The 230,686-nt window shown below is 42.2% G+C and carries 212 protein-coding genes, 1 other RNA gene and 1 pseudogene (1 of these 214 cut by a window edge); 124 read left to right on the forward strand and 90 right to left on the reverse strand.

Annotation, left to right across the window (positions count from 1 at the left end; all coding sequences use genetic code 11):
- Positions 1 to 110: 110 nt before the first annotated feature.
- The 3 genes from L3V25_RS08660 to smpB form a co-directional block, all read right to left on the reverse strand.
- Positions 111 to 1,355 (reverse strand): integrase domain-containing protein, encoded by a 1,245-nt coding sequence (locus tag L3V25_RS08660; RefSeq protein WP_237294999.1) that lies wholly within the window; start codon positions 1,353 to 1,355, stop codon positions 111 to 113.
- A 164-nt stretch (positions 1,356 to 1,519) separates the two neighbouring features.
- Positions 1,520 to 1,886, reverse strand: a transfer-messenger RNA (tmRNA) gene (gene ssrA / locus L3V25_RS08665).
- Between the two features lie 192 nt (positions 1,887 to 2,078).
- Positions 2,079 to 2,564, reverse strand: a complete 486-nt coding sequence (gene smpB, locus L3V25_RS08670) for an SsrA-binding protein SmpB (RefSeq protein WP_027696831.1) — start codon at positions 2,562 to 2,564, stop codon at positions 2,079 to 2,081.
- 113 nt (positions 2,565 to 2,677) lie between these two features.
- On the opposite strand from smpB, the gene L3V25_RS08675 reads away from it, so the two are divergent.
- Together L3V25_RS08675 and L3V25_RS08680 are read left to right on the forward strand one after the other, a co-directional pair.
- Positions 2,678 to 3,112 (forward strand): SRPBCC family protein, encoded by a 435-nt coding sequence (locus tag L3V25_RS08675; protein WP_237295000.1) that lies wholly within the window; start codon positions 2,678 to 2,680, stop codon positions 3,110 to 3,112.
- Between the two features lie 29 nt (positions 3,113 to 3,141).
- On the forward strand, positions 3,142 to 3,468 hold the full coding sequence (locus L3V25_RS08680) for an RnfH family protein (RefSeq protein WP_237295001.1): 327 nt from the start codon (positions 3,142 to 3,144) through the stop codon (positions 3,466 to 3,468).
- A gap of 113 nt (positions 3,469 to 3,581) precedes the next feature.
- Here the strand turns inward: L3V25_RS08680 and bamE are convergent, their stop codons facing one another.
- The 3 genes from bamE to nadK form a co-directional block, all read right to left on the reverse strand.
- A complete protein-coding gene (gene bamE, locus L3V25_RS08685) occupies positions 3,582 to 3,944 on the reverse strand; it encodes an outer membrane protein assembly factor BamE (protein ID WP_237295002.1) in 363 nt (120 codons plus the stop codon).
- A 190-nt stretch (positions 3,945 to 4,134) separates the two neighbouring features.
- The gene (gene recN, locus L3V25_RS08690; protein ID WP_237295003.1) at positions 4,135 to 5,799 is read right to left on the reverse strand and encodes a DNA repair protein RecN; all 1,665 of its coding nucleotides are present in this window, start codon (positions 5,797 to 5,799) and stop codon (positions 4,135 to 4,137) included.
- A 329-nt stretch (positions 5,800 to 6,128) separates the two neighbouring features.
- Positions 6,129 to 7,013 carry an NAD(+) kinase gene (nadK, locus tag L3V25_RS08695; RefSeq protein WP_237295004.1) on the reverse strand — a complete coding sequence of 295 codons (885 nt, stop codon included), beginning with the start codon at positions 7,011 to 7,013 and terminating at the stop codon, positions 6,129 to 6,131.
- Between the two features lie 211 nt (positions 7,014 to 7,224).
- Here nadK and grpE point away from each other — a divergent pair, with 211 nt between their 5' ends.
- The 3 genes from grpE (at position 7,225) to dnaJ (ending at position 11,452) form a co-directional block, all read left to right on the forward strand.
- On the forward strand, positions 7,225 to 7,863 hold the full coding sequence (gene grpE / locus L3V25_RS08700) for a nucleotide exchange factor GrpE (protein WP_237295005.1): 639 nt from the start codon (positions 7,225 to 7,227) through the stop codon (positions 7,861 to 7,863).
- Between the two features lie 269 nt (positions 7,864 to 8,132).
- On the forward strand, positions 8,133 to 10,043 hold the full coding sequence (gene dnaK / locus L3V25_RS08705; protein ID WP_237295006.1) for a molecular chaperone DnaK: 1,911 nt from the start codon (positions 8,133 to 8,135) through the stop codon (positions 10,041 to 10,043).
- A 269-nt stretch (positions 10,044 to 10,312) separates the two neighbouring features.
- On the forward strand, positions 10,313 to 11,452 hold the full coding sequence (dnaJ, locus tag L3V25_RS08710) for a molecular chaperone DnaJ (protein ID WP_237295007.1): 1,140 nt from the start codon (positions 10,313 to 10,315) through the stop codon (positions 11,450 to 11,452).
- A gap of 216 nt (positions 11,453 to 11,668) precedes the next feature.
- On the opposite strand, the gene L3V25_RS08715 is transcribed toward dnaJ, so the two are convergent.
- On the reverse strand, positions 11,669 to 12,133 hold the full coding sequence (locus L3V25_RS08715; RefSeq protein ID WP_267135458.1) for a type IV pilin protein: 465 nt from the start codon (positions 12,131 to 12,133) through the stop codon (positions 11,669 to 11,671).
- 102 nt (positions 12,134 to 12,235) lie between these two features.
- Here L3V25_RS08715 and L3V25_RS08720 point away from each other — a divergent pair, with 102 nt between their 5' ends.
- The 6 genes from L3V25_RS08720 (at position 12,236) to tadA (ending at position 17,054) form a co-directional block, all read left to right on the forward strand.
- A complete protein-coding gene (locus tag L3V25_RS08720) occupies positions 12,236 to 12,751 on the forward strand; it encodes a GspH/FimT family pseudopilin (RefSeq protein ID WP_237295009.1) in 516 nt (171 codons plus the stop codon).
- The gene (locus L3V25_RS08725) at positions 12,732 to 13,352 is read left to right on the forward strand and encodes a hypothetical protein (protein ID WP_237295010.1); all 621 of its coding nucleotides are present in this window, start codon (positions 12,732 to 12,734) and stop codon (positions 13,350 to 13,352) included. Before L3V25_RS08720 ends, L3V25_RS08725 begins: the two co-directional genes overlap by 20 nt.
- Entirely contained in the window at positions 13,352 to 14,620 is a 1,269-nt protein-coding gene (locus L3V25_RS08730) for a hypothetical protein (RefSeq protein WP_237295011.1), read from the forward strand. The genes L3V25_RS08725 and L3V25_RS08730 overlap by 1 nt, the downstream gene beginning before the upstream one ends.
- Positions 14,610 to 15,026 (forward strand): prepilin-type N-terminal cleavage/methylation domain-containing protein, encoded by a 417-nt coding sequence (locus L3V25_RS08735; protein ID WP_237295012.1) that lies wholly within the window; start codon positions 14,610 to 14,612, stop codon positions 15,024 to 15,026. Before L3V25_RS08730 ends, L3V25_RS08735 begins: the two co-directional genes overlap by 11 nt.
- A gap of 112 nt (positions 15,027 to 15,138) precedes the next feature.
- A complete protein-coding gene (locus tag L3V25_RS08740) occupies positions 15,139 to 16,434 on the forward strand; it encodes a hypothetical protein (RefSeq protein WP_237295013.1) in 1,296 nt (431 codons plus the stop codon).
- A gap of 92 nt (positions 16,435 to 16,526) precedes the next feature.
- Positions 16,527 to 17,054 (forward strand): tRNA adenosine(34) deaminase TadA, encoded by a 528-nt coding sequence (tadA, locus tag L3V25_RS08745; RefSeq protein ID WP_237295014.1) that lies wholly within the window; start codon positions 16,527 to 16,529, stop codon positions 17,052 to 17,054.
- Positions 17,055 to 17,146: 92 nt separating this feature from the next.
- Here tadA and L3V25_RS08750 read toward each other — a convergent pair whose 3' ends face one another.
- Positions 17,147 to 17,287 (reverse strand): hypothetical protein, encoded by a 141-nt coding sequence (locus L3V25_RS08750; protein ID WP_160117486.1) that lies wholly within the window; start codon positions 17,285 to 17,287, stop codon positions 17,147 to 17,149.
- 251 nt (positions 17,288 to 17,538) lie between these two features.
- The gene (gene mltF, locus L3V25_RS08755) at positions 17,539 to 19,041 is read right to left on the reverse strand and encodes a membrane-bound lytic murein transglycosylase MltF (protein ID WP_267135459.1); all 1,503 of its coding nucleotides are present in this window, start codon (positions 19,039 to 19,041) and stop codon (positions 17,539 to 17,541) included.
- Between the two features lie 279 nt (positions 19,042 to 19,320).
- On the opposite strand from mltF, the gene purL reads away from it, so the two are divergent.
- The 3 genes from purL (at position 19,321) to L3V25_RS08770 (ending at position 24,402) form a co-directional block, all read left to right on the forward strand.
- Positions 19,321 to 23,232, forward strand: coding sequence for a phosphoribosylformylglycinamidine synthase (gene purL, locus L3V25_RS08760; RefSeq protein ID WP_237295016.1), 3,912 nt, complete (start codon positions 19,321 to 19,323; stop codon positions 23,230 to 23,232).
- 197 nt (positions 23,233 to 23,429) lie between these two features.
- Positions 23,430 to 24,047 (forward strand): YceI family protein, encoded by a 618-nt coding sequence (locus L3V25_RS08765; RefSeq protein ID WP_237295017.1) that lies wholly within the window; start codon positions 23,430 to 23,432, stop codon positions 24,045 to 24,047.
- A 127-nt stretch (positions 24,048 to 24,174) separates the two neighbouring features.
- On the forward strand, positions 24,175 to 24,402 hold the full coding sequence (locus tag L3V25_RS08770; RefSeq protein ID WP_193001572.1) for a DUF3622 domain-containing protein: 228 nt from the start codon (positions 24,175 to 24,177) through the stop codon (positions 24,400 to 24,402).
- Between the two features lie 72 nt (positions 24,403 to 24,474).
- Here the strand turns inward: L3V25_RS08770 and L3V25_RS08775 are convergent, their stop codons facing one another.
- Complete coding sequence (locus L3V25_RS08775; protein WP_237295018.1) at positions 24,475 to 26,445, reverse strand: RecQ family ATP-dependent DNA helicase; 1,971 nt, start codon at positions 26,443 to 26,445, stop codon at positions 24,475 to 24,477.
- Positions 26,446 to 26,532: 87 nt separating this feature from the next.
- Between L3V25_RS08775 and L3V25_RS08780 the strand changes: the two genes are divergently transcribed.
- From L3V25_RS08780 to L3V25_RS08795, 4 genes are all read left to right on the forward strand, one after another.
- Positions 26,533 to 27,018: a transcription elongation factor gene (locus L3V25_RS08780; protein ID WP_237295019.1), complete on the forward strand. Its 486-nt coding sequence runs from the start codon at positions 26,533 to 26,535 to the stop codon at positions 27,016 to 27,018.
- Positions 27,019 to 27,160: 142 nt separating this feature from the next.
- Positions 27,161 to 27,913 carry a DUF2884 family protein gene (locus L3V25_RS08785; RefSeq protein WP_237295020.1) on the forward strand — a complete coding sequence of 251 codons (753 nt, stop codon included), beginning with the start codon at positions 27,161 to 27,163 and terminating at the stop codon, positions 27,911 to 27,913.
- A gap of 203 nt (positions 27,914 to 28,116) precedes the next feature.
- Entirely contained in the window at positions 28,117 to 29,106 is a 990-nt protein-coding gene (locus L3V25_RS08790) for a DUF2860 family protein (protein ID WP_237295021.1), read from the forward strand.
- Between the two features lie 25 nt (positions 29,107 to 29,131).
- A complete protein-coding gene (locus L3V25_RS08795) occupies positions 29,132 to 30,121 on the forward strand; it encodes a Solitary outer membrane autotransporter beta-barrel domain (RefSeq protein ID WP_237295022.1) in 990 nt (329 codons plus the stop codon).
- Between the two features lie 112 nt (positions 30,122 to 30,233).
- On the opposite strand, the gene L3V25_RS08800 is transcribed toward L3V25_RS08795, so the two are convergent.
- The 4 genes from L3V25_RS08800 to tsaA form a co-directional block, all read right to left on the reverse strand.
- Positions 30,234 to 30,422 carry a DUF4250 domain-containing protein gene (locus L3V25_RS08800; RefSeq protein ID WP_237295023.1) on the reverse strand — a complete coding sequence of 63 codons (189 nt, stop codon included), beginning with the start codon at positions 30,420 to 30,422 and terminating at the stop codon, positions 30,234 to 30,236.
- Positions 30,423 to 30,449: 27 nt separating this feature from the next.
- The gene (locus L3V25_RS08805) at positions 30,450 to 30,653 is read right to left on the reverse strand and encodes a YaeP family protein (RefSeq protein WP_193001560.1); all 204 of its coding nucleotides are present in this window, start codon (positions 30,651 to 30,653) and stop codon (positions 30,450 to 30,452) included.
- A gap of 82 nt (positions 30,654 to 30,735) precedes the next feature.
- The gene (locus L3V25_RS08810; RefSeq protein WP_237295024.1) at positions 30,736 to 32,451 is read right to left on the reverse strand and encodes a proline--tRNA ligase; all 1,716 of its coding nucleotides are present in this window, start codon (positions 32,449 to 32,451) and stop codon (positions 30,736 to 30,738) included.
- Between the two features lie 92 nt (positions 32,452 to 32,543).
- A complete protein-coding gene (gene tsaA / locus L3V25_RS08815) occupies positions 32,544 to 33,275 on the reverse strand; it encodes a tRNA (N6-threonylcarbamoyladenosine(37)-N6)-methyltransferase TrmO (RefSeq protein ID WP_237295025.1) in 732 nt (243 codons plus the stop codon).
- 336 nt (positions 33,276 to 33,611) lie between these two features.
- Between tsaA and L3V25_RS08820 the strand changes: the two genes are divergently transcribed.
- On the forward strand, positions 33,612 to 35,201 hold the full coding sequence (locus L3V25_RS08820) for an AbgT family transporter (protein ID WP_237295026.1): 1,590 nt from the start codon (positions 33,612 to 33,614) through the stop codon (positions 35,199 to 35,201).
- A gap of 116 nt (positions 35,202 to 35,317) precedes the next feature.
- On the opposite strand, the gene L3V25_RS08825 is transcribed toward L3V25_RS08820, so the two are convergent.
- The 4 genes from L3V25_RS08825 to metN form a co-directional block, all read right to left on the reverse strand.
- Positions 35,318 to 36,445: a fatty acid desaturase gene (locus L3V25_RS08825; protein WP_237295027.1), complete on the reverse strand. Its 1,128-nt coding sequence runs from the start codon at positions 36,443 to 36,445 to the stop codon at positions 35,318 to 35,320.
- A 213-nt stretch (positions 36,446 to 36,658) separates the two neighbouring features.
- Positions 36,659 to 37,456, reverse strand: coding sequence for a methionine ABC transporter substrate-binding lipoprotein MetQ (metQ, locus tag L3V25_RS08830; protein WP_237295028.1), 798 nt, complete (start codon positions 37,454 to 37,456; stop codon positions 36,659 to 36,661).
- Between the two features lie 74 nt (positions 37,457 to 37,530).
- Positions 37,531 to 38,214: a methionine ABC transporter permease gene (locus L3V25_RS08835; protein ID WP_027696863.1), complete on the reverse strand. Its 684-nt coding sequence runs from the start codon at positions 38,212 to 38,214 to the stop codon at positions 37,531 to 37,533.
- Positions 38,204 to 39,238: a methionine ABC transporter ATP-binding protein MetN gene (gene metN / locus L3V25_RS08840; RefSeq protein ID WP_237295029.1), complete on the reverse strand. Its 1,035-nt coding sequence runs from the start codon at positions 39,236 to 39,238 to the stop codon at positions 38,204 to 38,206. The genes L3V25_RS08835 and metN overlap by 11 nt, the downstream gene beginning before the upstream one ends.
- 284 nt (positions 39,239 to 39,522) lie before the next feature.
- On the opposite strand from metN, the gene gmhB reads away from it, so the two are divergent.
- The 7 genes from gmhB to L3V25_RS08875 all read left to right on the forward strand — a co-directional run bounded on the left by gmhB (position 39,523) and on the right by L3V25_RS08875 (position 46,698).
- Entirely contained in the window at positions 39,523 to 40,080 is a 558-nt protein-coding gene (gene gmhB, locus L3V25_RS08845) for a D-glycero-beta-D-manno-heptose 1,7-bisphosphate 7-phosphatase (RefSeq protein ID WP_237295030.1), read from the forward strand.
- A 44-nt stretch (positions 40,081 to 40,124) separates the two neighbouring features.
- Positions 40,125 to 41,153 (forward strand): ABC transporter permease subunit, encoded by a 1,029-nt coding sequence (locus tag L3V25_RS08850; RefSeq protein ID WP_237295031.1) that lies wholly within the window; start codon positions 40,125 to 40,127, stop codon positions 41,151 to 41,153.
- Between the two features lies 1 nt (position 41,154).
- Positions 41,155 to 42,207 (forward strand): ABC transporter permease subunit, encoded by a 1,053-nt coding sequence (locus L3V25_RS08855; RefSeq protein WP_193001550.1) that lies wholly within the window; start codon positions 41,155 to 41,157, stop codon positions 42,205 to 42,207.
- Between the two features lie 27 nt (positions 42,208 to 42,234).
- Entirely contained in the window at positions 42,235 to 44,082 is a 1,848-nt protein-coding gene (locus L3V25_RS08860; RefSeq protein ID WP_237295032.1) for an extracellular solute-binding protein, read from the forward strand.
- Positions 44,083 to 44,264: 182 nt separating this feature from the next.
- Positions 44,265 to 45,293: an ABC transporter ATP-binding protein gene (locus tag L3V25_RS08865; protein ID WP_237295033.1), complete on the forward strand. Its 1,029-nt coding sequence runs from the start codon at positions 44,265 to 44,267 to the stop codon at positions 45,291 to 45,293.
- Positions 45,290 to 46,285, forward strand: coding sequence for an oligopeptide/dipeptide ABC transporter ATP-binding protein (locus tag L3V25_RS08870; protein ID WP_237295034.1), 996 nt, complete (start codon positions 45,290 to 45,292; stop codon positions 46,283 to 46,285). The genes L3V25_RS08865 and L3V25_RS08870 overlap by 4 nt, the downstream gene beginning before the upstream one ends.
- A gap of 14 nt (positions 46,286 to 46,299) precedes the next feature.
- Positions 46,300 to 46,698: an MliC family protein gene (locus L3V25_RS08875; RefSeq protein ID WP_237295035.1), complete on the forward strand. Its 399-nt coding sequence runs from the start codon at positions 46,300 to 46,302 to the stop codon at positions 46,696 to 46,698.
- Between the two features lie 85 nt (positions 46,699 to 46,783).
- Here the strand turns inward: L3V25_RS08875 and L3V25_RS08880 are convergent, their stop codons facing one another.
- Complete coding sequence (locus L3V25_RS08880) at positions 46,784 to 47,386, reverse strand: YitT family protein (RefSeq protein WP_237295398.1); 603 nt, start codon at positions 47,384 to 47,386, stop codon at positions 46,784 to 46,786.
- Positions 47,387 to 47,775: 389 nt separating this feature from the next.
- Here L3V25_RS08880 and glyA point away from each other — a divergent pair, with 389 nt between their 5' ends.
- Complete coding sequence (glyA, locus tag L3V25_RS08885) at positions 47,776 to 49,026, forward strand: serine hydroxymethyltransferase (protein ID WP_027696873.1); 1,251 nt, start codon at positions 47,776 to 47,778, stop codon at positions 49,024 to 49,026.
- An 85-nt stretch (positions 49,027 to 49,111) separates the two neighbouring features.
- Here glyA and L3V25_RS08890 read toward each other — a convergent pair whose 3' ends face one another.
- Positions 49,112 to 49,441: a hypothetical protein gene (locus L3V25_RS08890; RefSeq protein WP_089123403.1), complete on the reverse strand. Its 330-nt coding sequence runs from the start codon at positions 49,439 to 49,441 to the stop codon at positions 49,112 to 49,114.
- Between the two features lie 260 nt (positions 49,442 to 49,701).
- Here L3V25_RS08890 and nrdR point away from each other — a divergent pair, with 260 nt between their 5' ends.
- The 9 genes from nrdR to L3V25_RS08935 all read left to right on the forward strand — a co-directional run bounded on the left by nrdR (position 49,702) and on the right by L3V25_RS08935 (position 56,315).
- Positions 49,702 to 50,151, forward strand: a complete 450-nt coding sequence (gene nrdR, locus L3V25_RS08895; RefSeq protein ID WP_027696875.1) for a transcriptional regulator NrdR — start codon at positions 49,702 to 49,704, stop codon at positions 50,149 to 50,151.
- A gap of 31 nt (positions 50,152 to 50,182) precedes the next feature.
- Positions 50,183 to 51,340: a bifunctional diaminohydroxyphosphoribosylaminopyrimidine deaminase/5-amino-6-(5-phosphoribosylamino)uracil reductase RibD gene (gene ribD, locus L3V25_RS08900; protein ID WP_237295036.1), complete on the forward strand. Its 1,158-nt coding sequence runs from the start codon at positions 50,183 to 50,185 to the stop codon at positions 51,338 to 51,340.
- A 15-nt stretch (positions 51,341 to 51,355) separates the two neighbouring features.
- Positions 51,356 to 52,015 (forward strand): riboflavin synthase, encoded by a 660-nt coding sequence (locus tag L3V25_RS08905; RefSeq protein WP_237295037.1) that lies wholly within the window; start codon positions 51,356 to 51,358, stop codon positions 52,013 to 52,015.
- Positions 52,016 to 52,089: 74 nt separating this feature from the next.
- Positions 52,090 to 53,199 carry a bifunctional 3,4-dihydroxy-2-butanone-4-phosphate synthase/GTP cyclohydrolase II gene (ribBA, locus tag L3V25_RS08910; RefSeq protein ID WP_144388656.1) on the forward strand — a complete coding sequence of 370 codons (1,110 nt, stop codon included), beginning with the start codon at positions 52,090 to 52,092 and terminating at the stop codon, positions 53,197 to 53,199.
- A 157-nt stretch (positions 53,200 to 53,356) separates the two neighbouring features.
- The gene (gene ribE / locus L3V25_RS08915; RefSeq protein WP_027696879.1) at positions 53,357 to 53,824 is read left to right on the forward strand and encodes a 6,7-dimethyl-8-ribityllumazine synthase; all 468 of its coding nucleotides are present in this window, start codon (positions 53,357 to 53,359) and stop codon (positions 53,822 to 53,824) included.
- A 21-nt stretch (positions 53,825 to 53,845) separates the two neighbouring features.
- The gene (nusB, locus tag L3V25_RS08920; RefSeq protein WP_027696880.1) at positions 53,846 to 54,313 is read left to right on the forward strand and encodes a transcription antitermination factor NusB; all 468 of its coding nucleotides are present in this window, start codon (positions 53,846 to 53,848) and stop codon (positions 54,311 to 54,313) included.
- A gap of 83 nt (positions 54,314 to 54,396) precedes the next feature.
- Entirely contained in the window at positions 54,397 to 55,392 is a 996-nt protein-coding gene (thiL, locus tag L3V25_RS08925; protein WP_267135460.1) for a thiamine-phosphate kinase, read from the forward strand.
- A gap of 41 nt (positions 55,393 to 55,433) precedes the next feature.
- Positions 55,434 to 55,946, forward strand: a complete 513-nt coding sequence (gene pgpA / locus L3V25_RS08930) for a phosphatidylglycerophosphatase A (RefSeq protein WP_237295038.1) — start codon at positions 55,434 to 55,436, stop codon at positions 55,944 to 55,946.
- Positions 55,947 to 55,967: 21 nt separating this feature from the next.
- Positions 55,968 to 56,315 carry a putative quinol monooxygenase gene (locus tag L3V25_RS08935; RefSeq protein ID WP_237295039.1) on the forward strand — a complete coding sequence of 116 codons (348 nt, stop codon included), beginning with the start codon at positions 55,968 to 55,970 and terminating at the stop codon, positions 56,313 to 56,315.
- Between the two features lie 91 nt (positions 56,316 to 56,406).
- Here L3V25_RS08935 and dxs read toward each other — a convergent pair whose 3' ends face one another.
- From dxs to xseB, 3 genes are read right to left on the reverse strand one after another with little or no spacing between them, the layout of a single operon-like run.
- Entirely contained in the window at positions 56,407 to 58,275 is a 1,869-nt protein-coding gene (dxs, locus tag L3V25_RS08940; RefSeq protein WP_237295040.1) for a 1-deoxy-D-xylulose-5-phosphate synthase, read from the reverse strand.
- Positions 58,276 to 58,302: 27 nt separating this feature from the next.
- A complete protein-coding gene (gene ispA / locus L3V25_RS08945; protein WP_237295041.1) occupies positions 58,303 to 59,187 on the reverse strand; it encodes a (2E,6E)-farnesyl diphosphate synthase in 885 nt (294 codons plus the stop codon).
- A 1-nt stretch (position 59,188) separates the two neighbouring features.
- Complete coding sequence (gene xseB / locus L3V25_RS08950; RefSeq protein WP_237295042.1) at positions 59,189 to 59,434, reverse strand: exodeoxyribonuclease VII small subunit; 246 nt, start codon at positions 59,432 to 59,434, stop codon at positions 59,189 to 59,191.
- A 243-nt stretch (positions 59,435 to 59,677) separates the two neighbouring features.
- Here xseB and thiI point away from each other — a divergent pair, with 243 nt between their 5' ends.
- The 5 genes from thiI (at position 59,678) to rlmM (ending at position 64,686) form a co-directional block, all read left to right on the forward strand.
- Positions 59,678 to 61,126, forward strand: coding sequence for a tRNA uracil 4-sulfurtransferase ThiI (gene thiI, locus L3V25_RS08955; protein WP_237295043.1), 1,449 nt, complete (start codon positions 59,678 to 59,680; stop codon positions 61,124 to 61,126).
- Positions 61,127 to 61,542: 416 nt separating this feature from the next.
- Positions 61,543 to 62,496, forward strand: a complete 954-nt coding sequence (locus L3V25_RS08960; RefSeq protein WP_237295044.1) for a transcriptional regulator GcvA — start codon at positions 61,543 to 61,545, stop codon at positions 62,494 to 62,496.
- Positions 62,493 to 63,140: an alpha/beta fold hydrolase gene (locus tag L3V25_RS08965; RefSeq protein WP_237295045.1), complete on the forward strand. Its 648-nt coding sequence runs from the start codon at positions 62,493 to 62,495 to the stop codon at positions 63,138 to 63,140. Before L3V25_RS08960 ends, L3V25_RS08965 begins: the two co-directional genes overlap by 4 nt.
- A gap of 14 nt (positions 63,141 to 63,154) precedes the next feature.
- On the forward strand, positions 63,155 to 63,598 hold the full coding sequence (locus L3V25_RS08970; RefSeq protein WP_237295046.1) for a DUF423 domain-containing protein: 444 nt from the start codon (positions 63,155 to 63,157) through the stop codon (positions 63,596 to 63,598).
- On the forward strand, positions 63,595 to 64,686 hold the full coding sequence (gene rlmM, locus L3V25_RS08975; protein WP_027696891.1) for a 23S rRNA (cytidine(2498)-2'-O)-methyltransferase RlmM: 1,092 nt from the start codon (positions 63,595 to 63,597) through the stop codon (positions 64,684 to 64,686). Before L3V25_RS08970 ends, rlmM begins: the two co-directional genes overlap by 4 nt.
- Positions 64,687 to 64,830: 144 nt before the next feature.
- On the opposite strand, the gene xni is transcribed toward rlmM, so the two are convergent.
- From xni to queF, 4 genes are all read right to left on the reverse strand, one after another.
- Positions 64,831 to 65,598, reverse strand: coding sequence for a flap endonuclease Xni (xni, locus tag L3V25_RS08980; RefSeq protein ID WP_237295047.1), 768 nt, complete (start codon positions 65,596 to 65,598; stop codon positions 64,831 to 64,833).
- A 95-nt stretch (positions 65,599 to 65,693) separates the two neighbouring features.
- Positions 65,694 to 67,049 (reverse strand): nucleotide 5'-monophosphate nucleosidase PpnN, encoded by a 1,356-nt coding sequence (gene ppnN / locus L3V25_RS08985; protein WP_237295048.1) that lies wholly within the window; start codon positions 67,047 to 67,049, stop codon positions 65,694 to 65,696.
- Positions 67,050 to 67,199: 150 nt separating this feature from the next.
- Positions 67,200 to 69,485 (reverse strand): tetratricopeptide repeat protein, encoded by a 2,286-nt coding sequence (locus L3V25_RS08990; protein ID WP_237295049.1) that lies wholly within the window; start codon positions 69,483 to 69,485, stop codon positions 67,200 to 67,202.
- 239 nt (positions 69,486 to 69,724) lie between these two features.
- Positions 69,725 to 70,594 (reverse strand): NADPH-dependent 7-cyano-7-deazaguanine reductase QueF, encoded by an 870-nt coding sequence (gene queF, locus L3V25_RS08995; RefSeq protein WP_237295050.1) that lies wholly within the window; start codon positions 70,592 to 70,594, stop codon positions 69,725 to 69,727.
- An 86-nt stretch (positions 70,595 to 70,680) separates the two neighbouring features.
- Between queF and syd the strand changes: the two genes are divergently transcribed.
- Positions 70,681 to 71,226, forward strand: coding sequence for a SecY-interacting protein (gene syd / locus L3V25_RS09000; RefSeq protein WP_237295051.1), 546 nt, complete (start codon positions 70,681 to 70,683; stop codon positions 71,224 to 71,226).
- Positions 71,227 to 71,238: 12 nt separating this feature from the next.
- Positions 71,239 to 72,024: a Zn-ribbon-containing protein gene (locus L3V25_RS09005; protein WP_237295052.1), complete on the forward strand. Its 786-nt coding sequence runs from the start codon at positions 71,239 to 71,241 to the stop codon at positions 72,022 to 72,024.
- Positions 72,025 to 72,247: 223 nt separating this feature from the next.
- Here the strand turns inward: L3V25_RS09005 and L3V25_RS09010 are convergent, their stop codons facing one another.
- The 4 genes from L3V25_RS09010 to L3V25_RS09025 are packed head-to-tail and all read right to left on the reverse strand — an operon-like array spanning position 72,248 to position 74,459.
- Positions 72,248 to 72,700, reverse strand: a complete 453-nt coding sequence (locus L3V25_RS09010) for a YaiI/YqxD family protein (RefSeq protein ID WP_237295053.1) — start codon at positions 72,698 to 72,700, stop codon at positions 72,248 to 72,250.
- A gap of 1 nt (position 72,701) precedes the next feature.
- Complete coding sequence (locus tag L3V25_RS09015; protein ID WP_237295054.1) at positions 72,702 to 72,983, reverse strand: hypothetical protein; 282 nt, start codon at positions 72,981 to 72,983, stop codon at positions 72,702 to 72,704.
- A gap of 56 nt (positions 72,984 to 73,039) precedes the next feature.
- The gene (locus L3V25_RS09020; RefSeq protein ID WP_027696900.1) at positions 73,040 to 73,351 is read right to left on the reverse strand and encodes a DUF3301 domain-containing protein; all 312 of its coding nucleotides are present in this window, start codon (positions 73,349 to 73,351) and stop codon (positions 73,040 to 73,042) included.
- Between the two features lie 34 nt (positions 73,352 to 73,385).
- Positions 73,386 to 74,459 (reverse strand): DUF3549 family protein, encoded by a 1,074-nt coding sequence (locus tag L3V25_RS09025; RefSeq protein WP_237295055.1) that lies wholly within the window; start codon positions 74,457 to 74,459, stop codon positions 73,386 to 73,388.
- Positions 74,460 to 74,540: 81 nt separating this feature from the next.
- Between L3V25_RS09025 and L3V25_RS09030 the strand changes: the two genes are divergently transcribed.
- Positions 74,541 to 74,855: a YqcC family protein gene (locus tag L3V25_RS09030; RefSeq protein WP_237295056.1), complete on the forward strand. Its 315-nt coding sequence runs from the start codon at positions 74,541 to 74,543 to the stop codon at positions 74,853 to 74,855.
- A 23-nt stretch (positions 74,856 to 74,878) separates the two neighbouring features.
- Positions 74,879 to 75,640 carry a tRNA pseudouridine(65) synthase TruC gene (gene truC, locus L3V25_RS09035; protein ID WP_237295399.1) on the forward strand — a complete coding sequence of 254 codons (762 nt, stop codon included), beginning with the start codon at positions 74,879 to 74,881 and terminating at the stop codon, positions 75,638 to 75,640.
- A 206-nt stretch (positions 75,641 to 75,846) separates the two neighbouring features.
- On the opposite strand, the gene L3V25_RS09040 is transcribed toward truC, so the two are convergent.
- The 3 genes from L3V25_RS09040 to map form a co-directional block, all read right to left on the reverse strand.
- Positions 75,847 to 76,230, reverse strand: coding sequence for a DUF3461 family protein (locus L3V25_RS09040; RefSeq protein ID WP_237295057.1), 384 nt, complete (start codon positions 76,228 to 76,230; stop codon positions 75,847 to 75,849).
- 71 nt (positions 76,231 to 76,301) lie between these two features.
- Positions 76,302 to 78,929, reverse strand: a complete 2,628-nt coding sequence (glnD, locus tag L3V25_RS09045) for a bifunctional uridylyltransferase/uridylyl-removing protein GlnD (protein WP_237295058.1) — start codon at positions 78,927 to 78,929, stop codon at positions 76,302 to 76,304.
- A 128-nt stretch (positions 78,930 to 79,057) separates the two neighbouring features.
- Positions 79,058 to 79,936 (reverse strand): type I methionyl aminopeptidase, encoded by an 879-nt coding sequence (gene map, locus L3V25_RS09050; RefSeq protein WP_237295059.1) that lies wholly within the window; start codon positions 79,934 to 79,936, stop codon positions 79,058 to 79,060.
- A gap of 364 nt (positions 79,937 to 80,300) precedes the next feature.
- Here map and rpsB point away from each other — a divergent pair, with 364 nt between their 5' ends.
- From rpsB to L3V25_RS09150, 20 genes are all read left to right on the forward strand, one after another.
- Positions 80,301 to 81,029 carry a 30S ribosomal protein S2 gene (gene rpsB / locus L3V25_RS09055; RefSeq protein ID WP_089123372.1) on the forward strand — a complete coding sequence of 243 codons (729 nt, stop codon included), beginning with the start codon at positions 80,301 to 80,303 and terminating at the stop codon, positions 81,027 to 81,029.
- A gap of 162 nt (positions 81,030 to 81,191) precedes the next feature.
- Positions 81,192 to 82,037, forward strand: coding sequence for a translation elongation factor Ts (gene tsf, locus L3V25_RS09060; RefSeq protein WP_237295060.1), 846 nt, complete (start codon positions 81,192 to 81,194; stop codon positions 82,035 to 82,037).
- Positions 82,038 to 82,300: 263 nt separating this feature from the next.
- Positions 82,301 to 83,035, forward strand: a complete 735-nt coding sequence (pyrH, locus tag L3V25_RS09065; protein ID WP_089123370.1) for a UMP kinase — start codon at positions 82,301 to 82,303, stop codon at positions 83,033 to 83,035.
- Between the two features lie 77 nt (positions 83,036 to 83,112).
- Complete coding sequence (frr, locus tag L3V25_RS09070) at positions 83,113 to 83,670, forward strand: ribosome recycling factor (RefSeq protein ID WP_237295061.1); 558 nt, start codon at positions 83,113 to 83,115, stop codon at positions 83,668 to 83,670.
- Between the two features lie 88 nt (positions 83,671 to 83,758).
- A complete protein-coding gene (locus tag L3V25_RS09075; RefSeq protein WP_237295062.1) occupies positions 83,759 to 84,511 on the forward strand; it encodes an isoprenyl transferase in 753 nt (250 codons plus the stop codon).
- Positions 84,512 to 84,525: 14 nt separating this feature from the next.
- Positions 84,526 to 85,371, forward strand: coding sequence for a phosphatidate cytidylyltransferase (locus L3V25_RS09080; protein WP_237295063.1), 846 nt, complete (start codon positions 84,526 to 84,528; stop codon positions 85,369 to 85,371).
- Positions 85,372 to 85,430: 59 nt separating this feature from the next.
- Positions 85,431 to 86,645: a 1-deoxy-D-xylulose-5-phosphate reductoisomerase gene (gene ispC / locus L3V25_RS09085; RefSeq protein WP_237295064.1), complete on the forward strand. Its 1,215-nt coding sequence runs from the start codon at positions 85,431 to 85,433 to the stop codon at positions 86,643 to 86,645.
- Positions 86,646 to 86,648: 3 nt separating this feature from the next.
- Positions 86,649 to 88,007: a sigma E protease regulator RseP gene (rseP, locus tag L3V25_RS09090; RefSeq protein WP_237295065.1), complete on the forward strand. Its 1,359-nt coding sequence runs from the start codon at positions 86,649 to 86,651 to the stop codon at positions 88,005 to 88,007.
- 54 nt (positions 88,008 to 88,061) lie between these two features.
- Positions 88,062 to 90,491 carry an outer membrane protein assembly factor BamA gene (bamA, locus tag L3V25_RS09095; RefSeq protein ID WP_237295066.1) on the forward strand — a complete coding sequence of 810 codons (2,430 nt, stop codon included), beginning with the start codon at positions 88,062 to 88,064 and terminating at the stop codon, positions 90,489 to 90,491.
- 28 nt (positions 90,492 to 90,519) lie between these two features.
- The gene (locus tag L3V25_RS09100) at positions 90,520 to 91,029 is read left to right on the forward strand and encodes an OmpH family outer membrane protein (protein WP_237295067.1); all 510 of its coding nucleotides are present in this window, start codon (positions 90,520 to 90,522) and stop codon (positions 91,027 to 91,029) included.
- Between the two features lie 12 nt (positions 91,030 to 91,041).
- Positions 91,042 to 92,061: a UDP-3-O-(3-hydroxymyristoyl)glucosamine N-acyltransferase gene (gene lpxD / locus L3V25_RS09105; RefSeq protein WP_237295068.1), complete on the forward strand. Its 1,020-nt coding sequence runs from the start codon at positions 91,042 to 91,044 to the stop codon at positions 92,059 to 92,061.
- A gap of 208 nt (positions 92,062 to 92,269) precedes the next feature.
- Positions 92,270 to 92,722: a 3-hydroxyacyl-ACP dehydratase FabZ gene (gene fabZ, locus L3V25_RS09110; protein ID WP_237295069.1), complete on the forward strand. Its 453-nt coding sequence runs from the start codon at positions 92,270 to 92,272 to the stop codon at positions 92,720 to 92,722.
- A gap of 10 nt (positions 92,723 to 92,732) precedes the next feature.
- A complete protein-coding gene (gene lpxA / locus L3V25_RS09115; RefSeq protein ID WP_237295070.1) occupies positions 92,733 to 93,521 on the forward strand; it encodes an acyl-ACP--UDP-N-acetylglucosamine O-acyltransferase in 789 nt (262 codons plus the stop codon).
- A 74-nt stretch (positions 93,522 to 93,595) separates the two neighbouring features.
- A complete protein-coding gene (gene lpxB, locus L3V25_RS09120; protein WP_237295071.1) occupies positions 93,596 to 94,765 on the forward strand; it encodes a lipid-A-disaccharide synthase in 1,170 nt (389 codons plus the stop codon).
- Positions 94,765 to 95,391, forward strand: coding sequence for a ribonuclease HII (rnhB, locus tag L3V25_RS09125; protein WP_237295072.1), 627 nt, complete (start codon positions 94,765 to 94,767; stop codon positions 95,389 to 95,391). Before lpxB ends, rnhB begins: the two co-directional genes overlap by 1 nt.
- A 94-nt stretch (positions 95,392 to 95,485) precedes the next feature.
- On the forward strand, positions 95,486 to 98,965 hold the full coding sequence (dnaE, locus tag L3V25_RS09130) for a DNA polymerase III subunit alpha (protein ID WP_237295073.1): 3,480 nt from the start codon (positions 95,486 to 95,488) through the stop codon (positions 98,963 to 98,965).
- 167 nt (positions 98,966 to 99,132) lie between these two features.
- Complete coding sequence (gene accA / locus L3V25_RS09135) at positions 99,133 to 100,092, forward strand: acetyl-CoA carboxylase carboxyl transferase subunit alpha (protein ID WP_237295074.1); 960 nt, start codon at positions 99,133 to 99,135, stop codon at positions 100,090 to 100,092.
- A 99-nt stretch (positions 100,093 to 100,191) separates the two neighbouring features.
- Positions 100,192 to 101,541, forward strand: coding sequence for a tRNA lysidine(34) synthetase TilS (tilS, locus tag L3V25_RS09140; RefSeq protein WP_237295075.1), 1,350 nt, complete (start codon positions 100,192 to 100,194; stop codon positions 101,539 to 101,541).
- A gap of 99 nt (positions 101,542 to 101,640) precedes the next feature.
- Positions 101,641 to 101,979, forward strand: a complete 339-nt coding sequence (glnB, locus tag L3V25_RS09145; RefSeq protein WP_027696925.1) for a nitrogen regulatory protein P-II — start codon at positions 101,641 to 101,643, stop codon at positions 101,977 to 101,979.
- Positions 101,980 to 102,063: 84 nt separating this feature from the next.
- Positions 102,064 to 102,918, forward strand: coding sequence for an endonuclease/exonuclease/phosphatase family protein (locus L3V25_RS09150; RefSeq protein WP_237295076.1), 855 nt, complete (start codon positions 102,064 to 102,066; stop codon positions 102,916 to 102,918).
- A 102-nt stretch (positions 102,919 to 103,020) separates the two neighbouring features.
- Here L3V25_RS09150 and L3V25_RS09155 read toward each other — a convergent pair whose 3' ends face one another.
- A complete protein-coding gene (locus L3V25_RS09155; RefSeq protein WP_237295077.1) occupies positions 103,021 to 104,568 on the reverse strand; it encodes a LysM peptidoglycan-binding domain-containing protein in 1,548 nt (515 codons plus the stop codon).
- Positions 104,569 to 104,779: 211 nt separating this feature from the next.
- Positions 104,780 to 105,562, reverse strand: coding sequence for a hydroxyacylglutathione hydrolase (gene gloB, locus L3V25_RS09160; protein WP_237295078.1), 783 nt, complete (start codon positions 105,560 to 105,562; stop codon positions 104,780 to 104,782).
- Between the two features lie 40 nt (positions 105,563 to 105,602).
- Here gloB and L3V25_RS09165 point away from each other — a divergent pair, with 40 nt between their 5' ends.
- On the forward strand, positions 105,603 to 106,355 hold the full coding sequence (locus tag L3V25_RS09165) for a methyltransferase domain-containing protein (RefSeq protein WP_237295079.1): 753 nt from the start codon (positions 105,603 to 105,605) through the stop codon (positions 106,353 to 106,355).
- Positions 106,356 to 106,364: 9 nt separating this feature from the next.
- Here the strand turns inward: L3V25_RS09165 and rnhA are convergent, their stop codons facing one another.
- A complete protein-coding gene (gene rnhA / locus L3V25_RS09170; protein WP_237295080.1) occupies positions 106,365 to 106,826 on the reverse strand; it encodes a ribonuclease HI in 462 nt (153 codons plus the stop codon).
- A gap of 68 nt (positions 106,827 to 106,894) precedes the next feature.
- Here rnhA and dnaQ point away from each other — a divergent pair, with 68 nt between their 5' ends.
- On the forward strand, positions 106,895 to 107,629 hold the full coding sequence (dnaQ, locus tag L3V25_RS09175; RefSeq protein ID WP_237295081.1) for a DNA polymerase III subunit epsilon: 735 nt from the start codon (positions 106,895 to 106,897) through the stop codon (positions 107,627 to 107,629).
- Between the two features lie 105 nt (positions 107,630 to 107,734).
- On the opposite strand, the gene L3V25_RS09180 is transcribed toward dnaQ, so the two are convergent.
- The gene (locus tag L3V25_RS09180) at positions 107,735 to 111,325 is read right to left on the reverse strand and encodes a hypothetical protein (protein WP_237295082.1); all 3,591 of its coding nucleotides are present in this window, start codon (positions 111,323 to 111,325) and stop codon (positions 107,735 to 107,737) included.
- A gap of 236 nt (positions 111,326 to 111,561) precedes the next feature.
- On the reverse strand, positions 111,562 to 114,036 hold the full coding sequence (gene fadE / locus L3V25_RS09185; protein ID WP_237295083.1) for an acyl-CoA dehydrogenase FadE: 2,475 nt from the start codon (positions 114,034 to 114,036) through the stop codon (positions 111,562 to 111,564).
- A gap of 364 nt (positions 114,037 to 114,400) precedes the next feature.
- Between fadE and lpcA the strand changes: the two genes are divergently transcribed.
- Together lpcA and L3V25_RS09195 are read left to right on the forward strand one after the other, a co-directional pair.
- A complete protein-coding gene (gene lpcA / locus L3V25_RS09190) occupies positions 114,401 to 114,979 on the forward strand; it encodes a D-sedoheptulose 7-phosphate isomerase (protein ID WP_237295084.1) in 579 nt (192 codons plus the stop codon).
- A 63-nt stretch (positions 114,980 to 115,042) separates the two neighbouring features.
- Entirely contained in the window at positions 115,043 to 115,852 is an 810-nt protein-coding gene (locus tag L3V25_RS09195; protein WP_237295085.1) for a class II glutamine amidotransferase, read from the forward strand.
- A gap of 229 nt (positions 115,853 to 116,081) precedes the next feature.
- Here L3V25_RS09195 and purN read toward each other — a convergent pair whose 3' ends face one another.
- Both purN and purM read right to left on the reverse strand, forming a co-directional pair.
- A complete protein-coding gene (purN, locus tag L3V25_RS09200; protein WP_237295086.1) occupies positions 116,082 to 116,738 on the reverse strand; it encodes a phosphoribosylglycinamide formyltransferase in 657 nt (218 codons plus the stop codon).
- A gap of 55 nt (positions 116,739 to 116,793) precedes the next feature.
- Positions 116,794 to 117,834, reverse strand: coding sequence for a phosphoribosylformylglycinamidine cyclo-ligase (purM, locus tag L3V25_RS09205; RefSeq protein WP_237295087.1), 1,041 nt, complete (start codon positions 117,832 to 117,834; stop codon positions 116,794 to 116,796).
- A 198-nt stretch (positions 117,835 to 118,032) separates the two neighbouring features.
- On the opposite strand from purM, the gene upp reads away from it, so the two are divergent.
- Positions 118,033 to 118,659, forward strand: a complete 627-nt coding sequence (upp, locus tag L3V25_RS09210; RefSeq protein WP_237295088.1) for a uracil phosphoribosyltransferase — start codon at positions 118,033 to 118,035, stop codon at positions 118,657 to 118,659.
- A 191-nt stretch (positions 118,660 to 118,850) separates the two neighbouring features.
- A complete protein-coding gene (locus L3V25_RS09215) occupies positions 118,851 to 120,059 on the forward strand; it encodes a DUF2066 domain-containing protein (RefSeq protein WP_237295089.1) in 1,209 nt (402 codons plus the stop codon).
- Between the two features lie 106 nt (positions 120,060 to 120,165).
- Here the strand turns inward: L3V25_RS09215 and L3V25_RS09220 are convergent, their stop codons facing one another.
- Together L3V25_RS09220 and L3V25_RS09225 are read right to left on the reverse strand one after the other, a co-directional pair.
- Positions 120,166 to 121,314 carry an iron-containing alcohol dehydrogenase gene (locus tag L3V25_RS09220; protein WP_237295090.1) on the reverse strand — a complete coding sequence of 383 codons (1,149 nt, stop codon included), beginning with the start codon at positions 121,312 to 121,314 and terminating at the stop codon, positions 120,166 to 120,168.
- An 82-nt stretch (positions 121,315 to 121,396) separates the two neighbouring features.
- On the reverse strand, positions 121,397 to 122,407 hold the full coding sequence (locus tag L3V25_RS09225; protein ID WP_237295091.1) for an NADP-dependent oxidoreductase: 1,011 nt from the start codon (positions 122,405 to 122,407) through the stop codon (positions 121,397 to 121,399).
- Between the two features lie 110 nt (positions 122,408 to 122,517).
- On the opposite strand from L3V25_RS09225, the gene L3V25_RS09230 reads away from it, so the two are divergent.
- The gene (locus L3V25_RS09230) at positions 122,518 to 123,432 is read left to right on the forward strand and encodes a LysR family transcriptional regulator (protein ID WP_237295092.1); all 915 of its coding nucleotides are present in this window, start codon (positions 122,518 to 122,520) and stop codon (positions 123,430 to 123,432) included.
- An 84-nt stretch (positions 123,433 to 123,516) separates the two neighbouring features.
- On the opposite strand, the gene L3V25_RS09235 is transcribed toward L3V25_RS09230, so the two are convergent.
- The 4 genes from L3V25_RS09235 to L3V25_RS09250 are packed head-to-tail and all read right to left on the reverse strand — an operon-like array spanning position 123,517 to position 126,434.
- Positions 123,517 to 123,951 carry a DUF2069 domain-containing protein gene (locus L3V25_RS09235; protein WP_237295093.1) on the reverse strand — a complete coding sequence of 145 codons (435 nt, stop codon included), beginning with the start codon at positions 123,949 to 123,951 and terminating at the stop codon, positions 123,517 to 123,519.
- Between the two features lie 48 nt (positions 123,952 to 123,999).
- Positions 124,000 to 124,608 (reverse strand): NAD(P)H:quinone oxidoreductase, encoded by a 609-nt coding sequence (gene wrbA, locus L3V25_RS09240; protein ID WP_237295094.1) that lies wholly within the window; start codon positions 124,606 to 124,608, stop codon positions 124,000 to 124,002.
- Entirely contained in the window at positions 124,605 to 124,955 is a 351-nt protein-coding gene (gene arsC, locus L3V25_RS09245) for an arsenate reductase (glutaredoxin) (RefSeq protein WP_237295095.1), read from the reverse strand. The genes wrbA and arsC overlap by 4 nt, the downstream gene beginning before the upstream one ends.
- Before the next feature lie 27 nt (positions 124,956 to 124,982).
- Complete coding sequence (locus tag L3V25_RS09250; protein ID WP_237295096.1) at positions 124,983 to 126,434, reverse strand: M48 family metallopeptidase; 1,452 nt, start codon at positions 126,432 to 126,434, stop codon at positions 124,983 to 124,985.
- A 205-nt stretch (positions 126,435 to 126,639) separates the two neighbouring features.
- On the opposite strand from L3V25_RS09250, the gene L3V25_RS09255 reads away from it, so the two are divergent.
- Entirely contained in the window at positions 126,640 to 126,870 is a 231-nt protein-coding gene (locus L3V25_RS09255; protein WP_237295097.1) for a sulfurtransferase TusA family protein, read from the forward strand.
- The gene (locus L3V25_RS09260) at positions 126,871 to 127,950 is read left to right on the forward strand and encodes an AI-2E family transporter (protein WP_237295098.1); all 1,080 of its coding nucleotides are present in this window, start codon (positions 126,871 to 126,873) and stop codon (positions 127,948 to 127,950) included.
- Positions 127,951 to 128,039: 89 nt separating this feature from the next.
- On the opposite strand, the gene bcp is transcribed toward L3V25_RS09260, so the two are convergent.
- A complete protein-coding gene (gene bcp / locus L3V25_RS09265) occupies positions 128,040 to 128,510 on the reverse strand; it encodes a thioredoxin-dependent thiol peroxidase (RefSeq protein ID WP_237295099.1) in 471 nt (156 codons plus the stop codon).
- Between the two features lie 82 nt (positions 128,511 to 128,592).
- Positions 128,593 to 129,141, reverse strand: a complete 549-nt coding sequence (locus L3V25_RS09270; protein WP_237295100.1) for an ACT domain-containing protein — start codon at positions 129,139 to 129,141, stop codon at positions 128,593 to 128,595.
- A 214-nt stretch (positions 129,142 to 129,355) separates the two neighbouring features.
- On the opposite strand from L3V25_RS09270, the gene dapA reads away from it, so the two are divergent.
- Positions 129,356 to 130,234 carry a 4-hydroxy-tetrahydrodipicolinate synthase gene (dapA, locus tag L3V25_RS09275; protein WP_237295101.1) on the forward strand — a complete coding sequence of 293 codons (879 nt, stop codon included), beginning with the start codon at positions 129,356 to 129,358 and terminating at the stop codon, positions 130,232 to 130,234.
- A gap of 48 nt (positions 130,235 to 130,282) precedes the next feature.
- The gene (gene bamC, locus L3V25_RS09280; protein WP_237295102.1) at positions 130,283 to 131,311 is read left to right on the forward strand and encodes an outer membrane protein assembly factor BamC; all 1,029 of its coding nucleotides are present in this window, start codon (positions 130,283 to 130,285) and stop codon (positions 131,309 to 131,311) included.
- Between the two features lie 69 nt (positions 131,312 to 131,380).
- On the opposite strand, the gene L3V25_RS09285 is transcribed toward bamC, so the two are convergent.
- The 4 genes from L3V25_RS09285 to L3V25_RS09300 are packed head-to-tail and all read right to left on the reverse strand — an operon-like array spanning position 131,381 to position 133,884.
- Complete coding sequence (locus L3V25_RS09285) at positions 131,381 to 131,617, reverse strand: DUF2897 domain-containing protein (RefSeq protein WP_237295103.1); 237 nt, start codon at positions 131,615 to 131,617, stop codon at positions 131,381 to 131,383.
- Positions 131,618 to 131,640: 23 nt separating this feature from the next.
- Entirely contained in the window at positions 131,641 to 132,345 is a 705-nt protein-coding gene (locus L3V25_RS09290) for a M15 family metallopeptidase (protein ID WP_237295104.1), read from the reverse strand.
- A gap of 41 nt (positions 132,346 to 132,386) precedes the next feature.
- Positions 132,387 to 133,526 (reverse strand): succinyl-diaminopimelate desuccinylase, encoded by a 1,140-nt coding sequence (gene dapE, locus L3V25_RS09295; protein WP_237295105.1) that lies wholly within the window; start codon positions 133,524 to 133,526, stop codon positions 132,387 to 132,389.
- A gap of 13 nt (positions 133,527 to 133,539) precedes the next feature.
- Positions 133,540 to 133,884 carry an ArsC family reductase gene (locus tag L3V25_RS09300; protein ID WP_237295106.1) on the reverse strand — a complete coding sequence of 115 codons (345 nt, stop codon included), beginning with the start codon at positions 133,882 to 133,884 and terminating at the stop codon, positions 133,540 to 133,542.
- 207 nt (positions 133,885 to 134,091) lie between these two features.
- On the opposite strand from L3V25_RS09300, the gene L3V25_RS09305 reads away from it, so the two are divergent.
- Complete coding sequence (locus L3V25_RS09305) at positions 134,092 to 134,379, forward strand: helix-turn-helix domain-containing protein (protein ID WP_237295107.1); 288 nt, start codon at positions 134,092 to 134,094, stop codon at positions 134,377 to 134,379.
- 8 nt (positions 134,380 to 134,387) lie between these two features.
- Here L3V25_RS09305 and L3V25_RS09310 read toward each other — a convergent pair whose 3' ends face one another.
- Positions 134,388 to 134,729 (reverse strand): DUF2956 domain-containing protein, encoded by a 342-nt coding sequence (locus tag L3V25_RS09310; protein WP_237295108.1) that lies wholly within the window; start codon positions 134,727 to 134,729, stop codon positions 134,388 to 134,390.
- A gap of 126 nt (positions 134,730 to 134,855) precedes the next feature.
- On the opposite strand from L3V25_RS09310, the gene L3V25_RS09315 reads away from it, so the two are divergent.
- Together L3V25_RS09315 and L3V25_RS09320 are read left to right on the forward strand one after the other, a co-directional pair.
- A complete protein-coding gene (locus L3V25_RS09315; protein ID WP_237295109.1) occupies positions 134,856 to 135,326 on the forward strand; it encodes a DUF2919 family protein in 471 nt (156 codons plus the stop codon).
- A gap of 134 nt (positions 135,327 to 135,460) precedes the next feature.
- Entirely contained in the window at positions 135,461 to 136,363 is a 903-nt protein-coding gene (locus tag L3V25_RS09320) for a Dyp-type peroxidase (RefSeq protein WP_237295110.1), read from the forward strand.
- Between the two features lie 112 nt (positions 136,364 to 136,475).
- On the opposite strand, the gene crr is transcribed toward L3V25_RS09320, so the two are convergent.
- The 5 genes from crr to cysZ all read right to left on the reverse strand — a co-directional run bounded on the left by crr (position 136,476) and on the right by cysZ (position 141,277).
- Entirely contained in the window at positions 136,476 to 136,985 is a 510-nt protein-coding gene (gene crr / locus L3V25_RS09325) for a PTS glucose transporter subunit IIA (protein WP_027696969.1), read from the reverse strand.
- Between the two features lie 52 nt (positions 136,986 to 137,037).
- Positions 137,038 to 138,762, reverse strand: coding sequence for a phosphoenolpyruvate-protein phosphotransferase PtsI (ptsI, locus tag L3V25_RS09330; protein ID WP_237295111.1), 1,725 nt, complete (start codon positions 138,760 to 138,762; stop codon positions 137,038 to 137,040).
- A 59-nt stretch (positions 138,763 to 138,821) separates the two neighbouring features.
- Positions 138,822 to 139,079, reverse strand: a complete 258-nt coding sequence (locus tag L3V25_RS09335; RefSeq protein ID WP_027696971.1) for an HPr family phosphocarrier protein — start codon at positions 139,077 to 139,079, stop codon at positions 138,822 to 138,824.
- A gap of 293 nt (positions 139,080 to 139,372) precedes the next feature.
- Positions 139,373 to 140,341, reverse strand: coding sequence for a cysteine synthase A (cysK, locus tag L3V25_RS09340; protein ID WP_237295112.1), 969 nt, complete (start codon positions 140,339 to 140,341; stop codon positions 139,373 to 139,375).
- Positions 140,342 to 140,512: 171 nt separating this feature from the next.
- Positions 140,513 to 141,277 carry a sulfate transporter CysZ gene (gene cysZ, locus L3V25_RS09345; protein WP_237295113.1) on the reverse strand — a complete coding sequence of 255 codons (765 nt, stop codon included), beginning with the start codon at positions 141,275 to 141,277 and terminating at the stop codon, positions 140,513 to 140,515.
- Between the two features lie 335 nt (positions 141,278 to 141,612).
- Here cysZ and zipA point away from each other — a divergent pair, with 335 nt between their 5' ends.
- The 5 genes from zipA (at position 141,613) to cueR (ending at position 147,389) form a co-directional block, all read left to right on the forward strand.
- Positions 141,613 to 142,539 (forward strand): cell division protein ZipA, encoded by a 927-nt coding sequence (zipA, locus tag L3V25_RS09350; protein ID WP_237295114.1) that lies wholly within the window; start codon positions 141,613 to 141,615, stop codon positions 142,537 to 142,539.
- A gap of 102 nt (positions 142,540 to 142,641) precedes the next feature.
- Positions 142,642 to 144,657: an NAD-dependent DNA ligase LigA gene (gene ligA / locus L3V25_RS09355; RefSeq protein WP_237295115.1), complete on the forward strand. Its 2,016-nt coding sequence runs from the start codon at positions 142,642 to 142,644 to the stop codon at positions 144,655 to 144,657.
- A 491-nt stretch (positions 144,658 to 145,148) separates the two neighbouring features.
- A complete protein-coding gene (locus tag L3V25_RS09360) occupies positions 145,149 to 146,558 on the forward strand; it encodes a multidrug transporter (RefSeq protein ID WP_237295116.1) in 1,410 nt (469 codons plus the stop codon).
- A 76-nt stretch (positions 146,559 to 146,634) separates the two neighbouring features.
- Complete coding sequence (locus L3V25_RS09365; RefSeq protein ID WP_237295117.1) at positions 146,635 to 146,994, forward strand: DUF2799 domain-containing protein; 360 nt, start codon at positions 146,635 to 146,637, stop codon at positions 146,992 to 146,994.
- Positions 146,994 to 147,389, forward strand: coding sequence for a Cu(I)-responsive transcriptional regulator (cueR, locus tag L3V25_RS09370; protein ID WP_237295118.1), 396 nt, complete (start codon positions 146,994 to 146,996; stop codon positions 147,387 to 147,389). The genes L3V25_RS09365 and cueR overlap by 1 nt, the downstream gene beginning before the upstream one ends.
- 54 nt (positions 147,390 to 147,443) lie before the next feature.
- On the opposite strand, the gene L3V25_RS09375 is transcribed toward cueR, so the two are convergent.
- Both L3V25_RS09375 and L3V25_RS09380 read right to left on the reverse strand, forming a co-directional pair.
- The gene (locus L3V25_RS09375) at positions 147,444 to 148,298 is read right to left on the reverse strand and encodes a co-chaperone YbbN (RefSeq protein WP_237295119.1); all 855 of its coding nucleotides are present in this window, start codon (positions 148,296 to 148,298) and stop codon (positions 147,444 to 147,446) included.
- A 331-nt stretch (positions 148,299 to 148,629) separates the two neighbouring features.
- Positions 148,630 to 149,547 (reverse strand): TIGR01777 family oxidoreductase, encoded by a 918-nt coding sequence (locus L3V25_RS09380; RefSeq protein ID WP_237295120.1) that lies wholly within the window; start codon positions 149,545 to 149,547, stop codon positions 148,630 to 148,632.
- A gap of 88 nt (positions 149,548 to 149,635) precedes the next feature.
- Between L3V25_RS09380 and yfcE the strand changes: the two genes are divergently transcribed.
- Positions 149,636 to 150,187: a phosphodiesterase gene (yfcE, locus tag L3V25_RS09385; protein ID WP_237295121.1), complete on the forward strand. Its 552-nt coding sequence runs from the start codon at positions 149,636 to 149,638 to the stop codon at positions 150,185 to 150,187.
- Between the two features lie 31 nt (positions 150,188 to 150,218).
- Here the strand turns inward: yfcE and L3V25_RS09390 are convergent, their stop codons facing one another.
- From L3V25_RS09390 to L3V25_RS09400, 3 genes are all read right to left on the reverse strand, one after another.
- Complete coding sequence (locus L3V25_RS09390; RefSeq protein WP_237295122.1) at positions 150,219 to 150,494, reverse strand: SelT/SelW/SelH family protein; 276 nt, start codon at positions 150,492 to 150,494, stop codon at positions 150,219 to 150,221.
- 103 nt (positions 150,495 to 150,597) lie between these two features.
- Entirely contained in the window at positions 150,598 to 151,104 is a 507-nt protein-coding gene (locus L3V25_RS09395) for a regulatory protein ToxS (protein WP_237295123.1), read from the reverse strand.
- 8 nt (positions 151,105 to 151,112) lie between these two features.
- Entirely contained in the window at positions 151,113 to 151,967 is an 855-nt protein-coding gene (locus L3V25_RS09400) for a transcriptional regulator (protein WP_237295124.1), read from the reverse strand.
- A 233-nt stretch (positions 151,968 to 152,200) separates the two neighbouring features.
- Between L3V25_RS09400 and htpG the strand changes: the two genes are divergently transcribed.
- The 3 genes from htpG to hemH all read left to right on the forward strand — a co-directional run bounded on the left by htpG (position 152,201) and on the right by hemH (position 156,062).
- Positions 152,201 to 154,126 carry a molecular chaperone HtpG gene (gene htpG / locus L3V25_RS09405; RefSeq protein WP_237295125.1) on the forward strand — a complete coding sequence of 642 codons (1,926 nt, stop codon included), beginning with the start codon at positions 152,201 to 152,203 and terminating at the stop codon, positions 154,124 to 154,126.
- A gap of 184 nt (positions 154,127 to 154,310) precedes the next feature.
- The gene (adk, locus tag L3V25_RS09410) at positions 154,311 to 154,955 is read left to right on the forward strand and encodes an adenylate kinase (protein ID WP_237295126.1); all 645 of its coding nucleotides are present in this window, start codon (positions 154,311 to 154,313) and stop codon (positions 154,953 to 154,955) included.
- Positions 154,956 to 155,093: 138 nt separating this feature from the next.
- Entirely contained in the window at positions 155,094 to 156,062 is a 969-nt protein-coding gene (hemH, locus tag L3V25_RS09415; RefSeq protein ID WP_237295127.1) for a ferrochelatase, read from the forward strand.
- Between the two features lie 112 nt (positions 156,063 to 156,174).
- Here the strand turns inward: hemH and L3V25_RS09420 are convergent, their stop codons facing one another.
- Positions 156,175 to 157,674 carry an oligopeptide:H+ symporter gene (locus L3V25_RS09420; RefSeq protein WP_237295128.1) on the reverse strand — a complete coding sequence of 500 codons (1,500 nt, stop codon included), beginning with the start codon at positions 157,672 to 157,674 and terminating at the stop codon, positions 156,175 to 156,177.
- A gap of 371 nt (positions 157,675 to 158,045) precedes the next feature.
- On the opposite strand from L3V25_RS09420, the gene rfaH reads away from it, so the two are divergent.
- Positions 158,046 to 158,498 (forward strand): transcription/translation regulatory transformer protein RfaH, encoded by a 453-nt coding sequence (gene rfaH, locus L3V25_RS09425; RefSeq protein WP_237295129.1) that lies wholly within the window; start codon positions 158,046 to 158,048, stop codon positions 158,496 to 158,498.
- A 228-nt stretch (positions 158,499 to 158,726) separates the two neighbouring features.
- Here rfaH and asnB read toward each other — a convergent pair whose 3' ends face one another.
- From asnB to nagB, 5 genes are all read right to left on the reverse strand, one after another.
- On the reverse strand, positions 158,727 to 160,391 hold the full coding sequence (asnB, locus tag L3V25_RS09430) for an asparagine synthase B (RefSeq protein WP_237295130.1): 1,665 nt from the start codon (positions 160,389 to 160,391) through the stop codon (positions 158,727 to 158,729).
- Positions 160,392 to 160,632: 241 nt separating this feature from the next.
- Positions 160,633 to 162,255 carry a cation:proton antiporter family protein gene (locus tag L3V25_RS09435; protein WP_237295131.1) on the reverse strand — a complete coding sequence of 541 codons (1,623 nt, stop codon included), beginning with the start codon at positions 162,253 to 162,255 and terminating at the stop codon, positions 160,633 to 160,635.
- A 92-nt stretch (positions 162,256 to 162,347) separates the two neighbouring features.
- Positions 162,348 to 163,562: an ROK family protein gene (locus tag L3V25_RS09440; RefSeq protein WP_237295132.1), complete on the reverse strand. Its 1,215-nt coding sequence runs from the start codon at positions 163,560 to 163,562 to the stop codon at positions 162,348 to 162,350.
- A gap of 1 nt (position 163,563) precedes the next feature.
- Positions 163,564 to 164,700, reverse strand: a complete 1,137-nt coding sequence (nagA, locus tag L3V25_RS09445) for an N-acetylglucosamine-6-phosphate deacetylase (protein WP_237295133.1) — start codon at positions 164,698 to 164,700, stop codon at positions 163,564 to 163,566.
- A gap of 13 nt (positions 164,701 to 164,713) precedes the next feature.
- On the reverse strand, positions 164,714 to 165,517 hold the full coding sequence (gene nagB, locus L3V25_RS09450) for a glucosamine-6-phosphate deaminase (protein ID WP_237295134.1): 804 nt from the start codon (positions 165,515 to 165,517) through the stop codon (positions 164,714 to 164,716).
- Between the two features lie 272 nt (positions 165,518 to 165,789).
- Between nagB and nagE the strand changes: the two genes are divergently transcribed.
- Together nagE and glnS are read left to right on the forward strand one after the other, a co-directional pair.
- Entirely contained in the window at positions 165,790 to 167,349 is a 1,560-nt protein-coding gene (nagE, locus tag L3V25_RS09455) for an N-acetylglucosamine-specific PTS transporter subunit IIBC (protein ID WP_237295135.1), read from the forward strand.
- Between the two features lie 218 nt (positions 167,350 to 167,567).
- Positions 167,568 to 169,232, forward strand: coding sequence for a glutamine--tRNA ligase (glnS, locus tag L3V25_RS09460; RefSeq protein WP_237295136.1), 1,665 nt, complete (start codon positions 167,568 to 167,570; stop codon positions 169,230 to 169,232).
- Positions 169,233 to 169,390: 158 nt separating this feature from the next.
- On the opposite strand, the gene fcrX is transcribed toward glnS, so the two are convergent.
- The 4 genes from fcrX to L3V25_RS09480 all read right to left on the reverse strand — a co-directional run bounded on the left by fcrX (position 169,391) and on the right by L3V25_RS09480 (position 171,726).
- Entirely contained in the window at positions 169,391 to 169,837 is a 447-nt protein-coding gene (fcrX, locus tag L3V25_RS09465) for a ferric iron uptake transcriptional regulator FcrX (protein ID WP_027696995.1), read from the reverse strand.
- A 194-nt stretch (positions 169,838 to 170,031) separates the two neighbouring features.
- Complete coding sequence (fldA, locus tag L3V25_RS09470; protein WP_089123293.1) at positions 170,032 to 170,559, reverse strand: flavodoxin FldA; 528 nt, start codon at positions 170,557 to 170,559, stop codon at positions 170,032 to 170,034.
- Between the two features lie 80 nt (positions 170,560 to 170,639).
- Complete coding sequence (locus L3V25_RS09475; protein WP_089140130.1) at positions 170,640 to 170,861, reverse strand: DUF2788 domain-containing protein; 222 nt, start codon at positions 170,859 to 170,861, stop codon at positions 170,640 to 170,642.
- A gap of 94 nt (positions 170,862 to 170,955) precedes the next feature.
- Positions 170,956 to 171,726, reverse strand: a complete 771-nt coding sequence (locus L3V25_RS09480) for an alpha/beta fold hydrolase (protein ID WP_237295137.1) — start codon at positions 171,724 to 171,726, stop codon at positions 170,956 to 170,958.
- A 211-nt stretch (positions 171,727 to 171,937) separates the two neighbouring features.
- Here L3V25_RS09480 and L3V25_RS09485 point away from each other — a divergent pair, with 211 nt between their 5' ends.
- The 4 genes from L3V25_RS09485 (at position 171,938) to pgm (ending at position 176,025) form a co-directional block, all read left to right on the forward strand.
- Entirely contained in the window at positions 171,938 to 172,591 is a 654-nt protein-coding gene (locus L3V25_RS09485; protein WP_237295138.1) for a c-type cytochrome, read from the forward strand.
- On the forward strand, positions 172,588 to 173,499 hold the full coding sequence (locus L3V25_RS09490) for a c-type cytochrome (protein ID WP_237295139.1): 912 nt from the start codon (positions 172,588 to 172,590) through the stop codon (positions 173,497 to 173,499). Before L3V25_RS09485 ends, L3V25_RS09490 begins: the two co-directional genes overlap by 4 nt.
- Positions 173,500 to 173,723: 224 nt before the next feature.
- Positions 173,724 to 174,275: a replication initiation negative regulator SeqA gene (seqA, locus tag L3V25_RS09495; protein ID WP_237295140.1), complete on the forward strand. Its 552-nt coding sequence runs from the start codon at positions 173,724 to 173,726 to the stop codon at positions 174,273 to 174,275.
- A 115-nt stretch (positions 174,276 to 174,390) separates the two neighbouring features.
- Complete coding sequence (gene pgm, locus L3V25_RS09500) at positions 174,391 to 176,025, forward strand: phosphoglucomutase (alpha-D-glucose-1,6-bisphosphate-dependent) (RefSeq protein ID WP_237295141.1); 1,635 nt, start codon at positions 174,391 to 174,393, stop codon at positions 176,023 to 176,025.
- A gap of 70 nt (positions 176,026 to 176,095) precedes the next feature.
- Here pgm and L3V25_RS09505 read toward each other — a convergent pair whose 3' ends face one another.
- Positions 176,096 to 176,878 (reverse strand): DUF1853 family protein, encoded by a 783-nt coding sequence (locus L3V25_RS09505; RefSeq protein WP_237295400.1) that lies wholly within the window; start codon positions 176,876 to 176,878, stop codon positions 176,096 to 176,098.
- 114 nt (positions 176,879 to 176,992) lie between these two features.
- Here L3V25_RS09505 and L3V25_RS09510 point away from each other — a divergent pair, with 114 nt between their 5' ends.
- A complete protein-coding gene (locus tag L3V25_RS09510) occupies positions 176,993 to 177,751 on the forward strand; it encodes a Nif3-like dinuclear metal center hexameric protein (RefSeq protein WP_237295142.1) in 759 nt (252 codons plus the stop codon).
- A 79-nt stretch (positions 177,752 to 177,830) separates the two neighbouring features.
- Here the strand turns inward: L3V25_RS09510 and L3V25_RS09515 are convergent, their stop codons facing one another.
- Positions 177,831 to 179,120, reverse strand: a complete 1,290-nt coding sequence (locus tag L3V25_RS09515; RefSeq protein ID WP_237295143.1) for a citrate synthase — start codon at positions 179,118 to 179,120, stop codon at positions 177,831 to 177,833.
- A gap of 390 nt (positions 179,121 to 179,510) precedes the next feature.
- On the opposite strand from L3V25_RS09515, the gene sdhC reads away from it, so the two are divergent.
- The 9 genes from sdhC to L3V25_RS09560 all read left to right on the forward strand — a co-directional run bounded on the left by sdhC (position 179,511) and on the right by L3V25_RS09560 (position 189,655).
- Positions 179,511 to 179,903, forward strand: coding sequence for a succinate dehydrogenase cytochrome b556 subunit (gene sdhC / locus L3V25_RS09520; protein WP_027697005.1), 393 nt, complete (start codon positions 179,511 to 179,513; stop codon positions 179,901 to 179,903).
- Positions 179,897 to 180,244, forward strand: a complete 348-nt coding sequence (sdhD, locus tag L3V25_RS09525; RefSeq protein ID WP_237295144.1) for a succinate dehydrogenase, hydrophobic membrane anchor protein — start codon at positions 179,897 to 179,899, stop codon at positions 180,242 to 180,244. Before sdhC ends, sdhD begins: the two co-directional genes overlap by 7 nt.
- Positions 180,245 to 182,011 carry a succinate dehydrogenase flavoprotein subunit gene (gene sdhA, locus L3V25_RS09530; RefSeq protein ID WP_089123280.1) on the forward strand — a complete coding sequence of 589 codons (1,767 nt, stop codon included), beginning with the start codon at positions 180,245 to 180,247 and terminating at the stop codon, positions 182,009 to 182,011.
- Between the two features lie 14 nt (positions 182,012 to 182,025).
- On the forward strand, positions 182,026 to 182,739 hold the full coding sequence (locus tag L3V25_RS09535) for a succinate dehydrogenase iron-sulfur subunit (protein ID WP_089123279.1): 714 nt from the start codon (positions 182,026 to 182,028) through the stop codon (positions 182,737 to 182,739).
- A 138-nt stretch (positions 182,740 to 182,877) separates the two neighbouring features.
- Entirely contained in the window at positions 182,878 to 185,691 is a 2,814-nt protein-coding gene (sucA, locus tag L3V25_RS09540; RefSeq protein WP_237295145.1) for a 2-oxoglutarate dehydrogenase E1 component, read from the forward strand.
- A 54-nt stretch (positions 185,692 to 185,745) separates the two neighbouring features.
- On the forward strand, positions 185,746 to 186,957 hold the full coding sequence (gene odhB / locus L3V25_RS09545) for a 2-oxoglutarate dehydrogenase complex dihydrolipoyllysine-residue succinyltransferase (protein WP_237295146.1): 1,212 nt from the start codon (positions 185,746 to 185,748) through the stop codon (positions 186,955 to 186,957).
- Positions 186,958 to 187,116: 159 nt separating this feature from the next.
- The gene (sucC, locus tag L3V25_RS09550; protein ID WP_027697011.1) at positions 187,117 to 188,283 is read left to right on the forward strand and encodes an ADP-forming succinate--CoA ligase subunit beta; all 1,167 of its coding nucleotides are present in this window, start codon (positions 187,117 to 187,119) and stop codon (positions 188,281 to 188,283) included.
- Positions 188,283 to 189,155 carry a succinate--CoA ligase subunit alpha gene (gene sucD, locus L3V25_RS09555; RefSeq protein ID WP_027697012.1) on the forward strand — a complete coding sequence of 291 codons (873 nt, stop codon included), beginning with the start codon at positions 188,283 to 188,285 and terminating at the stop codon, positions 189,153 to 189,155. Before sucC ends, sucD begins: the two co-directional genes overlap by 1 nt.
- 122 nt (positions 189,156 to 189,277) lie before the next feature.
- Positions 189,278 to 189,655 carry a VOC family protein gene (locus tag L3V25_RS09560; RefSeq protein ID WP_237295147.1) on the forward strand — a complete coding sequence of 126 codons (378 nt, stop codon included), beginning with the start codon at positions 189,278 to 189,280 and terminating at the stop codon, positions 189,653 to 189,655.
- A 60-nt stretch (positions 189,656 to 189,715) separates the two neighbouring features.
- On the opposite strand, the gene L3V25_RS09565 is transcribed toward L3V25_RS09560, so the two are convergent.
- The 3 genes from L3V25_RS09565 to znuC all read right to left on the reverse strand — a co-directional run bounded on the left by L3V25_RS09565 (position 189,716) and on the right by znuC (position 193,520).
- Complete coding sequence (locus L3V25_RS09565; RefSeq protein WP_237295401.1) at positions 189,716 to 191,569, reverse strand: alpha-amylase family glycosyl hydrolase; 1,854 nt, start codon at positions 191,567 to 191,569, stop codon at positions 189,716 to 189,718.
- Between the two features lie 358 nt (positions 191,570 to 191,927).
- Positions 191,928 to 192,713: a zinc ABC transporter permease subunit ZnuB gene (znuB, locus tag L3V25_RS09570; RefSeq protein WP_237295148.1), complete on the reverse strand. Its 786-nt coding sequence runs from the start codon at positions 192,711 to 192,713 to the stop codon at positions 191,928 to 191,930.
- A gap of 3 nt (positions 192,714 to 192,716) precedes the next feature.
- Positions 192,717 to 193,520, reverse strand: a complete 804-nt coding sequence (gene znuC / locus L3V25_RS09575; RefSeq protein ID WP_237295149.1) for a zinc ABC transporter ATP-binding protein ZnuC — start codon at positions 193,518 to 193,520, stop codon at positions 192,717 to 192,719.
- 168 nt (positions 193,521 to 193,688) lie between these two features.
- Here znuC and znuA point away from each other — a divergent pair, with 168 nt between their 5' ends.
- The 5 genes from znuA (at position 193,689) to feoB (ending at position 202,692) form a co-directional block, all read left to right on the forward strand.
- The gene (gene znuA, locus L3V25_RS09580) at positions 193,689 to 194,594 is read left to right on the forward strand and encodes a zinc ABC transporter substrate-binding protein ZnuA (RefSeq protein ID WP_237295402.1); all 906 of its coding nucleotides are present in this window, start codon (positions 193,689 to 193,691) and stop codon (positions 194,592 to 194,594) included.
- A gap of 9 nt (positions 194,595 to 194,603) precedes the next feature.
- Positions 194,604 to 195,896, forward strand: a complete 1,293-nt coding sequence (locus L3V25_RS09585; protein ID WP_237295150.1) for a peptidoglycan DD-metalloendopeptidase family protein — start codon at positions 194,604 to 194,606, stop codon at positions 195,894 to 195,896.
- Positions 195,897 to 196,126: 230 nt separating this feature from the next.
- Entirely contained in the window at positions 196,127 to 199,582 is a 3,456-nt protein-coding gene (locus L3V25_RS09590; RefSeq protein WP_237295151.1) for a helix-turn-helix domain-containing protein, read from the forward strand.
- A 594-nt stretch (positions 199,583 to 200,176) separates the two neighbouring features.
- Positions 200,177 to 200,407, forward strand: coding sequence for a ferrous iron transport protein A (locus tag L3V25_RS09595; protein WP_027697019.1), 231 nt, complete (start codon positions 200,177 to 200,179; stop codon positions 200,405 to 200,407).
- Positions 200,404 to 202,692, forward strand: a complete 2,289-nt coding sequence (gene feoB, locus L3V25_RS09600; RefSeq protein WP_237295152.1) for a Fe(2+) transporter permease subunit FeoB — start codon at positions 200,404 to 200,406, stop codon at positions 202,690 to 202,692. Before L3V25_RS09595 ends, feoB begins: the two co-directional genes overlap by 4 nt.
- A gap of 121 nt (positions 202,693 to 202,813) precedes the next feature.
- On the opposite strand, the gene L3V25_RS09605 is transcribed toward feoB, so the two are convergent.
- Both L3V25_RS09605 and argS read right to left on the reverse strand, forming a co-directional pair.
- On the reverse strand, positions 202,814 to 203,245 hold the full coding sequence (locus tag L3V25_RS09605) for an HIT domain-containing protein (protein WP_237295403.1): 432 nt from the start codon (positions 203,243 to 203,245) through the stop codon (positions 202,814 to 202,816).
- 112 nt (positions 203,246 to 203,357) lie between these two features.
- Positions 203,358 to 205,091, reverse strand: a complete 1,734-nt coding sequence (argS, locus tag L3V25_RS09610) for an arginine--tRNA ligase (protein WP_237295153.1) — start codon at positions 205,089 to 205,091, stop codon at positions 203,358 to 203,360.
- A gap of 276 nt (positions 205,092 to 205,367) precedes the next feature.
- On the opposite strand from argS, the gene L3V25_RS09615 reads away from it, so the two are divergent.
- Positions 205,368 to 205,979: a VOC family protein gene (locus L3V25_RS09615; RefSeq protein ID WP_237295154.1), complete on the forward strand. Its 612-nt coding sequence runs from the start codon at positions 205,368 to 205,370 to the stop codon at positions 205,977 to 205,979.
- A gap of 80 nt (positions 205,980 to 206,059) precedes the next feature.
- Here the strand turns inward: L3V25_RS09615 and purU are convergent, their stop codons facing one another.
- Positions 206,060 to 206,902: a formyltetrahydrofolate deformylase gene (purU, locus tag L3V25_RS09620; protein WP_237295155.1), complete on the reverse strand. Its 843-nt coding sequence runs from the start codon at positions 206,900 to 206,902 to the stop codon at positions 206,060 to 206,062.
- 459 nt (positions 206,903 to 207,361) lie between these two features.
- Between purU and L3V25_RS09625 the strand changes: the two genes are divergently transcribed.
- Positions 207,362 to 208,273: a LysR family transcriptional regulator gene (locus L3V25_RS09625; RefSeq protein ID WP_237295156.1), complete on the forward strand. Its 912-nt coding sequence runs from the start codon at positions 207,362 to 207,364 to the stop codon at positions 208,271 to 208,273.
- A gap of 38 nt (positions 208,274 to 208,311) precedes the next feature.
- Here L3V25_RS09625 and L3V25_RS09630 read toward each other — a convergent pair whose 3' ends face one another.
- Complete coding sequence (locus L3V25_RS09630; RefSeq protein ID WP_237295157.1) at positions 208,312 to 209,403, reverse strand: DUF1254 domain-containing protein; 1,092 nt, start codon at positions 209,401 to 209,403, stop codon at positions 208,312 to 208,314.
- Positions 209,404 to 209,419: 16 nt separating this feature from the next.
- Positions 209,420 to 210,526, reverse strand: coding sequence for a DUF1214 domain-containing protein (locus tag L3V25_RS09635; RefSeq protein ID WP_237295158.1), 1,107 nt, complete (start codon positions 210,524 to 210,526; stop codon positions 209,420 to 209,422).
- Positions 210,527 to 210,742: 216 nt separating this feature from the next.
- Here L3V25_RS09635 and L3V25_RS09640 point away from each other — a divergent pair, with 216 nt between their 5' ends.
- The 6 genes from L3V25_RS09640 (at position 210,743) to rnd (ending at position 218,056) form a co-directional block, all read left to right on the forward strand.
- On the forward strand, positions 210,743 to 212,704 hold the full coding sequence (locus tag L3V25_RS09640) for an ATP-dependent DNA helicase (protein WP_027697025.1): 1,962 nt from the start codon (positions 210,743 to 210,745) through the stop codon (positions 212,702 to 212,704).
- Positions 212,705 to 212,738: 34 nt separating this feature from the next.
- Positions 212,739 to 213,455, forward strand: coding sequence for a tRNA (adenosine(37)-N6)-threonylcarbamoyltransferase complex dimerization subunit type 1 TsaB (gene tsaB / locus L3V25_RS09645; RefSeq protein WP_237295159.1), 717 nt, complete (start codon positions 212,739 to 212,741; stop codon positions 213,453 to 213,455).
- 95 nt (positions 213,456 to 213,550) lie between these two features.
- Complete coding sequence (locus L3V25_RS09650; RefSeq protein WP_237295160.1) at positions 213,551 to 214,096, forward strand: Slp family lipoprotein; 546 nt, start codon at positions 213,551 to 213,553, stop codon at positions 214,094 to 214,096.
- Positions 214,097 to 214,110: 14 nt separating this feature from the next.
- Positions 214,111 to 215,001, forward strand: a complete 891-nt coding sequence (locus L3V25_RS09655) for an alpha/beta hydrolase (RefSeq protein ID WP_237295161.1) — start codon at positions 214,111 to 214,113, stop codon at positions 214,999 to 215,001.
- 156 nt (positions 215,002 to 215,157) lie between these two features.
- Positions 215,158 to 216,867 (forward strand): long-chain-fatty-acid--CoA ligase FadD, encoded by a 1,710-nt coding sequence (gene fadD / locus L3V25_RS09660; protein WP_237295162.1) that lies wholly within the window; start codon positions 215,158 to 215,160, stop codon positions 216,865 to 216,867.
- Between the two features lie 70 nt (positions 216,868 to 216,937).
- Positions 216,938 to 218,056 carry a ribonuclease D gene (rnd, locus tag L3V25_RS09665; protein ID WP_237295163.1) on the forward strand — a complete coding sequence of 373 codons (1,119 nt, stop codon included), beginning with the start codon at positions 216,938 to 216,940 and terminating at the stop codon, positions 218,054 to 218,056.
- Positions 218,057 to 218,238: 182 nt separating this feature from the next.
- Here rnd and minE read toward each other — a convergent pair whose 3' ends face one another.
- The 3 genes from minE to minC all read right to left on the reverse strand — a co-directional run bounded on the left by minE (position 218,239) and on the right by minC (position 220,066).
- Positions 218,239 to 218,499 carry a cell division topological specificity factor MinE gene (gene minE, locus L3V25_RS09670; protein WP_086982809.1) on the reverse strand — a complete coding sequence of 87 codons (261 nt, stop codon included), beginning with the start codon at positions 218,497 to 218,499 and terminating at the stop codon, positions 218,239 to 218,241.
- A gap of 1 nt (position 218,500) precedes the next feature.
- Positions 218,501 to 219,313 (reverse strand): septum site-determining protein MinD, encoded by an 813-nt coding sequence (gene minD, locus L3V25_RS09675; protein WP_237295164.1) that lies wholly within the window; start codon positions 219,311 to 219,313, stop codon positions 218,501 to 218,503.
- Between the two features lie 90 nt (positions 219,314 to 219,403).
- Positions 219,404 to 220,066: a septum site-determining protein MinC gene (minC, locus tag L3V25_RS09680; RefSeq protein WP_237295165.1), complete on the reverse strand. Its 663-nt coding sequence runs from the start codon at positions 220,064 to 220,066 to the stop codon at positions 219,404 to 219,406.
- Between the two features lie 268 nt (positions 220,067 to 220,334).
- Here minC and L3V25_RS09685 point away from each other — a divergent pair, with 268 nt between their 5' ends.
- From L3V25_RS09685 to L3V25_RS09700, 4 genes and pseudogenes are all read left to right on the forward strand, one after another.
- Positions 220,335 to 220,607 (forward strand): YcgL domain-containing protein, encoded by a 273-nt coding sequence (locus L3V25_RS09685; RefSeq protein ID WP_027697034.1) that lies wholly within the window; start codon positions 220,335 to 220,337, stop codon positions 220,605 to 220,607.
- Positions 220,608 to 220,753: 146 nt separating this feature from the next.
- A pseudogene (locus L3V25_RS09690) lies at positions 220,754 to 221,653 on the forward strand (lytic murein transglycosylase); the annotation flags it as partial.
- A gap of 150 nt (positions 221,654 to 221,803) precedes the next feature.
- Positions 221,804 to 222,952 (forward strand): efflux RND transporter periplasmic adaptor subunit, encoded by a 1,149-nt coding sequence (locus L3V25_RS09695; protein ID WP_237295167.1) that lies wholly within the window; start codon positions 221,804 to 221,806, stop codon positions 222,950 to 222,952.
- Between the two features lie 11 nt (positions 222,953 to 222,963).
- Positions 222,964 to 226,122, forward strand: a complete 3,159-nt coding sequence (locus tag L3V25_RS09700) for an efflux RND transporter permease subunit (RefSeq protein WP_237295168.1) — start codon at positions 222,964 to 222,966, stop codon at positions 226,120 to 226,122.
- 229 nt (positions 226,123 to 226,351) lie between these two features.
- Here the strand turns inward: L3V25_RS09700 and folD are convergent, their stop codons facing one another.
- From folD to L3V25_RS09715, 3 genes are all read right to left on the reverse strand, one after another.
- On the reverse strand, positions 226,352 to 227,206 hold the full coding sequence (gene folD / locus L3V25_RS09705) for a bifunctional methylenetetrahydrofolate dehydrogenase/methenyltetrahydrofolate cyclohydrolase FolD (RefSeq protein ID WP_237295169.1): 855 nt from the start codon (positions 227,204 to 227,206) through the stop codon (positions 226,352 to 226,354).
- 119 nt (positions 227,207 to 227,325) lie between these two features.
- The gene (locus L3V25_RS09710; RefSeq protein WP_237295170.1) at positions 227,326 to 228,726 is read right to left on the reverse strand and encodes a sensor histidine kinase; all 1,401 of its coding nucleotides are present in this window, start codon (positions 228,724 to 228,726) and stop codon (positions 227,326 to 227,328) included.
- Positions 228,719 to 229,384, reverse strand: coding sequence for a response regulator transcription factor (locus tag L3V25_RS09715; RefSeq protein ID WP_237295171.1), 666 nt, complete (start codon positions 229,382 to 229,384; stop codon positions 228,719 to 228,721). The genes L3V25_RS09710 and L3V25_RS09715 overlap by 8 nt, the downstream gene beginning before the upstream one ends.
- 137 nt (positions 229,385 to 229,521) lie before the next feature.
- Here L3V25_RS09715 and L3V25_RS09720 point away from each other — a divergent pair, with 137 nt between their 5' ends.
- Together L3V25_RS09720 and L3V25_RS09725 are read left to right on the forward strand one after the other, a co-directional pair.
- A complete protein-coding gene (locus tag L3V25_RS09720) occupies positions 229,522 to 230,514 on the forward strand; it encodes a tripartite tricarboxylate transporter substrate binding protein (RefSeq protein WP_237295172.1) in 993 nt (330 codons plus the stop codon).
- 73 nt (positions 230,515 to 230,587) lie between these two features.
- A protein-coding gene (locus tag L3V25_RS09725) for a tripartite tricarboxylate transporter TctB family protein (protein ID WP_237295173.1) crosses the window boundary here: on the forward strand, positions 230,588 to 230,686 show its 5' portion. The gene runs 354 nt beyond the window's last position; 99 of the gene's 453 nt are visible here — the first part of the coding sequence; it begins with the start codon at positions 230,588 to 230,590; the stop codon falls past the right edge of the window.

Genomic DNA, 230,686 nt, shown 5'->3' on the forward strand with positions numbered 1-230,686 from the left:
TCGTTTACGACTACATGGTCAAGTGCATGCAGGAGTTAGCGAAAGCGGAACCTGATATCGATGCACTCCTGCCTTGGAACTTCAAACACTAACAATATCGCCCCGTGGGTTCATGGCGCGGATACTTTAAATTGCTTCATTCCTGTTACAGATAAGCTCCCTCTAGATGCTTGTTCAATGTGGCTACTCCACCAGCACATCATTGGCCTACGCCGTTCTAGATAGTCTGTACGGTTGTAAGCGGCACGTACCTGGCTATCATCAACATGAGCCAATGCAGCTTCAATAAGGTCGGATTCGAAGCCCTGTTCATTTAGAGTTGTACTCGCAATTGAGCGCATACCATGACTAACTAATCTACCTGTGAATCCCATTCGTTTTAGTGCCATATTTACAGTTTGATTATTGCTAGGCTTTTTAGGGGCACGATCAGATGGGAATACATGCTCTCTATGCTGACTAATCGGCTTCATTACTTCTAAGATCAGTAACATTTGATCTGTAAGTGGGATTCGGTGTTCTCTACGCTTTTTCATGCGCTCTGGTGGAATTGTCCAGATTTTATTTTCTAGATCAATTTCATCCCATCGAGCACCAGACGCTTCAGATGGACGAGTCATTGTATGGAGTTGCCACTCTGCTAAACAGCGAGTTGTCTTTTTAATACTAGAGGTGGCAAGTGCACTCATTAGTTCTGGTAACTCGTCCGGAGATAGAGCGGCCATATTTACTTTTTTCGGCTTTTTAAATGCAGCTTTAATCCCAGTTAATGGGTTTGCAGAAACTAGGCCACAGTTAGTTGCATAGTTCATTACTTCATTTAACCGTTGAGCAACTCTTTTTACTGTTTCAAGATTACCTTTTGCTTCAATAGGGCGTAATAAATCAATGACTAATGGGGCTGTGATTTCTTTTATTGGAGTATTAGCCAGCTTAGGAAAAACGTGTAGCACAAGAGAACGCCAGATATCTTCTGCATAATCAGGAGTAACAGAGTCTTTTTTTATTTCAAACCAGTCTTGAGCAATTTTTTCAAAGACATGCTCATGAACCTCTTTATAAGCTTGTTGCTTTTTCTTTTTGTCTTCTTGTGGGTCAATACCTTGAGCGATCAGCTCTTTAGATAAAAGTATGCTTTTACGTGCCTGAGCAAGACTAACCTCAGGATACTTACCTAAGCCTAGATTAGTTCTTTTGGATGTATGGGGATGTTTATAATTTAGTAACCACAGTTTTGAGCCGTTAGGTTTCACGCGTAAACGAAGGCCATCACCATCAAATAGATTGTATTCTTTAGACTCAGGTTTTGCAGCTTTGATTTCTTTATCTGAAAGCCTAGTAGTTATTTTTGCCATAATGGGTACACCAGTTAGGTACATTAAAAGTAGTGTACCCTGTGATGTACCTATAATGCAAAGATGTTAAAAGACATTAATAGAACTTAAAAGACGCTAAGTTATTGATTTTATGTTTTTGAGGCACAAAAAAAGACGCCCTAGGACGTCTTTAAATGTTGAATTGGTGGAGCTGGCGGGATTTGAACCCGCGTCCGAAAATCATCCATCATTGGTACTACATGCTTAGTCGATCTTTAATTTCACCACCGACCTGCGAACCGACACGCTAGTTGATGGCTATCCTGAATTATTTTTAATGCTTTGTCTCTCAGGCGGGAGACTCCACACGAGTTTGTTTGGGTTTGACTCTCTGTTATTCCCCGTCTTACAAACGGAAGCTAGGGCAGAAAGGCTCTCAGCAGGTTATTAAGCTGCTAGTGCGTAGTTTTCGTCGTTTGCGACTATTTTTTTGCGGCTTTTTACGTGGCCAACCGCCCCACGACATGCACCTCAGACTTACAAATTCCCGTCGAATCCTGAATCAGCCCCAAGGTTGTTTGATTGATTTTGAACTACTCATCAAAATCTCAAACTAGCGCTTTCACGCTTTGTATCTTTATCAAGTATTGTGATAATCGATACTTCAAACGCATAGTAACATAAAACCTTTAAGAGTCTAGCGACTTGCGTTTAAGTGGTTAACATTAACTCACTTGATATTTGTTACTTAAAAACGGAATGTTAGCGTAAGCTACTCTTCATAATTCGAGCTTTATCACGCTGCCAATCTTGGTTCTTTTTATCATCACGCTTGTCGTGAAGTTTCTTACCTTTCGCCACCCCGATTTTCATCTTAACCCAAGATTTTGACCAGTAGAGCGATAGGGCAATCAATGTCATGCCTTCGCGGTTTACGCGGCCAAATAGGTTATCGAGTTCACGGCGGTTAAGTAATAACTTACGAACACGAGTTGGGTTAGCAACAATGTGGGTAGAAGCTTGTTGAAGTGGTATGATTGACGCGCCACTTAGGAACGCTTCACCGTCGCGAAGAAAGACGTAACTTTCTGCGATATTGGCTTTACCTTGACGTAAAGATTTGACTTCCCAACCTTGCAGCTCAAGACCAACTTCTATTTCATCATCGACGAAATATTCGTGTCGAGCTTGCTTGTTAAGAGCGATAGTATTACTACCGGCTTTTGATTTTGATTTTTTCTTTGCCATAATGGCCTCATTATACGGATTGCTTTTATTTTGGCGAATCCTTTTGTTCTAATTCTTGGTAATATTTTGTTTATTTTCGAGAATTTGCTTCATGGCTCAAATTAGGAAGAAGTATGCCTCAGGTTAATCGTTCAGCATTAGTCTCGTTTAGTGCTCAGCAAATGTATGATTTGGTCAATGATGTTGAAAAGTACCCTGAATTTTTACCAGGATGTTCAGGCTCCAAGCTGATTGAGTATACCGATACCGCTTTGGTTGCCTCGGTCGATGTTTCAAAAGCCGGGATTAAAAAAACCTTTACCACTTCGAATACAATGGAACCTGGCCGTAGGATTAATTTGGAGTTAGTGGATGGCCCTTTCAAGTCCTTAACCGGATTTTGGGTGTTTACCCCGCTAGATGACTTTGCTTGTAAGATTGAGTTTAGCTTGTCGTTCGAGTTTACTAACAAACTGATTGAAATGGCTTTTGGTAAAGTTTTCAATGAACTGACTAACAATATGGTGAACTCTTTTACTCAACGCGCAAAGCAAATGTACAACAATTGATTGGCGAGTAGCCATACAGGTGACAAACAATGACAGAGCAAACAAGTGCTAATTCACTGATCCATGTTGAGGTAGTATATGCACTGCCGCATGAGCAAAAAGTGTTTGAACTTGCGGTATCAGAAGACTTAACCGTTCAAGAGATTATTGAACAGTCTGGCGTTTTGGCTAATTACCCTGAGATAGATTTAGCGAAGAATAAAGTGGGTGTGTTTAGTCGAAATGTAAAACTAGATTCGACGGTGCGCGATAAAGATCGCATTGAAATTTACCGACCGTTATTGGCGGATCCAAAAGAAATTCGCCGCAAGCGCGCAGAGCAAGCAAAAGCGGAACAAGCCAAGAAGAAAGCTTAATTGATTGAGTTTAAGTGAAGGTTATTGGTTTTTAGAACGATAAAAAATGGCCTATCAAGTGAGATCTTAATATCTACTTGATAGGCCATTTTGCGTTTATGAGCTACTCGTTATTAATTTAACGGAGTATTGAAATCTGGGCTTAAGTCAAAATCACCCGACGCTTCGGTTAATGCTTGAGTTTGAGGATCAAACTTCACAATAAAGTTTTTCTGAACAGAATCGTCATGGCCGTGAGTGAAATGGTAAATATAGTACCAAGTATCAGGGTAACCATTTTCAACTAACATTGGAGAGCCTAGAACAAACTGAACCTGTTCTTTGGTCATGCCAATACGAAGTTTGTCGACATCTGGCTGCTCTATGTAGTTACCTTGAGCAATATCGATGCGATAAACCAAGCGTTCAAGTACGCTACAGCCGGATAATATCGTTAAAGCGAAAGGGATAATGAGTATCCACTTTTTAAAATGCATAGTGGTTTCTTTGAGTTAAAGGCGAAAATCTTGCTCGATGATAAACAAGCCAAGCGAAGAAGTAAAAGCCCGTAGTGTTAAACATGCAAATTAAGACAGAAAACTTAGAGTTTAGTTGCAAAGTTAATATAAATGCTCGGTTATTTTCCGAGTCCGAGTCCGAGTCCGAGTCCGAGTCCGAGTCCGAGCCCTAAGCCGCAACTAACAATTCTTTGGCATTCGCTTTAGTTGAATCAGTAATTGTGCTACCGCCAAGTAAACGAGCCAGTTCATCAATGCGCTGATTTTCATCTAATTGATGGATTCGAGTTTCCGTTTTTCCAGCTTTTGCTTGTTTCGCGACAAATAATTGCTGATGACCACTGCCGGCTACTTGCGGTAAGTGGGTGACACAAAGTACCTGAGTAGACTCACCTAGCTTACGTAACATTCTTCCGACAACACTTGCCGTTGGGCCACTGATACCGACATCCACTTCATCAAATATTAGGCTTGGTGTTTGAACTTTTTGCGCCGTGATAACTTGAATCGCTAATGAAATTCGTGACAGTTCACCACCAGAAGCAACTTTGGCTAACGCTTGTAATGGCTGGCCAGGATTAGTTGAAACTAAGAAATTGATTTGATCTATGCCTAATGGCGCAGCATGTTTTTCATCTTTAATCACATCAATACAGAATTGCGCTTTTTCCATGCTTAGCTCATGCATACTTTGAGAGATCAGTTTATTTAGCTCTTTTGCATAGCGGCTACGGCTTTTACTCAGCTTTTCTGCGGCGGTTAAAAAGGTTTGATATTTATCATCGACATCTTTTTCTAATTGCTCGAACTTTTCATCAGAACAATCGAGCGCTTCAATTTGCGCTTTTACTTCTTGATGATATTGATATAACTCTTCTGGACGAACGTGATGTTTGCGCGCGGTAGTCATTACTTTGCTGAAACGTTCTTCGACTTCGGCTATTCGCGCGGGATCGACATCGATGTTATCGGAGTAATGTCTTAATTCTGAGTTGGTTTCTTCTAGTTGGATCATGGCTTCCGATAATAGATTCGGCAGGTGAGCCAATGATGGATCTAATTCTGCAAGCTCGTTGAGTGAATGACTGACAGAATGAAGTAGGCTAAGCGCATTCACTTCTTCGCCTTCATACAGTTCATTGATTGCTTGTTGGCAAATCACCGCAATCTGTCCACTGCTTGAAAGGACTTTATGTTCTTGTTCGAGATCTTCAAATTCGTTTTCAGATAATGCTAACTCGTCCAACTCTTTCACTTGATATTCAAGCAATTGCTTTTGAGCTAAATTTTCTTGGCTATTAGCGCGCAGATTCTTAAGTTGGTTTCGTAGTTGACGCCAATCTGAATAATGCTTTTTACTTGCTTGGATCAGTTGCTGGTGGCCGGCGTATTGGTCTAGCAAGGTTAATTGGTGTTCAGGCTTCATCAGTAGGTGATGAGCGTGCTGCCCATGAATATTGACTAAGTTTTGTCCTAGTGATTTTAATTGTGACAGTGGCACTGGATTGCCATTGATAAACGCACGAGAGCGACCTTCATTAGTGATGATGCGACGAATAATGCATTCTTCACCATCCAGTAATTCATTGTCTTCTAACCATCGAGTGGCATTTATGTTGTTGTCTAGGATAAAGGAGGCGGTGATGTCGGTTTTTTCCTCACCAGGACGTACCATATTGCTATCAGCACGGCCGCCTAAACAAAGGCTCAGCGCATCAATTGCAATAGATTTACCAGCACCTGTTTCACCGGTAATGGTTGTCATTCCTTTGAAAAGCTCTAGCTGTAAAGACTTAACAATTGCAAAATTATTAATACTTAAATGGGAGAGCATAAATCCACCTCGAAAAAAGATAAAACAAATCACTGTATGTAAAAACAGTATATACTGGCTTTTTATACAGTAAAGTTTTTTTGTGTGAATTTTGCATCTTGCGGTCAGCTAGATATAAAAATGCTCAGGTGATCACAGGAATCATCTGAGCATTTTCATATACCCTTCGTACTTGAAGCCGCAGCTTTGTTGACGGCGTTCATTCGCCTCAATCACATAGACGAGCTATGCTCATGAGGTCTCATTCACTTGTCGCCTCACTGCAACTCCAATTACTTTGTGTATAGGCATAGCTATCTGTTATCTAGTCGCGAGCCAGAAAGCTGGGATTAAAATAATTTACTCGACCAACCTAGCTTATGACGCAATACATGGTAGTAGCTGTAATCTTCAGGGTGAATTAGCTTTAAAATACTTGGGCTTTGGAAGATTTGAATTTCATCGCCAGGTGACACTGGCAGTGATATTTGGCCGTCACAACTGACTTCTTGAGTGCCTCGATTATCAGGAGATACCACCAGTTTTATTTTACGCTTGCCATCAACTACAAGCGGGCGGCTAGATAAGGTGTGTGGGAACATTGGAACTAATGAAATCGCATTCAAACTAGGAGATAAAATTGGCCCTCCGCCAGATAGTGAATAAGCTGTTGAGCCCGTTGGCGTTGAGACGATTAAACCATCGGAGCGTTGTGAGAAAGCAAATCGGTCATCAATGTAGACTTCAAATTCAATCATATGAGCGATTTTACCTGGGTGCAGAACCACTTCATTTAACGCAGAGTTATGACTTTTTACATGCCCACTACGATGCACTTCCGCCTCTAATAAGAAACGTTCTTCAACTAGGTATTCGCCTTTAAGTACTTTGAGTAGTGCGTCGTGAAAATCTTCAGGATTGAGATCGGTCAAGAAACCTAGGCTACCGCGGTTAACCCCGATGACTGAAATATCAAAGCGAGATAAAATACGCGCCGCACCGAGCATATTGCCATCACCGCCAACCACAATCGCTAAATCGGCTTGTTGACCAATGTTGAGTAAGCTGGAAAACACATCTCTTGGAAGGTCATCTAAAATATCGATCAAGCGATCATCTATTAATACGGTGTAGTTTTGTTCTATCAGCCAATGAAAAAGCTCTTTATGCGTTTGCACAGCTTTATGGTCGCGAGGCTTACCAATAATGGCAATAACGTTAAAAGGCTTCTGCATAGGTATCAACTCTATTGTGAAAAGGGGCGATAAGGTTTTCTTGGTATTTTATCAGGCATATTTATTAAGCATAGTGAAAGATAAACGCACTCTACGCTTGAATCATAAATCTTCATCCCCATAATAAAGGCAAGTGGAACGACTATGCGAGTATTTTGTGCCTATTCCGTTAGGACAAGCGCATGGTGTTGAATATATTCTTGGAGATATCATGACTACAGAACATAACAAACCGCAAGATGAAGAGCTAAAATCGGAAGATGTACAAGTTGAGCAAGAACTTGTTGAAGATGATGTTAATACAGATGACGCTCAAACCATTGGTGGCGAAGGCGATATCGATTGGAATGACGAAATTGAACAAGTAGAGCAAGAAGCTTCTCGTGTTATCGAATTAGAAGCGGCGTTAAATGCTGCGGAAGCTCAAATTAAAGAGCAGCAAGATTCAGTACTTCGCGCTAAAGCGGAAGTTGAAAACATGCGCCGTCGTAGCGAGCAAGAAATTGATAAGGCTCGTAAGTACGCATTGAATAAGTTCGCTGAAGAATTATTGCCAGTGATTGATAACCTAGAGCGTGCTCTACAAGCAGCAAACCCTGAAGATGAAGCAGTTAAGCCGATTCTTGAAGGTGTTGATATGACGCACAAATCTTTCGTTGATACGGTTGCTAAATTTGGTTTAGAGGCCATTAATCCTGAAGGTGAAGCGTTTAATCCTGAACTACACCAAGCGATTGGCATTCAAGAAAGCCCAGATCATGAATCAAACACTGTGATGATCGTGATGCAAAAAGGCTATCAATTAAATGGTCGAGTGATTCGTCCTGCCATGGTGATGGTTGCTAAGTAATGGCTGCTAAGTAATCTTGCGCTAGTAACCTAGCATCAACAATTTAATTAAAACTAAGTGCCGAGTATAAAAAACTCGGCATTTTTTTATTTTTCCCCTTGAAAAGCATTTTGCCGCCCTTATCTATTGTGCATACAGAAACACGTAATGCGAAATGCAAAACAAATTAGCTTACAGGGTTGAATCCCAATTCTGAGCCCCCATCTATTTGTTATCAAAAGCTGGGTATAGCAAAAACTGAATAACTGAAATTCTTTGGAGAATGTCAAATGGGTAGAATCATTGGTATTGATTTAGGTACAACTAACTCATGTGTTGCGGTATTAGACGGCGACAAACCACGCGTAATTGAAAATGCTGAAGGCGAACGCACAACAGCATCAGTAGTAGCTTACACAGATGGCGAAACATTAGTAGGTCAACCTGCAAAACGCCAAGCGGTAACTAACCCTGAAAATACATTGTTCGCAATCAAACGTTTGATCGGTCGTCGTTTTGAAGACGAAGAAGTTCAGCGTGATATCGAAATCATGCCTTATAAAATTGTTAAGGCTGACAACGGTGATGCTTGGGTTGAAGCGAAAGGCCAAAAAATGGCAGCTCCTCAGGTTTCTGCTGAAATCTTGAAGAAAATGAAAAAAACCGCTGAAGACTACTTAGGCGAAGCGGTAACTGCTGCGGTTATTACTGTGCCGGCTTACTTCAACGATGCACAACGTCAAGCAACAAAAGATGCTGGCCGTATCGCAGGTCTTGAAGTGAAGCGTATTATTAACGAACCAACAGCAGCTGCACTTGCTTACGGTCTTGATAAGAAAGGCGGCGATCGCACTATCGCAGTTTATGACCTTGGTGGTGGTACATTCGATATCTCTATTATCGAAATTGATGATCACGAAGGCGAGCAAACTTTCGAAGTACTAGCAACTAACGGTGATACTCACCTAGGTGGTGAAGACTTTGATACTCGTTTGATCAACTACTTAGTATCTGAGTTCCAAAACGAGCAAGGCATTAACCTGAAAAACGATCCACTTGCGATGCAACGTGTGAAAGAAGCGGCTGAGAAAGCGAAGATTGAACTATCTTCTGCACAACAAACAGACGTGAACCTTCCATACGTGACAGCGGATGCGACTGGTCCTAAGCACATGAACGTAAAAGTAACTCGTTCTAAACTAGAATCTCTAGTTGAAGACCTAGTTCAACGTTCTCTTGAGCCGCTAAAAGTTGCTCTAGCAGATGCTGACCTATCAGTAAGCGAAATTACTGACGTTATCCTAGTTGGTGGTCAAACACGTATGCCAATGGTTCAGAAGAAAGTTGCTGAATTCTTTGGTAAAGAAGCACGTAAAGACGTGAACCCTGATGAAGCAGTAGCAATTGGTGCTGCGGTTCAAGGTGGTGTTCTTGCGGGTGACGTGAAAGACGTTCTTTTACTAGACGTAACGCCTCTATCTTTCGGTATCGAAACGATGGGTGGTGTTATGACGAAGCTAATTGAGAAAAATACCACGATTCCAACAAAAGCGAATCAAGTATTCTCAACAGCAGAAGACAACCAAAGCGCAGTAACGATTCACGTACTACAAGGTGAGCGTAAGCAAGCGACTTACAACAAGTCTCTAGGTCAATTTAACCTAGAAGGCATTAACCCTGCGCCACGTGGCATGCCACAAATCGAAGTAACGTTTGACCTAGATGCGGATGGTATCTTGAACGTTTCTGCTAAAGATAAAGCGACAGGTAAAGAGCAAAAAATCACGATCCAAGCATCTGGTGGTTTATCAGATGAAGAAATCGAGAAAATGGTACAAGAAGCCGAAGCTAACAAAGAAGCGGACAAAAAGTTCGAAGAGTTAGTAACGACTCGTAACCAAGCTGACCAAATGATCCACGGTACTCGTAAGCAAATGGAAGAAGCAGGCGATGCACTTCCAGCTGAAGAGAAAGAGAAAATTGAAGCAGCAATTGCAGCGCTTGAATCAGTGAAGTCTGGCGATGATAAAGAAGCAATCGACACTAAAGTTCAAGAGTTAGCAGCAGCGGCTCAAAAACTGATGGAAATTGCTCAGCAGAAAGCTCAAGCACAACAAGCTGAAGGTGGCGAGCAAGCTAAACCTGAAGATGACGTTGTTGACGCTGAGTTTGAAGAAGTTAAAGACGAAGACAAAAAATAATCGAGGCTGATTATTGTTAAGTCTGTCGCCCTTAATTAACTGAGGGCGAATGATACGAAACTGCGGGCGTTTAGAGTTTGTCTCTCACGCCCGCAATTTTCGATCTGATACTGGTTAATTTATTGGGGTATTGTCCCGCTAGATAATCACTTCTACCTAAGCTGTTATTTAAGGTATATCGGATTATCTAGCTAGATATAGCTTCTCATAGTTTAAAACACACACTGATGAGCAATGCTTATTGGTAAAAGAAAATTGGTGAACCGAGCATGTCAAAACGTGATCTTTATGAAGTATTAGGTGTCAGCCGTGATGCATCAGAGCGCGATATTAAAAAGGCGTACAAACGTCTTGCGATGAAATATCACCCAGACCGCAACCAAGAAGCGGATGCATCTGACAAATTTAAAGAAGTTAAAGAAGCGTATGAAGTTTTAACGGACCCACAGAAGAAGCAAGCTTACGATCAATACGGTCATGCAGCCTTTGAACAAGGTGGTATGGGCGGCGGTGGCGGCTTCGGTGGAGGCGGCGGCTTTGAAGACATGTTTGGTGATGTCTTCGGCGATATCTTTGGTGGCGGCCGTCGTGGCGGTCCACAGCGTGCTCAACGTGGTGCAGATTTACGCTACAACATGGAACTGTCTCTTGAAGAAGCGGTTCGTGGTTGTGAAAAAGAGATTAACATTTCAACTCTAACAGAGTGTGAAGTGTGTGACGGTAGTGGCGCTAAAGCGGGTTCAAGCTCGCAAACTTGTGGCACTTGTCATGGTCATGGCCAGGTACAAATGCGTCAGGGCTTCTTTGCTGTGCAGCAAGCCTGTCCGACTTGTCATGGTCGTGGTCAAATCATTAAAGACCCTTGTGGTGCTTGTCATGGTGAAGGCCGTAAGAATAAGAGCAAGACATTAAACGTTAAAATCCCTGCTGGTGTTGATATTGGCGATCGCATTCGTCTAAACGGCGAAGGTGAAGCGGGTGAACGTGGAGCTCCTGCCGGTGACCTATATGTACAAGTACACTTAAAAGACCACCATATCTTTGAACGTGACGGCAATAACTTGCATTGTGAAGTACCAGTAAGCTTTACTTTAGCGGCATTGGGCGGTGAAGTAGAAGTACCTACTCTAGATGGTCGCTTTAAGCTTAAAGTACCTGCTGAGATGCAAACTGGCCGTATGTTCCGTATGCGTGGTAAAGGCGTGAAATCAGTACGTGGTGGCGCAACGGGTGACTTAATTTGTAAGTTAGTAGTCGAAACACCAGTGAAATTAAGCTCTCGTCAAAAAGAACTATTACGCGAACTTGAAGAGTCTTTTGGTGGCGAAGAAGCAAGCCAAAAGCATAAGCCGAAATCAGATGGCTTCTTCAATGGCGTGAAAAAATTCTTTGATGATCTGACGAGCTAATCGTCGATTTTGATATGAATAACAAAGCCTCTGCTAGTGATAGTGGAGGCTTTGTTTATTTATAAGTCTAGTTTTTCGGGCGTTTCACTGCTCGTTGCTCGGTAAAGAGTGATTTTCAGTTTAAGATCAACTACTTATATAAATATTTCTCAAGAGTTGCTTTTATTCTTTATCGAAAAACGAGCAGCGCAGCGTCCGAGACTCGAGCAACCTTCCTCAATTCCAACATCCATCCACATTAACGCCACCTTTCTTGGCGCTTCCTACAGAGCCCGCGTTCATCTCTAGCGTTCCGCATTTGTCTTTATCTTGTCCCAAGGCAGATTGTGGGGTGGCTTTAATTACATAAAGATTAATGCCACTGGCACCAGAAGTAATAGAGAATTTATAGCGGTCAGTATCGGTTTGGCAGCCTAGACTAGAATCACAGGTCCCTGCGGTACTATCAATAATGGTGTAATCGTAACTGCCATTCTGAGTACGATGTTGCTCAAGCTCTAATTGAATTTTCATCATATCGGACATGACAGAAGATCGGTGACTTTTTAACACATGCTGTTGATAGCTAGGGTAGGCGATAGCGGTCAAAACACCAATAATCGCCACAGCGATCAATAATTCGATCAATGTCATTCCTTTTTGTCTGCTGCAGTTTTCCTTGCATCGATTTATTCGAATCATTTCTATTACTTCCTGTTAGAGACTTATGCCATTTTTGATAAGTGCTAGCATCACTGCAAGTTGAAATATCAAGATGTAACTAGTTGCAGAGGATTTTGGGGAATGGCTCGAGGGTTTACGCTAATAGAAATGCTGATTTCATTAGTCGTGCTAGCTGTTTTGTTAGCTGCGGCCGTTCCATCGTTTAGTGGGATGAGTGAAAGATCGAAAATGCAAAGGTTAGCAGAGGAACTGCAAGGCTTTTGGGGACAAACTAAATCAGAGGCCGTATTGAGAAATCAGGAGCTTTATTTGCACTTTGTACAAGATGGGGCAGCCTATGCAGGGGAGTGGGCATTAGTGACCAATACTTCTCCAAGCGCGCCTTCAGATCGCCATGCAGCGAAAGTAAATGCGTTAACGTATTTGGATGGTGCGCCTTTTAAAAATATCACCGTCAACTTTACCGCTTCATCAACGACGACGATCTTTGACCGGGTAAATGGCCGCCCAACACAAAATGGCAATATCCAATTCTCGGTAGATTCAACCAAACCTTTAATGTTGAAGTTTCATAATCGTAGTAGTGCGCGAATTTGTAGCGTGACAGGGGATGTATATGGCTATCCGGAGTGTTAAGGCATTAAAGAAGTACCAAAAAGGTGTTTCTCTTGTAGAGTTGATGATTGCATCCGCTATGGGAATCATTGCTTTAATCGCCGTTGGTGGTGTTTTCCTTTCGAGTCAAAAGATTGCAGCTGAAAGATCTCAACGCCTGTTTGTTTTGCAGAGTATGAATGAAGCGTTACGTTACATTAAAGAAGATACCCAAAGAGCGGGCTTTAATGGCAATAACGGGCAAAGTTTCATTTTATCAGGAGCAAGTTCGATTATTGAAACAACCTCCAGTAGTTTAGCTTATGGATACCAAACTCAATTGAGTGGAGGGAGTAGCTTATACACTCAAGTGGCATTTATTTATAAAGATGAAGCATTAAGAGTGTGTGAGAAATCAGTATCGACAACACAAACTTTCATCCCGTGTGGCACTTCGGCTAACCCATCATTTTCACTTCTCGATACAAATCGAATCAAAGTAAATAATTTTGAAGTCGCCAGTCAGGCTTTAGGTTCTACGGTCAGTTCAGCACTTTATACCATCACCTTAACTGCCTCTTTGTCTGATGGTTCGTATCCACAAACTATGTCGACTCAAATTAAGCAAAGGAACTGGAAGTAATGTTGAATCACTTTAGCTCTACCTCCTTACTTTCAAAGCAAAGAGGAGCCGCAACATTATTGGTGGCAGTGCTGCTACTTGCGAGTGTATTGGTTCTTTCATTGGCGAGTTATAAAGGTGTTTTCTTTCAAGCTAAGCGTGCTCAGAATGAAGTTGAGGCTAGGCAACTTCATTGGAAAGGTGAGGGAAGATTGGAGTGTGTTATGGCTAAGGTTGTACAAACTTCACCTTCACCAATTTCCGGGATTAACTTTTCAAATTGTGATAACTCTTCAAATATTAATATTTCACCGGTAACTGGACATCCAAATTTGTACATAGTCACTTCCAATGAAAGTAACTATCTAGTCTCGAAAGTGATAAAGGTACCTAAAAGTGGAGCAACAGGGGCATTAATGGCTAATGCCGACTTGTATTTACAAGGCACTTCTTCAATTCGACCTCAACCGATAGAGTTACTAGGAAGCAATTATTCTTGTGTTTCAGCGAGATACTCTCAAAATATTTTTGTTAATGGTAATTGGGTGACTAGTATCCCACAGGGAACTTCGAATATTGGTTGTGATGCTATATATACTTCGACAGTGACGGGGAGCACACCGCCGGCTCACTTATCAGAGGCTAATGATCAAAACGAATTATTGGATGATGGTATTGATGAATCAAGTTTTAAGGAGGATTTCTTATTTACTGAGAATTTAGATCCATTTCAGGAGTTATTTGGTGTTCCACGCAATGAATATACTTCAATTAAACAGCAATTCTATCAGGTAAATGGCTCCTCAATGTGCTCTGGAGCTACCTGTACTTGTGATGAAAATATAGCAAATGCAATCAATGATAGTGAGGTGCTAATTTGGGTGAATGGATCTTGTGATTTAGGCAGCGCCTCTGCAATTGCAGATGAAGATACCAGTGAAGGCATTATTTTAGTGGTAGAAAATGGGTTGTTGGCTACAACTGGCTCGGTTCCTTTTGATGGTGTTCTTTTTCAGTTTATTCACGGTATTTCTTTTGATATTGATATGTGGGATGGCTTTAGTGGTGAAAGCTTTGTTGATTCGGTCAATGTGCAAACCGGAATTGTCCCTGTCATTTTTATGGCCGGTTCTAAAGTTCCCGATGGATTATTAGTGATCGATGCACCTGGGAATATAGGTGTTATAAATGGCTCTATTAGCCTTTCATACAATAAATCAAAAATAGAAAACCCACTTGGTCAATTACTTAAACCAAAATGGCTAAAAGGATCATGGAATGATTTCTAAACAACAGGGCTTTAGCTTAATTGAAGTGTTGATCACTTTTATCATTCTTATCGTCGGTATTATGGGATTAATCAAACTGCAAACCTATATGGAACGGCAGGCTGATTATGCCGAAAACAGTATTAAGGCCCTTCACTTAGCTGAGTCTCAATTAGAATATTTCCGAACACGGTCAATTAATGGTACAGATGGGACCAAGCCTTTTTCTTCTATATCAGAAGGTACGCATTCTTTTGTTTCAGGAGCATATACTGTCGAATGGACAGTTTCAGGCTCATTCCCTATTTCGGGGGGAGTGGCTTTAAAAACTATCGAGATTGAAGCTGGCTGGAGTAACCGCTGGAACGAGCGACAATCCGTTGCGCTGAAAACCATGATCTCCAAATATAATGAATTTGATAACTGACTCGAATTTATTGTTGTAACTATCAGTAAATATCTCAAATCAATTCAAATCAGTAATATATCAATTAGTATTTCTTTGTCTTAAAAATAATAATTAATGCAAAGGAATTGCAATGATGAGATATCAGAAGGGGGCTGTGGGCCTCCTTTTTAGTGGGTTAATTTTAATTGCTGCTCTAACACTATCGCTTGCTTCTTACAAATCGACTTATTTCCAATCCAAACGTGTGCAAAATGAAATTGCGGCTAGGCAATCCTTGTGGGCTGGGGAGGGAGCGATTGAGTGTGCGTTTACCAAGGCTCAGTTAGATTTAAATAGAACTGAACTAACTAATGCTGACTATCTAAAAACAGATTGCCAACAGCCTTTATCTTTAGATGAAATACAGGTGGTATCACTAGGGAGTAAAAAATACTCACTTCAGCCATTAGATGAAAGAAATCAACCGATAGTCCAGAAAGTAATGGATTTTAGTAGTAACCGTATTGCGGGGGCTATTCAATCAACGGCGGATTTGTTCATGCACGCTTCATCAGATGTTAGTCCACCAGATCCTGGAACTGAAACCGATGATGGATGGGAATGCGTTGCGATACGGTATAAAGATAAATTATCTATGAATGGAGCTATTGTAAATAATGGATTAAAAACGACGGAGTCTCCATATAGTGGATTTCAGAGTAATGGTAAAGATTGTGCTGATGACCATAAGAGTAGTTCTGCTTCAAGTAATCACCATGAGAATGACTTAATGCAAGACACAAGTCTTAGTCCTTTTGAATCCATGTTTGAAGTTGAGAAAGGGGATTGGCTTCAAGTAAGAAATAGCTCTAAATATAATTTTTCTATTATTTCTGGAAACCAACCTATTGCAGGAAGTAGTGCAGCACGAATTACTGATTGTGGAGAAAAAGTAGAGCAAGAAGTTATTAATGGAAATACACGCATCTGGTTAGAGGGTTCGTGTGAGATTGAGGGAGCAAGTTTATCCAGTCTTGCTCAAGTATCACAAGCAACAGACGGTGTGCTGTTACTTCTCCATAACGGTGTTTTTTCATTGAATGGATCTGGTAATTTTAAAGGGGTACTGTTCCATTTTAATGATGGCTTTCAACCTAGCAGTGCAGATTGGGATGGATTAGAAGCAAACCATGACTTGAGCCATTCTAATACCGTTTTTGATAACAAGTTGAAGAAGGTTTATGGCAATAATCACCCAGAAGCCAATACAGCAGCTTACTTTCAGAAAGGTTCATTTAATTTCACTGGCGGGCAATATTTGGATATGGATGGCCAAATGGCATTGTTTTTTAACTCCTTAAAGTTTAGCTATAACGAAGATGTGATTGATGCCGCATTAGGCTCTACACCACCACGTTGGGTAAAAGGCTCTTGGCAGGATTTTTAATCGCTTTTTCAACCCTTTTATTTTCAAACTCTCTATCTTAAATGTGATCAGGTATAATCGGGCTAGATTATGTAACCTGTGAGTTAACTGACATGTGTTCAGAGAGTGAGGATAACCCTCAAGTTGCTTTTAGTGAGCAAGACAAAGCGTTTATGCAACGCGCTATGCAACTTGCCGATACCGCGGAAAAGCATGGTGAAGTACCTGTGGGCGCGGTACTCGTCAAAGAGGGCAAGATCATTGCCGAAGGTTGGAATGCTTCAATTAGTGAGTATGATGCCACCGCGCATGCGGAAATTGTTACACTGCGCCAAGCTGGTCAAACATTACAAAACTATCGTCTGCTAGATACCACTTTGTATGTCACCTTAGAGCCTTGTCCTATGTGCGCTGGGGCTTTGTTACACAGCCGAGTAGGTCGTATTGTTTTTGGCGCTTATGACTTAAAAGCAGGGGCAGCTGGAACGGTTTTAAATCTATTTGAAAGTCAAGCTTCTTATCATTACGCACAAGTAGAAGGTGGTCTATTAGAAGAAGAGTGTCGCCATCAGCTACAAGCTTTTTTTAAGCGTCGCCGAAAAGAGATTAAACAGGCCAGAAAGGGAAATGCGGGGGAGTGATATTTATCGACAAACAAAAATTCAATAAATTGTTTGTCGATATACGGTGTAGCGAGTTTTTAGATTGTTAGTATTGTTGTTAGTTAGTACTACTAAACCACTTCTGACCAGAAAACGTAAGAGCGATGACGCCATAGTACTTGTTTCTTATTGTTGGCTAGCATACGTTTTCTACGAGTGGTGTTCGCTTTATTACGAACAAGACGATTCATTGTTTTCTTTTTAGAGAACATGGTTATGCCTCCTTAATATTTGCTTTCTATTATATTGATCTTCTTTATATCGTTATTTTGTGACGTAACAATGACAGTTGTAGCACAGTTTATTTTTTCCAGCTAATCATTTTTCACAACCTAAATCACTCTTTCCAACTATTAATTTTCCTAGCTTGCTATCAATGATAAAAAGCCCCAATTATTAGCGTTAACTAAGTATTGGGGCTATTTTGTTTCGTTACTTTAGCTAGTCTTACTTACTTATTTACTTACTTATTTAATTGGCTGGCTGGTGGTGATTCAGTTGTTTCGTCGGCGCTTGGCTCTGCTTCACTGACTGTTGGTGGAATAACTTGAAAATCATCCCCTTTAGTAGCATCAGAATTGACCGGTTGATTCTCGGCTTCGTAACCAATGATCGTTTGGTAATAACGACGAATATTTTCTACGTAGTTTTTAGCTTCATCACCTCGGGCAAAGCCGTAACGAGTATATTTGTAATAACCCGGAATACGTAATTTAGGCAGCCTTTCTTTTACATCAGTCCAAGAGTCAGGGTTACCTTTTTCATGATCGGTAATACGTCTGGCATCCATCACATGGCCATAACCTACGTTATAAGAGGCTAGGGCAAACCAAATTTTTTCATGCTCAGGGATGGAATCCGGAATACGTTTAATTACGCGTCGTAAATATTCAACACCACCGCGAATAGACTGTGATGGGTCAAGACGATTTTCTACACCGACCATTTTGGCGGTCGACTGGGTTAACATCATCATTCCACGAACACCTGTCGGAGATGTTGCGTAAGGATTCCAATGTGACTCTTGATAAGACAAGGCGGCAATTAAACGCCAATCAAACTCTTTAGAATAAGTTTGGAATAACTTTTTATATTTTGGAAGTTTACTGTCTAACGAACGAATGAAGGCACGCGTATCGACATAGTCAAAACTTTGAATATGGCCAAAATATTTTTCTTCTAAGCTAGCTAGCTGTCCTGATTGGTTGAATTGACCAAAGAACTCTAAAATTAACGCATATAAAGAGTCATCATCGCTTTTACGAATAAACCATGAAATCGGTTGATCATCGGTTAATTCAAACGCCAAAGCTAAGTTAGGGTGAAGTCTTTGAGTGATAGACAGTGATACTGAATCGACTACCGTAAAATCAATTTTCCCTTCGGAAACATCCTTTAATAAGTCTGTATTATCTTCGGTATCGCTACTGGTCCATTTTAAGTCAGGGTGGATTTTACTAAGCTGCTGTAAGGTGTATTCATATTGAGAGCCTTTAACCACATGCAGTTCGCCTTTTTTGTCGAGCAATTGCTGCAAGTTTCTTGGTCGCCAAGTGCCTTTTTTATAGATCACTTGCTGACTGACGTAGTAATACGCAGGGCCGGCATTGAATTTTTTTAATCGTTCTGGCGTGTGGCTCAACCCCGCGGCGACAAGATCAACCTCGTGGTTTTCTAAGGCGGGTAGTAGTCCAGTTAGATGGTAGGCTGGTTTAATTTCTAGTTTTACACCAAGTTGATCGGCAAATTGTTTCGCCAATTCGTACTCCAAACCGGTTTGACCATCAGGACCAATAAAATAAGAAAGTTGATTATTTAAGGTACCAACACGCAAAACACCACGTTCTTGGATCTTTTCTAGGTCGGTCATTGATCGGCTATCTGGCTTACATGCGGTTATCCCAGTAAGGATAAATAGCATGAAAACCAAACGCTTAAAGTTGGAATGAGAACAAAGTTTTATCAAAAGGAAATCTCACAAAGCCATTAGTAGCTACTTTATACCAAATGGCGACCATATCAGCAAAATTGAAAGGAGTTTTAGATCAAACTAGTTTTATTGAAAAAAATACGCAAACGGTTGCTTTTGGTGTTACGTCGACATGGAAATTACTCTATAATACGCCGCAAAAGGGCTAGGTGAAATTGAAATCCGCTTTATATGTTCTGCTGAAGAACGGTGCTTTCTGAACGGATTTCAATATCACTTTTCTTTTTTAAACAACTGCTAAAGAGACCTAAGCACATGAGAATTTTGCGTGGTTCCCCCGCTTTATCCGAGTTTCGTGTCAACAAGCTTTTAGAGCTGTGTCGTGAATTGAACCTACCTGTGTCTGGCATCTATGCTGAATTTGCGCATTTTGCAGACCTCACTTCTGAACTAGATTCCCAAGAGTTAGAAAAACTCGAAAAGTTGCTTACTTATGGTCCAACGATTGAAGATCATGAGCCACAAGGTCAACTGCTTCTAACGACTCCTCGCCCAGGTACGATTTCACCTTGGTCATCGAAAGCGACCGATATTGCTCATAACTGTGGCTTAGACAAAATCAAACGTCTTGAGCGCGGTACCGCATATTATGTTGAACCTTCGGTTGAGTTATCTGATCTGCAACTGGTTGAGCTAAAAGCATTGCTGCATGATCGCATGATGGAAGTGGTCTTCAGCGACTTTGAACAAGCTCAAGCTCTATTCCAGGTGGCAGAGCCAGCGCCTTTGACTGAAGTTGATTTGCTTTCTGGTGGTCGCAAGGCACTTGAAGAAGCGAACGTGACTCTTGGTTTAGCTTTAGCTGAAGAAGAAATTGATTATCTGGTTGAAAGTTTTACGCAAAAATTAAAGCGTAACCCGACTGATATTGAACTTATGATGTTTGCTCAGGCGAACTCAGAGCACTGTCGTCATAAGATTTTCAACGCAGGTTGGACAATTGATGGTGTTGAGCAAGAAAAATCTTTGTTCAAAATGATCAAAAATACTTATGAAGTGACACCTGATAATGTGCTGTCAGCTTATAAAGATAATGCAGCGGTAATGACAGGTTCGACTGTAGGTCGTTTCTTCCCTGATCCTGAATCACGTCAATATGGTTATCATCAAGAGCAAGCACATATCTTGATGAAGGTTGAAACTCATAACCACCCAACAGCGATTTCTCCTTGGCCGGGCGCTTCAACGGGTTCTGGTGGTGAAATTCGTGATGAAGGCGCAACCGGTATTGGCGGTAAACCAAAAGCAGGTTTAGTTGGTTTTTCTGTTTCTAACCTTAAAATCCCTAATTTCGTACAGCCTTGGGAAACCGATTTTGGTAAACCAAGCCGTATCGTGACTGCGTTAGATATTATGCTAGAAGGCCCATTAGGTGGCGCGGCATTTAACAATGAATTCGGTCGTCCTAACTTATTAGGTTACTTCCGTACTTATGAAGAGAAAGTAAACTCTCATAACGGTGAAGAAATCCGTGGTTACCATAAGCCAATTATGCTGGCTGGTGGTATGGGTAATATCCGTGATGAACACGTTCAGAAGAAAGAAATTCCAGTTGGCGCGAGCTTAATTGTATTAGGTGGCCCAGCGATGAATATCGGCCTTGGTGGCGGTGCCGCTTCTTCAATGGCGTCAGGTCAATCAGCAGAAGATTTAGACTTTGCTTCAGTACAACGTGAGAACCCAGAAATGGAGCGTCGTTGTCAGGAAGTGATCGACCGTTGTTGGCAGTTAGGTGATGCGAACCCAATCGCCTTTATCCATGATGTGGGCGCGGGTGGTATTTCTAACGCATTACCTGAGTTGGTTGATGATGGTGAGCGTGGCGGTATTTTCCAATTACGTGACGTGCCGAACGATGAGCCAGGAATGAGCCCATTAGAAATTTGGTGTAACGAATCTCAAGAGCGCTACGTAATGGCGGTTGCACCAGAAAATATGGAAACGTTTGATGCGATTTGTAAGCGTGAACGTGCTCCTTATGCAGTCGTGGGCGTGGCAACAGAAGAACGTGAATTGAAACTAGAAGATTCACACTTCGACAATACGCCAATCGATATGCCTATGGATGTACTTTTAGGTAAAACGCCTAAGATGCACCGTGATGCGAAAACGCTAAAAGCCAATAACCCAGCGATTGATCGCAGTGGTATTGAGTTGAATGAAGCGGTTGATCGCGTACTACGTCTTCCAACGGTTGCTGAGAAAACGTTCCTTATCACCATTGGTGACCGCTCGGTAACGGGCCTTGTTGCTCGCGATCAGATGGTTGGCCCTTGGCAGGTTCCGGTAGCAAACTGTGCAGTGACGGCGGCAAGTTACGATTCTTATCACGGTGAGGCGATGTCTCTTGGTGAGCGTACTCCAGTCGCTTTATTGGATTTCGGTGCATCAGCTCGTTTAGCCGTAGGTGAGTCAATCACTAACATTGCAGCCACCGATATTGGCGATATTAAACACATTAAATTGTCTGCTAACTGGATGTCTCCAGCGGGTCACCCAGGTGAAGATGCGGGTTTATATGAAGCAGTGAAAGCAGTCGGTGAAGAGCTTTGTCCTGCATTAGGTCTTACTATCCCAGTGGGTAAAGACTCAATGTCGATGAAGACTAAATGGCAACAAGATGGTGAAGAGCGTGAAGTGACATCTCCATTGTCATTGGTGATCACCGCCTTTGCTCGCGTCGAAGATGTGCGTAAAACCGTTACACCACAACTGCAAATCAATAAAGGCGAAAATAGTCTAGTTCTGATTGATTTAGGTAATGGCAAAAACCGTATGGGCGCTACTGCACTGGCGCAAGTTTACAAGCAATTAGGCGACAAACCTGCGGACGTGGATAACGCTGAGCAACTAAAAGGTTTCTACCTTGGTATGCAATCTTTGGTTCGTGAGAACAAGCTTCTGGCTTACCACGACAAAGGTGATGGCGGTTTATTTGTGACGTTAGCAGAGATGGCGTTTGCCGGTCACTGTGGTGTAAATGCTGAGATTGCAGCTTTAGGTGATGATGCTCTTGCGGCTCTATTCAATGAAGAGCTAGGTGCTGTTATTCAGGTTCGTAATGAAGATCTTGAAGCAGTTCAAGCGGTATTAGCTGAAAATGGTCTAGCAGCGTGTTCACACGTGATTGGTTCGGTTGAAGCTTCTGATAGCCTTCGTATTACTTCTGGTAACACAGTCGTACTTGAGCGTAATCGCACTGAACTTCGCACTATTTGGGCTGAAACGACTCATAAGATGCAAGCGATGCGTGATAACCCAGCTTGTGCCGACCAAGAGCATGCCGCGAAAGCAGATAACAGTGACCCTGGTCTAAACGTTAAGTTAAGCTTTGATATCAACGAAGATGTGGCAGCCCCTTATATTGCCGCTCCTATGATCAATAAAGGCGCAAAACCGAAAATGGCAATTTTACGTGAGCAAGGGGTTAACTCTCACGTAGAAATGGCGGCAGCGTTTGATCGCGCAGGCTTTGAAGCAACCGATATCCACATGAGCGATATCCTAACAGGCCAAGCTGTATTAGAAGAATACCAAGGTCTTGTGGCTTGTGGTGGTTTCTCTTACGGTGATGTACTGGGTGCTGGTGAAGGTTGGGCTAAGTCAATTTTGTTTAACGACAATGCTCGTGAGCAATTTGCCGGTTTCTTTGAACGTGAAGACACTATCTCACTGGGTGTGTGTAATGGTTGTCAGATGCTATCGAATCTGCGTGACTTAATTCCAGGTGCGGATTTATGGCCTCGTTTCGTGCGTAACGAATCTGAGCGTTTTGAAGCTCGCTTTAGCTTAGTTGAAGTACAAGAGTCACAATCTGCTTTCTTTAATGGTATGGCCGGTTCTCGTATGCCTATCGCAGTTTCTCACGGTGAAGGTCGTGTAGAAGTTCGTGATAATCAGCATCTACAAGCGATTGAAGATTCAGGTACGGTGACACTGCGTTACGTGGATAATATGGGTAACCCTACTCAGCAATATCCAAATAACCCGAACGGTTCGCCAAATGCGATTACGGGTTTAACGACTGCTGATGGCCGAGTAAGCATCATGATGCCTCACCCAGAGCGCGTGTTTAGAACGGTTGCGAACTCATGGCACCCAGAGGACTGGAATGAAGATAGCCCATGGATGCGTATGTTCCGTAACGCACGTAAGCATATCGGTTAAGGGCGCTAGGTAGCTAGTCCCTAGTTTCTAGGAAAAGCATAGAATCAAACGGTCACTTCGGTGGCCGTTTTTTATATTGTTATAAAATTAATAATGCTCTGACATTGTTAATACTCAATCTTTACAAAAAAGACATACACTATTAGAGAAACTCAACGAATAGATACCATGTTGTATTGAATGATAGGGAAGATAGTATGAAAACGTCAGTGAGTCAGTTTCTCTCAAAAACCAAAGTTTTCTCCAAGGTTACAGGGATCGCTTTAGGTTTAGCTTTTTCTCAGCAAGCTCTAGCATCGTGGCATTTAGATCCATTACATTCAGAGTTGCATTTCGTCACTGTTAAAAATACAGCCGTGACCGAAGTCCATAGTTTTCGTACCATTAATGGAGTGATTAATAATCAAGGTGTGGTGGTCGTTGATATTGATTTAGCCAGTGTGAATACCAACATTGAAATTCGTGATGAACGGATGAAAGAGATGTTGTTTAATGTGGTGAATTACCCTGAAGCGAGTTTAAGCGCTCAAGTTGATTTAAAAGTGCTCAATGGCATGAAAGTGGGGGAAATCAAAACCGTTCCACTGACCGTTGAGCTTTCTTTGCATGATCATCAACAGAAGATCGACACTAAGGTCTCGGTTACCGTGTTAAGTGATGGCGCATTTCAAGTAAATACTCTTCAACCTATTATCATCAATACCGCACAGTTTGAGCTGACTAATGGGGTTAAAGCATTACAAGATGTCGCCAAGCTAGATTCGATAGCAACGAGCATTCCAGTCACGGCTCAATTTGTTTTTCAGCCTGAGTGATCGGCAATAAAGGTATATTAATATTTGCATCTTTTTAGCTGGATTTGTGCTCTAATGCGCACCTAATTTAATCCTATGTCAGAGCGAATGTTTCCTTGTTTGAGGTAGGATAGGTCAAAAGAGTGTTATGAGTAAAAAATACAGCTTTCAATTAATCGAGAAGCGTAATGGTTGGGCAGCAGAAATCATTCGTCACATTACTTCTCGCAGAACGATTGTATCTAAGCGTCAACTGGGTTTTGCGACAGAAGCTGAAGCAACTGAGTGGGCTGAAAAAGAGTTAGTGGAATTTCAAAAGATTCAAGCAGAACGCAATAAACGTCGCTCTGCTAGCAAGCGTAAAGACCAAGAGTAATATTTTACTTAGCTGAAAAATAAAACGGCCACTTCAAATGAAGTGGCCGTTTTTGTTACTTACAAGTTAATCTTAAGCGCAGCTTTCTACCCACTGTCTGACTTGTGCAAATGGGTACTGCTCTAGCTTGCCATAACCATCCATCTTGCTTGCTTTCAGTTGAGTGCTTAATGGCGTGGCAATTCCACAAAGAAAGCGAGTTTGAGCTTCGAGGCTTAAAGTCCATTGTTGCGATTTTTCATGTTCGCTAAATGCTTGTCGGTAAGGTTTTAGCCAGTGATTAACTTTATCAATCTCAACGTCATCCAGGTAAGGTGAAGGCAGTGTTGCAACCTTTCCACGGCAAACACTACAGTGACCACAAGCATTTGGAACATCATGATCTAAAAAGTAGCTGGCGAGCTTGGAGCTTAGGCATGACGGGCTTTCAAACAAATTAATCAGAGTTTGAATTCGGTTTAGATTACCATGTTCCTTTTGCTTAAATAGCTGAGATAACTCTTGTGCGATCACCTGATGGTCATGCGTTATTTCTGGAGAGTTGAGAACCTGATAGACATCGGTGATTTGTTTGCTTTCTAACTCAATCAACCCTTGTTCATGGAAATAATCTAAGGCTGCTACCACACGAGAACGTTCGGCTTGATAACCCATCCACAGCGCATCAAAGTCAACACTGCGCCATGTCTTAGCGATTTTGGAACAGCTGAAAATCGCTTGTATAAACTGACGTCTTTCAGCATGTTTTCCTTGATCTGGGAAGCGTGACAAAATCTCATTTTCACTGGCAATATGCTTGAAACGATAATCGACAAAGTAGCTATATTTGGCTCGAATGACTTGCTGTAGTTCGAGGTAAACCAACAGCGTTTTTAGCGGCAGTTGGCGGATATTGGAATCGCGAGATAAACGAGTCAGCATCACTTCCCATAGTCCAGAAGCACTTTGTTCATCAAAGATCGATTCCAGTAACCATTGAATCGATTGTGGATCTGGGGTATCACCATAGACAAAGTTTTCTAGTACATTAATACCAGATGTATTGGCAAGAACAGTACAGTAAGAAGCTTGCCCATCTCGCCCTGCGCGGCCAATTTCTTGCGAATAGTTTTCTATCGATTTGGGTAGGTCGTAGTGCACGACTCGACGAATATCCGATTTATCAATTCCCATACCAAATGCAATGGTTGCCACAATACAAGGCACATCGCCATTCATAAATTGCTGTTGAATATTTTGCCTAATATCAGAATCTAAACCTGCGTGATAAGCCAGAGCATTAAGACCATGATGTTGCAAATGCTTAGCGACTTGTTCAGCGGTGTGCTGCAAGGTGACATAAACAATGGTTGGTAAGCTCGCTTCGGTACAAAGAAGATCAACCAATGCTTGAGGTTTTTCATCTTCTTCGCAAGGTAGCACGCTGAGATCGAGATTAGGACGGTAGAAGCCCGTTACCGTTATGTGCTGTTTATCAATATTGAACTTACGGCTCATGTCCTCAATAACGCTCGGCGTTGCGGTTGCAGTAAGCAATAAAACTTGTGGGATGTTTAAACTTTGGCAATAAAAAGGCAGCTTGAGGTAGTCTGGGCGGAAATTATGCCCCCACTCAGAAATACAGTGCGCTTCATCAACCACTAGCATTGAAATAGGAACTTGTGAGATAAATTGACGAAAACGCTCATTTTTAAGCCGTTCAACCGAGATCATCAAAACTTTTATCTCACCATTGCGAACTTGCTGCATAATGCGGTTAGTGGTTTCTCTATCTTGGCTTGAATCCACCGATGCGGCGGCAATGCCTTTACTATGCAAGAACTCAAGCTGATCTTTCATTAACGCCAGTAGTGGTGAAATCACTAACGTTAGATGTGGTAATAAAACGGCTGGCAGCTGGTAACATAGTGACTTACCTGAGCCGGTAGGAAAAATCGCCGCGGCAGAATGGCCTGATAAAATAGTGTCGATGACTTGTTGTTGGCCACCACGAAGGTGTTCAAAACCAAAGTGTTCTTTTAACGCTTGTTGAATCGGGCTCATAAAAATCCATCTGTAATACTGTCGTAAAGCGATGATGAATAGTAGCGCATTTAAAATAATTAATGAAAAAGGTTATCGAGCTTTTCTATGAATAAAGAAACTTTACATCAAGCGATCATAAAAGCTCTGATAAATATCCACGATGTCGCGCATCAAGCTACGCAAACAGCGATCAGTGCGGCAACCGATAAGCAAAATATACCAGAACATAAATACGATACTTTGAGCTTAGAGGCGGCGTATTTAGCACACGGCCAAGCACAAAGAGTTCAGCAGTGTTTGCAAGATATTCAGACCTTTAAGTCTTTACCGGTTAAAAGTCTATCCAGCCAAGATCCCGTACATTTAGGTGCCTTAGTTGAGCTTTACGAAGAACAAGCTGATATCAATAAATGGTTCTTTGTCAGTCCGGTTGCTGGTGGATTAACATTTGAATTTGAAGGCCAAACCATTCAGATTATTACCCTTGATTCACCGTTAGGCAAGGCATTGAAAAATAAGCGGCTGAGAGATGAGTTTGAATTAAACATCGCAGGCAAAGAAAGGTGCTATGAAGTGGTGGCATTATTTTAATTGCAGCTTGAAGTTACTAGGGTATATGAACATTTCACTTATTGCTGACGTTAAGCATTATAATCTTGCTATTGTTTTGATATATAACTCCGTAACAATTGCATAACTATTGTATTTACTCATCTCTAATGAGGCTATTTAAATGAAAAAAACACTTTTGGCGACACTACTGGCACTGTCTTCGTTTTCTGCTTTGGCTCAAGCGCCACGTTGCGATATCAACATTAATAATGAACTACACCTTAAAGATGATGTGGTTTCGGTTTATCAGCAAGGTGAGCCTAAAGTAGTGATTGACCAAGAGAATCAGCTATTTATCAATGGTAAAAAAATCGATTTGAATCAGATGCAGCAACAAGCGGTCAAAACGTATCGTGAAAAAGTCAGCTTGTATGTACCGAAAGCCAAAGACATTGCCGACCAAGGTGTTGAACTAGCCAATGAAGTGATTGATGATGTGAGCGAGTCTTTTAACGATCCGGATTCATTCAATAACTTGAAAAAAGCCATGGATGATTTCTACTCTGACGTAGAATCTCGTTACTACAATGATGGCGAATGGGTATTGAAAAAAGATGCGGTAAGCGAAGCGATTGCCAATTGGAAAGCCGATTCTGCTGCCGCGATGCAACGTTTCAATGGTGAGTTTTTCTCAAGTGCCTTTGCGGTGCTATCTGAAAAAATGAAAGCCGATGGTAGTGTGAATTTAAGCGAGCTACAAAACCAGTTGATCGATTTAAAAGCGAAAGTAGAAACGAAGCTACAATCACAATCTGTAGAGCTACAAAAAGAAGCGACGGATTACTGTGTTGATTTGCAAGGTATCGCCAAAGATGAAGAAACACTTCGTCAACAAATCCCTGAATTAAAAGGTTATGAAGTGTTTGTGATCTAACGTTTTAGAACACAGCTTACTATTTTAAAAGCAATTCACTAATGCCAACTATTGAAAGGTAGTTGGCATTTTTTATGAGACTTAATAAGCAATTTAGTCTGTGGCTAGGGTATTCTATTTGTAGTTTATTAGTAACTCAGTTATAACTTTTATACGGTTAATGGATTTGCCTGATTTTAAAGAACATTATCTAAGGAATGGATATGAAAATTCAGCACGCTCTTGGTGCCATCTTATTACTTTCTTCATCGACAGCTTATAGTGATGAAATACAAGGCAAATGGAAAGAAGGTTTCTCCGGTAACGCAATGTTATTGTTTGGTGTTACGCAATCCGATTCTTTAGCTGATTCAGGCAATAAAAAGCTGAACTCACTGGATGATAAAGGTGAAACTAAAACTGAGGGCTTTATCTATCCTATCGCGGCGAGTAAGGTCAATTACACTTTCAGTGGTGGAAATCACCAACTCTTTCTTGGTACCAGTAATGCCGATATTGCATTAGGTCGCCCACACTTTGAGCTAGGTTACGGTCAACATATTAGCCAAGTCGGAACCTTTAAAATCTCTTATGTTCCTGGTTTATTGAAAAGTACTACTTGGGAAGATCCATTCTTAGTGGGAAGTAACCGTGAAGAAACCGATCAACGCATTCAAGGAATAAGGCTTCAATATCAAGAAATCTTTGATACTGGACTAGGGTTTGAGCTTGCTGCTGGCCAGAGAAAGATTGACGATGAATTAAGTGCTAGCCAATTTAGTCCCACTATCCAATCTGAATTAAATAGAGAAAGTGATATTTATTATTCAGAACTGTCTTATTTAACCCCATTATCCCCAGAATTATTTTTACGTAGCTCGCTCGCTTATTTAAGACAAAATGCCAAAGGCGATGCGATGTCATCCGATACTTATACCGGTCAGTTAGCCGTGGTACAGAAGTTTGATAGCTCAGCTTTGACCATAAGCTTTAAGTATCAATATGCTAATTTTGACGACACTCACCCCATTTTTTTAGAAACACGTGAAGATGATATTGTCGGAATAGTAAGTACCTACACTTATGATGATATTTTTGGTTGGCCCGGTGTCGGTGTCGCGGTAATGGGTGGCTTTACTGAAAATGTGTCGAATTTAGATTTTTATAAAGGCAGCAGTTGGGTTTTAGCGAGCGGAATTCGATATGTGTTTTAAGCGGTTAAAATAGGTGGAAAGTGGGATGAAAAGGATTTTACCTACTGCAGTTTTATTTTCATCATTAGGATTTATACCCGAGAGTGTCGCGAATAGCTTAAGAGATAGTGGTAAGCGATACTATGAAGAGCTTCTCGCCTCTGCGGTCATTTTATCTGATAGCGACCTTATCTCATTAGGGATTAAAAGTTTTGATCCTAATGAGGTTTTTAAAAGTGAAGATGACAATTTAGGTGGAGAGGGAGCTTTAGAAGCTCGTAAGAAAATCTCAGTCTATAACTTGCCATTGCACTTCGACATCGCAGGAGCCCATCCTGATTTCCAACATGAAATCACTTTGAAGTTTAGTTATTTTTCATTTAGTGAAGATGTCGCACTGATTGATAATGTTCAACCTGACAGATTAAATCAAGATGTCTATTCTGCTTATTTATCTTATACCTTAGAGTATTCCCTCACTGATAGATGGAAAATTGCTTATGGTATCGGATCTTATCTCATGTATGCCGATAATGATTACCGCTTTAAAAGTGCTGACACTCAACAACTCCAACCTTTTTTAGACCAATCATTTTCCAATATGTCAGTTTGGTCGACGTTTATTGAGCCTTATATTGAATTTAAATACCAAGTTGATAGCAGTTGGGGACGTTGGGGCGTAATGAGTCAGTGGCATTACTTTGCTGGTGTTAACTGGGATAAAATAGATGAAGGTTCTTATGGTTCGCCCGAAGGTTGGCGAGTCAGTAATGGTATTCAGATTGAGTACGATCTTGCCAGTTTTGAGCAATTTAAACCTGCGCTTTATGGCAGTGTTAAGCGAATAGATATTGGCCACGATGCTACCAGTATTTTGCAAACCAACTCTTATTATGAAGCTGGTGTCGGTGTAACGTGGGCTAATGTTTTTGATTGGGATTTTATTGATACCGTTGGTATCGGAGTGAACTTTAACTATGGTAGTTCGTTAAGAGGGGGAAGCTTGCTGTTTTATATTAACCCTTTTAATGGGTGACAACTTATATCAAAAGTAAATAACACTTTAATAAAGCTGCTGAAAACTGAACTGTTTCGGCAGCTTTTTTATTCTTGCTGAAACTTGTACCTTGAAGTTATTTGGGTATAGATTATCTAAATTGTTTCACTTCAGGTAGGTAGTCAAATCCGGCACCAGCAAGCTTGTTGATTAAGGCTTGTTTATCAATATCAAAAGCTTTGACTAGGTTATCTAGATCACCATATTCGTCGCGTAATTTCATATTGACGATGCTCATCAGCATGACGGGATCCATGCTTTCAAAATTGGCTAAATTCATGGCAATTCTCCTTAAGGTAAACTGAGACTAGTCTTCAAAATCTGAAATTAACAAATTGGCCGCAGCAAAGGCCGCGCGTTCACGTGTTTCTTTTGGCAAGCTTTCATCGGCAGCGATATCGTTGAAGGTTTTTACCGCGCAAGTGATGGCTTGAGGAATGTAGCCTTGATCACCACTACCAATTTGAGCATAGAGTTCGCGAACTAAATCGCAGCAGTCATAAATTTTCATAACATCCATTCTCTTTACATTTAGCTTTAGAATTTAAGCATTAAAAAGGCGAACCTAAGCTCGCCTTTTTCTTCTTCATTAATTATTTGATTTGAGCTTTTAGGTGCTCGACGATGTTATCCATCGCAATCGCTACTTTGTCGCCATTTTTGCGATCTTTATATTCAAAGTTACCTTCATCCATACTGCGATCACCGATCACAACCGTATGAGGAATACCGATCAACTCGATATCTTTGAACATCACACCCGGGCGCTCTTTACGATCATCAAACAATACTTCGATACCAGCGGCGGTTAGCTCAGCGTACAGTTTTTCTGCCGCTTCTTTAACGCGCTCTGATTTGTGCATGTTCATTGGAACGATAGCTACTTGGAATGGAGCAATTGCATCCGGCCAGATAATGCCTGAATCATCGTGGTTTTGCTCAATCGCAGCAGCCACAACGCGTGTTACACCAATACCGTAACAACCCATTTCTAGAATGACGTTTTTACCGTTTGAATCAAGTACGCCACAGTTCATTTTTTCAGAGTAGTTAGTACCTAATTGGAAGATATGACCGACTTCGATACCACGTTTAAGTTGTAGCGTACCTTGACCACATGGGCTTGGATCGCCTTCAACTACGTTACGTAAGTCTTCAACCTGACCAAGCTCAACATCACGACCCCAGTTGATTCCGAAGTAGTGTTTGTCATCAATGTTAGCGCCAGCGCCGAAATCACTCATTACCGCGACTGAACGATCAACGATAAATGGTAGCTCAAGACCAACAGGGCCAAGTGAACCAGGACCTGCACCAACTAGCTGACGAATTTCTTCTTCTGTCGCCATCTCTAGAGGCGCAGCAACTTGTGGTAGGTTTTCAGCTTTGATTTCGTTTAGCTCGTGATCGCCACGAATGATAAGCGCAATGATCGGTGCATCGACTTCATCAGAGGCTTTAACGAATAGGGTTTTAACTGTTTTCTCAATCGCTAGACCGTGCTGCTCAACAAGTTCTGCAATAGTTTTTGCATTTGGCGTATCGACTAGTGTCATTTCTTGGCTTGGCGCGGCACGTTCTGTTGTTGGTGCTAGTGCTTCTGCTTTTTCGATGTTAGCTGCGTAGTCTGATTCGGTTGAGAACACGATCAAATCTTCACCACTTTCAGCTAGTACGTGGAATTCTTGAGAACCGTTACCACCGATCGCGCCGCTGTCGGCGAGTACTGGACGGTAGTCTAAGCCCATGCGGTCGAATGCTTTGCAGTAAGCATCGTGCATCGCATCATAAGATTGTTGTAAACCGTCTTTATCGATATCAAAGCTGTAAGCATCCATCATCGAGAATTCACGAGAACGCATGACACCAAAACGTGGACGACGCTCATCACGGAATTTGGTTTGGATTTGATATAGGTTCAAAGGAAGTTGTTTGTATGAGCTTACTTCGTTACGAACAAGGCTAGTGATCACTTCTTCAGCTGTTGGGCTAAGTACGAATGGGCGAGAGTGGCGATCGGTAAAGCGAAGTAGTTCAGGGCCCATTTTTTCAGAGCGGCCTGTTTCTTCCCATAGTTCAAACGGTTGAACTACCGGCATTAAGGTTTCAATTGCACCTGCATTGTTGATTTCTTCACGAATGATGGTTTCAACTTTACGCAGCACGCGTAGACCGGTTGGTAGCCAAGTGTAAAGACCTGAAGCTAGTTTACGGATCATACCGGCACGTAGCATCAGCTGGTGGCTGATCACTTCTGCGTCGTTTGGAGTTTCTTTTAGTGTAGAAACAAGGTATTTGCTGGTGCGCATTTTTGTACCCGCTTATTTATAGAGTGTTAATAATTGAATGCCAAAATCAAAGAGGCAATTTAGCCCGTAATAATAGCAGCACTGAGGTTTTCTCAAAAGTGTTCGATAGAAGTTACATGGATGAAATTGCGATTTATTTCCAGATTATGGCTGCTGTCATCGCTTTCTACTTTAAATTTAACGTTTAGGTCGAATAAGTGAGTGGCGTACTCTTTGTCATCAGCTTTGTTTTTCTTGTAAGCAGGACGAGGATCTTGCGCTAAAACTTGCTCGATTACCGCCTGAATATGCTGACCATTTGAGTGTGCTTTTAAGCTTAATTGTGCGGAAGTTGAAAACACTACTGGCAATACATCCGGTTCACTTTCTGCAAATCCGCCAGCGGCATCGACAATCGAATCAGAGTAGGGGATATAAGGTTTGATATCGATGATGGGCGTGCCATCCACTAAATCAACACTGCCTAGTTCAATCCAGGTTTGACTACCTTGCTGCGTGATGCCTTTTACTTCTACCGCAGACATGCCAATGCCATTGGGACGAAATGTTGATCGTGAAGCAAACACGCCAATTCTTTCATTGCCACCTAATCTAGGAGGGCGAACGGTCGGCTTCCAACCCGCCTCTAGGTTTTGATCAAATAAGAATAATAACCACAGATGGCTAAATTGCTCTAAACCACGCACCGCTTCCGGTGAGTTGGCTTCACCGAGTAACTCAACTCGTGCGTTGGCGGCAGGTGCTAATCGTGGTTGCCTTGGCACTGAAAATTTCTCTTTATAAGGAGAGTGAATTCGTCCAATAGGTTCAATGGTAAATGGCATGGTATTAGTCTGATCAAAAAGTGGTGGTTAATGATAACGATAAATAAACAGCGATGGAAAATAATCTACCGTTAATCAAGATCACATTTTTGACAACGTGCTTTCGTTGATAAATTTTATACAATTAGGGTAAGTTTTAACCTATATAGTTCTGCTATTTTATTGAAAGTACGATTCTTATCGTTTGCATTTTGTTTGTTAACCAATTTTATATTTCAATGTAGTTACACTTATTAACATTTTATGCTTTTCTGAATTTTGTTGAGTCACGTACTCTAAGCGACCTTTTGTTATACCAGTGTCAAAACGCTGGATGTCATTGACTAGGAGGTCCCGATGACAACTCAAAGTTCGAGTAAGCCGTATAACTCGAAGAAAACGCTTTTTACCCGCTTTCTAGACTCGGTTGAATACTTAGGAAACCTATTACCCCATCCCATCACTTTATTTGCCATTTTTTGTGTGGCAATTCTTATCTCTTCTGGGATTGCAGGTTACTTTGGCGTATCGGTAGTTGATCCACGTCCTGAAGGGGCAAGTGGCCGTTCTGCCGATGGTATTATCCATGTTGTGAGCTTACTTAATGCGGAAGGCTTACAGCTTATCGTGACTAACTTGGTGAAAAACTTCACCGGTTTCGCGCCATTAGGTACGGTACTTGTCGCTATGTTGGGTGTGGCAATTGCTGAACACTCTGGCCTTTTATCTGCTGCAATGCGTGGCATGGTGATGGGCGCTTCAAAGCGCATGGTGACGTTCACGGTTATCTTTGCTGGTATTATTTCTAATACGGCTTCTGAGCTAGGTTACGTGGTACTTATCCCTCTAGCGGCGATGCTGTTCCATTCACTAGGTCGTCACCCATTAGCGGGTCTTGCCGCAGCGTTTGCCGGTGTGTCCGGTGGTTACTCTGCTAACTTATTAATTGGTACGGTTGATCCACTGCTTTCTGGTATCACAGAATCGGCAGCGCAAATGATTGACCCAACTTACACGGTTGGCCCTGAAGTGAACTGGTACTTTATGTTCATTTCGACTTTCTTTATTGCGATTGTCGGTGCTTTCGTTACTGAAAAAATTGTTGAGCCTAAGCTAGGTGAATACAAAATAGAGGAAGCGGCTGAAGACTTATCGCAAGATAAAATGGGTGCATTGACTGCGGCTGAGAAAAAAGGTCTTAAGCTTGCAGGTATCGCGGTTTTAGTTGTTAGTGCGTTACTTGCTTGGACGATTGTTCCTGAAAATGGCGTGTTGCGTAATCCTGTAACAGGCGAAGTAGCGGGCTCTCCATTCTTGAAGAGTATTGTTGCTTTCATCTTTGTCTTCTTTGCTATTCCGGGTTTTGTTTACGGTAAAGTAACAGGCAGCATGAAGAATGATCGCGATGTGATCAATGCCATGTCGAAGTCGATGTCTTCAATGGGCATGTACATCGTATTGGTATTCTTTGCGGCGCAATTTGTTGCGTTCTTTAAGTGGACCAACTTTGGTCAAGTATTCGCGGTTGGCGGTGCAGACTTCTTACAAACCATCGGTTTAACTGGCCCGGCGTTGTTCTTTGCTTTCATCATTATGTGTGGCTTTATCAACTTAATGATCGGTTCGGCATCGGCACAGTGGGCGGTAACCGCGCCTATCTTTATCCCAATGTTGATGTTAGTGGGTTATGCCCCTGAAACCATTCAAGCGGCTTACCGTATTGGTGACTCGGTAACGAACTTAATCACGCCTATGATGAGTTACTTTGGCTTGATTCTAGCGGTGGCATCACGTTATGTGAAGAACTTAGGTATTGGTACGCTAATCGCCACCATGCTTCCATATACGCTATGTTTCTTAGTAGGTTGGAGTATCTTGTTCTACATCTGGGTATTCGTATTTGGTCTACCTGTAGGCCCAGGCGCAGCGACTTACTATACGCCTTAAGATGCCTTTATAACGTCATTTAAAGCGTTAACAAAAATCCCCAAACGATGTTGAATCGTTTGGGGATTTTTTTATGCATGAAGCTATCACATGAAGCTATGTAAGAGGATAGGAGCTTATGCGTATTGCTTCATTAACATCAGCCACTGTAATTGCTGCTGTTTAAAGTGTTGCTTCATTTGTTGATAGCGCAGCTTTAAAACGGCGTGTTCATATTGCTCCATCATCTTTTGTTTCTTGCCATGCATCAGCTGTTTCTTCAAGTCGTAATACTCGGTCATTTGAGCAATCAGAGCATCGTATTCTTTGTGCATTTTCTCGATAACATCATGCTGGTTCGGCAAATGGCGAACCTTCTGTTTAGTATCATTGAGCAATTGTAATGCTTTGGCTTTTTCGATTTTATCGGCCGGTGTAATACGCAGCTTTTCGGTTAATTTTAACCATGAGCAGGTTTTGATGAGCCATTTTGTTGGATCGTATTGCCACCAGTGAATGCCATTACGGTAGTCATTTTCAAAGATATGATGGAAATTGTGGTAGCCCTCACCAAAGGTTAGTACCGCTAACACACTGTTATCACGAGCAGTGTTTTTATTGGTATAAGGCTGGCTTCCCCAGATATGCGCTAGAGAATTAATAAAGAAAGTCGTGTGGTGGTTTAGCACTAAACGCACAGCGCCGACCATTAAAAGCATGCCAATAATATCTTGGTAAATGATGCCTAATAAAAGCGGAACCCCTAAGTTCATTAACAGGGCAAGAGGGATATAGTATTTATGTTGCCACATGACGATCTTTTCTTTTTGTAGATCTCGGCAATTGGAGTAATCCGAATAAACTTCTGCGCTTTGGTAGTGGCGCAGCATCCAACCAATATGAGAAAACCAAAAGCCACGCTTAGCGGAGTAGGGATCTTTGTCGTTATTATCAACATGGCGATGATGAACACGATGATCTGACGACCAATGAAGCGCGCTATTTTGCAGAGCAAACGCCCCACCTAAAGCAAAGATAAACCGTAAAGACCAGTGAGCTTGGTAGGTTCGATGTGACCACAAGCGGTGGTAGCCAGCCGTGATGCATAGATTACAAAAGCTAAAGGTGATTAAAAGCCACACCCAATGTGCCGCGGTAATACCATTGCTAATAAAGTAAATTGGTGCAACAACTACCGCAAGCAACATACTGCTGGCGAAGATGAAGACATTTAACCAAATGAAAGGAGGATTTTGTGTTTTCATAAATGACCAAGTTTCAGGCTACAAGTGTACGCTAGAATATCTAGCTTACACGTGTAAGTCTAGTGGCGTGTGTGATCAATATTACCTAGATCTCATGAATAATTTGTTTCAATCCATTTCCTTTGCAGCAAACTCGAGATACAAAAAAGGGCAGCTAATTTAGCTACCCTTTGTAATTAATAAGTTTTTAACTTATGTAACCTTAATGCTGGATTACCAACCTTTAACAACGCTGCCGTTAAACAGTTTCATTGCTTCTTGGTAAACTTCGTCTGTTTGGTATGCTTTGACAAAGTTCTTCACGTTTTCGCTATCGGCATTGTCTTCACGAGCAACGATTAGGTTTACGTATGGAGATTCTTTATCTTCCACAAAGATACCATGCTCTTCAGCCGTTAAACCATTTTGAGCCGCGAACGTGTTGTTGATGATTGCAATCGCAACGTCTTGTAGTGAGTTAGGTAGCTGTGGGGCTTCTAGCTCAACAAAATCCAATTTCTTAGGGTTTTCTACGATATCAAGAGGCGTTGCTTCAAGACCTGCATCCGCAGCGAGTTTGATTAAACCTTTCTCTTGTAGAAGTAATAACGCACGACCTTCGTTCGTTGGATCGTTTGGAATCGCGATGCTATCGCCTTTTTTCAGCTCATCAAGAGATTTGATTTTTTTCGAGTAACCCGCGATTGGGTAAACGAAGGTATTGCCAACCGGCTTAATTTTATAGCCACGATCTTTGATTTGCTTATCAAGGTATGGCAAGTGTTGGAATGCGTTTAGGTCAATTGAACCATCATCTAAAGCCGCGTTAGGAATGATGTAATCAGAGAAGATAGTGAGCTTCACATCTAGGTTGTATTTTTCTTTGGCAACTTTTGCTGCAACTTCTGCAACTTGTGCTTCTGGACCCGCAATCACACCGACATTGATGGTGTTATCGGCTGCATTAGCCGCGCCAGTTAACAGTAGTGAAGTAGCAACCGCAGCTGCGCTAAATAGGCTTTTCAATTTCATATACTAATCTCCATGTATAAATGCATTCTTTATGACTAATTTGTTAGCTCATCAGTCAGGTCTATTTTTTATAATTAACGATGATCCACTCGGCTGGCGATTCGATCACCGACCATTTGAATAATTTGTACCACTACCACTAGTAACACCACAGTGATGAACATGATGTCCGGCTGATAGCGTTGATAACCATAACGCATCGCCACATCACCTAGGCCACCACCGCCAACGGTTCCCGCCATGGCTGAATAGCTCACTAAGGTCACTAGGGTGATAGTAACGGTGTTAACAATAGAAGGTAAAGCTTCTGGTAACAATACTTTACGGATAATCTGCATTGGGCTTGCACCCATAGATTGTGCCGCTTCAATTAGGCCGCTTGGTACTTCAACCAATGCGCTTTCCACTAACCGAGCAATAAAAGGAATCGCGCCCACGGTGAGTGGAACAATCGCCGCCGTTGTGCCAATAAACTTACCAATTAAAAAGGTCGTAAATGGAATAATGGCAACCATTAACACTAAGAAAGGTACGGAACGACCAATATTGACGATGGCACCAAGGATCATATTCACCGTGCGGTTTTCAATTAAGCCGCCTTTTTTAGTGATATGCAGAATCACGCCCATTGGAATACCAATGATAAAGCCGATTAAACCGGCAACGCCGACCATGTATAGCGTTTCCCAGGTCGCGCCCCAAATTAGGCGGAAAGTGCGATGATCGTAATACCAATCCATGATTTGATCATAAAACATAGCCAAGCACCTCGACTTTAATATTGTGGTCTTTTAAGAAAGTAACAGATTGCTCAACAAGTTCTTTTTCACCAAACAGTTCAGCAACCATTAAGCCAAAACGAACGCCGCCAGCGTAATCAATATCGGAGTTTAAAATGCTGACATCGACATTAAACTTGCGAGATAGTTGACTGATCACTGGTGCATCAATCGTTGAGCCAGTAAATTCAAGACGTACTAGAGGAATAGAGCCTTCCACTTGAGTTTCTTGCAAGCGAGCTTTGTAATCTTCCGGAATCGATAAGTCTAGGGTAGAGCGAATAAACTCTTGCGCTAGCTCTGTCTTAGGATGAGCAAAAATATCACTTACTAGGCCTTGCTCAACTAGGCGACCATCACCAATGATGGCCACTTTGTCACAAATATTCTTCACTACATCCATTTCATGAGTAATGATTAAAATCGTCAGATTAAGCTGCTGATTGATGGTTTTCAGCAATTCTAAAATAGACTTAGTGGTTGCTGGATCAAGCGCACTCGTCGCTTCATCACACAACAGAACTTTAGGTTTTGAGGCTAATGCACGGGCAATCGCGACACGTTGTTTTTGACCACCACTTAAATTAGCAGGGTAGGTATCACGTTTGTCTGCAAGACCGACTAAATCTAATAGCTCAGTGACACGTTGCTCAATTTCACTGGTAGGCGTTTGAGCTAGCTCTAAAGGCAGCGCCACATTATCGAAAACCGTACGAGAAGACAGTAGGTTAAAATGTTGGAAAATCATGCCGATATTACGGCGAGCTTGGCCTAATTCTTTAGAAGAAAGTTTGGTGAGGTCTAAGCCATCAACCAAAACTGAACCAGATGTCGGGGCTTCAAGCATGTTAACGCAACGAATAAGGGTACTTTTACCTGCGCCGGACGAGCCGATCACACCAAAGATTTCCCCTTGAGGGATATGAAGATTGATGTCTACCAGTGCAGGGATTTCCTTGCTGCCTTGATAGAACACTTTGTTGACTTGATTAATTTCAATCATTTAACAACCTGAATTAATAATATGTTCCATATATTCTATTTTCAAAAAAGCCAAACTTTAGTGAAAACGCGCATTGTGACTGCGATTTAGTAGACGATGCTATGGTTTTCACTACCTCAAGTCAATAGGTATTTTTACGTCTAGACGTCTAAAAGGTGCGATTCAGACTATTCTTATTAATCTAATGAAGAACAAAGCAAAGCGTGCAATAATTATTAATTCATATTTTACTGAATACTTTTGTTTTCTATCTGCAAAATCAGCCTTAAAGAGAGAGTGTTATTTTGTCTAAACCTGCCGTTTTTATCGATCGTGATGGTGTCATTAATGTCGACCATGGTTATGTAAGTAAAGTGGATGATTTTGAATACATCGACGGTGTGTTTGAGGCAACCAAAGCGCTGAAAGATTTAGGCTACCAACTGGTTCTTGTGACCAATCAATCTGGCATTGCTCGTGGCTATTATTCTGAAAAAGAATTTTTGACGCTAACCGAATGGATGGATTGGAACTTCGTTGACCAAGGCGTGGAATTTGATGGTTTGTACTATTGCCCGCATCATCCTGAAGGTTCGGTAGAAAAGTACGCTCAAGCGTGTGATTGCCGTAAGCCAGCACCAGGTATGTTTATTTCGGCTCAAGAAGAGCTAGATATTGATATGTCACGTTCAGTGATGATTGGTGATAAAGCGGATGATATGAAAGCAGCGATTGCTGCTGGTGTGAAAACCAAAATTTTAGTGCGTAGCGGCAAGGAAGTCACCGATGAAGCGCAATCACTCGCTGATGTTGTGTTAGATAGTATTAAAGATGCGCCTAAGTATTTGGCAGAAAATATATAAGTGATCTACAAGGATGATTAATTGATGATGACAGGCTGGATTGGATGCTAGCGTATATTTTTAGAAGACTCTTACTAGTCATTCCTACCTTTATTGGCATTACTTTGCTGATTTTTACTTTGACTCGCTTTGTGCCCGGTGGGCCGGTTGAGCGCATGTTGCTTAGCTTACAGATGCAGCAAGGCGAGGTCGCGACATCCAGTAGCGTGACTCATGGCGGCAATAATGCGTTATCCGATGATCAAATAGCCGAACTTAATGAGTTTTATGGCCTAGATAAGCCTATTCCTCAAGCTTATTGGTTATGGCTGAAAAAGTTGGTTCAGTTCGATTTAGGTGAATCTACACGCTATTACGAACCTGTTACCGATATGATTGCCGAACGTCTACCGGTTTCATTATTTTATGGTGGAATGACGTTTTTAATTAGCTACCTTATTTCCATTCCTCTTGGTTACATGAAAGCATTGCGCCATGGCAGTGTGATTGATGCCTCTAGTTCTATTTTTATCTTTGTCGGTTTTGCGCTGCCCGGTTATGTGATCGGGGTGCTGTTGCTGAGTTTATTTAGCTTTCATTTGGAATGGTTTCCGATGGGCGGTTTTGTCAGTGATGACTTTGACTATTTCACTCTACCAGAGCAAATTAAAGATTTGCTTTGGCATGCGGTGTTGCCGCTGTTTTGTTATTTGATTGGTGATTTTGCCTTGTTGACCATGACCATGAAAAATAACTTAATGGAAAACTTAGCGGCCGATTATGTTCGAACGGCGATTGCGAAAGGCTTGCCATTTAAACTAGCAGTCAGACGCCACGCGCTACGTAACAGCTTAATTCCGGTAGCCAGCTCATTTGGTAATTCTCTGATGTTCTTTATGACCGGATCATTTTTGATTGAAGTAATTTTCAATATTAACGGCATAGGTTTATTAGGCTATGAATCGATTATGGAGCGAGACTACCCTGTGGTGATGGGACTATTTGCCATTAATGCCTTGATGCTGTTGATTGGCAATATTTTGTCGGATATCTGCGTGGCCTTGGTTGACCCTCGTATTAAGTTTGGAGCCTGATATGAGTTTAGCCTTTATTTCAAACCCGTTAACGCAAAAGAAAATCAAACGCTTTAAAGCGATCAAACGTGGCTATTGGTCACTGATGATCCTAACGTTTTTATTTGTACTCGCGTTATTAGCGGAGCTGTTGGTGAATAGCCGCGCCATTGTAGTGAAGTATCAAGACCAATGGTATTTCCCAACTTACGCGGATGTGATTTCCGGTAGTACCTTCGACCTTGGTTATCAGGCTGAAACCAATTATCGCCAACTGCAAAAAGTGATAAACGACAAAGATCCCCAAGGCTTGGTGATTATGCCGCTGGTACCTTGGAATCCTTATGAACAAGATTTTGATAGCGACTTTCCTCCCGCAGCGCCAAGCATGGCAAGCAAACACTATTTAGGAACCGATACCATAGGACGAGATATTCTCGCTCGTCTGCTATATGGCTTTAGGATTGCCATGGGCTTTGCGCTGCTAACCATGGCGATTTCGTATGCGATTGGTGTAACCGTTGGTTGTGTGATGGGATTTTGGGGCGGTAAGTTTGACCTTTTCTTTCAGCGGTTTATCGAAATTTGGTCAATGGTGCCGTTTTTATATGTGATTATGATCTTAGTCTCCATTATGCAACCTAGTTTTATGCTATTTACCTTTATCAATGTATTGTTTGGTTGGATGGGCATGACTTGGTACATGCGAACCATGACCTATAAAGAAAAGGCGCGGGAATATACGTTGGCTGCGAAAGCATTAGGTGCATCAAATTGGCGAATTTTATTTCATCATATTTTGCCCAATACTATGGTGATGATAGTCACGCTGGCGCCTTTTACCATTGTCGCCAATATCACAGCGTTAACCGCATTAGATTACCTAGGATTAGGCTTGATGCCACCGACACCGAGTTGGGGGGAATTGTTGCAGCAAGGCAAGTCTAATCTCGATGCACCTTGGATTGCAATTTCTGTGGTGACGGCAATTGTATCCGTATTGATTATGGTGACATTTATTGGTGAAGCCATTCGTGAAGCCTTTGATCCCAAGCGCTTTACCAAATATGTTTAAAATAGAATAAACGTTTAAGGAAAAACAATGATAAAACCGACTAAATTACGCTCATTATGGTTGTGTGGAATATCATTAACTGTGGCGTTTTCCAGTAGTTTCGCTCATGCCGCGCAATTGCCAGACAACTTAGATTGGCAGACCAATAATAACGATCCTATTTTTGCCTCACCCGAAGCTAAGTTTGGTGGTATTTATCACACCTACATGGCGAGCTTTCCTCAAACTTTCCGTACTGTCGGCCCTGATGCCAATGGCACTTTTGCTTCTTGGACTCGTTCCACCATGGCGCTGCTAGATAGGCACCCTAATACTGATAATTGGCTACCATCGATTGCCACTTCTTGGGCATTTTCCGATGATCATAAAACGGTCTATTTCAAGCTTGATCCCAAAGCGAAATGGAGCGATGGCAAACCGGTTACCGCCAAAGACTTCACCTTTATTCTGCAAATGATGCGCTCGAAAGACATCGTCGCGCCTTGGTACAACGACTTTTACACCAATGAAGTCAGTGATGTGATTGCCTATGATGATCACACTATCGCAGTAGTTTCTGGTAAACCAAGAAATCCCGATGAGCTGATGGATTATGTCAATTTATCACCAATTCCTGCCCACTTTTACGCTAACCCTCGTAAAGATGAAAATGGCGATGGCATTGCAGATGATTTTGTTCGTCGTTATAACTTTAAGCCAGAGCCAACTGTTGGCCCGTATTACATTGATGATATTGATAAAGGCAAAGCGGTTAGTTTTAAGCATGTGAAAGACTGGTGGGGCTACAGCAATAAGTACTATCAACATCGTTTTAACGTTGAAAAAATCAGTATCAAAGTGATTCGAGATCCGGATATTGCGTTTAAGTATTTTGAAAAAGGTCAGCTAGACTCATTTGCTTTGGTGCGTCCGACTCTTTGGCATGATAAAGCGGTCGGTGAAAACTATGATAAAGGTTATATCCATAAAGCGTGGGCATTTAACCAAGCACCAGTAGGGGCGGGAGGCATTTGGTTGAATACCGCGATGCCAATGCTAGATGATATAAATGTGCGTCAGGGTTTAATGCATGCGATGGATTATGACGGCATGTTGGATAAAATTCTGCGTAACGATTATGTTCGTAAAAGTAACCCAATGGGCAGCGGGCATGGAGACTATGACCAGTCGGATATTAGCGCGCCTAAATTTGATCCTAAATTAGCGGCTTCGTTCTTTGAAAAAGCCGGCTTTACTCAAATTGGGCCAGATGGCATCCGCCAAAATGATAAAGGTCAGCGACTTAGCTTTGCTGTGACCTACGCGACGCCGGCACATACTCCACGCATTGCGTATTTACGTGAGCAAGCCAAATTGGCTGGTTTAGATTTAACGCTTAATCTGATCGATGGTTCCAGCATGTTTAAGTATGTGCTGGAGAAAAAACATCAATTGTCATTTCATGATATGTCAGCCTCACGTATTCCGGTGTACTGGCAGTATTTCTCCTCTGAATTTGCCAATAAACCGCAAAATAATAACTTCACCAACTACAGTTCACCTGAATTGGATAAGTTAATTGAGTCTTATCGCAATGAATTTGATTTAACCAATAAGCATCAACTATCTCGTCAAATCCAAGAGAAAGTGTATGAGGCTAAAGTGGTGATCCCTGGCTACAGCGTTCCTTATGCGCGTGAGGGGTATTGGCGTTGGATGAAGCTACCAAAAGAAATGGCGACGAAACAAACGGAAGCGTTATTTTATCCTTCAGGTTTTGTTGGCAGTTTAGGTACTTTCTGGATCGATCAAGACGCGAAAAAAGAAACCAAAGACGCGATGGATTCAGGTAAAGCGTTTGAGCCAGTGACTATTGTCGATGAGAAGTATAGATAGATAAGAGAGCGCTGGGATTCTAGTTGTATACCCTAGATAACCGAAGGTGGTTTCGTAACTCGAATCTCGGGCGTTTCACTTCTCGTTTATCGATAAGTTGCTTGGATATTATCTTTTTCTAGTAACGATTAGCGAAGCGGTCGAGCGACGAGAACCGAACAAAGTTTAATAATGGATGCCAAATGACACGAAAGCCTGTTTTAACCATTACCGATTTATGCACTGAATTTGTAACCGATAATGGTCAAGTTCGTGTGCTTGATGGTGTGACTTTCCATGTGCCAAAAGGAAAAACCATCGGCCTAGTCGGAGAGTCTGGTTGCGGTAAAAGCGTCACGGCAATGTCGATTATGGGGTTACTACCTAAACCTTTTGGCCAGGTGGTGTCGGGAAGTATTGAATACGCTCATCAAGACAAGGTTGATGACTTAGCTAAATTACCCGCTGAACAAATGTATCAAATGCGTGGTAATGCGATTTCAATGATATTTCAAGATCCTATGACGGCGCTGAATCCTGTTCATACTATTGGTAAGCAATTGATGGAAGTCTATCAATTACATCAACCTACATTGAAGAAAAAACAGCGCTATCAATTGTCACTCGAAATGCTAGAAAAAGTTGGTATCCCTTCCCCCAAACAGCGGATGTTGGAATTTCCACATCAATTATCTGGCGGGATGCGTCAGCGTGTGATGATTGCGATTGCCTTAGCGTGTAAACCAGACGTGTTGATTTGTGATGAACCCACTACAGCGCTCGATGTGACAGTACAGGCGCAAATTTTAGACTTGATGAAATCACTGCAACAAGAAACAGGCATGTCGATTATCTTCATCACTCATGACTTGGGAGTGGTTGCCGAAATTTGCGACCAAGTGGTAGTGATGTATGCTGGAAAAGTCGTCGAGCAAGCTGATGTGTTTGAATTGTTCGATTACCCAAGTCATCCATACACTAAAGGGCTACTGGCTTCTATGCCGAATAGTCTGTCGATTCCAAAAGCCATTTTGCCGACCATTGAAGGCTCGGTGCCTAATCTCAATAACATGCCTGAGGGGTGTCGTTTCGCCTCACGTTGTCCTTATCAACAAGAGAAATGCTTGCAACACGATCCTGTTTTAGAAATGAAAAATGCTGAACACCAAATTAGCTGCCACTTCTGGTCTGATTTACGCATCAAAGATAAGCGTCAGGAGTCAGTAATATGAGTGAGTTAGTTAGGATTAAAAACCTTAAGCAGTATTTTCATTCAGCAAAAGGCTTGCTGAAAAAAGGCTATACCGTTCATGCGGTCGATGATGTTTCTCTAGTGGTCAATAAAGGTGAAACCTTAGGCATAGTTGGTGAGTCAGGTTGCGGAAAAAGTACTTTAGGCCGTAGTTTGTTGCGCTTATATGAACCGACTAGTGGGCAAATTTTGTTTGAAGGGCAAGATATTTGTCAGCTTGATAACAAGGCGATGCGTTCTTTGCGCCAAGAAATGCAGATGGTGTTTCAAGATCCTACGGAATCATTAAACCCTCGCCATACTGTAGGGATGATTTTGCAAGAGCCATTTGTGATCCATAAGTTGGGTAGTGAAGCAGAAAGAAAGAAATGGGTATCAGAGTTGCTGGTAAAAGTAGGTTTAACGCCAGATGCGGCAGAACGTTACCCTCATGAATTTTCTGGTGGGCAGAAACAACGGATTGGCATTGCACGCGCGATTGCATTAAAGCCGAAGCTAGTAGTGTGTGATGAGTCGGTGTCTGCATTAGATGTTTCAGTTCAAGCGCAAATACTTAATCTGCTGCTTGAGTTGCAAAAAGAAATGGATTTGACGTTAATTTTTATCGCTCATGATTTATCGGTAATTCGTCATATTTCCGATAAAATTGCTGTGATGTACCTAGGTCAAATTGTCGAATATGGCGAGGCGCAGCAGGTTTATCAGCATCCGAAACATCCATATACTCAATCTTTATTATCGGCTATTCCCATAACTCACCCTAAATACAGAAATGCCAAACTTAGGCTGGAAGAGCAAGGCATTGGTGAGCGAATTTTATTAAAAGGAGACATTCCATCACCGATTGATAGGCCCCAAGGGTGTCGCTTTGCTTCACGTTGCCCTAAAGTCATGTCAAAATGTCAGCAACAACCTGTTTTGATGGAAGATAAAAATTCACATCATTCTGTTTCGTGCTTTTTATATAATTAATTGGATGGTGATTTATGACATGCAGTAAGTCGTTTTTATTTACAGTGCTTTCAATTGCATTACTGTCAGGCTGTACTACGGTTGAAGAGCAACCAAGTTCAGATAATATTGCGACGACTACTTCAGTCGATGGCGTTAAAGTGACGAGTGTTGCTTATAAATGTCGAATTGATCAGTCGGAAAGTGAGTCGCAAGGGAAGTTTGAAAAACCTTTCTTAATTGAATACTCCGGTCAAGAGCAAGCAATGTTGGTTGAGCATTCGGGGTCTTATCCACTTGTTCGTGTGGAGTCGGCATCGGGCAGCAAATATGCTTCGGTAGATGGCATGCAAACATTTTGGGAAAAAGGGGATAGAGCCACCATTACTTTAAATCATGAAACCTTCACCGATTGCTTTCAAGTTAAAGAATAAAAGCGCTTAAAGCTACAATACAAAAAAGGGCCGTTGAGCCCTTTTTTGTCATTATGACTTAAGTACATCTATTACTGACATCTAACTATTGCTGGTATCTAACGGTGTAGCGAGTTGGCTTATGGTTCATGGTTAATGTGATGTTTAATACAATTGCGCCGAGTACCGAAAGGGCAATCGTCCAAGTTGATACAAAAAACAGTGATGCAATAACAATACTGCAATCGAGTAGCATTTGAGTTTTACCAACGGAAATTCCCGTCTTATCTTGGATTAATAAACACATCACATTAAAGCCACCTAAGCTTGAGCGATGGCGAAATAAAATCAGCATGCCAATACCTATTAATAACCCACCGGCTATCGCGCTAAAAACCTCATTTATCTTACTTAGAACGATAACGTTGTGTAGTTGGTCGGCAAAAACTGCGACTAATGCACCACAGATCAGGCTATTCACCGCAAAGGCTTTGCCAAAGCGTAGCCAAGCTAAGGCATAGAAGGGTAGGTTAATAAAAAAATACAAAGTTCCGAAAGATAAAGTGGAAAGTTGGCTGAGTAATAGTGCCAATCCGGCTGTGCCGCCAGTGATGAGTTGTGCCGAAGATAAGAAAAATACCCCTAATGCGACTAAAAAACTGCCGACTAGTAGTGCAATTCCATCTTCTCGTTTTGTGTGTTTTTCCATCATTGAAATAATCTTCTTGTCCATAATTAGCAAAATTCTAATCAATGAATTGTGATTATGGTACTTTTGTTAGAAAATCATGGTTAACGAGTTGTATTTTAATGTTTACGTAAATGTAAACTTATTATGTGGTCTGTACACTATGTAATAAAAATGGTGGTAATCTGTTCACTATGACTTTTCTTCAACCTAATTGTTAAGTTTTTGCATGCAGAAAGTTCAGATTGCTACTTTCTGATATGGATCAAATTAGGTAGAATAGCACCCATCAAAAACAGTGACGAAAACGTTTGCTTTGCGTCGTTGGCTGTATTTTTACGAAACTTACCGTTTTTATGGACCTTTCGGGTTTTTTAGGACTTTCAGATAATCTGAACCAGGAGATACAAATGCTTAAGCGTGATATGAACATTGCGGATTACGATGCGGATCTTTTTACCGCAATTCAGGAAGAAACTCTTCGTCAAGAAGAGCACATTGAGCTTATCGCTTCAGAAAACTACACCAGCCCACGTGTAATGGAAGCCCAAGGTTCTCAGCTAACCAATAAGTACGCAGAAGGTTATCCTGGCAAGCGTTACTACGGTGGTTGTGAGTACGTTGATAAAGTAGAAACTCTTGCTATTGAACGTGCTTGTGAATTATTCGGCGCAGAATACGCAAACGTACAGCCTCACTCTGGTTCTCAAGCGAATAACGCCGTTTACATGGCACTACTCAATGCTGGCGATACAGTATTAGGTATGAGCCTAGCACACGGTGGTCACTTAACTCACGGTTCACCAGTAAACTTCTCTGGCAAGCTTTACAACATCATTCCTTATGGCATCGATGAAGCGGGTCAAATCAACTACGAAGAAATGGAAGCATTAGCCGTTGAGCACAAGCCTAAGATGATCATCGGTGGTTTCTCAGCTTACTCTCAAGTATGTGATTGGGCGCGTATGCGTGAAATCGCAGACAAAGTAGGTGCTTACTTCTTCGTTGATATGGCGCACGTTGCCGGTCTAATCGCTGCGGGTGTTTACCCGAACCCAGTACCTCATGCGCACGTAGTGACAACAACTACTCATAAAACGCTTGCTGGCCCACGCGGTGGTTTGATTCTTTCTAATGAAGGTGAAGATCTTTATAAGAAACTAAACTCAGCGGTATTCCCTGGCGGTCAAGGTGGTCCTCTTATGCACGTAATCGCAGCAAAAGCGGTTGCTTTCAAAGAAGCACTAGAGCCAGAGTTTAAAGAATACCAAGCTCGCGTTGTTGCGAATGCTAAAGCGATGGTTGCTGAGTTTATTGCTCGCGGTTACAACATCGTTTCTGGTTCAACTGAAAACCATTTATTCCTTGTTGATCTAATCGACAAAGATATTACTGGTAAAGAAGCTGATGCCGCTCTAGGTTCAGCTAACATCACAGTAAACAAAAACTCAGTACCAAACGATCCACGTAGCCCATTTGTGACTTCTGGTATCCGTGTTGGTTCTCCATCAATCACTCGTCGTGGCTTTACTGAAGAAGATGCGAAGAACCTAGCTGGCTGGATGTGTGACATTCTAGACAACATGGGCGATGAGTCTGTGATTGAAGCAACGAAAGCGAAAGTATTAGAAATCTGTAAGCGTAAGCCTGTTTACGCATAATATTTCTGTATAAAAAGCAAAGCCCCAGTTTGAAGTTCAAACTGGGGCTTTATTATATCTCGAAACTCGAAACTCGAAACTCGAATTAGTCGTCTTTGTTGATGCTGATCATCGAGCCAGACTTACATTTGAACATGTAGTAACGAGAGCTTTCGTTAAATTGGCCTAGACCTTCACCTGAACAGTAAGAAGCATTTAGGTCACGCATGGTGTCTAAAGTTTTCGCATTGTCCATTGCAAACTTAGAGCCGTCAGCACAAACGATACGAACTTTACCGTCATCGCTAGTAGAGAATACTTTCACTTCAGTGTTACATAGCTCAAACGACGCATCTAAGTAATTATCTTCTTGAGTGGTGCTTGAACAACCTGACAAGGCCAATACTAGCAACCCTGCTAATCCTACATATTTCATATTGCTACTTCCTATATTTATCCGTGGAGATAATAACCGGACCAAAATGTGAATGATTGCGAGCGCATGGAATAGGAGCTAGGCAATCACTGAAACTGTATTAAGTGTAACCTTATCGCAAACTTTGCTCAACTTAGGGATAAAATTTATTCGATAATGATGAACCAGCCCTCGCTGCATAGTCGCTAAGCCTAGTTATTTCGGATAAACTAAAGCAATAATAATGAATATAAAAATTACTCTGACTCGAGGGAGAGAGGATGCACTGCCCATTTTGTTCTGAAAATGACACCAAAGTAATTGATTCGCGCTTAGTTGCCGATGGCCATCAAGTACGCCGTCGCCGCCAATGCCTTGCTTGTAGTGAACGTTTTACTACTTTTGAAAGCGCAGAATTAGTGATGCCTAAAGTAATAAAAACCAATGGTAATCGCGAACCTTTTGATGAAGATAAAATGATTGGTGGTATTCAACGCTCGCTGGAAAAACGTCCTGTCAGTGCCGATGCAATTGAATTGTCGATCAGTACTATTAAATCGAAATTGCGCGCTACCGGTGAACGTGAAGTGCCAAGTGAAATGATTGGCAACCTAGTGATGGAACAACTCAAAACTCTCGATAAAGTTGCTTATATTCGCTTTGCTTCGGTTTACCGTAGCTTTGAAGATATCCGCGAATTTGGCGAAGAAATCGCACGCTTAGAAGATTAATCGTTTTGCTTTCAGATATTGGAATAAAGTCATGACTCAAGCCGTGTTTTCTGCTTTTGATTATCAAATGATGACTCAAGCGATCGCCTTGGCAAAGCAAGGGATTTATACCACTGCGCCAAACCCTAACGTTGGTTGCGTGATCACCAAAGAGCAGACTGTGATTGGGCAGGGAGCGCATCTTAAAGCAGGGCAACCCCATGCGGAAGTTCATGCTTTGCGTCAAGCAGCAGATCAAACCACTGGCGCAACTGCCTATGTCACCTTAGAGCCTTGTTCTCATTATGGTCGTACGCCACCTTGCGCGGAAGCATTAATTAAAGCCCAAGTTTCTCGGGTAGTGTGTGCGATGCAAGATCCCAACCCGCAAGTGGCAGGCAGAGGCATTCAAATGCTGCGTGAGGCTGGCATTCAAGTGGATGTCGGTTTGCTTGAGCAGGATGCCATTAATCTCAATCCCGGTTTTATTAAACGAATGAAAACAGGGATGCCATTTGTACAACTTAAATTGGCCGCTAGCCTTGATGGTAAAACCGCACTGGCGAATGGCGAGAGCCAATGGATTACCGGTCCGAAAGCTCGTCAAGATGTACAAGCATACCGAGCCAAATCGGGCGCGATTCTGTCTACCGCCAAAACGGTGAGCGATGATAACGCATCGCTCAATGTTCGCTGGCAAGATCTCCCTGAGTCAATTCAAGCGGTTTACCAACAAGATTCACTACGCCAGCCGGTACGAGTTGTGCTTGATCGACAAGCTAAGTTGCAAGGCTCTGAATGTGCTGATTTAAAATTATGGCAACAGCAAGGCGAGATTCTAACCTTGCATGATTCAGCTGTTGAGGTGCCTACTTCCTTTAAGGCTGGCCAGCAATCGGTAGTCGCTAAAGTGGTTGAGCAACAATTTGATTTGCCAAACGTATTAAAGCAGCTTGCAGATGAGCATAATATTAACCATATATGGGTCGAAGCTGGCGCACAGTTAGCCGCGAGTTTAATTGAGCAAAATTGTGTTGATGAATTGATCGTGTATCTTGCACCAAAATTGATGGGCACCGATGGTCGTGGTTTAACTCAACTATGTGGCCTAAGCTCTATGAGCGATGTGATCGAACTTGATATTCAAGATGTGCGCATGGTGGGGTGTGATATTCGCTTAACCGCGGCCATCAAGAAAAATAGAATTTAATGAGAAAGAGACGTTATGTTTACAGGAATTGTTGAAGCGGTCGGTACTATCTTGGCGATTACTCCTAAAGGTGAAGATGTCACCATTAAGGTTGATGCCGGTAAGCTTGATATGTCAGATGTACACCTAGGTGATAGCATCGCAACTAATGGTGTTTGCCTGACGGTGGTGGAGTTTGATCAAGGTAGTTATAGCGCTGACTTATCATTAGAAACCTTAAAGCGCACTGGCTTTTCACAGTATCAAGTGGGCGAGTCCGTTAACTTAGAAAAAGCCATGCTACCTTCGACGCGTTTTGGCGGACACATTGTTTCTGGCCATGTCGATGATGTGGGTGTGATTGTCGATCGCCAACCCATAGGTCGTGCAATGGAGTATTGGATTGAAGTACCAAGTCATCTCGCTCGTTACATTGCTGAGAAAGGTTCTGTCACCATTGATGGTATTAGTTTAACCGTCAATGATGTGCGTAAGAGCGCCTTTAAAATCACAATTGTTCCGCATACCTCACAAGAAACAACGGTGAATAGCTTTGTGGTTGGGCGAAAAGTCAATTTAGAAGTTGATGTGATCGCCCGTTATTTAGAACGATTAATTACCGGTAAAGCGGAAGAAGAAGAGACACCAGCTTCTCGCGTTACTATGGACTTATTGCAAAAAAATGGTTTTGCTTAACCTAATTTAATTTAACTTTATTTTCGGGTTATTTGCAGCCAAGTCAGCATCAGCAGAATAGTTAGGAATTCAATATGCCAATTAGCAGTTCAAAAGAAATTATTGATGATATTCGTCTAGGTAAGATGGTTATCTTGATGGATGATGAAGATCGTGAAAACGAAGGCGATCTGATCATGGCCGCGGAACATATCACGCCAGAAGCGATTAACTTTATGGCCACTCACGGTCGTGGTTTGATTTGTCTCACCCTGACCAAAGAGCGTTGTCATAACCTAGGCTTACCGCCAATGGTGCAAGATAACAATGCTCAATACACCACTAACTTTACGGTTTCAATTGAAGCAGCAGAAGGTGTCACAACTGGTATTTCAGCCGCGGATCGCGCAGTAACCGTTCAAGCGGCAGTTGCTAAAAATGCCAAAGCCGCAGACCTAGTACAACCGGGTCACATTTTCCCGCTAGCTGCACAAGATGGTGGCGTGTTAACTCGCGCAGGTCATACCGAAGCAGGCTGTGATTTAGCACGTCTTGCAGGTCTAGAGCCAGCTTCTGTTATTGTGGAAATCTTAAATGATGACGGCACTATGGCGCGTCGTCCAGATCTAGAAGTGTTTGCAGAAAAACACGGCATTAAATTAGGCACTATCGCAGATTTAATTGAATACCGTAACAACACAGAAACCACTATTGAACGTGTAGCGGAATGTAAATTACCGACAGAATTTGGTGAGTTTGACCTAGTGACTTACCGCGATACGATTGATAACCAAATTCACTATGCACTACGCAAAGGTAATGTGACCGATAATGCTTGTTTGGTTCGTGTTCACTTGCAAGATACGTTCACGGATTTATTGCATTCGAATCGCTCAAGTGATCGTAGCTGGTCTCTGGATGCGGCAATGCAGCGCATTAACCAAGAGGGCGGCGTTTTAGTTATTCTAGGTAAAGAAGAAACCGCAGAATCGATCATTCATAAAGTCAAAGTATTCGAGCAACAAGATAATGCTACAGCGCCAGTGATGGCGAAAAAGCAGGGCACGTCACGCCGTGTAGGGGTAGGCTCTCAGATCCTTGCGGATTTAGGTGTAAAAGATATGCGCTTATTATCGTCGTCGGATAAACGTTACCACGCATTGTCAGGTTTCGGCTTAAATGTTGTGGATTATGTAACCGAATAACGTTTTTCGGAATCTCGTTACTCGTTGCTTGAAAAAGCTTTTATTCGAGTCACGAGCTTCCGAGCAACGAGAAACGAATTACCAATAGATATCGCTCACAAATTTGTGGTAGAATCCGCCGATTCTCACTCTCTAGAAAATAGTTAAAGGATAACTTATGAAAGTAATCGAAGGTGCTTTTGCCGCTCCGAATGCAAAAATTGCTATCGTTATTTCTCGTTTTAACAGCTTTATTAACGAAAGTTTACTTTCAGGTGCGATTGACACATTGAAGCGTCACGGCCAAGTAAGCGATGACAACATTACTGTTGTTCGTTGCCCAGGTGCTGTTGAATTACCACTTGTTGCACAGCGTGTAGCAAAAACTGGTAAGTTCGATGCGATTGTTTCACTTGGTACGGTTATCCGTGGTGGTACACCACACTTTGATTATGTATGTAGTGAGTGTAATAAAGGTCTAGCTCAAGTGTCTTTGGAATATAGTCTTCCAGTAGCATTTGGCGTATTGACTGTTGATACAATCGATCAAGCGATTGAACGCGCAGGCACCAAGGCTGGTAACAAAGGGCAAGAAGCTGCTCTTAGCGCACTTGAGATGATCAACGTTCTAAATGAAATTAACTAATTTTTTGCAATCTAATTCCTAATGGGGGCTCGCGTGAAACCAGCCGCACGTCGTAATGCACGTCAATTCGCACTACAAGCGATTTATTCTTGGCAAGTCACTAAAGAAAATGTGGCAACTATTGAACATCAGTTTCTAACCGGTGAAAAGTATGATGAAGAAGAGCATCATGCAGGTGAACCTAGCTTAAAAGCACCAGAAACAGATGTTGCTTATTTTCAAGACTTACTGTCAGGTGTCGTGAACACAAACATGGAATTAGACAGCAAGTTACGCCCATACCTTTCTCGTCCAATGCAAGATTTGGATATGATGGAATTAGCGTTACTTCGCCTTGCGATGTATGAAATGACTAAGCGTGATGATGTACCATACAAAGTGGTTATCAACGAAGCGATTGAGCTAGCAAAAGTCTTTGCCGCAGAAGATAGTCATAAGTTCATCAACGGTGTGCTTGATAAAGCTGCACCGCACGTTCGTAAAAAGTAATTTTCTGAATTATTACCAAAGGTCAGCCAAGTGCTGGCCTTTTTTGTATAATCAGTTTTTATGTTCTGTTATAGAGTAACCCCATGCCCGGTGAATTTAATCTCATTGATAAATATTTTGCACATCGTCAAGCCAATCGAAAAGATGTCGATTTAGCCTTAGGTGATGATTGTGCATTAGTGTCACCGCCCGATGGTTATCAGATCGCGATTAGTACCGACACTGTGGTACTAGGGACGCATTTTTTATCCGATGCCGATCCAGCCGCCGTCGCGTATAAAGCATTAATGTCGAATATTAGTGATTTGGCCGCAATGGGAGCCACGCCCGCTTGGTTTTCCATGGCGATCAGTTTGCCGGAAATTGATGAGGCTTGGTTAGCACCTTTTTGTGACGCTATGTTCGAGTTGGCGGATGCGCATAATTTACAATTGATTGGCGGAGATACTACCAAAGGCCCATTGAGCATTTCTTTTACTATTCAAGGTTTAGTGCCGAAAGGCCAAGCCCTGACACGCAGTGGTGCCCAGGTAGGCGACTGGATTTTTGTGAGCGGTAATCTAGGTGACAGTCAGGCCGGCTTAAGTGTTATTCTCAATCCTGATGATGCGAGTAGACCTCATGCGAAAGAATTGGTGTCACGTCACTTTTATGCGCAATCGCGAATTAAACTCGCTGAACTACTGCGTAACCATGCTACTAGCTGTATTGATATTTCCGATGGCTTGATGTCCGATCTCAAGCACGTTTTAAAGCGCTCTAAGGTGAGTGCTCAACTTGATATTGGTAGTCTGCCTATCACGCAGCAAGCCACTGACTTTTATGGTGATAGATCGCAAGCACAACTGGCCGCATTAAAGAGCGGTGAAGAATATGAACTGTGTTTTACCGTCGCCTCTGAAAATAAAGCGGCGTTAAATGACATCGCAGATAAAGCCGGTTGCCAGTTAACTTGTATCGGACGAATTATCGCAAACGCTGAAGCTTCGCCTTGTGATATCACCCTAGTGCGAAATGGGGTAGCGTTATCAGATGATGATCCGGCCAAACAGGCTCAAGGCTTTGACCATTTTAGTTAATATAGACTACTCCAAAAAATAACAACAATATAAGGCGCAACATGTCGCAAACACCAGATAAGATAAACCCTATCGACCGTATTAAGTTATCCAATCCATGGCATTTATTAGCAGTGGGTTTTGGTAGTGGTTTATCAAAAATTGTTCCTGGAACCATGGGAACCTTAGCTTCTATTCCATTTTATTTATTATTGGTTCAGTTGCCGCCGATCGCTTACGGTATCGTGGTCGTCATCTCCGCTTTAATTGGCATAACCATTTGCCAGAAAACCTCTGATGATATGCAAGTTCATGATCATGGCGCAATAGTGTGGGATGAGTTCGTCGGCTTTTGGATCACCATGAGCGTAGTGCCTTTACTGGGACTACCGCATTATGATTGGCAAACCTTGCTGATTGGTTTTGTGTTATTTCGAATTTTTGACATGGTGAAGCCGTGGCCGATTAGTTTGCTCGATCGTCATGTGCATGGTGGTTTTGGCATTATGATTGATGATGTGCTGGCTGGCGTCTTTGCCGCAATCAGTTTATGGCTGGTGGTTTTGTATTTATAACGATTATTAAGGGAAAGTAAGATGTCTAAGAAAGTATATTGTGTGGCGCAGTTTCAACCAAAAGAAGGCAAACTAGATGAGTTGTTTGCCGTGCTGCAAGCGCTAGAGCCAAATACGTTACGTGAAGATGGTTGCTTGCAATATGTCGTGACTCGCCACCGCACCAGCCCATTTGCCGGCGGTGAAAGCTGTCCAATTGCTTTTCATGAAATTTGGGCAAGCAATGAAGCGTTTGAAGCTCACTGCCAACGTCAAGAAATTGCTGACTTCTTCCAACAGCAATGTGTGGCAGAAAGCGGTTTAGTTGAAAAGTCGAATGTCGCGGTTTACACCGATGAACCAAATAACTTTGATGCGCCGAAGTTTTAATTTCTAAGTAGTCAATCAAAACAAAAATGGCTCAATACCTATCACCACTTTGAGGTGACCAGTATTGAGCCATTTTTTATTGTTTTAGTTTTTAACCCAAATAAGCCTTTACCTGCTTCTCAATGCCTTTAGCATCCAAGCCTAGCTCTTGATACAGCTCATCTTGGGTGCCTTGCTGGACAAAGCGATCAGGCAAACCTAGTTGCAGCACAGGTTTAATTTGCTTACGTTGCATGAGAAGCTCTATCACACCAGAGCCTGCACCGCCGGCAATCACGTTCTCTTCTAGGGTAACTAGTACGTCGTGTTCTGCTGCTAGTTTCAATACTAATTCTTTATCGAGTGGCTTAACAAAGCGCATATCGGCAACAGTAGCATCAAGGTTTTCAGCTGCTTTTAATGCTTCTGGTAAGAAGGTACCAAAAGATAAAATCGCCACTTTCTTGGCTGAGCTTTCTTTGATGATACGACCTTTACCAATCTCAAGTTCTGTCATGTCAGTTTGAATGTCAGCACCACAACCTGAACCGCGAGGGTAACGCACCGCACTAGGGCCTTGGTGTTTATGGCCAGTGTAGAGCATTTGGCGACATTCGTTCTCATCACTTGGCGCCATGATCACCATGTTTGGAATGCAACGCATAAAGCTTAAATCAAATGCACCTTGGTGAGTTTGACCATCTGCGCCAACTAAGCCTGCACGGTCAATGGCAAACATCACAGGTAAATCCATGATTGCCACATCGTGGATCAGTTGATCGTAACCACGCTGTAGGAAGGTTGAGTAGATCGCCACAATCGGGTGTTGACCGGCAATCGCCATACCTGAAGCAAGCGTGACAGCATGTTGCTCTGCAATCGCCACATCAAAATATTGCTGTGGGAATTCTTTTGAAAAACGCACCATGCCAGAACCTTCGCGCATCGCTGGAGTGATCGCCATGAGCTTAGGATCTTGCGCGGCCATATCACACAGGAAGTCGCCGAAAATTTTAGAGAAAGTGGGCTTACCACCGCTGCTTTTTGGCAGTGAGCTTTCTTCCGGGTTGAATTTCGGTACGCCGTGATAACCAATCGGATCTTTTTCCGCAGGCTCATAGCCTTTGCCTTTTTTGGTCATCACATGCAAAAACTGAGGGCCTTTTAAGCCGCGCATGTTCTTTAATGTTTTGACCAGCTCTTTAACGTCATGACCATCGATTGGGCCAATGTAGTTAAAGCCAAGCTCTTCAAACATGGTTCCTGGAACGACCATGCCTTTTAGATGTTCTTCGGTTCTACGTACCAGCTCTTTAATTGGCGGTACATTCGATAGCACTTTCTTACCACCTTCACGGATGGAGGTGTAGAAGTTGCCAGTAAGCAGTTGAGCTAAGTGATTGTTGAGTGCACCAACGTTCTCAGAAATCGACATTTCGTTATCGTTTAAGATCACTAGCATATCAGCGTGCACATCACCGGCGTGGTTCATTGCTTCAAATGCCATACCTGCGGTAATCGCACCATCACCAATCACGCTCACCACTTTACGATCTTTGCCTTCTTTCTGCGCGCTGATCGCCATACCTAATGCGGCACTGATTGAAGTAGAAGAGTGACCAACCGACAGCGTGTCATATTCACTTTCACCGCGCCATGGGAAAGGGTGTAAGCCATCTTTTTGACGGATAGTTGGCATGAGCTCACGGCGACCAGTTAAAATTTTATGCGGGTAGGCTTGGTGGCCTACATCCCAGACCAGTTGATCAAATGGGGTGTTATAAACATAGTGAAGCGCGACAGTCAGCTCAACTGTGCCTAGGCCGGATGCGAGATGGCCACTTGATTGGCTTACTGAATTGAGCAAATAAGTACGCAGCTCATCACATAGCGGAGATAAGCTTTCTTTTGGTAAGGTACGCAACTCATCAGGTGTATTGGCAAGTGCGAGTGTTGGATACTTTGATATATCAAGAGTCATAAAATTTTAGCGCTTAATTAGAGTATTTTAATGGCTGCGTTCGACGGCGTATCGAGCGAACTCTTCGAGTGACTGAGTATTGTAAGGTACAGCCTGTAGTGCTTGAAGCGCTTCTTGTAACAAGTCTTGCGCTTTTTGCTGGGCTCCCTCTAATCCTAGCAGAGCAGGATAGGTACTCTTGTTTAAATTTTGATCGGAACCTTGAGGCTTTCCTAAGGTTTCGGTGTCGCTAATAATATCTAGGATGTCATCTTGAACTTGGAAAGCAAGCCCGACCGCTTCTGCATAACGGTCTAGATGCGGCATAACTTCAATGCCTTTTTGTCCGGCGCAAAATGCCCCCATACGGATTGCACATTTAATCAGAGCGCCGGTTTTGTTTCTGTGGATTTCTTCTAATTCTTCAATAGAGACTAGGCGATTTTCTGCTTCAAGATCGAGAGACTGACCCATGCACATGCCTAATGAACCAGAAGCATTGGCCAGTTCTTTGATTAACTGAATACGTTGAGGCTCACTGACTTCGGCTAAACAACCTTCCGCTAGGATAGTAAATGCAAGAGTTTGTAGCGCATCACCGGTTAAGATCGCGGTCGCTTCATCAAATTCGATATGGCAAGTCGGCTGTCCACGGCGCAGTTCATCATCATCCATGGCGGGTAAATCATCATGGATTAGCGAATAAGCATGAATACATTCAATAGCTGATGCTGGTGTATCTAATTGCTCTAGAGTTAAGCCAAACATTTGCCCTGTGATATAAACCAAATACGGACGAGCACGTTTGCCGCCAAGCAGTAAGCCGTAGCGCATGGCTTTAGTCAGCGTTTGATTCTGATGCGGAATACTATCTAACCACAAGTTTAGCTGCTGGTTATTTCGTGCTTGGTAGTCAGCCAGTGAAATGCTCATATTAAATGTCACTTTCAGGGTCAAAGGGGATCAGTTCTGACTCATCGTCATCTTTTAGCAAAATCTCAACGCGTTGCTCAGCTTCGGTTAATTTGGTTTGGCTAGAACGAGCAAGGGCAATACCACGTTCAAATTTCTTTAATGCGTCTTCCAAATCTAAATCGCCATTTTCAAGTTGATTAACTAAGGCATCTAGCTCGGTTAATGACTCTTCAAAGCTCATGTTTTCAGGTTTTTTGCTCGCCATGTGGATTCTGCTTATATAGATGATCTGGAAAGGGCTAATTGTATTTGACCTAGCAGAGGTGAAACAAGGGTTAATCTGCTTTTTATCCTAAAATTGGCAGGAAATTGTGGCCTAGAGGGGCTAGAGAGGAAATACATTCCGCCTAGATGAATTGTCGTGTATAATTTTGCGCCTTAGTTTTGGCGTTATCTGAATTGAATTTAGCCATAATGTCGAATAATCCGATAAAAAGTGAATCATGATATGAAGTTTATTGTAAAACCCCATCCAGAAATTTTTGTTAAAAGTGACTCGGTTCGTAAGCGTTTCACTCGCACACTGGAGCGTAATCTTCGCAATATTATCCAGCGCGAAACAGAATCTGTTGCGGTATTAAACCGTCGTGATCACATCGAAATCGCTGCCAATAGCGATGAATATTACGATAAAGTGCTTGAGATCATTACGCACACGCCAGGTATTCATCACTCGCTTGAAGTGTTGCAGTCTGAGTTTACCGACCTGCACAATATCTATGAGCAAGCATTAGAACAAAGCCGCGAACTTATCGAAGGGAAAACCTTTGTCGTGCGTGTTAAGCGCCGTGGTCAACATGATTTCACTTCGATTGAAGTAGAGCGTTATGTTGGTGGTGGTTTAAACCAAGCGGTTGAATCTGCTCGTGTGAAATTGACTAAGCCAGAAGTGACCGTCAATTTAGAAATTGCCAATGAGAAGTTAAACCAAGTGATCGCTCGCCATAAAGGTTTAGGCGGTTTCCCTCTTGGTACTCAAGAAGATGTATTGAGCTTAATTTCTGGTGGTTTTGACTCAGGTGTTTCCAGTTACCTACATATCAAACGTGGTTCTAAGACCCATTACTGTTTCTTTAATTTAGGTGGCCCTGCACACGAAATCGGCGTGAAGCAAGTAGCACACTTCTTATGGAAGAAATACGGTTCTTCAGCCAAAGTGAAGTTCATCGCGGTAGATTTTGAGCCTGTTGTTGCTGAAATTCTTGAAAACGTTGATGACGGCCAAATGGGCGTAGTGCTTAAGCGTATGTTTATGCGTGCAGGCGGCATGGTTGCTGAGAAGTTCGGCATTGAAGCATTAGTGACGGGTGAGGCGTTAGGTCAAGTATCAAGCCAAACGCTAACGAACCTACGCTTGATTGATAATGTAACGGATACTTTGATTCTTCGTCCTCTGATTAACTGGGATAAAGAAGATATTATCAACGTTGCTCGTCAAATCGGCACCGAAGATTTTGCTAAAGTGATGCCTGAATACTGTGGCGTGATCTCTAAAAAGCCAACAGTGAAAGCGGTTAAAGCGAAACTTGAAAAAGAAGAATTGAATTTCAACTTCGATATTCTTGAGCAAGTGGTCGCCAATGCTCGCGTGATGGATATCCGTGACATTGAAACCGAAAGCCAAGAACAAGCGCCAGAAGTAGAACAAGTTGCAGAGATTGCTGAGCAAGCGGTCGTTCTGGATATTCGTAGCCCTGATGAAGAGGATATGAATCCATTAGAAATTGATGGTGTTGAGATTAAACACTTACCTTTCTATAAGTTAGCGACTCAGTTTGGCGACCTTGATCAGAGTAAGCAATACTTATTGTACTGTGACCGTGGTGTGATGAGCCGTTTACAAGCCTTGTATCTTAAAGATTTAGGCTATAACAACGTGAAGGTTTATCGCCCGTAACGCTAGATAGAATAAACAAAAACGTCGGCTTTTTAGTCGGCGTTTTTTTATCTCTGTAAATTATCAATCACATTGGTTTGATGGTTTTCAGGCATAAAAAAAGCACAGCTAGAATAAATCTAACTGTGCAGAAATTTGATTCACTATCAAATAATCAGGACTCAGTGGTAATGAGGGAGTATTACCATTGGTCATAAAACTCAAAAGAGTTAATGCAAACACAACATTAGCATTAGTCAATCACAGATTTACAGGTTTGGAATAAATGCTGTAACTCATTAATGTGGGATGAAATATAGAGTTTTCATGGCACTTCAGCAATGGACAATTTATAATGCTTCGCATGAGAAAAATTAATGCGTAATAATGTTGTTAAAACAATGCTGTTATTTGACTACTAAATAAAGGTTTGATTTATGGCTAGACGTTTACCCCCTTTGAATTCATTACGTGTGTTTGAAGCAGCTGCTCGGTACTTGAGTTTTACTCGCGCAGCAGAAGAACTTTTTGTTACACAAGCAGCGGTCAGTCACCAAGTAAAAGCATTAGAAGAATTTTTAGGTATCAAGCTATTCCGACGTCGTAATCGATCTTTATTGCTGACAGAAGAAGGGCAGAGCTACTTTTTAGATATCAAAGATATTTTTACTTCGATTTCTGACGCCACCGATAAGGTGTTAGAGCGTAGTGAAAAAGGCGCCTTGACCATTAGTTTAACTCCAAGTTTTGCCATTCAATGGTTAGTACCACGTTTAGCTGACTTTAATGCTCAAGAGCCCGATATCGATGTGCGCATCAAAGCGGTCGATATGGATGAAGGCTTGCTTTCTGACGATGTTGATGTAGCGATCTACTATGGTCGTGGCAATTGGCCGGGTGTGCGTGCGGATAAACTGTATTTAGAATGTTTGATCCCAGTTTGCTCACCACAACTACTCCTCGGTAGTAAGCCATTAAATTGTTTAGCCGACATAAAAAACCATACCTTGCTGCATGATAGTTCGCGTAAATATTGGAAGCAGTTTACTAAAGAGCATGATATTGAAGGCGTTAACGTGAATCACGGTCCAATATTCAGTCACTCAACTATGGTGATCCAAGCGGCAATGCATGGCCAGGGCATCGCGCTAGTGAATAATGTGCTTGCCCAGCCTGATTTAGATTCTGGTCGTTTAGTGCAGCCATTTGATGAAGTTTTGATCAGTAAAAATGCTTTCTATGTGGTGTGTGATACTAAGCAAGCCGATGTTGGGCGCGTAGCAACGTTCCGAGATTGGATGCTTAGCAAAGCGGCCAGTGAGCAAGACCAACTACTCGATGAAATCGGCGAAGAAATTGGCAGTGTCAGTGATACTGAGGAGAAAGCATGAGTCTAGAGTCACAACAACATAAAATCATGATTGATGGTGATGACAAGGCGGCAGTGACGGTATTACTTGCCCATGGTGCTGGCGCAGGAATGGATCATGAATTTATGTCTGACATGGCCGAAAAGTTAGCGGCTCACGGAGTACGGGTAGTGCGATTTAATTTCCCTTATATGGTGACTCGCGCACAAGATGGTAAAAAAAGACCGCCCGATCGTGCCCCGAAACTATTGGCGGATTTTGAAGAAAAAATTAATGCTTTTCACCGCGAAGGACAGCATTTATTTTTGGTGGGTAAATCGATGGGCGGGCGCATGGCCAGTCATTTATCGGAACATCCATTAGTGACCGGAGTGATGTGTTTAGGTTTTCCTTTTCATCCGCCGGGTAAGCCTGAGAATTATAAAGGCGAGCATTTAGTTAATATCACTAAACCGACGTTAATTTTACAAGGTGAGCGCGATACTTTTGGCACTAAAGAGGAATGCCAGTCATTTGCTTTTTCGGATGCCATTCATGTCGATTTCATTCCCGATGGCGATCATAGCTTAAAGCCTAGAGTAAAATCCGGTTTTACCGAGCAAGGTAATCGAGCATTAGCGGTCAGCAAAATGATGGCCTTTATTGAACAGCATACGCAAAACTAAATAAGAGAGAAATTATGTCTATTTCAAAATGCAGAGGTCAGAAAATTCTCGCCTTTGCTGGGTTTTCTGGGCTAGTTACCGTGGCACTCGGTGCCTTTGCCGCGCATGGTTTATCGCATCGCTTACCTGAGTATCTACTCGGTGTGTTTAAAACTGGAGTACAATATCAAGCGTGGCATACTTTTGCGCTGTTGGCGTGTGGAATTATTTTGATGATTACTGCGCCGAATTCTGCTTCTTCGTCAGCTGAATACTCAGAGAAAGGGCGTAAAGGTGTGGCATATGCTGGTATTTGCTTTATCATCGGCATCCTTTGTTTCAGTGGCAGCTTATATGCGCTGGCTTTAACAGGAATAAAATGGTTTGGCCCAATTACCCCATTAGGCGGTGTGTTTTTTATGTTGGGCTGGATTATCTTTGCTCTATCCGTTTTACGATTAAATAAGGTGACACTGTGAAACACGTTTTACTTTACTGCCGCTCTGGTTTTGAAAAAGAATGCGCAGGAGAAATCCAAGATAAAGCCAATAACTTAGAGATTTTTGGTTTTCCCCGTGTGAAAAAACAATCGGGTTACGTGCTTTTTGAGTGTTACCAAGAAGGTGATGCGGATAAGCTGATCAAACTTCTCGACTTTAAAGCGCTGATCTTTGCTCGCCAGATGATTGCGGTGGCAGATGCATTAACCGATTTGCCGACAGAAGATCGCATTTCGCCAATTTTAGCGGCGATTGAAGCGCAGGAAAAATTCCCAACCTGCGGTGATATTCGTGTGGAAACGCCAGATACCAACGAAGCGAAAGAATTACTGAAATTCTGCCGTAAGTTCACCGTACCAATGCGTAGTGCAATGCGTGGTAAAGGCTTCTTGTTTGCTAAAGATAATGCCAAAAAGCCAGTATTACATGTGTGTTTTGTCGCGCCGGGGCATTGCTATGTCGGTTACTCATTATCCCAAAACAACTCACAGTTTTTTATGGGTATCCCACGTTTAAAATTCCCATCTGATGCACCAAGTCGCTCAACGTTGAAACTGGAAGAAGCATTTCATGTTTTCATTCCTAAAGAAGAGTGGGATACACGCTTAGCTCCAGGTATGTGGGCGGTTGATTTAGGCGCTTGCCCGGGCGGTTGGACGTATCAATTAGTTAAGCGTTCTATGTTTGTTCACGCGGTGGATAATGGCGCAATGGCGCAAAGCTTGATGGATACTGGTCAGGTTAAATACCACGCAGCCGATGGCTTTAAATTTGAGCCTGCTAAGAAGAATGTTACTTGGTTAGTATGCGATATGATCGAGAAACCATCTCGCGTTGCTCAACTAATGGGTGAATGGTTGATTCGTGGTCTAGCCAAAGAAGCGATCTTTAACTTAAAACTGCCGATGAAAGGCCGTTACGATGAAGTATTGGAAGACATTGAAAACTTGAAGATTTTCTTTAAAGAAAACGATGTACCTTTCAAACTGCAAGCGAAACATTTGTACCATGACCGTGAAGAAATCACCGTGCATGTGCAGATCTTGAAGAATATTTCGCCATATTAATTTACAGCGAGCGCTGCGCTTCTTGGGCGCTGCGCTTATCGTAGCTCGTGTTTCGATTAAACGAGCTACAATTTAATTCCGTTGTTGGCGTTTTGTCTTTTTCGAGATACGAGCAGCGTAGCGTCCTAGCTACGAGCCACGACGCTATTTTTCAAACCTCACATCCTGCAAATTAAATCCTAGCTTCATATCTGTCTGTAACGCTGCAATTCGTTTACAGGTGCGCGCAAGCTCAATATGTTCATCAAACTTTTTACGGTATTTAGGTACTAAATCTTCAGCGGCGTAAGCGGTTTCTATATCGCCATATTGCTGCAATATTTCTTTAGCTGCTTTCGGCCCAATACCGGGAATGCCGGGAACCTTGCTTGAGCTAATGCCGACTAATCCCCAGTAATCGGCAAGTTGTTCGGGTTTTACGCCAAATTCTTGCTCGATAAATGGCGCATCTAACCAGCGGTGTTGGAAATAATCGCGAATTTGAATATTGGGTGAGAGAAGTTGGCAGTAGCCTTTATCGGTTGAGATGATGGTGGCTTTCTCGCCTGCCGATGCGACCTTGTATGCAAGCGTTGCCACTAAGTCATCGGCTTCATCGCCATCGGAAAGTAATGAATCTATGCCAAGCTCCCACCAAGCAGATTGGATCTTTTCTAACCCGGCAAGGAGCGGTGCGGGCATTGGCTTGCGGTCTTCTTTATAGCTAGGTAGGACTTGTGCTCGCCAGCCTCGGTCTTGCAGATGATGATCAAATACCGCAATGATATGGGTCGGTTGCGATTCGGCTAGAATTTTATTGAGGGTTCGGCTGGTGGTAGTGATAGTACGGTCAATGTCGTTGGCATCAGGTTGTGCAGAGTGCACTCGACGGATCAGGTTGAGGGCATCGATGATCACCAAGTGAATTGACATAACTTCTCCTAACACAGAATAAAAATGGCTTTGATCTATAAAAAATCAAAGCCATTGTAGCAAATTCAGCGAGTTGTAGAGTTGAATTTTATTGCTTAACGAGCAACACGGTAACAAGGGATGTACTCAGAGCCCGGTAGTTTCATTCGTTGTTGTTCAACAAAGTCGTTCAATAAGGTATCCATTTTTTCCATCAAGTTACGGTCACCATCTATGATGAATGGGCCGTGTTTCTTAATTTCACGAATGCCTTCCGATTTTACGTTACCGGCAACAATCCCTGAGAACGCTTTGCGCAAGTTGGCGGCTAACTTTTCTGGTGGTTGATCTAGGTGTAGATCAAGTGCCGACATTGATTCATGTGTTGGTTCGAATGGTGCTTGGAAATCGGGCGCGATATGTAGTGACCAGTTGAAGCTATAGGCGTCTTCGTGAGACTTACGGTGCTCTTTCACTTTCGGCATTGCTTCTTTCATGATTCGCGCAGCTTTAGCGGGATCGCCAATCACGATTTGATAATGCTTTTGAGCTTCAGGGCCGAGTGTATCGTGGATGAATTGATCGATAGAGCGGAAGTAAGCTTCACTTTCTTTTGGTCCAGTAAGCACCAATGGCAAAGGTTGATCCGCATTATCTGGGTGCATCAATATACCGAGAATATACAGCAATTCTTCAGCGGTTCCCGGGCCACCAGGGAAGATGATAATCCCGTGACCTAAACGAACAAAACCTTCTAAACGCTTTTCGATATCTGGCATGATGATCAGTTCGTTGACGATTGGGTTAGGTGGCTCTGCCGCAATAATTGATGGTTCAGTTAAGCCAATATAGCGTTGATTTGAATAGCGCTGCTTAGCATGTCCAACCGCTGCGCCTTTCATTGGTCCTTCCATCGCACCAGGCCCACAACCGGTACAGATGTTCATTTCACGCAAACCAAGTTCATTACCAACTTCACGAGTGTATTGATATTCAATAGGGTTGATTGAGTGGCCACCCCAGCAGACAACAAGATTCGGTTCGGTGCCGGTTTGCAGAGCTTTAGCATTGCGTAAAATGCCGAATACTTGGTTGGTGATTTGCGTGGAGTCGGTTAGGTGTAGGCGCTGGCTATCCGCCAAGTGTACGTGCAAAAAGACAATGTCTCGCAACACTGAGAATAGGTGGGCTTGAATCCCTTTAATGATGGTACCGTCAACGAAAGCATGCTCAGGTGGATCGGTTAACTCAAGTTTGATACCACGTTCACGGCGTAGTACTTCAATTTCAAATGATTCATTTAATTTTAGTAGCTGTTCAGAATCATCAGTATGGCTGCCCGAGTTTAAGACCGCGAGAGAACAGCTGCGATAAAGCTGGTAGAGATCACTTGAAGCGGCTTTTTTTAACTTGCTAACTTCTAATTGAGACAATAAATCTAAACTGCCCATCGGGCTAATTTGAGTAATCATAGAAAGCTCCTTTTCACCGATTATGAATTATGATTGTTTCGGTAGGTTCTTTCACATTACACAGGTTTGCTCTATTTCGCTATATTCCGTGAATAATATTTATTGATAAGTGAGTGATCTCAATGACATTCTTTTAGGCTGCCAAACACATTAACGCTTTTGGTTGCTTTCATCGTTACGCAAAATGGCTTTGGCAATTTCATCATGCCCACCAGAAGTATGAATTTTGATTAAACCTTGCTCGACCGCCTGTTCACAAGCATGGCGAATATCAGTGCTAGCAAAACTGGCGGCAGGCGCATTTTCTATAGCGGTTAAGTGTACCCAGTTAGAAGGCTCTTTGGGGAAGTAACGCTTTTTGATTTTTCGTGCCAGATAAATCGCCATAAAGAGTATATCAATCAGCTCTTTATCATTGATGGCGGTGTATGCGCGCGGTAAAAACGGGTACTCAGCCATACCCATTCTAAAGTGGCGATCTATATTTTGGTTTGGCTCAAATTGATTGATCCAATGTTGAATTTTTTCACAGAAATATTCCGGCGTATCTTGTGCTTCGCCTTTAGGTTCTATGTATAAAAACAATCCATCAGAAAAGTGATATAAGCGAGCTGGCTTGATGATTAAACCCTTTATGTAGCTCCCGAATTGCTTTTCAACATTAAGACCAGCTTGATAGCCTTGTCTTAAATAGACATTGCGGAGAAATGGAAAGTCGAACATCACAAAGTTTAAGCGGTCGCTTAATGGTTCATTAATTAACTCACCAAGTCGCCATTGCTCAAATACCGCATTACTACGCTCCAATGATTTTGGCAGTTTGGCATTCAATAGCTTGAGGTTTTGTAGACCAGATCTAGGGTGGGTATACAAATCAATCGTTTGAGTTTCAACTTCATCACGTATTTTTTGATTTAAATAGCCACGGCGAATCACTAAACATAGCAGCATAAAAGCAACGATCCCTAGGATAATCGTGGCACGCTGATATTTAGCATATTGTGTATCGAGATAAATTAAATCATCTTCAAGACCAGCATAGTGCAGTGATTTTTCAATGATGTCTTTTTGCTGACGAAATACATCTTCATTGATGGCGTTAAACTGATCTTGTTGGTTTTGCCATAGTCGCTGATATTGTTGCTGCATGCTTAATGCTTGCTGGTAATTTTCACCTTGTTGATAAGCTTCCGACAGCACTTGATAAGCATACATTTGTAAGTGTTTATCTTGCGTTTTTTCAGCAATATTTAAAGCATTCTCACTACTTGAAATCGCGACTTTTATTTCTTTTTTAGCGAGAGAAATCGCGCCTCTAAGTAGTAGTGTTTTTGCTTTTAGTTCTGCATTACTACTTTGTTCAGCGAGGGTTTCTGCTTTGACTAAATAGTCTTCAGCGTGGGTCAGATCAAATAGCTTCAAATAGGTTTTTGAAATATCAATTCGTAGCTGGATGACTTGTTTGATGTCTCTTTGATTGGTTTCGTTATCAAGCAGGTTTAAATAATTCACTAACGCTAAATTGTATTTTCCTTGGTTAAAGAAAATATCAGCCATTAATTGTACGGTGTCAGAAAGAGGCGCGGAGTGCGGGTAGGCATCATAAAAGTCTGCCGCTTCAGTGGCATGTTCAAGTGCTTTATCAAATACTTGGCGAGTAAAAAATAACTGAGCCAGTAATAGGTTAGTGCGAGCTAATTCAATACTATCGCTCTCTTCTATCGCAGACCAATAGGCGGTGAGGAGTTCAGTTAAAGACTGATCGTACTGGTTTTTGGATAAATAATGCTGACCTAAACGTAAGTGGTAGTCGATAGTCAAAGGAACCGATCTCGCACTGGTTAAATAATTATGTGCTTGTTGAAAGGCGGTTTCTGCTTTGACGTCATGACCTAAGTAGCTGTTCATTTCAGCTTCTAACATATTCAGTTGGTACAAGGTTTCTTGTTGCCAATGTTTATTGGTGGTTTCTTCCTCGACTTGTATTTTGAGTTGATCAACATCTTGTTGTACACGTTCGAGATCTTTGGTCCATTGCCAAAGTAATTTTGCATATTCTAACTTAGTGGTGAGTAGTGGTTGGGTAACTTGATACTTTATCGCTAAGGCTTCTGCTTCTTTTAAGGTAATAAAGGCTAGGTTTTGTTCGCCTAATACGTAGTAGGCACTAGCCATAATTTGCAGTGCTTCAATGGTCGTTGAAGGTGTACGAATGGTCTTTTCACTGCCTTCTCGTGACAAGGTGTAGTCTTGGTTTTTAGTAGAGACTATTTTGCGCGTAGCAATATATTGCTTAGTAATATCTAAGGACTGTTCGGGAGTGACGCTAAGCAATTTATGGGCTTCATTGAGGATAGGAGAGAGGTAGACTTTGGCCTGAAGCGCAGAGCTGAATGTCAGCATAAAAGCGAAACATATCCAAAGGATCTTTTTCATAGTTACATTATCTCTAAGAAGCGGTACGGGTAAATGAAACCCAAGCTATCTAAAGTGCTCTCAATTCGGCATTTTTAGGTCACTTGGGTTTGAATAGCTTAGCATTATTGCGACAGCTTGTTGAGTCGCAAGTGAGAATAAGCCTACATTTGTGGGATGGTAGCTTAGTCGGATGATCGATTAGTTAGATGATCGCTTAGTTGGATCATCACTTAGCGGAATAATCGCTCTGTACGTGGTTATTGACGGGCCATTCGAGTCATTTGGCTCGGTCTAGTGAGATGAGTGGAACGAAATGGATTGATATCCAGCCCACCGCGACGGGTATAGCGCGCATAAACACTCAATTTTTCCGGTTGGCAGTATTTCATGATGTCGCAAAAAATACGCTCTACACATTGTTCATGGAATTCGTTGTGCTCACGGAATGATACTAGATAGCGTAGTAGTGCTTCTTGATTGATTTTGTTGCCGGTGTATTCGATTTCAACACTACCCCAATCAGGTTGATTGGTAATTAAGCAGTTCGATTTCAACAAATGACTATGTAAGCACTCACTGACCTCTTGATGACTGGTAGAACCTACAAGATAGCTTTCGTCGAATTGGTAGTCTGTGATCTCAATATCTTGCTCATCAATGCATTGACCTTGCATCGTAGTGATAGGCTGCTGAGTGTAATGGCTTAGCGGGCGTAGTGTGACCTCTACAGCTTCTCCTGCGCAATTAGATAAGTCTTGCGCGATAATTTGCTCAACTTGCTGCCAAGATTCAAAACGAGTTTGGTTGAAGCTATTGAGGTAGAGTTTGAAAGATTTAGATTCAATCAAGTTAGGGCTAGTCGGCGGTAGAATCACATCACCAATTGCTACTTGTGGTAGACCTTTGTTGTTTAGCCATGAAAGCTCATAAAGCGTCCAAATATCGCCGCCGACAAAAGGTAGAGCAGTAGAATCATTTAACCCCAAATCATCACGATTTAAGCTACGTGGAACCGGTTGCAAAAGGCTTGCATCATAGTCATGGCTATATTGTGTTGCTTGACCTAATGTTAATCCTTGCAATTCTTTGGCATTAGCATATTTTGTCTGCTTTGATGAGTGGGTCATGATACTTCTCTTATCCGAAATTTGTTTGAATATTACTGAATCAAAAGTTAGCTGTCACTAAGTCAATAAGCCCAAGGGAGTCCTAAATGAATCACAATATTGCCCAGGCATTAGCGGTTTTAACCACAGAATTTGTGGATAAATGGCAGGAGGCTTATAAAAGCTTTCCTATCGCCAATGAGATGGAGGGCATTCCTTCACCTTGCGTGCAACGTACTGATGGCCAAAATGTTGAATGGCTACCTCAAGAGCGTGATGAGTTAGCGGATTTCAGCAAGTTAGAACGCGGCATTGAGCTAATTATTCACCCTGATGCAAAGACTTTTTATGGTTCACAGTATAGCGCCGATCTCACTTTGTCTTGGAAAAGCAAGCCATTCACTCTACTGCAAGTGTGGAGTGATGAAGATTTTATTGGTCTACAAGAAAATATTTTAGGCCACCTAGTGACGCAGCGCCGTTTAAAATTAAAACCAACCATTTTTATTGGCACCACGGATGCCGAGTTGGATGTGATTTCAATCTGCAATATTTCTGGTGAAGTGATTTTAGAGCGATTAGGAACCGATAAGCGTGATGTGCTATCGCCTAATATCGAGCAGTTTTTATTACAATGCCAAGCAGAAGTGTAGTCGGGGTTTTAAGTGTACGTAGTTGAATTACGATTTGAGTGTTTTGATAACACCACTATCGATGCGGTAGAAAAAGCGATTAACGGTTTATTTGATGCTTTGCGTTATAACGGCCAGATTCTCGGGCGTGAGTTTCCAATTATTATTGGTGATGGTGAGTTTCGCGCTCGTTTAATTTGCCCTGAAGCGAATAGCTTGCACGCTGATTACCATTCCGATTATGTCAAAGTCTGCTTACAGCGATTAACAGAGGCAAAAGTATTAGCACCCAAAGTAAAAGTACTAGGGCAAGATCTTAACTCTGAGCAAACAGTGTCATTTGATGAGCAAAACACACCGAGTTGGCAGGTTTTATATACTACCTTTGTTCATTCATGCTCACCATTACGCTGCGGGGATACTTTTAGGCCTATCCCTTTGTATCACAATCCACCTACCTTAAATGGCGATCATAAGTCGTTAGTTAAATGGCAAACCGAGTGGCAAGCATGTGATGAATTGCAAATGGCAGGTGCGTGTGAAGCTGAACATGCAGGCTTGAAAGAGATTGCTCAAGTAGACAGTGATTTATTCCGCCGAGGATGGGATCTACGTGGTCGACTAGAGTACATCACCAAAATTCCAACCTATTATTATTTATATCGAGTCGGTGGTGAAAGCTTGCAAGCCGAGCAGAATCGACCTTGCCCTCGCTGTGGTAGTGATTGGAAACTCGAACAACCGCTGCATGATATCTTCTATTTCAAATGTGATGATTGTCGGATTGTATCGAATTTGTCTTGGGATCATTTGAAGTAATTATTAGACGGCGCTTAGACATTAGGGACGGTGGAATCGTTGCTCGTGACTAGGGCGCTTCGCTACTCGTAACTCGGGGAAGGTGCTGTAAATTTAGCGTAATAAATCAGAAATTAACTCGCTTTATATTTTTCAAGGAACTGAAATCTTTCAACGAGCAACGAGCAACGAGCAACGAGCAACGAGCAACGAGCAACGAGCAACGAGCAACACCGCGGCCGAGCTACGAGTTCCGGCTCTTCGCCAATATCCTATCCAAATGATTAGCAAACTCACGCTTATCGGTTTGGGAGAGTGGCGGTGGTCCTCCGCTTTGAACACCACTTGAACGCATGGTATCCATAAAATCACGAATATTTAGACGAGCTTTGATAGTGTCTTTGGTATAAAGCTCACCGCGCGAGCTTAATGCTTGGCCGCCTTTGGTGATCACTTCATCTGCTAATGGAATATCAGATGTGATCACTAGATCTCCCGGTTCGGTTCTACGGACGATTTCATTGTCCGCAATATCAAAACCACTCTCGACTTGTACACTATGAATGTTATTGCGCTTCGGTACTGGCACTAAGTGGTTGGCAATAAAAGTTGTGGTAATGCCGGTGCGCTCTGCCGCGCGACAGATAGTTTCTCTGATGGTCTTTGGACACGCGTCAGCATCAACCCAAATTTTCATGTTATTTCCCTTCTAGCGCGATTAAGCGCTGAGTCAATTCTTGCACTTGTTTTTCTAATTGGGCAATGCGCTCTTCTGCTGATAGGGCGGTTTTCTCACTGGCAATTTCTACTTTAGGTACTTTGTTGGATGACTTCCAAGACTTTAACGTGGCGATAATGGCAGGCATTGGAACAGGCATTGAAAGTCTAGATTTAACTAATGCCACGCTTGGCTGCTTACCTTCTTCGGTGATGGCAGAAAGTACTCTATGTAGTTCTTGTGTTACATCGTGTGTTTGCATGTTTCGGATCTCTTTAGTCTTGTCAGCTTAGTCTTGTCAGCTTGGTCTTTTTCGAGTTAGTCACTTTCGACAATACGGTAGGGCGGAAGCATAAACTTGGCTACTTTAAAGCCAACCATAATCGCTCGGCCTTGGTAATAGTCGTCACCGCGGGCGGAAAATTCAAACTGATATAAAGAATGAAATTGAAAACGCCCGTCCGGTAAACGTAATTGATAACGTAATAGCGACACCGACAGTAGTTGTAAATCGAGTTGCCCACAATGACGAGCAATCGCCTTATGTGCTAGTTCCGATTGCCTACGTTGTTGCCAAAATAGGAAAGCGATGAATACCACCAAAAGGATCATCAGTAAGTCGGTTATCATTGGCTATCCTTATCCATTATGTTATCTGATGAAATTATTGAGCAGATTTGGTTTGCTGCTGTAGTGCGTAAAGAGCATTCGCCAATTCAGGGCTTGGGGTATGGCTAAGTAGAGGCAAGAAGGTAAAGCGCAAGTCTGGGATCATGACTAAATCGGCAAACAGTTGGTTAAATAAATCTTGGTTTTTGGTCTGAGCTAGGCGTAGTAAGAATTTGACTGCGCGCGCTTCGGTATTCAATTGTGCCCAACAACGGCCGGCAATCGCAATTAACACTTCTGCGTGACAAAGCCTTTCATCGGCGAGCACTTTTTCAAGGATAGTAATAAGTTGCTCAGAGTTTGCTCCTGATAAGGCACGAATATACGCGGATAATAAAAATAGATCGGGCTGCGCTTTTTCACATTCTTGTTCAGCCAGTTCTAATAATCGTTGTGCTAGTTTGTCAGGGATCTCAACGTGTTCTAGAGCGCCAAGTAAAGCGTATAGGGCAGGGTGATTAGCGCTATCTTCTGCGAGTTTGCTTAGTGCCTTACGAATCGCCACACCGTTTTGTTGATCTGATAAACGGCTACACATGTCGGTAATACCTTGTAAGCCAACGGTCTGCCAATTATTCCAACCTAGATCACCGGTAAAGTAATGCTGAGCATGTTCATAATATTGGCTGGTGGATAGGCCTAGATCGGCTCGAATGACACTATGGAAAACCGCCATTTTGTCGTCATTTGGTTTGAAAGTGTATGGATTATTGGCTAAATGCTGTTGCTGTTCTTCGGTGAGATCTTGAGTTAACAGTGCGCCACTTGCTTTTACCGAGAAAGCCTCTGTCACGTACTTTAAAAAGTTACCAATATCAGTTTGATTGAGTAGTCCGCGCTCATCGAGAGGGAATTTTAAGAACCAAATCCAAGGTTGCTGGCTGTCATTCCAATAGGCAATGGCTAGGTTGGCATAACGCTGCAATGGGTAAGGGTAAGGTTTTTGCCCCATTTCAACTTGCTGGAAATCTTTGGTTTCAATCGCTTGAATGCGTCGCCCTAAATCAAAAATTTTAAACTGGCACTGACTTTGTTCTAATAGTTGGCTTAGGTTGTGTATTGCATTCATATAAGCTTCCAGTTTAATTCGAGTATATAATTCGTTATGAAATGGTATCTTATACCCAGAATATCAAGGGGTGGGAACAAAATGAACGAATATATTGAATTAACCGATGTACTTGAGCAGCTTGAAGATAAACTGATTCAATTGTCGTTATGGGAAGAGCAACCGCCGACTCAGAAAGCGTTAAGTAGCGATCAACCATTTGCATTAGATACACTTCAACCAACCCAATGGTTGCAATGGATTTTTCTACCTAAAATACGTGAGCTTATTGAATCACAATCTGAAGTGCCGATTGGCTTTGAAGTTAGCCCTTATTTTGAACAAGCCATGGAAGATAAAGATCATCGTGATGCCTTGTTACCAATCCTAAATCAATTAGATGAAACCGTAAGATGAATATAGAAAATCCCCCTGAGTTGATGGATGAGTCGCAAGAAGCCGTTGTTGAAACTGTAGAGTTAGAAGTGGTTTATCGTGACGAGTATTTCATTGCGGTTAATAAGCCGGCTGGAATGCTAGTGCACCGCTCGTGGCTTGACCGTCATGAGACGCAATTTGTGATGCAAACCTTGAGAGATCAAATTGGTCAGCATGTTTTTCCTTTGCATCGACTCGATCGCCCAACTTCTGGTGTCCTACTGTTTGCACTATCGAGTGAGTTTGCCGCAAAAGCCGCGCCAATGTTTGCCGAACATCAATTCAGCAAAACTTATCATGCCATTGTACGTGGCTGGATTGAAGAGGGCGATCGCCTCGATTACCCACTGAAAAAAGAGCAAGACAAAATAGCCGATAAATTTGCCTCAAAAGAGGTGGAAGCCCAGTCTGCAATAACTGACTACCAACCATTAGCTAAAGTGGAAGTGCCCCATTCAACAGGCCGCTTTCCAACTAGTCGTTTTTGCTTAGTTGAAATGCAACCACTAACCGGACGCAAACACCAATTACGCCGCCACATGGCGCACCTACGTCACCCTATCTTGGGCGATACTTCTCATGGTGACGGTAAACAAAACCGTTTATTTAGAGAGGTTTATAACGCGAACCGCTTGATGCTGCATGCCAGTAAATTGGAGTTTGTGCATCCTTATACTGATGAGACTATCGTTATTGAAGCGAAGTTTGATGAGGTGTGGGAGCGTCTATTGAAAGAGTTTGGTTGGAGGATTTGTTTCGAGTAAAAAGAGTATCGGAGCTCGAATCTCGGGCGTTTCACTGCTCGTAACTCGGAAAAGCGCGTACCTCAATATATGAAACAGAGTGTCATCCTGAAAAGCGACGTAGGAGCGCAGTTCAGGATCTCTTACAACCACTGAGGTTCAAGGGAGCCGAAAAGAATCATTGGCATTAGTATGGTCAACCGCACAATCTTCTCGGCTCTCGGAACTTATTGCAACTTCTCTAAATCAGCTTCAATCTCTGCAATTTTCCCTGCCACTACTTTTTCTAGGTGACGTAAATCAGTCAAGATTTTGTGTTTGATATCAGCACTGTCTAATTCTTTTGGTTTGGTGATCTGGTTTAATTCAGTCATCACTTGGGTGAGGTTTGGGCTCACTTCGGTGGTTTCTTTATATTGGCCAGATTGGTTATTTACCCGAATATTTTTGCGCTGACGTGGGTATTTGAATTTTAAGCTTTTGGCAAACAACTCACCTTTTTGTTTATGGAAGTAAACTTTTAATACATCCACTTGGGCTTCTTGGCGCAAGCTGTAACGAGCAATGAGGGATGTGTCTGGAATACCAAGTTTCTTTAAATTTGGATACATAAATCATTTACCTCTAGTTAGAACAAAAGATGAATGTTGCGGTTTACTTTCAGTATAGTGACAAGCAATAACTATTCATGTGGCGATAAGGTTTTAATTGCCTCAACCAACTCAATTTTTAGTGCATCTTCTACTTCTGGCTCTAGTCGACCGCCGCTAGGTGAGGTGAGGATAAATAAATCCTCTGCTCGTTCGCCTATGGTGGTGATTTTTGCGCCGTGTAAGTTTACTCCTAGCTTGGCAAAGACTTGGCCAATCGTGGCTAAAAGCCCTGGAGTATCGAGTGCTACTAGTTCCATTAAACTGCGTTTACCAGTACGTGTTGGGATGAAATCGACACGAGTCTTAACATGAAAGTGTTTGAGTTTATTGGGTACTCTACGTGAGCGAGTATTGGCGCTGATTTTGCCATTTAAGACATCGGTGAGATATTGTTTGATTTGCTCGTGGCGGACATCTTCAACTGGGTCACCATTTTGGTCGAGCACCATAAAGGTATCTAGAGCATAGCCGTCTTTGCTGGTCATCACTTGAGCATCATGGATACTTAAGTTACGACGGTCTAGTTCGGCGGCCATCATACCAAATAAGCTAGCTTTATCTTTCGCGTAAATGAAAACTTCCGTACCACCACGTGTGGCATTCTTGCTGATCAGAACAAGTGGTTTATCGGCTGATTGAGTAAGTAGGTGCTCACTATGCCATGCGATTTGTTTTGCTGTGTGGCGTAAAAAGTAGTCGGCTTTAAATCGTTGCCACAGTACTTCAATTTCCCTTGGGCTGAAGTTTTCTTTACGTAGCATCGCAGCGGCCATGTGTTGGTTATGGCGAATGCGATCTCGCAAATCAACCGGGTTTTCTAGCCCTCTACGTAAAGCGCGTTGGGTTGAGTAGAATAGCTCAGCCAGTAGTGTTCGTTTCCAACTATTCCAGAGTTCTGGGTTGGTTGCGCAGATATCGGCAACGGTTAAGCAAACTAGATTTTCTAGGTATTCTTCATCACGGACTTTTTTGGCAAATTCGGTTATGACGTCTGGATCATAGATATCACGGCGCTGAGCAGTGACAGACATGAGAAGGTGATTTTGAACTAACCATGAAACGAGCTTGGCTTCTGGCTTTGATAAGTCATGTTCGATACAAAAATCATAAGCTTCTACGGCACCAATTTCGGAGTGATCACCACCGCGACCTTTACCAATGTCATGGAATATGGCAGCAATAATCAGCAAGTTTTTCTTCTGCATTCTCGGATAAACATCGCAGCATATTGGGTGTTTATCATGGTTGTCGATATTACTAAACGAGTGGATATGCTTGAGGACTCGCATGCTATGTTCATCGACGGTATAGACGTGGAATAGATCAAACTGCATTTGGCCAACGATTTGGCTCCATTGCGGTAAGTAGGCTGCTAGCACTCCCAAGCGGTGCATTAAACTGAAAGCTTTATGCAAGGAGTTTGGGTGGTTAATCAGTGCCATGAATTTTTCACGGGCAGCAGGAATAGTGTGTAAGAATCGATTCAGCCTACGTCTTGCTGTACGCAGTTGGCGCAAGGTCGGTGGGCTCACGCCTTCAATGGTTGAGTCATTGGCGATATGCAAAAACATATCCAAAATGGTTTCAGGTCTTGCTTGGAATAAAGCTGGCTTTCTCGCTTCGATTAATGAGCCGCGGCGCTGAAAGTCATCAGAAATAATGACCGCATCTGGTAGCTTTCCTTTGCTCATGATGGCTTGATCAAACAGCTTGAGCAGCATTTTATTGAGTTCGGCAACCCGACGTAGCGTTCGGTAAAACTCTTTCATCATCATTTCGATGGCGCGGTTACCTTCACCAGTAAAGCCTAAGTTTTCTGCCACGTTGGCTTGATGACCAAAAGTTAAGCGGTTGTCATAACGTTTCAATTCAATATGTAGCGCAAAGCGAACACGCCATAAGAAATTTTGGCATTCTAATAATTCGCGATATTCGGCGTCAGTTAAAAAGCCAGCGTAGCTCATCTCACGTAGTGAAGTCGCACCAAAATGACGGCGGGCGACCCAGCCTAAAGTATGAATGTCACGCAAGCCACCGGGGCTAGATTTAATATCCGGCTCTAAATTGTAAGTGGTGTCGTGATAGCGAGCGTGGCGTTCACGCTGTTCTTGGAGCTTGGCTTCATAGAAAACCTCACTAGGCCAAAAGCTGGCTGATGAAATCTGTTCAATGAGTTGGTTGTAGGTATCTTCGCAACCACATAAAAAACGCGCTTCTTGTAAATTGGTTGCAACGGTTAAGTCATCTTTACCGACGTGGATACATTCTTTTAGAGTGCGGACACTATGGCCAACTTCTAGGTGTAGATCCCATAGTAGAGTAATGAATTCACTGATTTTTTTGTTCACATCATCAGAGATCTTCTTCTCTGACAATACCAGAATATCAATATCAGACAGCGGATGAAGTTCAGAGCGGCCATAACCACCCACGGCAATTAAGCTGAGAGAGTTTACTTGTGCAAAACCAAAAAAGTCCCATAAGCGCTGAAGTATGGAGTCCATATAAGCAGAGCGTTCGTACACTAAATCTTGGACAGGTTGTCGCTGTTCTAAAAAGGCTTGTTTTTGATGTTGAGAAAACTGTTCCAATTGCTGTTTAAGCGCCATGGATGACAGTTGTTGAACATCTAGAGAGACGGGGGACTGATAAGTCATGAATGCATTCCTTGCAACAAGTAAGTCTACCTTGATACTACCTTTTCTCTAGGTAATAAAAAAGCCTTTATCAGAATGGAGATAAAGGCTTAATCTTTTCGAGTTTTCGAGTTTTCGAGTTTTCGAGTTTAGCTATTGTTCATTAAACGAGGAATAGTTTCTTCCGAGCGTAATGTCATGACTTCACAGCCCGTTTTAGTCACCAGGATAGTATGCTCATATTGTGCTGAGTTTTTACCATCGCCGGTATAAACCGTCCAATCGTCTTCTGCATCAACGGTTACACCAAATTTGCCTGCGTTGATCATAGGTTCAATGGTGAAGATCATGCCTTCTTTCATCACACGGCGATCTGAATTTCGGTAGTGAACAACTTGTGGTTCTGAGTGGAATTCATCACTAATGCCATGACCACAAAAATCTTTCACAATCGAAAATTTATTGCGAGGGTTCTTTTTGTTGTTTTCTTTGATGTATTTCTCAATCGCAGTACCAATGTCGCCAATTGTTGCGCCTGGTTTTACTTTACGCATCCCCACATAAAGGGCTTCTTGAGTCACCATGCATAAGCGTTTATCGGCAGGTGAAACATCACCGACAAGGAACATCTTAGAAGTATCACCATAGTAACCTTCTGGACGAACGCTAAGATCAGCATTGGGATCGTTAGGAATGATCACTGTGATGTCTAGGTTGACAATATCACCATTTTTTAAAACCGCAGGCTTAACTTGGCCGTTGCTGCCTACTTCATCTTGGCTTGCTGGAATACCGTGGCAAACAATATGATTGATCGAAGTACAAATTGATTTTGGGTAACCATGGTAGTCAAGAGGGGCTGAATAAGCGCCTTTTTCTAATGCATAGTTATGACAGATTTTATCAAGTTCTTCGGTGGTCACCCCTTCTTTGATATGGGGTTCAATCATTTCTAAAACTTCAGCGGCGAGCTTACAAGCAACGCGCATTTTTTCAATTTCTTCAGCGGTGTTAATTTTGATCGACATAATTAGTATCCGTTATCTCTTTGTGTCTAGTGTATTAACAGTGGGCTCTAATCGCAATTGAAATCCGTTAGCATCTAGTATAAATCTCTTTATTTGGCAGAATAAATGACAAAACTGCGGAAAAACTCATGCGGAAAATAGTGGTTTTTCTGGTGTTTTAGCTGGCTTTTGTGGTATAAAGCGCACCGAAATCTGCAACTACTTTCTCCTTTTTGAGGCGAAGTCGTGTGGGTTTCATATACTTATTTCTTAAATCACACACATTCCGACACGTGATCCGGGGTGCTCTTTTATGCTTATTTATAGCGAAAGGGTCGGTATCATGGGGGATGTGGAGGCCTAACCCCATATAGAGGATTATATAATGGCAACTGTATCAATGCGCGATATGCTTAAAGCTGGTGTTCACTTTGGTCACCAAACTCGTTACTGGAACCCAAAAATGAAACCATTCATCTTTGGCGCTCGTAACAAAGTTCATATCATCAACCTAGAACAAACAGTTCCAATGTTCAACGATGCACTAGCTGAGCTAGGCAAAATCGGTGAGCGTAAAGGTAAAGTTCTTTTCGTTGGTACTAAGCGCGCAGCTTCTGAAGCAGTAAAAGAAGCAGCTATCAACAGCAACCAGTACTACGTAAACAACCGCTGGTTAGGCGGTATGTTGACTAACTACAAAACTGTTCGTCAATCAATCAAGCGTCTTAAAGATTTCGAAGCTCAAGCTCAAGACGGCACTTTTGAAAAACTAACTAAGAAAGAAGCTCTAATGCGTACCCGTGAAATGGATAAGCTAGAGAAATCTCTTGGTGGTATCAAAAACATGGGTGGCCTACCTGACGCACTATTCGTAATCGATGCTGATCACGAGCACATTGCTATTAAAGAAGCAAACAACCTAGGTATCCCAGTATTTGCTGTTGTAGATACAAACTCTGACCCAGATGGCGTAGATTTCGTTATCCCTGGTAACGACGATGCAATCCGTGCGGTACAACTATACCTAAACGCTGCTGGTCAAGCGGTAACTGAAGGTCGTAACAAAGACGTAGCTGCAGTTGCTGATAAAGACGGTTTCGTAGAAGAAGCTTAATATCGTAACTCCTAGGTTCAACAGACCCTAGCCACTTAATCTTGCTGTCATAAATGATTTGATGAGATTGAGTTATAGTTACAAATAGGGGACATGCTTTTAATAAAATATTAGCCTGGCCCCTGTTTTTTACCATTTTTGGAATCAACCGAGGATTAAACCATGGCAACAGTAACTGCTGCTCTAGTTAAAGAATTGCGTGAGCGTACTGGCGCAGGCATGATGGATTGTAAAAAAGCGCTTGTTGAAGCGAATGCTGATATTGAATTAGCAATCGAAAACATGCGTAAAAGCGGTGCGGCTAAAGCTGCTAAAAAAGCGGGTAACGTTGCTGCTGAAGGTACTATTTTAGTAAAAGAAGCAGACGGTTTTGCCGCGCTTCTTGAAGTTAACTGTCAAACTGACTTCGTAGCTAAAGATGCTAGCTTCCTAGCCTTTGCTAACGAAGTTCTTGATGCTGCAGTTGCAGAGCGCCTAGATGCAGAAGCACTTCAAGCTAAATTTGAAGACACTCGTATCGCTCTAGTTGCAAAAATCGGCGAAAACATCAGCATCCGTCGTGTTCAATACATCGAAGGTGCTAAAGTAGGTTCTTACCGTCACGGCGAACGTATCGGTGTAGTTGTTGCTGGTGATGCTAGCGATGAAGTAATCAAGCAAGTTGCTATGCACGTAGCAGCTTCTAAGCCTGAATACGTAAACCCTGAAGATGTTCCTGCAGATGTTGTTGCTAAAGAGCAAGCGGTTCAAGTTGAAATCGCAATGAACGAAGGCAAACCACAAGAAATCGCAGAGAAAATGGTTATCGGTCGTATGAAGAAGTTCACTGGTGAGGTTTCTCTTACTGGTCAAGCTTTCATCATGGAACCTAAGAAAACTGTTGGCGAGTTCTTGAAAGAGCAAGGCGCTTCAGTAACTAACTTCGTTCGTCTAGAAGTTGGTGAAGGTATCGAAAAAGCGGCTGAAATGAGCTTCGCTGAAGAAGTTGCAGCGGTACAAAAAGGTTAATTTCTGATTTGTATAGCTAACCTAAAGGACCGTGGCACTGCTGCGGTCTTTTTGTGAATGAAGCAGCGAGTCTCGGCGCTAGGACGCTACGCTTCTCGTTTTTCGATATGACTACTGTTAGTTTTTGGAACAGCGTTAATCGTTATAAATAGATATTAGATTCAACTAAGCTAAGTAATGCTTTTGCTTTTTCGAGCAGCGAAGCGATACGAGTAACGTCTATTCATAACCGTTAATCAACCATACTTTGAAAGGTAAACTCCATGACAACGAATCCTAAGCCTGCATATCAGCGTATTTTGTTAAAACTTAGTGGCGAAGCTCTACAGGGTGAAGAAGGTTTTGGTATCGATCCGGCTATTTTGGATCGCATGGCTCAAGAAATTAAAGAACTCGTTGAACTTGGCGTACAAGTTGGCGTTGTTATTGGTGGTGGTAACCTATTCCGTGGTGCTGGTCTAGCAGAAGCTGGTATGAACCGTGTCGTTGGTGATCACATGGGTATGCTAGCAACTGTAATGAATGGCTTAGCAATGCGTGATGCGCTTCACCGTGCTTATGTGAATGCGCGTGTGATGTCTGCGATTCAATTGAAAGGTGTGTGTGACGATTACAACTGGGCAGATGCGATCAGCCAACTTCGTCAAGGCCGTGTTGTGATTTTCTCTGCAGGTACAGGTAATCCATTCTTTACAACCGACTCTGCAGCGTGTCTACGTGGGATCGAAATTGAAGCAGATATCGTGCTAAAAGCAACCAAAGTGGATGGCGTTTATACAGCTGACCCAGTTGCTAACCCAGACGCAGTTTTGTGTGATAAACTGAGTTACAACAGCGTACTGGAAAAAGAATTAAAAGTGATGGACTTAGCGGCCTTCACTTTAGCTCGTGACCACAAAATGCCAATTCGCGTATTCAACATGAACAAGCCAGGTGCTTTGCGTCGTGTCGTAATGGGTGAGCAAGAAGGCACACTAATCGGCGAGCTGCCAGAATAAGAACGTGATCAAAGCAATTAACATCGCGAGAGTGAAGGTATTCGCTCTGTAGAAAATACAAATAACAAGGTGATATCGTGATTAACGAAATTAAACAAGACGCTCAAGAGCGCATGGCAAAAAGTGTTGAAGCACTTAAAAATAACCTTTCAAAAATTCGTACTGGCCGTGCTCACCCAAGTATTCTGCAAAATATTTCTGTTGAATATTACGGTGCACCAACGCCTTTAAACCAAGTGGCTAACATCATTGCTGAAGATGCGCGTACATTGGCAATTACTGTTTTTGATAAAGAACTGACGCCATTGGTAGAAAAAGCCATCATGAAATCAGATCTAGGTCTGAACCCAATGTCTGCTGGTACGGTAATTCGTGTACCACTTCCACCATTAACAGAAGAGCGTCGTAAAGATCTTGTTAAGATTGTACGTGCAGAAGCTGAAGGCGGTCGTGTAGCGGTACGTAACATTCGCCGTGATGCAAATGCTGATTTTAAAGCGCTTCTAAAAGATAAAGAAATCTCTGAAGATGAAGATCGTAAAGCGCAAGACGAAATTCAAAAAATCACCGATGCATCTGTGAAAAATATTGATGAGTTACTTGCTGTGAAAGAAAAAGAGTTGATGGAAGTTTAATCTCCTTTTTCTATCTGCTTGAGGGCGCTGTGCGGTACAGCACAGCGCTTTTTTTATGCAAAACCTGCCTACAAGTATGAATAAAATAATGTCTGATACTCAATTCTCATCTGAACTACTACCACAACATATTGCCGTTATTATGGATGGCAATGGTCGTTGGGCTAAGCAACGTGGTAAACCTCGTATCTATGGTCATCGAATGGCAGTTAAATCAGTGCGAGAAACTATCTCAACCGCCAGTCGATTGGGAATAAAAGCCATTACTTTATTCGCATTTAGCAGTGAAAACTGGAAACGCCCAGAAGAAGAAGTGAGCGTGCTCATGGATTTGTTCATGACGGTGTTAACCAGAGAAGTCAAAAAACTGCATAAGAATAATTTACGCCTACAAATCATTGGTGATAAAACCCGTTTTAGTTCTGCATTACAGAAAAAAATTGCTGCCGCAGAAGCGCTAACAGAAGCGAATACTGGCACTGTGATTAATGTCGCCGCTAATTACGGCGGTAAATGGGATATTACCGAAGCGGTTAAGCAAGTTGCTCAACAGGTATCTGAGGGGCAACTCCAGCCGCAAGATATCACCGAAGCAACCATATCCCAGCATTTATCTATGGCTGATTTGCCGGATGTCGATCTTATGATCCGTACCAGCGGTGAGTGCCGAATCAGCAACTTTATGCTTTGGCAAATGGCTTATGCAGAATTGTATTTTACCGATTTATTTTGGCCAGAATTTGATGAGCAAGCAATGTTGGACGCCATTGCCTGGTTCATCAACCGTGAAAGACGCTTTGGTTGCACTAGTGAGCAACTACAATCGTTGATGATTCAATAATAAAGGACGAAAGTTTGAAACAAAGAATAATAACAGCATTGATTTTAGCGCCTTTGGTTTTATGGGGGGTATTTGAACTTTCAATTCCTTTTTTCATTATTGCGTTAACGGCGATATCTATTATTGGTTTTTGGGAATGGACTCAGTTTGTTCTGCCTAAATCACGCGCACTCAGTCTTATTCCATCTTTAGTGATTTTAGTTGGCAGTTTTGCTGTATTCCCATTTGATACCTTAAGCTTATCGACGGTCTCTGAGACACATTTGTGGATCTTGGCGGTAGGAGCTATCTGGTGGATTGTGGCAAGTGGTTTAGCGTTAACCTACCCAAGAAGTATGAACTTGTGGGAGAGGAGCGTAGCTTTACGTCACCTTTTTGGCATGCTGTCACTGATTCCTTTTCTCTGGGCAGTCTTTCTACTTAGAGCCCAAGATTATGCTTTGAATCCTTATCATGGCGCTAAATTAGTTATGTTTGTCTGCTTATTAGTATGGGCCGCCGACACTGGGGCGTACTTTTCAGGAAAAACATTTGGTAAACATAAAATGGCACCGAATGTTAGCCCGAACAAAACGCTAGAAGGCTTATTTGGTGGCATTATCTTAGCCATGATCGTGGGTTGGTTTGCTTCTTCTTTACTAGATATTCACTTTGCTAGCTTGACAGTGATGCTGTTTATTACTTTTGTTACAGTGGTTATTTCTGTTTTAGGCGACTTAGTCGAAAGTATGTTTAAGCGCGTCTCTAATATTAAAGACAGCAGTAATATTATCCCAGGGCATGGTGGCATTCTTGATCGCATCGATAGCCTTGTCGCGGCATTTCCAGTTTTTGCTTTGTTGTACTTTATTTGCCAATAATCTGCCGCACGAAATATAGGAAGAATATTGATGCATTTATTCTTAATGGTTGATTGATCATGCAAAAGATAACGATTTTAGGTGCAACGGGTTCAATTGGTGCAAGTACTTTATCGGTAGTTGAACATAATCCTGAACAGTTTGAAGTATATGCCTTAGCTGCGGCTTCTAATGTTGAAAGCATGCAAGCATTATGTGAAAAGTGGCAGCCTGAAATGGCAGCGATGGCAGATGAAGCGGCTGCGTTAGAGTTAGAAAAACGCCTCAAACAAGTGAACTGCAAAACTCAAGTCGTTGCTGGAATTGACGGTCTATGTGCTATTTCATCTGCTGATGACGTTGATATGGTGATGGCGGCAATTGTAGGCTCTCCGGGCTTACTACCAACCATGGCGGCAGTGAAAGCTGGTAAGCGCATATTACTTGCCAATAAAGAATCTTTGGTGATGTCAGGTCAATTCTTTATTGATGCGGCTGAGCAATACGGTGCACAAATTCTTCCTGTTGATAGTGAACATAATGCTATCTTCCAATGCTTATCTCAGAGCGTACAAAACCAGCTAGGTTATTGTGATCTCGATGAAGGTGGCATCCACTCAATATTATTAACTGGCTCGGGCGGTCCGTTCCGTTATAGTGATATTGCCACTCTTGATTCCGTGACCCCAGAGATGGCGATTGCTCATCCTAATTGGTCTATGGGGCCAAAGATCTCAGTGGATTCTGCGACTATGATGAACAAAGGCTTAGAGTTTATTGAAGCCAAATGGTTGTTTAATGCTAAGCAAGAACAGCTAAAAGTTTTGATTCATCCACAATCGGTGATTCATTCTATGGTGCAGTACAATGATGGTTCGGTAATCGCGCAAATGGGTGAGCCAGATATGTGTACTCCTATCGCGCTTTCAATGTCTTACCCAGATCGAATTCCTTCAGGTGTAAAACCACTCGACTTTACTGCATTAAGTGAGTTGACCTTCTTAGCGCCTGATATGTCAAGATACCCATGTTTGCAGTTGGCGATTGATGCTTGTTATACCGGCCAACATGCAACCACTGCAATTAATGCCGCCAATGAAATATCGGTTGCGGCGTTTTTAAATCGCCAATTGAAATTTACTGATATTGCACGGGTTAACGAAAGAGTAATGAATAAAGTGTGTGGCTTATCGACTCTTGGGACGGAGAGTTTGGAAAGCTTACTTGAGCTAGATAGAATAGCTCGAATCTATGCAATAGAAACCTTAAGCAACAGAAACTTTAGCAGAGCGTAATTAATGACTGGCATATTATGGAATTTAGCTTCATTTATCGTAGCCCTTGGCATCCTCGTTGCTGTGCATGAGTTTGGCCATTTTTGGGTAGCAAGACGCTGTGGCGTTAAAGTCGAAAAGTTTTCTATCGGCTTTGGTAAATCATTGTGGAGTCGCAAGGGTAAGGATGGCGTTGAGTATTCCATCTCAATGATTCCATTAGGCGGCTTCGTTAAAATGCTGGACTCTCGCGTTGATGAGGTGGCCGAGCAAGATAAACATTTAGCGTTTGATCATAAAAGTTTATGGCGTCGTAGTGCGATAGTGGCTGCCGGCCCAGCTTTTAACTTTTTCTTTGCCATTTTTGCTTACTGGCTAGTCTTTATGATTGGCGTACCGGCAGTGAAACCTGTCATTGGTGACGTCACGCCCAATTCAATTATTTCTCAAGCAGGAATTGAATCGGGGATGGAACTTAAAGAAATTTCTGGTATCCAAACCTCTGATTGGGACTCGGTGAATATGGCTCTGATCTCTCATATTGGTGATGATCAGATCGTAATGAAAGTCGCTTCAGCGGATGAGTTAGGGGTTGAACGCACTGTTACCTTAAATACCCAAGATTGGAAGTTTGATCCTGAAGTCGATTCCGCAATGGGTACATTAGGTTTTCAGCCATATCGCCCGGAAATTATTTCTACCATTTCGAGTATCACGGAAGGTAGTGCTGCTGAAAAATCCGGCCTACAAGTCGGTGATAAGTTAATTGCTATTAATGGTGAAGCGGTGACAACGTGGCAGCAATTTGTTGATACCGTTGTCGCAAACCCAGAGCAAGAAGTGAGTTTGAAGGTTAATCGCAATGGTCAGGATTTAACCTTGAGCTTATTTCCAGCGAGTAAAACTTTAAAAAATGGTGACACAATAGGGTTTGCAGGTGTTGCACCATCAATGGGAGAATGGCCTGAATCTTATCGCTTTGAGCAAAAGTTTGGCGTGTTAGCCTCTATACCTAAAGCGGTAGAAAAAACAGGACAAATTATCGATTTAACACTCACCATGTTGAAGAAACTCATCACAGGTGATGTCGGTATTAAAAATTTGAGTGGCCCAATTTCGATAGCCAAAGGTGCGGGTGCAACAGCGGATTATGGATTAGTTTACTTTTTAGGCTTCTTAGCATTAATTAGTGTGAACTTAGGGATTATCAACTTAGTGCCTTTACCTGTACTTGATGGAGGTCATTTGTTATTTTTTGCTATTGAAGCTGTGATTCGTCGCCCAGTCCCAGAAAAAGTACAAGAAGTGGGATATCGTATCGGTAGTGCGGCGATTTTCTCTCTGATGTTAATTGCAATTTTCAATGATTTTGCTCGCCTGTAGTGCCAGTAGTGGTTTAATAAGGCCAAGTAGTATAAAGGATTAATAATAAAGTTTATGGCGATCAAACGTTTATGGATTTCAACTTTGCTGATGCTCAGCACGGTTGCACACGCTGACTCTTTCGAAGTATCAGATATCAAGATCGAAGGTTTACAGCGAGTTGCGCTCGGTGCGGTATTGCTCAAAATGCCAGTACGTGTCGGTGATACCGTTGATGAGCAGGATGCTTCCGCTATTATTCAAGCTCTGTATTCTTCTGGTAACTTTGAAGATGTGAAAGTATTTCGAGATGGTGATGTCTTATTAGTACAAGTTAAAGAGCGTCCAACCATTGCTGAGATTTCATTCTCTGGTAACAAAGCGATTAAAGATGAGCAGCTACAACAAAACCTAGATGCTTCTGGCATTCGAATGGGTGAAGCTCTAGATCGTACGAAATTAAGTACCATTGAAAAGGGACTAGAAGATTTCTACTACAGCGTAGGTAAATACAACGCAACGGTAAAAGCGGTGGTCACGCCATTGCCACGTAACCGTTCGGATTTGAAGTTTGTATTTACCGAAGGTGTATCAGCTAAAATTCAACAAATTAACTTTATTGGTAATGAAGTCTTTACCGATGATGAACTCCTTTCTCGTTTTGATTTGAATGCTGATGTGCCATGGTGGAATTTCATGGCCGATGAAAAGTATCAAAAGCAAGTGCTTGCTGGTGATATCGAAAAGCTGCGTACTTATTACTTTGATCGTGGTTATCTGAAATTCAAAGTGTTATCGACTAATGTCTCCATTTCACCGGATAAAAAAGGTGTGTATATCACGCTTAATTTAAACGAAGGTGAACCTTACACGGTGAAAGAAATTAAATTCCGTGGCGACTTAATTGGTAAACAAGATGACTTCACCGAGATGGTGCCGTTTGAAACGGGTGATACTTATAATGGTTCGTTAGTTACAGGTCTTGAAGAAGGCATCAAGAAAACCCTTGGGGAATCAGGTTACGCTTATCCTAAAGTACAAACCATTCCTGAGTTTGATGACAATAAAAAAGAAGTAACGCTGACCGTTCAAGTCGATCCGGGTAACCGTATGTATGTACGTGATATTCGCTTTACTGGTAACAACATTACTAAAGATGAAGTATTGCGTCGTGAAATGCGCCAAATGGAAAGTGGTTGGTTAAACTCAAAATCAATTGAAACTGGTAAAGCCCGTTTGAATCGTCTTGGTTTCTTTGAAACAGTTGATGTACAAACTCAGCGAGTACCAGGTACAGAAGACCAAGTAGATATTGTCTATAACGTAAAAGAAGCTAACTCAGGTAGTGTTAACTTCGGTATCGGTTATGGTACAGAGTCCGGCGTAAGTTTTCAGGTTGGCCTACAGCAAGATAACTTCTTAGGAACCGGTAATCGTATTGGTATTAACGCCATGACCAATGATTACCAAAAAAATGTCAGCTTAGAATATCGTGACCCATATTGGACACTGGACGGTGTTAGTCTGGGCGGTAAGATTTTCTACAACGAATTTGAAGCGTCAGAAGCGGGTATTGTTGACTATACCAACCAGAGCTACGGTACAGATTTAACCTGGGGCTTCCCTATTAATGAATTAAACTTCATTGAACTGGGGATAGGCTATACCCACAATAAAATCTCAAATATTGACCCATATGTACAAAACGAAGGTTTCTTAGCTTCGCAACAGTCGGCTGGGAACTATGATACTGAATCCGGTGAATTGGATGTTGATGATTTCGATGTCAATATTTCGTGGACTCGAAATAATTTAAACCGTGGTTATTTTCCAACAGCAGGTAACCACCAACGTGCAACTTTTAAAATAACCGTACCTGGCTCTGACGTTCCGTATTATAAGATGCAATATGATGCCAAGCAGTATATTCCATTAACGCAAAAACAAGATTTCACGTTATTGCTTCGTGGTCGTCTGGGATATGGTAATGGTTATGGTTCAACCGATGGAAATGATAACTTATTCCCATTCTATGAAAACTACTACGCTGGTGGCTTCTCTTCATTACGTGGTTTTGGCTCTAACTCAGTAGGTCCGAAAGCGGTATATGATGAAGGCGGCGGCAATGGTGGTAACAACCCTAACTATGTAGCTACTGATGAATCGGTTGGTGGTAATGCCACTGCATTGGCAAGTGTTGAGCTAATTGTTCCAACTCCATTTGCTTCTGAAGAAATTCAGCAATCAGTGCGCACCAGTGTGTTTGTTGATGTGGCCAGTGTTTGGGATACCGAATTTAAGTATCGTGATGCTGATGCTAATATGGCCGGTAAAGATTATTATTATGATTATTCAGACCCATTTGCGTTCCGTGCTTCGTATGGTATGGCGCTGCAATGGATGTCACCTATGGGGCCTTTAGTGTTCTCGGTGGCGAAGCCAATTGAAATCTATGAAGGTGATGATGAAGAATTCTTTACCTTTACGATTGGTCAAACCTTCTAACTTTTTAGCCCTTTGTAAGGAAATGATTGTGAAAAAATTTATTAAAGTCGCGGGTCTTAGCCTAGCAGTACTGACGTCATCTTTAGCGGCAAATGCTGCTCAAGCTGCAGAAAAAATTGGTTATGTGAATACCGCTAAAGTTTTCCAAACGTTGCCACAACGTGAGGCTATTGCGAAAAAGCTTCAATCTGAATTTAAAGATGAAAAAGCACAGCTAGATTCTCTGCAAAAGAAAATTCAGACTAAAATGGATAAAGTACGTCGTGACGGTCAGCTTCTAAGTGAAGATGATATGCGTAAGCTGCAAATTGAAATTGGCTCACTACAAGCTGAATATAAAGTACAAGGTCAGTCACTAGAGCGTGATGCTAAGCAACGCGAAGCAGCTGAAAAACAAAAACTGTTTGTTACGATTCAAGATGCAATCAAAGAAGTGTCTGAGAAACAAGGTTATGACATGATTATTGATGCACAAGCACTTCAATATGCAAAACCAGATTCAGATATCACAGACGCTGTAATTAAAGAACTAAAATAATAGAAGTCGAAGATGCCAAAACTTACTCTTGCTGAATTAGCAACGATTACAGGTGGTGAGCTACATGGAAACGGTGAATTAACCGTTTCCTCTATTGCTGCCATGGATAAAGCGGGCGAAGGTCAAATTACTTTTTTGACTAACTCAAAATACCGTAAGCACCTTGCAGAGTGCCAAGCCACTGCGATTTTAATCAAATCGAGTGAGCTTGAACTTTGCCAGACCAATGCGATTGTTGTCGCGGACCCTTATTTGGCTTTTGCTTTAATTGCACAAGCTCTAGATACTACGCCACAACCGGCAGAACGTATCGAATCAAGTGCGGTGATTGCACCCGATGCTGTGATAGGTGAGGGGGTCTGTATTGGCCACAATACCGTGGTTGAATCTGGTGTGGTGTTAGGCGATAACGTTGTGATCGGCGCGGGTTGCTTTATCGGTAAAAATGCCAAAATTGGTGACAACTCTAAAATGTGGGCGAATGTTAGCATCTACCACAGTGTTGAGATCGGTAAGGCTTGCTTAATTCAATCTAATACTGTGATTGGATCTGATGGTTTTGGTTATGCGAATAACCGTGGTGAATGGATTAAGATCCCTCAGCTTGGTTCTGTTATCATTGGTAACCGCGTAGAAATAGGCGCTTGTACTACTATTGATCGTGGTGCGATTGATGACACCGTTATTGAAGATAATGTGATCATCGATAACCATATTCAAATCGCTCATAACGTTCACGTTGGTTATGGCACAGCTATGGCTGGTTGTACCACCGTAGCGGGTAGTGTCAAAATCGGTAAGTACTGTATTATAGGCGGCGCGTCAGTATTGAATGGTCACATTGAAATTGCTGATGGCGTAACCATTACCGGAATGGGTATGGTGATGCGTAGCATTACAGAAAAAGGCGTATACTCATCAGGTATTCCTTTGCAGAGTAATAAAGAGTGGCGCAAAACAGCGGCACGTACTCTTAAGATCGATGAAATGCATAAACGTCTAAAAACGCTTGAAAAGAAGCTTGAAGATTAATCAAATCGGTCTAACTTGTAACATCTAGGTGATTTCAATTGGTTTCTTTTCAATAAGGAATCCCTGATTTATGTATATTTGATGTTGCTTGAACACTAAAGGCCTGTCTGTTGCAGGTCTTTTTCATTTATAGCGCAATAACTTCAGTATATAATTAGTTACTTGGGTATATAGACCGACTTTGACGATTATTAATAGGATAATAATTTTGACTACAGAAAAGAAAACACTAAATATTACGGAAATTCGCGAACTTCTTCCTCATCGCTACCCTTTCCTATTAATTGATCGTGTTACCGATTATCAAGAAGAAAAGTATCTAGTTGCCTTGAAAAATGTATCGGTTAACGAGCCTCAATTTACTGGCCATTTCCCACAATTACCTATTTTTCCTGGTGTTCTTATTCTTGAAGCGATGGCTCAAGCGACCGGATTGTTAGCATTTAAATCGTTCGGTGCGCCTTCTGAAAATGAATTGTACTATTTCGCGAGCATTGATAACGCGAAATTCCGTAAGCCAGTAGTACCGGGTGATCAATTAATTATTGAAGTTGAATTCATTAAAGATCGCCGTGGCATCGCACTGTTTAATGGTGTAGCTAAAGTGGATGGCGCAGTAGTGTGTTCTGCTGAACTGAAATGTGCTCGTCGCGAATTTTAAAGGTAGCCTTATGATCCATGAAACTGCTCAAATTCACCCTTCTGCTGTTATTGAAGATGGCGTGAAGATTGCTGCCAACGTAAAAATTGGTCCTTTTACCTATATTGGTGCGGATGTTGAAATCGGCGAAGGCACTGAAATTTATTCACATGTTGTGGTTAAAGGCCCAACCGTTATTGGTAAAGAAAATAAAATTTACCAATTTGCTTCTATTGGTGAAGCATGCCAAGACTTGAAATACAAAGGTGAGCCAACCAAGCTAATCATTGGTGATCGCAATATTATTCGTGAAAGTGTCAGTATGCACCGTGGTACAACGCAAGACGAAGGTGTGACACGAGTTGGTAGCGATAACTTATTTATGATCAACGTTCACGTTGCGCATGATTGTATTGTCGGCAACCGTTGTATTCTTGCTAATAATGCGACACTAGCGGGCCACGTAACCGTTCGTGACTTCGCGATTATTGGTGGCATGTCTGCCGTGCATCAGTTCTGTCAAATTGGTCAACACAGCATGGTAGGTGGCGCATCGGGTGTAGCTCAAGATGTTCCTCCATTTGTGATTGCTCAAGGCAACCATGCCAAACCTTATGGTGTAAACTTTGAAGGTTTGAAGCGTCGTGGTTTCGAGAAAAAAGAAATCCATGCGATTCGCCGTGCTTATAAATCACTTTACCGTAATAAGAATACGGTAGAAGAAGCTAAGCTAGAAATGGCAGAAGATGCAGCGCAGTTTGAATCGGTACAAGCAATGATTGAATTTATTGATTCTTCTAAGCGCGGTATTGTTCGTTAATATTTTCATTGTTAACGTGATAATTATTAAAGAGGCCTAGTTAATTCGGGCCTTTTTTTATTAGGAAAATAGATATGAAGCGTCGATTGAGAATTGGTGTAGTGGCGGGTGAATTATCTGGTGATACTTTAGGCGCAGGCTTAATTCGCGCAATTAAAGCCCGTTACCCTGATGCGGAATTTGTTGGTATAGGTGGCCCGCAAATGATCGAGGAAGGTTGCCAGTCATTGTTTGATATGGAAGAGCTTTCCGTGATGGGTTTAGTGGAAGTACTAGGTCGATTATTCCGTATCTTGAAAATCAAAAAATCGATTGTCGATTATTTTAAGCAAAATCCACCGGATGTATTTATTGGTATTGATGCGCCAGATTTTAATTTGCGAGTCGAACTGGCACTAAAACAAGCGGGCATTAAAACGGTTCACTATGTGAGTCCATCGGTTTGGGCTTGGCGTCAAAACCGTATTCATGGTATCGCTAAAGCCACCAACTTAGTTCTGGCATTCTTGCCGTTTGAAAAAGCGTTTTATGACAAGTTCAATGTTCCTTGTGAGTTTATTGGCCATACTTTAGCCGATACCATCCCTTTACAAACGGATAAAGCCTCGGCAAGAGATGTACTAGGTTTAGCGCAGGATAAAACTTGGTTAGCCGTTCTTCCGGGAAGTCGTAATGCTGAACTGAAAATGCTGTGTGAACCATTCCTACAAGCTTGCCAACAACTTGCCAAGCAAAATCCAAACTTAGGTTTTGTGGTTGCACTAGTGAATCAAAAACGACGTGAGCAGTTTGAAGCCGCATGGAAAGAGTTTGCACCTGAACTGCATTTTGAACTACGAGACGGCACCGCGCGTACTGTGATGGAAGCCTCCGATGTCGTTATGTTGGCATCTGGCACTGTGGCGTTAGAATGCATGTTGGTCAATCGACCTATGGTGGTCGGCTACCGAGTTAATGCTGTCAGTGCTTTCATTGCTCGTCGTATGCTAAAAACGGCTTATGTATCACTGCCGAATATTTTGGCGGATAAAGAGTTAGTGAAAGAGTTTTTACAAGAAGACTGCACACCTAAAAACTTAGCTTCAGAAGTGACTCGCTTAATGAGCGATAAAGGTCAGCAGATGCAACAGGCTTTCCATGAAATGCATCAGTGGATCCGTAAAGATGCCGATACTCAAGCAGCCAAAGCGGTGCTAAATCTTATCGATGCTGAGAATCTATTATCAGAGCAAGAGACAAAGTAATGAGTGTTGAATTACCTGAATTTGAATATCCCGCAGGCTTTGGTTTATTTGCCGGTGTCGATGAGGTCGGTCGCGGGCCATTAGTTGGGGCCGTGGTGACTGCTGCGGTGATCCTTGATCCGAATAATCCGATTGAAGGGTTAAATGACTCAAAAAAGCTAACCGAAAAGAAACGTCTTGCCTTGTTGCCTGAAATTCAAGAGAAAGCATTGGCTTGGTCACTCGGTCGCTGCGAAGCCTGGGAAATAGATGAACTCAATATTCTGCAAGCAACCATGGTAGCAATGCAAAGAGCGGTGGCAGGGTTAAAAGTGAAGCCAGAGTTTGTATTGATAGATGGCAATAAAACGCCTGAATTACCAATGCCAAGTGCTGCGGTCGTCAAAGGGGATTTACGTGTCGCGGAAATCAGTGCCGCTTCGATTATCGCTAAAGTGGCTCGTGATGAAGAAATGAAGCAGCTCGATGCTAAGTATCCAATGTTTGGTTTTGCCAAGCACAATGGTTATCCAACTAAGGTGCACATGCAGGCAATTGTTGATCATGATATCGCGCAAATGCCAGAGCTTCTGGCGCAATATCGCAAAAGTTATAAGCCAGTTAAGAAAGTATTAGGAATAGAGTAGTACGCAATAAAACCATTGTTGCGTTTACCATAAACCCTTACACTTTCGGTATTCATTAGCACTTTCATTATTAAAAGCTAAGTACAGTAAATTTATGTCTGATCCTAAGTTCGTACATCTTCGTGTTCACAGTGACTATTCGATGGTTGATGGCCTCTCGAAAGTGCCACCATTGGTTAAAAAAGTCGCTGAGCTTAATATGCCGGCGATGGCATTAACGGACTTCACCAACCTGTGTGGCTTGGTTAAATTTTACAGTACCGCCCACGGTTGTGGCATTAAGCCAATCATCGGTGCTGACTTTACTGTGCAATCGCCAGACTTTGCTGATGAGCTAACCAAAATTACGGTTCTAGCTAAAAATAATGTTGGTTACAACAACCTGACATTATTAATTTCAGAAGCTTACCAGCGTGGTCATGTTAAGCACCAACCCGTCATCGATAAAGAATGGTTAGTGAATCACAAAGAGGGCTTAATCATCCTATCTGGTGGTCGCGTTGGTGAGGTAGGGCGTGCGTTACTTAAAGGTAATCAGCCACTGGTTGAGCGTTGCATCGATTTCTATCAAGAGCATTTCCCAGATCACTTCTATCTTGAGCTTACTCGTACTGGCCGCGCCGATGAAGAAAGTTACTTACACTTTGCCCTCGATATTGCAGAGCAGTATGACTTGCCGGTGGTTGCTACTAATGAAGTGGTATTTTTAACCTCTGATGAATTTGATGCCCACGAAATTCGCGTGGCCATTCATGATGGCTATACGTTAGAAGATCCGCGTCGTCCTAAAAATTATAGCCCGCAGCAATATCTTCGTACCGAAGAAGAAATGTGTGAGCTGTTTAAAGATATTCCCGAAGCACTGCAAAATAGTGTCGAGATCGCTAAGCGTTGTAACGTTACGGTACGCTTAGGCGAGTACTTCTTACCGAATTTTCCGACCGGTGAGTTAACCATTGAAGACTTCTTGGTTAAAAAATCTCAAGAAGGCTTGGAAGAGCGTCTGGAGTTCTTATTTCCTGATGAACAAGTTCGTTTGGAAAAGCGACCAGAGTATGACGAGCGCTTGCAAATTGAGCTGGATGTAATCAACCAAATGGGGTTCCCCGGTTATTTCTTGATCGTAATGGAGTTCATCCAATGGTCAAAAGATAACGATATTCCAGTAGGCCCAGGCCGTGGTTCTGGTGCCGGTTCACTGGTGGCGTATGCGCTTAAAATTACCGATCTTGATCCACTCGAATATGACTTACTGTTCGAACGATTCTTGAACCCAGAACGTGTATCCATGCCCGATTTCGATATCGATTTCTGTATGGATAAGCGTGACCGAGTAATTGATCACGTTGCTGAAATGTATGGCCGTGATGCGGTATCTCAGATCATCACTTTCGGTACTATGGCAGCGAAAGCGGTAATTCGCGATGTGGGTAGGGTGCTCGGGCATCCTTATGGTTTTGTCGATCGTATTTCAAAACTCGTACCGCCAGATCCGGGAATGACGCTTGCTAAAGCCTTTGATGCTGAGCCACAACTGCCCGAGTTGTATGCCGCTGATGAGGATGTTAAAGAACTCATCGACATGTGCCGGATCCTTGAGGGTTGTACTCGAAATGCCGGTAAACATGCTGGTGGCGTGGTTATCTCGCCTACTACGATTACCGACTTTGCCCCTATTTATTGTGATTCGGAAGGTAACTTCCCCGTAACGCAATTTGATAAAAATGATGTGGAAACAGCCGGCTTAGTTAAGTTCGACTTCTTAGGTCTTCGAACCTTAACCATCATCGATTGGGCATTAGGCTTAATTAACCCTAGATTGCAAAAAGAAGGCAAAGAACCAGTTCGCATCGAAGCGATTCCTCTAGAGGATCCGGCTTCATTCCGCTTACTGCAAAACTCAGAAACGACGGCGGTATTCCAGCTGGAATCTCGTGGTATGAAAGATTTGATCAAGCGCCTACAGCCTGACTGTTTTGAAGATATTATCGCTTTGGTGGCCTTGTTCCGTCCGGGCCCACTGCAATCGGGCATGGTAGATAACTTTATCGACCGTAAGCATGGCCGTGAAGAAGTCTCATACCCTGATTCAACATGGCAACACGAGTCATTAAAAGAAACCCTAGAGCCAACTTACGGCATTATCTTGTACCAAGAACAGGTAATGCAAATTGCGCAGATTCTAGCTGGCTATACCCTAGGTGGCGCGGATATGCTGCGTCGTGCGATGGGTAAGAAAAAACCAGAAGAGATGGCTAAGCAACGTTCGATCTTTAAGTCGGGTGCCGAAAGCATCGGGGTTGATGGCGAACTTGCGATGAAGATCTTTGACTTGGTAGAAAAGTTTGCCGGTTATGGCTTTAACAAGTCTCACTCCGCTGCGTATGCACTAGTTTCTTATCAAACATTGTGGTTAAAAACCCATTATCCTGCTGAATTTATGGCGGCGGTAATGACGGCCGATATGGACAACACCGAAAAAGTGGTTGGTCTGGTCGATGAATGTATTCGCATGAATCTTAAAGTGTTGCCGCCGGATGTGAATTCAGGCTTGTATCGCTTTAATGTCAATGAAGATGGCGCGATTGTTTACGGTATCGGTGCAATAAAAGGGGTCGGTGAAGGCCCAATTGAAAATATTATCGCTTGTCGTGAACAAGGCGGTTATTTTAAGGACCTATTTGATTTCTGTGCACGTGTTGATTTGAAAAAATGCAATAAGCGTGTGATTGAAAAACTGATCCAAGCTGGTGCGCTTGATCGCTTAGGTCCACACCGCGCAGCCATGATGGCGTCACTTGATGAAGCGGTTAAAGCCGCTGGGCAATTCCACCAAGCGGAAGCCTTTGGTCAATCCGATATGTTTGGCGTATTGACTGAAGCGCCAGAAGAAGTTGAGCAGGCGTATGCGCAAGTTCCCAAATGGCCTGAAAAAGTTTGGCTAGAGGGTGAACGTGCTACTTTAGGTCTATATTTGACGGGGCACCCAGTTAATGCCTATCTCAAAGAGTTAGCGAAATATACCAATTGTCGCTTAAATGATTTACAACCAACACGCCGCGATCAATCACTCACGGTTGCCGGTTTAGTGATTGCTTCACGTGTGATGACTACTAAACGCGGTACACGAATTGGCCTAATGACTCTCGATGATCGTTCGGGTCGAGTCGAAGTGATGTTGTTCTCCGATGCCTTAGAACGGTATGCGGAATTGTTAGAACAAGATAAAATAGTGGTGGTTTCTGGACAGGTCAGCTTTGATGACTTCAACGGTGGGCTTAAGATGTCGGCCCGAGAAGTGATGAGTCTCGCTGATGCACGTGAAAAATATGCCAAAGGGTTGTCGATCTCTATAGAGCAATCTCAAATAGACGGTCAATTCTTTGAGCAGTTTAATCGAATTTTAGAGCCGTACCGTGCGGGTACGGTGCCAGTAAATATTTATTATCAACGCCAAGATGCCAGAGCAAAGCTATCACTTGGCGTCGAGTGGCGAGTGACACCGGACGATAATTTACTGGATGATTTAAAACTTCTGATCGGTTCTAAGCAAGTAGAACTCGAATTTAACTAAAGAACAGGGCATTATTAGTACATTGTTATTCAAATTATGAATTGGTTGCTTCGGTTTACAATTTAGTTTTGAATATTTTCAGTGATGCTCTGTATACTTTTTATCGCCGTTGACGGTTCAATGCCTTAAAGTGATAAAAGAATTAAAATGAAATAAAGGATCCATTGATGAGCCTAGATTCTCTTGAATTTGAAAAACCTATTGTTGAACTTGAAGCTAAAATTGAAGCTTTACGTGAGGTTTCGCGCCACGGTGGCGATGCGTCGGTTGATTTAGAAAAAGAAATTAACCAACTAGAAAAAAAGAGCTTAGAACTAAAGAAAAAAATCTTTAGTGACCTAGGTGCGTGGCAAGTTGCTCAACTCGCTCGCCATCCTAAGCGTCCATATACGCTCGATTATATAGAACATGTTTTTACCGAGTTTGATGAGCTTGCTGGTGATCGTGCTTACGCAGATGATAAAGCCATCGTTGGTGGTTTAGCGCGTATTGAAGGTCGTCCGGTTATGGTGATTGGCCATCAAAAAGGTCGTGAAACCAAAGAAAAAGTACGCCGTAACTTTGGTATGCCTCGTCCAGAAGGTTACCGTAAAGCATTACGTTTAATGGAAATGGCGGAACGCTTTAATGTTCCAGTGATCACTTTCATCGATACTGCGGGTGCCTACCCTGGTGTTGGTGCCGAAGAGCGTGGCCAATCTGAAGCGATTGCTCGTAACTTAAAAGTGATGTCAGGCTTGAAAGTACCCGTTATTTGTAACGTAGTTGGTGAAGGTGGTTCTGGTGGTGCACTCGCAATTGGTGTTGGTGACTACGTTAACATGCTGCAATACTCAACGTATGCGGTAATTTCACCAGAAGGTTGTGCTTCTATTTTATGGCGTGATTCTGATAAAGCCCCACAAGCGGCTGAAGCGATGGGTCTGGTGGCTCCTCGTCTGAAAGAGCTTGGCCTAATTGATACGGTAATCAGTGAACCACTAGGTGGCGCTCACCGTGATTATGTTGCGACTGCTGAAAACATGAAAGCGACATTACTAGCACAATTAGATGAACTTGAAGCGTTAGATAATGAAAACCGTTTAGAGCGTCGTTATCAGCGCCTAATGAGCTACGGTTACTGCTAAGCTCGTTTGACTGTTAAGGTTAATCAACTGTAAAGCGGGCTTAGGCTCGCTTTTTGTTTTTCTTCTCCTCGCTTTTGCTTTCGTTTTAATGGAATTAACATGTTGTATCAAGGTTTTGTTCAGCGTTTATTGAGCCATATCGGAGAGTCAACTCGTTTGGTGTTGGCGCTAAGTGGTGGGCTAGATTCACGAGTCCTGCTGCATTTACTTGCTCGATTTAAGTGTGATTATCCGCAATATGACTACTTAGCGGTGCATGTACATCATGGATTAAGTGATAACGCTGATCAGTGGTTACAGCAATGCCAGCAGTGGTCACAACAAGCTGATATTCCATTTGTAGCAGAAAAAGTGCAGCTAGAATTAGGCAGCCGCATTAGCCTAGAACAAGCTGCAAGAAGCGCTCGTTACCAAGCACTATCTCAACATCTCAATTCCTCTAGCCTACTGTTGACCGCACATCATCAAAGTGATCAACTGGAAACGTTTTTACTGGCATTAAAGCGTGGCAGTGGCCCGAAAGGTTTATCTGCAATGGCAATGGATGGTAAGTTTGAGACAGCACGTCTATTACGTCCTATGCTCGACGCATCTCGTGCAGATATGCTCACCTATGCAAACCATCACCAGTTAGATTGGATTGAAGATGAAAGTAACCTTGATACCCGTTTTGATCGAAATTTTATCCGCCATCAAGTTGCACCCATTTTAAAGCAGCGCTGGCCAAATATTGAAAAAACCGTCTCGCGTAGTGCTGCTTTGTGCGCACAACAAGAATCATTGCTTAATGAGCTGCTCTATGAGCGTTATAAGCAAATGTGTGATGAAGATGGGGCGTTATCGGTCTCTTTACTAAAAGAGCAGTCAGAGGCGGCGAGAGGCGCTATTTTGAGGCTTTGGCTACAAGAGCAAGGTTTCTTAATGCCAAGTGCCAAGCAATTAGCGCAAATATGGCAAGATGTAGTACTCGCTCAAGCCGATGCCGCGCCAGTATTTCGTTACGGCAATACCCATATTGGTCGTCATCAACAGCAGCTTTGGGTGTTTAGTGCCATGCAAGATCTTAGCGCTGAGGTTTTGGATTGGGACATCAAACAGCCTCTTAGTTTGCCTGATGGCCTAGGCCGCTTAGAACTTAAGGCAAGAAGCGAGCTTGAATCTTTTGATACCACAAGCCTTGCTGCGAGCAGTATTCAAACCTTGTCACTGCCTGCTGGCTATAATCAGATTAAAGTGACATTCAGTGCAACCGGTATTCACGCCCATCCACAAGAACGACAACATGGGCGAAGCTTAAAAAAATTGCTGCAAGAATACCAAATACCCACCTGGCAGCGACAACGTATTCCTTTTCTGGTTGATGATAGTGAGTTGATTGCTGCAGCGGGATTGTTTGTCGGTAAGCCTTATAGTGGTACTGATTATCAATTGATTTGGCATAAGAAATAGTGAATTAGAGTTACTTGGGTATATAGGGCTTGCACCTTTTCATAGTCTTAGATGAGGGGTATACTCAAAACAATTTCAGAGTTTTAGGGATAAGAACCAATGAAAAAAATCGAAGCAATCATTAAACCATTTAAACTGGATGACGTACGTGAGGCGCTAGCGGATGTTGGCATCACAGGTATGACGGTATCGGAAGTTAAAGGTTTTGGTCGTCAGAAAGGCCACACTGAACTGTATCGTGGCGCAGAGTACATGGTCGACTTTTTACCGAAAGTGAAGTTAGAGATCGTGGTTTCTGATGATGTGGTTGATGAGTGTATTGATTGCATCATGCAAACCGCGCAAACCGGCAAAATAGGTGATGGCAAAATCTTTGTTACGGAAGTTGAGCGCGTCATTCGTATCCGTACCGGTGAAGAAGACGACGAAGCGGTATAATACCAACCGTATTCATTACTAATTAAAGGAGGCTTTGGCTTCCTTTTTTATCATTTATGGCTGGTATAGCGGGTTAGGTAATCGATGAAACTAAAGCATTGGACGTTAGGCGCTGTCGCTCTTTTCATTATTGCGATTGTCGGTTTTTATTCTATTTTTACCATTCCCAAGCAGCCTCAGCTTATTTCGATTGATCACCATTCTTCGCAATCCGACTGGTACTGTCACCAATCTGAACAACCAACGCCAGCTATTGATGTGAATGGAAAACTGAACATTTTAGTTTGGAATATTCACAAACAAACTGATGAAAATTGGCAATCTGCGCTTGAATCTTTTAGTCATGATAAGCAGTTGATCCTTTTGCAGGAGGCCAGTTTAACTGAAGAGTTTACATTATGGCTTAATCAGCAATCGTGGGGGGCAAGTTATGTCAACGCGTTTAAAGCCTTTGGCGTTAGTTCTGGTGTAGTCAATCTAGCTTCTCAACTACCTAATCGAGCATGTGCTTACACGAGTGTCGAGCCTTGGCTCCAATTACCTAAGTCGGCGTTATATGCACGCTATTCACTATCAAATGGACAAGATCTTGTCGTGGTGAATATCCATGCTATCAATTTTACGGTTGGAACTGATGAGTTTGAGCAGCAAATTGAGCAATTGCAAAAAGCGGTACAAAAACACCAAGGGCCATTAATCATTGCTGGTGATTTTAATACTTGGAGTGAAGCGCGTTATGATCAACTACTTAAAGTCGCTAATACACTAGCGCTACAAGAAACCGTATTCAGCCCGGACAACCGCCGTTTATTTGTTAATGACTTAGCGTTTGACCATGTGTTTTATCGCGGGCTAAATTTTAACTCAGCAAGCTCGCCAATCACCACAGCTTCAGATCATAACCCGATGCTAGTCAGTTTTGAGTTGATTGAAAATTAGCGATAGAAACATTACCGCTCGTAGAAAGTTAAAAAGCCTCGAATTCACGAGGATTTTTGCTATGTACTGTTTGTAGCTTATGTAGTCGATAGGGACTGGCGGTTAGCCTACTTTAGTCACATCGACATACAGTTTCAGCTTCTGGCCTGGCTTTAAATAGTCTTTTTCATTTAAGCCATTCCAAGCAAGTACTTGGTCGGTATTCACTTTAAATCGCTGTGCAATACTGCCGACAGTGTCACCAGAACGAACGTTGTAGTACACGGTACGGATAATGGCACCACTTTTGTTTTCCTTCCAGATAACTAATTTTTGGCCTACGCGTAATGGATCTTTGGGAGCCATGCCGTTCCATTTAGCCAGAGATTCTACCGACACGTTATTTTTCTTAGCAATGGTCCAGAAGCTATCACCACTTTTTACTGAGTATTCAGATTTCAACTGACCACGAGAAGTCGATTGGATTTTCGCTAGACGGTTAGTGGCACTTAACGAATATTGCTTATTATTTTGGGTTGAATGCGGCACCATCAAATACTGACCAACACGGATATTGGCATCATTCATGTTATTTGCTGTTTGAATGGCTTTCGTGGTGGTCTGATTATTTCTCGCAATTACGCTTAAGCTATCACCCGGCTTAACTTTGTAGCGAGTGAATTTGATGCCTTTGCCACGGTTCTTTTCAGCTTGCTCATTAAAGCGGTCTGCTTTTTCTAACGGGATCAAGAAAGTGTATGGCCCAGTCGGAGAGGTTGCCCATTGGTTGTATCCTGGGTTGTAGCTTTGTAATTCTTTGACTGACATGCCTGCGTATTGAGCGGCAATGGCAAGGTCTAGCTGCTCTTTTGGATCGACTTGTGTCAGTACCGGTTTATTGGCAATCACAGGAAGATCGACACCATATTCTTTTTGGTTGGCAAGAATATCTGCTAGTGCAAGTAGCTTAGGTACGTAGCCACGAGTTTCTTTTGGTAGATCTAATGAGAAAAAGTCGGTTGGCTTGCCCAGTTTTTTGTTCTTACGAATGGCGCTAGATACGCGACCACCACCACTGTTATACGCAGCGATGGCATTTTCCCAGTCACCGTCGAAACGATTACCTAAATAAGTCATGTATTCTAAAGCAGCATCGGTTGCAGCGTTAACATCACGGCGTCCGTCATACCAATAGTTACGCTCTAAACCAAATCGGTCGGCTGTCACCGGCACAAACTGCCATAAACCAGCGGCACTACCATAGGAATATGCAAAAGGGTCAAAGGCGCTTTCTACTACGGGTAGTAACGCTAATTCCAGTGGTAAGTCACGATCTTCAATTTTGGTTGTGATGAGATACAAAAAAGGTTCAGCACGTTTTGACACCGTTTTTAGGTGCTCAGGATGATCAAGGTACCATTTACGGTAGTATTCAATACTAGGATCATCAGCAATAGGCAGCTTGAATTGCATTGAAATGCGTTTCCACAAGTTTTGTTGCTCTTGTGGTGTTAATTGCTTCGGTGGCTGCTTTTTTTCTGGGGTAGAGGGTTCAACCATTACAGTTTGGCTAGCTTTTTCCGGCTCATCGGTCTGCTGATCGGTGGATGTCGGTACGCTTTGGCAACCTACAAGTAGTAGTGCCGTAGCCCAAATGTATTTTGAATTCATTAAAACAACCTCTAAAAAACGGCTGCAAATGATACTTGTGTTTATCAATGAGTGGCAAGTGAGAATTATCCTAAAACCCGATAAAGCCTTACAAATGGTGTAAGATTCTATAAGGTTTTAGATAAATTTATGAGCAATTTGATTAATTTAGCAGCGATTTTTTGTTTTTTTTAAAAAGTAACAAAATTTGACCAATAAACGTCATTAATCCTTAGAATTCATTTTTCCATTCACGTAAGGCTGAAAATACAGAGAGTTCGGTGAGTTCATCGGTGCGTGCCGATACGGCTTTCATTACACTTGGCTCTTGGCAACGTAAAAACGGATTGATCCATTTTTCTTGACGAATGGTGGTTGGAATCGTCGGTTTTTCTTGTGCTCTCAATCGATTCACTTCATCACGGTAGTTATGTAGTAACTCGTTATCCGGTTCTACCGCTAGGGCAAACGACAAATTTGATGAGGTGTATTCATGGGCACAATAGACTTCAGTTTCTTGAGGAAGTGTTGCCAACTTTTGTAGTGAATCAAACATTTGCTCATAAGTGCCTTCAAATACTCGGCCACAACCGGCAGAGAAAAGCACGTCACCACAAAATAGTTTGCCGTCACCGACATAAGCAATATGCCCGTTAGTGTGTCCGGGAACATCCATCACAAGGAAGGTTTCACCAAAGACTTCAATACGGTCGCCACCTTGTACAGAATGAGTCAGCATTAACACTGGGTCATTACTTGGACCGATAACTTGAGCTTTAGGGTAGTGGCGCAATAGTTCTGCCACGCCACCGACATGATCGGCATGGTGGTGAGTAATGATGATAAGTTCTAATTCTAAATTATCTTGTTGTAAGCGTTGTAAAACAGGGGCAGCTTCACCGGGATCGACTAAAGCGCAGGACTGACTATTATTTTGAATCAGCCAGATGTAATTATCGTTAAATGCAGGTATGCTTTCGACCGTTAAGCCTGAATTTTTTTTATCAGTTAACATTGTGGATCTCCAATCCGGACTGCGAAGAGATATCTAATCTATGAAGCCAGCACGCATTCAAAAATCTTTCGTCCAACCCCATTCTTGGCAACAGCTAAAAAATGGTGAGTGGGTGGTTGAATCGATCCAAACTCGTCTTGATGAGTGGTGCCCAAAGTTATTTGGTTATCACATGTTAAAACTGGGTGGTTTAAGTTGTGAATTAACCACGCATAATTGCAATATCAAACATCAAGTGAATGTCGATATTGCCAATCCGCTTCATTCCGTTATTGCTGATGCTTATGATTTACCATTTGTTGAAAAAAGCATCGATGCTGCTTTGGTCTGTCATCAGCTAGACTATTGTAGCGATCCTCATCGCTTGTTGCGAGAGATTGATAGAATAATTATCGATGATGGACATATTATTCTGACTGGCTTTAATCCGATGAGCTTAACGGGCGCGGCGAGTTTATTACCTTGGCGTAAGAACAATTTGCCTTGGAGTGGTCGCATGTTTACGCCATATAGAATTAAAGATTGGCTGGGCTTGCTTAATTATGAAGTGATTCATTGTGATACTTATGCTCTGTTTCCTGTTCGTAGAGGGAAAGCGCTGACTACTTGGCTTGAGCATGGTATGGGAGCTTGCGCTTCAACATTTGGTAGTGTGTATTTTATTGTTGCCAAAAAGCGTATGTATCCATTAAAACCAATTAAACCCCATTGGAAAGTGAAAAATCGTCGTTTCTCACCCGCCAGTGTGGGGTTTAATAAAGCTTCATCTAAAGTAAAGAACAGTAAGGTTTAGATGAAAGAACTACCCTTCAAACCCTTTGTCTTCTTGGGTAGGGGATTCGGCTGCGGTACGGGCAAGATCATCACAAATTTCATTTTCTCGGTGTCCGGCGTGGCCTTTTACCCATTTCCATTCCACTTGATGGCGAACGGTTTCTTGATCAAGCGCTTTCCATAGATCGACATTCTTAACGGGCTTTTTAGCTGACGTTTGCCAATTTTTCTTTTTCCAACCATGGATCCATTGAGTGATACCTTGGCGTACATATTGGCTATCCGTGGTTAACGTCACTTGGCAAGGTTCGGTGAGGGCTTTAAGGGCAACTACCGCAGCCATCATTTCCATGCGGTTGTTGGTAGTGAGGGTATAACCTTCAGATAGGTATTTTTCTTTACCTTTATAGCGCAACACTATGCCATAGCCGCCAGGGCCAGGATTACCTAAACAAGAACCATCTGTGAAAATTTCTACGTGTTTCGTCATGATTTGATACTATGAGTCCATATTGGAATAACCAGTCATTAATACGGCTAGTCTGACAAGAGTTTATTATGAATACCAGCACTAATGTTTCTTATGATCGCATCATTGTTCTTGATACCGAAACCACAGGTATGAACCGAGAAGGTGGCCCTGTGTATATGGGACATCGAATCATTGAAATAGGTGCGGTAGAAATTGTTAATCGTAAACTGACCGGTAAACATTTCCATGTCTATATTAAGCCGGATCGTGAAATCGACCCTGAAGCGATTGCGGTTCATGGTATTACCGATGAGTTTCTAGTCGATAAGCCAGACTATAAACAAGTTCATCAAGAGTTTTTAGACTTTATTAAAGGTGCTGAGCTAGTGGCTCACAATGCACCCTTTGATGTTGGCTTCATGGATTATGAGTTTGAGCTGGCTAACCAAGACGTAAAAACATCGCAGGTTTGTAAAATTACCGATACCTTGGCGATGGCCAAAAAGATCTTCCCCGGTAAGCGAAATAACCTCGATATTTTATGTGACCGTTACGGCATAGATAACTCTCATCGTACTTTGCACGGCGCTTTGCTCGATGCGGAGATCTTGGCCGATGTCTACTTGCTAATGACAGGTGGCCAAACCGCCATGCAGTTTAATGCTGGTCAGTCTAAAGATGGTGGAGTGGGTGAAACCATTAAACGAGTGACAGGGCGTAAAGCGTTGAAAGTCTTGAAAGCTAGTGATGAAGAATTGCAGCAACATGAAGAGCGTTTGGATTTATTTGCCAAAAAAGGTACTTGTTTGTGGCGTGATTAATAAAAAATGAGCAGATAAGGTATCTGCTCATTAACTACTTGTTTCTTAAAAAAACTGCTTATAACTGGTGACTTATTGATTAGCTATAGCAGCCTATTTTAAACACTATTGTTCAATCGTATCGGGTAGTACCAATTCTTGATAAAGCGGCTCAGATAGTTCACTTACTGTGTGGTCTGGCGCTACAATATAGATATGACTAGGGGTAAATTGAACGACCCACTCTTCATGATTCATCGCTTCTAAAATCACAAAGCCATCAATTGGTGCCACTTCGAGTTTACCTATCTGGCTTAAATCATAATAAGAAATGTGCCAATCTCCTCGTATATCGACATTCGACTCATAACTTTCATATGTACTTAAGAAGTTGATCGAATCCCTTTCTGGATTGAAAACACCCATTTGAGTATCAAAATGCTTTATCCCATAACCTGTAGTGGAGTCATAAACTTGGTAAAAGTTAAATGGCGCAACTTGTAACGGTTGTGGTTTAAACTCGGTAAAGGTGATATCAAGTGACGATGATATCCCTTGGCACTGATTGACAGTTTGAACATAACGAGCATCAATTAAATTGCGTTGGCCGGCTATTTGGATTGCATCCATTTGATCTAGCTGCTCAACAAATCCGATATCCATGTCAGTATAAAAGTAGCTGGTGGTAAATAAATCTTGTTGTGTACAACTAGTGATACCAGCAGGCAACACTCCATTTTGTATTAACTCTTTAAATTGATGTTGGATAATCAACAAACTATCAACTACCGCATATTCAATATCTTCTATGTTCGTGTTTACCGTCGCTGAGTATTGAGGCAGGAAATTATTGCCTTCAAGTACTGATATATCTGGATGCGTATTTATGTTCTCTGTTGTTTTTACTTCATCTACTACTGGTGACTCTGGTGCTATTTGCTCTATTTTCTGTGGTACAGGGAGCGGAGTCGTGTACGTGTATTGAGTAGGTAACGCTTTTGGTTCTGCTTGAGCGATCTGTTGCGGCTCTGCCAATGGAGTGCCTTGCTCTAACAAAGTTGGCTGTAGCTTAGGTGCACTGGCAGCTTGCTCAGTCGGCAATGCAAATGGTGTTGCTTGTTCTGTTGGCGTTGGCTGAGCTTTTGGTTCTGCTTGAGCAATTGCTTGCGGCATTGCTAACGGAGTTCCTTGCTCTAACAAAGTTGGCTGTAATTTAGGTGTACCAGCAGCTTGCTCTGTCGGCAAGGTAAATGGTACGGCTTGCTTGTTAGGAGTTGGCTGAACTTTTGGTGTTGCTTGAGCCATTGGTTGTGGTGCCACTAACGGAGTACCTTGAGCTAACAAAGTTGGCTGTAGCTTAGGTGCACTGGCAGCTTGCTCAGTCGGCAAGGTAAATGGTACGGCTTGCTTGTTAGGCGTTGGTTGAACTTTTGGTGTTGCTTGAGCGATCTGTTGCGGCGCTGCTAACGGAGTAGCTTGAGCTAACAAAGTTGGCTGTAGCTTAGGTGCACTGGCAGCTTGCTCAGTCGGCAAGGTAAATGGTACGGCTTGCTTGTTAGGCGTCGGTTGAACTGTTGGCGTTGCTTGAGCGATCTGTTGCGGCTCTGTCAACAGAGTAGCTTGAGCTAACAAAGTTGGCTGTAGCTTAGGTGTACCAGCTGTTTGCTCAGTAGGTAAAGTAAATGGCCCAGTTTGTTCTGTAGGCGTCGGTTGTGCTTTTGGCGTAGCTTGAGCAATTTGTTGCGGTGTTGCCAACGGAGTGCCTTGTGCTAACTGAGTCGGCTGTAACTTTGGTGCACTGGCAGCTTGCTCGGTCGGCAATGCAAATGGTGTGGTTTGTTTTACAGGCGTAGGTTGAACTTTTGGCGTAGCTTGAGCAATTTGTTGCGGTGCTGCTAACGGAATGCCTTGTGCTAATTGAGTTGGCTGTAGCTTAGGTGTGCCAGTCGCTTGCTCGGTCGGCAAGGTAAATGGTGTAGCTTGTTTTGTAGGTGTTGGTTGTGCTTTTGGCGTTTTTTGAGCAATTTGTTGCGGTGCCGCTAACGGAGTTCCTTGCGCTAATTGAGTTGGCTGTAACTTAGGGGTACTGGCAGTTTGCTCGGTCGGCAAGGTAAATGGTACGGCTTGCTTGTTAGGCGTTGGCTGAACTTTTGGTGTTACTTGAGCGATCTGTTGAGGTGCAGCCAACGGGGTAGCTTGGTCTAGTGGAGTAGGTTGTAACTTAGGTGTACCAACAGCTTGTTCAGTCGGCAAGGTAAATGGTACGGCTTGCTTGTTAGGCGTCGGTTGAACTGTTGGCGTTGCTTGAGCGATCTGTTGCGGCTCTGTCAACGGAGTGTCTTGTGCTAACTGAGTCGGCTGTAACTTTGGTGCACTGGCAGCTTGCTCGGTCGGCAATGCAAATGGTGTGGTTTGTTTTGCAGGCGTAGGTTGAACTTTTGGCTCCGCTTGAGCAATTTGTTGCGGTGCTGCTAACGGAATGCCTTGTGCTAATTGAGTTGGCTGTAGCTTAGGTGCACTGGCAGCTTGCTCGGTCGGCAAGGTAAATGGTTCAGCTTGTTTTGTAGGCGTTGCTTGAACTTTTGGTGTTGCTTGAGCAATTTGTTGTGGTGCTGCTAACGGAATGCCTTGATCTAGTTGAGTTGGTTGTAATTTAGGTGTGCCAGCAGCTTGCTCAGTCGGCAATGCAAATGGTGTGGTTTGTTTTGCAGGCGTAGGTTGAACTTTTGGCTCCGCTTGAGCAATTTGTTGCGGTGCTACTAACGGAATGCCTTGTGCTAATTGAGTTGGCTGTAGCTTAGGTGTGCCAGTCGCTTGCTCGGTCGGCAAGGCAAATGGTGTAGCTTGTTTTGTAGGTGTTGGTTGTGCTTTTGGCGTTTTTTGAGCAATTTGTTGCGGTGCTGCTAACGGAGTGCCCTGATCTAGTTGAATAGGTTGTAATTTAGGTGTACCAGCAGCTTGCTCAGTCGGCAATACAAATGGTTCAGCCTGTTCTGTAGGTGTTGGCTGAGCTTTTGGTTCTGCTTGAGCGATCTGTTGAGGTGCTGCCAACGGAGTAGCTTGATCTAGTTGATTAGGCTGTAACTTAGGTGTGCCGGTCGCTTGCTTAGTCGGCAATATAAATGGTTTAGCCTGTTCCATAGAAGTCGGTTGAACTTTTGGTTCTGCTTGAGCGATCTGTCGCGGCGCTGCTAACGGAGTAGCTTGAGCTAACAAAGTTGGCTGTAACTTAGGTGTACCGGTAGTTTGCTTTGTCGGCAAGGTAAATGGTGTCGCTTGTTTTGCAGGCGTAGGTTGAATTTTTGGCTCCGCTTGAGCAATTTGTTGCGGTGCTGCCAGCGGAGTAGCTTGAGCTAACAAAGTCGGCTGTAGCTTAGGTGTACTTGTTACTTTAGCCACAGGAATTTCTGGTACAGCTTGTTTGTTAGGTGAGGGAAGTGGCTTTGGCGTTACTTGAGCCATTGGCTGTGGTGCTGCTACCGGAGTACCTTGTTTCAACAAAGTAGGCTGTAATGTAGGTACACTTTGAACTTTCTGAGTTGGTTGAAGTTTAGGTGACTTCAAAGGATCTTGATTAGGTTCTTTTAGTGGAATGGGAATTTCTACACTTGTGATTGGTTCTTCCGCTGTGTTTTTTTGTGGTGAATTAGATGATTCTTCACTATTACACGCAGATAACAGTAGGCTGATTATTGTTGGAATATAGATACTTCTCATCGCTGAATCCATTTATTTTATTCTGTAAATTAATACTAGAATGAATGCATTCAGCGCGTGAATGTTTGATGTGGATCAAATATTGTTGGTGTTTTTTTATTCTTTTTTTTCTGACTAATTAGTCAGTTAATTTTTAGTTGTTGATTTTTATGGATTTCATGCTTGTGCTAGGAAGTATATAAAAACGCTCTCATTGATCGGGTCAATGAGAGCGGTATGTATACAATATAGAAATGTTAAGCGACTTTACTTACTGCCTGTTGCGACTTTTTTATGATTAACTCACTTGGATCAAAGTCATCAACGTTAATTGTTTCTAATCGGTAATGTTCGGCATCACGTAGAATTTTAGCTTCTTCTTCCGTAATCCAACCATTTTCCAGCCCAATTTCAGCGACTTTATCTAATTGTACAAATGCGCGGCGTTTCTGCTGCTTGTTGCATACAATCTCAAAAATAGGTTCAGCTGATAAAATTACTTCTAATGCTCGTTCAATTTTACCTGCAGGGTTGAACTCACTCGCTTCTAAGTATTGATTACGGCCAATACGTGAACGCGTTTCTGATGGCGTTTGCAGAATTTGCGCGACTTGGTTATCGAGCTTATCACTTGGCGCTTTACGTACCTTACCTAGTGGTAAAATTAGCACACGCATTAACCCAGCTGCTCCTCGTGATGGGAAGTTACGTAAGAAGTCATCAATCGCTTCTTCTGCTTGGCGCAAGCTATCTTGAACGCCCCAATGCACTAGTGGTAGATCCGCTTCTTGGTAGCCTTCCATCTCAAAGCGCTTTAAGGTTGCAGAGCTTAAATAAAGTTGGCTTAACACATCGCCTAGACGAGCCGATAAACGCTCTTTACGTTTTAATGAGCCGCCTAGTACTGCCATTGAAATATCTGACATTAAAGCAATGTTGGCACTGTAACGGTTCAGTTTTTGGTAATAACCTTTAATTTGGTCGTGAATGATACCGTTAAAATTGGCATCACTTGGCACCGCATAATCCGAACCTCGGCCATCCGTTAGACCAAGCCAGAAGCTACGTACTGCATTACTCATGCTAAAGCCAATATGACCAAACACCGCACTATCAAAGCGTGATAGAGCATTTTTCTCGCTTGAATGCGCCGCTTCCATTTCTTCTAAGACATAAGGATGGCAGCGAATGGCGCCTTGTCCATAAATGATCATAGAACGAGTCAGAATATTGGCACCTTCTACGGTAATAGCAATAGGTGCGCCTTGGTAACCACGGGCTAAAAAGTTAGCCGGTCCCATGCAGACGCCTTTACCGCCAGCGATGTCCATGGCATCAATTAAGGCGCGCTGTCCACGGTGAGTACAGTGGTACTTCACAATCGCCGAAATAACCGATGGTTTTTCACCGAGATCAATACCGGCAACGGTTAATTGACTGGCTGCATCCATTACGTAAGCATTGCCCGCAAGACGCGCTAATGGTTCTTCAATCCCTTCCATGTGACCGATTGGCTGCTTAAATTGGCGGCGAATACGGGCATAAGCACCAGTTGCCAATGCTGCTGTTTTGGTGCCACCGGTTGAGTTAGAAGGTAGAGTAATACCACGCCCCACTGATAAACATTCCACTAGCATACGCCAGCCTTGGCCTGCCATTTCTGGTCCGCCGATGATGTAGTCTAATGGGACAAAAATATCGTTACCTTGAGTTGGACCATTTTGGAATGGCACATTCAAAGGGAAATGACGACGACCAATTTTCACGCCTTTAGTATCGATTGGAATTAAAGCACAAGTAATACCGATATCTTCTTGGTCACCGAGTAGGCCATCAGGATCGCGAAGTTTGAAGGCTAAACCAAGTACGGTTGCGACAGGTGCCAGCGTGATATAGCGTTTATTCCATGTTAGTCGCATACCAAGCACTTCTTTGCCTTGCCATTCGCCTTTGCACACAATACCAAAATCAGGAATCGCACCGGCGTCAGAACCGGCTTCTGGGCTAGTTAAAGCAAAACATGGGATTTCTTTACCTTCGGCTAAGCGAGGTAGGTAATGATCTTGCTGCTCTTTAGTGCCGTAGTGTTGCAATAATTCGCCAGGGCCTAATGAGTTCGGCACGCCGACCGTTGAAGATAATACGCCTGACACGCCCGTTAGTTTTTGTAGTACCACAGATTGTGCGTAGGCAGAAAATTCTAAGCCGCCATATTTTTTCTTGATGATCATGGCGAAGAACTTGTGATCTTTAAGGTATTGCCAAATTTCTGGTGGCAGGTCGGCTAATTCATGGGTGATTTCAAAATCATTGGCCATACGACAAACTTCATTTACTGGGCCATCAATAAAGGCTTGTTCTTCATCACTTAATTTTGGTGCTTGAATGTCGGATAGCTTTTTCCAATCAGGCTTACCTTTAAACAATTCAGCTTCCCACCATACGGTACCCGCATCAATGGCTTCTTTTTCGGTTTGCGACATTGCAGGTAAAATTTGACGGAATACCTTGAGTGCCGGCTTACTGAATAATGAACGACGAATTTGTGGAATCGCGACTAACGCTGAAAGAATAACAAACACGCCGAATAAAATTGGGGATAGACCGCCAAGTAAGGTTGAAATCAACAGGACTGCCGCCATCGCCCCAATGGTTATCGACTGAGAGCGGCGGTGGTATAAACAAAAACCGAATACGACAAGCGTAACGATTAGGGTAAGTAGGGTGATCATCTTTGTCTTCCTTATTATGATGAGTGATAAAGCCACACTTTTTTATAACGAAAAAATTAAGTGGTCGTACCAGATGAATTCATTGTAGCCATCTTGTTGAGGAAATGTAAAAGGTCAATGTGGTTGAAAAGTGATCTCAAGCATAAAATGAATGTTTTAAATAGGTGTTTATATTTTATTGGAGTGGTTCGTTTTCTAACTACCTTGTAAGAGTAGTATCGAATGGCGGTTTCTTTCTTATATAAATAATGCTTACAGAAATCATGGATCCTTCTTACGAAAATATTTCATCCAATGGGTGACAGGTCTCGTTCTTTATAGGTAAACTCAAGATTGATAACTATTCAAAATAAGGGAACCTCCCATGTACCAAGATTTGATTCGAAGTGAACTCACAGAAGCTGCCCAAGTACTCAACGCTTTTCTAAGTGATGATAAAAATCTTCAAGATATTGAAGCGGCAGCTAAGCTGATAGCGGATTCATTTAAGCAAGGTGGCAAAGTGTTGTCTTGTGGTAACGGTGGCTCGCACTGTGATGCGATGCACTTTGCTGAAGAATTAACGGGACGCTACCGTGAGAACCGCCCAGGTTACCCTGGGATTGCTATTTCGGATCCAAGCCACCTTTCTTGTGTTAGTAACGATTTTGGCTACGAGTTTGTTTTCTCCCGCTACCTTGAAGCGGTAGGGCAAAAGGGAGATGTGCTATTTGGTCTTTCTACCTCGGGTAACTCTGGCAATATCTTAAAAGCAATGGAAACTGCCAAGCAAAAAGGCATGAAGACAATTGCCTTAACGGGTAAAGACGGCGGTAAAATGGCGGGTATTGCTGATGTGGAAATTCGTGTTCCTCATTTTGGTTACGCTGACCGTATTCAAGAAGTCCACATTAAAATTATCCATATCGTGATCCAATTGATTGAAAAAGAAATGGAAAAGTAACTTTATTATTTTGATGTTTTAAAGAGACTATTTTAAAAAGCGGTATGTTAAAAGGAACGATGAATGTGTGAATTGCTCGGTATGAGTGCCAATGTCCCAACCGACATTTGCTTCAGTTTTACCGGATTAATCCAACGTGGTGGAAAAACTGGCCCTCACCGTGATGGCTGGGGGATCACCTTTTATGAAGGTAAAGGGTGCCGTAATTTTAAAGACCCGAAACCGAGCTGCCATTCTAAAATTGCTGAGCTAGTACAGAGCTACCCAATAAAAAGTTGCGCGGTGATTAGTCATATTCGTCAGGCTAATCGAGGAGAGGTGAACTTAGAAAACACTCACCCATTTACTCGTGAGCTGTGGGGGAAGAATTGGACGTTTGCCCATAATGGTCAATTGAGTGGTTACCAAGATTTAAATACTGGTCGCCATCGTCCTATTGGAGAAACCGATAGCGAGTTGTCATTTTGCTGGATTTTAAAGCAGCTTGAAGACCGTTATCCAGAGCCACCACATTCTCGCCAAATGCCAGAGATCTTTCAGTTTATTGCTCAATGTTGTGATGAATTGAAAAAGTTAGGCGTGTTTAACATGCTGTTGAGCGATGGTGAGTATGTGATGATGTACTGCACCAACAACCTTCACTGGATAACAAGACGAGCACCTTTTGGTAAAGCGACATTGATTGATGAAGAAGTCAGTATCGACTTTCAAGAAGAAACCACGCCGAATGATGTGGTATCAGTGATTGCCACTCAACCGTTAACCGATAACGAACGCTGGCATAAAATGAAGCCTAGTGAATATGGTGTGTTTCATTTTGGTGAGCTGATTTTAGATAATAGCTTAGATCTGATTGATGAGCCGTTTGCGTGAAAGGATGCTAGTTTTTAGTTTTTAGTTTCTAGTTTCGAGGGTAGCGTATTTCGTGGCTCGGGCGCTTCGCTTCTTGTTGCTCGAGGGGCTTGGTCTAGACTTAACCATTGATGATTTATAGTGAAATAGTGCTTGATATTTAGTCAAACTCGAGCACTATTTCTCTCGCAACTCGCAACTCGCAACTCGCAACTCGCAACTCGCAACTCGCAACTCGCAACTCGCAACTCTAATCTTCAGCGTACCCATGCAGCCCTAATGGCTGACCATCCAAATAAGCTTGCTGTTGTTTCATCTCTAATCGGCCTTCAATAAACCATTTGCTCACCAGAGGATAAATATTATGCTCTTGGACGAGGACTCGCTTGGCTAAATCATCGGCACTGTCATCTTCAAAAACAGGTACCTTGGCTTGTAAAATAACAGGGCCACCATCGAGTTCTTCAGTAACAAAGTGGACACTGGTTCCATGTTCACTATCACCGGCATCAATGGCGCGCTGATGAGTGTTAAGACCTGAATATTTAGGAAGTAGAGAAGGGTGGATGTTTAGCATTTTGCCTAAGTAATGTTCTACAAAGTTACTGCTGAGGATACGCATGTAACCGGCGAGAATAATTAAATCAGGTTGATAGGCGTCGATTTGCTTCATCAATTCAGTATCAAAAGCCAAACGATCGGGCTTTCCATCTGAATTTAGAAAGTCTTGCGCGGAAAGGGAGTGAGCTGCGATTGAATGATTTTTTGCACGCTCTAAACCATAAGCTTCAGCTTTGTTTGAAAACACTGCCGTGACTTTGGCTTGAATTTGTTCGGATTCACAAGCATCGATAATGGCTTGTAGGTTGCTTCCATTACCTGAAACTAATACAACGATATTTTTCATACATTCCTTGCCAAATAAGAACAGCCGAAAGTCAATTTGACTTTCGGCTGTTTGCTTATTTAATTTCCACTTGCTCTTCACCAGCTTCAGCTGTCGCTATTTGACCGATGATCCAAGCGTTTTCACCTTCAGCATTAAGTAGTTCTACTGCGGCTTGTGCTTGATCTTGTGGAAGTGCCACAATCAGGCCAACACCACAGTTGAACGTACGGTACATCTCGTAGGTTTCAACATTTCCTTTTTGTTGTAACCAAGAGAAAATTGCTGGCCATTCCCAACTGTTACCATCGATCACTGCTTTAGTGCCTTCCGGTAATACGCGTGGAATGTTTTCCCAGAAACCACCGCCAGTAATATGAGAAATCGCATGGATATCATGCTTTTCAATCATTTTAAGTGCTGATTTGATGTAGATCTTAGTTGGTTCGATAAGGTGTTCACCAATCGTGCGACCGTTTAAGTCTTCATTTAAATCAGCTTGAGACACTTCAAGGATCTTACGAATAAGTGAATAGCCGTTTGAGTGAGGGCCACTTGAACCTACCGCGATTAAAGCGTCACCAGCGGCTACTTTGGTGCCATCGATAACGTCAGCTTTTTCGACTACGCCAACACAGAAGCCGGCAACATCGTAGTCTTCGCCTTCGTACATACCAGGCATTTCAGCAGTTTCACCACCGATTAAAGAACAACCCGCTTGGATACAACCTTCACCGATGCCGGTTACCACTTCTGCTGCGGTATCCACATCTAGTTTGCCAGTTGCGTAGTAGTCTAGGAAGAAAAGAGGTTCTGCACCTTGAACGATTAAATCATTCACACACATGGCGACAAGGTCGATACCAATGGTGTCGTGTTTTTTCATATCCAAAGCCAGACGCAGTTTCGTTCCAACACCATCTGTGCCAGAAACTAAAAGCGGCTGCTTGTATTTGGTTGGTAGCTCACATAATGCACCAAAGCCACCGATGCCACCCATAACTTCCGGGCGACGAGTGCGTTTTACCACACCTTTAATTTTATCGACTAATGCATTACCTGCATCAATATCAACACCAGCGTCTTTATAGCTTAGAGAAGAATTGTTACCACTCACGGGGATATCCTCGCCTTTGATTTGATTGGATGTGAAAAACGGGGCTATTCTAACAGGGGATGAAGTGAAAAGGAAAACGTTTGCGTCAGTTTTTTTGCTTCAATGATTGGTCAAAAAATTTAATGAGTTCTATCAATGAATTCTGGTGTTTTTGGGGTATAATTCGGATGTTTGTCAAAATTAAGCACGGAGTTGGACATGAAAGTCGTAGAAGTTAAACACCCACTGGTTAAGCATAAGCTTGGTCTAATGCGCGAAGGCGATATCAGCACAAAACGTTTTCGTGAGTTAGCAACAGAAGTGGGAAGTTTACTCACTTATGAAGCGACCTCTGATTTTGAAACAGAGAAAGTGACAATTAAAGGCTGGAATGGCCCGGTTGAAATTGACCAAATTAAAGGTAAAAAAGTCACCGTTGTGCCGATCCTTCGTGCTGGTTTAGGGATGATGGATGGCGTACTTGAGCACATGCCAAGCGCTAGAATTTCTGTTGTTGGTGTATACCGTGATGAAGAAACACTTGAGCCAATCCCATACTTTAACAAGTTAACTTCTAGCATTAATGAGCGTATCGCTCTAGTTGTTGACCCAATGTTAGCCACCGGCGGTTCTATGATTGCAACAGTTGACTTGTTAAAAGAGCAAGGTTGTAACCAAATTAAAGTACTAGTGCTAGTTGCTGCTCCTGAAGGCATTGAAGCTTTAGAGAAAGCGCATCCTGATATTGAGTTATACACTGCTGCGATTGACGAAAAACTGGATGATAAAGGTTATATCGTTCCTGGTTTAGGCGATGCTGGTGATAAGATCTTCGGCACTCAATAAATAACGCCATTTCAGAAAATTATCTGGAAGATGGAATTAATTAGTATAAAGCGACTCTATTAAATGGAGTCGCTTTTTTTATGCCCATTAGCACGAAGAAAAATGTATACGTTTCATGTATGATTAGCGGCTTAATATAAGAGTGTGGTGCTACTACACAGAATGATTTCTGAATAAAAAACAGGTCTGTTATGCGTTATCTTGTTATCCCCCTTGTCGCTTCGATTTTATTTCCATTAACGACAGTTGCTAAAACGTCGGTTGATGTATATCACGCTGAAGTTGTGTTAAGTAATGAAAAAAATGCACGCTCAATTGCATGGGGTGAAGGTCTCGAGCAAGTGTTAGTTAAAGCATCGGGTAATGCCAATATTGCTGACAATGAGGTCGTAAAAAAAGCCATGCGCGATGGCTCTGATTATTTGGCGAAATTTAAATATGGTACGCTAAATGGCGAAAAAAGTTTAGATATGCAGTACAGCCCTAAACAAATCAGTGTGTTGTTATCAAAAGCCAATGCTTCGGTTTGGCCGAAAGAACGTGAGAACGTTTTAGTTTGGTTGGTGCAAGATGACAATGTTGAGCGTCAAGTAGGTTGGGAGCAATCTGGATTAGATTCAGTGTCAGCTTTACAAACGGCCGCGCAACAGTCAGGGCTTCCGATCACTTTGCCCGTGGGTGATATGGATGATTTAACTAAAATTTCTGCGCCAGATTTATGGGGCGGCTTTCCAGAGCCACTTGCCGCTGCCAGTGTTCGTTATCCGGCAGATTCTGTACTCGTACTAAAAGTGGCGGCTAATGGAGCATCTTCAGAAGTCAATTGGCAGCTCTATGATATGGCTCCTGATAGTATTACCTCTTCGCCTCAATCTGCTGTCACAGGGGTTGAAAGTGGCGATGTCGCTCAAGCGATAGATAAAGCCATTGACCGAGTTAGTGCTTACTACGCTAAGAAAAACAAACCAACCGGTAAGCAAGTGGCGGATGATGCGCTATGGGCTCATTTCTCTGGCATTCAATCGGCTCAACCTTTCTTTAATTTAGAGCGCTCTTTACTTGATTTAGAGAGTGTTGCAACAGTACAAGTGCACTCGATTCAAGGTGCGAATGTGACATTCAATATTCAACTATTAAGCAACAAAGCGGAATTTGAAAAGCAAGTCACAGGATTAAAAGGAATAGAGCAAGCACAAGCGCCTGTGGACTCTGCAAAAGTGGCAGAACAAGTGGCCGCCGAGCAGTTAGCCCAAGAAGGGGATGCTCAGCAAGCCAACCAAGCATCAGATCAAGAAATAGAGCAAGAAACGGATGCGGTTGCTCCAGAGAGCTCAGAGCCAGAAGATAAAACTACTGAAGAACAATTGCCAGCCGATCAGCAGTTGTGGTTTAGTTTATAGAATAAGGTAGATATATCCAGTTCACTTGGATATAAAAAAGGGAGCCAAGTTGGCTCCCTTTTTGCTGCGTTAAATTAATTCAGTGATTAATTGAACTCGCTATAACTTAAAGCGCAGTTTCTAGCACTTTACGTGAACGGGCAATATCAATTGAGCCGTGTTCACCGAGTTTTGTCATGCCATGTGCTTCTAAGCTTGTGATGGCAGTATCAACGTCTGCTTGTGCAAGATCGATTTCACCAAGTGAAACAGGCGTTTTCATTTGGCTGAAGAATTGCTTAGTTTTCTCAATCGCCGCATCAATACGAGCATCATCAGAACCTTCAGTGATATTCCAGATGCGCTCTGCATATTGTAGTAATTTCGCTTTTTTCTCTTCGCGACATACATTCATTACCGCAGGGAGTACGATAGTTAAGCTACGGCCGTGGTCTACACCGAAGTTACCTGTTAGTTCGTGACCAATCATGTGAGTTGCCCAGTCTTGAGGTACGCCAACACCGATTAAACCGCTTAGTGCTTGAGTAGCCGCCCACATAACGTTAGTACGAGCTTCGATATCTTGTAGGTTATCGATTAATTTTGGACCTTCTTCGATTAAGGTAAGTAGAATACCTTCTGCAAAACGGTCTTGGATTTTTGCGTTAACAGGGTACGTTAAGTATTGCTCCATTACGTGAACATAGGCATCAACCACACCGTTAGAGGTTTGACGCTCAGATAGGCTTAATGTGGTTTGTGGATCTAATACTGCAAATTGAGGGCGAACTAGCGGGTTCATAAATGCTAGTTTTTCTTTGCCACGAGTTACTACTGCACCAATATTGGTTTCAGAACCAGTCGCCGGTAGGGTTAAGATACAACCTAAAGGTAGTGCACTGTTCACTTCAGCACCTTTAGCTAAGATATCCCAAGTGTCACCTTCAAAGCCAACCGCCGCAGAGATGAACTTAGTACCATCAACCACTGAACCACCGCCAACAGCTAATAGGTAGTCAAAGCCTTCGGCACGGATTTTTTCAACTGCTTTCATTAAAGTGTCGAATTGTGGGTTTGGCTCGATGCCAGAGAATTCATCCCAAGTATGATCTTTAAGCGCAGCAACCACTTGGTCATACACACCGTTGCTTTTGATTGAACCGCCACCGTATGTCACCAGAATTTTTTTGTCTTTAGGAATGCTATTGGTGATTGCTGAGATTTGACCTTGGCCAAAATGAATTTGAGTCGTATTTTGATAGCTAAAATTGTTCATTTGTTGCTCCAGAGTAAATCGTCGCTTTTACGTGAAAGCGACGTTATTGAATTTAGATTGTGTTCAGAATGATGATTTCTTATTACAGTTTAATGAGCATCTTACCGATGTTCTCACCTTTAAATAATCCAAGGAAAGCATCAGGAGTGGCTTCGATGCCTTCACGGGTCGTCTCTTTCCAGCTGATTTTTCCTTGCTCAACCCATTGAGTTAATTGCGCAACGTAGCTTGGATAATGTTCCCAGTGATCAGAGACGATGAAGCCTTGAATGCGTAGGCTCTTCTTGACGATGTTAGCCAGATTATTTGGGCCGGCTTTAGCGTCTTCTAGGTTATATAGATCAATCATGCCGCAGACACTCATGCGTCCATAACGATTTAATAAATTTAATGCGGCTTCTAGGTGATCTCCACCAACATTCTCGTAGCATACATCAACACCTTGTGGGCAATGTTCTGCGAGTGCGGCTTCAAGCTCAGCGGCATTGTTATAATCTTTGTAATTGATGACGCCATCGACACCAAGTGATTTTAACCATTCCACTTTTTCATCACTACCAGCACTACCAATAACGCGGCAGCCTTTTAATTTAGCAAATTGACAAACTAGGCTACCGACCGCGCCTGAAGCGGCAGAAACTAATACGGTTTCGCCTTCTTTCAGTTCGCCAATAATATTCAAACCAACCCAAGCGGTTAAGCCTGGCATACCTGCAACACCGAGGAAGCTTTGGTCGGGTAGTGTAGTCTGTGGCAGTTTTTGTACCATGTCACCGGTTGAGACTGCGTATTCGCGCCAACCAAGCATGCTGTTAACTTTATCGCCTACTTGAAAATCTGGATGCTTGGATTCAATCACTTCACCAATCGCAGAGCCTTGCATTAATTCACCAAGTTGAAATGGCGGTACATAACTTTCAGCATCGGTCATTCTGCCACGCATATAAGGATCAACGGATAACCAAAGGTTCTTGATGATGAATTGGCCTTCAGTGATATCAGTAATCGTTTCGGTTTGTAACTCAAAACACTCTTGAGTTGGCATGCCAGCTGGACGTTGTTTTAAAGCGTAACCTTTACTTTCAATATGCATTGGAACCTCTATCGTGGAGTTGATTGAAAATTTATGCTGTTAGAATAGCGAGAAAGGTAATATATTCCTAATGCATAAAGATAATTACCAAAATGAGCTAAAGTCATATCATGAATAAGCTAAATCAAGTCGACTTAAATTTATTGGTCGCATTACAAGCTTTGATTCGCACCAAAAGTGTCACCAAAGCGGCTTTGCAACTGAATATCACGCAATCGGCAATGAGCCGTACTTTGCAGCGTTTACGTCATCAATTTGGTGATCCTCTATTTGTGCGAACCAAAGGTGGTCTGCTACCTACCGAGCGTACGATTGAGATGTCGACGTCATTGGATTGTTTATTGCAGCACGCAGAAACGTTGCTCAACCCAGCGGCTTTTGAACCCAAGCAAGCCAATACGCATTTCACCTTAATGATGAGTGATTTTTTCTCGCAAGTTTTCATGCCACCCGTTTATAAAACATTATTTGAGCAAGCACCGGGCGTGTCATTGACGTGTTTAAATCGTCAGCCAGATATGATGGAAAAGTTATCACTTGGTGAGGCTGATTTAAGTTTTAGTAGTGATGTACAAAAACCGCAAGCTGATATTTATGCGCAGGCTCTTGGCCCAGATCGTTTAGTGACCATGATGAGGAAAGGCCACCCGTTAGCCAATCAACCTTTAACTTTAGATGCTTATTGTAATAGTGCCCATGCGTTAATTTCGATGGGAGGAGATAGAGCGGGAGCGATTGATTTGGCATTAGCAAAAATTGGTCGTAAACGTAACGTGGTATTGCGAATGCCGCACTTTACTGCTGCGCCTTATGCCATTGAGCAAAGTGATCTATTGCTAACCTTACCGGGATGTTTGGCGAGAAAAATGGCAGAGCACTTAGAGGTGGTGGTGATGGATACCCCAATAGAGACAGCAACCTACCAATATCATATGGTTTGGCATGCAAGACAACATAATAACCTTGCACACCGCTGGCTTAGAACCGAAGTTCAGAAAGTTTTATCGCAAGCGTTTTCTGAATAATCATACCCGTCGTACTTGAAGTTGCAGCTTTGTTGATGGCGTTCATTCGCGCCTCACTGCAACGTCAATTACTGTGGGTATGTACTATTTGTTTGAACCTTCATATTTGGCTTTTTCTTGCTTTTCTACTTCTGAAAGACGCGTTAGCTTTAAGCCAAGTGCTTTACCTTTGTGGCGAGCATAAAGAATATTGGCCACAAAATTAATGCTAGTTAAAAGCAGTTCAATAGCTGCAAGTATGCGCTCACCATTATCGATATATAAAATGGTTAATGAGTGCAAAAAGTAGAACATTAAAATGAAGTTCGCCCAAGCGTGGGTATAGGGTTTACCTTTAATGATACCGATAAAAGGCAGCAGTAACGGAATACACCAACCTACGGTGACGGCGGTTGAGTTAAGATCGGGGTGAGGGGAAATGAAACCATGCCATGCGAGTACCCACAGCAGTAGTGCAAAGTAGCTAAATAGAGCCAAGTAGCGATCAAAAAGTGGCGATGTCGCCGATGATTGTGTCATAAAGTCCGTTTCTTATGTTGATGAAGCATGATTTAGTGAAGCATGTGATTAAGTATGTAGAGATGATAAGGCTAAAGCTGCTTTTGCTAAACGTTGGCCTTGTGCAAATGCTAACTCAGTCACTTGTTTATCGAGTCCGCTATGGCCTTGTTTCGATATCGAGCTTGCTCCATAGGGCGTTCCGCCTTTAAAGCTAGTGTGTAAACTTGGCTCTGAATAAGGGAGTCCCATTACCATCATGCCGTGATGCAATAGCGGTAACATCATTGATTGTTGAGTAGTCTCTTGCCCGCCATGAGGGGACGATGATGAGGTAAACACACAAGCGGGCTTATCAATTAAATCACCAGCGATCCACAAAGAAGTGGTTTGATCCCAAAAGTGTTTCATCGCCGCACTCATATTGCCAAACCAAACTGGACTACCAATTGCCAAACCATCACATTGCTTTAATTCTGGTAATTCGATCACAGGATCGGTAGCAGGATGGTCGTCATTGGAATCAATATCCGCAACAGTGCGCAATGAAGCTTGGCAGTTTTCTACCGATTCTACCCCTCGGGCAATATGGCGAGCTAACTGCTGCGTTGTACCGTGTCGGCTATGGTACAACACAACAATAGTCACGGAGCTGCGCTTTAGCAGTGGATCAATCATAGAATCTCAAGCACTTGCTCTGGTGGGCGGCCATGGCGAGCTTGGTCATTGGCAACCACGATAGGGCGTTCAATCAGTTTTGGGTTTTCAGCCATAGCGTTAAATAGATTATCATCACTCAAAGCCTCATCGGCTAAGTTTAGTGATTTATAAATATCTTCTTTAATGCGCATCATATCGCGAACTTTGGTTAAGCCTAGTTGCTTAAACAAGGTTTTTAGCGTGGCAACATCCGGTGTATCGTCTAAATATTTAACCACTTGAGGTTCAATGCCTTGTTCGGTTAATAGCTCTAATGTTTGACGGCTTTTTGAGCAGCGTGGGTTGTGATAAATAACAACTGACATGACATATCCTTATAAAGTTTTAATGAATTATTGTAGAGCAGCAAAACGTTGCTGTTCGATACGCAATTGGTCAATCCGAGCATCATATCTTGCTTGTTGTAGACTGCCTAATTCGGCTAACTGACTTGCTCTAGTGTAGTTACTGATTGCTTTATTCCAATTCGCTCGCAGTGCAAATATTTCACCTTCTGATGCTAATTGTTCCGGCTCATTGGCGGCTTTTCGATTAGCATTGGCTAACAATGACCATCCCACCGTTTCATCTGGATGAGCATGGGTATACTTTTGTAAAATATTAATTGCCTCTTTATTGCGGTTTGCTTCAATAAGAACATTGGCATAGTTAATGGTTAATACTTGATTGCCCGGTTTTCTTTCGAGTCCTTTTTTAAGCAAAGTTATCGCGCTGTCATACTGTTTTTTATGTATGTATAAGTCAGACACCGCATCAAGATAAAAATTATTGTACGGATCGCTGGCCAGTAGTCGGGTTAAGATGGTTTCTGCTTGAGATATTTTACCGCTATCCATATAAACCAAGGCTTGGCCGTACTCTAAAGTTGGCTTTATCATTGGGCTGGCTTTTTGCAGTCTACGCTCAAACCAATCTAATGATTGAGCTGAATCGATGCTAGCATAGCGAGCGATCACTCGCGCTTTGGCAAGATGGAAATTAACAGAAATAGGTGGATTGACTCTAGGGTAACGGCCCGCTCTATCTCTTGCTTCGGATAGACGTGCTTTAGGTAAAGGGTGACTCAGCAACATTGGCGGCGGGGTGCTTGCATAGCGATATTGATCGGCTAATTGGCCAAAGAATTGAGGCATGCCTTCAGGATCAAAACCGGCTCTGGCCAATGTGGCAATACCAAATCGGTCTGCCTCTTGTTCATTAGAGCGCGTGTAGTTAATACTGGCTTGCATTGAACCTGCGGTAGTGGCATTAACCGCAGCAATACCTGCTTCTGGAGAGGCGATAGCAAGTAATAATGAACCGACTAAAGCGGCAATCGTTAATGGCGTACGACGCGCTTGATCTTCCATATGTCGAGCAAGATGTCGTTGAGTGATATGCGATATTTCGTGCGCAAAAACCGAGGCAAGTTGGCTTTCATTGTTGGCGTGAAGAAATAAACCGGTATTGGCCACCACGTACCCACCAAAAAAGGCAAAGGCGTTCACACTACGATCACGGATCAAATGGAAGTGAAAAGGGGTTTTGACATCATTAGCACTGGCAACCAGCTGGTGGCCTAACGAGGTGATGTACTCATCCATCACTGGGTCACTAATAATTGGACTGGTGCTGCGCAAAATTCGCATGTAAGCATCGCCATACTCTAATTCTTGAGCAATGGTCAATGTGCCTGCCGCAGCGGTACCTATATCCGGTAAGTCTTGCTGTGCATAGGCGATAGGTTGTACGCATAATAAAGCCGAAAGACATAAGCATGCGGTAGTGCGAAAAAATTGGCGCATATCGTTAAGCAACATCCATTATTATTTGACGTTATAAAAGCAAAGCCAGTTTATCTGTTATACCTAAGTAAGCTCAAGGTTTAGAGGTGACTTAGGTATATTTGTCAGAGGTATAGACCCAAAATCATTTGCTTGGTTTCTTTTTTATCCAAAGCATTTATACTCGCTCATGATTAATAACTCTATCATAAAGGTTAATGGCTGAATGAAAGTAGAGTGTCTTGATTTACGATCTCAGCGCTGCCCAATGGCACTATTGTTAGCCAAACGAAAAAGTGCTGAATTGTTGAACCAGCAATCACTAACCATCTTATCGAATGACACTGCATCGATTAACGATATGATTCGATATTTTAAACAAGCCCCGTATTCAGTAAAAGTACAACAGCATAATGGTGAATGTACTTTGTTAGTAACGAAAAAGGAATCAAATTGAATGTTTGAAATGATAGTTCGTTGGTATAAAAAACGATTTTCTGATCCACATGCCGTGAGCTTGGTGGCGATTTTATTATTTGGTTTTATTACTATTTACTTTTTTGGACATTTAATTGCGCCATTATTGGTCGCTATTGTATTAGCCTACTTGTTGGAGTGGCCAGTTAACCGTCTATCTAAAGTGGGGCTGCCTCGACTGGCGAGTGTCTTAGTGGTGGTGAGTGCTTTCATTGGCTTGATGCTGTTAGCTTTCTTTGGCCTAGTACCGACTATTTGGCGACAGATTGCTAGTTTGCTTAATGATATGCCGGGCATGTATACCACCTTCCAAACTTATATTGCGAGCTTGCCACAGCGTTATCCAGACATAGCAGATGTCCAGGTTATTGAAGTAATTATGCATAACGCTCAAAACAAAATAATCGGTATGGGCGATACCATTTTACGGGGTTCCATGGCTTCATTGTTGAGCTTAGCAACGCTAGGGGTTTACCTAGTACTTGTGCCGTTATTGATTTTCTTTTTACTGAAAGACAAATCAGAACTGATGGCAACATTAAGTGGAGTGTTACCACAAAATCGCCGCTTAGCCACCAAGGTTTGGGATGAAATGCACAACCAAATCTCCAACTATATTCGCGGTAAAGTCGTGGAGATTGTGATCGTTGGCGTGGCAACTTACATCGTATTCTTGATGTTTGGGTTGCGTTACCCTGTATTACTCGCCGTTGCAGTCGGTTTTTCTGTGCTGATTCCTTATATCGGTGCGGTAGCGGTTACCGTTCCAGTGGTACTAGTCGCACTATTCCAATGGGGATTAGTTCCTCAGTTTTATTGGTTAGTGATCGCTTATGGCATTGTACAAATGCTCGATGGTAATGTGCTGGTGCCAGTACTGTTCTCGGAAGCGGTTAACTTACATCCGATCGCGATTATAGTCGCGGTATTGGTATTTGGTGGATTATGGGGGTTCTGGGGCGTGTTCTTTGCGATTCCATTAGCCACACTAGTCAAAGCGGTTTGGAATGCTTTACCAAGTAATGAAACAAACAATGAACCGCCAGCTGAGCCACTATAACGACGTAGAAAGCTATTGATATAACAACGCCCAGATATCATCAAATATCTGGGCGTTTTAGTCTGTTCAATACTTATCTAGAGCGATGATTAAGCATTGTCATTTAGGTAGTTAAGTACCACTTCATGGTGATCTTTGGTTTTGAACTTGTTGAATACATGCTCAAGGTTGCCAGACTCATCAATCAGGAAGCTTGTTCTTACAACGCCCATGTTTTCACGACCCATGAACTTCTTGAGCTGCCAAACACCGTACTTCTCACACACTTCATGATCTTCATCAGACAGTAGAGTGAAGTTTAAGTTATCTCGTTCGATAAACTTACCTAGGCGTTTTACTGGGTCAATACTGACGCCGAGTACGACGACATTTTTATCTGCTAATTCTTGCTGAATATCGCGAAGGCCTTGAGCTTGAACCGTACAGCCCGGCGTCATGGCTTTTGGGTAAAAGTAAAATAAAACCTTCTTACCTTTAAAGTCACCTAAAGAAACGGTTTTGCCGTCTTGGTCAAGTAAAGCGAAATTAGGTGCGGGAGTGCCTGCGGTCAATGTTTGCATGATTCTTCCTTTTATTTGCGGTGTTTCTTATCCGAAGTTACTGGGTATATAAGAAGTTACTTGGGTATATAAAGTGAAATGATTAATCCATTTTTGCTTGTATTTGCAATTCACCATTAACAGAAAGTGTCTGACATAATCGCTCAAATGCTTGTTCTAGTTGAGTGGTATCCATATCAAGCTCGGTTAAACCGGAAATGAAAATATGGAACTGGTCAGCTTGTCCTGCCTGTTGAGGAGTGGTGGCTTTTTGAGTTTGTGCGCTTAATTCAGAAATATTGATCTGATGGTTGGAAAAAAATTGAGTAAATGCTTCCGTTAAGCCCACTCGGTCTTCCGACTCTATGGTGCATTCAACTTTGTAAGTATATTGCGGTGGTTGGTGAGGAGCCGTACGTTTCATTACTACCATGAGGTCATGTTCAGCACTCATTGATGGTAATAAGGTTTCGATGCGAGTAATGGCATTGGTTTCACCTGAGATCAGCATAATTAAAGTGAACTCCTTGCCGAATAAAGCGATACGACTGTCGACAATGTTTCCGCCAGAATGCGTCACAACCTGGGTTAAGCGATTGCAGATTCCCGGTCTATCTGAACCGACTGCGGTAATAACTAGATGATGAACCATGATCTCAACGTCCAAATTGAAATAATGATCATATCTTATCATAAATAAAATTGGCCGCTGTAAGTGAAAGCAAGATCTTTCGAGGGGCTTTTATATTGAGAAAGTAAACCAATGTCATTATTTCGTTGTAAATTACCAGAAAGAAGTGTTGAGCCCTTGTCTTCATTGAGCTTGTTAAAGTAACATGCTAGAAGAATTTCATAAGGAGAGAAGCATGTTCTCAGGAAGCATAGTTGCACTAGTTACGCCTTTTAATCATCTCGATGAAGTCGATTATGATAGCCTTAAAAATCTAGTGGAATACCATATTAAATCAGGTTCAAGCGGCATTGTTGCGGTTGGAACGACTGGCGAGTCTGCCACTTTAACCGTTGAAGAACATGTCAAAGTCGTGAATAAGACGGTGGAGTTTGCAGCTGGACGCATCCCTATTATTGCAGGCACGGGTGCCAATGCGACTCATGAAGCAGTGACATTTAGCCGTCTATTAAATGACTCAGGTGTTGCAGGCTGTTTGAGTGTCACGCCGTACTACAATAAGCCGACTCAAGAAGGTTTATATCAGCATTACAAAGCGATTGCTGAAGTCAGTGAAGTACCAGTGATTCTTTATAATGTACCGGGTCGTACTGCAGTGGATTTATTACCTGAAACCGTTGGCCGTTTATCTCAGGTCGATAATATTGTCGGAATTAAAGATGCTACGGGTGATTTGTCTCGAGTGGATAAATTCCGTGAACTTTGTGGTGATGAATTCGTCTTACTAAGTGGCGATGATGCGACTGGCTTAGATTTTGTTAAGCGCGGTGGTAATGGTGTGATTTCAGTGACTAATAACATCGCCGCTGCAGAAATGGCGCAAATGTTTAAATTAGCAGCGGAAGGGCAACTTGATGCGGCTGATGAAATCAATCAGAAGCTGATGCCATTACATAAAAATTTATTTATTGAATCTAGCCCTATTCCAGTGAAATGGGCCGCTCATAAGCTTGGTTTGATCTCTGAAGGTTTCTTGCGTTTACCATTAACCGAGTTAACGGAATCTGGTCAAGTGATTGTGGCTCAAGCGCTTAAAGACGCTGGTATTCAATAAAAATGGGTTTCAAGTTCGCTTAAGCCTATTTTCAGGAGTTGTATAGAAATGAAATTCTCTCACCAGTTAGTGATTAGTTCACTAGCGGTATTGGTATTGTCAGCGTGTGCTGGGGATCCGGAACAGCGTAGACAAGCGAAAGATGATTTTGAATATTTAGACACGTCTTTGGATCAAGAGTGGGTGACCCTTCCTGATGCTCAGCCTCAGTTTTATCCTCAATACAATATTCCTCAAGGTGAGTACAAAGGAAAACTCGGTCCTGACGTTGATATTCGTGCGCCGCAACAGGTTTTAGAGTTAATTCCTGGTGCTCGTGTTGAAAAGCAAGACAGTGAAGTGACGGTTTGGTTAATTAGCCAAGAAGAGCTCAATAAAGTTTGGGACATGCTTCACCGTATGATAGATGAAAAAGGTATCGAGCTTCGTACTGATACTCCAACGTCATTAGAAACGGATTGGGTCAATTTAAGTGCGGAAGATGAATCGTATCCAATTGCGGGTCGTTATAAAGTCGATCGTTTAGAAACGGCGGGCCGTTATGGTTTCCATGTGACACTCGTTGAGTGGAAAGAAGATAATGACACGATTGAATTAACGCCTGAAATTGAGGATCGTTATTCAAGTGTAATGGTGAATTACATTACCACTCAATATGATAAACAAGTGACGGAAGAAGCGAGAATTCGAGCACTAGAGTTGATTAATAAAGTGCCGGTAACCATGGGGAAAGATAGAAGTGGTTTACCAGTAATTATTGCTCGTGCACCTTACGATTTAGTTTGGAGCAAGCTTGAAACGGTTCTGCCGCAAATCGGCTTTAATATTACCGATAAAAACCGCTCGCAAGGCACCATTGATATGGATTATAAAGATCCAGGTGAAGAAGTATGGCAAAGCCTAGGTGTTAAGCCGTTGACCTTAAGTGATAAGAAATATGGCTTATTAGTTGGTGACTTAGACAACCGTACTTCTATCAATGTGACTGATGCTGATGGTAAACCGATTCCACAAGACGATTTACAAACCTTGATTCCGGTACTTCAAGCGATGTTTGATACTAGTGATAAGTCTTAGTTGTTGGATCTGTGATTCTAAGTAATAAAAAACACCGCCAAATTTGGCGGTGTTTTTTATATTCCAACGTTATGGGTTGGTATCATCTGAATCGGTTTTCTTTTTTTGACCTGTTTTGTCTTGTGCTTCTTGCTGATCTTTTTCTTTATAGATTTCGATGAGCTTCTCTAGGTCAGATTTCGCTTTTGGGTTTTTGCGCACTAAATGTGATTGCCCCAAATATTTCATTGACGCTAAATTACCGATGATAAAAACAATGATGATAATACTAATCACCCAAGGGTTGAGTAGTAAGTCTAAATCCATAAGTCCTACTTAGTTGCGGCTATTTACGCGACAGTAATATTGCTGATGTAACGATTATATAAGCTTTCAGCATGCTGGGATATTGATTCAACCCCCAAAAAGGGATGCTTGTTCCAAATTTGTTGCAGCTTATCTATGGATAGTTGCTCTAGCATCTCACGCCCGGTATCAATATGGCTAATATGCCAAGGCTCTATTGCAACACCACCAAGGTCATGTTGGTAGGGGCGATAGAAACCAAATTTAGGCATAGCCTCCGTTAGCCAGAGATTAAATTCTTCCTGATGACCAGTGTGGTACTCCCAAGGCTCTAATTGTAGTTGAGTGTCTTGAGGTAACAGATTGCGTGCATAAACATCTAACTCGCAACCCCAGTGATGGCGGCTGGCACCAGGTAGAGCTGACCAACGCATAATAGCGTGAATTTTTTCTAGGTCGCTTAACGTTGTACTATCGAGAGGCTGGCTGTCACTATCTAATATTGGTCTTTCACCACTGAATTTTGCATTCCAGATCATGGCTTGTCGGTGATAATCACGAAAGCTGCTGGCGATAGAAAATTCAAACCCATTCACCTGAGCATCGCGAATTAATCCGCTCAGTGGTGTTTTAACATCACGATGGATCAGAAACTCTTTTTGTCCTACGCCCTCTTTATTTTCAACAAGCAGAGTAGTGAGGTGAGTTTGAGATAATCCGGTCAGTTGCTCAAGTGAATATTGGGTCATGTGCTGCTCTTCTTATTAGAAAGTCTCTTGGATATGTAAGACTATTTTCCTGTTAGACAGTTTTCTAACGTCTTTTGATACATATCAGTCAGTTTCTCTAGGTCAGAAATTTTCACGCATTCGTTCACTTTATGAATGGTGGCATTCACTGGCCCAAGCTCGACTACCTGACTACCCATTTGTGCAATGAATCGTCCATCGGAAGTGCCGCCCGTAGTGAGTAACTGTGCTGGTTGATGATTAACCGCTTTTACTGCTTCTACTACCGCATCAATTAATGGACCTTGATCGGTTAAGAATGGATGGCCACTGAGTGTCCATTTTAGATCATAGTCTAAGCCATGAGCATCAAGGGCTGAATGGACGCGACGCTTAATTTCAACATCGGTGAGTTCAGTGCTAAAGCGGAAGTTGAACTGGACATGAAACTCGCCCGGAATAACATTTGAAGCGCCAGTACCGGATGATAAATTCGGAATTTGAAAGCTAGTCGGCGGGAAATATTCATTGCCATTATCCCAAGTGGTCGCGGCTAATTCCGCCAATGCAGGCAGTGCTTGATGAACTGGGTTATTCGCGAGGTGAGGATAGGCAACGTGCCCTTGAGTACCTTTCACGGTTAAGTCACCTGTGATTGAGCCGCGGCGGCCGTTTTTGATGACATCGCCGACTTGATTGGTGCTTGATGGTTCACCCACAATACACATGTCGATAATTTCATCACGTGCCATTAAGGTATCAACCACGCGGGTCGTACCGTTAATGAATGGGCCTTCTTCATCGGAGGTAATTAAAAAAGCAATTGAACCTTGGTGGTCAGGGTGCTCGGCAATAAAACGCTCTACAGCGACGACCATACAAGCGAGTGAGCCTTTCATATCCGCAGCGCCACGAGCATGTAAATAGCCATCAATAATCGTCGGTTCAAACGGTGGGGTATGCCATTGCTCTAATGGGCCGGAAGGAACCACATCGGTGTGTCCTGCAAAAGCAAATAGTGGTGCGCTAGAGCCGCGGCGAGCCCAAAAGTTGGTGGTATCTTCAAATACCATGACTTCAATTTCAAATCCAAGTGCTTTTAAGCGTTCAATCATTAAATCTTGGCAACCGGCATCTTCTGGAGTGACCGATTGGCGCTGTAACAAATCTTGCGCAAGAGCAAGTACGGGACTGTCTGACATCCTTGTGATTTCCTTACTTTAATTGAGCTTCATAATCAGCAGCTTTAAATCCGATAATGGCTGTTGATTCAGTTAATAAGATAGGGCGTTTAATCATTGCTGGGTTTTCGATTAGTAACGAGATGGCACTATCTTGATTTAAGGTGTTTTTTTGTTCGTCGGATAACTGGCGGTAGGTCGTGCCGCGTTTATTGACTACGGTCTCCCAACCAAACTTTTGGAAAAAGAGGGCAATTAATTCAGCATCAATTCCTGATTTACGGTAGTCATGAAAATGATACTCGATGCCTTCGGCTTCTAACCATTTTTTGGCTTTTTTAATCGTGTCACAGTTTGGGATGCCATACATGGTAATCATTTTTTATTATCCTTATTCGCTTAAACTTTATTTAACGAATCGTACACAATTCAGCGTGTTAATGCACTTGTTTCATAGTTGTCAGGGGGCGATGGTTATTTGTATAGCATCTGATTGATCCTACGCAAAATGGCTTTACGCATTTACGGTGATAATAAGCTCAATTGTTTTGATTGATCTAATCGATCTCTGTTTGAGGATATTACTGTGGAGCTTAGCCCGGTATTTGCAAGACGCCTTTATATTGCCTTGCTAATTAAAGATTTAGAACGCCCAAATGTACCTAAATTAATGGAATTAACAGGTTGGCCAAGGAGAACCATTCAAGATGTCTTGAAAGCCTTACCTGCAATTGGCATTCACTTATCTTTTGTACAGGATGGTCGTCGCCATAATGATGGCTATTATACGGTGAATAATTGGGGACCTTTCGATGTGCGCGTTCTAAAACAGTGGCAAGCTGATATCGGCCAATTTCTAGGGTTAGTGAAATAATATTGCTGCTATTGTTGTAACAACAAATAAGTGGCAAACCCAACCCAACTGAGAACCAGTAATACCCATGGTAATATTGGCTGGTTTGACGGTTTGTTGTCGCTCGTCGGTAGCTCTTCACCTGATTCCGTCTGATTTTGATGACTATTTTTCGACTGTTTTTTACGTAATTTGTCCGCTTCTCTTAACTTTTCTTTGTGTTGTTTCTTATACAGCGCGATGCCTTTCTCTATGCCTTGCGCAATCAATTTAGTTTGTTCTTTGGTCTGCCCCGGCTTTTGAGTCGATTTTGCTACCGCTAGTGCTTCTTGCTGAGTTTCTGGTGAAATGTTTTTTTTGCTTGGCTTCATTTTTATCTATTCATTATTTGTTAAAGTAGCAGAAGTTAAATGTAACTACGGATTATGTAAGGTATAAGACTAACAGCCCTCCGCATAAATCAACAGCCTTTAAATATGGTAAGGAAGAAAACACCAGTGCAGTATGCGATCACTTACAGTGTCGATGATTATGATAGAAATGGTTTTCTAAAGCCGAGCCTATGGCTATGGTTAAGTTGGCTATTTCTGGCGAAAGCTTGGATTGTCTTTATCGTGGCCAGTGCAAGTCGGACCATGAGTGCTAAGTTGCTATCAATTGTTTACCCTGTACCTGATAGCTTATATCTGGGGTTAGTGGTGGGTTTGCCGGTCGTGGTTTTGGCATGGGCGATATCACTACGTACGCCAGAACGGATTTGGCTTAATAAGATATTGAGCTTTGGTCGCAGTTACACCCTTGCTGTGGTCTCTGCACAGTTTGTGATCACGCTTTATCATTTATCCATCACTCAATGGCTATTTAACTGGAGTGATGCACTGACCTTATTAGGCCTAGTATGGTTATTGATTTATTTGTCGCATTCTCAGAGAGTGAAAGACACTTTCACAATCCCGAATTTAGCATAATAACGAATTTATAAACTCATTAGGGGAGTGATGGTTTTTTATTTTATTCTCTGTATTTTCCTACGCAATATTTGAACATTTAATCATTCACTTGGGTATAATAACCACAATAAACATAGAATAAGGAAGTATTCATGTCGCTACCACAATCGGCCATTATCCCAGAAGCCAATCCATTTTCTTTGCAGTGTATGCTTAAGATTAATCGCAACCATTCTCATGTTCTTGAGCAACTGAAAGCCTTACCAGATCTAGTATCATCACTCAACGATCAGCAACCGGATGCTAACCTTTATATCTCTTTAGCTTTTACTCACTCTTTCTGGCAAAAAACCAATCAGAGTATGCCTCAAGAGTTAGAACCGTTTGTTGAGCTAGGAAAAGGTGAGACGATTGCCCCTGCCACTGAAGCTGATGTTCTTTTGCATTGCCACTCTAACCGACACGATTTGCATTTTTACCTATTGCGTAAGTTAATGACAGAGATTAGTGATGATGTTGAAATTGTCGATGAAACCTATGGTTACCGCTTCTTAGATAGCCGCGATATGACGGATTTTATTGATGGGACGGAAAACCCAGAAGGGGATGAGCGTCGTCAGGTTGCTGTGATCCCAGAGGGCGAGTTTGCTGGTGGTAGCTATGTGATGCTGCAGCGTTATATTCATAACATACCAGCTTGGAATCGTTTAAATGTATCGGCTCAAGAAAAAGTGATTGGTCGAACTAAACCAGATTCGGTTGAATTAGATGATGTGCCAGCACAATCTCATGTTGGTCGTGTCGATATTAAAGAAGATGGTAAAGGCTTGAAGATGGTTCGCCATAGTTTGCCTTATGGTTCAGTGTCAGGCGAGCATGGTTTACTGTTTATTGCTTACTGTAATCGCCTACATAATTTTAAAGTTATGCTGAACAATATGTTTGGTGAAACCGATGGTAAAACCGATCATCTATTACGTTTTACTCAAGCAGCGACAGGTGCTTACTTCTTCGCACCATCAAAAGAAATGCTGGCGGAGTTGGCCTTAAGCTAATATCAATGATTATCAGCGATTGGAGAGTTTTCAGTCGCTGGTCTATTTCATATATATTCCAGATATAAAAAAACGCTGCCCTTGAGCAGCGTTTTTTATATCACCAAGAAAATTACTTAGTGATACGGATAACTGGTGTTTCACCAACAACAACGTTACCAGAAAGTTTGTTCAACTCTTTGATTTCGTCCATGTTAGAGATAACAACAGGAGTCAACGTAGATTTTGCATTCTCTTGTAGGTATGCAAGATCAAATTCGATGATAGTGTCGCCTGCTTTCACAGTTTGACCTTCTTCAGCGATACGTGTGAAACCTTCACCTTTTAGTTCAACAGTGTCGATACCAAAGTGAACGAATAGTTCGATACCATCGTCAGACTCGATAGAGAAAGCGTGGTTAGTTTCGAAGATTTTACCGATTGTACCGTTTACTGGTGCAACCATTTTGTCGCCATTTGGCTTGATAGCAATACCATCACCAACGATTTTCTCAGCAAAAACCACATCAGGCACATCTTCAATGTTTACGATTTCACCAGAAAGTGGTGCGATAATTTCAATCGCGCCCGCATCAGCTGTGTCGTCAGATACTAGCTTCTTAAGTTTGTCAAACAGACCCATGTCGTGCTCCTAAGCAGTTAACTTTTTAATCTTTAGTTGAAAGATTATATTCTTAATTCGATTTTTCTGCGATAAATTTATCAACGCAAGCTTCGATTTCTGCCGCAGTAGGTAGAGCAAGTGCTTCTTCAGCCATTGCTTTTACTTCTGCGAAGTTTGAGTTACGGATGATTTTCTTAACGCGAGGGATAGAAATACCACTCATGCTGAATTCGTCTAAGCCCATACCTAATAGAAGTAGGGTAGCGCGTTCATCACCTGCTAACTCGCCACACATACCAGTCCATTTGCCTTCTTTGTGTGATGCATCAATTACTTGCTTGATCACAGTCAGTACAGCTGGAGATAGCGGGTTGTATAAGTGAGAAATTAACTCATTACCACGGTCAACTGCAAGAGTATATTGAGTTAAGTCGTTTGTGCCAATACTAAAGAATGAAACTTCTTTTGCAAGGTGGTGAGCAATTGCAGCAGCAGCCGGTGTTTCAACCATTACACCGATTTCGATGTTTTCGTCAAATGCTAGGCCTTCGTTACGAAGTTCTGCTTTATATTCTTCAAGTGCCGCTTTAAGTTCACGGATCTCTTCAACAGAGATAATCATTGGGAACATGATGCGCAGCTTGCCGTGTGCTGATGCACGTAAGATACCACGTAATTGATCTTTTAAGATGTCACGACGGTCTAAGCTGATACGTACTGCACGCCAGCCTAAGAACGGGTTCATTTCTTCTGGTAGATCCATGTACGGAAGATCTTTATCACCACCGATATCCATAGTACGGATAATTACAGCTTGATCGCCCATTGCTTCAGCAACTTCTTTATAAGCTTTGTATTGCTCTTCTTCAGTTGGAAGCGAGTCACGATCCATAAACAGGAATTCGGTACGGTATAGACCTACACCTTCACCACCGTTACGAATAATACCGTCACAGTCTTTCACTGTACCGATGTTACCGCAAACTTCTACATGGTGGTCATCTAGAGTGACAGCTGGTAGATCTTTTAATTTCGCTAACTCTTCTTTTTCTGCGAAGAAGTTATCACGAATTGATTTCGCTTCTTCTAGTTCTGCATCAGAAGGGTTAACGATGATTTTGTTGTTAATCGCATCCAAAACTAGAATATCGCCGTTCGATACTTGTTTTGTAATGTCGTTGGTACCCACAATCGCAGGAAGTTCAAGTGAACGAGCCATGATAGAGGTATGAGATGTACGACCACCGATGTCACAAGCAAAGCCTAAAACGAATTCTAGGTTGATTTGTGCAGTTTCAGATGGTGTTAAGTCGTTAGCAACAAGAATCACTTCTTCGTTGATAGCGCTTAAAGATACGATGTTAATGCCTAGTGCATTTTTAACAAAACGTGTACCGATATCACGGATATCGGTAGCACGTTCTTTAAGGTAGTCATCATCAAGAGACTCAAGTGCTGTTGCTTGTTCTTCAATCACAGTGTGGATTGCAAGGTCAGCAGACATTTTGTCTGATTTGATGAGGGCTAAAATTTCTTCTTCTAGCTCTTCATCTTCAAGCAGCATGATGTGGCCTTCGAAGATAGCTTCTTTCTCTTCACCGAAGGTTTCAAGTGCTTTTTGTTTAATGCCTTCTAATTGCTCAGAAGATTTATTACGAGCATCAAAGAAGCGTTTTACTTCTGCTTCAACTTGATCGTCCGAAATAGGTGTTTTATTTAGGACAATTTCATCTTCTTGAAGAAGTAGTGCTTTACCGAAAGCAATACCAGGAGATGCTAGAATTCCAGAAATCATAGCCTTACCTTAATTTGTTCAAATATAAAAAGTAAAAATACCGTGAATCACAGATGTGATTAGTGTAGTTGGTCCATAAGAGCAACTAGGTGATCAACAGCCGCTTCAGCTTGAGGACCTTCTGCAGAGATAGTTACTACAGTGCCTTTTACTAGGCCAAGAGTTTGTAGTTTGAAAAGGCTCTTAGCACTTGCGCTTTTACCATTAGAAGTCACTGTAATATCAGCATCGAATGCTTTAGCTTCTTTAACGAATTGAGCTGCAGGACGAGTGTGAAGGCCGTTTTCTGCAGTGATTTCTACTTGCTTCTGATACATGTGTGTTACCCCAATTAATTTGCTTTTTGTTGGAAACTGAAAAGTAGTTTAGCTTACCTTCTTATTTAGTGCTTCGCTAGCGAAGAAAAATAAGTAGTCCTAATCGATTGTTTTCAGTCATCACTTATCATTTATTTATTTTCTGTTAACTAATCTTAGTTGGTTAATTAACAGGCTTCTTTATTTTGAAGCTAAAAATAAAACATCCCGATTATCACTAAAGGAGTGGTAGGGATCAACAAAAAAGCCCCATAAAGGAGCTTTTTTCATAGAAAAATTGATTTGAACCAGTTTTATTGCTCGTTCTCTTTGTCGGTAAAGATACCAGCAAACAGAGCTGTACTTAGGTAGCGCTCACCAGAGCTTGGCAGTACAGTTACAATGGTTTTTCCTTCAAATTCAGGTAGTTCAGCGATCTTGTTCGCGGCAACAACCGCTGCGCCAGATGAAATGCCAGCCAGGATTCCTTCTTCTTCCATTAGGCGACGAGCCATCGCAATCGCTTCATCAGAAGTTACTGAGATAACTTTGTCAATTAACTCTAAATCTAGGTTTCCAGGGATAAAACCAGCACCAATACCTTGAATTTTATGCGGAGCAGGTTGAATTTCGTCTCCTGCAAGCGCTTGAGCGATCACTGGCGATTCTGCTGGCTCTACTGCAACAGTGGTAACTGCTTTGCCTTTAGTGTTTTTTAAGTAACGGCTTGTACCGGTTAAAGTACCGCCAGTACCTACGCCAGATACAAACACGTCAATGTTGCCATCGGTCGCATCCCAAATTTCTGGACCAGTAGTTTGCTCATGAATAGCTGGGTTGGCTGGGTTGTTAAATTGTTGAAGTAGTAAGTACTTGCTTGGATCGCTTGCTACGATTTCTTCCGCTTTTGCAATCGCACCTTTCATGCCTTTTGCTGCTTCAGTAAGCTCTAAGTTAGCACCTAGCGCCTTTAATAGCTTACGGCGCTCTAGGCTCATTGATTCAGGCATAGTTAGTGTCAATTTGTAACCACGCGCTGCGGCAACGTATGCAAGTGCAATACCGGTGTTACCACTGGTTGGCTCTACTAGTTCAACGCCAGGCTTCAATAAACCAGCTTTTTCTGCTTCCCACACCATGTTGGCACCAATACGGCATTTTACGCTGAAACTTGGGTTACGAGCTTCAATCTTAGCTAAAACGTTGCCTTTGCTTACGCGATTTAAGCGAACAAGAGGAGTGTTACCAATAGTTTGAGAGTTATCTTCGTAAATCTTTGTCATGTTGATGTTCCTTCATTACACGGTAGGGTGTGAATTAATAAGCACTTTATATATGCATGATTGAAAGCATAAATCTACAACAAATAAGGTGAAAGGAATAAATGGTTATATGATATGGGCAAATGACTGTGTCAAAAATATGAGGGGCAGCTCATAAAGCCGCCCCTTGTGTTATTTATTGAGTGATTTGTATCTATCCACCCACATTGCTGTTGCACCACAGACTGCAATCGGCATAACGAATAGGTTTACAATCGGCACCATGGTGCATAAAGCGACTAATCCACCAAAGCTATAGGCATTCCATTTGTCACCTTTAAGATCATTTTTCATTTTAGGAAAAGTGACTTTGTGGTTATCAAATGGGTAGTCACAATACTGTATTGCCATCATCCAAGCAGAGAAAGCAAACCATAGAATAGGGCCTAGAGTTTGGCCGAGCGCAGGGATAAGCAACAGAATAAAGAGGCCAAGCGCTTTCGGTAGGTAGTACTTAAGTTTTACCCACTCTCGATGCAAGATTCGTGGGGTGTCTTTAATTAATGAGAACAGGTTTTGATCTGTAGGACCTTGACCTGTTAATTGGATTTCTAACTTTTCAGCCAGCAGGCCATTAAAGGGGGCTGCAATCCAGTTTGCAACGGTACTAAAAAAGTAACTGAATGTTGCAATGATGGTAATACCTAATAATGGTAGTAATAAATAAGACAACCAAGACAGCATGTCCGGCAGTGTACCTAACCAATTATCTAACCATTCACTCAAGTTACTATATAGATAGAATAGCGAACCACCGAATAAAATGATGTTGGTCAGTAAGGGTAAAATGACAAAGCGTCGAATGCCCGGCTTGAAACATAATTGAGCACCATAGACAAAATAACCAAATCCAGTTTTTGGCGGTTGGTCTGCTCTCAAGTTAGGGGAAGATGACATGAACACTCCATAAATAAGGGACAAGCGTAGTGTTTATTCTACTGTTATAGATAAATAAGAAAAGCGGGATGGTATAAAGTGGCTTAAAATTGCACTAAATACTGACCTTTTATGGTTAAAACATTGATTGAAGTAGAAAGATGCCGGAATACTGACATTATTTGGTTCAAAAAAGGTATAAATTTTTGGTAAAGTAATCAATAGTTATATACAAACCACTCATTTAGCCATTTCTATGGCATGATAAGAGACAATTAAGCATCCAAGGTGACTTTTTGTAATTCAACAAGTTGAGTGATGGTTTCGGTAATTATATTAATAGTTGAGAGTGATAAATGCAGGAATTGCGACTAGTACTCATTATTGTAGGTGGGCTGGCGATTGCAGGTTTGCTGGTACATGGTATATGGACGAGTAAGAAAGAAGGTAAAGCAAAGTTTGCTGATAAGCCTTTGAATAAAATGGAGCCAAAGGTCAATACTCCGCTTGCTGATGATGCTCAAGAAGGTATCGTTTCTCACGCCACTCCGGTTAAAGAACGTAAAGAACCCGCTTTTCATATTGATGAGCCAGAAGAAGATATCGATCCTTTATTTGGCGAGTCGGATATTTCTTTTGCCGCGACGGATGATGTTGTCACTGACGAACCTGTCAAAATGGAACTTCAGCATCAAACGGCTAAAACACAGGCCTCATTTTCTGAGCCGGAAAAAGCTGCTACCAATGAAAATATTACTGACTCTGAAGTAAAGCAGGAAAAAACCGAATCAACCCCAACATCAGTTGGCTCTCAGCCAAAAGAATCACAAGAGAATAAACAAACTGATAAAAATGACATGGAAGTAATTGTTTTCCATGTGCATGCAGCCGGTACTTCAGAATTTGTTGGTACTCAACTATTTGACAGCATGCAGCAACACGGCTTGCATTATGGCGCAATGGATATTTTCCACTGCCATACTGATACATCAGGAACGGGTAAAGTTTTATTTAGTGTTGCCAATATGATGAACCCAGGTACATTAGCACATGATGATCCGGCAACCTTTACGACTAAAGGTATTTCGTTTTTCATGACTTTGCCTTGTTTCGGCGATGCGGATCAAAACTTTAAATTGATGCTAAGAACGGCTCAGCAAATTGCGGATGATTTAGGTGCCAATGTATTGGATGATAAACGTAACCTAATGACCCCAGATAGACTTTCTGCCTATCGTCAACAAATTCGCGATTATGTTGCTCGCAACACTGAAGCTGAATAAACCGTTGGCAATGCAAGAATACTAGAAACGAAGATTCAGGCTCCTTCATAGGGGCCTTTTTTATGAATACCTCTAATAAATAAGCACGATCAGGTAAAGACCATGAGTAGCGAAATTGAGCGCAAAATAGAGCAATTAAGAGAGACACTTCATCACCATGGTGTCCGTTATTACGTCGAAGATAATCCTGAAATTACCGATGCAGAATATGACCGCTTAATGCGAGAGTTAATCGCATTAGAACAAGAGAACCCAGAGTTTGCTTCTGATTCGTCTCCATCAATGCGAGTGGGCGGAAAACCTCTTGATGGCTTCACTCAAGTAAAGCATGAAATACCTATGCTTTCATTAGACAACGCATTTGAAGAACCCGAGTTAGATAATTTTCATAAAAAGATCGCTACTCGTTTAAAAACCAAGCAATGTGATACGTATTGCTGTGAACCTAAACTGGATGGTCTAGCGGTTAGTTTGCTTTATGAAAACGGTATTTTAGTTCAAGCGGCGACTCGTGGCGATGGTGCGACCGGTGAAAACATTACCGCCAACGTAAAAACCATCAAATCAATTCCGCTCAAACTACAAGGTGACAATTGGCCACAGCGTATTGAAGTGCGCGGTGAAGTTTTTATGCTTCTGGATGGTTTTAATGCCTTTAATGAAAAAGCGCTAAAAAATGCTACTAAGCCGTTTGCTAACCCACGTAATGCGGCTGCCGGTAGTTTGCGCCAACTCGACTCTAAAGTAACCGCTACTCGTCCATTAAGCTTTTATGCCTATAGTGTTGGCGTTGTTGAAGGTGGAACATTACCACAAAGTCATTATCAACGTTTTTTAACCCTCAAATCTTGGGGGCTACCTATGTGTCCTGAAACGAAAGTGGTTGAAGGACTGGAAAATGTGAAGGCTTATTATCAAGATATTTTGCAGCGTCGTAGCGAGCTTGCTTATGAAATTGATGGGGTAGTGATCAAGGTAGATGACATTACCTTACAAGAAGAATTAGGTTTTGTTGCCCGTGCACCTCGCTGGGCGATTGCTTATAAGTTTCCAGCCCAAGAAGAAATGACGCGTTTAAATGATGTGGAGTTTCAGGTTGGGCGTACCGGGGCGGTGACTCCTGTTGCTAAACTAGAGCCAGTTTATGTCGGTGGTGTGACGGTCAGTAATGCCACGCTACACAATGCCGATGAGATAGAGCGTTTGGATGTGCATATTGGTGATACGGTGATTGTTCGCCGAGCTGGTGATGTGATCCCTAAAATTGTTGGTGTAGTGCCTGACAGACGTCCTGAAGATGCTGTTCGTGTTATTTATCCGACTCAATGCCCGGTTTGTCATTCGGATGTTGAGCGAATTGAAGGTGAGGCGGTTACTCGCTGTACTGGTGGTTTGATCTGTCAAGCGCAACGAATAGAGGCATTGAAGCACTTTGTGTCACGTAAAGCGATGGATGTGGACGGACTCGGCGTCAAGGTGATTGAGCAACTCGTCGAAAAAGAAATGGTTCAAACACCTGCGGATTTATTTAAGTTATCTGCAGGCGTGATTACGGTTTTAGACAGACTTGGGCCTAAGTCGGCGCAGAATATTGTCAACTCCTTAGAAGCAGCCAAAGAAACGACACTGCCACGTTTTCTCTACTCATTAGGGATTCGCGAAGTGGGTGAAGCGACAGCACAAAACCTTGCATTACACTTCCACACTTTAGAGAACGTTAGAGTTGCCACCAAAGATAACTTGATTGAAGTGCCTGATGTTGGTCAAGTTGTGGCTGAGCATATCGTGCACTTCTTTTCAGAAGAAAATAATCAAAAAGTGATTGATGATCTTATAAATCAAGGAATTCACTGGCCTGAAGTTGAAGTCAGTTCCGATCCTGATTCATTACCACTTAAAGATAAAACCGTAGTGATAACCGGGTCTTTCAGTCAATTAAATCGTAATGATGCTAAAGCGGCACTGCAGGCATTAGGAGCGAAAGTAGCAGGAAGTGTATCGAAGAAAACGGATATTTTATTTGCTGGTGAGGCGGCAGGATCTAAGCTAACTAAGGCTCAGGAGCTAGGTGTTGAGGTCCAAACGGAAGAACAGCTATTAGCAATACTGAATGATTAATCTTTATTTAAATCGTTAATTAAGTCGCTATTTTTTGTAAAGGCTCCCAGCAGGGGGCCTTTTTTGTATTTACTGATTAATAAATGTTTCCTTATATTTAATTTATTTATCGGTACTCAAAGGTTTAAGGGATTTCGTGAATGCTTTGTGTGAGGGGTAAATTTAGCTGGCTTGCTATTTTTAAATTAAGTTGTTGATTTTTAGGGATTATATTTTTATTGGTACTTTGTGATATTGATCACCAATGTTAGGGAACTTTGCGCTCGCTCATGTTTTTCTGTTAAAAAATTAACTTATTGTTGATGTTTCGCGCAGCGAAGTTAGTCTTAATCTCGTGGGTACACATTGTGTACGAACATTAAAAACATAAAATTTTTGTTTAGTTAGTTTACTAAGCAAATTAATAGGAAGAATGCCTTGTTGCTTTCGGCGGCCACTTAAAGCCTCAAGGTTAAATAAAACAGCTATGTCCATTTTTTAGGAGCTTTTCCATGGAAAAAAATTTTAAGATTTCAGTATTAACAGCTGCGATGATTGGTGCTTTTGCATCAGTACCAGCTGTTGCTCAAGAAGATCCAGTGGGTCCTGGTTATGCTAGTGATGTTTCAGAGTTTTTCTCTGAATCAACAATCAGCGGTAACTTAAACTTCTTTATGCGTGACCGTGAACGTGCAGGAAAAGACGCTAATGGTAACGACACATCAAAAGTGCCTAACCTAGATCACGGTTCTATTTTTGCTAACTTAGGTTTTAACTCTGGTTATCTTGGTGGTGTAGTAGGTGCTGATATTGTTATCTACAGCACATTTGATATGTGGCAGAACTCGAATTTCGATCACGAAATGAACTTTTTCGATTGTGATGCTCCATACGATATGGGTAGCAGCTGTGATAATTTTGAAACTGATAATGGCGTATCTTATGCTACAGCAGCCGCTAAGTTTAAATTCGCAGATACAGGTACGGCTAAATTAGGTTACTTCCAACCTTCTGTTCCAAGTACTTTAGGTGTTAACTGGTCTTTTGCTCCTGGTACATATCGTGGTGGTGAAATCGGTTATGGTATTGGTGGGTTAAGCCTAGGTTTTGTTATGGCTGACCAATATAAAGCTCCTTGGTTTAAAGACACATACGAGTTCCGTGATGGCGGTGCTTGGGGACCAACTGGTAGCGATGGTACAGCTAAAGGTAAAGATGTTGGTGAAGTATACTCTATCGGTGCACGCTATGCGTTTGACAACGGTATCTCTTTAGATGTTGCTTATGGTGGCTTAACTGATGGTGATCGTAAAAATGCTCACATTAAAGTAAAAGGCACAACTGATGGTGGCATCTACTGGTCTCCTCAACTATATATGATCGATGATGATAATCAGTACGATAGCACTGCGTTCCAAGCAGCTATGCTTTCTGCTTTCTCTGCCGGTCAATATTCATTCCGTGCTGAAGCAACTTATACCGTTGCAGATTCAACAGATACACGTAACCAAGTTGGTAACTTTGCATATCGTTTAACTGAGCAATATGGTGGTTCTAACGGTGCTTATGATATCTGGTGGAATAACCGTTCAGATTATAACCATGATGGTGAGTTTGCAGCATTCCTTTCTGCATCTCGTGACTTCTCTGATATTGGTGCTAACGGGTTTAGCGCAGGTGTAAGTACTGCTGGTGGTTTTGGTGCAAAAGCTGATGGCTACGATGACCTTGTAGAATATGCATATAGTGCATTTGCAAACTATGCAATTCAAGGCGGTGCGCTTGAAGGTGCTAATGTTAGCTTCTACTGGACTCAGTACTTCAATGATTCAGATGCGCCAGATTGGGGTCCTTACTCAAACGCATTTAATGATGAAAATGACTTCAAACTTATGTTAACAATTCCATTCTCTGTTAAATAAACTTTGAATTATTAAATTAAGTTGAAGACTAAAAGCTGGGCATTATATGTCCAGCTTTTTTATTGGAGCTGATTTTATGTCAAAAATGATTATTCTATTTGTTGTTTTATTAGCGAGTTGTACTAATAAGCCTGTATCACCTGAAGATTTTTGGTATGGACAAGGCTATCGGTTTGGATCAAATGGTTATGATTTCGATAACTCTCAATTGCCGAGCTTAAAAGAAAAAGTGAAATTTGATGAGGATAGTTATCAGAAAGGCTATCTTGATGGTAAGAAAGTATATTGCGATCCTGACCAGGCTTTTAATAAAGGAATATCAGGTGAAAAATATACGGGACAGTGCGATGATAGTCCTCAAGATGTAAGAATTAGAGTCGAATGGCAACGAGGGTGGGATGCATTTATCGGAGCCGATATGATTAGGGTTAGGTAATGAACATTAGCCAAGTAGCAAAATTAACTGGGTTGTCGGCAAAGTCTATTCGTTTTTATGAATCGAAAGAGGTGATTAACCTACCATTGCGTGGTGAAAATGGTTATCGATATTACACTGAGGAAATTGTTGAGCAGCTTAAATTAGTCGCGCGAGCACGAATGGTTGGGTTTAGCTTAGATGAGTGTAAAAGCTTAGTTGAACTGGCGAATGATCCTACTCGTCATAGCTGTGATGTGAAAGCAACGGCTAAACAAAAGTTGGTTGAGGTAAGAGAGAAATTATCGCAATTGCAACAGATCGAGAAGCAACTGACTCAGTGGATCAATGATTGCCCGGGAGATGATAATCCTGATTGCCCAATAATTGATAACTTAAAGGGCAACCAGAAATAAGCTTACAATACTCTAGACACTAACTAGTATTTTTAATACACACTACTATCGAGACTAGTATAGTAAGGAGTAAAGTTGTCTACGATATTTAGAGGCAAGTGCGTTTCCTTGCCCTAGCGCAGATAAAATGTCCATACACACCTTTTTAACTTCTCCATCATGAGCATGGAGATCTTTCTTCAAAACTCCCATCAATAATTGCAGCGCTTCTTCATCTCGTGCAACCTGATGATATTGCAGTGCTAAATCACATAGGCATGCTAGATTTGTTGGGTCTTCTGCAAATTGTGATTCTAGCGCTTGAATTTCAGGGCTGTCTGCCGCTTGTTCATGCAATTCTAATTTTGCCACCAAGCCTTTGTAATAATTATCTTGGTATTCAAGTGGAATGCTGGCTAATTGTGTTTTAGCAAGATCAAACTGTTGAGTCTCTAATAAACAATCAGCAATGGCGAGCTTGATATCACCACGTGAAGTGTAGTTTTCCGGTAACGTCTGCAAAGCGCTTAAGGCTTCTTGATGTTGGTTATTTTCCATTGCTTCAATGGCAGATTTAAGAGCCAAATCTTCTGGGCTAGGAAGGTGTTTCACCAGCATAGTTGTGATGGTTTCGATGCTTTGAGGCCCAGCCATGCCATCGACCGCTTGGCCATTAGAAAACAAAGCAATCGTTGGGAGAGACTGAACGCCAAATTGAGAGGCTAAAGCTGGCTCTGCTTCGCAGTTAAGAAAGGCGAGCGTGAATGCTCCTTGATATTGATTGGCAAGTGTTTGTAATTCATTGATAACAGAAGTGCTTTCAGCTACAGATGGCGCCCAAAACTGGATAAGAACCGGTTGTTGTTGAGAAAGTTCTATCGTTGGGCGGAAATTTTGTTCATTAAGTTCAATGATGAATTCTGGCTGCATCTCAATATCCTTGAAAGTCACTTGGGTGTAGTAGGCTCAGGAGGCCTAAATCATTTATATAACAATGAGGTCGCCACTATGATAATTCAAGGTAGTAGGGTAATAAGATAAAGGTGAAAGTCACTTGCTTGATTTTTTAAATAAATACTCGAAAAGTTTTTCTGCCATTAGAACATCAAAAAAATAGTACATACAATGGCTATACACAGCCAGTTAAGTTGGTTGAGGGTCATCATACAACTCCATTAATACGCCTCTTGATAATGGTATAATGACACACGATTATTAAGGTTTAATGACATGTAATTATTGAGGGGTTAAACTTGTTAGATTAGTTCTCTCGAGCATGAAAAATTTGTTTTAGTGCGGGCTCTAAGTGAGAAAAAGTGAATATAAAACCAAGTTCCGTTAAGTGTTTTGGTTTGGCTCTCACACTATCAAAGAGTAATTGTGATGACTCGCCCATGATGAGTTTCATCATCCATTGAGGCGTTGTCATTATCGCCGGACGTTTTAATGTTTTTGCTAAGCTATAACTAAACGCGAGATTTGTGACCGGATGAGGCGCACTTAGGTTGAAAATGCCATTGGCTTTATGATGATTGGCTAAGTATGCAATTGCTCTTGCAGCGTCTTGTAAGTGTATCCATGGCATATATTGTTCACCGGTGCCCATTTTACCACCAACACCAAGCTTGAACGGTGGCAGCATGGCAGCTAAAGCACCACCTTCTGTGCCGAGTACTATGCCTGTTCTTAATAAGCATACTCGTGTTTTATCGCTTTGTACTTGTAATGCAATAGATTCCCATTGTTGACAAACTTTGAAAGGGAAACCGCCTTTAGCAAGGGGAGTATTTTCATACACTTGCTGCTTATCTTTATCACCATAGATACCGACTGCCGATCCACTAATTAAACATTTTGGTGGCGAGCTACTTTTTTTGATGAGATCGACAAGTTGTTGTGTGGTATTCCAGCGGCTATGACATATTTTCTGTTTCTGAGTGGATGACCAGCGCTTTGCTGCAATCGGCTCACCCGCAAGATTGATCACGATATCTATATGATTAAGATCAGAGAAGTTAGATAATTTGTTGATATAGTCAATGTTTGAAAAGTCAGCATGTCGTAATGCGGATTTGGCTTTTTTCTGTGAGCGTGTCAGCACAGTAATTTGATGACCCGTGAGATGTTTAATTAACTCACAGCCGATAAAACCTGTTCCTCCAGTGATTAATATATGCATAACCTCTCCTTATTTCTCACTATCATTATAGCGTTAGGAGTGACTTCTGCGAGGGCTATTTTAACTCATCCCACAAAGTGATAATGGTATGAAACTCTTTTTTATTTCGGACTTACATGGTTGCCTTGACGCGACTAAAACAGCATTGAAGCATTTTGAACGTTCGAAAGCTGAGTATCTTATTCTATTGGGGGATGTGCTCAATCATGGTCCTCGTAACCCTGTCCCCGCTGATTATGCTCCAGCTGCGGTCGCTCAATTACTCAATCAATACAAATCTCATATTATTGCGGTTCGCGGTAATTGTGATAGCGAAGTTGATCAGATGCTTTTAGAGTTTCCCATGATGAGTGACTATACGATGGTACTTTTAGACTCTGGGAAAAAATTATTCCTAACTCACGGGCATATATATAACCAACAACATCTACCGCTTATTAATGCAGGAGATACGTTATGCCATGGGCACAGCCATATTCCACAAGCCGATTGGGTAGGAGAGCACTTTATCTTTAATCCAGGCTCTACCACCTTTCCTCGCGGCCAAATTGAGGCGAGTTATGGCATATATGAAGAGGGAGTATTTAAAGTCTTCAAGCTAAATGGTGGTGAAGAGATTTTAAGCGGTAAGTATCAATAAACTAGTTACTTGGATATATCCGCAGTTGAGGTTATTTACTATCACTATGCCCTAGGTTTCTATCTGGGGCGATAATGTCACGAACCCGTTGCTTGAGCACTTTCGCCTCGGGAAATCCATGATCCGTCTTTCTTTCCCAAATAACCTGGCCATTACAGAAAATCTCAAATCGCCCACCAGTATCCGGATGTAGAGCAACACTTTCTATTTCTTCGCTAAAAGTATGGAGTAGTTCTTGGCTTAGCCACGAAGCACGCAGCATCCAATTACATTGGCGACAGTAAAAGATTTCAACTTTAGCTTTCATGTGGCACTCCAATTCAATTGTTAGGTAAGAACAGTTAGGCAAGAAAAGTTAGCTAAGAAAAAGGGCAAGCGGTTGACTTGCCCTTGTGTTATTTGAGGAAATGTTATTGAGAGAATAAAACGGTTGAGCCATGCGCCAAGCTGGTAAGCAATAAAGTGCGGTCATTGACCACATCGATTTTTCGGCTTTGTTGCGCATTAATCTTAAATAGCGTTTTCAGTTTTTCGACTTGCACAGGTGTTATCTGAGTGATTGGTGTCGTCGAAATATCTTTAAACTCGCTGGCATCAACAATCAAGTAATGGTCGCTAAGTTCCCAGCTGCCCGATTCTGAAATGATGATTTCAACCGGTTTCTCGATATCTTTGCTCGTAAAAATCAGTGTCGAGTTTTTGATATAAGTTTGGTTTGGCAGGTATTTAACGGTTGATGAAATACTCGCTTTGTCTAGATGCTGAATTTTTTGATCCCAAAAATTCATATAAGCAATCGTCGTGGACTGCCATTCTCTTGAGGTCAGTTCTTGTTTTAATTTGATATCACCCTGCCAATAGTTCCATGAACCTATTAGAGCTACAACAAGTGCGATAATCGATATTGTCTTTTTCATGGTAGCCTCTATTGACAAAGTGATTCAAAGTTCGTTTGGTTAACAAACAATACAATGGTTTTATTTTGTTCGGTGTCTTTGAGAGGGTAGATGTAATTCAAAGCAATATGCTCACTTTCACCACCGGTTGCGATCACTCGAGAGAGGGTTGTCGGTACATGTTTTTGATAAGCCTTGGTACACCTTTCTATAATCGGTAACCATTGATCAATTTGTGGCTGGTTTGCCGGTACGAAAAGTGGAATATCGTTTTCCATTTCAATTTTAGTCAGCTCATTGCTATCAGGCACTTCACTCACCCACGCTAAGATAGGTAATAGAACGATGAGCGCCCAAACTAAATAAAGCCAGGCTGGGATCTTAGAATCTGCTTTAGTTGATATTTCTTTCGTGCTGGCAGTGGTGCTCTGGCTTACATTTGTGGTTTGTTTTGCTTCTTCAATACTATGAGTAGCCGTCGAGTCATCTTCAGAATCAAGAGCTTCTGCTTTATCGGCTATGTCATGTGCTTGTGATTGAGTCGCAATATCGACCGAAGAGATCAATTGATAGCCTCGTTTCGGTACTGTTTTCACAAATTGTGGAGACTTGGTGGAGTCTTGTAGCATTTTTCTAAGCGTAGAAATTGCTTGAGTAAGGCTTGAATCGTCGACCTGAAATCCTTGGTCTCGCCATACATACTCGTGTAGTTGATCCCGGCTCACTACTTGATTTGAGTTTTCGATCAAGATTAAAAGTATACGGCTTTCATTACTTCCTAAACGTACGATATTGTTGTCATCATTTAGATCGCTTAGCGTGTTGCTATAAGGATCGAATATGAACTTTTGGGCAAGAATATATTTAGTGCCTATATTAGTCATTTAGGTGTTCTCAGTAGCAAAAATTGGTTGAAATCGACCTTTCGCACAGCTGAAAATTAGCGAAATTTAGATTTTGTGATGTTTTTCGCCCTCATGATAATAAAAAATGATAAGAAAAACACGGTTTTGATGAATTTTTACCTTGAATTTATATTCGCCCGCCCAAATTTGTAGAGTAAGTTTTTAACAAACAACTTTGTAATACCATCTGTACAAACAAGAGTGGAGTTCTAATGAGCGATACAATGACAACAAATAAAGAAACACGTGGATTTCAATCAGAAGTAAAACAACTACTGCATTTGATGATCCACTCTCTGTATTCCAATAAAGAAATCTTCTTGCGAGAGCTAATCTCTAATGCCTCTGATGCGGCAGATAAACTTCGTTTTCAGGCATTATCGAATGCAGATTTGTACCAAGGTGATGCTGACCTAGGCGTAAAACTCTCTTTTAACAGTGAAACCAATACGCTAACCATTTCTGATAATGGTATTGGTATGTCACGTGAAGATGTGATTGAGCACCTAGGAACGATTGCTAAATCGGGTACTGCAGATTTCTTTTCTAAATTATCAGAAGACCAAAGCAAAGATTCACAACTCATTGGTCAATTTGGTGTTGGCTTTTACTCGGCTTTCATCGTGGCGGATGCAGTAACGGTTCGTACTCGCGCGGCAGGCTTACCTGCGGATAAAGCAGTGCAGTGGCATTCTGCTGGTGAAGGTGATTACACCATTGAAGACATCACCAAAGAAACCCGTGGTACCGACATTATTTTGCATATGCGTGAAGAAGGTAAAGAATTCTTAAATGAATATCGTCTGCGTGATGTGATTGGTAAGTACTCTGACCATATTGGTATTCCAGTATCTATTTGGACAGAAAAAGACGTTGAAACTGGCGAAGAAAACGAAGACGGCACTAAAGTTACTAAAAAAGAAGCGTCTTGGGAACAAATCAACAAAGCTCAAGCATTATGGACGCGCGCTAAATCTGAAGTGACAGATGAAGAGTATGTCGAATTCTACAAACACGTGTCACACGACTTTGCTGACCCATTAACTTGGAGCCATAACAAGGTTGAAGGTAAGAACGATTACACTAGCTTGTTATATATCCCATCGAAAGCCCCTTGGGATATGATGAACCGTGATCATCAAGCCGGTTTGAAGCTGTATGTACAACGCGTCTTTATTATGGACGATGCAGAGCAGTTTATGCCTTCTTACTTACGATTTGTAAAAGGCTTAATTGATTCTAACGATTTGCCATTAAACGTGTCTCGTGAGATTTTACAAGATAACAAGATCACTCAATCGCTACGAAGCGCGTGTACTAAACGTGTGCTTGGTATGTTGGAAAAAATGGCCAACCGTGATGAAGAAAAATACCAAAGCTTCTGGAAAGAGTTTGGTCTTGTTCTAAAAGAAGGCCCGGCAGAAGATTTCTCAAATAAAGAGAAAATTGCCGGTTTAATGCGCTTCGCTTCGACTCATGTTGATAATTCAGAGCAAACCGTATCTTTGGCTTCTTATGTTGAGCGTATGAAAGAAGGTCAGGATAAAATTTATTATCTAACGGCTGATAGCTACGCTGCAGCAAAAAACAGCCCACATCTAGAGCAATTTAAAGCGAAAGGTCTGGAAGTGATTCTGATGTTTGACCGCATTGATGAGTGGTTAATGAACTACTTAACCGAGTTCGATGGCAAGCAATTCCAAGCAATCACTAAAGCGGGTCTTGATCTGTCTAAATTTGAAGATGAAGCGGAGAAAGAACAACAGAAAGAAACGGAAGAAGAGTTCAAATCTGTTGTTGAGCGTACTAAAAATTACTTGGGCGACCGAGTGAAAGAAGTTCGCACTACCTTCAAGCTTGCAAGCACGCCAGCGGTTGTGGTGACCGATGATTATGAAATGGGCACACAGATGGCAAAATTGTTAGCAGCGGCTGGACAAGAAGTCCCTGAAGTGAAGTACATCTTCGAGCTAAACCCTAATCATGCGTTAGTGAAACGTATGGCTGATGAGGCAGATGAAGAAGCCTTTGGCCGTTGGGTTGAAGTGTTACTTGGTCAAGCTATGCTCGCAGAACGCGGCGCAATGGAAGATCCAAGTCACTTTGTCGGTGCAATCAACGCACTTCTTACTAAGTAAAAATGAAATGGGGCCGGAAGTTGTGGTAAAATTCCGGCCCTAGTTTTGTAATAAGTCAGTATTTTTTGATACAACAGGGATATGCTGACTTCATCCTTATACCGAAACTTACCGTAGTGTCTTCATTGTTTTACATTCATTACAGTGAGCTTCGGTATAAAAATTTTAAATAAGAGGAATATACATGCGCATCATTCTTTTAGGTGCTCCGGGTGCTGGTAAAGGTACTCAAGCTCAATTCATCATGGACAAGTTTGGTATTCCACAAATTTCAACCGGTGACATGTTACGTGCTGCAATTAAAGCGGGCACTGAAATGGGCAAGCAAGCGAAAGCGGTTATTGATGCGGGTCAACTCGTTTCTGATGACATTATTCTTGGTCTTATCAAAGAGCGCATTGCACAAGCGGATTGTGAAAAAGGTTTCTTACTTGATGGTTTCCCTCGCACTATCCCTCAAGCTGATGGCTTGAAAGAACTTGGTGTTGAAGTGGATTACGTGATCGAATTTGACGTTGCTGACAGCGTGATTGTTGAGCGTATGGCAGGTCGTCGTGCTCACCTAGCATCTGGCCGTACTTACCACGTTACTTACAACCCACCTAAAGTGGAAGGTAAAGATGACGTAACAGGTGAAGACCTAGTAGTACGTGATGATGATAAAGAAGAGACAGTACGTGCTCGTCTAGGTGTTTACCATGATCAAACGGCTCCTCTAATTGCTTACTACAATAAAGAAGCAGAAGCAGGCAACACTCAATACTTGAAATTTGATGGTACTAAGCAAGTTTCAGAAGTAAGTGCTGACATCGAAAAAGCATTATCTTAATCTTTAGGCTCACTTTAGTGTCTATTTAACGATTGATTTGATAGGCAAAATAGATAAGTGAGCGAGTAAGATTTTTGTTATATTGAGCGACATTATTCGTAATGTCGCTTTTTTTATATCTTTTTGTAGAGGTCGAGGATGGGCAAATCAGTCGCAAGCCAAACAGGCATTTTATTAGTCAACCTTGGAACGCCAGAATCGCCATCAGCTCAAGGGGTTAAAGATTTTTTAAAACCGTTTTTGAGTGATAAACGCGTTGTGAGCATCCCGAAATTACTTTGGTGGCCTTTACTTAATGGCGTGATTTTACCGTTGCGCTCACCCAAAGTGGCTAAAGTCTACCAGCAAGTCTGGATGGATGAAGGATCACCTTTAATGGTGTATTCAAAGCGCCAAGCCGAAAAGCTTGCACAGAGGCTCACACTCCCGGTAGAACTAGGGATGACTTATGGTAACCCTAGTATTGAAAGCGGCATTAATAAGCTGATTGAGCAGGGCTGCGATACGATTACCGTATTGCCTCTATATCCTCAGTATTCGAGTACCACCACGGCGGCGGTATCCGATGCGCTATCACGTAGTTTGAGCAAAATGATTGCCTTGCCGGGCTATCACTTAATCCGTGATTATCATCAGCACCCTTTATACATTAAAGCGCTAGCAAGTAAGATTCGCGATTACTGGCAGCAGCATGGGCAAGGTGACTTTCTTCTGTGTTCCTATCATGGAATCCCACAACGCCTTGCCAATCAAGGTGATGTTTATCCTAAGCATTGCGAAACAACCACAGAGTTATTGCGTCTGGAGCTTGGCTTATCGCAACAGCAAATAGGCATGAGTTACCAATCCCGCTTTGGTAAAGAAGAGTGGCTGCAACCTTATACCGATAAAACGCTCGAAAATTTAGCGGATAAGAAACTTGCCACCTTAGATGTTCTTTCACCGGCTTTTGCTTGTGATTGCATTGAAACCTTGGAAGAAATTGCCATTGAATGTAAAGACATCTATCAAGACGCAGGTGGGCAAGACTACCGCTATATTGAATGTTTAAATGACTCGGATGAGCATATTGAAATGATGGCTGACTTGATTCGTTCTACGCAATAATGTATTGAATTTACCTGGCTATCTAACATAAAAATACCGCACAGTTCAGTTGAATTGTGCGGTATTTTTTTACACGTTGAGGATTCAGTTATTAACTATAATCGGTAGTTAATTAATGAATACCTTGGTGTTTTTTATCAAGGCGGCGCATTAAGGGTAGAACAGCTAATGCAATAAAGGTACAAACTACCGCTGCCATACCTAGTTTGTTGAATAGGGTAGTATAGATATCCAATGTTTCTAATGGATCCGTCATGCCTTTTGGAATGCTGGCAAAGTTAGCCACTACACCACCTAAGTATTGTGAAATACCACAAGCAACATAATAAGCGCCCATCATAAAGCCACCCATGCGCTCAGGAGCATAACGAGCAATCATCGCAAGGCCTAGGCCACTTACTAGTAATTCACCTAGTGAGTAAGCACCGTAGCCGATGATCATTACCCAAGACGTTGTTTTACCGTTAACCGCAAAGTTACCTGCAAAGCCATAAACAAAGAAGCCAATTGCCACGACAGCGAAACCTAAAGCAAATTTTGCAGCAATAGAAAGGTCTTTATTTTTTGCTCCAGCTTTTGAATAAATCAAGGCAAGAACTGGGCTGAGTAGCATGATCCAAATAGGGTTCAATGCTTGGAACTGAGCGGGAGACCAAGTTAGTAGATGGCTACCAAAAACAGTGAAGTTCAGATCAACGTTACGTAGTGCAAATAGCGCCAACGAGGTAGACATTTGTTGGTAGAAAATAAAGAAGAAAACCGTTTGGATAATTAGAACCAATGCAGCAATAAGACCGGCACGTTCATGTTGCTCACTGCTACGAATTAGATGAGTGAAAATACCTAAAACAACGATACCAGCAAGGTAAACAAATATACGAGCAAGAGTTTGATATTCCAAAATAACCGCAGAGATCGCAACCGCAACCACCGAGCCTAATAGAACGAAAGTAAGTTTACGACCATCGACAGGTTTAGTATCTGGTTCAGAACCGTAAGCGCCTAAAGTATTACGCATTACGAAGAAGTTAGCCAAACCAACTAATAAGCCTACACAACAAACCGCAAACGCTGCGTGCCAGCCGAACTCATTGTGATAGTTTTCATTGACGTAGTCTTTAACCCAAGGCGTTAATAGCATAGAAACGGTTGAGCCAATGTTTACCGCCATATAGTAGATAGTAAAAGCACTGTCGATTTTAGAATCGTCACCTTCGTAGATTTTACGTACAAGGTTACCAGCGTTTGGTTTAAACATACCATTACCAACGACGATAACACCAAGTGCAAAAAAGAGAACCCAAGTGTTTTCAGACGGTAGTGTCATTAACGCGTAACCAAGGGAAAGAATAAAGGCACCCATGATCATGGTACGTTTAGTCCCTAAGACTTTATCGCCAATCCAGCCACCAATTGCTGGTGAAACATAAATTAATGCGGCACAAGCACCCCATACTAAGTTTGCGCGTGTATCTTCAAACCCTAGGCGTTGAATCATGAAGTAAACGATCAGTGCTTGCATACCGTAGTAGCCAAATCGTTCCCATAATTCAATCATGGATACAGTCATAAATGACTTAGTCTTTGAAACAGTGACTTGTTGTGTTGTCATGTGAGTTTCCATTTGTGTGGTGGCGTTATAATGAAGGTTATATTTGCCATATAATGTTGTGCTAGTGATCGATAAATAAGATTTTTTAGTTGTTATATCGATTTACATTTAGCATTAGTTTTATTTATGCTTTAGATCACAGAATCTAATATTACATTATATATACAGCTCAAATTTCAAAATCACAATGCCAATTTGTCATCAAATTATCATTTTTTTATTATTTGCTTACAAAATAACCTTTCAGGTTGCAAGGTTGGCTGTAATGTAAAGTGTAAGTTAATGTTGTCGTGTGTTGCGGTGAGATTTCATCATTTTTACTAGTGTCGATAACTGTTAGAATAGGTGAAATTTTCTAGGGTATGGATCGTATGAAGTCTTGGTATTTATTGTATTGTAAGCGCGGCGAGCAAAAAAGGGCCAAAATGCATTTGGAAAACCAAGGCGTCGAGTGCTATTACCCTGAAATAGAAATAGAAAAAATCCTAAGAGGGAAAAGGCAACAGGTCATGGAACCACTGTTTCCTTCTTATATATTTATCGGATTGGAAGATGAAGAGCATCTTAGCTTTACGACTATTCGTTCAACCAGAGGTGTGATGGATTTTGTTCGCTTTGGTGGTAAGCCTCATAAAGTATCGAGATCTTTGATTCAGCACTTACAGTGTCGGGTTTATCAAGAAGAATTACTAGAAAAACAAGCACCTAAAAAAGGTGAAACCATTCAAATAAAATCTGGCCAATTTTCTGGGCTTAACGCTATTTATCAAGAGCCTGATGGTGAAAAACGCTCTATTTTACTTATAACACTGATAAATCAATAGGTTGAAGTGAGAGTTGAAAATAGTGACGTGGAATGGCGTAAGTAATATCGGAATGATTTCAACAGATAGTCAGAGGTGATTTTTTAAGATTAGCTCTGTAATTGATAAAGCCTACCAACACTCATGTGCGGTAGGCTTTTATTATGCTTATAACTTTATAACTTTATAACTTTATAACTTTATAACTTTATAACTTTATAACTTTATAACCTTATAACTAGGTTGGGCTTAATAAGCGTCGTTATGGACGGCTTTCACGGCACGACCTGATGGATCGGCGTTGTTTTTAAATGATTCATCCCATTCAATCGCAGCGGCTGATGAACAGGCAACAGATGGTCCACCCGGTACACATTCTGCCGCTGATTCTAGAGGGAATAATTCAGAAAAAATCTCACGGTATACATAGCCTTCTTTCGTTGTCGGCGTGTTGTATGGGAATTTAAATGCTGCGGTCTCTAGTTGCTGGTCAGTTACTTTTTCTTCCGCTTGTGCTTTTAAAGAATCAATCCAGTTATAGCCTACGCCGTCTGAGAACTGTTCTTTTTGACGCCATGCGATCGACTCTGGCAAGTAATGCTCAAAACATTCACGTAAAACGTGTTTTTCCATTTTGCCGTTACCGCACATCTTGTCTTCAGGGTTTAAGCGCATTGCAACGTCGATAAACTCTTTGTCTAAGAATGGAACGCGACCTTCAACGCCCCAAGCCGCTAATGATTTGTTAGCACGGGCACAGTCAAACATGTTTAGAGCAAGTAGCTTACGTACCGTTTCTTCATGGAATTCTTTAGCATTTGGTGCTTTGTGGAAGTACAAGTAACCACCAAAGATTTCATCGGCGCCTTCACCAGAAAGAACCATTTTAATCCCCATCGCTTTAATTTTACGCGCGAGTAGGAACATTGGAGTAGAAGCACGGATCGTAGTGACATCGTAAGTTTCAATGTGATAAATCACGTCACGAATGGCATCGATGCCTTCTTGAACCGTGTAGGTCATTTCATGGTGAACAGTACCCAGTTTATCCGCTACTTCACGAGCCGCTTTTAAATCAGGCGCGCCTTCTAGACCAATCGCAAAAGAGTGCAGTTGCGGCCACCAAGCTTGAGATTGGCTGTCATCTTCGATACGCATAGCAGCAAAACGTTTGGCAACCGCAGAAGTAATAGAAGAGTCAAGACCGCCAGAAAGTAATACGCCGTATGGTACATCTGTCATTAACTGGCGTTTTACTGCATCTTCTAGTGCTTGGGTTAAATCTTCTTTACTCGTTAGGTTACCTTGCACGGCTGCATATTCCATCCAATCACGCTGGTAGTAGCGAACTGGCTCTGCGTCATCTGAACCGTAGTAGCTACCTGGAGGGAATTCACTGATGGTTTTACAAACAGGAACCAGTGCTTTCATTTCAGAGGCTACGTAGTAGTTACCGTGTTCGTCGTAACCTTGATAAAGAGGGATAATACCGATGTGATCACGGCCAACTAAGTATTTGTCTTTTTCTTCATCATATAAGACGAAAGCAAAGATACCGTTTAGTTCTTCTAATAAGTCTTCACCTAGTTCTTGGTATAACGCTAGGATAACTTCACAGTCAGAATCGGTTTGAAAGTTGAATTTGTCAGCATAACGAGCACGAATTTCTTTGTGGTTATAAATTTCGCCATTCACCGCTAAGATGTGTTTTTTATCTTCGCTATACAGAGGTTGTGCGCCGCTGTTTAAACCTACGATAGATAGACGCTCGTGAGCTAGAATTGCTTTATCTGAAGCGTAGATACCTGACCAGTCTGGGCCACGGTGACGAAGTTTTTTAGACATTTCCAGCGCCAATGGGCGTAGTGGGGTTGGGTCCGATTTAATATCTAAAATGCCAAATATTGAACACATACTCTCTTCCTTAAAATCCGTTTTAAACTTCTAGTTTGCTAGAGCCAGTTTAGTTTGCTAGAGCTAATTTAGTCTGTTAAAGCCAATTTGCCATGATCAATAAAAAAAGCAACCAATCATTATTAAATTAATCACATAAAAGCAAGTTATGTGAATTTCATTCACCATATTTGGTTTTCTGGTAAATAAAATCCACCCAAGGTCGATTTTTATCCGAATCGATAGATACTAAGTTAGGAAACTAAGTGAGATTATTACTGGTATCCCAATCGCCCGGCTGCATGGTCTTAAATTGTGGGTTTAGTTTGTCGCACACATGGCGAGCAAAACCCGCACCGGCTTCGTTATAAATATTAAAGGCAGCATCGACGCCATTTTCTGTCATTTCAACCACTTGATCTGGATATTCGGCAATCGCTGCAATTTGTCCTTGGTAGTTACGAGCCTTTAATTGCTCGAGTGCCGATTGATTCCCTTGGTGATGGGGCATCGCAAGCAGCACCAACTTTACATTAGCAATATCAAGAATGCGCTCCCAGAAATCAGAATCGGTCGCATCGCCTTGGATGACATTTCTGCCACTGGCTTTATGTGTTTGTACCACATCAGATCGCGTTTCTACGCCTAAGCTGATTTTGCCATAACGGGTACGAATTTCATCGTAAGCACCGGTACCAATACGGCCCATGCCTAGGATCAGTACTTGGGCATGCCCAGGATTAATACGCTTGTCTCTAAGGTGCAGTTTTTCATCCGCTTGCTCTCTTAACCAATGCGATGTGTAACGATAAATTTTATGACTCATGTTATTGATTGGCGCAGCAATAATGAAAGATAACGAGACCGCCATAGCAATCGCAATCATCATTTCCCCAGGTAACCAACCGAGCTTATAGGCAATGCCTGAGACAATCAGTCCAAATTCGCTGTAGTTAAGTAGGGTAAGCGAGGCAAGTAGAGAAGTGCGCACACGGAACTTAAATAAATTGATGACGACGTAGTACAGCGCGCCCTTAATTGGCAATAGGCAAAGTAATAGCAAGGCAAGAATAAAGCCATCTAGGGTAGGTGGATCAGATAAACCAATGTTTAAGAAAAAGCAGACTAAGAATAGTTCTTTAATGTTAAAGAGAGATTTAGAAAGCTCCGACGCTTTGTAGTGACCGGCCAGCAGCATACCTAAAATTAACGCGCCTAAATCTGCTTTCATTCCCACTAGTTTGAAAAGTCCAGCCCCCATTACGAGCGCCATAAAAAAACCGTATAAAACGAGCATCTCGCCGTGACCACACTTGTCGAGGATTTTGTAAAAAAGAGGGCGCAGAAAAGGAAGAATAAACAGCGCTAACGCATACCATTCAGGTAGTTTGCCAGTTGATATAGTGAGGAAAAGCACAGCAAAAATATCCTGCATTACCAAAATACCTATCGATATGGTGGCAAAGGTGGAGTTCATGCTGCCTTTTTCTTCTAAACTCTTAATCGCAAATACGGTGCTGGAAAAGGATAATACAAAGCCAAGTAGCAGTATTTGAATGGTATCGACGTCGCTAAATAGGCTGATCCCGATAGTCTTTAGGCCAAGTAGAGCTACAGTGAAGAAAGTCGTAGATAGTACATTATGTAAGGTTGCACTGGCCCAAATCTCTTTCGCGAGTAAGGTTTTCACATCTAGCTTTAGCCCGATAGTGAATAGCAGAAGAGTGACACCTAAATCAGATAATGTAGTGATGGTTTCATTGCTAGTAAAACCCGCATACTGCAAGCCAAACCCTGCAACTAAAAAACCGACTAGTGGTGGAAGATTGCATTTGAGCGCGATAAAGCCGGAAACAAAAGCGGCGATAATAAGCAAGATATCCATGTATTCCTTTCCCTAAAATAAAAAACGGGCATATCAATGGATATACCCGCAGGAATTATATACTTAACCGTTTTAAAATATTGTTATTTATCTCATTCACCCAGTAATTTTTGTAGCAGTACACCATTAAGCATTGCGCGTTTGATCATCGCAAATGCCCCAATGGTCGGTTGCTCATACAGTTTGGACTCCACAATCGGCAAGTTTTTGTGGAAAGTAGTGAGTGAGTGGCTTTCAATATTTCGTTGAATGGCATGAAAGATAATATCCTTCGATTTGACCAATTCACCTGCGATAATAATTTTTTGCGGGTTAAATAAGTTAACCGTCATGGCGATGGCTTTACCTAGGTAGTGGCCCACACGGATAAGCGCTTGACTAGCTAAGTCATCCCCTTGGTTTGCATGCTCACAAATCACACTCATGGTGAGTTTATCGACATGGGATAAGCTTGATGGGAAACCTTGATCAAGTCGTGACTGTACATGAGCAATAATGGCTGGGTTAGCGGCAATGGTTTCTAAACAACCAAAATTACCACATTGGCAGCGATCGCCTAGAGGTTCGATTTGTACGTGGCCGATTTCACCTACGTTGCGGTTTGAGCCTAAGAATACTTGGCCGTTAACTATGATACCTGCACCAGTACCGCGATAAACACTCACTAGGATAGAATCTTGGCAGTCACGGCTTGCACCAAAATAATGTTCAGCCAGTGCTAATCCTCGAATATCGTTACCAACAAAGGCTTCAACTTCAAATGTATCACTTAATAATTTACCTAAAGAAAGGTTATCGATCTCGGTGTTCGGCATGTATTCAACAACCCCAGTCTCAGGGTTAACTAAGCCAGGAAGAGTGACACCGATAGCAATTAATTGCTCGATAATATCTTTGTGCTGATTGATGAAGGCTTTGGTATGTAGAACTAAACCATCAAGTAGATCTTGTTGTTTATCGTACTTAAAAGCGGCGTGATGATTGGCAAGTTCATGGCCACTTAAGTCATAGACACTTAACTGAATGTAGTCTCGGCCTAAACGAATAGCAACGGAATGGAAAGGGGTGGTTTCTGTGGTTAAAGAAATAGCGCGTCTACCCCCAGTGGAGGCTTGTTGCGCTACTTCTTTGATTAATCCTCGCTCAAGTAGTTGGCGAGTGATCTTAGTGACACTGGCGGGGGCTAATTGGCTAACATCGGCAACTTGTATTCTCGAAATTGGACCTTGTTGGTCAATTAGGCGATATACTGCCGCGCTATTAAGTTGTTTAACTAAATCTACATTACCAATTTGTCCGCCATTCATTCTATGTCTGATCGTATTGTCCGTTAACAACCGTCGCTTTTACATTGAAGTCACGATCAAACACAGTAAGGTTTGCGACCATTCCCGGTTTGATTTCACCAAGCTGTCTCTCTACGCCGATTGCTCGAGCAGGATAAAGCGTGGCCATTCTCAGTGCTTCGTCTAAAGCGATACCTACATGCTCAACCGTATTTTGTACGGCTTCAATCATGGTTAAAGCTGAACCACCAAGTGTGCCATTTTCATCAACACACTTACCATCTCGGTAATATACTTTCTTACCAACAAAAATAAAGTGATCCATGTCAGCTCCTGCTGGAGCTGTGGCATCCGTCACTAATACTAGCTTATCACCTTTGATTTTATGGGCGATTCGGATGTTGGCATAGTCTACATGGAAGCCGTCAGCAATAATACCAGCATAAACTTCTGAAGTATCGTAGATTGCACCTACAACACCTGGTTCACGTCCAACCATCGGAGTCATCGCATTGAAAAGGTGCGTTGCAAATGTAATACCATTAGCAAAACTTTGACGCGCCTCTTGGTAAGTTGCGTTAGTGTGGCCGATAGACACAACGATACCCGCATCTCTCAAACGTTGAATATGCTCAGGTTCATTTTGCTCTGGCGCTAAGGTTACCTTGGCAATGACATCGCGGTTATCACAAATCGTTTGGATCATCTCATCATCTGATTTACGGATAAAATCAGGACGGTGAATGCCTTTTTTTAGCACATTAAGGTAAGGACCTTCTAAGTGTAGCCCCAAAGATTGGTTCTGGTAGCGCTGCTGATATTCACGCGCTGCAGAAATGGCTTGCTGCATATCTTCATCAGATGACGTAATTAATGTCGGCAAAAAGCTAGTACAGCCAGATTTTAAATTGGCTTTGTGCATGATATGCATGGTATCGGCGGTAACTTCGTCATTCAGCATGACGCCGCCACAACCATTTAACTGTAGATCGATAAAACCTGGGCTAAGATTTGCGCCTTGTAGATCGTGAGTCTCTATCTCTTTTGGTAGTTCATCCATCTTAACGATAGATTGAATTTTACCTGCATCCACTATCACAGCATGCTCTGTAAGTACGTCATGGCCTGTGTAGATTTTTGCATTTATCAGAGCATACATAGTAGGCATCCTCTTATTTCAAGTTCTTAATATTTTCTGCTTCAAGCTCTTTAAAGTATTTAACTGTTTTTACTTTAAGCTCTTGAGTTGAAGGTTCATCACACACAATTACCGATTTTGCATGCAGTTGCAAGGCAGATACTGTCCAAAGATGATTGACTGAGCCTTCGACCGCTGCTTGCAAAGCGAGAGCTTTATTGTGGCCTGTGATCAAAATCATAACTTCTTCAGAATCTAGTAGAGTACCAACACCGATAGTTAGCGAATACTTAGGCACTTGACTAATATCACCATTGAAGAAGCGTGAATTAGCGATACGCGTATCTTCGGTTAGTGTTTTGATTCGAGTACGTGAAGACAAAGAAGATGCAGGTTCATTGAATGCAATGTGGCCATCGTTACCTACGCCACCCATGAATAAGTTGATACGACCGTAGGACTTGATTTTATCCTCGTAACGTTTGCATTCAGCTTCATGGTCATCGGTATTGCCGTTGAGCAAGTTGATGTTTTTTTCTTGAATATCAATATGATTGAAAAAGTTTTCATACATAAATGAACGGTAAGATTCAGGGTGATCCGTTGCTAATCCAACATATTCATCCATGTTGAATGTCACAACGTGTTTAAAACTTACTTCACCAGCTTTATGTAGTTTAATGAGCTGCTTATAAGTATTTAGAGGTGTGCCACCCGTCGGTAAACCAAGAACAAAAGGACGATCTTCAGTTGGGTTGAACTTATTGATTTTATTTACAATATGGCGAGCTGACCATAGGCCAACTTCATTTGCATTATTGAGTGGAATTAGTCTCACAGTACACCTCTATAGGACAAAAGCTAAAATTGAGAATAGGATATTCATTTCATTATTTTGCATGATAAAATAAGTTTTGGAAACTATCTAGTATAAATAAGATAAATCCTTCACAAGAATTACGCAAACTAGCAAATAACTCTTGATAAAGATCACAAATACTAGGGTTTTAATTTGCGGACTAAAATTAATTGAATAGACTGTCGCTGTACTAAATTCTTTAAGAAAAATAAGTAATACGAATTTTACCAATCCTATAGGGGGGAATTACGGTGAATATACTTGGATATGCACAAAGACTAGGTAAAGCGTTGATGTTACCTATTGCAACATTACCTGTTGCAGCGCTTTTACTTCGTCTGGGTCAACCTGACCTGTTAGACATCGCATTTATGGCATCAGCCGGTAATGCTATTTTCAGCCAGTTACCTTTACTATTTGGTTTAGGTATTGCAATTGGCTTATCTAAAGATGGTGCGGGTGCGGCTGGTTTAGCCGGTGCCGTTGCTTACTTTGTATTAACTGCAACAGCGCAACAAATTAATGCTGAAGTTAATATGTCATTCTTCGGTGGTATCTTCGCAGGTATCATTGCAGGGCATTGCTACAACGCATTCCATGCTACTCGCTTACCAGAATGGTTAGCTTTCTTCTCTGGTCGCCGTTTAGTTCCAATTATGGCGGGTTTAGTTGCTTTAGTGGCAGGTGCAGTCTTCGGTGTGGTTTGGCCTATGGTCCAACACGGCCTTGATGCTTTAGCTCACGGCATTTCAACCTCTGGTGCAATTGGTCAATTTATTTACGGCACATTGAACCGTGCGTTAATTCCTGTTGGTCTTCACCACGTACTTAACTCTTACTTCTGGTTCGGCATGGGTTCATGTCAAGAAATCATGGTAACAGCTTCTGGTGCCTTCTCTAATATCCACCAACTATGTGTTGATCCTGCAATTGCTAAAACATTAGTAGTAGGCCAAGAGCACACATTTACATTTAAAAATGCAGTAACGCCTGAAATCACAGCGGTTGTTGATAGCGTGAAAGATGTTGTTAAAACTGGTGACTTGAACCGTTACTTCGGTGGTGACAAATCTGCTGGGGTATTCATGAATGGTTTCTTCCCAATCATGATGTTTGGTCTTCCTGGTGGTGCTTTAGCTATGTACCTAGCCGCTCCTTCTGAGCGTCGTGGTCAAGTTGCTGGTGCATTGTTCTCAGTTGCTTTCTGTTCATTCCTAACCGGTATTACAGAGCCTCTAGAGTTCATGTTTATGTTCCTAGCACCTGGCTTATATGCGGTACACGCAGTATTAACAGGTCTATCTTTAGTAGTCGCTAATATGTTTGGTACGCTACATGGCTTTGGTTTCTCGGCAGGTCTAATTGACTTTGTATTGAACTGGGGTCTAGCAACTAAACCAGTAACGCTATTACTAATCGGTTTAGCATTCGGTGCTGCTTACTTCTTTATCTTCAGCTTCCTAATCCGCGCGTTCAACATGAAAACGCCTGGTCGTGAAGACGAAGAAGTGGCTGCTCCTGCTGGCAAGTCAGAGAAACCTTCTGGTGCGGTTGCACGTCAATACCTAAAAGCTCTAGGTGGCCACGGTAATGTGACTACGATTGATGCTTGTATTACTCGCCTACGCTTAACATTGAAAGATCGTTCTATCGTAGATGAAGCGGTATTGAAGAAGCTTGGCGCAAAAGGTGTTGTGAAGTTAGGTGAAAATAATCTTCAAGTTATTCTTGGCCCATTGGCTGAAATCGTTGCAGGTGAGATGAAAGACATCCCAGCTTCTGATGATTTATCGGATGTTGTCCTACCGTAATCTGTAATCAACATATCCAGCTAAAGGCTCCCATTGTGGAGCCTTTTTTTATCCTGTTGCAAAATGTGGCCGATAGTAAAAGCGTGAATTTTGACGGCTTGGAAGGCTTTTGGTCTTTTTAATAAAGAAAATATCACTTCTAGTTGTGTAAAGGGCTAGAATTGTGGATCATTAGCCCTAATTATAAAAAGACTCTTATATTTATTGAGGTACTATCGATGAGTGAAGCTGAGGCTCGACCATCTAACTTTATCCGTCAAATTATTGATAAGGATTTAGCGGATGGCAAACACACTGGGATCCATACTCGTTTCCCACCAGAACCTAATGGCTATCTGCATATTGGTCATGCTAAGTCTATTTGCTTAAACTTTGGCTTGGCGCAAGATTACCAGGGGAAGTGTAACCTTCGCTTTGATGATACTAACCCAGCGAAAGAAGACATTGAATACGTTGAATCAATTAAGCAAGACGTGAATTGGTTAGGTTTTAATTGGGATGGCGAGATTTGCTATTCATCTAACTATTTTGATGCGCTATATGGTTACGCTGTAGAGTTAATTGAAAAAGGTTTAGCTTATGTTGATGAGCTAACTCCAGATGAAATTCGTGAATACCGTGGCACGTTAAAAGAGCCAGGAAAAAATAGCCCATACCGCGACCGCAGTGTGGAAGAAAACTTAGCGTTATTTGAGAAAATGCGTAATGGTGGCTTTGAAGAAGGTAAGGCTTGCTTACGTGCTAAGATCGACATGGCATCTTCGTTTATCGTTATGCGCGATCCTGTGCTTTATCGTGTGCGTTTTATCAATCACCATCAAACAGGGGATAAGTGGTGCATTTACCCAATGTATGACTTCACCCACTGTATTTCCGATGCGTTAGAAGGTATCACTCACTCACTATGTACGCTGGAATTCCAAGATAACCGTCGTCTATATGACTGGGTTTTAGAAAACATTACGATTGAAACTCAGCCTCATCAGTACGAATTTAGCCGCTTAAACTTAGAATATACGGTGATGTCTAAGCGTAAGCTAAACCAATTAGTCACTGAGAAATTAGTGAATGGTTGGGATGACCCACGTATGCCAACGATTTCTGGTTTACGTCGTCGTGGCTTTACTCCGGGCTCTATTCGCGAATTTTGTTCACGCATTGGTGTGACTAAGCAAGACAACATGATTGAGTTTAGCTCACTTGAAGCGTGTATTCGTGAAGACCTAAATGAAAATGCACCGCGTGCAATGGCGGTACTCGATCCGGTTAAAGTAGTGATTGAAAACTTTGAAAGCGAAGAAGTATTGACGATCGCGAATCACCCGAATAAGCCTGAAATGGGTAGTCGTGAGGTTCCTTTTACACGTGAAGTGTGGATTGAAGCGGATGACTTCCGTGAAGAAGCCAACAAGAAATACAAACGCTTAGTTCTTGGTAAAGAAGTTCGTCTACGTGGTGCTTACGTGATCCAAGCGAATCGTATTGAAAAAGATGAGCAAGGTAATGTAACGACTATTTACTGTACTTACGATCCAGAAACCTTGGGTAAAAACCCAAGCGATGGCCGTAAAGTAAAAGGTGTTATCCATTGGGTTTCTGCTGAAAAAGGCCTAGAGGCTGATGTTCGTTTATATGATCGTCTTTTCACTGTGCCAAACCCTGCGGCGGCGGATGACTTTGCTGCGACGATCAACCCAGAGTCTTTAGTTGTTAAGAAAGCATTTGTTGAACCAAGTTTAGCTAATGCAGAAGCTGGCGTAGGCTTCCAGTTTGAGCGTACAGGCTACTTCTGTATTGATGCTAAAGATTCTTCTCCAGAAGCGTTAGTATTTAACCGTACAGTCGGCTTACGTGATACTTGGGCTAAAATCGACGCTCAATAAGCAATTATATCTATGCCAATATATCCATGTAGGGTGAGAGCTTTCTCGCCTTACTAGTTTGGCTTTATTAGTTTGATTAGCCGATAAAAAAACGCACCTCATATGAGGTGCGTTTTTATTTGTATAAAACTAAATAAGTGGAAAGTTAACCGGAAAAGTTACTTAGTTTTGTGTGCATTAGTCTCTGTTTTACAATTGCCATTAGCACAGCGGCCGTATAGATATAAACTGTGGTTCGTTAGCACGACGTTATATTTAGCGGCAATTTCTTTTTGTCGCTCTTCAATAAGATCATCGGTAAATTCAATCACTTCACCGCAATCGAGACAAACAAGGTGATCATGGTGATGTTGAGTTGATAATTCAAATACTGATTTACCACCTTCAAAATGGTGACGGGTTACGATACCTGCGTCATCAAATTGGTTCAAAACACGATAAACCGTTGCAAGGCCAATTTCTTCACCAAGATCGATCAGTTTCTTATATAAATCCTCGGCACTGATATGTTGGCAGTCTGGTTGTTGCAGTACCTCGAGAATTTTTAATCGAGGTAAGGTGACTTTAAGACCTGCTTCCTTTAGAGCTTGGTTGTTATCTGGCATTGTACTTTCCTGTGAGATTCTGCGTTAAAACAGAAGGCATGAATGACATCAGTAAATATGACTCGAACTAACCGACCAAGTTCACTGCGTTTCATTATATGTTGTAAAAATGTATCTAAAATGACTATAGCATTAGAGTGAGGATAACAAAATACCTCGCAGAGGAGGTATCTTGATATGTCACAAAATTTTGATTAATCAGCTAATTCTGCTAAACACATTTCATCATAAATCTGCTTTGACCAGGTTTTAACGCGCTCATCTGTTAATTCTGGTTGGCGGTCTTCATCAATACAAAGGCCGATGAAGTTGTCATCGTCGACTAATGCTTTTGATGCTTCAAACTCATAACCTTCGGTTGGCCAGTAACCAATGATAGTGCCGCCTTTCGCTTCAACGATATCGCGAATGGTTCCCATCGCATCACAGAAGTACTCAGCATAATCTTCTTGGTCACCACAACCAAAAATAGCAACGAGCTTAGTTGAGAAATCTATTGCTTCAAGTTCAGGGAAAAAGTCATCCCAGTCACATTGAGATTCACCGTAGTACCAAGTTGGAATGCCAAGCAGTAATAGATCAAAATTATCAATATCTTCCTTGCTGCTCTTCGCAATGTCTTGTACGTGCACAAGTTGTTTGCCAAGTTCTTTTTGTATCATTTTAGCAACCGCTTCAGTATTACCTGTGTCGCTACCAAAGAAGAGTCCTACACTTGCCATAGAAATATTACCTATTTATCTATTACCGGAAACGCCGGTATCAATCTAATTAAAAAGAATACGTTACAGTTGTGCGATGGTTAGCCTAAGCCGGTACCTTCCCAACTTATTTGGATTAATCCTTTGGCGACAAAGCCCGCACAACCTAAAAATAGAACAAGCCATACAATACGACGGCCAAACACCGGGACATTACCTTGTTTTAAAACATCTTTGATGGCTAAACCAATTAATAAAAATAATGACGCAAAAAACAGATCTAAGCCTAGAGATTCTATGGTATTGATATGTTCGTAAAGCATGCGTTTGATCACCGTTGTTTTTTATCCCCGAACTATAGCATTAATACAATTGAAAGTTAATGCGAAGTCGTTCGCTGAATAAGTGAAATGCGAATTATTTATTAATGAATCGACGGATAGAACGAATGACCTCTAATGGTTTTTCTGCATGTAGCCAGTGACCGGTATTAGCAATAATATGAGCTTTACTATTTGGGAACTGTTTTTGAATAGCCGCTTGGTGTTCTGGCATTAAGTAGTCAGAATCAGCGCCTTTTAAAAATAAAGTTTCGCCGTGGAAAGGGGAGATCTCAGTCCAGTCTTGAATGTGCTGATAGCTATTAATGATCCCCTCAACATTAAACAACCATTGTAAGTATCCATCTTTAGTGTGTAACGATTTAGCGAGGAATTGGCGTACGCCATCTATTTCAATATGTTGTGCCAAACAGTCTAAGGCTTGTTTTCGGCTTTGAGGCTTTTCATCGATAACGGCTTTTAAACCTGAAAAAACATTATCATGGCGTCTTTCCTGATAGGCGACCGGTGCCATATCTAATACGATGAGTTTGCTGATTTTGTCAGCGGCAATATTGCAAAGTGCCATTGCCGCTTTCCCGCCCATGGAATGGCCGATAACTATGGCGGATGAAATATTTAAATCAACTAACAGCTGATTGAGATCATCTGCCATAACAGAGTAATCCATGGTGTCACTGTGAAAAGAATGCCCATGATTGCGTAAATCAACGCTAATAACCGTATGGTCTTGAACTAAATCTCTCGCTAATAAGCCTAGATTGCTTAAGCTGCCAAAAAGTCCATGAATGAGTAGGATTGCTGGGCCTTGACCTTGAATTGTATGGTTAAGTTGTGGGGAATTCATAATAATCCTGTAGCCGAAAGTACGAATTAGCATCATAATACAGCCATCATACGAAAGTAATCACTTAACCTGGCAAAATGTCACCTCGATGTAGCAGTAAAAGTGTATCTTTTTGTTTAACTTATTTGTTCCTATATATGCTGAAATGCAGTGCTAAGTGAAATAGCTATACTAGGTAATAGGTTAGAAAATCATAATAATAGGAAGCAATATGCAAAAACGACTAATAGTGGGCGCTTTAATGCTATGTCCCATCATTGGTGTAGCAGATACATTACCTCAACATAAAGAGGGAATTGTTGAATTCTGCTCTACATGTCATGGGGTTAATGGCGTCTCTACTCTTGATCATATCCCTAATTTATGGGGTCAATCTGACCAATACCTCCGTGAGCAAGTTGAGAATTTTCGTAGTAAAAAACGTCACACTACTTTCATGGATGCATTTATCTATCAAATTACTGATGAACAAATGGATGCCATTGTAAAACACTACTCTAGTGTGCCTGATGCGATGACCTTTAAGCTGCAATGGCGTGGTGATAAATGGCCTGGGGATATGCAATTAGGCGAAAAAATTGCCTATAGCGGCAAGATGGAAGCCAATGTGCCGTCTTGTGTCGCTTGTCATGGCCCGAGTGGAGTAGGTGTTAAGCCGGGTATCCCTCGTTTGGCTGGACAAAACTCTGCTTATTTAGTGAACCAAATGAAATCGTGGAAAGATGATACAAGACCTGCTGGTGCAATGGCGATCATGGGGCCAATTGCTAAGTCTCTAAGCGATGAAGAAATCAAAGCAGTTTCGGACTATTTTGCTTCGCTAGGAACACCGGTTGCGCAGAAAACGGCGGAGGTGAAAAAATGAAATACTTACTATTAAGCCTATCGCTACTAAGTGGAATGGCTTTTGCCAATGATGGACATAAAGATCTAGGCAGTGTTGAGCCGGGCAACCCGCTTGCGCAAGGTGAGGCATATCACCAAGTACCCGATTGGGGGAATGTGCCAGAAGAGCATTTTGCTGAAGCGGTAAAACGTGGTTATTCAATCTTTATGAATAGTCAGCAACTGAAAACATCAGGTGAAGTCGGTAACGGTTTAAATTGTACTAACTGTCATTTATCTGGCGGACGTTTAGCCAATGCTGCTCCAATGTGGGGCGCTTATGTTTCTTATCCTGCTTATCGTGGTAAGAACAAGAAAGTAAATACCTATGAAGACCGCTTGCAAGGCTGTTTTGCTTACTCTATGAATGGTAAGCCGCCTGAAGCCGTCAGCCAAACGATTCTCGATCTAACCGCTTATTCTTATTGGCTAGCAACGGATGCCAAGGTGAATGCGAAAATTGCTGGTCGTGGCTTCCCTAAATTAGAACAACCGGAACTTAAACCTGACTTTGTTCGTGGCGAAGTTGTTTATGCAACTCAATGTGCGCTTTGTCATGGCGATAATGGTGAAGGGCGTAAAGTGGATAACCGTTACGTCTTCCCGCCGCTATGGGGTAAAGATAGCTATAACTGGGGGGCTGGTATGCATCAAATCAGTTCTGCGGCTAACTTTATTAAAGCCAACATGCCATTGAGCAAGAGCAATAGCTTAACGGATCAACAAGCGTGGGATGTGTCAGTTTTCATTAATAGCCACGAACGTCCACAAGATCCTCGCTTTAGTAAATCGGTAGCTGAAACAGCCAAAGAGTTTCATGCCAAAGATTCACTTTATGGCACTCCATCAGCGCTAGATAAACACATACTAGGCTCGAAAGCGTACTAAAATTTTTTAACGCTGACTTATTAAACCTCTATGGGCTCACTCATAGAGGTTTTTTTGTTGCTGGTTATTTGTGCACTTCATCGGTACGGAAATGAAGAAATAAAACATTCAGTGATCCAAACGATCTTTTTTATTACTAACACCGAGCAATTAGCATAGAGTATCCGGTCAGTTATAGGTATAATCATTTCAGAGTTTAAACAGATTGAGATTGTGAAAAGCCAATGAAAACCATTGAAGTAGATGAAGAACTTTATCGTTATATCGCGAGCCAAACCCAGCATATTGGTGAAAGCGCCTCGGATATTTTACGTCGACTTTTAATCGGTGAGCAGCAAGGATCACAAGCAAATGCAACGGTGACTAAGCCTGTTGCCGTTGATACAGTAGAATCAACTAAGCCTGCTAAGCAAGAAAAGCCAGATGGCGTTGATGGCGTTAAGGTGATGCGATCTTTGCTTATTTCTGATGAGTTTGCAGAGAAAGATAAAGCGATTGACCGTTTTATGCTGATCTTATCTTCTCTGTATCACGTTGAAGCATTCAGTTTTGCTGAAGCGGCAAAAGTGAAAGGTCGTACACGTGTTTACTTTGCTGATAATGAAGAAACCTTGTTAGCTAGCGGTAAAACGACTAAACCTCGCTCGATCCCAAATACTCCATTTTGGGTAATTACCAATAATAATACCAACCGTAAGCGCCAAATGGTTCAGCAACTAATGACGCAAATGGGCTTTCAAGCAGACTTGATTGATAAAGTATGTAACGCCATCTAACGTTAATTAGAACGATTTAATAAGAGCCTCATAATATTTGAATCATCACGTATTATGGGGCTTTTTCGATTTTATAACTATTTTTCAATTTAATAGCACCAAAAAGGATTATTGAATGTCTCTGCACCCTAGAGCAGGTACTAAAACGTTACCTGAAGACTTAATTAATATTCCCGCTCTAGTGAGCGATTACTTCTTTATCGAGCCTGATGCGTCGAATACAAACCATAAAGTTCTATTTGGTACTTCAGGTCACCGTGGTTGTTCAAGTAAAGCCACGTTTAACCAAACACATATCCTAGCGATTGCTCAAGCGGTCGTGGATGAACGCGTTGCTGCTGGGCTGACAGGGCCAATGTTTGTTGGTAAAGATACCCATGCGCTATCTGAGCCAGCTTGCCGTTCAGTAGTCGAAGTATTGGTTGCAAATGGTGTTGAAGTGATTGTTCAGCAAGATAACGGCTTTACACCTACACCAGGCATTTCTCACGCGATCTTAACTTATAACCTTGCCCATCAAGATAAATCGGATGGCATTGTGATCACGCCATCGCATAATCCACCGCAAGATGGTGGTATCAAATATAACCCAAGTCACGGTGGTCCAGCCGAAGCAGAAATTACTCAGCGCATTGAAGACAAAGCGAATCAATATATTGCCGCAGGGCTAGTAGGCGTTAAACGTTGTGCCAATTCTCTCGATAAAGTGAAAGCACTTGATTTGGTACAACCTTATGTTGATGACCTAGTGAACGTGATTGATATTGAGGCCATTCAAAAAGCGAATATTAAAATTGGTATTGATCCACTTGGTGGTGCGGGGATTGAATACTGGCGACGTATTGCGAAAACCTATCAGCTTGATATGACGCTAGTAAATGAAACCGTTGATCCGTCTTTTCAGTTTATGACACTCGATAAAGATGGTGTGATTCGTATGGATTGCTCATCACCTTATGCGATGGCGAGCCTGCTTGGATTAAAGGATGACTATGACTTAGCTTTTGGTAATGATCCAGACTATGACCGTCATGGTATTGTGACGCCGCAAGGGTTGATGGATCCAAACCATTATTTAGCGGTTTGTATTGATTACTTATTCCGTCACCGTAGTGAGTGGAAAGCTGATGTTCAAGTGGGGAAAACCCTCGTATCAAGCGCGATAATTGATCGTGTGGTTGCCGATTTAGGCCGTGACCTATGTGAAGTGCCTGTTGGCTTTAAGTGGTTTGTTGATGGTCTATACGAAGGTAGCTTCGGCTTTGGTGGTGAAGAAAGTGCTGGAGCATCATTCTTACGTAAAGATGGCACGCCTTGGTCGACAGATAAAGATGGCATCATTCTGTGCTTGCTTGCAGCTGAAATTACCGCAGTCACTGGCATGAACCCACAGCAATATTACGATAAATTAGCCGCAAAACATGGCGCGTCGCAATACAATCGTATTCAAGCTGTGGCGAATACAGAGCAAAAAAATGTTCTCAAAAGTATGTCTGCTGAAATGGTGAGTGCAGATGAGTTAGCCGGTGAGAAAATCACAGCACGCTTAACTCACGCTCAAGGTAATGGCGCCGCAATTGGTGGCCTTAAAGTGACGACCGAAAATGGTTGGTTTGCGGCTCGTCCATCAGGTACTGAAGATATCTATAAAATTTACTGCGAAAGCTTTAAAGGCAAAGATCACTTAAAGTTGATCGAACAAGAAGCTCAAGAAATTGTGAATCAAGTCTTTGCTAACGCGGGTTTGTAATAACAATTGCTAGTACAGGTAATTAAGAAATAGCGAGGCTGTCATGGTCTCGCTTTTTTATGTCCTAAAATCAAGCATGCGGCCATTCGTTGGGTAGAATAAACCAAAAATCACCCGATTGACTTTGGCAATGTACAAACTCGTGTCCAACTTCTTTTAACACTGGCGAATCCGCTTCTTTTCCGGTTAGCCACTGGCCTTTTTTCAATATATACAATGGTTCCTTGATGTTATTGAAGTCATCAGTGTAGCACCAATAACCGTAGCGTTGAGATGGATCAATCGGATAGCCTAAGCAACTTGTTGGTGTCGCTTCATTGCGAAACGGATTAATGTATAACCGCCCTTGCATCAGTAGTTTAGGTTTAATATCTCCTAGACCTGGGTATTGCTGCTGAAAGCACTGATGTTGAGACATGGCAAGCTGGTGGTTCAACATGTGCGAAAGCTTTAAATCCAATCGGTCGCGGCTATTTGGCCCATACCATAGACCATCAAATAAAAGATAAAACTTAATGGCGACTTCCCAATGTTCCACAATGTCAGTCACCGTATTTTTGAGTACAAAATCTAAAGCGCCAATGGTTTTCCCTTGATGGTTGAGCTGAATTTCTTCGGCCACTATTTGATAGTTAGGATGAGAGGCGAAATACTGGTGACATAAGTGTTGATACCAAAAGCCAAGGCGTGAATTGCCTGAATAAGGCAATGGCTGAGGCGATAAAGTTTTGCAAAATGGATTATCAGCTAGCTCTGCTTGATTCGCTTGCAGTAACGGCGAGTGATGTGACATCCAGTCGCTGATTTTTACAAATAGATTCTGTTGCTCCTGCGCAGGAATGGCATATTTCATCGACACTTAAGATCTATCCTTGTGGTGTTGGGCTTGAAGTCACTGACGATTGACTGTTATAACATGATACAAACGCTGACATTCGAATAAGAACATCATCAAAAGGTTTAGATTATGAATAACCTACAATTAGAGACATTGCTCAATCAAACTCTATCACCTCATTTAGTAAAAGACTATTGTCCCAATGGCCTACAGGTTGAAGGGAAACAAACGATTAAAAAAATTGTGACAGGCGTGACCGCGTCTCAAGCGTTAATTGAAGCGGCAGTTGAAGCCAAAGCCGATGCGATTTTGGTCCATCATGGTTATTTTTGGAAAGGTGAGTCTCAACCGATTACCGGAATGAAAGGTAAGCGTATTCGTTCACTGATTCAAAATGATATTAATTTATATGCTTATCATTTACCGCTCGATATTCATCCTCAATTAGGTAATAACGCGCAACTTGCTCAGCTGTTAGATATTGAAACTCAAGGTGGACTAGAAGGGCATCCGCAATCCGTTGCCATGTACGGTACGTTTAAAACGCCACTTTCAGGACAAGAATTAAGTCAAAAAATTGACACAGTACTGAACCGCAAACCATTGCATATTGCCCCTGATGATCAAGATAAAGAAATTAAAACCATTGGCTGGTGTACCGGTGGTGGACAAGATTACTTAGAATTAGCAGCGCAATCAGGCCTCGATGCATTTATTTCAGGTGAGATTTCTGAGCGCACTACCTATATTGCACGTGAGTTAGGTATACATTATTTTGCCGCTGGCCATCATGCGACTGAGCGATATGGCGTAAAAGCACTAGGTGAATGGTTAGCAAAGGAACACGGATTTGATGTGACGTTTATTGATATCGATAATCCGGTATAAGTATAAATACTTGTCCGAGAAACGAGAAAGCGAGCTGTTATAGCTCGCTTTTTTATTAAGTTTATTGTCTTAAGTAATGCTATTCACGCTCTTGTAGAGGTTTGAAATCTCGGCTTAATTTACCAGTGTAAAGTTGACGAGGACGACCGATACGGTTGTGTGGGTCATCATGCATTTCATTCCAATGAGCAATCCAACCGATAGTACGAGAAAGTGCAAAAATTACCGTAAACATCGACACAGGAATACCAATCGCTTTTAGAATGATACCTGAGTAGAAATCGACGTTAGGGTACAGTTTCTTCTCAACAAAGTATGGGTCAGAAAGTGCGATACGCTCGAGTTCCATTGCTACATCAAGTAGTGGATCTTGAATGTTAAGCTCCGACAATACTTCATGGCATGAATCACGCATTACTTTAGCGCGTGGATCGTGGTTTTTGTAGACACGGTGACCAAAGCCCATTAGGCGGAATGGGTCTTCTTTATCTTTAGCGCGTTCAATATATTCAGGAATATTTTCAACGCTGCCAATTTCTTCTAACATTTTCAAACATGCTTCGTTAGCACCACCGTGAGCAGGGCCCCACAATGAAGCAATACCTGCGGCAATACAAGCAAATGGGTTTGCACCAGAAGAACCAGCAAGACGAACGGTTGACGTTGACGCATTTTGTTCGTGATCAGCATGAAGTGTGAAGATTTTATCCATCGCACGCGCAACCACTGGGTTAACGTTGTACTCTTCACAAGGGTTAGCAAACATCATATGTAAGAAGTTGCTCGCATAATCTAAGTCATTACGAGGGTAGATGAATGGTTGGCCAATTGAATACTTATAACACATTGCTGCTAATGTCGGCATTTTAGACAATAAGCGGAATGCAGTAATTTCGCGGTGTGTTGAGTTGTTAATATCTAACGAGTCATGATAGAACGCGGCTAATGCACCCACTACGCCACACATTACTGCCATTGGGTGGGCATCACGACGGAAACCATGGAAGAAGCTCGCAATTTGCTCATGAACCATAGTGTGATTGGAAACGATTTGTTTGAATTTTTCATATTCAGGGCGTGTTGGGGCTTCGCCATAAAGCAAGATATAACACACTTCTAAATAGTCAGCATTGTTGGCAAGTTGGTCGATTGGGAAACCACGGTGAAGTAAAATACCTTTACCACCATCAATGTAAGTGATTTGGGATTCGCAAGACGCAGTAGCAAGAAAACCTGGGTCAAAAGTAAAATAACCGCTTGCACCTAATTTGCGGACATCCACTACATCTGGGCCATCTGTGCCGCTTAAAATAGGGAGCTCAATAGGTGCTTGACCTTCAATATGAAGGGTCGCTTTCTTATCCGCCATGACATTCTCCTTTGTAAATTATTAATCCATCCAGGATATTTTGTGTGTGCTTTTTGTACTTAGATTCCTACTTAAAGTCAATTCTTCTACTTCGAACTGTGTGCTGCTTATTATTTTTCGGTTGGAAAAAGTTAAAAATATGTTCTATGTAGCATATTTTGTTACATGAATTGAATTTGTTTGTTTGCGGCCGTATAGTGCTAATGAAAATTTTGGTTAACGCCTTATTTTATCAGGGGTTTCGGAAGCTTCTCTCGATGAGGTAGATGTTTAATTAGCAAAAAAATCCATAGATTGACTGGGTGTTTTGGAATGGAAATGTTAATTAAATAGTTACAGGGTGTTTAATCAATTTATGTCAATAACTATAAATGCTCTAGATGGAGCTGAGTGAGCACACCCGTGAATAAAAGAAAGTCCAGACCAGTAAACTTAGATTTACAAACAATACACTTCCCAATTTCTGCCATTGCATCCATTGTGCACCGTGTTTCTGGTGTCATTATGTTTGTTTCTGTTGGTATCTTATTATGGCTACTTGCCACCTCTTTATCATCTCCAGTAGGTTTTTCTCAAGCATCGAGCGTTATTGATAGCTTTGCTGTGAAATTCATTTTGTGGGGTATTTTGACTGCTCTTGCTTACCACATCTGTGGTGGGGTACGTCATCTACTTATGGATATGAAATATTTTGAAGAGAAAGAAAGCGGTGCGTTAAGCGCTAAAGCTGTTTTCGTGGTCACCGCTGTATTATCGGTATTAGCAGGAGTTCTTGTATGGTAAAGCACATTTCTTCATTCGGACGCAATGGAGTTCATGATTACCTCCTGATCCGTGCAACAGGCATCATCATGACACTTTATACCGTGTACATGGTGGGCTTTTTAGCCTGTGGCCCTGATATTAATTACCTGTCATGGCAGTCATTTTTTAGCGGCACTTTCACTAAAGTGTTCACTATGGTGGCGCTTTTGTGCGTTCTGATCCATGCCTGGATTGGTATGTGGCAGGTATTGACTGATTATATTAAACCAACCGCAGTACGCGTGGCATTACAACTAGTGATCATTGTGACACTGATTGCGTACTTCTTCTCTGGTCTATTTATTTTGTGGGGTGTGTAAGTGAGTATTCCCGTTCGTGAATTTGACGCCGTTGTGATCGGCGCTGGTGGCGCTGGTATGCGCGCTGCATTACAAATTTCAGAGCAAGGCCTATCTTGTGCGTTGCTTTCAAAAGTATTTCCAACTCGTTCTCATACTGTTTCTGCTCAAGGTGGCATTACAGTAGCATTAGGCAATTCGCATAAAGATGATTGGCAGTGGCACATGTACGATACCGTAAAAGGTTCGGATTACATCGGTGACCAAAATGCTATCGAATATATGTGTAAAAATGGTCCAGAATCAGTCATTGAATTAGAAAAAATGGGCCTACCTTTTTCTCGTTTTGAAGATGGTTCTATTTATCAACGTCCATTTGGTGGCCAGTCAAAAGACTTCGGTGGTGAGCAAGCCGCTCGAACTGCTGCCGCGGCTGACCGTACTGGACATGCATTACTTCATACGCTTTATCAGCAAAACATCAAACATAAAACCACTATTTTCTCTGAGTGGTATGCGCTTGATTTAGTGAAAAATGAAGAAGGTGCGGTATTAGGTACCACAGCACTTTGCATGGAAACTGGTGAGATTTGCTACTTCAAAGCCAAAGCAACGGTATTGGCAACCGGTGGTGCAGGTCGTATTTATCAATCGACTACCAATGCGCACATTAACACTGGTGATGGTGTTGGTATGGCTCTGCGTGCTGGCGTTCCTATGCAAGATATCGAAATGTGGCAGTTCCACCCAACTGGCATTGCTGGCGCAGGTGTACTGGTTACTGAAGGTTGTCGTGGCGAAGGTGGTTATCTTCTTAATAAAGATGGCGAACGTTTCATGGAACGTTATGCACCGAATGCGAAAGATTTAGCCGGTCGTGACGTAGTAGCACGTTCAATGATGATTGAAATTCGTGAAGGTCGTGGTTGTGACGGTCCTTGGGGTCCACATATTAAATTGAAACTGGATCACTTAGGTAAAGAAGTTTTAGATGCTCGCCTGCCGGGTATTCTTGAATTGTCTCGTACCTTTGCTCACGTTGATCCCGTTAAAGAACCGATTCCAGTTATCCCAACTTGTCACTATATGATGGGTGGGGTGCCAACTCAGGTTTCAGGTCAAGCGATTAAACAAGATGCCAACGGTCAGGACCAAGAAGTTCAAGGGCTATTTGCTTGTGGCGAAATTGCTTCTGTATCGGTACATGGTGCAAACCGCCTAGGTGGTAACTCGCTACTTGATTTAGTGGTATTTGGTCGTGCGACAGGTCTGCATTTAGGTGAAACTTTGGCACTTCAAGCTGAAACACCTGAAGCAACTGAAGCCGATATCGAAGCTTCGTTAGCTCGCTATAATCGTTGGGAAAACAGTACTGGCGGTGAAGATCCGGTACAAATTCGCAAAGACTTACAAAGCTGTATGCAAAATAACTTCTCGGTATTCCGTGAAGGTGATGCGATGGCAAAAGGGTTAGAAGAGCTAAAAGCGATTCGTGAGCGTTTGAAAAATGCTTATTTATCGGATAAATCTACCGAATTTAATACTCAACGTATCGAATGTTTAGAATTAGATAACTTAATGGAAACGGCTTTTGCAACCGCGGTTGCAGCGAATTATCGAACTGAAAGCCGTGGCGCACATGCTCGATTTGACTACCCAGATCGTGATGATGCCAATTGGTTATGTCACTCGATTTATAATCCTGAAACGGAAGATATGTCTAAGCGTGATGTGAATATGCAGCCTGTACTGCGTGAAGCCTTTCCACCTAAAGCTCGTGTCTACTAAGGGAGATTAAGCAAATGAAAGTCAATTTCTCTTTGTATCGTTATAATCCGGATGCTGACAAAAAACCTTACATGAAGGATTACGAGTTAGAAGTGGAAGAAGGTTCCGATATGATGGTGCTTGATGCGCTTATTCTATTGAAAGAACAAGATCCGACCATTTCTTTCCGTCGCTCATGCCGTGAAGGTGTATGTGGTTCTGATGGTTTAAACATGAATGGCAAAAATGGCCTTGCGTGTATTACGCCTTTGTCGGCATTATTAGGTAAAAGCAAAGTGGTCATTCGTCCACTGCCAGGTTTACCGGTAGTGCGTGACCTTATTGTTGATATGGCTCAGTTTTATGATAACTATGCCAAGGTTAAACCTTATTTGATCAATGATAGTGAATTACCACCATCGCGTGAAAACTTACAATCACCAGAAGACCGTGCTCATCTAGATGGTTTGTATGATTGCATTATGTGTGCATGTTGTACGACATCTTGTCCGTCATTCTGGTGGAACCCGGATAAATTTATTGGCCCAGCAGGTTTATTAGCCGCCTATCGTTGGTTAATTGATAGCCGAGATACGGCGACAGATGAACGTTTGTCAAATCTTGACGATGCATTTAGCGTTTTTCGTTGTCATGAGATAATGAACTGTGTCAGTGTTTGTCCTAAGGGATTAAACCCAACCAAAGCGATTGGTCACATTAAGACAATGCTTATCAATCGCTCAGTATAAAAATTGCTCTAAGGGCAAGGAAGGTCGGCCCAGCCTTACACTAGGCCGACTTACAATTAGGCATTTACTTATCGTAACCATTTATAGCTGAGTAAGTGTCGAAGCATAATTTGAAACCAAAAAAGGTTAAGGGAAAATATGCACAACGGCGTGATGAAGGCATGGCTCGAGTCTTCACACTTGGCTGGCGCCAATGCAACTTACGTAGAAGATCTCTACGAACTGTATCTTAGTGACCCCGATTTAGTCGGTGACGAATGGAAAGAGGTGTTTGATAGCCTACCAGCAGAAGCTTCTGTAGCAGGTGAACAACCACATTCCCGTGTTCGTGACTACTTCAGACGATTAGCGAAAGAGACAAAGCATTACAATGTCCAAGTTAGTGATCCTGATGTCGATGCTAAACAAGTAAAAGTCTTGCAGTTAATCAATGCTTACCGTTTCCGTGGGCATCAAGCTGCAAATCTAGACCCTCTCAATATTTGGAAACGTGAATCAGTTGCTGAACTTGATCCTACGTTTCATAACCTCTCTCCTGAAGACTTCCAAGAGTCATTTAACGTCGGTTCTTTTGCGGTAGGCAAAGACACTATGCCGTTGAAAGATATCTACGAAGCCCTAAATAAAATCTACTGTGGTTCAATTGGTGCAGAATATATGCACATCACTAACACTGAAGAAAAGCGTTGGATCCAAGACCGCTTAGAATCAGTGGTAGGTGACGGTACTTTTACCGCAGAAGAAAAATCTACTTTTCTACATGAATTAACGGCAGCGGAAGGCCTTGAGCGTTATTTAGGCGCAAAATTCCCTGGTGCTAAACGTTTTTCATTAGAAGGTGGTGATGCATTAATACCAATGACAAAAGAATTGATTCGTCATGCTGGCTCAAATGGCATGCGCGAAGTGGTTATTGGTATGGCGCACCGTGGTCGCTTAAATATGTTAGTCAACGTATTGGGTAAAAAACCACAAGACCTATTTGATGAATTTGCTGGCAAACACGGTGATTCATGGGGTACCGGTGATGTGAAATACCACCAAGGTTTCTCTGCTGACTTCTCTACACCAGGTGGAGATGTGCATTTAGCCTTAGCATTTAACCCATCTCACTTAGAGATCGTCAACCCGGTAGTGATTGGTTCGGTACGTGCTCGTCAAGATCGTTTAAACGACAAAGATGGCAGTAAAGTTCTACCAATTACTATTCATGGTGACTCGGCAATAGCTGGTCAAGGTGTGGTTGCTGAGACTTTTAACATGTCTCAAGCTCGCGGCTATCAAGTCGGTGGTACGGTTCGCATCGTGGTGAATAACCAGATTGGTTTTACTACATCTAATCCACGCGATATGCGCTCAACCATGTACTGTACTGATATCGCTAAGATGGTACAGGCCCCGATTTTCCATGTGAATTCTGATGATCCAGAAGCGGTAGCCTTTATTACTCGCATCGCTTTAGATTATCGTAATACCTTTAAACGTGACGTTGTCATTGATTTGGTATGTTATCGCCGTCATGGCCATAACGAAGCCGATGAGCCAAATGCAACTCAGCCTTTGATGTATCAAAAGATCAAGAAGCACCCAACACCACGTAAATTGTACGCAGATGTACTAGTTGACCGTAAAGATATTGAGTTAGAAGATGCGACTCAAATGGTTAACGAATACCGTGATGCACTTGATCGTGGTGAGGTCGTAGTGAAAGAGTGGCGTCCGATGGCACTGCACTCTGTTGACTGGACTCCTTACCTAGGTCATGAGTGGAATGAAGCTTGGGATGACCAAGTTGACTTCACTCGTTTATCAGAGCTAGGTAGCAAGGTTTGTCAGTTCCCTGAAAGCCATAAACTGCAAAGTCGGGTTGCGAAACTGTATAACGATCGCTGCTCTATGGTGAGTGGAGATAAGATGATTGACTGGGGTATGGCTGAAACTTTAGCTTATGCCACTCTTGTCGATGATGGAAAACGTATTCGTATCACCGGTCAAGATTCAGGTCGTGGTACTTTCTTCCATCGCCATGCAGTATTGCATGATCAAGAAACCGCCAGCACTTATATGCCACTTGCACATATTCACGATAGCCAGGGTCCATTCCAAGTGTTTGATTCTGTCTTATCTGAAGAAGCCGTATTGGCCTTTGAATATGGCTATGCAACGGCTGAGCCTAGTGGTTTGACTATCTGGGAAGCTCAGTTTGGTGATTTCGCCAATGGTGCCCAAGTTGTGATTGACCAATTTATTTCATCGGGTGAGCAAAAGTGGGGTCGCTTATGTGGTCTAACTATGCTGCTACCTCATGGTTATGAAGGTCAAGGTCCAGAGCATTCATCGGCTCGTCTAGAACGTTACCTTCAATTGTGTGCTGAGCAAAATATGCAGGTGGTTGTTCCTTCAACGCCAGCTCAGGTTTATCACATGATTCGCCGTCAGGTTGTGCGTCCGATGCGTCGTCCACTGATTGTGATGTCGCCAAAATCTTTATTACGTCATCCTTTGTGTACTTCAACACTAGAAGAGTTAGCACAAGGCACGTTCCAAGCTGCGATTCCAGAAACGGATGAGCTAGAAGCAAGCAAAGTGAAACGTGTTGTGATGTGTTCAGGAAAAGTTTATTACGACTTACTTGAGCAGCGCCGTAAGAATGAGCAAGACGATGTAGCAATTATTCGTGTGGAGCAGCTTTATCCATTCCCATACGATGATGTGAGCAAAGCGATTGAGCAATATACCAATGTTGAAGATTTTGTATGGTGTCAAGAAGAGCCACAAAACCAAGGTGCATGGTATAGCAGCCAACACAATATGCGTTTCGCATTGCCAAATGGTGCAACATTAAAATATGCAGGTCGACCAGCTTCTGCTTCTCCAGCGGTTGGTTATATGTCGGTACACTTGAAGCAACAGAAAGCGTTAGTGGATGATGCTTTGAATTTAGACTTTTAGTGCAGTGGATTATTACTCCTAGTTGAATGAACTAGAGATAAGGACTTTACAGATATGACAATTGAAATTCTGGTTCCAGATTTACCTGAATCCGTAGCAGATGCGACTATTGCTACATGGCACAAACAACCGGGTGACTCGGTACAACGTGATGAAGTGTTGGTTGAAATTGAAACTGACAAAGTAGTGCTAGAAGTACCTGCTCCTGATGATGGCGTGTTAGAAGCCATTGTGGAAGAAGAAGGGGCAACAGTTCTTTCAAAGCAGCTAATCGCTAAATTGAAAGCAGGCGCAGTCGCTGGAGAACCAACTAAAGATAAAGCAGAGTCAAGCGAAGCATCGCCAGATAAACGCCATAAAGCAGCTTTAAGTGAAGAGTCTAATGACGCACTAAGTCCTGCGGTTCGTCGTTTATTAGCGGAACACAACCTTGAAGCATCTGATGTGAAAGGTACTGGTGTTGGTGGTCGTATTACTCGTGAAGATGTTGATGCGCACCTTGCTAAGAAATCAGCCGCGCCAGCGAAAGAAGAGAAAGAAGCTCAAGTTGAAGCGTCTACCGCTGCTCGTACTGAAAAACGTGTACCAATGACTCGTTTACGTAAAACGGTCGCAAATCGTCTGCTTGAAGCGAAAAATTCAACCGCGATGCTGACAACCTTTAACGAAGTGAACATGAAGCCAATTATGGATCTTCGTGCTCAATATAAAGACCAGTTTGAGAAGCGTCATGATACGCGCTTAGGCTTTATGTCTTTCTATGTTAAAGCGGTAACAGAAGCGTTGAAGCGTTACCCTGAAGTGAATGCTTCTATCGATGGCGATGATATCGTTTATCACAACTATTTTGATATCAGCATGGCGGTTTCTACGCCACGTGGCCTTGTTACTCCAGTACTAAAAGACTGTGACACACTAGGTTTTGCTGATATTGAAAAAGGCATTAAAGAGCTTGCAATCAAAGGGCGTGATGGCAAATTGCAAGTTGAAGATTTAATGGGCGGTAACTTCACTATCACAAATGGTGGTGTATTTGGCTCATTAATGTCGACACCAATCATCAACCCACCACAAGCGGCAATCTTGGGCATGCACAAAATCCAAGATCGTCCAATGGCGGTAAACGGTAAAGTAGAAATTTTACCAATGATGTACCTTGCTCTGTCTTACGACCACCGTCTGATTGATGGCCGTGAATCTGTTGGATTCTTAGTAACCATCAAAGAGTTACTGGAAGATCCAGCTCGCTTGTTACTTGATATCTAATCGCGATATTGAAATGAGCAATAAATTGGGTAGTTGTTGGTCTATAGCTACCCAATCAAATAAAAAAGTACACCTACATAAATAATGGCATTCCCTTACTTACATTAAATGCCAATGGAAATAATAAATCCTCACGGATAATGAAATGGAAATAGCACAATGAATTTGCATGAATATCAAGCTAAACAGCTGTTCGCTGAATTCGGATTGCCAGTACCGGAAGGTTACGCTTGCAATACTCCTCTTGAAGCTTATGAAGCCGCAGGTCGCATTAATACCGCGAAGAAAGTGGTGAAATGTCAGGTACATGCTGGTGGTCGCGGTAAAGCGGGCGGTGTGGAACTGCACGACACCAAAGATGGTGTAAAAGAATTTGCTCAAAAGTGGCTAGGTAAAAACTTAGTGACTTATCAAACAGATGCTAACGGCCAACCAGTGACGAAAATCTTGGTGGAAGAAGCATCAGACATCGCCAATGAATTGTACCTAGGTGCAGTGGTTGACCGTGGTACACGTCGTATCGTGTTCATGGCATCAACGGAAGGCGGTGTTGAAATCGAAAAAGTGGCGGAAGAAACGCCAGAACTTATTCATAAAGCAGCGATCGATCCATTGGTTGGCCCTCAGGCATACCAAGGACGTGAACTTGCATTCAAACTTGGCCTTAAAGGCAATCAAATCAAACAGTTTACTCAGATCTTCATGGGTCTAGGTACTATGTTTGCACAATACGATTTAGCGTTACTTGAAATTAATCCATTGGTTATTACAGGTTCAGGCGATCTATTGTGTCTAGACGGTAAAATTAACATCGATTCAAATGCGATGTACCGTCAACCAAAATTGCGTGAAATGCACGATCCATCTCAAGAAGATGAGCGTGAAGCACATGCGGCACAATACGAACTTAACTATGTTGCTTTAGATGGTAATGTTGGTTGCATGGTAAATGGTGCTGGCCTTGCGATGGGGACTATGGACATCGTTAACCTACACGGTGGTAAGCCTGCAAACTTCCTTGATGTAGGCGGCGGCGCAACTAAAGAACGTGTTGCTGAAGCATTTAAGATCATCTTGTCTGACACCAATGTAAAAGCGGTTCTAGTGAACATCTTTGGTGGTATCGTTCGTTGTGACATGATTGCAGAAGGTATCATTGGCGCAGTGAAAGAAGTCGGCGTTGAAGTACCAGTAGTGGTTCGTCTTGAAGGCACAAACGCAGAGCTTGGCCGTGAAGTATTGGCGAAATCTGGTTTAGATATCATTGCAGCAACATCTCTTAAAGATGCAGCAGTTCAAGTAGTTAAAGCGGCGGAGGGCAAATAATGTCAGTACTAATTAATAAAGATACCAAAGTTATTTGCCAAGGTTTCACTGGCGGTCAAGGTACGTTCCACTCAGAGCAAGCGATTGCTTATGGAACACAAATGGTAGGTGGTGTATCTCCAGGTAAAGGTGGTACTGAGCATCTAGGTCTTCCAGTATTTAATACCGTCCGCGAAGCAGTTGAAGCAACGGGCGCAACGGCAACGGTTATTTATGTACCGGCTGCATTTTGTAAAGATGCAATTTTAGAAGCGATTGATGCTGGTATTGAACTGATTGTAACGATCACAGAAGGTATTCCTACGCTTGATATGCTTGACGTAAAAGTGAAGCTAGAAGAAACCGGCGTTCGCATGATTGGTCCTAACTGCCCAGGTGTGATTACTCCGGGTGAATGTAAGATTGGTATCATGCCAGGTCATATTCATAAGCCAGGTCGCGTAGGTATCGTTTCTCGTTCAGGTACACTAACGTACGAAGCGGTTAAGCAAACGACGGATGCTGGTTTTGGTCAATCGACTTGTGTTGGTATTGGTGGTGACCCAATTCCAGGCACTAACTTTATCGATGTATTGGAAATGTTCCAAAACGATCCAGCGACCGAAGCAATCGTAATGATTGGTGAAATCGGTGGTACGGCAGAAGAAGAAGCAGCGGCTTATATTAAAGCGAATGTTACTAAGCCTGTCGTTTCTTACATTGCAGGTGTAACGGCTCCTCCGGGTAAACGTATGGGCCATGCTGGTGCGATTATTTCTGGTGGTAAAGGTACTGCTGAAGATAAATTTGCAGCACTTGAAGCTGCTGGTGTAAAAACAACGAAGTCATTGGCAGAAATTGGCGATGCACTAAAAGAAGTGACAGGCTGGTAAGCTTTCGTTATCTACTCTTTAGTATGAAAGGTCATCTTCGGGTGGCCTTTTTTATTGGTTTTTTATATATAAATAGATACAGTGAACGAGACACCTTATTTCACTCATTGAAAGGAATAACTATGTTTAGTCATATCATGCTTGGTGCTACGGATCTTGAAGCATCGAAAAAATTCTACGATGCCATATTAGGTACTCTGGGGTACGAGCCTGGGATCATTAAAGGTGATAGTTGTATTTATGCCACATCAACGGGCGTCTTTATTATTAAGAAACCATTGAACGGTGAGGCTGCCAGCCATGGTAATGGTTCGACTTTCGGGTTTGCGATTGCAACGCCTGAACTTGTACATGCATGGCATGATGCTGGTGTAGCGAATGGTGGAATTACCTGTGAAGATCCTCCGGGTGAGCGAAATGGAATGGCAGGTCGTTTGTATCTGGCTTATTTGCGCGATCCGGCGGGCAATAAACTATGCGGTACACACCGTTTAGCTTAATAGTAATAAATTAAAGCCGGATGAAGTAACATCCGGCTTGATTCTAGAATGGTATTTTAGCTACTTACATTTGGATAGCATTATTTTTTCAGGACTTCCTGAGTCAGAAAATTGTAGACTCCAAACATATTTCCCTGAGCTAGGGATTAGCGCCGCGGTATCTTTACCATAGCCACCATATTTTAATTGGTTTGTTTTACCCGCGCTGACTTCCAGAGTGGCAGAAGTAAACTGAGGCTTCCAATCTTTGCTGGCATATTGCATTCGATAGCTACCAGCTTGTTCGTCTACGATCGCTTGATAAACACCTTTTCCTTTATAGTGGAATTGTCGAGCCGCCACATGTTTCCAACCCGAATCGGTAAAATCACCGACAACATAGAGAGGTTTGTCGATAGGACCAGTTTCGTCTAACGTCGGATTATCACATTGCGCCAAAAAACCGTTACCCGATAGCGATACTTGTGCTTTTTTGACGACTAATTTAGTTGGTTGCTGGATGGATAAAAACTTCGCCGAAAATGGTAATAGCGTTATTTGGTAGTCACCTTGAATAGGATCAATTTTATCATTCGTCCTCATGTCTACGAGTGTTCCTGATGAACCAATCTGTTCGGATTTTAGTCTGATAGTCTGCGGTTTGTTAGAGGTACTTAGCACAAAAATCATCGATTGATTCTGATAGCTTTTATGATCGATATACACATCTTGAGTCGCTAGTATCGATAGACGCTCACCTTGCGATAGCACTGGGTTAGCTGCGCGTAAGGCCATAAGTTGGCTGACTTGTTGTTTTAGTTGCGTTTGCTGAGTGGTTAAATTGGCAGTTAAGCCTTCAATTTTGGCACTAGAACGAGCCACATGATCATCGCACCAACCTTGAGCGGCACAAATATCATTGGGAACCTTATCTGAAAAATGAGCGACTTCATCACCAATCTCATCGCCATAATATAATGTGATCGGTCCTGTATAGGCGGTCATAAAACTTATGGCGGCTAAATGTCGTTGCCAGTAGCTCTCATCTTTAGGTTGAGCGATATAGCCACGCTGCAATAAATCACCAAATCGTACTAAGTCGTGATTTCCTAACATTAAATTTGGGCGTGCGTGTTTAGGGTAAAGAGCATGTAAGTCCATTCCTTGAGCAAGCCAATTACCACCTTTCTCACCAATACCATTTTCATTGACTGCAAAGGTTTCTACTAAGCGATACCGCATTGGAAAATCAAATGCAGAACATAATACAGGTTGCTCATTTGAGCCATAACCGTGCTCTGTGATGTAGTTTTGGTTGTTCCAAATTTCGGCCACCATGTAACCTAGAGGGTGTACTTGTTGCCCTTGTTGGTTTTTATACATGACGCTTTTAGAAGCTTGCTGCACTGTATTTTTTAATTTGATCCAATCTTGTGTCGGGACCTGATAAGCTTGATCTAAACGCCAGCCATCTATTTTTAATTCTTTTATCCAATAGCTCACGACTTCTTGATAAAACGGCAAACTTTGAGGGTAGGATACTGGATTGTTAGGACCATGCGGTGTTAGTCCACTTGGCGAAGGTACAATGTTCGATTTATGGTGGCCAAATACACCATCAAAAAACACATATAACCCTCGTTTATGAGCTTCTTCTACTAAGGATTTAGCTTGCTCTAACGTGCCAAATTTAGGATCTATTTTGAAGTAGTCGCTGGCGAAATAGCCGGTAGCATCTAACTTATCATCCCAATGCGATTGACCTTCAATAGGAGTAGAAGCAAAAATTGGAGTCAGCCAGATCGCATTGACTCCGAGCGATTGAATATAATCTAAAGAATTGATAATACCTTGCAGGTCACCATTATGATGACTTGTACCGTAACCATCCCCATAGTTTGCTTTATTATCACCATCTACAAAGCTTTCCACCATAATTTGATAAGTACGTAGTTCATTGCTTTGAGCAGCAGAGGGGAACTGGCAAGCGTCGGATGGTATTGCTGGAGATGATTGAGCTTGGCTAGCAAATAAACTTAGCGATAATACGCCAGTAGTAAGAAGAGAGTAGGTTGGTTTTATCATGATGATCTCTTGTTGTTATTGTAGGATGAGATCATTATCGAATGGCTCAGGGTAATAGAAACCCTCCTTTGAGCTCATTTTTTGGGCGTAGCCCTGAGGGCTGAGAGATGGGGATCACACTAGGTACTGTATGGGGTGAAAAGGAAGAAAACCAAGAGTGAGATAGAGACTAAACTCTTGGTTTTTTAGAGTGTTAACTTTGAGCGACTTAGCTGTTATGAGGTTTCAATTGGCTAAGCATAAACATCGCGGTTGCTGAAATAACCACAGAAGGGCCGGCTGGTGTATCGTAAAACCAAGAAAGTGATAAGCCGCATAGTACCGCTACCATGCCAATGCAAGAGGCTCCAATTGCCATTTGCTCGGGTGTATTTGAAAAGCGTCTTGCGGTAGCTGCCGGGATAATTAATAGCGAAGTAATAATTAATGCTCCAACAAACTTCATTCCCACCGCAATCACAAGTCCAACTAATAACATCAGCACGACACGCATTAACGGGACATTAATGCCTTCTACACTCGCGAGCTCTTCACTTATTGAAGTGGAAAGTAAAGCGCGCCAAAAGAACACCAATAATGCCATGATGACGGCACCGCCGAGATAAACAAAGGTGAGATCAGATGGGCTTATCGCTAATAAGTCACCAAACAAATAGCTCATTAAATCAACACGCACATTATCTAAGAAGCTCACAGCCACTAAGCCTAAAGACAAAGCACTATGGGCGAGAATGCCGAGTAAGGTATCGGTTGCAATAACCTTTTGTTCTTGAAGCGCAGCAAGTAATACCGCTAACCCAAGGCAACATACCACTAAAGCTAAATATAAATTGATGTCCAATAAAAAACCGAGCGCTAAACCAAGCAGTGAAGCGTGGGCTAAGGTGTCACCAAAGTAAGCCATTTTTCGCCATACCACTAGTGAGCCAAGTGGCCCAGAAATAATTGCGATACCTAGTCCGGCTAAAATAGAAGGTAATAAAATATCAAGCATGGGTTAGTGTCCACGTTTTTGCTGGTGAGTTGAAGTATGAGCACAGTTAGTATGTGAGCAAGCTTCTGGTTCACCTTCGATAGCGTCACCAGCGAGATCGTGATGATGTCGATGGTTATGATGGTAAAAAGCTAATGTATCTTTGGCGGTTTGGCCAAACATAGCGATATAAGAAGGGTGCTGGGTAATGGCTTCTGGCGCACCGGAACAGCAAATATGGTGATGTAAACAAATGACTTCGTCGGTTTGAGCCATAACGAGATGCAAATCATGAGATACCATCAAGACGGCGCAGCGAAAGCGTTGTCTTAATGAGTTAATTAAAGTGTATAAATCAATTTGTCCTTGAACATCCACACCTTGAGCTGGCTCATCAAGAACCAATAAATCAGGGCGCTGGAGCAATGCACGAGCAAGCAGTACTCGCTGGTTTTCCCCACCAGATAGCTTATGCATATCATTTTTATATAAACTTTCAGCACCGACTAAACGTAAAGCTTCCATACGTTCATTTGCACTATAGCGTCCTGCAAGCTTGAGGAAACGGTCGACGGTCAAAGGCAAGCTGTCATTTAAGCGCAACTTTTGCGGGACATAGCCAATGCGTAATTTATTTTTTTTGGTAATGGTACCGGAAGTCGATTTAATTAACCCGAGCATAATTTTAACGAGTGTAGATTTTCCTGCACCATTAGGACCAATGATTGTGGTGATTTCACCTTTATTTATGGTCAGGCTAATATTATCGAGCACCGACTTATCGTTGAACTTAACAGTGATGTTGTCGAGACGAATTAATTCAGACATTGTTAACCAGCTTGATGATGTGTAATGTTATATAGTAACATTATGTAAAATGATTACCATAACTATCAATTGCTACTATGAATCGCCATAACGATAGCCATTGATAAAACATTCTATTTGGAGAAACGAATGCAACGCATTTTATCACAAGCATGGATCGCGGTTGTAATGATATTTGGTTTTGTCTCACATGCTGCTTGGTCAAAGAGTGAAGAACAACCAATATCAGTACTGACATCTATTAAGCCATTACAATTAATAACTCAAGAGCTAACGAAAGGGGTGACGGATACCGAGGTATTGCTTGCCAATAATACTTCCCCTCATGACTATGCGTTAAAACCTTCTGATGTACGTAAATTAAAATCAGTCGATTTATTTGTGTGGATTGGACCGGGTTTAGAATCGTTTTTGGAAGGCGTGCTGGAGGGGAGTAACAATACTCTGCAACTGGATCAGTCTGAGCAAATAGATAAAATCGTTTATGACCAGCATGATGAACACGGCCATGAAGAGCACGATCATGAAGCACATGATGATGGACATCACCATCATGGTAACTACAATCCTCACTTGTGGTTAGGCCCTGTTCAAGCTCAGCAAATGGCAAAAGTGATTTCAGATAAGCTCATTGCTCTTGACCCGAGTCATAGTGAGCAGTATGCGCAAAACTATGCAGAATTCACTCAACATTTAGATACCACCATTGCGGAAGTGAAGCAAAAAATAGCGCCCGTTCAAAAGCATGGTTATTATGTTTTCCATGATGCCTACAGCTACTATGAAAATTACTTTGGTTTAAACCACTTAGGTGCTTTTACGGTTTCTCCTGATCGCCGACCTGGAGCAAAAAGCTTAATTGCGATCAGAAACGCTCTTCAGACAAATGAGGTCTATTGTGTGTTTGCTGAACCTCAATTTACGCCTGCGGTAATTGACTCTGTAACTCGTGGAACGGATGTTAATCATGGAGTGTTGGATCCACTGGCAACTGAATATGAAGCAAAGCCTGGCGCTTATTTCCAATACTTACAGGATCTCGGAACCAGCTTTAGCCAGTGCCTTACCCGTTAAGGAATATTTTTGTATAACAAGTACCAAAAGATAGGTAATAAAAAGCAGCTTCGTCTATGGGCGTGGCTGCTTTTGCTATTGCTGCCCGTAGTAGCTGTACTTAGTTATTATTTTATCTTCTCAACTAGCCACTCTCCGCTATTCAAGTCCTCACCATTTTCATTCAATCATGCAGAAAGTGTTTTTTCAGAAGCGGTATTAGAAAGAAATGATCCTAGTCTGACGCTAGAAAAAGATGTTATCGACCAGCAGCAAACACAACGTAGCTATAGCCACAAAGTTCAGTCTGGTGAAACTCTTGCGGATATTTTTAAGCTTTACGGTTTAAGTCATGATGATTTACTGGCGATGATTAAGCTGCGCCCTCAAGCGATTACTTTGCTCAACGGTCAGGTAGTTGAGTGGATGCAGGATGATTCAGGTCGTTTACTCTCGGTGCAGATCCACCGAAGTCCTCGTTTAAGTAGTGTATATACCAAAGTAAATAACCAATTCTTATTTAGACCTTTAGTCACTTCTGCTGAAAGACGATCGGTAGTTAAAGTTGGGATTGTTGGGCGTAATTTTTATCAAAGCGCACGGGCTATTGGTTTAACTCAAGAGCATATTCAAACCATCGCGACGGCGCTGTATTGGCAGGTTGATGTGACTTCTCCCATTACGATAGGAGATAAGTTTTCCGTTGAATTAGAACAGAGTGTTATTGGCGAGCAAAGTGTTGGAGCCAGTAAGGTGATGGCCATTTGGTATCAGCATCGAGGAAAAGATGTTCAAGTCGTGCGTTTTAAGGATGAACATTTTTATTATCCCGATGGTATAAGTGTTGAGAAAACGCTGGATAGACTACCTTTACGGCGTGCTTATCCGGTGAGCTCAGAGTTTAATCCTCACCGCTTAAATCCTGTCACTCATCAATATGCGCCGCACTATGGCACTGATCTAGAGACGCCAATTGGCACTCCGGTATATGCAACAGGAGAAGGTATTGTTAAAAAAGTCGGGCAGCATCCGCTAGCCGGTAAATATATTGTGATCAGTAATGGCCGGGTTTACAGCACACACTTTTTCCACTTGAGCCAAGCGCTTGTCAAAGTGGGGGATAAGGTGAAAAAAGGTCAAAAAATCGCATTAACGGGCAATACTGGACGCTCTACTGGGCCGCATTTACATTATGAACTACGCCAAAATGGCCAACCACTTGATGCAATGTTAGCGCCACTGCCTAGACAAAAGAGTATATCACCAGAGCTGCGCGCTGAGTTTACTGAGCAAGTGAAAGATCGGATGTCACAATTGCACTAGTTACTTGATTACACTAATTACTTGGGTATAAATGCAGTTTTCAATTTGAGAGATTGTTCTTATCTTCAAGTGACTGGGATATATTCCTAGATCTCGTTTTCTCCAGCGTCAGTCATTATTAACATGCACTGGATCACCAACATATTAATTGTCGCAAAATATCTGTTTAAATTGATGGCTAGTGTGCCATAATTTTGCAGTGTTCCGCTTGGTAATCATTAAGGCAGTTTGTGACTTTGCGTATTTTTCGGTTTTTAGTGTTGCTGGTAGTTTCTTTTTCCGTCAATGCGATAGAAACAGATTCCATTTTTTATTCTTTACCAAGCCAAGCGCAAGGTCATTTTTTGACGGCCAAAAAATTGTTTCCGAACGAAAAAGGCGGCGTTTGGGTTCAAGATACTCAAAACCAAATTTACTACTTTGACGGTCAACACTTTTCACTTCTTCCGGGGCGAGCATTCAATCATGATACTAACCATGTAACCTACGCAGCAGGATACTTTTGGTATATTGATAGTGGGCGCTTACTTAAAGTTGATAATACCGGACATAAGGAAGTGGTGTTTGAAAGCCAAGAGAAAGAGTTATTCCAAGCGATAGGGCAATCTGAACAAGTCGTGTGGCTGTATGGCAGTCATCGCTTTCATACCTTTGATACTCAGACCGGTGAACACCACACTATCCCTGTATCACAAATTACCCAAGGCTCAACCCGAGACAATAGCGGAATTGTTAGTGCCACTTTAGTTGCCGGAAAGTGGGTAGTGGCGACCAGTCAATCGCTTTTCTATTTAGAAAAAACGGGCATTCGACGAGTATTATCCAAACACTTCTCTAATATTAATCAATTAGCTTTTGATAAAAAAAATCTACGCCTACTGGTTGGAACGCAAAGTGGGGCCTTTAGCCTAAATATGGCCACCATCAAACCAGACGTTGAGATGATTGCTTCAGGGCAGGTTCAAACTATCTTAATTACCCCGAGCGATTATTGGATTGGTACTAAAAAAGGTTTATTTGTTCATCAATTAGACAGCCAATTGACGAAGCATATTTATGGCAGCTATCAGGATGATTTGGCGCTATCAAATAACAATATCATGGGGCTAAGTGCTGATAATAAAGGTGGGATTTGGATTGCCACCGCCAAAGGCATCAATTACTACTCACAAACTAGCGGTCTATTTAAACGAGTCCGATTTGGGCGAGAGAAATACAATTTACCTTACCTACATATTAATGATGTCGTCGCAATTAATGAGCGAACGGCATGGCTGGCAAGTAACTTAGGTTTATTTAAGGTAACGGCGAGCCATGTTGATGATAAAGAAAACAAAGTCGAAAAGTTGTTAGATTACAACGTCTCTCATATCAGCCAGTTCGAGCATATATTATGGCTAAGCCAAGGCGATAAGCTGATCCGTTATGATACGGATTCTGGTGTTGCAAACGTTATTCGTAAACAAAATAAATGGTCTGGGAGCCGCATTTCTCACTTAGTCGCCGATAATCAGGGTAATGTCTGGATCTCGAATGAACTTGGGCTTTATCGTTATTCACCGCAGCAAAAAATGACCGATGAATTAGGGCTTGAATGGATGGTGGAGCAATATGGGCCATCTACAATTACTAGTCTTTATCCGGGGGATAGTGGGAAGCTCTGGATTGGTACCGATCATGGGGTCTATCAATATAATAACCAAGCGATAAGGTTTGACTCGAGAAGTGCGGATTATGGCGATGTAGCCTCTATTACTGAATCGGTTAATAATCAGGTTTGGAGTGCGAGTAGCTACGGTTTATTACACATGCAAGATGGCGATATCAATGCAACTAAAGTCCGCTTACCTCATTCAAATAGCATTCCTCTTTGTGCTATAGGCTCGGAGCTAGGTACTTGGGTTACCACTACCAAAGGTATCCATTATTATGATCAAACTGCCGCGCTTTCTCGTTATTTCCCTACACCATTTGGTATCGTAGCCAATGAGTTTCTTCCCAATGGTTGTAGCGTATCACCGAATGGCAAAACCTTAGTACTTACTACACGTCTGGGTCTTATTTTTGCTTCAACGGAAACACTTATTCAAACCGAATTGCCCACCAATGATGTGTTGGTTGGTGAGTTTCAAGTTGAGCACTCAGTGATAATGGTCGCGCCGCAAACCAATAGCGATATTCAGGTTAATTATGGCCGCTCAGTCAGCGTGCTATTTGGTATTTTGCCGAATTTTGAAGTGCCACAAGTGCAGTATCGTTTGCTCGGCAGTGAAAAAGAAAACTGGGTGGATTTTCAAGGCTCACAGTTAACCTTTGAACATTTAGAGCCAGGTCGTTACTCCTTAGAATTAAAGACCATGTCTCAGGTGGGAACCAGTCATTCTGGGGCGAGGTATAGTTTTATCGTGAGCAAACCTTGGTATTTGCTTCCGAGTAGTGTGGCTATTTTTGCGGTATTGCTGATTGGTAGCATTGTACTGCTGATTGCATGGCGCTCCAAAATTATGGTGAAAACCAATGCAAGGTTAAGGCGTTTGATAAACCTGAAAACTCAGCAATTAAGGCATCAAAGTCAATTATTGGTTAGCAGCAATATGCAGCTACGCAAGCAAGCTCAGACTAGGCGTATATTGGTCGGCGAACGAGTAACTAAAGCTAAATCAAATCTTGATGACCTGAAAGATTACCTACACAAGAGTGACCTCAAAAATACCCCTGCGTTAAGTCACACAGAGCAAGCTCTAGAGCCTTTAGAGCAAATTTTGGCGTTATATGACAATAAGACTCCAGAGTGCACGGTATTTGATGGGCAAGTGGTGTCCTTTGTTGTTAAAGCCGTAGTGAAAGGTTGGCAACAGGAAGCGGATAAAGTTGGGATCACTTTGCTTGTTGAAGATAGTAGTCAAGGCTGTTTGGTTAAGGTTAAACACTTTAACCTTGATATGATATTAAATACCTTGATGGCGAGTGCTTTGATCCGTTCAGATGCCAATCAAATCATTCATCTCTCCGCTAAACTTACTGATGGTCGACTCCTTATTTCTATCGAAGATACCGGAGAAGGTATCTCTGAAGACGAAATACAGGCTTTTGAAGCGCAAGAGTTTGGTAGAGCGGGCTTTGAGCCTAAATTTACCTTATCAGATACTTCTCTATCTGCTATTGCCCAAATGGCTGAGCACAGTGGGGGGCATTTTGATTTTCATTATAATCAATTAATACATCGAACGCGCTTATCTATCTCATGGCCTGTCGAAGCGTGCATCCCCTCTACGAATATAGATGAAGGTGCCTGCATTGTCGAAACGCCTACTTCCCAGCAGGAAGCTCACAATGCAAATAAACCATCGAATAGCAAAGTTCAAAATGATTGGCTTGATAAAGTTTATCAATTGGTTGAGAAGCATTATCCCGACCCTGATTTTAGTACCTGTCATGCCGCCAAGATGCTGTTTGTATCGGAGAGAAGCTTGCAGAGAAAGTTTAAATCCTTATCTGGTGGGTCTTTTATGGACTATGTAACCAAAGTGCGTTTAGAAAAGGCTTGCGAGTTATTAATTTCAGGTGAGAAAATATCAGACACTGCTTTTGAAACCGGCTTTAATGACCCGTCATACTTCAGCCAAAGGTTTAAGCATTACTTTGGCTTGTCACCGTCTAAGTTTATTGAAAACTCAATAGAGTGATTTGGGGAGCCTAATAGCGCTAACCTCAGCAGAAATTGGCAAATTATAAAGCTAAGATCAAATAAGGGCGTGTTGCTTAAAACAACACGCCCTTACTTATGAATAAAAAAAACGTGACATAACCGGGGGGATCATGTCACGGGTGTAATGACACCTTCGCTTGCTGCCGGAGTGTATTGATAGACAATACACATCAGGAATAAAAAGGTTAGATAACTACGTGCTATCGATAGATGTATTTATACTGGAATGGACTTATTTTTCGTATAAAAATAACGACATAGATATATGAAATTAGCGACAAGTTGATAATTATTATCGATATTCTTTAAATTTCAATGATTTAGTTGGTTGTGGGGTTGGGTGCTTTTTCTGGGGTAATTTTTCAAATTGACGGTTTTGACGTAAACCAAAAAACAGATCTGACGATTTTGACATTAAATCCAGATGCCACCTTTTCCCACAACAGAGAATTTAAGTGACAAATAGCTATTCCATTGCAATGTTAAATTGACCTAACGCAAGAAATGAAATGTAATAAAGTGTATTATACATGCAAATGCTAATGGTTCTCATTAAAGGTTTTATTACAGTATGAAATTAAGTGAATTAAAAATGGGTCAAAGTGCCAATATTGTGCACTTAAATGCGCTTCCAAATGACATTAGAAAAAAGCTAATGATCATGGGTATGTTACCCAATACCCCAGTGACCTTAATTCGTAAAGCCCCTTTAGGTGATCCATTACAAGTTGAAGTGCGCGGAGTGTCTTTAGCAATAAGAGGCAAAGTAGCCGAAGAAATTGAGATTGAGGTGGGCCAATGAGCTTTAATATTTTAACCGTTGGTAACCCAAACAGTGGTAAAACAACATTATTTAATGGCCTAACGGGTGCTAAGCAGCATGTTGGCAACTGGGCTGGTGTAACGGTTGAGAAAAAGACCGGCTCTTTTAACCATAAGCAAACGCAATTTAACCTCACCGATTTACCTGGTATTTATTCATTAGACAGTGCCAATGATGCCAATAGTATTGATGAGTCGATCGCTTCTTCAGCGGTTTCGGCCATGCAGGCTGATCTGATCATTAATGTGGTGGACGCCACTAGCCTTGAACGCAGTTTATATATGACATTGCAATTGCGTGAATTAGGTCGTCCAATGATCGTAGTGCTCAATAAGTTGGATGCATTACATCGTGAGCGCCAAGAAATTGATGTTGATGCGTTATCGAAAGAACTCGGTTGTCCGGTTTACATTCTTTCCGCTATCAATAAGCAGCAAGTCGCCAAGTTTAAAGATGACCTTCATAAAATATCCCAAACGCCTATTGAGCTTGAAAGTCTGCATCTTGATTACGGTTCTCAAATCGAATCAGCGATTGCTGAGTTAAACCCGCTATGGCCTGCTGAGCGTATTATTTCTCCTCGTGCTATGTCTATTCGTGCGTTAGAGCAAGATGGTTTAATGCTATCTCACCTTTCAGCAAATGATTTAGAACTACATAAAGCATTATCAGAAAGGTTATCGGCGGATTTTGATATCGATCTCGCGATTACAAATACCAAATATAGCTACTTACATGAGGTGTGTAAGCAAGTTCGTATCCTTGATTCTGCTTTAAGTAAAAACTTCACGCAAAAAGTGGATCAGATTGTTTTGAACAAATGGTTTGGTATTCCATTTTTCTTTTGTGTTATGTACTTAATGTTTATGTTTTCTATCAATATTGGTAGTGCCTTTATCGACTTTTTCGATATTGGTGTTGGAGCAATATTGGTTGATGGCGGGCATTATTTACTCGATGGACACTTGCCGGTTTGGTTAGTCACGGTACTGGCTGATGGTATTGGTGGTGGTATTCAAACAGTAGCGACTTTCATTCCTGTGATTGCTTGTTTGTACTTGTTTTTATCGTTACTAGAAAGCTCAGGCTATATGGCTCGTGCAGCTTTCGTATTAGATAAAGTGATGCAAAAAATTGGCTTGCCGGGTAAGGCGTTTGTGCCACTGATTTTAGGCTTTGGTTGTAACGTGCCGGCGATTATGGCAACTCGTACCATGGACCAAGAGCGTGAACGTAAGTTATCGGCGGCGATGGCTCCATTTATGTCTTGTGGTGCGCGTTTACCGGTATATACCTTATTTGCAGCAGCATTCTTTCCACATAGCGGTCAAAATGTTGTGTTTGCTCTTTATTTACTTGGTATTTTGGCGGCGGTATTTACCGGTATGCTACTTAAGAAAACGCTTTATCCAGGTAAGAGCAGTAGTTTCATAATGGAAATTCCCGATTATGAAATCCCAACGATGCGTAATGTGATCATTAAAACATGGCAGAAATTAAAACGTTTCGTACTTGGTGCTGGTAAGACGATTGTTATCGTAGTCGCAGTATTAAGCTTCTTTAATTCACTCGGAACCGATGGCTCGTTTGGTAATGAAGATAGCCAAAACTCTGTGTTATCGAAAGCAGCACAAGTTGTTACGCCTGTATTTGCACCTATGGGGGTAGATCAAGATAACTGGCCAGCGACAGTTGGTATTATTACCGGTATTTTTGCTAAAGAAGCGGTAGTAGGAACATTGAATAATCTATATTCAGATCCACAAGAAGAAGATGCAGAATTTAACTTAGTGGATAGCCTTAAAGAAGCGTTGCAAACTATCCCTGATAACCTTGCAGGCCTGAGCTTTAGTGATCCTCTTGGTATTGAAGTTGGCGATCTAGGTGATTCAACTGCCGCTGCCGAAGAACAAGGCGTAAGCTCAGGTATCTTTGGTAATTTACAAGCCTACTTTGTGACGGGGGGGGCAGCCTTTGCTTACTTATTGTTTATCTTACTATACACACCATGTGTCGCAGCGATGGGGGCGTATGTTCGTGAATTTGGGCCTAAGTTTGCGCGCTTTATTGGCTTGTGGACCATGTTCTTAGCTTATGCTTCTGCGGTCATTTATTATCAAGCCACCAGCTTTGCTGTGCATCCATTATCGAGCAGCTTGTGGATTGGTTTGATGCTGATTGCTTTTGTGATTGTTTATATTCGCTTAAAGCAGATTGGACAAAAAGAGCAAGCACTACGAATTGATGTGGTTAACATTAACTAGCTGACTGCGGAATAATAAGAAAGGCTCAGAATGTGAACGTTCTGAGCCTTTTCTATTGGTGCCAGATTTTTTATTGTCGCTAGTCTTTTTTATGGGGAGCAATCTTTTTACTGGTATCAGCTTAGCGGCTAAATTGCGGGTATTGATTTTTAAAGGCATCTGCAAGAGTCTGAATTAAGCTTTCAGTTTCTTGCGCTGAACGTTGTTTCCCTTCTGTATTTCCCCAAACCGGCCCCGGCCAAGCCACATCGGTTTCAAAACGCGCAATATGATGAATATGCAATTGCGGTACCATATTTCCAAGTGCGCCTAAATTGAGCTTCTTAGGATTAAATAACTTCTCTAGGTTTTCAAATACCGTTTGAGATTCAACTAGAAATTGCTGCTGCTGTTCCATCGGTAAATGATGCAACTCTTGAAGGTCATTAATTTTAGGTACTAAGATCACCCAAGGTCCGATATTTTCTTTATGCAGTAGCGCTAAACAAAGAGGGAATTCACCGATAACATCTGTGTCTTTTTGCAATTGTGGATGCAGTGTAAAACTCATGATTAACCTTCATATCGTTGTTGTATTTGGTATTAGAAAAGCATATCACCAAATGGATAAAAAAATCCCCTCGATTGCTCAAGGGGATCATTTATATATTAGTAACGCGTATTGATTACATGCGCTCTAAGGTTTCGATACCTAGTAGGTCAAGACCTTGTTTGATGGTCTTAGCGGTAAGCGCAGCCAGTTTCAAGCGGCTTTGCTTCACGGCTTCATCTTCAGCGCTCAAGATAGGGCAAGCTTCATAGAAACTAGAGAACTGACCGGCTAGCTCAAATAGGTAGCTACACATTAGATGAGGTTGACCTTCGCGAGCAACTGATGTCACGGCTTCATCAAATTGAAGAAGTTTCGAAATCAGAGCTTTTTCTTTGTCATCACCGACCATGATATCGCCAGATAGGCTGTTCATGTCGATTCCTGCTTTAGCAAAGATAGACGCCACACGAGTGTAAGCATATTGCATGTAAGGAGCAGTGTTACCTTCGAATGCAAGCATATTGTCCCAGTCGAAGATGTAATCGGTAGTACGATGCTTAGAAAGATCAGAATATTTTACCGCTGCCATTGCAACAGTATTTGCAATGTTGGCTTTTTCTTCTGTCGCAAGCTCTGGGTTTTTCTCTTCAATCAGTTTTTGTGCACGTTCTGTCGCTTCATCAAGAAGATCGGCTAAACGAACCGTACCGCCAGCGCGAGTTTTAAATGGACGACCATCTTTACCTAGCATCATGCCGAAAGCGTGGTGTTCAAGAGAAACAGACTCAGGCACATAACCGGCTTTACGTACGATAGTCCAAGCTTGCATTAGATGTTGGTGTTGACGTGAATCGATGAAGTACAACACGCGATCCGCACCTAGTGTTTCATAACGATATTTCGCACAAGCAATATCGGTAGTGGTGTACAGGTAACCACCATCACGTTTTTGCACGATAACGCCCATAGGTTCGCCATCTTTGTTTTTGTACTCATCTAGGAAGACGACTTGCGCGCCATCATCTTCAACCGCTAAACCTTGTGCTTTTAGGTCAGCGACGATAGTTGGCAACATGTCGTTGTACATGCTTTCACCCATCACGTTATCACGAGATAGAGAAACATTGAGACGGTCATAGTTACGTTGGTTTTGGATCATGGTGACATCGACCAATTTCTTCCACATTTTCGCGCAATGTTCATCACCGCCTTGTAGTTTAACTACGTAGCCACGAGCACGTTCTGCAAACGCTTCATCTTCATCGTATAACTTTTTCGATTCGCGGTAGAAGCCTTCAAGATCGGCCAGTTCCATTGAAACTTCGCCTTGTTCTTTTTCAACACGCTCAAGGTTGGCAATCAACATACCAAATTGCGTACCCCAGTCACCGATGTGGTTAGCACGAATCACTTTGTGGCCTAAAAACTCAAGGGTACGAACGACCGCATCACCGATGATGGTTGAACGTAAGTGACCAACGTGCATTTCTTTAGCAACGTTTGGCGCAGAGTAATCGGCAACGATAGTTTGTTGCTCTTGAGTGGCAATGCCTAAACGTTCATCGGCTAGTGCAGCAGAAGCTTGTTTGGCTAAGAAAGCAGGGTCTAGGAAGATGTTAATGAAACCCGGGCCAGCAATTTCAGCTTTGCTCGCAATACCGTCTAGGTCTAAAACATCAATTACTTTTTGCGCAAACTCACGAGGGTTCATACCCAATTTTTTTGCTACACCCATAACACCGTTTGCTTGGTAATCACCAAATTGTGCTTTGGCTGATTGTCGAACTGTTGCTGGGCTTCCAGCGGGTGCGCCAGCGGCTTCGAGAGCTTTCGATACTTTGTCATTAATAAGGGCTGCAATATTCACGTGTGCTTCCTATGTAGTAGCTGTAAGAGTGGTTGTACTTTCGGTCGACAACCAGTCAAAATTTTTAATTAGAAAATGTGATCTATGATACCAATATTTACGGCGACATGAAAAACCTAATCTGCAATTTAAAGTGATTTTATTGGGTTTATTCGCACTAACTCTTAAACCATCGCCTTATACCCATGTCACTTGAGTGTATTGACTATTTCAATTGCTTTGGTTGCCGAAATATTTCAGATACACTTCCACTATAACTTCATATTTTGGATGTCCATGACGATGACTACCTCAGCACCCACTTCTTTATCGCCTCACTCATTATTCCCGAAAACCTTGCTAGCGGATTTACCTCGTTTTTGGGGTGATACTCTAACCTTGGCAGATGAGTTGGGAATCGATATTCAACCTCTTGTGGCTGACCATGTTGCAATGCGAATTAATGATCTTGATGTGGCTAAAAATGCCCATCAAGAGTGGCTAACGCAGGGCACGCAAATTTCCAATGCGATGATTAATGGCCGCCCAATTATTGTGATTGAATTTGATAAGCCGTTACAGATTGAAAACCATAGTATTGAATGCCTAGAGTTGCCTTATCCAAGTGATAAAACTTATCCGAATGAAGGTTGGGAGCATGTGGAGTTTGTGGTGCCTAGTTCTGCGCAAACTGCACCGGAGTTTGTCGGAGAGGTAAAAGCCGCATTTCCGCAATTAAAAGCTAATTGGGATAGCTTGGGTGAAAAAGGGATCAAAGTGAAATTATCCAGCCCGCAAGGAGAAGGGGAGCGTTTGGCCAATCCGACCGTGGCTTTCAAAAAAAATGGTGTGTGTATTAAGCTACATCCACATACGTTAAAAGAAGTGATAGCTAGCGAGCAAGCGTAACTCGTTAGCCTTATTGAAAAGAAAAGGGGCGCTCAGCTAACAACCGAGCGCCCCTATTTTTTATTATGAATTAATAGTGTTTATAAAATTACAGTCTTATTACCATAAACAAAGACATGGTCATTAACTACTTTATTTAATGCCTTACTCAATACATTCTTCTCAACATCACGACCAGCTTGCGCCATATCCGCTGCGCTGAAGTTATGATCCACTGGAATCACATCTTGCTTAATGATTGGGCCTTCATCTAAATCGTTAGTTACGAAGTGCGCAGTCGCACCAATGATTTTCACGCCGCGATCAAACGCTTGTTGATACGGCTTTGCACCAATAAAGGCAGGTAAGAAGCTGTGGTGAATGTTGATGATTTTATGCGGGAATTGCGCCACAAAGTTAGGCGTTAAAACGCGCATGTATTTTGCCAGTACCACGTAACGCGGGTCATAGCCTTTGATCACTTCAAGCATTTTTTCTTCATGCTCTTCACGGCTTAAACCTTCATGAGAAATATGGTGATAAGGAATATCAAAACGCTCGGTTAAGGTTTGCAATTTATCGTAGTTACCTACTACAGCAGCAATTTCAACATCTAAACTACCATCGTAGGCTTTCATCAAAATATCACCTAAGCAATGGGCTTCTTTGGTCACCATGATGACGATTTTTTTGCGTGATGAGCTGATTAACGAGCGTTTGCTGCTTGCTGGTAAGGCTAGATCCAAATCCGCAAGTAACGCTTCATCATTAAACGTCCCTTCAAGCTCGGTTCTCATGAAAAAGTGACCGCTAGCATTATCTACAAATTCATTGTTGTGAATAATGTTTAGCTGGTGCTGAAAACAGATATTGGTAATTTTGGCGATTAACCCACGATCATCGCTGCAATGGGTAAGAAGGGTTTTGCGTTCGATACTGCTCATAATAATTCGGTTTCCGTATTCGCTTATTGTTTATACCCAAGTGACGTCAAGATGCAGAATTCAGAGCTATCATCCAGACCTTTAGGCAAGGAAGGTTGGCGAAGGAATGTAAGCACCTTTCAAACCAATCTGACGCTGTATAAAGGTTTGGATGAAGCTCCCGAAGGGCAAGTTAAAACAAGCTTTATGCTGCGTTAAATTGAACAGAGATAGAATAACTATGATCATGTCCAATTTGCCTTGTCTAAAGCTTGTTTTAATCTTGCTGAAACTCGCATCTTGAAATTACTTGGGTATAAGCCATGATAATTCTCAATACTCAGCATCTTACAAGATGGTAATACCAATAGTCATCAACAAAAGGCGATAAATATCACCGTATTATTTTTATGGTTAAGGCATTATCGATCGCTTAGCTGAATATCGACGATACACAATTACTTAAAAAGAGAAAAATGGATGAAGCTTCCTGATATTGATTTATTACGATTATTATTAATGTTGTATCAATATAGAAGTACTACGAAAGTTGCGGAGAGACTGTTTACCAGTCAATCATCAGTGAGTCGTAGCTTGCAGAAATTAAGAGATCATTTTGATGATGAGCTTTTTATTCGCCAACCTTCCGGGCTACAACCTACGGCAAAAGCGGAGTATCTCGCCACTCACTTGCCGGATGTGATTAGTCAACTGGAAGCGATCCTATTCGATAAAATTGAGTTTGCTCCCCACAAACTAGATCAGACGATTCACCTAGCCGTGAACGCCTTTTTTGTACCGGCACTTGGTGAAAAGTTGTTTGAGCGATTACAAAAAGTCGCCCCACAAGCCAAGCTGTTCATTGAAGATTGGGGGCCATCAACCATTGAGAACTTATTGTCGGGGCAGATTGATATGGGCATTAACTACTATCCATTGAATGTCTCTAAGCAGCTGCTACAAAGAAAAGTCACCCAAGATCATTTTGTTATGTTGATGCATAAGAATCATCCTCTTGATGTAGAAGAAGTAACCGTGGAAGATGCGGTGCAATACCCGATGGTACAAGTGATCGTTAATGATTTTAATGAAGATAGTTACACCAACGAGGCGATTGTCTCGCAAGGTTTGGAATCGAACATTAAATTAAAAAGCAGCAATTTGATGTTGTTGCTTAATTGTTTGCAAGATCAAAAAATGTTAATGCCAAGCTCCGGTATGTTTGCATCGTCACTAGGTGATGAATATCGTTCTATACCGCTAGCGGACTATCCGACAAACCCTGCGGGTGATATTGGTCTGTTCTTGCCAAACAAGTTTGCGAAAAACCCTTTTCACTCATGGCTAATCAGTGAAGTTGAGCAAGTATTAAAAAGCCCCTCAATAAGTTGAAGGGCTTGATTTTAGCTATCTAAAAGTGGCTCTGTTTTTTATTTAGCCAATTGTGGAGTAGCTAATTTATATTCATTGTTTTGCACGCTTTCACCCGGGAAGTACACACGGAACGCCAGTGTCCAATTGTCGGTTGGAGCAATGAGTAGGTTCTGTGCATCGCTACCACAAGTGTCTTTTGTCCCAAAGTGTAGAGTGAACGTCTTGCCATCTTTGTTTGGAACAATTTCATGGTTAGATAGGCTTGAACCTGCTTCTGTGTGCAAGTAAAGGTCATCGCCGTAAATTGTCATGGAATAGAAGCCCAACGCAGGATCTGCCATTTCTGGTACATCGTAAGTGGCGCTATAACATTGAGCTTTATCTACGTCATAACTATCGAATGAATACCAAGCATCTTTATCGGGTAGTAACCCAGTTGCTACTGCCGCACCGACATTAACATCTTCTTGCGGGTAAGCTCCACGCGCGCCCATAGTTTTACTCAAACCACGAGTATCGGCAATTTTTTCATATTTAGCTTTTAAAGCCCCTAACTCTTTCATGTCCCAGTTGGTCATTTTGAAGGTTTCAGGTTTGTAACCGTCAGGGAATGTGATCTGGTATTGATCTTGAATCTTATTGGCTTTTTCAATATCCGCAGGATCATTTGGATTAACCTGAGTACGGATGTTGATCACGACAAATTTGGTGGTTGAGTTAGGCTCAACTTTATAATTACCTTCGCCGTAAAAGACATTTTTAGTGGTGTGATCGTGTTCCATTACATGCACTGAAACATAACGGCCATCACCTTTTGGCACATGAATGTTCGCGCCATGAGAAGCATCGATAATCGCGAAAGAGTACAAGGTATCACGATTCATAAGAACAGCGGGTTGCTTGTCGATTTCCATCGGTAAACGGTGGTGGTAGAACTTATTATCCGCGCCCAGTTTGAGCTCTTGGTTCATTGCCACATCAAGAATGGCGTACGCAAAACTTTTCTCTGTAACGGGAGCATTTTGGACTTCGACTAAGCCAACAGGATTACCATATTGGTCAACATCGCTTGGTTTAGCGTGAGCTAGCGACGGCAATGTGCTGATTGATAGTGCCGCCATTAAGATAGTGATTACATTCTTTTTCATAATAGACTCTCAACTTTTATTTAGTTTGGCTCACAACCGGAGAATTTTTCATCATGTCTTGGGAGAAGCTTAAGATTTCCGGTAAAGACGTTGGTAAATAAGCTCGCATTAACGCATTCCAATGAGGTTTTACTTCGATGTTGTTGACCGCATCAGCACCACAGTTGAAATGTAGGGTGTAGCTGCCGTCTTTATTGGCAACGGCAGTATGCGAATCGATTTTAAATTGCTCGGTCTTGACCCAGCCATCTTGGTTGTAAGCTGTTAAAGACCAATAACCATTTTTGTCATATTGAACGGGTAGTTGCTTGAAGGTAGTGCTACTACATTGACCAGCTTGTGCGGCTTCATCTTGAGGTGCTACAACCCAGTAAAAAGCATGTTTTGCAGGTAGGCCACCCCAGCCACCGATATTCACGAGTTGATATTGTGGCGTGATTACTTCATCGCCTTTAGACACAAAGCCTTTATAAATTACCGCTTCTTTAGGGCCACGTTTTACTAAGTCATTACGTAGGTTGTTAAAAGAGGTTAAGTCGTACTGTACGTCACTCTTATAAGGTTGTGGGTTGTCTGTTCCAAAAGTGACTTTGACAGAATCTTGGCGCTGATGCAGTTCATCGAGTCCTTTGTCATCCATCGCGCGTGGCTGAGTGCGCATGAATAAGTACACATGTTTGCCGTGAGAAAGCTCAGAAGTTTGGATGGTTTTGGTTTCGCCAGGGTAGACCACAGCAACGGTAAAGTGGTCTTCATCAAACACATGAACACTTTGATATAAATCGTAATCAGGTACTGAAATCGTTAATCCACCTGTAGTGTCAAACACACCGTATGAATAGACTAGGTCGAAGTTAGAACGGATGACCGTTTGGTTATTCAAATCAATGCCGTTACGTTCATGACGGAATTTATTACCACCCGATACACGGGTTTCCTCTGCAAAATATTTAGCCGTTTCCGCACGAATAACATTATCCATGGTAACCGCAACACCGTTAGATTGGGTAAAAGATGGGTTACTAGGTAGAGCAACTCCGGCAGCACCAACACCTGTTTCAGATGTTGAACAAGCAGTTTGTGTTGCTAAAGCCAACAAGGTTAACGCGAATACTTTTTTCATGGGAATAGCCTCAATACGATTAAAGAGAGAAAGGTTGTGATTAAAAAGTAGCACACCAAGTCGAAACAGTATCGAGCGTTTATTGCATATCGTTTATGCAGTTTTTAACTATGGTTCTTCAATGATTTGAATGTGTTCAGTTGGGAGGAAAACTGCCATAATTGGGCTCTTGTTTTAATTAGACTCTCGCTTTAACGTTTCAGGAAATGGTATCTGATGATTTCAAAAACATTCTCTTCTTCTGGCGCTCTAGGTAAAGCCATTCCTGGGTTTCAGCCGCGCCAGCCTCAGATAGATATGGCCGAAGCGGTGCATCAAGCGATTAAAAACGATCAGCAGCTGGTGGTTGAAGCGGGAACCGGAACCGGTAAAACTTTTGCCTACCTAGTTCCTGCGTTATTGAGTGGTAAAAAAGTCATCATCAGTACCGGTTCGAAAAACCTGCAAGAGCAATTATTCCACCGAGATTTACCATTAATGGTGAATGCACTAGGTTTTACTGGCCATGTCTCGCTACTAAAAGGTCGCTCAAACTACCTGTGCTTAGACCGATTAAGTCGTCAATTAATTGAAAGCCACACCAATGAAGCAGATCCAGAGTTGTTATCACAACTGGTCAAGGTTCGCTCTTGGTCATCGGAAAGCAAAACTGGCGACCTAGGAGATTGTGAAGCGATAGCCGAAGATTCACCGATTATCAGCAATATCACCTCAACCAACGATAATTGCCTTGGTAAAGAATGCCCAAGTTATCAAGATTGCTTTGTGTTGAAAGCGCGCAAAAAAGCGATGGATTCTGATCTAGTCGTGGTTAACCACCATTTATTCTTGGCTGATCTAGCAATAAAAGAAACCGGCTTTGGTGAGTTAATTCCCGATGCTGACGTATTTATTTTCGATGAAGCCCACCAATTACCTGATATCGCTAGCCAATATTTTGGACAATCGATTTCAAGTCGCCAAATTCAAGAGCTGGCTAAAGATATTGAAATTGGCTATCGCACTGAAGCGAAAGATATGCGTCAGTTGCAAAAAATCGCCACTAAGCTCGTGCAAACCTTTATGGATTTACGGATCATTCTTGGTGATATCAATTATCAAGGCTCCAACTCCTCTGGAAAAAGTATTCGTGGCAATTGGCGAGAGGCGATCAAATCTCAAGCGGTAATGCGTGAAATTGAACGGTTGCACGAAGCGCTAGATTTAGCATTAGAAGTTTTAAAAATTGCACTAGGGCGTAGTGAGTTATTAGATGCGGCCTATGAGCGTACTCACATGATAAAAAGCCGCCTTACTCGGGTGTGTGATACTTCCATTACCGGCTATTCCTATTGGTTTGAATGCAGCCCACGCCACTTTGTGTTGCACATTACGCCGCTCTCGGTATCGGATAAATTTAAAGAGCAAATCGCCACCAAGCAGGGCAGTTGGATTTTTACTTCGGCAACCCTTGCAGTACGTGATGACTTTAAACATTTTACTGAACGACTAGGTATTGAACCTGCCCAACAATTTACTCTACCTAGTCCGTTTGATTATCAATCTCAAGCGCTATTGTGCGTACCTCGATACTTACCAGAACCGAATAGTGTTGGTATGGCAGAAAAGCTGGCTCAAATGCTAGGGCCGGTGATTGAAGCCAACAATGGTCGCTGTTTCTTTTTGTGTACCTCCCACCAAATGATGCGTCGTTTGGCGGATTTATTTCGTGAGCAACTTGATTTGCCCGTACTCGTACAAGGTGAAACCAGTAAGCAAAAACTGCTGAATGAATTCATCGAACATGGTAATGCGGTTTTAGTCGCCACTGGCGCTTTCTGGGAGGGGATAGATGTTAGAGGCGACGCGTTAAGCTGTGTTATCATCGACAAACTACCTTTTACTGCCCCAGATGATCCATTGCTCAAAGCGCGAATTGAAGATTGCCGACTCAAACAAGGTGATGCATTTGCGGAAGTACAATTGCCGGATGCGGTGATTACCTTAAAGCAAGGGGTAGGTCGTTTGATTCGAGACCAAAAAGATAAAGGTGTGCTAATCATTTGCGATAATCGCTTAGTGACACGTGATTATGGTGGGATCTTCTTGCAGAGCCTACCGCCAATCCCACGAACTCGGGATTTAAATAAAGTATCGGAATTCTTATCTCAATCATGCTCTATAGTAAATAAACCCTAGAGTCATGATAGACAACAACTAGCTTGAGGCCTTAATGAGCGCAAAAATCCTAGCCTTAGATACATCAACAGAAAACTGTTCTGTTGCCTTAATGATTGATGATCGCATCATCGCACGCAGTGAAGTGGCACCTCGTGATCACACTAAAAAAATTCTGCCAATGGTCGATGAAGTATTAAAAGAAGGCGGTGTCACACTACAAGATCTCGATGCGCTAGCCTTTGGTCGTGGCCCAGGTAGCTTTACCGGCGTGCGTATTGGTATCGGTATTGCGCAAGGTTTAGCCTTTGGTGCTGAGTTGCCAATGATTGGTATTTCTACATTAACTGCGATGGCGCAAGCCACTTACCGTACTCAGCAATCTGAAAATGTTGTGGCAGCGATTGATGCGCGTATGAGTGAAATCTATTGGGGTCAATATCAACGTCAAACCAATGGTGAATGGCAAGCTGTTGCGGTATCTGATGGCCAATTAGAATGCGTGATCCCGCCACAAGAACTGGCTGAACATCTAACATCGCAACAAGGCGTGTGGACTCAAGCGGGCACCGGTTGGGATGCGTATGAAGAATCATTAGTGAACCTACCTTTATCGATGACAAAAGGTGACGTTTTGTATCCTGAAGCGCAAGACATTGCTGTGTTAGCCCAATTTGAATGGCAAAAAGGCAATACGGTTGACGCTGAACAAGCGAGCCCAACCTACCTACGCGATAAAGTGACGTGGAAAAAACTGCCAGGTCGCGAATAAGTTCTCATACTTTGCTATGGAACTTGAGCGGGTTTATTACGGTCATAGAGAGTATTCGTGATCACACATGCCGATAGTCAATAAGGAATGAAAGCATGAAAAAGTATGGTTTGTTGTTTTTAATGCTTATTGGATTATCGGCATGTTCTTCTTTGCCTCCTGAGCTAGAAGCGACCTCTGCTCAGCCAATTACTGACTATCAACAATGGATTAATTCCGACCCAGATAAATCGGTTGAAGTTCGCTTAGGTGGCATCATAACCAAAGTCACCAATCTTCCAGATCAAACCCGAATTGAAATTGTAAACTTGCCGATTTCCTCAAATGGTAAGCCGAGCCTAGAGAGTGAGCCGAAAGGGCGCTTTGTCGCCTATGTGGATGGTTTCTTGGAGCCGGTCAATTATAAATCGGGACGCTTGATCACTGTCGTTGGGCAAAGTACAGCGCCAGAAAAAGGGAAAGTGGGTGAATATTCTTATACTTTTCCGACATTGAAAGCCAATGGCCAACGTTTATGGACTATCGAAAAATCAACGTATATTGAAAATGATGATTGGTGGATGGGTGGTTGTTTACGAGGCTCCGCTTTTTGCCACAACTATGGGCCAACTCGGGCTAGAGTGATCCAAGAAGTGAAATAGGGCATATCAAAATCATGTTGCGAGAAAGAGAGATTCAGTTATCTCATTTGCGATTATCCGGCCTTGAATTTGGACAAGAGAGTCACGCCAATGTGACTCTTTTATTTTTGCACGGTTGGTTGGATAACGCAGCCAGTTTTACGCCAATTTTGGAAACCTTAATTCCTACCGCACAGCAAAAAAATTGGCATTTACTGTCGATTGATTTAGCTGGACATGGTTTATCTCAACATAGAAGTGCGGACAGTTTTTATCCATTTCACGACTATATCGCCGATATTCACGAGCTATTAACGAATATCGCCCCAAATAAATGCATTTTAATCGGTCATTCTCTTGGTGCTTTAATTGCAAGTTGCTATAGTGCCGCCTTTCCTGACAAAGTGCAGGGGCTAATTCAAATTGAAGGCTTGGGGCCGCTGAGTGAATCGGCTGAAAGTAGCGTTGTTCGTCTGCGTAAAGGTGTATTGAGTCGACAACGAATCCAAGCTAAACCAATTCGACGTTATAAGTCACAACATGATGCCTGTTTACATCGGATGCATGCCAACCAGCTAACGGCTAAACAGTTAACGCCTTTAATCGAAAGAGGCACTTATCTTAACGATGAACATTGGTATTGGCGTTATGATGCAAAGCTAAAATGTCAGTCAATTTACCGCATGACGGAAGAGCAAAGTTTGGCTTATTTACAAGCGATCGAATGCCCCAATTTATTGATTTTGGGAGATGGTGGTTTCCCACAATTTACCCGTGCGGTGATGAGAAAGGCTGCTTTAAAGCATTGCCATGAAGTGACCGTACAAGGTGGGCATCATTGCCATATTGAATCTTTTACGCAAGTTAGTGACTTGATCGCCACTTTTGTAGACAAAAACAGCGGAAAATGTGATTTAAATAATTAACCTGAAAAGTGATTGTCGTTACTATATATCCAAGTCACTTGGGTATAAGCATGACTTTGTGAAATCAAATTTATAATAAAAATGCATAGTAGTTTATTCATAATGTAAGTATGTAAATATTGAAACTGCATGTAATACAGAATAAAGGAAAGTACCGTGGAAAAACCGTGGTTAGAGCGTTACCCAGAGAATGTGCCAGAAACTATTAATCCTGACCAATACAGCTCTTTGATTGAAATGTTTGAGCAATCGGTACAAAAGTTTGCCGATCAACCAGCGTTTATGAATATGGGCTCAGTGATGACTTTCCGTAAGTTAGAAGAGCGCAGCCGTGCTTTTGCCGCCTACTTACAAAATGATTTGAAATTGAAAAAAGGCGACCGTGTTGCCCTAATGATGCCCAACGTACTGCAATACCCAATCGCTTTATTTGGCATTTTACGTGCGGGTATGATTGCGGTTAACGTTAACCCACTTTATACCCCGCGTGAGCTAGAACATCAGTTAAATGATGCCGATGCTAAAGCGATTGTGATCGTATCTAACTTTGCTCACACGTTAGAAAAAGCGGTGGACAATACCCCAATCAAACACGTTATTTTAACTAGCCTTGGTCAAATGCTGCCGAAAGTGAAAGGCACGGCGGTTGATTTCATTGTTAAGTACGTTAAAGGTTTAGTGCCTAAGTATCATTTGCCGGGTGCTATTTCATTCCGCAAAGCCTTGTATAAAGGTCGTCGTCTGCAATACGTTAAACCTTTCCTTGAAGGGGATGATATCGCGTTCTTGCAATACACTGGTGGCACGACGGGTGTAGCAAAAGGGGCGATTTTAACTCATCGCAATATGGTGGCGAACGTACTGCAAGCCAAAGGTGCTTACGGTTCTCTATTACGTGATGGTCGTGAAACGGTTGTGACCGCATTGCCGCTTTATCACGTGTTTGCGCTAACCATTAACTGCTTATTATTTATGGAAATTGGTGGTGCGAACTTACTGATCACCAACCCACGAGATATTCCAACCTTTGTTAAAGAGCTACAAAAAGTGCCATTTACTGCCATTACTGGGGTAAATACTTTATTTAATGCACTAGTCAATAATGAAGACTTTAAAGAGCTGAACTTTAGTCACTTACGCTTATCCGTCGGCGGCGGTATGGCAGTTCAGCGCGCGGTGGCAGAGAAGTGGATCAACATTACTAAATGCTACTTATTGGAAGGTTATGGCTTAACGGAGTGTTCTCCTTTAGTTGCCGCTTATCCTTATGATCTTACTGAATACAATGGCTCGATTGGTTTAGCAATGCCATCGACCGAAGTTCGTATTATTGATGATGAAGGTAACGTGCTTCGTTTTGACCAAACGGGTGAGCTGCAAGTTCGTGGCCCTCAAGTCATGGAAGGTTACTGGAACCGCGCAGAAGCGACCAAAGAAGTGATCACGCAAGATGGTTGGTTATCAACCGGTGATATCGTGCGCTTTGATGATGAAGGTTTCATGTATATCGTTGACCGTAAGAAAGACATGATTTTAGTGTCGGGCTTCAATGTTTACCCGAATGAAATTGAAGATGTGGTTGCTCTACATAGTAAAGTGTTAGAAGTGGCAGCGATTGGTCAGCCACATGATACTTCAGGCGAAGTCGTTAAGATTTACGTAGTGAAGAATGACAACAGCTTAACCAAAGAAGAGCTTATCGCCCATTGCCGCGAACACTTAACCGGCTACAAAATTCCGAAAATCGTTGAGTTTCGTGAAGAGCTTCCTAAGAGTAATGTTGGTAAAATCTTACGACGTGAGCTAAGAGAAGAAAACATTGCTAACTTATCGAAAAGCAAAGCTTCGCCAGAAACAACGGCGTAATTTCTTTTGCTTTTGAAATATACCCTCAAATGCCAGACATTAAGTTCTGGCATTTCATCTAAGGATTGACGTGAATTACACCATCATTAAAGACAGCCAACAACTTACTGAGGTGTGCCAAAAAGCACGTTTAGCCGATGTTGTGATGCTTGATACCGAATTTGTACGAACCCGTACTTATCACCCACAACTTGGGCTTATTCAGCTATATGACGGCGAGCAACTAGTATTGATTGATCCGCTTGAGATAGATGATATGCAGGCGTTCTCTGAGTTACTGAGTGATACTTCAGTGACCAAGATTTTGCATGCTTGCGGTGAAGATTTAGAAGTTTTTCAACATGCGTTTGGTTGTACGCCAACCCCAATGATTGACACTCAATTGATGGCCGCCTTTTTAGGTTATGGCCTATCAACAGGCTTTGCCGCGTTAGTGAATGACTACCTAGGCGTTGAGCTTGATAAGAGTGAATCACGTGCCGATTGGTTAGCGCGCCCATTAACCGATAAGCAGCTTGATTACGCGGCTGCGGATGTTTTTTACTTGCTGCCACTGTACCAACAGTTACTAGAGCAAGTAGAAGCCAAAGGCTGGTTAGACGCGGTTAAGCAAGAATCACAGCTACTGGTTGAAAAGCGCTTGAAACAAGTGAAACCAGAGCAAGCGTATTTATCGGTTAAAGGCGCGTGGATATTAAAGCCACAACAATTAGCTATCTTAAAAATCATTGCTCAGTGGCGCTTGTTAGAAGCACAAAAACGAGATTTAGCGTTAAATTTCATTGTTAAAGAAGCCAATATGGTGGAAGTGTGTCGCAATGAAATGACCAGTTTAAAAGAGATGAATGAAGCAGGCTTTGACCATCGTGAAGTTCGTCGTCATGGTAATACTTTGATTGCCATGGTGAAGCAGGGTCAAGCAACACCAGAAAGCGAATGGCCTGCTAAGATCACGCGTTTAATGGATAATCCAGCCTATAAGCAATTATTCAAAGTGCTAAAAGATGAAGTGAAATTATCTTCAGAGTCATCGGGCTTAGCCACTGAGTTCCTAGCATCGAAAAAGCAGCTTAACCAATTTATCTCTTGGGTATGGAATAAAGACCGTAACCCAGAACAACTACCGGATGTCATGCAAGGCTGGCGTAAGGAGATTGTTGGTGAGGCGTTGAATAGGAAGATGAGTTAGCGGCCGCTCGGGTTTCGTTGCTCGTATCTCGGCTTTGATGTTGAAAGTCATGCGATAAGGAGCAGCCTGAGCGATTTTGTTAACCAAAAAGAAGTTAGCCCAAAAGAATAAAACCCACTTCATTTATGGTGAAGTGGGTTTTCTTTTTCGAGAAACGAGACTCGAGAAACAAGATTCGGCTGTTAATCTTTTTCCGGCAACTGAATATTCAACTCTAGCACCGAAAGATCATCATCACCTTGCTCTAGGCTGACGTTAACCATTGAAGGATCAACCGAAACGTATTTGCTCAATACTTGTAGAATATCTTCTTTTAGCTGAGGAAGGTAAGAAGGATTGGCGCTTCCTTGGTTACGACGCTCTGCAACAATGATCTGTAAACGTTCTTTGGCAAGGTTAGCGGTATCTTTTTTCTTCGGTCGGAAGAATTGCAGTAATGACATATTAACCTCCAAATAAACGTTTAAAGATGCCTTTTTTCTCTTCGGTTAGGAAGCGAAACTCTTTTTCTTCACCAAGTAGGCGGTCAACTGCGTCGCTATAAGCAAGGCCCGCATCTGATTCATTATCGTGAATAACTGGCACGCCTTTGTTTGAAGCATTCAACACGGCTTGGCTTTCAGGAATCACGCCAAGTAAAGGGATGTGCAAAATATCTTCTACGTCAGTCACACTCAGCATTTCACCGGCAGTCACGCGAGCTGGATTGTAACGAGTTAAGAGTAGGTGTTGCTTAACTGGCTCTAAACCTTGCTCGGCACGTAGTGATTTAGAATCTAGTAAGCCTAGGATACGGTCTGAGTCACGTACAGAAGACACTTCAGGGTTGGTGGTGATCACCGCTTCATCAGCAAAGTACAAAGACATCAACGCGCCTTGCTCGATGCCTGCAGGAGAGTCACAGATAATGAAATCAAAGCCCATATCGTGTAATTCAGTCAATACACGTTTTACACCTAGATGCGTTAATGCATCTTTATCACGGGTTTGTGAGGCTGGGAGAATGTAAAGATTGTCACAACGTTTGTCTTTGATTAGCGCTTGATTAAGCGTCGCTTCACCATTGATAACGTTGACAAAATCGTAAACCACACGACGCTCACATCCCATAATAAGGTCGAGGTTACGTAAGCCAATATCAAAATCGATGACAGCGGTTTTCTTTCCTCTTAATGCAAGACCTGAGGCAATCGCTGCGCTAGATGTAGTTTTGCCTACACCCCCTTTACCAGACGTCACGACGATAGTACGTGCCATTTCATTTCCCTTTATGTTGAATCTTAGACTGAGTGTTTGATGCTATTTTCACATCAAATGCTTAATTTTTATATAGATAAACAATTATTTTTATTTGATTTTATCGAAACTTAATTGTTCATCTTGCAGTGTAATAAGTACTTTTTGCTGCCAGTGTTCAGGGGCAATTTGATCACTTAAATAATAATGACCGGTAATCGATACTAATTCTGCTTGTAGATCATCGCATAAAATCATCGCGCCTTTTTGCCCACTAGCACCAGCAATCACACGACCTCGACAGGTTCCATGGATTTGAACACTACCATCAGCAATCACTTCAGCGCCCGCACTGACATGATTAAGGATCACAAGATCGCCACCTTTTGCGTAGACTTGTTGCCCTGAGCGAATCGGTGTGCGCACTACTTTCGTTGGTACGATTTCAGCAGGTGCTTGATAGCCGGATTTACTGGTCGACATCACGGCAAAACCTGCATCAGTTACATGCTTTTTAATTAAAGGCGTTTGGCAGCCAGTCACGCCAACTGGAATCATGCCAGCTTTCACAATGCCCTGACGTAAGCTCGCGAAATCTATGTCAATTTGTGGTGCTTTCTCAATGTCGACAACCAGTGGAGCATGAGTGAAAAATGCTGGCGCTTGTTCGACTTTATTGTGTAAAAATTGCAGGCAATCTTCGACATTATCCTCAGTAAGATGAAGTACGGATAAAGCAAAACTACTGCCTTTTAAATCGGGTTTGGTAGCCATAGAGATGATTACTCTGAATGTTGAATGCACGAAAAAATAGTCATTACTGAAAATGCTGGAATGAGCACTGGAAACAGTAACAATATCAAGACTGACAATGTTATAGTCTATTTAAAGCATCATTAGGTTAATTGCCTGTCATAATGATAAAAAATGAGGCTAAATCCAAGTGAAAGTCGTTGTGATATCGGTGTTTGGCTAGTATATGCTCAAACTCGCACTTTACGTTACTTGGGTATAGATAAATAAGCATTAAAAAGGATCCATTATGTTGTGCTCTGTTTATAAAAGCAGCAAGAAAGAAGGCATGTACCTCTACATTCCGAAAAAAGACGATTTTTCAGATGTGCCAAGTACGCTACTTGAAATGTTTGGTAAGCCAACTTTCGTAATGGTAATGAAAATGGAAGGCCGTAAGCTTGCTTTAGTGGATATCGAGAAAGTAAAACAATCACTAAAAGATGATGGCTATTTTCTACAATTGCCACCACCGCCAGTGAATTTATTGGATGAATATAAAGCTCGTAAATCAGAGCAGTAAAATAAAAAAGGATAGGTATGAATATTAAGCCACTCAGCATTTCCGCACTACTGTTAGCCGGTTTAGTGAGCTTTTCGACGATGGCTACCACTGAAGTAGCAGCGACGGTGGATGATACTGCCACGCAAGAAACGAAATTTAATGCTTACCTTGAGACATTAAAGCAAGAAGCAAAAGAAAACGGCATTACCGACGCAACGATTCAAGCGGCGTTTAAAGGTGTGGTTTTTAAGCCGCATTCAGTGAAAGCGGATAATAACCAACCTGAGAAGAAATTGACGCTCGATGAGTATATTCCTCGCGCGGTGCCTGCTTGGAAAATCAAACAAGCAAAGCGTTTGTATCATGAGCATTTCGATGACCTGAAGCGCATTGGTGAAACTTACGGTGTACAACCTCGCTTTATTGTCGCGTTATGGGGCGTAGAAAGTAATTTCGGCCGTTATACCGGTAATCATAATGTGGTCGGTGCTTTATCTACCTTAGCCTTTGATGGACGTCGTGAGGCGTTATTCCGTAAGCAAACCATGGCGGCTCTACAAATTATCGATGAAGGCCATATCAGCGCGGAAGATATGAAAGGTTCATGGGCGGGGGCGATGGGTCAGTGCCAGTTTATGCCAACCTCTTTCTTAGCTTATGCGCAAGATGGAAATAACGATGGTAAAAAAGACATCTGGACGACGACGGCCGATGTGTTTGCCTCTACTGCCAACTATCTAAAAACCGAAGGTTGGGATGATAAATACACTTGGGGACGTCAAATTCAAGTGCCACACGGTATCGATCCTGAACTACAAGGCCGTGATGCAGAAAAAGGTAAATATTTACAAGAATGGCAAAAGTTAGGCATTACTAACCTAGATGGTTCGCCATTACCTAAGCTAAACGAAGACATCAAAGCTTGGTTGATCATGCCGGATGATGAAGCGGGCCGTAGCTACTTGGTATACAATAATTACAATGTGTTAATGCATTGGAATCGTTCATATTATTTTGCTCTAGCGGTGAGTACCTTAGCGGATAAAATCGTTGACAAAAATTAACTTTACTGCACAAGTGGATAATAAAGAGTAAAGTAATGTAAATTCACCTTTGCTTAATATCTTTTTGGCTTAAAACTCTGTATTTTTGAAGGCTGTCACATTTATTTGTGACAGCCTTTTTGTTTTCAAAATTAATATCGAGACCTCAATATGCGCGCAAACCGTTTTAATGTGGGATTATTGTCGGCTGTTTTGGCTGTAGGAATTGCAGGGTGTGACTCCCAATCTTCTGAGTCACAACAACAGTCTATGGCACCGCAAGCCACACCTGTCCAAGTTATTACTATGGCGAAAAAGCCAACTACTATGTACAGCGAACTTCCTGCTCGAGTGGTGGCGACAAGAGTGTCAGAAGTACGCCCACAGGTAACGGGAATTTTGCAACAACGTTTGTTTGAAGAAGGCCAATTGGTTGAGCAAGGTGACTTATTGTATCAAATTGATCCTGCGCCTTATCAAGCGGATGTTAACAGTGCTCAGGCTGCATTTGCTAAAGCGAAAGCGGATGAAGCGGTTCTGAAAAAAACGGCGCTGCGTTATAAAGATCTCGTACAGCGTAAATTGATTAGCCAAGATGAATACGACACGGCAGATGGTAATTGGAAGCAAGCCAAAGCTCAGTCTGCGGTTGCACAAGCAGCGCTTGATAATGCAAAAATTTCTCTATCATATACCAAAGTCACTGCGCCGATTTCAGGCCGTATTGATATCTCAAATGTGACGGAAGGGGCGTTGGTGACCGCGAATCAAGAAGTGGCATTAACGACTATTCAGCCGCTTGATCCTATCTACATCAATATGACGCAATCTTCTTTGTCGATGGCGAAAATTAAGAAAACCTTAGGCTCCAATGACAACCCTAAAGTAGGTGTGAAGCTAGAAGATGGTACTGAGTACGATCAAATGGGCACACTGACTTTCTCAGGTACTAAAGTGGATAGCTCAACAGGTAGCGTTACCTTACGTGCCAAAGTACCAAACCCTGATTCGATTCTATTACCGGGAATGTTTGTTCGCGCGGAAATTGTGATTGCTGACCAAAAACCGATGTACACCTTATCGCAAGCATTAGTGAACTTTGGTCAAGGTGGCCAAGCAACTGTATTTGTTGTTGAAGACGGTAAAGTGGCCGTTCGTCCGGTCAAAACAGGTTCGACGGTTAATGGTAATGAGTGGGTGATTGAGTCTGGTCTGAAAGATGGCGATCAAGTTATCGCTAGTAACTTGATGAAAGTTCGCCCTGATGCACCTGTTTCTATCGTGTCTGATGATAACGATGCGAAAAGCACCCACAAATAGGAAGTAGACTCATGGTGAGATTTTTTATCGATCGCCCAATATTTTCTTGGGTAATCGCAATATTGATCATGCTGGCAGGTGCTCTGTCCGTGATCAGTCTACCGGTGCAGCAATATCCAACGATTGCGCCTCCGGCTGTTGAAATCAATGCAATGTACCCTGGGGCATCGGCCAAAACCGCTGAAGATTCCGTGACTCAGGTTATCGAACAAAATATGACGGGTTTAGATAACCTGTTGTATATGTCGTCGTCGAGCAGTTCTTCTGGCTCGGTTTCTGTGACGCTAACCTTTGCGCTAGGTACTGATCCCGATATCGCTCAAGTACAGGTACAAAACCAATTACAACAAGCGACAAGTCAACTACCGAGTGAAGTGCAAAAACAAGGTTTGAGTGTTCGTAAATCATCGGCATCTTTTATGTCGGTAATGGCGTTTATTTCAACCGATGGCAGCATGACGCAAAGTGACATTCAAGATTACGTAAGCTCTCATATTGCCGATCCACTTAGCCGTTTAAATGGAGTAGGTGATGTGCAAGTTTTCGGCTCTCAATATGCCATGCGCTTATGGCTTGATCCGGCTAAATTAACCAGTTATCAATTAACTCCGATTGATGTTTACCAAGCGATTGAAGCACAAAATACCGAAGTGACCGTAGGTCAAATTGGTGGCGCTCCAGCCGTTCCCGGTCAACAAATTAATGCCACTATTACCGCTCAAAACCGCCTAGAAAGTGTCGATCAATTTAAAAATATCTTATTGAAAGTTCGCTCTGATGGCTCTCAAGTACGTGTGAAAGATGTCGCGCGCGTTGAGCTTAATGGTGAAGATTTAAGTGTGCTCGCACGGTTTAACGGTGATGGCGCATCAGGTATTGCGATTAAGCTCGCGACTGGTGCGAATGCGATTGATACCCAGAAATTGGTCGATGATAAAATTGCCGATCTAGCTCAATCGATGCCAGAAGGACTGAAAGTGGTGAAAGCCATGGATACCGTTCCTTTTGTAAAAATCTCGATTGAAGAAGTGGTTCATACACTTATTGAAGCGGTTGTGTTGGTATTTTTGGTTATGCTGCTGTTCTTACAGAATTTGCGTGCAACCCTCATTCCAACCATTGCAGTACCTGTCGTGTTATTGGGTACTTTTGGTGTGATGTCTATCATGGGCTTTAGCGTTAACACCTTGACGATGTTCGGTATGGTACTTGCCATCGGCTTGCTGGTGGATGATGCCATCGTAGTGGTAGAAAACGTTGAGCGTGTAATGGCGGAAGATAACCTGCCACCATTGGAAGCCACGCGTAAAGCGATGAGTGAAATCACCGGTGCCTTGATAGGCGTTGCCATGGTGTTATCTGCGGTATTTGTTCCAATGGCATTTATGAGTGGTTCAACGGGGGCAATCTACCGACAATTCTCTCTGACTATCGTATCGTCAATGGTGCTATCGGTGATTGTGGCGATGATCTTCACGCCGGCATTATGTGCCACTATGTTAAAACCGCATCATGGAGAAAAAACAACGGGCTTCTTCGGTTGGTTTAACCGTCAGTTCAATCGCTCAAGTGAAAAATACACCAATGGTGTGAAAAAAGCGCTCAGTCGTCCAAAGCGTCTATTTGTTGTCTACGCCATCATGCTGCCTTTAATTGGCTGGATGTTCACCTCCATTCCGTCAAGCTTCTTGCCTGAGGAAGACCAAGGTAACTTCATGGTGATGGTGCAACTACCAACAGGGGCGACATTAGAACGTACCGAAAAAGTCATGACCGATGTTCGTGAATACTTTGAAGAAAATGAAAAAGATACAGTGAAATCATTCTTCCAAGTTTCAGGCTTTAGTTTTGTTGGTCAAAGCCAAAATGCTGGTATGGGGTTCCTTGAGCTAAAAGATTGGTCAGAGCGTACCGAGCCGGGGCAGGATGTAAATTCGATCATTGGTCGTGCTATGCAGCATTTTAGTCAAAATAATGAAGGTGTGATTTTTGCCATCAACCCACCTGCGATTCGTGAGTTAGGCCAAGCAACCGGTTTTGATATGTACCTAGAAGATCGTACTGGCATTGGTCACGATAAACTAATGGAAGCACGTAATACGCTATTACAAGCGGCGAATCAAAATCCGGCATTGCAAAAAGTGCGTCCAAATGGCCTTGATGACCAAGCACAGTTCTTCATTGATCTTGATTATGAAAAAGCCAAAGCACTCGGTGTGAGCATCAGTGACATTAACCAAACCTTGTCGATGGCATGGGGCTCATCTTATGTGAATGACTTTATCGATCAAGGTCGTATCAAACGTGTTTACATTCAAGCCGATGCACCGTATCGAATGACGCCCGATGATTTGAATCATTGGTATGTGCGCAATAATGAAGACAAAATGGTGCCATTTAACGCCTTTAGCCATACGCGCTGGGGCATGGGTTCTCCAAACTTACAGCGTTACAATGGTAACTCAGCAGTTGAGATCTTAGGTGAAGCCGCGCCGGGTTACAGTACCGGTGATGCCATGACGGCGATGGAAGATATCGCTAAAACCTTGCCAGATGGCGTCGCAGTGAGTTGGACCGGAATGTCATATCAAGAGCGTCAATCTGGTGACCAAGCGCCAATTTTATATGCGTTATCTATGTTGATTGTATTCTTAAGCCTCGCGGCTTTATATGAAAGCTGGACGATTCCAATGGCGGTTATTCTAGTCGTACCATTGGGGATACTTGGGGCACTCGCAGCCACTATGATGCGCGGATTAGAAAACGATGTGTATTTACAGGTAGGTTTATTAACCACCATTGGTCTATCCGCCAAAAATGCCATCTTGATTGTCGAATTTGCTAAAGACTTGTATGAAAAAGGCATGGGGTTAGTAGAAGCAACATTAGAAGCGTGTCGTATGCGTTTACGTCCAATTCTGATGACTTCTTTTGCCTTTATTCTTGGGGTACTACCACTCGCCACCAGTACTGGCGCAGGGGCAAACTCTCGTCATGCGATTGGTACTTCGGTGATTGGTGGTATGTTGACTGCAACTTTCTTAGCTATCTTCTTTGTTCCGTTATTCTACGTAGCAGTAATGAAGTTGTTTGGCGTGAAAAGAAAGTCTACACCGCCTGAAGCCGAAACACCTTCAGAGCCACAAGCGGCTATTGAGTCGAAAGACTAATCTGAAAAACCAGTAATAAAATAAAAATCTTAGAAAGCAGTGAGTATTCAACTCGCTGCTTTTTTTGTGTCGTTACTCGTCTATATAGATGAATGAGACTGCTGGTGGATGGGATAGATAGGTAAATGATATAGCTGAATAAGCTTTAATGAAATTAGCCTCGCTAGAAAACAAAAACATCCCTTACTGATGACTCAATAAGGGATGTTTTTATTATCGATGAGAGTAATTATTTAGAAAAATTCTCACACGCATACATGGTATTTTCAATTAGGCTTGCTACCGTCATTGGGCCAACGCCACCCGGAACAGGCGTAATGTGGCTGGCATTGTCTTTTGCAACATCGTATTCCACATCGCCAATCAGTTTGCCGTTTTCCATGCGGTTGATACCGACATCGATCACAATCGCGCCTTTCTTAATCCAAGCACCCGGAATAAAGTTTGGTTTACCTACCGCTACCACTAGTAGATCCGCTTGGCGTACATGGCCTTCAAGATCTTTGGTAAAGCGGTGACAGGTAGTGGTTGTACAGCCCGCTAGCAATAATTCTAGTGTCATTGGGCGGCCAACAATATTTGAAGCGCCAACCACGACAGCATGTTTGCCGCGAGTATCAATGTTGTAACGCTCTAGTAGCGTGATAATACCTTTTGGCGTACATGAACGTAGTTTAGGAATACGTTGAGATAAACGGCCTACGTTGTATGGGTGGAAACCATCGACATCTTTTTCAGGGTGGATAGTTTCTAAAACTTTGGTGCTATCAATGCCAGCAGGCAGAGGTAGTTGAACTAGGATGCCATCAATTTCAGGATCATTGTTAAGCTGCTCAACCATATCAAGCAATTCAGCTTCTGTGGTGGTAGTCGGTAAATCATAAGATTTAGAAACAAAGCCTACTTCTTCACAAGCGCGACGCTTACTTCCCACATAAACTTGAGAGGCTGGATCGCTGCCTACTAGTACAACAGCAAGGCCTGGCGCACGTAAACCCGCTTCAACACGAGCCTGAACACGAGCTTTTACTTCCGAACGAACGGTTTGAGATATTAACTTTCCATCAATAATTTGAGCAGTCATGGTTTTCCTTACTATCCTCATTAGACTAGCAGCAGTAGACAACGCGGCGTATTGTCGCAAATAACGTGATCAATATCCATAACGCAAACGTTTGCATTTAAGTTTTATTTATTGATGTTTTATTGAGCAAATCCGTGAAGGCAAACATCCAACCCAGACGAGGCTCGATTAGTAATAGAAAGGTTAGCTTTGTGGTACTCACATATCTGTTCAACGATCGCCAAGCCAATACCACTGCCAATGGTATTTTGATCGAGACGAACATGCCTTTGAGTGAGTAGGGCAATTTTATCTTCAGGTACACCGAGCCCATTGTCGATGATATGTATGCTAACGGTGTTATCCGGTTCTTCTTCAATCTTGAGAATAATCACAGGCTGAAAAGTGGCGGTTTTCTCCGGCATATACTTACTAGCATTCTCAATGAGATTAACCAAAGCGCCTTCTAATAATGTCGAATTCACCTTTCTTAAAATAGGGGGTTCTGGCGCGATAAATTCTATTTCTTGTTTCTTTGCATAAATACTCGGTGCGAGTTGGGCTGCGAGGTTTTGGCATAATTCCGTTAAATTTGTCATCGCATCTTGGCGTTGGCTATTTTGCTGGTGTTTAACTTGGTTGTAAGTCAGTAATTGCTTGATGGTTCTCGTCATATAGTTGATTCGGTTATCAATTTTTTCAATAACACAATTACGCTTATTCTCTTGTGGGCCCGACAGATTGTCATTTGATAATGTCAGTAAGTGAGTTTTGATTTCAGAAAGTGGGGTACGTAGTTGATGAGCTAAGTCGGCATTAAACGATCTCGATTCTTTGAGGACTTTATCTAACTGACAAATTAATCGATTTAATTCGGTCACCAATTCTTGAAGTTCGGTTGGCACATTTGTGGTTATCTTACTCAACTGCGAGTCGGATTTTTTGGATAGCTCGGTTCTTAAATTGGTGAGAGGTGCTAATCCTTTTTTAATGGCCACAAAACAAAAAATGCCAGCGGTGGTACAAAGAAATAGCGCAACAATACCTAGAGTTAATCGTATATCGTTCATTAATGAATCTCTGCCTTGTTGAGATTCCGCGACAACGATGTTTACATTTCCCAAAGAGGTGTTTGTCTGTAATTGCACGGCTTTTAGTGAAGTGCCGGCATAAATAGCGTCGTAAAAGGTCGTCTTTTTCTCAGTTTTATTCTTGAATGGAGCAAGGGCTAGTCCGCGAAATCCTGCTAATTCCACTCCATTTTTTGTCACGATCCGATAAAACACCTTTTCTTGTCGAGCCGTGCTGAGTGTGTCGATAGAAAAATAGTCCATATCCAAACTAATTTTGCCACCTCTAGTGGATAGTCGATTGGCAATATTATGAGCAGTGGCAATTAAGGTATTGTCGTATAAGGTTTGATTCTTTTGTCCGATAAGGTTTGAGCTGACAAAGAAAGTGATTAGGGTAAGCCCAAGTAAAGGCAGAAAAGTCAGCAAATAAAGACGATAAAATAAAGATGAACGGATAGCTTCAATCACTGCTTGGCTCCAATAAATAACCTAAACCTCTAATGGTAATTAAAGATAAGTTTGGAAAGCGCTTACGTAGTCGGCTGATGTAAGTTTCAACAGCAGTTAAGCTGAGCTCATCATCAAACGCTGAAATATGATTAACAATTTGCGCTTTACTCACCACTTTGCCTTGGTTACGAATTAAATAAGTCAGCAGTGATAATTCACGTCGATGAATCGGTATCCACTCTTTATTGCACAGCACTTTTTGTGAGTCTAAATCGACGTCAATATCGCCATAGCTCAAAACATTACTGGTTTGCATGGTCATTCGGCGAACCAAAGCATGAGCGCGCGCAATCAACTCTTCCATCTCAAATGGTTTACATAGGTAGTCATCGGCGCCGCTATTTAACCCTTCGATTTTTTGTTCAAGCTCATCACGAGCCGAAATAATCAACACGGGTGACAGGTTTTGTTTTTGTCGGAGGCTTTGTAGTAACTGCATGCCACTTTTATTCGGTAAACCCAAATCAAGACAGATAAGATCGTAATTTTGATAGTCGAGTAGTTGGTGTGCTTCTAATCCATCGTGGCACACATCGACACAGAATCCTGCATTAGAAAGATGCTCCTGCATAGACTTCGCCAGTGTTTGATTATCTTCTATAACGATAATACGCATGATCAACCTCTAAAAAGTAAACAAAATGTTGCGAGTTTGTGTTCCGTGACAGTTTGATGACAGCTTGCCTAGGTATGTTTAATTCACAAGCGAATGTAACAATAAAAATATCCCTAAAAAAGGACGTGAGGTGGAGAATGTTAAATACAACGATAAATAAAAAATTTGCATCATTAGCAGTACTAGCTTCGGTGATTTGTGCACCGTTTTCTGTTAGTGCTGAAGACTATCCTAAAAAACCAGTTAATGTAGTGGTAGGTTTTGGGGTAGGTGGTAGTGCGGATCGCATGACTCGTAATATGTCGGCTTACATTGGAGAAGAGCTCGGCCAACCAATTAAAGTGATCAACAAAAAAGGGGCAGGTACTCAGATCGCAGCAAACTATGTACTTAACCGCCCTGATGATGGCTACACCGTTTTTGCATCGACGTTTGCCCCGTATCTTTCTAATACCATTTTAAAGGGCAATGCTAGCTATGCGGTTGAAGATTTTAGCTACATCAACTTTCAATGGTTCGATTTTGATCTGATTGCCGTTAACAAAGACAGCAAATACCAAAGCTTAGCGGAGCTATTAACCGCGATAAAAGAAAACCCGAAACAAGTGAGCGCGTCGGTTGTACAAGGCTCAGCAGGGCACTTAATGCTGAAGTTGCTACTTGAAAAAAACAACACCCCACAAGAAAACTTAAACTTGGTGACTTATAACAGCGGCGGTCAATCACGCAGTGCGGTAGCCGGTGGCCAAGTAGATTTCATTTCGATTAGTGCTCAAGGTAGTGAAGGAATTCGAGAGTACATTCGCCCTCTAGCAGTGGTTCGTGGTGAGCGTAGTGATAACTGGGATGCACCAACCATCAATGAAGCATTAAAACCATTAGATGTTGAAGTGCCTGTCCTTGCCGGTTCTATGCGTGGTTTTGCGGTAACAACCGAGTTTAAAAATAAATACCCTGAGCGTTTTAATAAGCTATCGCTAGCGATTCAACATGCGTTGGCGCGTAAAGATGTACAAGAAAACTTGAAAAGTAATGATATTGGCGGCGTTTGGGTTGGACCTGAAAAGTCTGATGAAATGATGAAAGAGAACTTTGATACGTTCAACCAATACAAGCACTTGCTTGACTAACTGAAGTATGGGGAGGACTCGTCGGTCTTCCCATTGTTTGCATTATTTTAAAATTCTTAATGGTAGGCGCTTTATGAGGCTATTCACTCCCAAAATAACCGATGCACTGGTCGTTATCGGTCTTGCCGGTTTTGTCATTTTATATTCCTTATCTGCTTGGCAAGCATCCAGC

The organism is Vibrio sp. CK2-1 (genome assembly GCF_021726515.1).
GTDB lineage: Bacteria > Pseudomonadota > Gammaproteobacteria > Enterobacterales > Vibrionaceae > Vibrio.

Bases quoted from the DNA above. Each gene is read 5' to 3' on its own strand.
- L3V25_RS08660 (WP_237294999.1), bottom strand. From the start codon at position 1,355: ATGGCAAAAATAACTACTAGGCTTTCAGATAAAGAAATCAAAGCTGCA.
- smpB (WP_027696831.1), bottom strand. From the start codon at position 2,564: ATGGCAAAGAAAAAATCAAAATCAAAAGCCGGTAGTAATACTATCGCT.
- L3V25_RS08675 (WP_237295000.1), top strand. From the start codon at position 2,678: ATGCCTCAGGTTAATCGTTCAGCATTAGTCTCGTTTAGTGCTCAGCAA.
- L3V25_RS08680 (WP_237295001.1), top strand. From the start codon at position 3,142: ATGACAGAGCAAACAAGTGCTAATTCACTGATCCATGTTGAGGTAGTA.
- bamE (WP_237295002.1), bottom strand. From the start codon at position 3,944: ATGCATTTTAAAAAGTGGATACTCATTATCCCTTTCGCTTTAACGATA.
- recN (WP_237295003.1), bottom strand. From the start codon at position 5,799: ATGCTCTCCCATTTAAGTATTAATAATTTTGCAATTGTTAAGTCTTTA.
- nadK (WP_237295004.1), bottom strand. From the start codon at position 7,013: ATGCAGAAGCCTTTTAACGTTATTGCCATTATTGGTAAGCCTCGCGAC.
- grpE (WP_237295005.1), top strand. From the start codon at position 7,225: ATGACTACAGAACATAACAAACCGCAAGATGAAGAGCTAAAATCGGAA.
- dnaK (WP_237295006.1), top strand. From the start codon at position 8,133: ATGGGTAGAATCATTGGTATTGATTTAGGTACAACTAACTCATGTGTT.
- dnaJ (WP_237295007.1), top strand. From the start codon at position 10,313: ATGTCAAAACGTGATCTTTATGAAGTATTAGGTGTCAGCCGTGATGCA.
- L3V25_RS08715 (WP_267135458.1), bottom strand. From the start codon at position 12,133: ATGATTCGAATAAATCGATGCAAGGAAAACTGCAGCAGACAAAAAGGA.
- L3V25_RS08720 (WP_237295009.1), top strand. From the start codon at position 12,236: ATGGCTCGAGGGTTTACGCTAATAGAAATGCTGATTTCATTAGTCGTG.
- L3V25_RS08725 (WP_237295010.1), top strand. From the start codon at position 12,732: ATGGCTATCCGGAGTGTTAAGGCATTAAAGAAGTACCAAAAAGGTGTT.
- L3V25_RS08730 (WP_237295011.1), top strand. From the start codon at position 13,352: ATGTTGAATCACTTTAGCTCTACCTCCTTACTTTCAAAGCAAAGAGGA.
- L3V25_RS08735 (WP_237295012.1), top strand. From the start codon at position 14,610: ATGATTTCTAAACAACAGGGCTTTAGCTTAATTGAAGTGTTGATCACT.
- L3V25_RS08740 (WP_237295013.1), top strand. From the start codon at position 15,139: ATGATGAGATATCAGAAGGGGGCTGTGGGCCTCCTTTTTAGTGGGTTA.
- tadA (WP_237295014.1), top strand. From the start codon at position 16,527: ATGTGTTCAGAGAGTGAGGATAACCCTCAAGTTGCTTTTAGTGAGCAA.
- L3V25_RS08750 (WP_160117486.1), bottom strand. From the start codon at position 17,287: ATGTTCTCTAAAAAGAAAACAATGAATCGTCTTGTTCGTAATAAAGCG.
- purL (WP_237295016.1), top strand. From the start codon at position 19,321: ATGAGAATTTTGCGTGGTTCCCCCGCTTTATCCGAGTTTCGTGTCAAC.
- L3V25_RS08765 (WP_237295017.1), top strand. From the start codon at position 23,430: ATGAAAACGTCAGTGAGTCAGTTTCTCTCAAAAACCAAAGTTTTCTCC.
- L3V25_RS08770 (WP_193001572.1), top strand. From the start codon at position 24,175: ATGAGTAAAAAATACAGCTTTCAATTAATCGAGAAGCGTAATGGTTGG.
- L3V25_RS08775 (WP_237295018.1), bottom strand. From the start codon at position 26,445: ATGAGCCCGATTCAACAAGCGTTAAAAGAACACTTTGGTTTTGAACAC.
- L3V25_RS08780 (WP_237295019.1), top strand. From the start codon at position 26,533: ATGAATAAAGAAACTTTACATCAAGCGATCATAAAAGCTCTGATAAAT.
- L3V25_RS08785 (WP_237295020.1), top strand. From the start codon at position 27,161: ATGAAAAAAACACTTTTGGCGACACTACTGGCACTGTCTTCGTTTTCT.
- L3V25_RS08790 (WP_237295021.1), top strand. From the start codon at position 28,117: ATGAAAATTCAGCACGCTCTTGGTGCCATCTTATTACTTTCTTCATCG.
- L3V25_RS08795 (WP_237295022.1), top strand. From the start codon at position 29,132: ATGAAAAGGATTTTACCTACTGCAGTTTTATTTTCATCATTAGGATTT.
- L3V25_RS08800 (WP_237295023.1), bottom strand. From the start codon at position 30,422: ATGAATTTAGCCAATTTTGAAAGCATGGATCCCGTCATGCTGATGAGC.
- L3V25_RS08805 (WP_193001560.1), bottom strand. From the start codon at position 30,653: ATGAAAATTTATGACTGCTGCGATTTAGTTCGCGAACTCTATGCTCAA.
- L3V25_RS08810 (WP_237295024.1), bottom strand. From the start codon at position 32,451: ATGCGCACCAGCAAATACCTTGTTTCTACACTAAAAGAAACTCCAAAC.
- tsaA (WP_237295025.1), bottom strand. From the start codon at position 33,275: ATGCCATTTACCATTGAACCTATTGGACGAATTCACTCTCCTTATAAA.
- L3V25_RS08820 (WP_237295026.1), top strand. From the start codon at position 33,612: ATGACAACTCAAAGTTCGAGTAAGCCGTATAACTCGAAGAAAACGCTT.
- L3V25_RS08825 (WP_237295027.1), bottom strand. From the start codon at position 36,445: ATGAAAACACAAAATCCTCCTTTCATTTGGTTAAATGTCTTCATCTTC.
- metQ (WP_237295028.1), bottom strand. From the start codon at position 37,456: ATGAAATTGAAAAGCCTATTTAGCGCAGCTGCGGTTGCTACTTCACTA.
- L3V25_RS08835 (WP_027696863.1), bottom strand. From the start codon at position 38,214: ATGTTTTATGATCAAATCATGGATTGGTATTACGATCATCGCACTTTC.
- metN (WP_237295029.1), bottom strand. From the start codon at position 39,238: ATGATTGAAATTAATCAAGTCAACAAAGTGTTCTATCAAGGCAGCAAG.
- L3V25_RS08850 (WP_237295031.1), top strand. From the start codon at position 40,125: ATGCTAGCGTATATTTTTAGAAGACTCTTACTAGTCATTCCTACCTTT.
- L3V25_RS08855 (WP_193001550.1), top strand. From the start codon at position 41,155: ATGAGTTTAGCCTTTATTTCAAACCCGTTAACGCAAAAGAAAATCAAA.
- L3V25_RS08860 (WP_237295032.1), top strand. From the start codon at position 42,235: ATGATAAAACCGACTAAATTACGCTCATTATGGTTGTGTGGAATATCA.
- L3V25_RS08865 (WP_237295033.1), top strand. From the start codon at position 44,265: ATGACACGAAAGCCTGTTTTAACCATTACCGATTTATGCACTGAATTT.
- L3V25_RS08870 (WP_237295034.1), top strand. From the start codon at position 45,290: ATGAGTGAGTTAGTTAGGATTAAAAACCTTAAGCAGTATTTTCATTCA.
- L3V25_RS08875 (WP_237295035.1), top strand. From the start codon at position 46,300: ATGACATGCAGTAAGTCGTTTTTATTTACAGTGCTTTCAATTGCATTA.
- L3V25_RS08880 (WP_237295398.1), bottom strand. From the start codon at position 47,386: ATGGAAAAACACACAAAACGAGAAGATGGAATTGCACTACTAGTCGGC.
- glyA (WP_027696873.1), top strand. From the start codon at position 47,776: ATGCTTAAGCGTGATATGAACATTGCGGATTACGATGCGGATCTTTTT.
- L3V25_RS08890 (WP_089123403.1), bottom strand. From the start codon at position 49,441: ATGAAATATGTAGGATTAGCAGGGTTGCTAGTATTGGCCTTGTCAGGT.
- nrdR (WP_027696875.1), top strand. From the start codon at position 49,702: ATGCACTGCCCATTTTGTTCTGAAAATGACACCAAAGTAATTGATTCG.
- ribD (WP_237295036.1), top strand. From the start codon at position 50,183: ATGACTCAAGCCGTGTTTTCTGCTTTTGATTATCAAATGATGACTCAA.
- L3V25_RS08905 (WP_237295037.1), top strand. From the start codon at position 51,356: ATGTTTACAGGAATTGTTGAAGCGGTCGGTACTATCTTGGCGATTACT.
- ribBA (WP_144388656.1), top strand. From the start codon at position 52,090: ATGCCAATTAGCAGTTCAAAAGAAATTATTGATGATATTCGTCTAGGT.
- ribE (WP_027696879.1), top strand. From the start codon at position 53,357: ATGAAAGTAATCGAAGGTGCTTTTGCCGCTCCGAATGCAAAAATTGCT.
- nusB (WP_027696880.1), top strand. From the start codon at position 53,846: ATGGGGGCTCGCGTGAAACCAGCCGCACGTCGTAATGCACGTCAATTC.
- thiL (WP_267135460.1), top strand. From the start codon at position 54,397: ATGCCCGGTGAATTTAATCTCATTGATAAATATTTTGCACATCGTCAA.
- pgpA (WP_237295038.1), top strand. From the start codon at position 55,434: ATGTCGCAAACACCAGATAAGATAAACCCTATCGACCGTATTAAGTTA.
- L3V25_RS08935 (WP_237295039.1), top strand. From the start codon at position 55,968: ATGTCTAAGAAAGTATATTGTGTGGCGCAGTTTCAACCAAAAGAAGGC.
- dxs (WP_237295040.1), bottom strand. From the start codon at position 58,275: ATGACTCTTGATATATCAAAGTATCCAACACTCGCACTTGCCAATACA.
- ispA (WP_237295041.1), bottom strand. From the start codon at position 59,187: ATGAGCATTTCACTGGCTGACTACCAAGCACGAAATAACCAGCAGCTA.
- xseB (WP_237295042.1), bottom strand. From the start codon at position 59,434: ATGGCGAGCAAAAAACCTGAAAACATGAGCTTTGAAGAGTCATTAACC.
- thiI (WP_237295043.1), top strand. From the start codon at position 59,678: ATGAAGTTTATTGTAAAACCCCATCCAGAAATTTTTGTTAAAAGTGAC.
- L3V25_RS08960 (WP_237295044.1), top strand. From the start codon at position 61,543: ATGGCTAGACGTTTACCCCCTTTGAATTCATTACGTGTGTTTGAAGCA.
- L3V25_RS08965 (WP_237295045.1), top strand. From the start codon at position 62,493: ATGAGTCTAGAGTCACAACAACATAAAATCATGATTGATGGTGATGAC.
- L3V25_RS08970 (WP_237295046.1), top strand. From the start codon at position 63,155: ATGTCTATTTCAAAATGCAGAGGTCAGAAAATTCTCGCCTTTGCTGGG.
- xni (WP_237295047.1), bottom strand. From the start codon at position 65,598: ATGTCAATTCACTTGGTGATCATCGATGCCCTCAACCTGATCCGTCGA.
- ppnN (WP_237295048.1), bottom strand. From the start codon at position 67,049: ATGATTACTCAAATTAGCCCGATGGGCAGTTTAGATTTATTGTCTCAA.
- L3V25_RS08990 (WP_237295049.1), bottom strand. From the start codon at position 69,485: ATGAAAAAGATCCTTTGGATATGTTTCGCTTTTATGCTGACATTCAGC.
- queF (WP_237295050.1), bottom strand. From the start codon at position 70,594: ATGACCCACTCATCAAAGCAGACAAAATATGCTAATGCCAAAGAATTG.
- syd (WP_237295051.1), top strand. From the start codon at position 70,681: ATGAATCACAATATTGCCCAGGCATTAGCGGTTTTAACCACAGAATTT.
- L3V25_RS09010 (WP_237295053.1), bottom strand. From the start codon at position 72,700: ATGAAAATTTGGGTTGATGCTGACGCGTGTCCAAAGACCATCAGAGAA.
- L3V25_RS09015 (WP_237295054.1), bottom strand. From the start codon at position 72,983: ATGCAAACACACGATGTAACACAAGAACTACATAGAGTACTTTCTGCC.
- L3V25_RS09020 (WP_027696900.1), bottom strand. From the start codon at position 73,351: ATGATAACCGACTTACTGATGATCCTTTTGGTGGTATTCATCGCTTTC.
- L3V25_RS09025 (WP_237295055.1), bottom strand. From the start codon at position 74,459: ATGAATGCAATACACAACCTAAGCCAACTATTAGAACAAAGTCAGTGC.
- L3V25_RS09030 (WP_237295056.1), top strand. From the start codon at position 74,541: ATGAACGAATATATTGAATTAACCGATGTACTTGAGCAGCTTGAAGAT.
- truC (WP_237295399.1), top strand. From the start codon at position 74,879: ATGGATGAGTCGCAAGAAGCCGTTGTTGAAACTGTAGAGTTAGAAGTG.
- L3V25_RS09040 (WP_237295057.1), bottom strand. From the start codon at position 76,230: ATGTATCCAAATTTAAAGAAACTTGGTATTCCAGACACATCCCTCATT.
- glnD (WP_237295058.1), bottom strand. From the start codon at position 78,929: ATGACTTATCAGTCCCCCGTCTCTCTAGATGTTCAACAACTGTCATCC.
- map (WP_237295059.1), bottom strand. From the start codon at position 79,936: ATGTCGATCAAAATTAACACCGCTGAAGAAATTGAAAAAATGCGCGTT.
- rpsB (WP_089123372.1), top strand. From the start codon at position 80,301: ATGGCAACTGTATCAATGCGCGATATGCTTAAAGCTGGTGTTCACTTT.
- tsf (WP_237295060.1), top strand. From the start codon at position 81,192: ATGGCAACAGTAACTGCTGCTCTAGTTAAAGAATTGCGTGAGCGTACT.
- pyrH (WP_089123370.1), top strand. From the start codon at position 82,301: ATGACAACGAATCCTAAGCCTGCATATCAGCGTATTTTGTTAAAACTT.
- L3V25_RS09075 (WP_237295062.1), top strand. From the start codon at position 83,759: ATGTCTGATACTCAATTCTCATCTGAACTACTACCACAACATATTGCC.
- ispC (WP_237295064.1), top strand. From the start codon at position 85,431: ATGCAAAAGATAACGATTTTAGGTGCAACGGGTTCAATTGGTGCAAGT.
- rseP (WP_237295065.1), top strand. From the start codon at position 86,649: ATGACTGGCATATTATGGAATTTAGCTTCATTTATCGTAGCCCTTGGC.
- bamA (WP_237295066.1), top strand. From the start codon at position 88,062: ATGGCGATCAAACGTTTATGGATTTCAACTTTGCTGATGCTCAGCACG.
- lpxD (WP_237295068.1), top strand. From the start codon at position 91,042: ATGCCAAAACTTACTCTTGCTGAATTAGCAACGATTACAGGTGGTGAG.
- lpxA (WP_237295070.1), top strand. From the start codon at position 92,733: ATGATCCATGAAACTGCTCAAATTCACCCTTCTGCTGTTATTGAAGAT.
- lpxB (WP_237295071.1), top strand. From the start codon at position 93,596: ATGAAGCGTCGATTGAGAATTGGTGTAGTGGCGGGTGAATTATCTGGT.
- rnhB (WP_237295072.1), top strand. From the start codon at position 94,765: ATGAGTGTTGAATTACCTGAATTTGAATATCCCGCAGGCTTTGGTTTA.
- dnaE (WP_237295073.1), top strand. From the start codon at position 95,486: ATGTCTGATCCTAAGTTCGTACATCTTCGTGTTCACAGTGACTATTCG.
- accA (WP_237295074.1), top strand. From the start codon at position 99,133: ATGAGCCTAGATTCTCTTGAATTTGAAAAACCTATTGTTGAACTTGAA.
- tilS (WP_237295075.1), top strand. From the start codon at position 100,192: ATGTTGTATCAAGGTTTTGTTCAGCGTTTATTGAGCCATATCGGAGAG.
- glnB (WP_027696925.1), top strand. From the start codon at position 101,641: ATGAAAAAAATCGAAGCAATCATTAAACCATTTAAACTGGATGACGTA.
- L3V25_RS09150 (WP_237295076.1), top strand. From the start codon at position 102,064: ATGAAACTAAAGCATTGGACGTTAGGCGCTGTCGCTCTTTTCATTATT.
- L3V25_RS09155 (WP_237295077.1), bottom strand. From the start codon at position 104,568: ATGAATTCAAAATACATTTGGGCTACGGCACTACTACTTGTAGGTTGC.
- gloB (WP_237295078.1), bottom strand. From the start codon at position 105,562: ATGTTAACTGATAAAAAAAATTCAGGCTTAACGGTCGAAAGCATACCT.
- L3V25_RS09165 (WP_237295079.1), top strand. From the start codon at position 105,603: ATGAAGCCAGCACGCATTCAAAAATCTTTCGTCCAACCCCATTCTTGG.
- rnhA (WP_237295080.1), bottom strand. From the start codon at position 106,826: ATGACGAAACACGTAGAAATTTTCACAGATGGTTCTTGTTTAGGTAAT.
- dnaQ (WP_237295081.1), top strand. From the start codon at position 106,895: ATGAATACCAGCACTAATGTTTCTTATGATCGCATCATTGTTCTTGAT.
- L3V25_RS09180 (WP_237295082.1), bottom strand. From the start codon at position 111,325: ATGAGAAGTATCTATATTCCAACAATAATCAGCCTACTGTTATCTGCG.
- fadE (WP_237295083.1), bottom strand. From the start codon at position 114,036: ATGATCACCCTACTTACCCTAATCGTTACGCTTGTCGTATTCGGTTTT.
- lpcA (WP_237295084.1), top strand. From the start codon at position 114,401: ATGTACCAAGATTTGATTCGAAGTGAACTCACAGAAGCTGCCCAAGTA.
- L3V25_RS09195 (WP_237295085.1), top strand. From the start codon at position 115,043: ATGTGTGAATTGCTCGGTATGAGTGCCAATGTCCCAACCGACATTTGC.
- purN (WP_237295086.1), bottom strand. From the start codon at position 116,738: ATGAAAAATATCGTTGTATTAGTTTCAGGTAATGGAAGCAACCTACAA.
- upp (WP_237295088.1), top strand. From the start codon at position 118,033: ATGAAAGTCGTAGAAGTTAAACACCCACTGGTTAAGCATAAGCTTGGT.
- L3V25_RS09215 (WP_237295089.1), top strand. From the start codon at position 118,851: ATGCGTTATCTTGTTATCCCCCTTGTCGCTTCGATTTTATTTCCATTA.
- L3V25_RS09220 (WP_237295090.1), bottom strand. From the start codon at position 121,314: ATGAACAATTTTAGCTATCAAAATACGACTCAAATTCATTTTGGCCAA.
- L3V25_RS09225 (WP_237295091.1), bottom strand. From the start codon at position 122,407: ATGCATATTGAAAGTAAAGGTTACGCTTTAAAACAACGTCCAGCTGGC.
- L3V25_RS09230 (WP_237295092.1), top strand. From the start codon at position 122,518: ATGAATAAGCTAAATCAAGTCGACTTAAATTTATTGGTCGCATTACAA.
- L3V25_RS09235 (WP_237295093.1), bottom strand. From the start codon at position 123,951: ATGACACAATCATCGGCGACATCGCCACTTTTTGATCGCTACTTGGCT.
- wrbA (WP_237295094.1), bottom strand. From the start codon at position 124,608: ATGATTGATCCACTGCTAAAGCGCAGCTCCGTGACTATTGTTGTGTTG.
- arsC (WP_237295095.1), bottom strand. From the start codon at position 124,955: ATGTCAGTTGTTATTTATCACAACCCACGCTGCTCAAAAAGCCGTCAA.
- L3V25_RS09250 (WP_237295096.1), bottom strand. From the start codon at position 126,434: ATGCGCCAATTTTTTCGCACTACCGCATGCTTATGTCTTTCGGCTTTA.
- L3V25_RS09255 (WP_237295097.1), top strand. From the start codon at position 126,640: ATGAAAGTAGAGTGTCTTGATTTACGATCTCAGCGCTGCCCAATGGCA.
- L3V25_RS09260 (WP_237295098.1), top strand. From the start codon at position 126,871: ATGTTTGAAATGATAGTTCGTTGGTATAAAAAACGATTTTCTGATCCA.
- bcp (WP_237295099.1), bottom strand. From the start codon at position 128,510: ATGCAAACATTGACCGCAGGCACTCCCGCACCTAATTTCGCTTTACTT.
- L3V25_RS09270 (WP_237295100.1), bottom strand. From the start codon at position 129,141: ATGGTTCATCATCTAGTTATTACCGCAGTCGGTTCAGATAGACCGGGA.
- dapA (WP_237295101.1), top strand. From the start codon at position 129,356: ATGTTCTCAGGAAGCATAGTTGCACTAGTTACGCCTTTTAATCATCTC.
- bamC (WP_237295102.1), top strand. From the start codon at position 130,283: ATGAAATTCTCTCACCAGTTAGTGATTAGTTCACTAGCGGTATTGGTA.
- L3V25_RS09285 (WP_237295103.1), bottom strand. From the start codon at position 131,617: ATGGATTTAGACTTACTACTCAACCCTTGGGTGATTAGTATTATCATC.
- L3V25_RS09290 (WP_237295104.1), bottom strand. From the start codon at position 132,345: ATGACCCAATATTCACTTGAGCAACTGACCGGATTATCTCAAACTCAC.
- dapE (WP_237295105.1), bottom strand. From the start codon at position 133,526: ATGTCAGACAGTCCCGTACTTGCTCTTGCGCAAGATTTGTTACAGCGC.
- L3V25_RS09300 (WP_237295106.1), bottom strand. From the start codon at position 133,884: ATGATTACCATGTATGGCATCCCAAACTGTGACACGATTAAAAAAGCC.
- L3V25_RS09310 (WP_237295108.1), bottom strand. From the start codon at position 134,729: ATGAAGCCAAGCAAAAAAAACATTTCACCAGAAACTCAGCAAGAAGCA.
- L3V25_RS09320 (WP_237295110.1), top strand. From the start codon at position 135,461: ATGTCGCTACCACAATCGGCCATTATCCCAGAAGCCAATCCATTTTCT.
- crr (WP_027696969.1), bottom strand. From the start codon at position 136,985: ATGGGTCTGTTTGACAAACTTAAGAAGCTAGTATCTGACGACACAGCT.
- ptsI (WP_237295111.1), bottom strand. From the start codon at position 138,762: ATGATTTCTGGAATTCTAGCATCTCCTGGTATTGCTTTCGGTAAAGCA.
- L3V25_RS09335 (WP_027696971.1), bottom strand. From the start codon at position 139,079: ATGTATCAGAAGCAAGTAGAAATCACTGCAGAAAACGGCCTTCACACT.
- cysK (WP_237295112.1), bottom strand. From the start codon at position 140,341: ATGACAAAGATTTACGAAGATAACTCTCAAACTATTGGTAACACTCCT.
- cysZ (WP_237295113.1), bottom strand. From the start codon at position 141,277: ATGTCATCTTCCCCTAACTTGAGAGCAGACCAACCGCCAAAAACTGGA.
- zipA (WP_237295114.1), top strand. From the start codon at position 141,613: ATGCAGGAATTGCGACTAGTACTCATTATTGTAGGTGGGCTGGCGATT.
- ligA (WP_237295115.1), top strand. From the start codon at position 142,642: ATGAGTAGCGAAATTGAGCGCAAAATAGAGCAATTAAGAGAGACACTT.
- L3V25_RS09360 (WP_237295116.1), top strand. From the start codon at position 145,149: ATGGAAAAAAATTTTAAGATTTCAGTATTAACAGCTGCGATGATTGGT.
- L3V25_RS09365 (WP_237295117.1), top strand. From the start codon at position 146,635: ATGTCAAAAATGATTATTCTATTTGTTGTTTTATTAGCGAGTTGTACT.
- cueR (WP_237295118.1), top strand. From the start codon at position 146,994: ATGAACATTAGCCAAGTAGCAAAATTAACTGGGTTGTCGGCAAAGTCT.
- L3V25_RS09375 (WP_237295119.1), bottom strand. From the start codon at position 148,298: ATGCAGCCAGAATTCATCATTGAACTTAATGAACAAAATTTCCGCCCA.
- L3V25_RS09380 (WP_237295120.1), bottom strand. From the start codon at position 149,547: ATGCATATATTAATCACTGGAGGAACAGGTTTTATCGGCTGTGAGTTA.
- yfcE (WP_237295121.1), top strand. From the start codon at position 149,636: ATGAAACTCTTTTTTATTTCGGACTTACATGGTTGCCTTGACGCGACT.
- L3V25_RS09390 (WP_237295122.1), bottom strand. From the start codon at position 150,494: ATGAAAGCTAAAGTTGAAATCTTTTACTGTCGCCAATGTAATTGGATG.
- L3V25_RS09395 (WP_237295123.1), bottom strand. From the start codon at position 151,104: ATGAAAAAGACAATATCGATTATCGCACTTGTTGTAGCTCTAATAGGT.
- L3V25_RS09400 (WP_237295124.1), bottom strand. From the start codon at position 151,967: ATGACTAATATAGGCACTAAATATATTCTTGCCCAAAAGTTCATATTC.
- htpG (WP_237295125.1), top strand. From the start codon at position 152,201: ATGAGCGATACAATGACAACAAATAAAGAAACACGTGGATTTCAATCA.
- adk (WP_237295126.1), top strand. From the start codon at position 154,311: ATGCGCATCATTCTTTTAGGTGCTCCGGGTGCTGGTAAAGGTACTCAA.
- hemH (WP_237295127.1), top strand. From the start codon at position 155,094: ATGGGCAAATCAGTCGCAAGCCAAACAGGCATTTTATTAGTCAACCTT.
- L3V25_RS09420 (WP_237295128.1), bottom strand. From the start codon at position 157,674: ATGACAACACAACAAGTCACTGTTTCAAAGACTAAGTCATTTATGACT.
- rfaH (WP_237295129.1), top strand. From the start codon at position 158,046: ATGAAGTCTTGGTATTTATTGTATTGTAAGCGCGGCGAGCAAAAAAGG.
- asnB (WP_237295130.1), bottom strand. From the start codon at position 160,391: ATGTGTTCAATATTTGGCATTTTAGATATTAAATCGGACCCAACCCCA.
- L3V25_RS09435 (WP_237295131.1), bottom strand. From the start codon at position 162,255: ATGGATATCTTGCTTATTATCGCCGCTTTTGTTTCCGGCTTTATCGCG.
- L3V25_RS09440 (WP_237295132.1), bottom strand. From the start codon at position 163,562: ATGAATGGCGGACAAATTGGTAATGTAGATTTAGTTAAACAACTTAAT.
- nagA (WP_237295133.1), bottom strand. From the start codon at position 164,700: ATGTATGCTCTGATAAATGCAAAAATCTACACAGGCCATGACGTACTT.
- glnS (WP_237295136.1), top strand. From the start codon at position 167,568: ATGAGTGAAGCTGAGGCTCGACCATCTAACTTTATCCGTCAAATTATT.
- fcrX (WP_027696995.1), bottom strand. From the start codon at position 169,837: ATGCCAGATAACAACCAAGCTCTAAAGGAAGCAGGTCTTAAAGTCACC.
- fldA (WP_089123293.1), bottom strand. From the start codon at position 170,559: ATGGCAAGTGTAGGACTCTTCTTTGGTAGCGACACAGGTAATACTGAA.
- L3V25_RS09475 (WP_089140130.1), bottom strand. From the start codon at position 170,861: ATGCTTTACGAACATATCAATACCATAGAATCTCTAGGCTTAGATCTG.
- L3V25_RS09480 (WP_237295137.1), bottom strand. From the start codon at position 171,726: ATGAATTCCCCACAACTTAACCATACAATTCAAGGTCAAGGCCCAGCA.
- L3V25_RS09485 (WP_237295138.1), top strand. From the start codon at position 171,938: ATGCAAAAACGACTAATAGTGGGCGCTTTAATGCTATGTCCCATCATT.
- L3V25_RS09490 (WP_237295139.1), top strand. From the start codon at position 172,588: ATGAAATACTTACTATTAAGCCTATCGCTACTAAGTGGAATGGCTTTT.
- seqA (WP_237295140.1), top strand. From the start codon at position 173,724: ATGAAAACCATTGAAGTAGATGAAGAACTTTATCGTTATATCGCGAGC.
- pgm (WP_237295141.1), top strand. From the start codon at position 174,391: ATGTCTCTGCACCCTAGAGCAGGTACTAAAACGTTACCTGAAGACTTA.
- L3V25_RS09505 (WP_237295400.1), bottom strand. From the start codon at position 176,878: ATGAAATATGCCATTCCTGCGCAGGAGCAACAGAATCTATTTGTAAAA.
- L3V25_RS09510 (WP_237295142.1), top strand. From the start codon at position 176,993: ATGAATAACCTACAATTAGAGACATTGCTCAATCAAACTCTATCACCT.
- L3V25_RS09515 (WP_237295143.1), bottom strand. From the start codon at position 179,120: ATGGCGGATAAGAAAGCGACCCTTCATATTGAAGGTCAAGCACCTATT.
- sdhD (WP_237295144.1), top strand. From the start codon at position 179,897: ATGGTAAAGCACATTTCTTCATTCGGACGCAATGGAGTTCATGATTAC.
- L3V25_RS09535 (WP_089123279.1), top strand. From the start codon at position 182,026: ATGAAAGTCAATTTCTCTTTGTATCGTTATAATCCGGATGCTGACAAA.
- sucA (WP_237295145.1), top strand. From the start codon at position 182,878: ATGCACAACGGCGTGATGAAGGCATGGCTCGAGTCTTCACACTTGGCT.
- odhB (WP_237295146.1), top strand. From the start codon at position 185,746: ATGACAATTGAAATTCTGGTTCCAGATTTACCTGAATCCGTAGCAGAT.
- sucC (WP_027697011.1), top strand. From the start codon at position 187,117: ATGAATTTGCATGAATATCAAGCTAAACAGCTGTTCGCTGAATTCGGA.
- sucD (WP_027697012.1), top strand. From the start codon at position 188,283: ATGTCAGTACTAATTAATAAAGATACCAAAGTTATTTGCCAAGGTTTC.
- L3V25_RS09560 (WP_237295147.1), top strand. From the start codon at position 189,278: ATGTTTAGTCATATCATGCTTGGTGCTACGGATCTTGAAGCATCGAAA.
- L3V25_RS09565 (WP_237295401.1), bottom strand. From the start codon at position 191,569: ATGGTGGAAAGCTTTGTAGATGGTGATAATAAAGCAAACTATGGGGAT.
- znuB (WP_237295148.1), bottom strand. From the start codon at position 192,713: ATGCTTGATATTTTATTACCTTCTATTTTAGCCGGACTAGGTATCGCA.
- znuC (WP_237295149.1), bottom strand. From the start codon at position 193,520: ATGTCTGAATTAATTCGTCTCGACAACATCACTGTTAAGTTCAACGAT.
- znuA (WP_237295402.1), top strand. From the start codon at position 193,689: ATGATATTTGGTTTTGTCTCACATGCTGCTTGGTCAAAGAGTGAAGAA.
- L3V25_RS09595 (WP_027697019.1), top strand. From the start codon at position 200,177: ATGAAATTAAGTGAATTAAAAATGGGTCAAAGTGCCAATATTGTGCAC.
- feoB (WP_237295152.1), top strand. From the start codon at position 200,404: ATGAGCTTTAATATTTTAACCGTTGGTAACCCAAACAGTGGTAAAACA.
- L3V25_RS09615 (WP_237295154.1), top strand. From the start codon at position 205,368: ATGACGATGACTACCTCAGCACCCACTTCTTTATCGCCTCACTCATTA.
- purU (WP_237295155.1), bottom strand. From the start codon at position 206,902: ATGAGCAGTATCGAACGCAAAACCCTTCTTACCCATTGCAGCGATGAT.
- L3V25_RS09625 (WP_237295156.1), top strand. From the start codon at position 207,362: ATGAAGCTTCCTGATATTGATTTATTACGATTATTATTAATGTTGTAT.
- L3V25_RS09630 (WP_237295157.1), bottom strand. From the start codon at position 209,403: ATGAAAAAGAATGTAATCACTATCTTAATGGCGGCACTATCAATCAGC.
- L3V25_RS09635 (WP_237295158.1), bottom strand. From the start codon at position 210,526: ATGAAAAAAGTATTCGCGTTAACCTTGTTGGCTTTAGCAACACAAACT.
- L3V25_RS09640 (WP_027697025.1), top strand. From the start codon at position 210,743: ATGATTTCAAAAACATTCTCTTCTTCTGGCGCTCTAGGTAAAGCCATT.
- tsaB (WP_237295159.1), top strand. From the start codon at position 212,739: ATGAGCGCAAAAATCCTAGCCTTAGATACATCAACAGAAAACTGTTCT.
- L3V25_RS09650 (WP_237295160.1), top strand. From the start codon at position 213,551: ATGAAAAAGTATGGTTTGTTGTTTTTAATGCTTATTGGATTATCGGCA.
- L3V25_RS09655 (WP_237295161.1), top strand. From the start codon at position 214,111: ATGTTGCGAGAAAGAGAGATTCAGTTATCTCATTTGCGATTATCCGGC.
- minE (WP_086982809.1), bottom strand. From the start codon at position 218,499: ATGTCATTACTGCAATTCTTCCGACCGAAGAAAAAAGATACCGCTAAC.
- minD (WP_237295164.1), bottom strand. From the start codon at position 219,313: ATGGCACGTACTATCGTCGTGACGTCTGGTAAAGGGGGTGTAGGCAAA.
- minC (WP_237295165.1), bottom strand. From the start codon at position 220,066: ATGGCTACCAAACCCGATTTAAAAGGCAGTAGTTTTGCTTTATCCGTA.
- L3V25_RS09685 (WP_027697034.1), top strand. From the start codon at position 220,335: ATGTTGTGCTCTGTTTATAAAAGCAGCAAGAAAGAAGGCATGTACCTC.
- L3V25_RS09695 (WP_237295167.1), top strand. From the start codon at position 221,804: ATGCGCGCAAACCGTTTTAATGTGGGATTATTGTCGGCTGTTTTGGCT.
- L3V25_RS09700 (WP_237295168.1), top strand. From the start codon at position 222,964: ATGGTGAGATTTTTTATCGATCGCCCAATATTTTCTTGGGTAATCGCA.
- folD (WP_237295169.1), bottom strand. From the start codon at position 227,206: ATGACTGCTCAAATTATTGATGGAAAGTTAATATCTCAAACCGTTCGT.
- L3V25_RS09715 (WP_237295171.1), bottom strand. From the start codon at position 229,384: ATGCGTATTATCGTTATAGAAGATAATCAAACACTGGCGAAGTCTATG.
- L3V25_RS09720 (WP_237295172.1), top strand. From the start codon at position 229,522: ATGTTAAATACAACGATAAATAAAAAATTTGCATCATTAGCAGTACTA.